Origin of the sequence: Ferrimonas marina, assembly GCF_900129905.1 — a bacterium.
Taxonomy (GTDB): Bacteria; Pseudomonadota; Gammaproteobacteria; order Enterobacterales; family Shewanellaceae; genus Ferrimonas; species Ferrimonas marina.
The window spans coordinates 113,688-344,373 of sequence record NZ_FQXG01000004.1; the positions used below are offsets into that span (position 1 = coordinate 113,688).

At 60.2% G+C, this 230,686-nt stretch carries 196 protein-coding genes, 5 tRNA genes, 1 pseudogene and 4 riboswitches (2 of these 206 only partly in view); of the genes and pseudogenes, 81 read left to right on the forward strand and 121 right to left on the reverse strand.

Annotated elements, in window-relative coordinates; genetic code table 11:
- From glmM to hypF, 15 genes are all read right to left on the reverse strand, one after another.
- Positions 1 to 375, reverse strand: the 5' portion of a protein-coding gene (gene glmM / locus BUC04_RS10635) for a phosphoglucosamine mutase (protein ID WP_067656553.1). The gene continues 969 nt to the left of window position 1, outside the view; only the first 375 of its 1,344 coding nucleotides appear in the window; it begins with the start codon at positions 373 to 375; the stop codon falls past the left edge of the window.
- A 329-nt stretch (positions 376 to 704) separates the two neighbouring features.
- Positions 705 to 1,733 (reverse strand): hydrogenase expression/formation protein HypE, encoded by a 1,029-nt coding sequence (hypE, locus tag BUC04_RS10640; RefSeq protein ID WP_268762526.1) that lies wholly within the window; start codon positions 1,731 to 1,733, stop codon positions 705 to 707.
- Between the two features lie 4 nt (positions 1,734 to 1,737).
- Positions 1,738 to 2,847 (reverse strand): hydrogenase formation protein HypD, encoded by a 1,110-nt coding sequence (gene hypD, locus BUC04_RS10645; RefSeq protein WP_067656557.1) that lies wholly within the window; start codon positions 2,845 to 2,847, stop codon positions 1,738 to 1,740.
- On the reverse strand, positions 2,844 to 3,122 hold the full coding sequence (hypC, locus tag BUC04_RS10650) for a HypC/HybG/HupF family hydrogenase formation chaperone (protein ID WP_067656559.1): 279 nt from the start codon (positions 3,120 to 3,122) through the stop codon (positions 2,844 to 2,846). Before hypC ends, hypD begins: the two co-directional genes overlap by 4 nt.
- Entirely contained in the window at positions 3,113 to 4,225 is a 1,113-nt protein-coding gene (hypB, locus tag BUC04_RS10655) for a hydrogenase nickel incorporation protein HypB (RefSeq protein ID WP_067656561.1), read from the reverse strand. The genes hypC and hypB overlap by 10 nt, the downstream gene beginning before the upstream one ends.
- Before the next feature lie 2 nt (positions 4,226 to 4,227).
- Entirely contained in the window at positions 4,228 to 4,569 is a 342-nt protein-coding gene (locus tag BUC04_RS10660) for a hydrogenase maturation nickel metallochaperone HypA/HybF (RefSeq protein ID WP_067656563.1), read from the reverse strand.
- A gap of 2 nt (positions 4,570 to 4,571) precedes the next feature.
- Positions 4,572 to 5,483, reverse strand: a complete 912-nt coding sequence (locus tag BUC04_RS10665) for a hypothetical protein (protein WP_143165681.1) — start codon at positions 5,481 to 5,483, stop codon at positions 4,572 to 4,574.
- Between the two features lie 164 nt (positions 5,484 to 5,647).
- Positions 5,648 to 5,890 carry a HypC/HybG/HupF family hydrogenase formation chaperone gene (locus tag BUC04_RS10670; protein ID WP_067656566.1) on the reverse strand — a complete coding sequence of 81 codons (243 nt, stop codon included), beginning with the start codon at positions 5,888 to 5,890 and terminating at the stop codon, positions 5,648 to 5,650.
- A gap of 10 nt (positions 5,891 to 5,900) precedes the next feature.
- Complete coding sequence (locus tag BUC04_RS10675; RefSeq protein ID WP_067656569.1) at positions 5,901 to 7,586, reverse strand: Kae1-like domain-containing protein; 1,686 nt, start codon at positions 7,584 to 7,586, stop codon at positions 5,901 to 5,903.
- Positions 7,570 to 8,127, reverse strand: coding sequence for a HyaD/HybD family hydrogenase maturation endopeptidase (locus BUC04_RS10680; RefSeq protein ID WP_067656572.1), 558 nt, complete (start codon positions 8,125 to 8,127; stop codon positions 7,570 to 7,572). The genes BUC04_RS10675 and BUC04_RS10680 overlap by 17 nt, the downstream gene beginning before the upstream one ends.
- Entirely contained in the window at positions 8,127 to 8,795 is a 669-nt protein-coding gene (cybH, locus tag BUC04_RS10685; RefSeq protein ID WP_067656575.1) for a Ni/Fe-hydrogenase, b-type cytochrome subunit, read from the reverse strand. The genes BUC04_RS10680 and cybH overlap by 1 nt, the downstream gene beginning before the upstream one ends.
- Before the next feature lie 11 nt (positions 8,796 to 8,806).
- Positions 8,807 to 10,510, reverse strand: coding sequence for a nickel-dependent hydrogenase large subunit (locus BUC04_RS10690; protein ID WP_067656578.1), 1,704 nt, complete (start codon positions 10,508 to 10,510; stop codon positions 8,807 to 8,809).
- Positions 10,507 to 11,652 (reverse strand): hydrogenase small subunit, encoded by a 1,146-nt coding sequence (locus BUC04_RS10695; RefSeq protein ID WP_067656581.1) that lies wholly within the window; start codon positions 11,650 to 11,652, stop codon positions 10,507 to 10,509. Before BUC04_RS10695 ends, BUC04_RS10690 begins: the two co-directional genes overlap by 4 nt.
- 29 nt (positions 11,653 to 11,681) lie before the next feature.
- On the reverse strand, positions 11,682 to 11,843 hold the full coding sequence (locus BUC04_RS24090; RefSeq protein ID WP_169799577.1) for a hypothetical protein: 162 nt from the start codon (positions 11,841 to 11,843) through the stop codon (positions 11,682 to 11,684).
- A gap of 204 nt (positions 11,844 to 12,047) precedes the next feature.
- Complete coding sequence (gene hypF / locus BUC04_RS10700) at positions 12,048 to 14,318, reverse strand: carbamoyltransferase HypF (RefSeq protein ID WP_169799578.1); 2,271 nt, start codon at positions 14,316 to 14,318, stop codon at positions 12,048 to 12,050.
- 283 nt (positions 14,319 to 14,601) lie between these two features.
- Between hypF and BUC04_RS10705 the strand changes: the two genes are divergently transcribed.
- The 3 genes from BUC04_RS10705 to BUC04_RS10715 all read left to right on the forward strand — a co-directional run bounded on the left by BUC04_RS10705 (position 14,602) and on the right by BUC04_RS10715 (position 18,468).
- Entirely contained in the window at positions 14,602 to 17,037 is a 2,436-nt protein-coding gene (locus BUC04_RS10705; RefSeq protein ID WP_067656587.1) for a DMSO/selenate family reductase complex A subunit, read from the forward strand.
- Positions 17,034 to 17,705, forward strand: coding sequence for a DMSO/selenate family reductase complex B subunit (locus BUC04_RS10710; RefSeq protein ID WP_067656590.1), 672 nt, complete (start codon positions 17,034 to 17,036; stop codon positions 17,703 to 17,705). The genes BUC04_RS10705 and BUC04_RS10710 overlap by 4 nt, the downstream gene beginning before the upstream one ends.
- 112 nt (positions 17,706 to 17,817) lie before the next feature.
- Positions 17,818 to 18,468, forward strand: coding sequence for a TorD/DmsD family molecular chaperone (locus BUC04_RS10715; protein ID WP_067656593.1), 651 nt, complete (start codon positions 17,818 to 17,820; stop codon positions 18,466 to 18,468).
- A gap of 88 nt (positions 18,469 to 18,556) precedes the next feature.
- Here BUC04_RS10715 and BUC04_RS10720 read toward each other — a convergent pair whose 3' ends face one another.
- The 4 genes from BUC04_RS10720 to BUC04_RS10735 form a co-directional block, all read right to left on the reverse strand.
- A complete protein-coding gene (locus BUC04_RS10720) occupies positions 18,557 to 19,432 on the reverse strand; it encodes a LysR family transcriptional regulator (protein ID WP_067656596.1) in 876 nt (291 codons plus the stop codon).
- A gap of 3 nt (positions 19,433 to 19,435) precedes the next feature.
- Positions 19,436 to 19,777, reverse strand: coding sequence for an SMR family transporter (locus BUC04_RS10725; RefSeq protein WP_200804680.1), 342 nt, complete (start codon positions 19,775 to 19,777; stop codon positions 19,436 to 19,438).
- Complete coding sequence (locus tag BUC04_RS10730) at positions 19,774 to 20,115, reverse strand: SMR family transporter (protein WP_067656598.1); 342 nt, start codon at positions 20,113 to 20,115, stop codon at positions 19,774 to 19,776. Before BUC04_RS10730 ends, BUC04_RS10725 begins: the two co-directional genes overlap by 4 nt.
- Before the next feature lie 111 nt (positions 20,116 to 20,226).
- The gene (locus tag BUC04_RS10735) at positions 20,227 to 22,977 is read right to left on the reverse strand and encodes an ATP-binding protein (protein ID WP_067656601.1); all 2,751 of its coding nucleotides are present in this window, start codon (positions 22,975 to 22,977) and stop codon (positions 20,227 to 20,229) included.
- A gap of 52 nt (positions 22,978 to 23,029) precedes the next feature.
- Between BUC04_RS10735 and torT the strand changes: the two genes are divergently transcribed.
- Complete coding sequence (gene torT / locus BUC04_RS10740) at positions 23,030 to 24,058, forward strand: TMAO reductase system periplasmic protein TorT (protein ID WP_067656604.1); 1,029 nt, start codon at positions 23,030 to 23,032, stop codon at positions 24,056 to 24,058.
- Here torT and torR read toward each other — a convergent pair.
- Entirely contained in the window at positions 24,019 to 24,741 is a 723-nt protein-coding gene (torR, locus tag BUC04_RS10745; RefSeq protein ID WP_067656607.1) for a two-component system response regulator TorR, read from the reverse strand. The genes torT and torR overlap by 40 nt on opposite strands.
- A 194-nt stretch (positions 24,742 to 24,935) precedes the next feature.
- Here torR and BUC04_RS10750 point away from each other — a divergent pair, with 194 nt between their 5' ends.
- Positions 24,936 to 25,976, forward strand: a complete 1,041-nt coding sequence (locus BUC04_RS10750; RefSeq protein WP_067656610.1) for a LacI family DNA-binding transcriptional regulator — start codon at positions 24,936 to 24,938, stop codon at positions 25,974 to 25,976.
- 3 nt (positions 25,977 to 25,979) lie between these two features.
- Here the strand turns inward: BUC04_RS10750 and BUC04_RS10755 are convergent, their stop codons facing one another.
- The 3 genes from BUC04_RS10755 to BUC04_RS10765 form a co-directional block, all read right to left on the reverse strand.
- Positions 25,980 to 27,068, reverse strand: coding sequence for a transporter substrate-binding domain-containing protein (locus BUC04_RS10755; RefSeq protein ID WP_067656613.1), 1,089 nt, complete (start codon positions 27,066 to 27,068; stop codon positions 25,980 to 25,982).
- A 527-nt stretch (positions 27,069 to 27,595) separates the two neighbouring features.
- Positions 27,596 to 29,275 carry an alpha-amylase family glycosyl hydrolase gene (locus BUC04_RS10760; protein WP_067656616.1) on the reverse strand — a complete coding sequence of 560 codons (1,680 nt, stop codon included), beginning with the start codon at positions 29,273 to 29,275 and terminating at the stop codon, positions 27,596 to 27,598.
- 86 nt (positions 29,276 to 29,361) lie between these two features.
- Positions 29,362 to 30,873: an MFS transporter gene (locus tag BUC04_RS10765; protein ID WP_067656619.1), complete on the reverse strand. Its 1,512-nt coding sequence runs from the start codon at positions 30,871 to 30,873 to the stop codon at positions 29,362 to 29,364.
- 202 nt (positions 30,874 to 31,075) lie between these two features.
- Between BUC04_RS10765 and BUC04_RS10770 the strand changes: the two genes are divergently transcribed.
- The 3 genes from BUC04_RS10770 to BUC04_RS10780 all read left to right on the forward strand — a co-directional run bounded on the left by BUC04_RS10770 (position 31,076) and on the right by BUC04_RS10780 (position 33,151).
- Positions 31,076 to 31,447 carry a hypothetical protein gene (locus tag BUC04_RS10770; protein ID WP_067656622.1) on the forward strand — a complete coding sequence of 124 codons (372 nt, stop codon included), beginning with the start codon at positions 31,076 to 31,078 and terminating at the stop codon, positions 31,445 to 31,447.
- 5 nt (positions 31,448 to 31,452) lie between these two features.
- A complete protein-coding gene (locus tag BUC04_RS10775; protein ID WP_067656626.1) occupies positions 31,453 to 32,478 on the forward strand; it encodes a Solitary outer membrane autotransporter beta-barrel domain in 1,026 nt (341 codons plus the stop codon).
- Between the two features lie 133 nt (positions 32,479 to 32,611).
- The gene (locus tag BUC04_RS10780; protein ID WP_067656629.1) at positions 32,612 to 33,151 is read left to right on the forward strand and encodes a porin family protein; all 540 of its coding nucleotides are present in this window, start codon (positions 32,612 to 32,614) and stop codon (positions 33,149 to 33,151) included.
- A gap of 109 nt (positions 33,152 to 33,260) precedes the next feature.
- On the opposite strand, the gene BUC04_RS10785 is transcribed toward BUC04_RS10780, so the two are convergent.
- The 6 genes from BUC04_RS10785 to BUC04_RS10810 all read right to left on the reverse strand — a co-directional run bounded on the left by BUC04_RS10785 (position 33,261) and on the right by BUC04_RS10810 (position 48,067).
- Positions 33,261 to 35,795, reverse strand: a complete 2,535-nt coding sequence (locus BUC04_RS10785; RefSeq protein WP_067656632.1) for an alpha-amylase family glycosyl hydrolase — start codon at positions 35,793 to 35,795, stop codon at positions 33,261 to 33,263.
- Positions 35,796 to 35,945: 150 nt separating this feature from the next.
- On the reverse strand, positions 35,946 to 37,439 hold the full coding sequence (locus BUC04_RS10790) for a tryptophan halogenase family protein (protein WP_067656635.1): 1,494 nt from the start codon (positions 37,437 to 37,439) through the stop codon (positions 35,946 to 35,948).
- 80 nt (positions 37,440 to 37,519) lie between these two features.
- The gene (locus BUC04_RS10795; RefSeq protein ID WP_067656638.1) at positions 37,520 to 40,246 is read right to left on the reverse strand and encodes a TonB-dependent receptor; all 2,727 of its coding nucleotides are present in this window, start codon (positions 40,244 to 40,246) and stop codon (positions 37,520 to 37,522) included.
- Between the two features lie 529 nt (positions 40,247 to 40,775).
- Complete coding sequence (locus BUC04_RS10800) at positions 40,776 to 43,193, reverse strand: TIM-barrel domain-containing protein (protein ID WP_234977383.1); 2,418 nt, start codon at positions 43,191 to 43,193, stop codon at positions 40,776 to 40,778.
- Between the two features lie 17 nt (positions 43,194 to 43,210).
- Positions 43,211 to 45,115: an alpha-amylase family glycosyl hydrolase gene (locus tag BUC04_RS10805; RefSeq protein WP_067656645.1), complete on the reverse strand. Its 1,905-nt coding sequence runs from the start codon at positions 45,113 to 45,115 to the stop codon at positions 43,211 to 43,213.
- A 195-nt stretch (positions 45,116 to 45,310) separates the two neighbouring features.
- Positions 45,311 to 48,067, reverse strand: a complete 2,757-nt coding sequence (locus tag BUC04_RS10810) for a TonB-dependent receptor (protein WP_073325857.1) — start codon at positions 48,065 to 48,067, stop codon at positions 45,311 to 45,313.
- Positions 48,068 to 48,843: 776 nt separating this feature from the next.
- Between BUC04_RS10810 and pgmB the strand changes: the two genes are divergently transcribed.
- The 4 genes from pgmB to BUC04_RS10830 all read left to right on the forward strand — a co-directional run bounded on the left by pgmB (position 48,844) and on the right by BUC04_RS10830 (position 55,443).
- Entirely contained in the window at positions 48,844 to 49,524 is a 681-nt protein-coding gene (pgmB, locus tag BUC04_RS10815) for a beta-phosphoglucomutase (RefSeq protein WP_067656648.1), read from the forward strand.
- 43 nt (positions 49,525 to 49,567) lie between these two features.
- The gene (locus tag BUC04_RS10820) at positions 49,568 to 51,880 is read left to right on the forward strand and encodes a family 65 glycosyl hydrolase domain-containing protein (RefSeq protein WP_067656651.1); all 2,313 of its coding nucleotides are present in this window, start codon (positions 49,568 to 49,570) and stop codon (positions 51,878 to 51,880) included.
- A 198-nt stretch (positions 51,881 to 52,078) separates the two neighbouring features.
- Entirely contained in the window at positions 52,079 to 53,713 is a 1,635-nt protein-coding gene (locus tag BUC04_RS10825; protein WP_067656653.1) for an alpha-glucosidase family protein, read from the forward strand.
- 167 nt (positions 53,714 to 53,880) lie between these two features.
- Positions 53,881 to 55,443 (forward strand): BamA/TamA family outer membrane protein, encoded by a 1,563-nt coding sequence (locus BUC04_RS10830; RefSeq protein ID WP_073325859.1) that lies wholly within the window; start codon positions 53,881 to 53,883, stop codon positions 55,441 to 55,443.
- 7 nt (positions 55,444 to 55,450) lie between these two features.
- On the opposite strand, the gene BUC04_RS10835 is transcribed toward BUC04_RS10830, so the two are convergent.
- The 34 genes and pseudogenes from BUC04_RS10835 to rfaH all read right to left on the reverse strand — a co-directional run bounded on the left by BUC04_RS10835 (position 55,451) and on the right by rfaH (position 95,795).
- Positions 55,451 to 56,224 (reverse strand): nucleotidyltransferase family protein, encoded by a 774-nt coding sequence (locus BUC04_RS10835; protein ID WP_067656659.1) that lies wholly within the window; start codon positions 56,222 to 56,224, stop codon positions 55,451 to 55,453.
- A 256-nt stretch (positions 56,225 to 56,480) separates the two neighbouring features.
- Positions 56,481 to 57,338 carry a hypothetical protein gene (locus BUC04_RS10840; RefSeq protein WP_143165682.1) on the reverse strand — a complete coding sequence of 286 codons (858 nt, stop codon included), beginning with the start codon at positions 57,336 to 57,338 and terminating at the stop codon, positions 56,481 to 56,483.
- A 1-nt stretch (position 57,339) separates the two neighbouring features.
- Positions 57,340 to 59,658, reverse strand: coding sequence for a fimbria/pilus outer membrane usher protein (locus BUC04_RS10845; protein ID WP_159437687.1), 2,319 nt, complete (start codon positions 59,656 to 59,658; stop codon positions 57,340 to 57,342).
- A 62-nt stretch (positions 59,659 to 59,720) separates the two neighbouring features.
- Positions 59,721 to 60,344, reverse strand: coding sequence for a fimbrial biogenesis chaperone (locus BUC04_RS10850; protein WP_159437688.1), 624 nt, complete (start codon positions 60,342 to 60,344; stop codon positions 59,721 to 59,723).
- 141 nt (positions 60,345 to 60,485) lie between these two features.
- Complete coding sequence (locus tag BUC04_RS10855; protein ID WP_067656672.1) at positions 60,486 to 60,971, reverse strand: Csu type fimbrial protein; 486 nt, start codon at positions 60,969 to 60,971, stop codon at positions 60,486 to 60,488.
- Positions 60,972 to 61,508: 537 nt separating this feature from the next.
- Entirely contained in the window at positions 61,509 to 62,009 is a 501-nt protein-coding gene (locus tag BUC04_RS10860) for a hypothetical protein (protein WP_067656674.1), read from the reverse strand.
- A 103-nt stretch (positions 62,010 to 62,112) separates the two neighbouring features.
- On the reverse strand, positions 62,113 to 62,796 hold the full coding sequence (locus BUC04_RS10865) for a helix-turn-helix transcriptional regulator (RefSeq protein ID WP_067656677.1): 684 nt from the start codon (positions 62,794 to 62,796) through the stop codon (positions 62,113 to 62,115).
- A 31-nt stretch (positions 62,797 to 62,827) separates the two neighbouring features.
- Positions 62,828 to 63,313 carry a hypothetical protein gene (locus BUC04_RS10870; RefSeq protein ID WP_067656680.1) on the reverse strand — a complete coding sequence of 162 codons (486 nt, stop codon included), beginning with the start codon at positions 63,311 to 63,313 and terminating at the stop codon, positions 62,828 to 62,830.
- A 576-nt stretch (positions 63,314 to 63,889) separates the two neighbouring features.
- Positions 63,890 to 64,783, reverse strand: coding sequence for a UTP--glucose-1-phosphate uridylyltransferase GalU (gene galU / locus BUC04_RS10875; protein WP_067656683.1), 894 nt, complete (start codon positions 64,781 to 64,783; stop codon positions 63,890 to 63,892).
- Between the two features lie 100 nt (positions 64,784 to 64,883).
- Entirely contained in the window at positions 64,884 to 65,903 is a 1,020-nt protein-coding gene (gene galE / locus BUC04_RS10880; protein ID WP_067656686.1) for a UDP-glucose 4-epimerase GalE, read from the reverse strand.
- Between the two features lie 109 nt (positions 65,904 to 66,012).
- Positions 66,013 to 66,978, reverse strand: a complete 966-nt coding sequence (locus BUC04_RS10885) for an acetyltransferase (RefSeq protein ID WP_067656689.1) — start codon at positions 66,976 to 66,978, stop codon at positions 66,013 to 66,015.
- A 3-nt stretch (positions 66,979 to 66,981) separates the two neighbouring features.
- Complete coding sequence (gene cysC, locus BUC04_RS10890) at positions 66,982 to 67,596, reverse strand: adenylyl-sulfate kinase (protein ID WP_067656692.1); 615 nt, start codon at positions 67,594 to 67,596, stop codon at positions 66,982 to 66,984.
- A 19-nt stretch (positions 67,597 to 67,615) separates the two neighbouring features.
- The gene (locus tag BUC04_RS10895) at positions 67,616 to 69,346 is read right to left on the reverse strand and encodes an SLC13 family permease (RefSeq protein ID WP_067656695.1); all 1,731 of its coding nucleotides are present in this window, start codon (positions 69,344 to 69,346) and stop codon (positions 67,616 to 67,618) included.
- A gap of 1 nt (position 69,347) precedes the next feature.
- Positions 69,348 to 70,769 carry a sulfate adenylyltransferase subunit CysN gene (gene cysN / locus BUC04_RS10900; RefSeq protein WP_067656698.1) on the reverse strand — a complete coding sequence of 474 codons (1,422 nt, stop codon included), beginning with the start codon at positions 70,767 to 70,769 and terminating at the stop codon, positions 69,348 to 69,350.
- A gap of 80 nt (positions 70,770 to 70,849) precedes the next feature.
- Positions 70,850 to 71,764 (reverse strand): annotated as a pseudogene (cysD, locus tag BUC04_RS10905) (sulfate adenylyltransferase subunit CysD); the annotation flags it as partial.
- A 228-nt stretch (positions 71,765 to 71,992) separates the two neighbouring features.
- Positions 71,993 to 73,138: a glycosyltransferase family 4 protein gene (locus BUC04_RS10910; RefSeq protein ID WP_073325862.1), complete on the reverse strand. Its 1,146-nt coding sequence runs from the start codon at positions 73,136 to 73,138 to the stop codon at positions 71,993 to 71,995.
- A gap of 1 nt (position 73,139) precedes the next feature.
- The gene (locus tag BUC04_RS10915) at positions 73,140 to 74,036 is read right to left on the reverse strand and encodes a glycosyltransferase (protein ID WP_067656704.1); all 897 of its coding nucleotides are present in this window, start codon (positions 74,034 to 74,036) and stop codon (positions 73,140 to 73,142) included.
- Positions 74,033 to 75,190: a UDP-galactopyranose mutase gene (gene glf / locus BUC04_RS10920; protein ID WP_067656707.1), complete on the reverse strand. Its 1,158-nt coding sequence runs from the start codon at positions 75,188 to 75,190 to the stop codon at positions 74,033 to 74,035. The genes BUC04_RS10915 and glf overlap by 4 nt, the downstream gene beginning before the upstream one ends.
- Positions 75,183 to 76,022: a glycosyltransferase family 2 protein gene (locus BUC04_RS10925; protein WP_234977389.1), complete on the reverse strand. Its 840-nt coding sequence runs from the start codon at positions 76,020 to 76,022 to the stop codon at positions 75,183 to 75,185. Before BUC04_RS10925 ends, glf begins: the two co-directional genes overlap by 8 nt.
- A gap of 5 nt (positions 76,023 to 76,027) precedes the next feature.
- On the reverse strand, positions 76,028 to 77,500 hold the full coding sequence (locus tag BUC04_RS10930; RefSeq protein WP_067656713.1) for a beta-1,6-N-acetylglucosaminyltransferase: 1,473 nt from the start codon (positions 77,498 to 77,500) through the stop codon (positions 76,028 to 76,030).
- Between the two features lies 1 nt (position 77,501).
- Entirely contained in the window at positions 77,502 to 78,416 is a 915-nt protein-coding gene (locus BUC04_RS10935; protein ID WP_159437689.1) for a glycosyltransferase family 2 protein, read from the reverse strand.
- 112 nt (positions 78,417 to 78,528) lie between these two features.
- A complete protein-coding gene (locus tag BUC04_RS10940) occupies positions 78,529 to 79,686 on the reverse strand; it encodes a hypothetical protein (RefSeq protein WP_082766572.1) in 1,158 nt (385 codons plus the stop codon).
- Between the two features lie 27 nt (positions 79,687 to 79,713).
- Positions 79,714 to 83,157 (reverse strand): glycosyltransferase family protein, encoded by a 3,444-nt coding sequence (locus BUC04_RS23665; RefSeq protein ID WP_143165683.1) that lies wholly within the window; start codon positions 83,155 to 83,157, stop codon positions 79,714 to 79,716.
- Between the two features lie 280 nt (positions 83,158 to 83,437).
- Positions 83,438 to 84,565 (reverse strand): dTDP-4-amino-4,6-dideoxygalactose transaminase, encoded by a 1,128-nt coding sequence (rffA, locus tag BUC04_RS10950; RefSeq protein WP_067656725.1) that lies wholly within the window; start codon positions 84,563 to 84,565, stop codon positions 83,438 to 83,440.
- A gap of 2 nt (positions 84,566 to 84,567) precedes the next feature.
- Positions 84,568 to 85,296, reverse strand: a complete 729-nt coding sequence (locus BUC04_RS10955; protein ID WP_067656728.1) for a sulfotransferase family protein — start codon at positions 85,294 to 85,296, stop codon at positions 84,568 to 84,570.
- Between the two features lie 4 nt (positions 85,297 to 85,300).
- Complete coding sequence (locus tag BUC04_RS10960; protein WP_067656731.1) at positions 85,301 to 86,782, reverse strand: hypothetical protein; 1,482 nt, start codon at positions 86,780 to 86,782, stop codon at positions 85,301 to 85,303.
- A 1-nt stretch (position 86,783) separates the two neighbouring features.
- Positions 86,784 to 87,653, reverse strand: coding sequence for a glucose-1-phosphate thymidylyltransferase RfbA (rfbA, locus tag BUC04_RS10965; RefSeq protein WP_200804681.1), 870 nt, complete (start codon positions 87,651 to 87,653; stop codon positions 86,784 to 86,786).
- A 13-nt stretch (positions 87,654 to 87,666) separates the two neighbouring features.
- Positions 87,667 to 88,728 (reverse strand): dTDP-glucose 4,6-dehydratase, encoded by a 1,062-nt coding sequence (rfbB, locus tag BUC04_RS10970; protein ID WP_067656737.1) that lies wholly within the window; start codon positions 88,726 to 88,728, stop codon positions 87,667 to 87,669.
- Positions 88,729 to 88,805: 77 nt separating this feature from the next.
- On the reverse strand, positions 88,806 to 90,311 hold the full coding sequence (locus tag BUC04_RS10975) for a KpsE/RkpR family capsule polysaccharide export protein (RefSeq protein WP_067656739.1): 1,506 nt from the start codon (positions 90,309 to 90,311) through the stop codon (positions 88,806 to 88,808).
- 2 nt (positions 90,312 to 90,313) lie between these two features.
- Positions 90,314 to 90,964, reverse strand: a complete 651-nt coding sequence (locus BUC04_RS10980; protein WP_067656742.1) for an ABC transporter ATP-binding protein — start codon at positions 90,962 to 90,964, stop codon at positions 90,314 to 90,316.
- Positions 90,961 to 91,746 (reverse strand): ABC transporter permease, encoded by a 786-nt coding sequence (locus BUC04_RS10985; RefSeq protein ID WP_067656745.1) that lies wholly within the window; start codon positions 91,744 to 91,746, stop codon positions 90,961 to 90,963. Before BUC04_RS10985 ends, BUC04_RS10980 begins: the two co-directional genes overlap by 4 nt.
- An 8-nt stretch (positions 91,747 to 91,754) precedes the next feature.
- Positions 91,755 to 93,476 carry a polysaccharide biosynthesis/export family protein gene (locus BUC04_RS10990; protein WP_082766573.1) on the reverse strand — a complete coding sequence of 574 codons (1,722 nt, stop codon included), beginning with the start codon at positions 93,474 to 93,476 and terminating at the stop codon, positions 91,755 to 91,757.
- Positions 93,477 to 93,901: 425 nt separating this feature from the next.
- Complete coding sequence (wecA, locus tag BUC04_RS11000) at positions 93,902 to 94,972, reverse strand: UDP-N-acetylglucosamine--undecaprenyl-phosphate N-acetylglucosaminephosphotransferase (RefSeq protein WP_067656754.1); 1,071 nt, start codon at positions 94,970 to 94,972, stop codon at positions 93,902 to 93,904.
- Between the two features lie 334 nt (positions 94,973 to 95,306).
- The gene (gene rfaH, locus BUC04_RS11005) at positions 95,307 to 95,795 is read right to left on the reverse strand and encodes a transcription/translation regulatory transformer protein RfaH (protein WP_067656757.1); all 489 of its coding nucleotides are present in this window, start codon (positions 95,793 to 95,795) and stop codon (positions 95,307 to 95,309) included.
- 377 nt (positions 95,796 to 96,172) lie between these two features.
- On the opposite strand from rfaH, the gene BUC04_RS11010 reads away from it, so the two are divergent.
- The gene (locus BUC04_RS11010) at positions 96,173 to 97,642 is read left to right on the forward strand and encodes a peptide MFS transporter (RefSeq protein ID WP_067656760.1); all 1,470 of its coding nucleotides are present in this window, start codon (positions 96,173 to 96,175) and stop codon (positions 97,640 to 97,642) included.
- Positions 97,643 to 97,709: 67 nt separating this feature from the next.
- On the opposite strand, the gene BUC04_RS11015 is transcribed toward BUC04_RS11010, so the two are convergent.
- Complete coding sequence (locus tag BUC04_RS11015) at positions 97,710 to 98,834, reverse strand: response regulator (protein WP_067656763.1); 1,125 nt, start codon at positions 98,832 to 98,834, stop codon at positions 97,710 to 97,712.
- A gap of 30 nt (positions 98,835 to 98,864) precedes the next feature.
- Positions 98,865 to 99,632 (reverse strand): MlaA family lipoprotein, encoded by a 768-nt coding sequence (locus tag BUC04_RS11020; protein WP_067656984.1) that lies wholly within the window; start codon positions 99,630 to 99,632, stop codon positions 98,865 to 98,867.
- A gap of 142 nt (positions 99,633 to 99,774) precedes the next feature.
- Between BUC04_RS11020 and BUC04_RS11025 the strand changes: the two genes are divergently transcribed.
- Complete coding sequence (locus BUC04_RS11025) at positions 99,775 to 101,097, forward strand: hypothetical protein (RefSeq protein WP_143165685.1); 1,323 nt, start codon at positions 99,775 to 99,777, stop codon at positions 101,095 to 101,097.
- Positions 101,087 to 101,389, forward strand: coding sequence for an EscU/YscU/HrcU family type III secretion system export apparatus switch protein (locus BUC04_RS11030; RefSeq protein WP_067656769.1), 303 nt, complete (start codon positions 101,087 to 101,089; stop codon positions 101,387 to 101,389). The genes BUC04_RS11025 and BUC04_RS11030 overlap by 11 nt, the downstream gene beginning before the upstream one ends.
- A 30-nt stretch (positions 101,390 to 101,419) precedes the next feature.
- Here the strand turns inward: BUC04_RS11030 and BUC04_RS11035 are convergent, their stop codons facing one another.
- Positions 101,420 to 101,626 (reverse strand): hypothetical protein, encoded by a 207-nt coding sequence (locus BUC04_RS11035; protein ID WP_067656772.1) that lies wholly within the window; start codon positions 101,624 to 101,626, stop codon positions 101,420 to 101,422.
- A 178-nt stretch (positions 101,627 to 101,804) separates the two neighbouring features.
- Positions 101,805 to 101,882: riboswitch (cyclic di-GMP riboswitch) on the forward strand.
- 40 nt (positions 101,883 to 101,922) lie between these two features.
- Between BUC04_RS11035 and BUC04_RS11040 the strand changes: the two genes are divergently transcribed.
- The 4 genes from BUC04_RS11040 to BUC04_RS11050 all read left to right on the forward strand — a co-directional run bounded on the left by BUC04_RS11040 (position 101,923) and on the right by BUC04_RS11050 (position 106,582).
- Positions 101,923 to 103,104: a hypothetical protein gene (locus tag BUC04_RS11040; protein WP_067656775.1), complete on the forward strand. Its 1,182-nt coding sequence runs from the start codon at positions 101,923 to 101,925 to the stop codon at positions 103,102 to 103,104.
- Positions 103,105 to 103,290: 186 nt separating this feature from the next.
- Positions 103,291 to 104,472, forward strand: coding sequence for an MFS transporter (locus BUC04_RS11045; protein WP_067656777.1), 1,182 nt, complete (start codon positions 103,291 to 103,293; stop codon positions 104,470 to 104,472).
- A 276-nt stretch (positions 104,473 to 104,748) separates the two neighbouring features.
- Positions 104,749 to 105,762 (forward strand): hypothetical protein, encoded by a 1,014-nt coding sequence (locus BUC04_RS23670; protein ID WP_143165686.1) that lies wholly within the window; start codon positions 104,749 to 104,751, stop codon positions 105,760 to 105,762.
- A 283-nt stretch (positions 105,763 to 106,045) separates the two neighbouring features.
- Positions 106,046 to 106,582, forward strand: coding sequence for a hypothetical protein (locus BUC04_RS11050; protein WP_067656778.1), 537 nt, complete (start codon positions 106,046 to 106,048; stop codon positions 106,580 to 106,582).
- A gap of 94 nt (positions 106,583 to 106,676) precedes the next feature.
- Here BUC04_RS11050 and BUC04_RS11055 read toward each other — a convergent pair whose 3' ends face one another.
- A complete protein-coding gene (locus tag BUC04_RS11055; RefSeq protein ID WP_067656781.1) occupies positions 106,677 to 108,023 on the reverse strand; it encodes an ammonia-forming cytochrome c nitrite reductase subunit c552 in 1,347 nt (448 codons plus the stop codon).
- Between the two features lie 136 nt (positions 108,024 to 108,159).
- Between BUC04_RS11055 and BUC04_RS11060 the strand changes: the two genes are divergently transcribed.
- The 3 genes from BUC04_RS11060 (at position 108,160) to BUC04_RS11070 (ending at position 111,811) form a co-directional block, all read left to right on the forward strand.
- Positions 108,160 to 109,041, forward strand: coding sequence for an AEC family transporter (locus BUC04_RS11060; RefSeq protein ID WP_067656784.1), 882 nt, complete (start codon positions 108,160 to 108,162; stop codon positions 109,039 to 109,041).
- A gap of 374 nt (positions 109,042 to 109,415) precedes the next feature.
- Positions 109,416 to 110,684 carry a DEAD/DEAH box helicase gene (locus BUC04_RS11065; protein ID WP_067656788.1) on the forward strand — a complete coding sequence of 423 codons (1,269 nt, stop codon included), beginning with the start codon at positions 109,416 to 109,418 and terminating at the stop codon, positions 110,682 to 110,684.
- A 242-nt stretch (positions 110,685 to 110,926) separates the two neighbouring features.
- A complete protein-coding gene (locus BUC04_RS11070) occupies positions 110,927 to 111,811 on the forward strand; it encodes an alpha/beta hydrolase (protein WP_067656791.1) in 885 nt (294 codons plus the stop codon).
- On the opposite strand, the gene BUC04_RS11075 is transcribed toward BUC04_RS11070, so the two are convergent.
- Entirely contained in the window at positions 111,808 to 112,284 is a 477-nt protein-coding gene (locus tag BUC04_RS11075) for a peroxiredoxin (RefSeq protein ID WP_067656794.1), read from the reverse strand. The two genes, BUC04_RS11070 and BUC04_RS11075, sit on opposite strands and share 4 nt — an antisense overlap.
- Positions 112,285 to 112,406: 122 nt before the next feature.
- Between BUC04_RS11075 and BUC04_RS11080 the strand changes: the two genes are divergently transcribed.
- On the forward strand, positions 112,407 to 112,847 hold the full coding sequence (locus BUC04_RS11080; protein ID WP_067656797.1) for an acyl-CoA thioesterase: 441 nt from the start codon (positions 112,407 to 112,409) through the stop codon (positions 112,845 to 112,847).
- 84 nt (positions 112,848 to 112,931) lie between these two features.
- On the opposite strand, the gene BUC04_RS11085 is transcribed toward BUC04_RS11080, so the two are convergent.
- The gene (locus BUC04_RS11085; RefSeq protein ID WP_067656801.1) at positions 112,932 to 114,479 is read right to left on the reverse strand and encodes an AbgT family transporter; all 1,548 of its coding nucleotides are present in this window, start codon (positions 114,477 to 114,479) and stop codon (positions 112,932 to 112,934) included.
- 339 nt (positions 114,480 to 114,818) lie between these two features.
- On the opposite strand from BUC04_RS11085, the gene BUC04_RS11090 reads away from it, so the two are divergent.
- The 8 genes from BUC04_RS11090 to serA all read left to right on the forward strand — a co-directional run bounded on the left by BUC04_RS11090 (position 114,819) and on the right by serA (position 124,438).
- Positions 114,819 to 115,259 (forward strand): Hsp20 family protein, encoded by a 441-nt coding sequence (locus tag BUC04_RS11090; RefSeq protein WP_067656803.1) that lies wholly within the window; start codon positions 114,819 to 114,821, stop codon positions 115,257 to 115,259.
- A 192-nt stretch (positions 115,260 to 115,451) separates the two neighbouring features.
- A complete protein-coding gene (rpiA, locus tag BUC04_RS11095) occupies positions 115,452 to 116,111 on the forward strand; it encodes a ribose-5-phosphate isomerase RpiA (protein ID WP_067656806.1) in 660 nt (219 codons plus the stop codon).
- 105 nt (positions 116,112 to 116,216) lie between these two features.
- A complete protein-coding gene (locus BUC04_RS11100; RefSeq protein WP_067656811.1) occupies positions 116,217 to 116,756 on the forward strand; it encodes a glutathione peroxidase in 540 nt (179 codons plus the stop codon).
- Positions 116,757 to 116,868: 112 nt separating this feature from the next.
- Entirely contained in the window at positions 116,869 to 118,335 is a 1,467-nt protein-coding gene (locus BUC04_RS11105; RefSeq protein WP_073325866.1) for a coniferyl aldehyde dehydrogenase, read from the forward strand.
- Positions 118,332 to 118,895 carry a TetR/AcrR family transcriptional regulator gene (locus BUC04_RS11110; RefSeq protein WP_067656813.1) on the forward strand — a complete coding sequence of 188 codons (564 nt, stop codon included), beginning with the start codon at positions 118,332 to 118,334 and terminating at the stop codon, positions 118,893 to 118,895. Before BUC04_RS11105 ends, BUC04_RS11110 begins: the two co-directional genes overlap by 4 nt.
- Before the next feature lie 374 nt (positions 118,896 to 119,269).
- Positions 119,270 to 120,865: a hypothetical protein gene (locus BUC04_RS11115; RefSeq protein ID WP_067656816.1), complete on the forward strand. Its 1,596-nt coding sequence runs from the start codon at positions 119,270 to 119,272 to the stop codon at positions 120,863 to 120,865.
- Between the two features lie 433 nt (positions 120,866 to 121,298).
- On the forward strand, positions 121,299 to 123,032 hold the full coding sequence (locus BUC04_RS11120) for an HMG-box domain-containing protein (RefSeq protein ID WP_143165687.1): 1,734 nt from the start codon (positions 121,299 to 121,301) through the stop codon (positions 123,030 to 123,032).
- 176 nt (positions 123,033 to 123,208) lie between these two features.
- The gene (gene serA, locus BUC04_RS11125; protein WP_067656822.1) at positions 123,209 to 124,438 is read left to right on the forward strand and encodes a phosphoglycerate dehydrogenase; all 1,230 of its coding nucleotides are present in this window, start codon (positions 123,209 to 123,211) and stop codon (positions 124,436 to 124,438) included.
- Between the two features lie 61 nt (positions 124,439 to 124,499).
- Here the strand turns inward: serA and BUC04_RS11130 are convergent, their stop codons facing one another.
- Positions 124,500 to 125,135 carry a helix-turn-helix transcriptional regulator gene (locus tag BUC04_RS11130; RefSeq protein WP_067656825.1) on the reverse strand — a complete coding sequence of 212 codons (636 nt, stop codon included), beginning with the start codon at positions 125,133 to 125,135 and terminating at the stop codon, positions 124,500 to 124,502.
- A 187-nt stretch (positions 125,136 to 125,322) separates the two neighbouring features.
- Between BUC04_RS11130 and BUC04_RS11135 the strand changes: the two genes are divergently transcribed.
- Entirely contained in the window at positions 125,323 to 126,216 is an 894-nt protein-coding gene (locus BUC04_RS11135) for an aldo/keto reductase (protein WP_067656828.1), read from the forward strand.
- A gap of 67 nt (positions 126,217 to 126,283) precedes the next feature.
- Here the strand turns inward: BUC04_RS11135 and BUC04_RS11140 are convergent, their stop codons facing one another.
- The 4 genes from BUC04_RS11140 to BUC04_RS11155 all read right to left on the reverse strand — a co-directional run bounded on the left by BUC04_RS11140 (position 126,284) and on the right by BUC04_RS11155 (position 130,419).
- Positions 126,284 to 126,673: a YbaY family lipoprotein gene (locus BUC04_RS11140; RefSeq protein ID WP_067656830.1), complete on the reverse strand. Its 390-nt coding sequence runs from the start codon at positions 126,671 to 126,673 to the stop codon at positions 126,284 to 126,286.
- A gap of 57 nt (positions 126,674 to 126,730) precedes the next feature.
- Entirely contained in the window at positions 126,731 to 128,098 is a 1,368-nt protein-coding gene (locus BUC04_RS11145) for an alanine/glycine:cation symporter family protein (protein WP_067656833.1), read from the reverse strand.
- A gap of 110 nt (positions 128,099 to 128,208) precedes the next feature.
- A riboswitch (glycine riboswitch) is annotated at positions 128,209 to 128,308 on the reverse strand.
- Between the two features lie 206 nt (positions 128,309 to 128,514).
- Positions 128,515 to 129,381 (reverse strand): acyl-CoA thioesterase II, encoded by an 867-nt coding sequence (gene tesB, locus BUC04_RS11150; protein ID WP_067656836.1) that lies wholly within the window; start codon positions 129,379 to 129,381, stop codon positions 128,515 to 128,517.
- A gap of 132 nt (positions 129,382 to 129,513) precedes the next feature.
- Entirely contained in the window at positions 129,514 to 130,419 is a 906-nt protein-coding gene (locus BUC04_RS11155; RefSeq protein ID WP_067656839.1) for an SDR family NAD(P)-dependent oxidoreductase, read from the reverse strand.
- Positions 130,420 to 130,605: 186 nt separating this feature from the next.
- On the opposite strand from BUC04_RS11155, the gene BUC04_RS11160 reads away from it, so the two are divergent.
- A complete protein-coding gene (locus BUC04_RS11160) occupies positions 130,606 to 131,493 on the forward strand; it encodes a 1,4-dihydroxy-2-naphthoate polyprenyltransferase (protein ID WP_067656842.1) in 888 nt (295 codons plus the stop codon).
- Between the two features lie 136 nt (positions 131,494 to 131,629).
- Here the strand turns inward: BUC04_RS11160 and BUC04_RS11165 are convergent, their stop codons facing one another.
- Complete coding sequence (locus BUC04_RS11165) at positions 131,630 to 133,549, reverse strand: propionyl-CoA synthetase (RefSeq protein WP_067656845.1); 1,920 nt, start codon at positions 133,547 to 133,549, stop codon at positions 131,630 to 131,632.
- A gap of 182 nt (positions 133,550 to 133,731) precedes the next feature.
- On the opposite strand from BUC04_RS11165, the gene BUC04_RS11170 reads away from it, so the two are divergent.
- Genes BUC04_RS11170 through BUC04_RS11205 form a run of 8 tightly spaced genes read left to right on the forward strand, consistent with a single transcriptional unit; the run spans position 133,732 to position 141,962 of the window.
- The gene (locus BUC04_RS11170; RefSeq protein ID WP_067656848.1) at positions 133,732 to 134,133 is read left to right on the forward strand and encodes a MerR family transcriptional regulator; all 402 of its coding nucleotides are present in this window, start codon (positions 133,732 to 133,734) and stop codon (positions 134,131 to 134,133) included.
- A gap of 2 nt (positions 134,134 to 134,135) precedes the next feature.
- Entirely contained in the window at positions 134,136 to 135,293 is a 1,158-nt protein-coding gene (locus BUC04_RS11175) for an isovaleryl-CoA dehydrogenase (RefSeq protein ID WP_067656851.1), read from the forward strand.
- Positions 135,294 to 135,302: 9 nt separating this feature from the next.
- Entirely contained in the window at positions 135,303 to 136,910 is a 1,608-nt protein-coding gene (locus tag BUC04_RS11180) for a carboxyl transferase domain-containing protein (RefSeq protein WP_067656854.1), read from the forward strand.
- A 24-nt stretch (positions 136,911 to 136,934) separates the two neighbouring features.
- Positions 136,935 to 137,732 (forward strand): enoyl-CoA hydratase/isomerase family protein, encoded by a 798-nt coding sequence (locus BUC04_RS11185; RefSeq protein WP_067656857.1) that lies wholly within the window; start codon positions 136,935 to 136,937, stop codon positions 137,730 to 137,732.
- The gene (locus BUC04_RS11190; protein WP_067656860.1) at positions 137,719 to 139,662 is read left to right on the forward strand and encodes an acetyl/propionyl/methylcrotonyl-CoA carboxylase subunit alpha; all 1,944 of its coding nucleotides are present in this window, start codon (positions 137,719 to 137,721) and stop codon (positions 139,660 to 139,662) included. Before BUC04_RS11185 ends, BUC04_RS11190 begins: the two co-directional genes overlap by 14 nt.
- Positions 139,659 to 140,570: a hydroxymethylglutaryl-CoA lyase gene (locus BUC04_RS11195; protein WP_067656864.1), complete on the forward strand. Its 912-nt coding sequence runs from the start codon at positions 139,659 to 139,661 to the stop codon at positions 140,568 to 140,570. The genes BUC04_RS11190 and BUC04_RS11195 overlap by 4 nt, the downstream gene beginning before the upstream one ends.
- 1 nt (position 140,571) lies before the next feature.
- Positions 140,572 to 141,270 carry a CoA transferase subunit A gene (locus BUC04_RS11200; RefSeq protein WP_067656866.1) on the forward strand — a complete coding sequence of 233 codons (699 nt, stop codon included), beginning with the start codon at positions 140,572 to 140,574 and terminating at the stop codon, positions 141,268 to 141,270.
- Positions 141,271 to 141,299: 29 nt separating this feature from the next.
- The gene (locus BUC04_RS11205; RefSeq protein ID WP_067656869.1) at positions 141,300 to 141,962 is read left to right on the forward strand and encodes a CoA transferase subunit B; all 663 of its coding nucleotides are present in this window, start codon (positions 141,300 to 141,302) and stop codon (positions 141,960 to 141,962) included.
- A gap of 68 nt (positions 141,963 to 142,030) precedes the next feature.
- On the opposite strand, the gene BUC04_RS11210 is transcribed toward BUC04_RS11205, so the two are convergent.
- The 5 genes from BUC04_RS11210 to BUC04_RS11230 all read right to left on the reverse strand — a co-directional run bounded on the left by BUC04_RS11210 (position 142,031) and on the right by BUC04_RS11230 (position 147,408).
- Positions 142,031 to 142,975, reverse strand: coding sequence for an alpha/beta hydrolase family protein (locus tag BUC04_RS11210; protein ID WP_067656872.1), 945 nt, complete (start codon positions 142,973 to 142,975; stop codon positions 142,031 to 142,033).
- A gap of 84 nt (positions 142,976 to 143,059) precedes the next feature.
- Complete coding sequence (locus tag BUC04_RS11215) at positions 143,060 to 143,638, reverse strand: thymidine kinase (protein WP_067656876.1); 579 nt, start codon at positions 143,636 to 143,638, stop codon at positions 143,060 to 143,062.
- A gap of 164 nt (positions 143,639 to 143,802) precedes the next feature.
- On the reverse strand, positions 143,803 to 145,377 hold the full coding sequence (locus tag BUC04_RS11220) for a Na+/H+ antiporter NhaC family protein (protein ID WP_067656990.1): 1,575 nt from the start codon (positions 145,375 to 145,377) through the stop codon (positions 143,803 to 143,805).
- Positions 145,378 to 145,460: 83 nt separating this feature from the next.
- Positions 145,461 to 145,658, reverse strand: a riboswitch (Lysine riboswitch).
- Between the two features lie 98 nt (positions 145,659 to 145,756).
- On the reverse strand, positions 145,757 to 146,686 hold the full coding sequence (locus BUC04_RS11225) for an electron transfer flavoprotein subunit alpha/FixB family protein (protein WP_067656879.1): 930 nt from the start codon (positions 146,684 to 146,686) through the stop codon (positions 145,757 to 145,759).
- Positions 146,686 to 147,408, reverse strand: coding sequence for an electron transfer flavoprotein subunit beta/FixA family protein (locus tag BUC04_RS11230; RefSeq protein ID WP_067656881.1), 723 nt, complete (start codon positions 147,406 to 147,408; stop codon positions 146,686 to 146,688). The genes BUC04_RS11225 and BUC04_RS11230 overlap by 1 nt, the downstream gene beginning before the upstream one ends.
- A gap of 318 nt (positions 147,409 to 147,726) precedes the next feature.
- Here BUC04_RS11230 and BUC04_RS11235 point away from each other — a divergent pair, with 318 nt between their 5' ends.
- The 6 genes from BUC04_RS11235 to BUC04_RS11260 all read left to right on the forward strand — a co-directional run bounded on the left by BUC04_RS11235 (position 147,727) and on the right by BUC04_RS11260 (position 154,328).
- A complete protein-coding gene (locus BUC04_RS11235) occupies positions 147,727 to 148,122 on the forward strand; it encodes an H-NS histone family protein (protein WP_067656884.1) in 396 nt (131 codons plus the stop codon).
- Positions 148,123 to 148,360: 238 nt separating this feature from the next.
- Positions 148,361 to 151,306 carry an amidohydrolase family protein gene (locus BUC04_RS11240; protein ID WP_159437690.1) on the forward strand — a complete coding sequence of 982 codons (2,946 nt, stop codon included), beginning with the start codon at positions 148,361 to 148,363 and terminating at the stop codon, positions 151,304 to 151,306.
- Positions 151,307 to 151,317: 11 nt separating this feature from the next.
- A complete protein-coding gene (locus BUC04_RS11245) occupies positions 151,318 to 152,598 on the forward strand; it encodes an amidohydrolase family protein (RefSeq protein WP_067656890.1) in 1,281 nt (426 codons plus the stop codon).
- A 64-nt stretch (positions 152,599 to 152,662) separates the two neighbouring features.
- Positions 152,663 to 153,025 carry an Rcs stress response system protein RcsF gene (rcsF, locus tag BUC04_RS11250; RefSeq protein ID WP_067656893.1) on the forward strand — a complete coding sequence of 121 codons (363 nt, stop codon included), beginning with the start codon at positions 152,663 to 152,665 and terminating at the stop codon, positions 153,023 to 153,025.
- Entirely contained in the window at positions 153,022 to 153,717 is a 696-nt protein-coding gene (tsaA, locus tag BUC04_RS11255; RefSeq protein ID WP_067656895.1) for a tRNA (N6-threonylcarbamoyladenosine(37)-N6)-methyltransferase TrmO, read from the forward strand. The genes rcsF and tsaA overlap by 4 nt, the downstream gene beginning before the upstream one ends.
- The gene (locus tag BUC04_RS11260) at positions 153,714 to 154,328 is read left to right on the forward strand and encodes an acyltransferase (protein ID WP_067656898.1); all 615 of its coding nucleotides are present in this window, start codon (positions 153,714 to 153,716) and stop codon (positions 154,326 to 154,328) included. The genes tsaA and BUC04_RS11260 overlap by 4 nt, the downstream gene beginning before the upstream one ends.
- On the opposite strand, the gene BUC04_RS11265 is transcribed toward BUC04_RS11260, so the two are convergent.
- Positions 154,325 to 155,818, reverse strand: coding sequence for a diguanylate cyclase domain-containing protein (locus tag BUC04_RS11265; RefSeq protein ID WP_143165689.1), 1,494 nt, complete (start codon positions 155,816 to 155,818; stop codon positions 154,325 to 154,327). The genes BUC04_RS11260 and BUC04_RS11265 overlap by 4 nt on opposite strands.
- 166 nt (positions 155,819 to 155,984) lie before the next feature.
- Here BUC04_RS11265 and BUC04_RS11270 point away from each other — a divergent pair, with 166 nt between their 5' ends.
- Together BUC04_RS11270 and BUC04_RS11275 are read left to right on the forward strand one after the other, a co-directional pair.
- On the forward strand, positions 155,985 to 157,700 hold the full coding sequence (locus tag BUC04_RS11270; RefSeq protein WP_067656904.1) for a proline--tRNA ligase: 1,716 nt from the start codon (positions 155,985 to 155,987) through the stop codon (positions 157,698 to 157,700).
- A 426-nt stretch (positions 157,701 to 158,126) separates the two neighbouring features.
- Positions 158,127 to 159,239, forward strand: coding sequence for a patatin-like phospholipase family protein (locus BUC04_RS11275; RefSeq protein ID WP_067656907.1), 1,113 nt, complete (start codon positions 158,127 to 158,129; stop codon positions 159,237 to 159,239).
- 65 nt (positions 159,240 to 159,304) lie between these two features.
- On the opposite strand, the gene mmsB is transcribed toward BUC04_RS11275, so the two are convergent.
- From mmsB to BUC04_RS11300, 5 genes are all read right to left on the reverse strand, one after another.
- On the reverse strand, positions 159,305 to 160,192 hold the full coding sequence (gene mmsB / locus BUC04_RS11280; RefSeq protein ID WP_067656909.1) for a 3-hydroxyisobutyrate dehydrogenase: 888 nt from the start codon (positions 160,190 to 160,192) through the stop codon (positions 159,305 to 159,307).
- The gene (locus BUC04_RS11285) at positions 160,189 to 161,313 is read right to left on the reverse strand and encodes an enoyl-CoA hydratase/isomerase family protein (RefSeq protein WP_067656912.1); all 1,125 of its coding nucleotides are present in this window, start codon (positions 161,311 to 161,313) and stop codon (positions 160,189 to 160,191) included. Before BUC04_RS11285 ends, mmsB begins: the two co-directional genes overlap by 4 nt.
- Positions 161,314 to 161,325: 12 nt before the next feature.
- A complete protein-coding gene (locus tag BUC04_RS11290) occupies positions 161,326 to 162,483 on the reverse strand; it encodes an acyl-CoA dehydrogenase family protein (RefSeq protein ID WP_067656915.1) in 1,158 nt (385 codons plus the stop codon).
- A gap of 9 nt (positions 162,484 to 162,492) precedes the next feature.
- A complete protein-coding gene (locus tag BUC04_RS11295; protein WP_067656918.1) occupies positions 162,493 to 163,986 on the reverse strand; it encodes a CoA-acylating methylmalonate-semialdehyde dehydrogenase in 1,494 nt (497 codons plus the stop codon).
- Positions 163,987 to 164,056: 70 nt separating this feature from the next.
- On the reverse strand, positions 164,057 to 165,241 hold the full coding sequence (locus BUC04_RS11300) for a thiolase family protein (RefSeq protein WP_067656921.1): 1,185 nt from the start codon (positions 165,239 to 165,241) through the stop codon (positions 164,057 to 164,059).
- Between the two features lie 387 nt (positions 165,242 to 165,628).
- On the opposite strand from BUC04_RS11300, the gene BUC04_RS11305 reads away from it, so the two are divergent.
- Complete coding sequence (locus tag BUC04_RS11305) at positions 165,629 to 167,119, forward strand: FMN-binding glutamate synthase family protein (protein ID WP_067656993.1); 1,491 nt, start codon at positions 165,629 to 165,631, stop codon at positions 167,117 to 167,119.
- Positions 167,120 to 167,198: 79 nt separating this feature from the next.
- Here the strand turns inward: BUC04_RS11305 and BUC04_RS11310 are convergent, their stop codons facing one another.
- Positions 167,199 to 168,089 carry an aspartate/glutamate racemase family protein gene (locus BUC04_RS11310; RefSeq protein ID WP_067656924.1) on the reverse strand — a complete coding sequence of 297 codons (891 nt, stop codon included), beginning with the start codon at positions 168,087 to 168,089 and terminating at the stop codon, positions 167,199 to 167,201.
- A 231-nt stretch (positions 168,090 to 168,320) separates the two neighbouring features.
- Positions 168,321 to 169,256, reverse strand: coding sequence for a homoserine O-acetyltransferase MetA (metA, locus tag BUC04_RS11315; protein ID WP_067656928.1), 936 nt, complete (start codon positions 169,254 to 169,256; stop codon positions 168,321 to 168,323).
- Between the two features lie 159 nt (positions 169,257 to 169,415).
- Between metA and BUC04_RS11320 the strand changes: the two genes are divergently transcribed.
- The 3 genes from BUC04_RS11320 to BUC04_RS11330 all read left to right on the forward strand — a co-directional run bounded on the left by BUC04_RS11320 (position 169,416) and on the right by BUC04_RS11330 (position 171,370).
- Complete coding sequence (locus BUC04_RS11320; RefSeq protein ID WP_067656931.1) at positions 169,416 to 170,141, forward strand: SDR family NAD(P)-dependent oxidoreductase; 726 nt, start codon at positions 169,416 to 169,418, stop codon at positions 170,139 to 170,141.
- Between the two features lie 101 nt (positions 170,142 to 170,242).
- Positions 170,243 to 171,112, forward strand: coding sequence for a CAF17-like 4Fe-4S cluster assembly/insertion protein YgfZ (ygfZ, locus tag BUC04_RS11325; protein ID WP_067656934.1), 870 nt, complete (start codon positions 170,243 to 170,245; stop codon positions 171,110 to 171,112).
- 63 nt (positions 171,113 to 171,175) lie between these two features.
- On the forward strand, positions 171,176 to 171,370 hold the full coding sequence (locus BUC04_RS11330; protein WP_067656936.1) for a DUF4250 domain-containing protein: 195 nt from the start codon (positions 171,176 to 171,178) through the stop codon (positions 171,368 to 171,370).
- A gap of 21 nt (positions 171,371 to 171,391) precedes the next feature.
- Here BUC04_RS11330 and BUC04_RS11335 read toward each other — a convergent pair whose 3' ends face one another.
- The 4 genes from BUC04_RS11335 to BUC04_RS11350 form a co-directional block, all read right to left on the reverse strand.
- Positions 171,392 to 171,973, reverse strand: coding sequence for a glutathione S-transferase family protein (locus tag BUC04_RS11335; protein WP_067656939.1), 582 nt, complete (start codon positions 171,971 to 171,973; stop codon positions 171,392 to 171,394).
- The gene (locus tag BUC04_RS11340) at positions 171,970 to 172,713 is read right to left on the reverse strand and encodes a ferredoxin--NADP reductase (protein WP_067656942.1); all 744 of its coding nucleotides are present in this window, start codon (positions 172,711 to 172,713) and stop codon (positions 171,970 to 171,972) included. The genes BUC04_RS11335 and BUC04_RS11340 overlap by 4 nt, the downstream gene beginning before the upstream one ends.
- 106 nt (positions 172,714 to 172,819) lie before the next feature.
- Complete coding sequence (locus tag BUC04_RS11345) at positions 172,820 to 174,073, reverse strand: dicarboxylate/amino acid:cation symporter (RefSeq protein WP_067656945.1); 1,254 nt, start codon at positions 174,071 to 174,073, stop codon at positions 172,820 to 172,822.
- A 398-nt stretch (positions 174,074 to 174,471) separates the two neighbouring features.
- The gene (locus tag BUC04_RS11350; RefSeq protein WP_067656948.1) at positions 174,472 to 176,103 is read right to left on the reverse strand and encodes a VRR-NUC domain-containing protein; all 1,632 of its coding nucleotides are present in this window, start codon (positions 176,101 to 176,103) and stop codon (positions 174,472 to 174,474) included.
- A 113-nt stretch (positions 176,104 to 176,216) separates the two neighbouring features.
- Here BUC04_RS11350 and BUC04_RS11355 point away from each other — a divergent pair, with 113 nt between their 5' ends.
- Entirely contained in the window at positions 176,217 to 176,984 is a 768-nt protein-coding gene (locus tag BUC04_RS11355) for a PP2C family protein-serine/threonine phosphatase (protein ID WP_067656951.1), read from the forward strand.
- Positions 176,985 to 176,998: 14 nt separating this feature from the next.
- Here BUC04_RS11355 and BUC04_RS11360 read toward each other — a convergent pair whose 3' ends face one another.
- Entirely contained in the window at positions 176,999 to 178,048 is a 1,050-nt protein-coding gene (locus BUC04_RS11360) for a hypothetical protein (protein WP_143165690.1), read from the reverse strand.
- Between the two features lie 272 nt (positions 178,049 to 178,320).
- Between BUC04_RS11360 and BUC04_RS11365 the strand changes: the two genes are divergently transcribed.
- A complete protein-coding gene (locus BUC04_RS11365; RefSeq protein WP_073325868.1) occupies positions 178,321 to 178,974 on the forward strand; it encodes a DUF3313 family protein in 654 nt (217 codons plus the stop codon).
- Position 178,975: 1 nt separating this feature from the next.
- Here BUC04_RS11365 and BUC04_RS11370 read toward each other — a convergent pair whose 3' ends face one another.
- Positions 178,976 to 180,193, reverse strand: a complete 1,218-nt coding sequence (locus tag BUC04_RS11370) for a hypothetical protein (protein ID WP_067656960.1) — start codon at positions 180,191 to 180,193, stop codon at positions 178,976 to 178,978.
- A 274-nt stretch (positions 180,194 to 180,467) separates the two neighbouring features.
- Here BUC04_RS11370 and BUC04_RS11375 point away from each other — a divergent pair.
- The 5 genes from BUC04_RS11375 (at position 180,468) to BUC04_RS11395 (ending at position 181,231) form a co-directional block, all read left to right on the forward strand.
- Positions 180,468 to 180,543: transfer RNA gene (locus BUC04_RS11375), tRNA-Phe, on the forward strand.
- A 153-nt stretch (positions 180,544 to 180,696) separates the two neighbouring features.
- Positions 180,697 to 180,772 (forward strand) — tRNA-Asn (locus tag BUC04_RS11380).
- Positions 180,773 to 180,811: 39 nt separating this feature from the next.
- Positions 180,812 to 180,887 (forward strand) — tRNA-Asn (locus BUC04_RS11385).
- A 31-nt stretch (positions 180,888 to 180,918) separates the two neighbouring features.
- Positions 180,919 to 180,994, forward strand: a tRNA-Phe gene (locus tag BUC04_RS11390).
- Between the two features lie 150 nt (positions 180,995 to 181,144).
- Positions 181,145 to 181,231: transfer RNA gene (locus BUC04_RS11395), tRNA-Lys, on the forward strand.
- 1,028 nt (positions 181,232 to 182,259) lie between these two features.
- Here the strand turns inward: BUC04_RS11395 and BUC04_RS11400 are convergent.
- Positions 182,260 to 182,760 (reverse strand): prolyl-tRNA synthetase associated domain-containing protein, encoded by a 501-nt coding sequence (locus tag BUC04_RS11400; protein ID WP_200804682.1) that lies wholly within the window; start codon positions 182,758 to 182,760, stop codon positions 182,260 to 182,262.
- Between the two features lie 29 nt (positions 182,761 to 182,789).
- The gene (locus tag BUC04_RS11405) at positions 182,790 to 183,779 is read right to left on the reverse strand and encodes a calcium/sodium antiporter (protein ID WP_067656996.1); all 990 of its coding nucleotides are present in this window, start codon (positions 183,777 to 183,779) and stop codon (positions 182,790 to 182,792) included.
- 10 nt (positions 183,780 to 183,789) lie between these two features.
- Positions 183,790 to 183,958, reverse strand: a riboswitch (yybP-ykoY riboswitch).
- A 98-nt stretch (positions 183,959 to 184,056) separates the two neighbouring features.
- On the opposite strand from BUC04_RS11405, the gene BUC04_RS11410 reads away from it, so the two are divergent.
- Positions 184,057 to 184,686, forward strand: coding sequence for a glutathione S-transferase family protein (locus tag BUC04_RS11410; RefSeq protein WP_067656999.1), 630 nt, complete (start codon positions 184,057 to 184,059; stop codon positions 184,684 to 184,686).
- Positions 184,687 to 184,823: 137 nt separating this feature from the next.
- Positions 184,824 to 185,465 carry a helix-turn-helix transcriptional regulator gene (locus BUC04_RS11415; protein WP_067657002.1) on the forward strand — a complete coding sequence of 214 codons (642 nt, stop codon included), beginning with the start codon at positions 184,824 to 184,826 and terminating at the stop codon, positions 185,463 to 185,465.
- 61 nt (positions 185,466 to 185,526) lie between these two features.
- Here BUC04_RS11415 and BUC04_RS11420 read toward each other — a convergent pair whose 3' ends face one another.
- The 6 genes from BUC04_RS11420 to amrS all read right to left on the reverse strand — a co-directional run bounded on the left by BUC04_RS11420 (position 185,527) and on the right by amrS (position 190,039).
- Entirely contained in the window at positions 185,527 to 186,690 is a 1,164-nt protein-coding gene (locus tag BUC04_RS11420; RefSeq protein ID WP_067657005.1) for a hypothetical protein, read from the reverse strand.
- 20 nt (positions 186,691 to 186,710) lie between these two features.
- Positions 186,711 to 187,238 (reverse strand): hypothetical protein, encoded by a 528-nt coding sequence (locus tag BUC04_RS11425; protein ID WP_067657008.1) that lies wholly within the window; start codon positions 187,236 to 187,238, stop codon positions 186,711 to 186,713.
- 36 nt (positions 187,239 to 187,274) lie between these two features.
- Positions 187,275 to 188,033: a CsgG/HfaB family protein gene (locus BUC04_RS11430; protein WP_067657010.1), complete on the reverse strand. Its 759-nt coding sequence runs from the start codon at positions 188,031 to 188,033 to the stop codon at positions 187,275 to 187,277.
- Positions 188,033 to 188,419 carry a curli assembly protein CsgF gene (locus BUC04_RS11435; protein ID WP_067657013.1) on the reverse strand — a complete coding sequence of 129 codons (387 nt, stop codon included), beginning with the start codon at positions 188,417 to 188,419 and terminating at the stop codon, positions 188,033 to 188,035. The genes BUC04_RS11430 and BUC04_RS11435 overlap by 1 nt, the downstream gene beginning before the upstream one ends.
- A 14-nt stretch (positions 188,420 to 188,433) precedes the next feature.
- A complete protein-coding gene (locus BUC04_RS11440) occupies positions 188,434 to 188,826 on the reverse strand; it encodes a curli production assembly/transport protein CsgE (RefSeq protein WP_067657249.1) in 393 nt (130 codons plus the stop codon).
- A 130-nt stretch (positions 188,827 to 188,956) separates the two neighbouring features.
- Positions 188,957 to 190,039: an AmmeMemoRadiSam system radical SAM enzyme gene (gene amrS / locus BUC04_RS11445; RefSeq protein ID WP_067657016.1), complete on the reverse strand. Its 1,083-nt coding sequence runs from the start codon at positions 190,037 to 190,039 to the stop codon at positions 188,957 to 188,959.
- A gap of 59 nt (positions 190,040 to 190,098) precedes the next feature.
- Between amrS and amrB the strand changes: the two genes are divergently transcribed.
- From amrB to BUC04_RS11485, 8 genes are all read left to right on the forward strand, one after another.
- Positions 190,099 to 190,860 carry an AmmeMemoRadiSam system protein B gene (gene amrB / locus BUC04_RS11450; protein WP_067657019.1) on the forward strand — a complete coding sequence of 254 codons (762 nt, stop codon included), beginning with the start codon at positions 190,099 to 190,101 and terminating at the stop codon, positions 190,858 to 190,860.
- Complete coding sequence (gene amrA, locus BUC04_RS11455) at positions 190,838 to 191,392, forward strand: AmmeMemoRadiSam system protein A (protein WP_067657022.1); 555 nt, start codon at positions 190,838 to 190,840, stop codon at positions 191,390 to 191,392. The genes amrB and amrA overlap by 23 nt, the downstream gene beginning before the upstream one ends.
- 204 nt (positions 191,393 to 191,596) lie before the next feature.
- On the forward strand, positions 191,597 to 193,483 hold the full coding sequence (locus BUC04_RS11460) for a DEAD/DEAH box helicase (RefSeq protein WP_067657025.1): 1,887 nt from the start codon (positions 191,597 to 191,599) through the stop codon (positions 193,481 to 193,483).
- Positions 193,484 to 193,641: 158 nt separating this feature from the next.
- Complete coding sequence (locus tag BUC04_RS11465) at positions 193,642 to 194,139, forward strand: DUF6515 family protein (RefSeq protein ID WP_067657028.1); 498 nt, start codon at positions 193,642 to 193,644, stop codon at positions 194,137 to 194,139.
- Positions 194,140 to 194,240: 101 nt separating this feature from the next.
- The gene (locus BUC04_RS11470) at positions 194,241 to 194,765 is read left to right on the forward strand and encodes a phosphatase PAP2 family protein (protein WP_067657031.1); all 525 of its coding nucleotides are present in this window, start codon (positions 194,241 to 194,243) and stop codon (positions 194,763 to 194,765) included.
- A gap of 161 nt (positions 194,766 to 194,926) precedes the next feature.
- On the forward strand, positions 194,927 to 199,807 hold the full coding sequence (locus BUC04_RS11475; RefSeq protein WP_067657034.1) for a PAS domain S-box protein: 4,881 nt from the start codon (positions 194,927 to 194,929) through the stop codon (positions 199,805 to 199,807).
- Positions 199,800 to 200,852 carry an HD-GYP domain-containing protein gene (locus BUC04_RS11480; protein ID WP_067657037.1) on the forward strand — a complete coding sequence of 351 codons (1,053 nt, stop codon included), beginning with the start codon at positions 199,800 to 199,802 and terminating at the stop codon, positions 200,850 to 200,852. Before BUC04_RS11475 ends, BUC04_RS11480 begins: the two co-directional genes overlap by 8 nt.
- A gap of 29 nt (positions 200,853 to 200,881) precedes the next feature.
- Positions 200,882 to 201,319: an HIT domain-containing protein gene (locus BUC04_RS11485; RefSeq protein WP_067657040.1), complete on the forward strand. Its 438-nt coding sequence runs from the start codon at positions 200,882 to 200,884 to the stop codon at positions 201,317 to 201,319.
- A gap of 31 nt (positions 201,320 to 201,350) precedes the next feature.
- Here BUC04_RS11485 and BUC04_RS11490 read toward each other — a convergent pair whose 3' ends face one another.
- A complete protein-coding gene (locus BUC04_RS11490) occupies positions 201,351 to 201,896 on the reverse strand; it encodes a YaeQ family protein (protein WP_067657043.1) in 546 nt (181 codons plus the stop codon).
- Positions 201,897 to 202,116: 220 nt separating this feature from the next.
- Here BUC04_RS11490 and fkpA point away from each other — a divergent pair, with 220 nt between their 5' ends.
- Positions 202,117 to 202,890, forward strand: coding sequence for an FKBP-type peptidyl-prolyl cis-trans isomerase (gene fkpA / locus BUC04_RS11495; protein ID WP_067657046.1), 774 nt, complete (start codon positions 202,117 to 202,119; stop codon positions 202,888 to 202,890).
- A 58-nt stretch (positions 202,891 to 202,948) separates the two neighbouring features.
- Here fkpA and BUC04_RS11500 read toward each other — a convergent pair whose 3' ends face one another.
- From BUC04_RS11500 to BUC04_RS11525, 6 genes are read right to left on the reverse strand one after another with little or no spacing between them, the layout of a single operon-like run.
- Complete coding sequence (locus tag BUC04_RS11500) at positions 202,949 to 203,485, reverse strand: DUF3833 domain-containing protein (RefSeq protein ID WP_067657049.1); 537 nt, start codon at positions 203,483 to 203,485, stop codon at positions 202,949 to 202,951.
- Between the two features lies 1 nt (position 203,486).
- Complete coding sequence (locus BUC04_RS11505) at positions 203,487 to 203,972, reverse strand: chalcone isomerase family protein (RefSeq protein ID WP_067657052.1); 486 nt, start codon at positions 203,970 to 203,972, stop codon at positions 203,487 to 203,489.
- Positions 203,973 to 203,981: 9 nt separating this feature from the next.
- Entirely contained in the window at positions 203,982 to 205,184 is a 1,203-nt protein-coding gene (locus BUC04_RS11510) for an SAM-dependent methyltransferase (RefSeq protein WP_067657055.1), read from the reverse strand.
- On the reverse strand, positions 205,181 to 205,885 hold the full coding sequence (locus BUC04_RS11515; RefSeq protein ID WP_067657058.1) for a DUF1365 domain-containing protein: 705 nt from the start codon (positions 205,883 to 205,885) through the stop codon (positions 205,181 to 205,183). Before BUC04_RS11515 ends, BUC04_RS11510 begins: the two co-directional genes overlap by 4 nt.
- Positions 205,882 to 207,138: an NAD(P)/FAD-dependent oxidoreductase gene (locus BUC04_RS11520; protein WP_373277932.1), complete on the reverse strand. Its 1,257-nt coding sequence runs from the start codon at positions 207,136 to 207,138 to the stop codon at positions 205,882 to 205,884. Before BUC04_RS11520 ends, BUC04_RS11515 begins: the two co-directional genes overlap by 4 nt.
- Entirely contained in the window at positions 207,120 to 207,845 is a 726-nt protein-coding gene (locus tag BUC04_RS11525) for an SDR family NAD(P)-dependent oxidoreductase (protein WP_067657064.1), read from the reverse strand. The genes BUC04_RS11520 and BUC04_RS11525 overlap by 19 nt, the downstream gene beginning before the upstream one ends.
- Before the next feature lie 118 nt (positions 207,846 to 207,963).
- Here BUC04_RS11525 and BUC04_RS11530 point away from each other — a divergent pair, with 118 nt between their 5' ends.
- The 3 genes from BUC04_RS11530 (at position 207,964) to BUC04_RS11540 (ending at position 209,879) form a co-directional block, all read left to right on the forward strand.
- Positions 207,964 to 208,548: an LON peptidase substrate-binding domain-containing protein gene (locus BUC04_RS11530; protein WP_067657066.1), complete on the forward strand. Its 585-nt coding sequence runs from the start codon at positions 207,964 to 207,966 to the stop codon at positions 208,546 to 208,548.
- 61 nt (positions 208,549 to 208,609) lie between these two features.
- The gene (locus BUC04_RS11535) at positions 208,610 to 209,221 is read left to right on the forward strand and encodes a sigma-70 family RNA polymerase sigma factor (protein ID WP_159437691.1); all 612 of its coding nucleotides are present in this window, start codon (positions 208,610 to 208,612) and stop codon (positions 209,219 to 209,221) included.
- Positions 209,208 to 209,879 (forward strand): ChrR family anti-sigma-E factor, encoded by a 672-nt coding sequence (locus BUC04_RS11540; RefSeq protein ID WP_067657072.1) that lies wholly within the window; start codon positions 209,208 to 209,210, stop codon positions 209,877 to 209,879. Before BUC04_RS11535 ends, BUC04_RS11540 begins: the two co-directional genes overlap by 14 nt.
- Positions 209,880 to 209,945: 66 nt before the next feature.
- On the opposite strand, the gene BUC04_RS11545 is transcribed toward BUC04_RS11540, so the two are convergent.
- Entirely contained in the window at positions 209,946 to 210,665 is a 720-nt protein-coding gene (locus tag BUC04_RS11545) for a thiol:disulfide interchange protein DsbA/DsbL (protein ID WP_143165691.1), read from the reverse strand.
- Positions 210,666 to 210,890: 225 nt separating this feature from the next.
- Between BUC04_RS11545 and BUC04_RS11550 the strand changes: the two genes are divergently transcribed.
- A complete protein-coding gene (locus BUC04_RS11550; protein ID WP_067657078.1) occupies positions 210,891 to 211,259 on the forward strand; it encodes a hypothetical protein in 369 nt (122 codons plus the stop codon).
- 15 nt (positions 211,260 to 211,274) lie between these two features.
- Here the strand turns inward: BUC04_RS11550 and BUC04_RS11555 are convergent, their stop codons facing one another.
- Entirely contained in the window at positions 211,275 to 212,465 is a 1,191-nt protein-coding gene (locus tag BUC04_RS11555) for a multidrug effflux MFS transporter (protein ID WP_067657081.1), read from the reverse strand.
- Between the two features lie 141 nt (positions 212,466 to 212,606).
- On the opposite strand from BUC04_RS11555, the gene BUC04_RS11560 reads away from it, so the two are divergent.
- Positions 212,607 to 213,551 (forward strand): LysR family transcriptional regulator, encoded by a 945-nt coding sequence (locus BUC04_RS11560; RefSeq protein WP_067657084.1) that lies wholly within the window; start codon positions 212,607 to 212,609, stop codon positions 213,549 to 213,551.
- A 403-nt stretch (positions 213,552 to 213,954) separates the two neighbouring features.
- On the opposite strand, the gene BUC04_RS11565 is transcribed toward BUC04_RS11560, so the two are convergent.
- Both BUC04_RS11565 and BUC04_RS11570 read right to left on the reverse strand, forming a co-directional pair.
- Positions 213,955 to 215,127 carry a BamA/TamA family outer membrane protein gene (locus BUC04_RS11565; RefSeq protein ID WP_067657087.1) on the reverse strand — a complete coding sequence of 391 codons (1,173 nt, stop codon included), beginning with the start codon at positions 215,125 to 215,127 and terminating at the stop codon, positions 213,955 to 213,957.
- A gap of 30 nt (positions 215,128 to 215,157) precedes the next feature.
- Positions 215,158 to 216,081, reverse strand: a complete 924-nt coding sequence (locus BUC04_RS11570) for a hypothetical protein (protein WP_067657090.1) — start codon at positions 216,079 to 216,081, stop codon at positions 215,158 to 215,160.
- 249 nt (positions 216,082 to 216,330) lie between these two features.
- Between BUC04_RS11570 and BUC04_RS11575 the strand changes: the two genes are divergently transcribed.
- Complete coding sequence (locus BUC04_RS11575) at positions 216,331 to 217,596, forward strand: DUF4056 domain-containing protein (protein WP_082766582.1); 1,266 nt, start codon at positions 216,331 to 216,333, stop codon at positions 217,594 to 217,596.
- Between the two features lie 261 nt (positions 217,597 to 217,857).
- Entirely contained in the window at positions 217,858 to 218,787 is a 930-nt protein-coding gene (locus BUC04_RS11580) for an adenosylmethionine decarboxylase (protein ID WP_082766583.1), read from the forward strand.
- Here the strand turns inward: BUC04_RS11580 and BUC04_RS11585 are convergent.
- The 4 genes from BUC04_RS11585 to BUC04_RS11600 form a co-directional block, all read right to left on the reverse strand.
- Positions 218,782 to 220,299, reverse strand: coding sequence for a GGDEF domain-containing protein (locus BUC04_RS11585; protein ID WP_067657092.1), 1,518 nt, complete (start codon positions 220,297 to 220,299; stop codon positions 218,782 to 218,784). The two genes, BUC04_RS11580 and BUC04_RS11585, sit on opposite strands and share 6 nt — an antisense overlap.
- A gap of 83 nt (positions 220,300 to 220,382) precedes the next feature.
- On the reverse strand, positions 220,383 to 222,275 hold the full coding sequence (locus tag BUC04_RS11590; protein ID WP_067657096.1) for a TonB-dependent receptor domain-containing protein: 1,893 nt from the start codon (positions 222,273 to 222,275) through the stop codon (positions 220,383 to 220,385).
- A gap of 162 nt (positions 222,276 to 222,437) precedes the next feature.
- Positions 222,438 to 222,977 carry a cobalamin adenosyltransferase gene (locus BUC04_RS11595; protein ID WP_067657099.1) on the reverse strand — a complete coding sequence of 180 codons (540 nt, stop codon included), beginning with the start codon at positions 222,975 to 222,977 and terminating at the stop codon, positions 222,438 to 222,440.
- Entirely contained in the window at positions 222,977 to 223,483 is a 507-nt protein-coding gene (locus BUC04_RS11600; protein ID WP_067657102.1) for a DUF6580 family putative transport protein, read from the reverse strand. Before BUC04_RS11600 ends, BUC04_RS11595 begins: the two co-directional genes overlap by 1 nt.
- A 129-nt stretch (positions 223,484 to 223,612) precedes the next feature.
- Here BUC04_RS11600 and BUC04_RS11605 point away from each other — a divergent pair, with 129 nt between their 5' ends.
- On the forward strand, positions 223,613 to 223,957 hold the full coding sequence (locus BUC04_RS11605) for a 5-carboxymethyl-2-hydroxymuconate Delta-isomerase (protein WP_067657105.1): 345 nt from the start codon (positions 223,613 to 223,615) through the stop codon (positions 223,955 to 223,957).
- Positions 223,958 to 224,054: 97 nt separating this feature from the next.
- Complete coding sequence (locus BUC04_RS11610; protein ID WP_200804686.1) at positions 224,055 to 224,669, forward strand: YceH family protein; 615 nt, start codon at positions 224,055 to 224,057, stop codon at positions 224,667 to 224,669.
- A 14-nt stretch (positions 224,670 to 224,683) separates the two neighbouring features.
- Here the strand turns inward: BUC04_RS11610 and BUC04_RS11615 are convergent, their stop codons facing one another.
- From BUC04_RS11615 to cobO, 3 genes are read right to left on the reverse strand one after another with little or no spacing between them, the layout of a single operon-like run.
- Positions 224,684 to 226,036, reverse strand: a complete 1,353-nt coding sequence (locus BUC04_RS11615) for an MATE family efflux transporter (RefSeq protein WP_067657111.1) — start codon at positions 226,034 to 226,036, stop codon at positions 224,684 to 224,686.
- A gap of 52 nt (positions 226,037 to 226,088) precedes the next feature.
- Positions 226,089 to 226,508, reverse strand: coding sequence for a MarR family winged helix-turn-helix transcriptional regulator (locus BUC04_RS11620; protein ID WP_159437692.1), 420 nt, complete (start codon positions 226,506 to 226,508; stop codon positions 226,089 to 226,091).
- Between the two features lie 49 nt (positions 226,509 to 226,557).
- Positions 226,558 to 227,157, reverse strand: a complete 600-nt coding sequence (gene cobO, locus BUC04_RS11625) for a cob(I)yrinic acid a,c-diamide adenosyltransferase (protein ID WP_067657257.1) — start codon at positions 227,155 to 227,157, stop codon at positions 226,558 to 226,560.
- A 247-nt stretch (positions 227,158 to 227,404) separates the two neighbouring features.
- On the opposite strand from cobO, the gene BUC04_RS11630 reads away from it, so the two are divergent.
- Entirely contained in the window at positions 227,405 to 230,038 is a 2,634-nt protein-coding gene (locus BUC04_RS11630) for an Ig-like domain-containing protein (protein WP_067657117.1), read from the forward strand.
- A 79-nt stretch (positions 230,039 to 230,117) separates the two neighbouring features.
- Here the strand turns inward: BUC04_RS11630 and BUC04_RS11635 are convergent, their stop codons facing one another.
- A protein-coding gene (locus BUC04_RS11635; protein WP_067657120.1) for an alpha/beta hydrolase crosses the window boundary here: on the reverse strand, positions 230,118 to 230,686 show its 3' end. The gene runs 907 nt beyond the window's last position; the window shows 569 of its 1,476 coding nt (coding positions 908-1,476); the start codon falls outside the window, past its right edge — the gene reads right to left on this strand; the stop codon is at positions 230,118 to 230,120.

Here is a 230,686-nt window from a genome sequence, read left to right on the forward strand (position 1 = left end):
TTCGTTGGCGTCGGTCAGCTTAGTCCCGAAGGTGGAGAAGAACTTGATGCCGTTGTCATGGTAGGGGTTATGGGAAGCACTGATCACCACCCCAGCATCGGCACGGAAGGTCTGGGCCAGGTAGGCGATGGCCGGGGTCGGCAGTGGGCCGGTCAGGGCCACGTTGACGCCGGCGGCGATGAACCCGGCCTCCATGGCGGATTCCAGCAGGTAGCCTGATATGCGAGTGTCCTTGCCGACAATCACCTCGCGGGTGCCCTCGGCGGCCATGATGGTGCCAGCGGCATACCCCAGCTTCATGGCAAATTCCGGTGTGATGGGAAATTGGCCCACCAGGCCACGGACCCCATCGGTCCCAAAGTATTTTCGGCTCATATCAGCTCAATCTGTCTCGGAGAGGCTCAGCCTCAATCCTGTTTGGGTATCGAAAGCGATACCTTCGGCGCCATATCGCCACTCATTGGCGACCATTTTGCCACTGTTTTCCAACCAACCCAAAGGGCTTACTTGGATTGCTGTTGCTTTTAAACACTATTTCACCAAGTTAACCCTGTTAAGTTTAGCTCTGGTGCAGGGCCGCAACATTGAGAATGCGCGACTGAGCTTTATCCGCAGTGAGCACCTCCTACCTAGGTACGTCGAGGCAGACGAAAAAGGGCCTGGATTCCCCAGGCCCTTCGAGCAGATCAACATCGCTTTCCTTTTCAACAGATCCGGGGCAACTGCTCCCCCACCGGCATCGGCAGCAGACGACTGCCACCGAACAGGCCCACCACCGAGACCTGGCCCGCCGGGGCCGCGGCCACGGTGCCGATCACTGCAGCTTCCCGACCCGCTGGGTGGGCCTGCATCGCCGCCAGGATGGCATCGCAATGCTGGGGTGGCACCACCGCAATCAGCTTACCCTCGTTGGCCATCAGCAGCGGATCCAGCCCCAGGATCTCACTGACCCCGCGTACCTCCGGGTGCAGCGGCAGTGCGGCTTCCTCCAGCTCGATGCTGACCTGGGCCACGCTGGCCATCTCGTTGGCCACCGCCGCCACGCCACCGCGGGTGGCATCGCGCAGGGCCCGAACCGGACCCGCCGCCAGCATTGCCTCCACCAGGCCATTGAGCGGCTGGCAATCGCTTTGCAGCTCACCACTGAGCGCCAGTTCGCCCCGGGCCTGAAGGATCGCCGCGCCGTGATCGCCGACGGTACCAGAGACGATCACCCGATCCTCCGGCTGGATATGACGAGCACCGAGCTGACGGTCGCCTGGCACCACGCCGATGCCACTGGTGTTGATGAACAGCTTGTCGCAGGCCCCCCGGTGCACCACCTTGGTGTCGCCGGTAACGATCTGCACCCCCGCCTCTCGAGCCGTACGGGCCATGGAGGCAACGATGCGCTCCAGGGTTGCCAGCGGCAGCCCCTCCTCGATGATGAAGCTGCAGGAGAGATAACGGGGGATGGCCCCGGCCATCGCCACGTCATTGACCGTGCCGCACACCGCCAGCTTGCCGATGTCGCCCCCGGGGAACTCCAGCGGGTCCACCACGAAAGAGTCGGTGGCAAAGGAGAGCCGATCCCCGGCACCGTTCAGCGACGCCAATGGCAGCTGCGCCTGATCCTCCATCAGGGCCAGCTCGGCGTTATCAAAGGCCGCAACGAAGTATTGCTCAATCAGTTGTTGCATCGCCTGGCCGCCACTACCGTGGGCCAGGGTAATGCATTCCTCTTCCCTCAACACAGATTCAGTTCTCCGCTCGATATTGGTAGTAGGCCGCGCAGGCCCCTTCGCTGGACACCATCAAGGCCCCCACCGGGGTCTGTGGCTGGCAGGCGGTGCCAAACAGGGCACACTGGTTGGGCTTCATCAGTCCACGCAGCACCGCGGCGCAGCCGCAGCCCTCCGGCTCCGCCACACTGCGTCTATCCAGGCCAAAGCGCCGCTCGGCGTCCCAGGGCGCGAACGCCTCAGTCAGCATCAAACCGGAGTGAGGAATGGACCCAAGGCCACGCCAGTCTGACTGGGGTGCGGTCTGAAACACCTCGGCCATCGCCTGCTGGGCCACCGGGTTGCCATCGCTGTGCACAGCCCGTCGGTACTGGTTGTCGATGCGGCTGTCGCCGTCGGCGATCTGCGCCACCACCATGGCCAGCGCCTGCAGCAGATCCAGCGGCTCGAAGCCGGCGATCACCAATGGCTTGTTGTACTGCTCGGCGATGAAGTCGTAGACCCGCTCACCGGTGATCATCGACACATGGCCCGGGCCGATAAAGCCGTCGATGCGGATGCCGGGATCGTCCAGGATGGCCCGCAGCGGTGGGCCGATGGTGATGTGGTGGCACAGCACCGAGAAGTTTTCGATCCCTTCCCGCTTGGCTTGCTGCAGGGTCAGGGCGGTGGCCGGTGCGGTGGTTTCAAAGCCCAGGGCAAAGAACACCACCTGGCGCTCGGGATGCTGACGTGCCAACGCCAGGGCATCCAACGGTGAGTAGACCACCCGGATATCGGCGCCCCGGGCCTTGGCGTCCTGCAGGCTGCCCAGATCGCCGGGTACCCGCAGGGCATCGCCATAGGAGCAGAGCATCACATCGTGTTGCTGAGCCAGGGTGATGGCATCATCGATCCGCCCCCGGGGCAGCACGCACACCGGGCAGCCCGGCCCATGAACAAACTCGATCCCGTCAGGCAGCAGCTGCCCCAGGGCAAACTTGAAGATGGCATGGGTGTGACCGCCACACACCTCCATGATCTGCAGCGGTTTGCGGGCCGGGTCGACCCGCTCCAGCTGCTGATGGATCTGGGCCAAGGTGGCCTTGACCGCCTGGGGGTCACGAAACTCATCAACGAATCTCATGCTGTGCCCTCCGGACCCGCCAGATCGGCCAGCTCATGCTCCAGCCCGCCAACGGCCTTGAGTGCCGCCAGGGTGGCTTCCGCCTCCGCTTCCGACAGCAGCCCCAGGGCAAAACCGACGTGGATCACCGCCCACTGGCCAAGCAACTGCTCGGGCTCTGCAGGCCAGATGCAGGCCGCGTTGACCTGACGCTGTACCCCGTTGACCGCCACCGTCACGGTCTGGCGCTCAGCGTCATCGATGGATTGGATCTGGGCCGGGATCCCTAGGCACATACCGGTACCCTCTTCGCTACCCACTCCAGCCACTGGGCCATCCCCTCGCCGCTGCGGGCGGAGACCTGGATCACCTCGATATTAGGATTCACCCGGCGGGCGTTGTCGATGCAGGCGGCCACATCAAAATCGGTGTGGGGCAACAGGTCGACCTTGTTCAGCAGCATCACGTCCGCCGCGGCAAACATGTCCGGGTACTTGAGCGGTTTGTCCTCCCCCTCGGTGACCGACAGGATCGCCACCTTGTGGGCCTCGCCCAGGTCAAAGCCCGCCGGGCACACCAGGTTGCCGACGTTCTCGATAAACAGGATCCCCGCCTCGTCCAGCGCCAGCTGATCCGCCGCGCGGCCGACCATGGCGGCATCCAGGTGGCAGCCCTTGCCGGTATTCACCTGCACCGCAGCGACCCCGGTGGCGCGGATCCGCTCGGCGTCATTGGCGGTTTGCTGATCGCCCTCAATGACCGCCAGGGAGTAGTCCTCCTTGAGCTCATCCACGGTGGCGGTGAGAAGGGTGGTCTTGCCGGAGCCCGGGCTGGAGACCAGGTTCAGCACCAGCAGGCACTCCTCGGCAAAGCGCTGTCGATTGACCGCAGCCAGTCGATCGTTGGCGCCGAGGATATCCTGTTCCACCTGCACCATCTTCTGTTGGCTCATACCCGGGTTGTGGGCGTGGGCCGGCCCCTGACCGTAATGCAGCTCGCCGTCGTACTCCTCGGGCTCAAACATGGGCAGCTCTGTGCCGGCCAGCTCGGCGTCGGATAGCTCCCTGTGGGATAGCTGGGCCATCAGTTGATGGGCTTGCTGGGCGCTGGACACATGAAAGTGGTAGTGATGATGGACATCGCCCTGGTGATGGTACTTGTGTACCGTCTTATGCACCGCTTTGGACTCGGCGGGCGCAGGGTGGGTATGGTCGTGATGAGCATGGTCGTGATGGTGGTGATCATAGGCATGGTGATGATGTCCATGTTCGTGGTGGTCATGGCCATGGTGATGATGCCCATGATCGTGGTGATGATGGCCATGATCATGACCATGCTGGTGAGAATGCTCTCCCTCAATCACCAGATTGCCTTCGGCACAGCCGCATACGGTACACATGTTTACTCTACCTCCAGTGATTTCACGCGCATTTCGCTGCCACCTATCAGGTGCAGCTGGAACCCTCCACAGCGTGGGCATGACTCGCCCCGCCGTGATAAAGGCACCTCAGAATCGCAATTAAAACAGTGGGCCAGCCCGGGAAGCCGCTCGACGCGCACCTCGGCCCCATCGGCCACGCTGTGCTTAAACACCGCGTCCAGGCTGAACAACAAAGACTCCAGCTCAACCCCGGCCAGCTCGCCGATCTCAAGCTCGATGGATTTGACGCAGCCGAACGGGGACTGCGCCCGTTGCTGCTCGACGATGGCCAGAATGCCTTCCGCCAGGGACATTTCGTGCATGGTTACTCCTGTTGCCACCAGTTGACCGCCACCTCCAGACAGGGGGCGTAGGCCAGCACCAGCAAAGGGATGATCCCCCGGGCTTGCGCCAGGCTGGCGAAGCGCTGCTGAGCCAGGGTCTGACGCAGGCTGAACAACAGATCGGTGGAAGGGATCTCGATGTGGTAGGACTGCACCCGCTCTTGTTGCCACTGGGCCTGGTGGCGCAGCTGGCCTCGGGCGGCGCTGACCACACCGGGGCCCAGCAAGGTGGTGTGGCCACCGGGGTCCTGCAGCCGGGTCAGGGCCTGCTGCATCTCGTTGGCCATGGCCTGAAAGCGCCCGCCCAGGGTGGCTGGGGCCAAGCGCTGACGGGCCGCGCTGCCGGTCTCCATCGCCTGCACCTCCGCCTCGGGGGTGATACAGGCATGAAACCAATCCCGCTGCTCCAGCTCGGTCAGCAAGGGGGTTAGGATCTGGGCCAGGAAGGGCACCAGATCCGGATGACGGGGAGGAATGGACAAGGGGGGGACTTTCGCATCAGGCTGCCACAGGGCAGTGGGCAGCTGGGATTGGCAGCGCTGCAGTGACTGCTGCCAGCGCACCAACGCCTTCAGGCTGGCGTCGCTCTCCCCCAACAGCAGGGTATGGGCCCGGTAGAGCTGCCAACCGTGCTCCTTGAGCCACTCCAGCCAGACCGCCTGGTCCCGTGCCATCTCGGTGGCGGGATCGAAGCTGGACGACTGCAGGCTGACGGCAGCACGCAGTTGCGCCTGGCCACACAAACGGTACAGCAAGCCAAGCTGGCGCCGCACCTGCTCGGCGCACAATCCTTCCAGGTGGGGGGCGACGTTGGGCAGGGTCAGTTGCCACTCCCGCTCGTACACCCGCCCCTCATCCCAACTGAGTAAGAGCCTTGCGGCTGTCAATTCCATGCCGTCTCGCTCCTTGGGCCCGCTTCGGTAGGGGCCCTGCTACTCTCCGAGTCTAAGCGTTAGCCCCGGGAAAAACGTGAACCAGATCAACCCGCCAAAGCAAGGTGCCGGATCCTCATCACGCTTTGACCGCCCTTCCGCGAAGGGAAGTTACCGAATGGCGGTCAGATCTCACCGGCGGCCATCTTGTCGGCGATCTCCCGGTACAGCTCCAGGCTGTCCAGGGCCCGCTCGCTGTCGATCTTCTCCATGGCAAAGCCGTGACTGACCAGCAGGTAGTCCCCCACCGCCAGATCCGGCCCCAGCAGATGGACACTGACATCACGCTCCTGCCCCAGGGTTTCCACCCTGGCGATCTGCGCCTCGCTGTCCAGCGACAGCACCTTGGAGGGGATGGCAAAACACATACGCCCCTCCTCAGGCCACGGCCGGTTCGGCTCGCGCCACAAACAGCGCACCCAGTGCCAGGCTGGCACCAGCAAAGTCCAGCGGCGCCGGCAGGCGGATCTGCACGTTGCGGTCCAGCCGCCGATAGAGCCGGTCGAGCAGCACCGGGTTGGCAAACTCGTCACCCGCCAGGATCACCTGCTCCAGGCCGTAGTCGGCATCCAACTGCTCGACCCACTGGCTGAGGAAGTCGGTGAGCGAATCGACAAAGCCGTAGGCCAAAGCAGAGCTCGACTCCCCGTCCGCCAGGCGGTAGCACAGCAGCGACTGGAACGCCGGGCGCCAGTCCAGCTGTAGCCCGTCAGGGCCGGGTTTAAGCTTGGCGTCGATCCGTGGTGCCACTGGCGAGCCATGTTGCAGCGCTGCGGCCACCAGGGCGTCGGCGGCCCGCTGGGGGTCACTGTCCTGGCTCAGGCCAATCAGCCAGGCCGCCATCGCCATCGCATCACGAACGCTGCCGCTGAGTTGGCCGGGTTGCTGATCTAGCTGTTCAAGCCACTGGGGATGGTGTGTCTTAACCCGCTCCAGCATCCGCTGGGCACTGCTCCCCAGCTCTGCCACCGAGGCCAACCAGGCCGCCGGTGTCTGCCACTGACGGTCCAGCGACACCAGCCAGCGGTACTCGTTGCCGTCGCGATAGAGCAGGCCCGAAGCCTGGTTTTCACTGAGGAACAGCACGGCACTGCGCTTGGGTACCCGGTCCAGTTGCCGGATCCCCTCCAGGGCACAGGCGGCGGGGAGGCAATCGCCGCTGTCTGGCAAGGTGGTTGGGGAGAGTTGCACCCGCTCACCATCCCAGTGGGCATGGATCCCCCCCATGCGCGCATCCTGATGCAGCGGCGGGTGAGTCAGCTGGTGACGAAAGCCCGGCAGTGAGAGGGCAATGGGCAGGGTATCGCAATGACTCAGTTGCAGGGCTCGTCCCTGACTGCGCATCGCCACCGCCACCACACCGTGTTGGGCCAATCGCTCGGTCAGCGCCAGGGTGAGGCGATCGTCCGCCAACTGTACCTGATACAGCGCCCGGGCCAGCTGATGCTGCTCGATAAAAGCCTGACGCGGTGCCAGTCGCAGCTGCGGTTTCTCCAGCCCGGACAGGCATAACTGGCCCACCCGACCGATGTGTAAGGACTCCGCCAGCGCCTTGGGCTGACAGAACAGCAGGGTGTCGTCTTCAATACCGCTGTGGGCCAGCAGGCGCAATTCACGCCGGCCGTGGCGGGTCTCCAGCAGGGTGTGCCCCTCCAGCAGTAACCCGTCCAGGTGACGCTGGACCCAACGCTCCAGGCTGTTCTCTCCCTGCAGCCAGTGGTCGTCGCTGCTGCTGTCACAGTGGCGACAGCCTTGCAGAGGCTGATCCTGGCAATGGCGACAATAGGGCAGGTCCAGCTTGCCCTCGTTCAGCGCCAGGGCGTCACCGTCAAACTGGTCAATCGCCTCAATGCCGCTGTCAATCAGCCAGCAGGAGACCGGGAAGGCGTTGCCAATCAGTTCCGCCAGCTGAGACAGCTGGGCCTCGTCCCCCTCCGCTTCCAGGGCGTAGCCCCGCTCGGTCTCGGCGATGGTCATCACCAGGGGATGTTGCAAGAACTGGTTGCACAAGCGGGCGTAGATTGGCACCTGCTGGGCCGTGTTGAAGTTAAACCGCAGCTTCATGCTTCTCTCCCGCGCAGGACACTGCAGCCAGTTGTGCGATATCCGGATCCGCCTGTTGCTGGCAGATCAGCCCCAGGGAACTCAGGTGCTGGGCCAGTGCCCGCTCCATCAGGGGCACCGCGGCCCGGACCTTGTCGGTCAACTCGAAGCTCATCGACTCCAGCACCTCGGGGATCACCCCGAGGATCAGGGTCTGGGGTCGGTCTCCCACCATGTCCATCATGGTGAGGGTATGCAGCATCTCCACTTCGTGGGCACTGCCTTGGAAATCGATATGGTGGGGCGCAGCATCGAAGTCGAAGAAATAGACATCGCCATGCTGGCCCTGGGTGGAATGGATGGTGTCCACCACGATCACCTGATCATATTGGGTCATCATCGGGATCAGGGCGTGGGCCAAGGTGCCGCCGTCAACGAACGTCACCTCGACCGGCCCTTCGATCCGATACTTCTGTTGGAAATAGTGGGCAAAGTGCACGCCGATGCCCTCATCGGCGTACAACACGTTGCCAATCCCAAGAATCAGGATCTTTTTCGGCATCACTTCTCTTCTACTTTATGGGTGTCATAACCGGACACGATGGTGTCCATCGAGCTCTTGAACCACACCGCACTCCACATCGCCATGTAGACGTGGATCGGCAGGAAGATGATGAACACCCAGGTCAACCAGTGGTGGATCTCCCGCACCGGGGCCAGGCCACCGAACAGCGCGGTGCCCCACTCTGCCAGCGGGTAGATCAGACCTCCCAAGCCCTCGTGGTAGACATTGGCGTGCAAAATCAAACCGGTAATGCACATCAAGGCGGCCACCACACTGACCATCAGGTAGCTGACAAATTGCAGCGGTCCGTAGACCCCCTGCTTGTGCAGCTTGCCATGCCACAGGTAGGACTTAAGGTTGATGACCCAACTGCGCGGACTGATCACATCCCGGTAGGAGCGACGCTCAATGTTGCTCCGGCTAAAGAAGAACAGGTAAGCCCGGTACAGGGTCACCGCACAGAGCACGAAGCCCGCCACCAGGTGGGCAAAGCGCACCCAGCCCTGCTGCAGGTTATCCGTGCCGCCGTAGGGCGTCAGGAAGGGCCAGGCGATGTAGAAGCCGGTTACCACCAGCACCACGATGCTGATGGCCCGTAGCCAATGCCCCCACATGATGGCGGGACCAAAGATCTTGTCCCGGGTATACAAAGGCGAATCAGACATGCTTCCCCTCCTTAGGCGCTTGCCGCACCCACTTGGAATTGGCCCAGATCCGTACCCTTGTAATCCATCACATGCACCGCACAGGCCATGCAGGGGTCAAAGGAGTGGATCACCCGGATCACCTCCAGCGGCTTGGTGGGATCCTCGAGCTTGATGCCGATCAGCGACTTCTCGTAGGGCCCCTTCTTGCCGTTGGCGTCCTCCGGACCGGAGTTCCAGGTGGTGGGCACCACCGCCTGGTAGTTCTCCACCTTGCCGCCCTTGATCCGCACCCAGTGCGACAGCATGCCCCGTGGCGCCTCGATCATGGAGTGACCGACGTACTCAACGTCGTTGCGCATGCCCGGATCGATGAAGGTCTCCTCATCCACCAGGATGTTGTCCACCAGCGCATCGAAGGTCTCCAGTGCCGCGTCGGCCACCAAAATGGTTTGCAGCAGACGCGCCGCGGTGCGGCCTAAGGTGGTGAACAGCGCCTCGATGGGCAACCCGGTGGCGGCCAGCAAGCCGTCGACCGCTTCGACCACCCGCTTGTTGCCCTTGGCGTAGTTCACCAGCAGGCAGGCCAGCGGGCCCACTTCCACCGGTTCGCCGTTATAACGGGGCGATTTCACCCAGGTGTACTTGCCATCGCCATCAACGGTGGGCAGCTCGCCATACACGGTGTCACGCTTGGTGAAGCCGGTGTAGTTGGGCTTGGTCTCGCCGTCGTAGGGGTGCAGTGCCGGGCCATCCTCGTACCAGGCGTGACTGACGTCTTCTTTGATCAGGTCCGGGTTGATGTCGCTGACCCCGGCCAGATCGCCGTTGATGATCACACCACCCTCGAACAGGTACTGACCCCGCCCCAGGGCAAAGTCCTGGCACGCCAGGAAGCTGTTGACGCCCACGCCCTTGAGCACGGAGTCTTCCCCTTTGTACTGGGCCGCCGCCATCAGCACGTCCGGCAGGTAGGCACGCTGGATGAAGTCGTTCACCTCGGCGTGTTTCTGTTTCCACTGCTGCAACCGCGCCGGGCTGAGCATGTCGCGGACACAGGTAACACCGCCCACCACCAGCGACTGCGGGTGTGGTTGCTTGCCACCGAAGATGGCCAGCATCTCCGCCGCCACCCGCTGCACTTCCAGCGCCTTGAGATAGTGAGATACCGCAATCAGGTTCTGCTCCGGGGTCAGCTGGTAGGTACCGTTGCCCCAGTAAGCGTTGGCAAAGGGACCCAGCTTGCCGGAGGCAACCAGCTTGGCCACCCGCTCCTGCACCGCGCGCAAGTCCCCCTCGCCGGCGGCGATGGGTTTGTCGGTCCACTTCATCGCCTCCTGGGCCGCAGCGGCAGGATCGGCAGAGAGCGCCGACACCACGTCCACCCAGTCCAGCGCGTGCAGGTGGTAGAAGTGCACCACGTGGTCGTGCATGTAGAGCGAGGCCTGCATGATGGAACGCAGCAGCTCGGCGTTATAGGGGATCTGCACCTTAAGGGCATCCTCCACCGCTTCGATGCCGGCCCGGTAGTGGGAGTAGGTGCACACCCCGCAGATCCGCTGGGTCAGCAGACCGGCGTCCATCGGGCTGCGCCCCTTCATGATCACCTCAATGCCGCGCCACAGGGTGGAAGAGGACCAGGCATTAGTGATCACATTGTTCTCATCCACCTCCACTTCCACCCGCAGGTGGCCCTCGATACGGGTAATGGGGTCTACAACAACACGTTTACTCATGACTCATCCTCTTTCTTCTTGTTCATGAACGCCGTGGTGACGGCGTGGGCACCGATACCGGCGACGGTCACCCCCAAAATGGTGGCGCCAATGGCGTCGGCGGTCATATCCAGGCTGTGGATCTCGCGCCGACCCAGCGGCTTTTCAAAGTCCGCCATGGTGTCCCAGAAGTGAGGCTCGGAGCAGCCCATGCAGCCGTGACCGGCCAGCACCGGCCAACTGGTGTGGTGGTTAAACCGCTCGGTGGGGCAGTTGTTGTAGGTGTAGGGGCCTTTGCAGCCCACCTTGTAGAGGCAGTAGCCCTCTTTGGCGCCGGCGTCGCCGAAGGTCTCGACAAACTCACCGGCGTCGAACCGACCGCGACGTTCGCAGTTGTCATGCACCCGGGCACCGTAGGCCCAGCGCGGACGGTTGAACATGTCCAGCGGCGGCAGCTTGCCGAACATGATGAAGTACATCAGGGTACCGACGATGTTCTTCTCCGAGGGCGGACAGCCGCCCAGGTTGACCACCGGCTTGTTGGTCACCTCCATCACCGCACGGGCCTCGGTCGGGTTCGGCTTGGCGGCCTGGACGCCACCAAAGGCAGCACAGGTACCCACCGACACGATGGCAGCAGCCCCTTCGGCGCACTCATCGATGATCTGCATGCCGGTGTGGCCCTTGCAGCCCACGGTCAGGAAGGCACCGTTGTTGGCGGTGGGCACGGCGCCCTCAACCGCCAGCACGTACTGGCCCTTGTAGGCCTTGAGGGCGTGCTCCAGGTTCTCCTCCGCCTGCCAGCCAGAGGCCGCCATCAGGGTTTCGTGATACTCGAGAGAGATATGGTCGAAGATCAGGGTATCGACGGTGGGGGTATCGGCGCGGATCAGCGATTCCGAGCAACCGGTGCATTCGGCCATGTGCAGCCAGATCAGCGGCACCCGGTTGGCCAGTTCGGCGGCTTCCGCCACCATGGGGGCAAACTGCATCGGCAGTGCCAGTACCGTGGCCGTCGTGGCGCTCCATTTCATGAAGTCGCGGCGGGAGATCCCCTGGGCTTCCATGCTGTCACGCAGTGAGGCCTGTTTCAGCGGGGGCTGTTCGGCCAGGCTATCCAGCCGCTGGCGGCATTGCGCCAGTAACGCATCGTATTTGTTCACAGTGCATCCTCCAATGATGACTGGCGTCTTCAGCGACGCTTATGCCAGGCCAGCCCAGCACCAATAACGCCGACCACCACCATCATCAGCAGCACATCCCAGGCGTGATGGAAGTGCCCCAGGCCACCGTGCCCCGGGTGCGCCATCGCCAGACCGGGGAACATCGCCAGTAGATACATGCCTCTCTTCATTCTCTCTTCCTCATTCCATCTTGTTGTTATTCCGTAATTGGTCGTGTTTCCACGTCAGGGAACAACGGGAAATCGGACCAGCAGCAAGAGAATATTAATGTCTTAATCAACCCCAGTAATGTGACTCATGTCACCCACTTCCGGGGTGCAACTTGATTCAAATCAATTTGTTGTGGCAATCCGCTTCAATTCTTTACCGTTTCATTACGATTTTTGTGAAGCCGCCTCGATCGCCGCCTGTCCCACCGCCAGGCCACCGTCGTTGGCAGGCACCTGACGATGCCACAGCAGGGTCAGGCCACTGCCGCGCAACTGGTCCTCCAGCAGGGTCTGCAGCAGGGCGTTTTGCATCACCCCTCCGCTGAACAGCAGGTGTTCAATGCCATGGGCCCGGGCGTGGTAGACCGCCACCGCCGCCAGTTCGTTGGCCAGCAAAACGTGGAACTGGAACGCCAGATCCGCCCTGCTGCGCCCCTGCGCTAAGCCGTCCAGCAAGCCTCGCCAGATCGGCGCCAGGGCCACCTCGGGGTGCGGCTGCCAGGATGGCAGATGGCGCTGGGGAGCCTGCCAGGCCAGGGACTCCAGCGCCATCGCCGCTTCTCCTTCAAAACTGATGGCGTCAAAGCGGCAATCCAGCAGCGCGGCCGCGGCATCAAACAACCGCCCGGTGCTGGAGGCCAGCGGCGCATTGAGCCCCTGGGCCATCGCCATCCGCAGCGGCGCCAACGGTTGCCGGGCCAGGCGCTGTAGGGTCTCGGCGCTGTGCGTCTCCCAGTCCGGCGCATAGCACTCCAGCTGGGCCAACAAGTTGCGCCAGGGCTCCTTCGCCGCCCGCTCACCGCCAGGCAGGGCCACCGCCGGCAAGCCGGTGAGACGCTGACAGCCGTGGTAGTCCCCCAGTAGCAGTTCACCGCCCCAGATGTCATGGCTGGTGCTGCCATCGCCGAAGCCGGTGCCATCCAGCACCCAGGCCAGCACCGGGCCCTGCTGCCTGGGCCAATGGTTATCCACCAGGCCACTGGCCAGGTGGGCATGGTGATGGGCCACCGGTCTGGCCCCCCGGGCCATCGCCAGGCGGTGGCTGTGGTAGCCAGGGTGGGCATCGCACACCCGCGCGCTGGGCATGACATCAAACAGCTCGGCAAACCAGGTCAGGTTGCGCTGGTAGGTGGCGAACAACAGAGGGTCATCCAGATCTCCCAGGTGCTGGGACAGCAACAGCTGGCCCCGCTTGACGTAGGCGAAGGTGTTTTTCAGATCCGCACCGTAAGCCAGCAGCCCATCGGCCTGCTCAAAGCCTGGCGGCAGGGGCAACGGCGCTGGCACGAATCCCCGGGCCCGACGCAGCAGCTGGGCCCGCCCCGACACCACCCGAACGATGGAGTCATCGACCCGATTCACGATAGCGCGGTCATGGATCAGCAGGGCATCGGCAATGGGCCCCAGCTCGGTGAGCGCCTCACCATCATCGATGCAGGGCGGACGGCCGGAGGCGTTGCCGGAAGTCATCACCAGCGGGCGCTCAAACGCCTCCATCAGCAGGATCTGCAGCGGATTCGATGGCAGCATCACCCCCAGGCAGTGCTGGGCCGGGGCGACCGAGGGCGCCAGGGAGTCACCGCTGGCTTGACGGGTCAGCAGTACGATGGGGGCGGCAGCGCTCTCCAGTTGCTCCTGCTCCAGGGGATCGATCAGCACGTGATGACGGGCCGACTCGCTGTCTCGCATCAGCAGGGCAAAGGGCTTGCGCGGCCGACGCTTGCGCTGACGCAGCCGGGCCACCGCGGCCTCGTTGCCGGCATCCACCGCCAAGTGGTAGCCCCCCAGCCCCTTGATCGCCAAGATCTCCCCCTGCTGCAGGCGCCGCACCGCCTGGGCCAGAGGATCCCCCTGAGTCGGGCTGCCGTCAGACTCCAGCAGGGCAAGACGGGGGCCACAGACGGCGCAGGCGTTGGGCTGGGCGTGGAAACGGCGATCCGCCGGATGGTCGTACTCCTGTTGGCACTGGGGACACAACGGGAAGGCCTTCATAGAGGTGGCAGGGCGGTCGTAGGGCACCGACTCGATGATGGAGAAGCGCGGACCGCAATGGGTGCAGTTGGTAAAGGGGTAATGGAAGCGGCGATCCCGTGGATCCAGCAGCTCACTGCGGCAGGCGCGGCAGGTGGCGGTGTCCGGCGCAATGCGGGTGTTGCTGTCACCGCCACGGGAGGCGGCAATCACAAAGGGGTGGGGCAGCTCGTCGGCGGCCAGTGATTGGGTCTCCAACTCATCGACCCGGGCCAATGGTGGCAGCTGTTGCCAAAACTGCTGCAGAAACGCCTCCAGCGCGCTCTCCGGGGCCAGGGTGATCAGCACCCCCTCAGCGTCGTTGAGCACCTCCCCGGCCAGGTCCAACTGTTGCGCTACCTGCCAGACAAAGGGACGAAAGCCCACGCCCTGAACCTGTCCCCTAACCCGGATTGCTACTGCCATCGCCTGCTCCCTCATGCTGTGGTATCCCCAGTCTATCCTGAGCCCTGCCGGCAAACCGGAGCGGGATCACAAAGTCCCTTACTCCCGCCCAGTTCACAGTTCTGACGATTGCCTGAGCAAGGGGGATCCGGCGCCAAGACCCGGCATTGGTGGGCTTTTTCGCAGCCATTCATCTTTTTTCATAATTTGTTGTCAGCGGTTCATATCCCGCACTGCCCCTTTCATATTCGCCCCCTACCCTGTCCGCCAGCCCTGATTGGACACAACACAACAAAGGTTTTCGATGCAACGGCGTGATTTTCTGAAGATGAGTGCGGCGCTGGGTGGCGCCGCCGCCCTGGCAGGTTGCCAGCGTCCCGAGGCTACGGCCGAGCCCCTAAGCGAAGAGCAGGTGAACTGGAGTGCCTGCCTGGTGAACTGCGGCTCCAACTGCCCGCTCAAGGTCTACTCCCGGGACGGCATGATCACCCGCATCGAGACCGATCACAGCTTTGCCGATGAGTACGGCAACCACCAGGTGCGCGCCTGCCTGCGCGGCCGCAGCGTGCGCCAGCGGGTGTACGCCCCGGACCGGCTCAAGTACCCGATGAAGCGCACAGGCCCCCGCGGCAGCGGCCAGTTCCAGCGCATCAGCTGGGAGGAGGCGCTGGACAGCATCCACGCCAAGCTTGGTCATGTGATCAAGGAATACGGCAACGAGTCGGTGTTCTTCACCTACAACTCCGGTGCCTACTACAACTTTGGCGGCAAGCAGAACTACTACCGGCTGATGAACCTGCTGGGGGGCTACCTCAACAGCTACGGCGATTACAGCTGGGGCCAGATGTACCAGGCCGCCCGCTATACCTTCGGCAGCGAGGCGCTGGCCTACCAGGGCAGTGCCATGGCGGAGATGCAGGCGGCGGATCTGGTGCTGATGCTGGGCTACAACCCGTCGGAGATCCGCATGAGCGGCTCCGGTGAGGCCTACGACTTCCTGGTGATGAAGCAGCAGCTGGGCTTTAAGACCATCATCGTTGACCCCCGCTATACCGACTCCGCCCTGGGTAAGGAGGATCAGTGGCTGCCGATCCGCCCCGGTACCGACGCCGCCCTGGCGGAAGCGATCGCCTACCAGCTGATCCAGCATCACGGCGTCGACCAGGCCTTCCTGGATCGCTATTGCCAGGGCTATGACGAACGCACCCTGCCCAAGGGCGTACCCTTCAAGGCCAGCTACAAGGCCCACATCCTCGATATCGAGCAGCCCGGCGACCAGCCCGGCGCCAACGCCCGCACCCCGGAGTGGGCTGCGTCGATCACCGGGATCCCGGCGGCGCAGATCCGTCAGCTGGCGCAAACCCTGGCGCAGACCGCTGCCACCGGCAAGGTCTATGTCCAGATCGCCGCCTCCCTCAACCGCCACGCCGCGGGGGAGAACACCATCCGCGCCATGTACATGCTGCCGCTGCTGCTGGGCCAGGTGGGCCTGCCGGGTACCAACACCGGCGCCCTGCCCTCCGGCAGCAGCCTCAGCGCGCCGGTGATGCCCACCGGCGATAACCCGGTAGAAAGTGCCATCTCCTTCTTTACCTGGACCCAGGCGGTACTGGATGGCCAGAACATGACGGTGCAGCGGGACGGCGTGCGCCTGCCCGAAGACAAGCTGGACGAGCAGGGCGACGGCCGCCTGGGTCACGACATCAAAGCGATCATCAACTACGCCGGCAACGCGCTGATCAACCAGCACGCCGACGCCAACCGCACCGCTGAGATCCTCAAGGACGACAGCCGCTGTGAGTTCATCCTGGTGGTGGACAACTGGATGACCCCCAGCGCCGAGTACGCTGACATCATCCTGCCGGACGTCACCTGGCTGGAGAGCGAGGATCTGATCACCCAGGGCTACGCCGCCGGTAACACCGGCACCCTGGTGCAGATCAGCAGCGCCATCGGCCCGATGTTTGAGTGCCGCAACTCCTATGATGTCTGCACCGAGCTGGCCCGCCGCTTTGGGGTGGAACAGGCCTTCACCGAGGGCAAAAGCGCCCAGCAGTGGCTGGATCAGTTCTATGCCGAGGCCCAGGCCGCCAATCCGGGCCTGCCAGACAAGTCGGTGATGCTCAAGCAGGGGGTCTATCGCCAGTACCTGCCCAACGGCAGCCACATCGCCTTGCAGGATTTCCGTGACGATCCGGAGGCCAACCCGCTGGCCACGCCGTCCGGCAAGATTGAGATCTACTCCAGTGAGCTGGCGGACAAGGCCGCTCGCTGGCAGCTGCCGGCAGACCAGGTGATCAGCGCCATTCCCCAGTACTGCGCCACCGCCGAGGGGGCGGAAGATCGGGATGGGATGCGTCGCTATCCGCTGCAGCTGACCGGTTACCACACCAAGGGCCGGGTTCACTCCAGCTATCACAACGTGCCCTGGCTGCGCGAAGCGGTGCAGGATGCGGTGTGGATAAGCCCAATGGACGCTGAGGCCCGCGGCCTGGCCACCGGCAACCGGGTCCAGGTGTTTAACGACCGCGGCACCATCGAGGTGGAGGTCAAGGTCACCCCGCGGATCATGCCCGGGGTAGTCGCCCTGGGCCAGGGCGCCTGGTACCAGGGCGGCGACGTCGACAAGGGGGGCTGCCTTAACACCCTGACCAGTCAACGACCGACCCCCTTGTCCAAAGGCAATGGCCAGCACACCAACCTGGTTGAGATCCGAAAGATCGCGGAGACAGACGCATGAGAGCACCGGAGCAATACGGCTTTTACATCGACACCAGCAAGTGCACCGGCTGTAAAACCTGCCAGATCGCCTGCAAGGATAAGAACGACCTGCCGGTGGGGGTGAACTACCGCCGGGTGTACGAGTACGGCGGTGGCGGTTACCGGGTCAACGACGACAACAGCATCGAGGTGCAGGACGTCTACGCCTACTACACCTCCATCAGCTGCAACCACTGCAGCAAGCCGGCCTGCGTCAAGGTGTGCCCCACCGGTGCCATGCATAAGCGACGCAAGGACGGCTTGGTGCTGGTGGACAAGGAGGCCTGCATGGCCTGCGGTCGCTGCCACCAGGCCTGCCCCTATGACGCGCCACAGATGGATTTCGAGGCCGGCCATATGACCAAGTGCGATGGCTGCCACGAGCGCATTGCCGAGGGCCGCCTGCCGGTGTGTGTCGAGTCCTGCCCGATGCGGGCGCTGGATTTCGCGCCGATGTCGGTGCTCAAGGCACGCTACCCGGACACCACCGAGCTGGCACCGCTGCCCAAACACAGCCTGACCGAGCCGAATCTGCTGATCAAAGGCAACAAGCATCAGCGCGCCAGCGGCGCCGGTGACGGCGAGGTGTTGAACTGGGCCGAGGGTTTGATCAATTTCCCCTGGGAAAAGCAGGGCAGCCTGGGCTAAACGAACCGCTTTCTTGATCTGGATCGGGGCAGGTGCACCGACAGTCACCATACTGACCTTAGGCCGCAAGAGGGATACTGCGGCCCTGTCGTAAAACGGAAGGAGTGAGCGCATGGACCGGGATACCCGAGCCAATCTGCAGGCGGCAGCCCAGGTGCTGCACTACGCCCTGTACCATCCACCCACTGAGCTGTTCCTCCAGCACCTGACCTCGGTGCATGCGGATCAAAGCTGGCCCCCCTACTGCCCAGCCGAAAGCCCTGCGGCAGCGATCCAGCAGGAGGCGCTGGAGCAGCTGGGCCGTGCCTTGAACCTGGTCAGTGAGGACCCCAGCCAGCTGGCACTGCTGCAGCGGGACTACCAGGCGCTGTTCATCGGCCCGGGCGCACTCAAGGCGATCCCCTGGGGCAGCCCCTACCTGCATGAAAAGCGGCAACTGTGTGGCCCCTCCACCCTGGCCCTGTCCCAGTGGCTGACGGCCCAGGGCATCGAACTGAACCTGGCACAGAACGAGCCGGTGGATCACATCGGCCTGCTGTTGTCGGTGGTGGCGCTGCTGATCCATGACCCCAGCCGGGATGACGATCTCCGCGCGTTGTTGGCGCAGCATCTGCTGCCCTGGTCCACCCCCATGCTGGCCGGGATGGCGCAACAGGCCGACACCGAGTTCTACCGGGCCATCGCCGGACTGACCCAGGCCCTGCTGTTGCATTTGCAACACGATCTCGCCGTCACCCCGGTGGCTCAGCGGCTTTACCTTTAGGCTCTACCGGTAAGCTCTATCGGTAAGCTATACCGGTACAAATACGCCAATAAAAAAGGCCGCACACTGTGCGGCCTTTCTTTGTTTTCTAATCATCCTGCTGCAGGGTATCAAACACCGCCTCGATCCAGGCCTGGGAGATCGGCCCCGGGCCGCCCTCCATCAGATAGGCAGCCTGGTACGGCTGCAGTTCACTGCTGTGGGGGTGGCGCAACACCCTGAAGGTCTCCTGGCGCAGGCGAGCGCGCACCAGCGGTGCCGGCAACCAGGCCCAGCCGATGCCCTGCTCCACCAGGTCACGCAGCTGCTCGAAACTGGACATCGCCACGTGGTCGGCACTCTCCCGGGGGGCCACCGCCACCCGGTCCGCCTTCCAGTAGGACAACAGCAACTGGGTGCTGCGAAACAGGTCTGCGTCGGTGACCGGTCGCTGCGACGCCAGCGGGTGATGCGAGGCCACCACCCGCTGCATCCGCACCCGGCCCAGCTCCTCCACCTGTACGCCAAGGTGACGGTTAAGATTCAGGCCGAAGGCCAGATCCACCGCCCCCTGGGCCACCATCTCCACCAGCTCCTGGGGTGGCGCCAGTACCATGGTAACCCGGGTGTTGGGAGCCTGGGCCTTGAGGCTGGCCATGATCCGGGCCCACTGGGCCTCAGGCAGGGCGTCATCCCGGGCGATGCGGATCTCCATCTCTTGACCCTGGGACCACTGCCGGGCCCGGGTGGTCAGCTGCTGAGCCAGCTGCAGCATGCGCTGGCAATCGGGCAACAGGGCACGGCCCGCCTCGGTCAACACCACCCGGTTGCCGCTGCGCTCAAACAGCGACAGACCCAGCTCATCCTCCAATGAGGAGATCGCCAGGCTGATGCTGGTGCGGCTGCGATCCAGCTGTCGACCCGCCCCCGCCAGTGAGGCGGCCTCCGCGGCCAGGACAAAGGCCTCCAGTTGCTCCAGTTTCATCGATTAGCCCATCTTCATTACGATAACGGCGAGGATCATCACCACCATGCCGAGCCAGCCCTTCCAGCCCAGCTTATCGCCATTGAGGAAGTAGCCCAGGATCGCGGTCCCGGCGATACCCATGGCACCCCAGCTAGCGTAAGCCACGGCCAGTTCCATGTAGGCAATCGAGAAGGAGAGCAGGGTAAAAGCCCCCCACACCAACAGGACAGCCATCACTGCCATGCCTTTCTTGCGGAAACCATCACTGCGGCTAACGAAGCCATTGGCGGCAATGTCCAACAGCGCGGCCAGGATGACGTAACCAAAACCGCCCATCACACCGGCACCCATTAACGAACTCATGCGTGACGCTCCTCTTCATCCCAATGCAGCAGGCCCATGCCCACCAGACACAACGCGATACCGGCCCACATCGGCCCGGTCAGCTCCGCATTTAGGAACAACACAGATACGATGGCGATCAACAGTACGCCAAACCCTTCCCAGAAGGCGAAAGCCACGCCGATGGAGATCTTGCGTGCCGCCAGGGCCAGGAAGTAGTACGACAAGCCCAACAGGGCATACATGGCGCCGTACCCCACAGCCGGGTGCCAACCCAGCTGCGTCATCAAACTCATCACACTGGTTCCTGACACCTCGGTCACGATCGCCAGTGCCAGGAAGAACCAAGCTGCTCTCACTTTTCACTCCAAATCACTCACTGCGTCATTGCAGCGAGGGGAAGTGTAGGGAGAGTCGCCTTTGGGCACGAACCCCTGAGCGTTAGCTTTTATAACGCTAGTCTTTTTAAGCTAGGGATTCAAATAGCGCTCTAGCTGTGCGACGCCCAGCTCTAACGCATTGATAAGTTGAGTTTGATAACGCTCAGAGGGAGACTTCTCCAACTCTGCCGCGATGCCTGCAGCTTTTGTGAGCGCTAAAGCGCCGCACGCTCCCTTGAGTTGATGTGCCAGCGGGATCAGTTCGGGATCCGCCACTGACAGCCCGCTTAGGCGTTGCTGCAGCGGCGTCAGCGCCGCCGCCATGCGCTGCATTCGAGCTCGGCCCAGTACCGCCAGATCCGCCGCCAGCTGGGCATGATCCAGGGTGTCGCCGGTGGGCAGACGCTGGGGTGGACGGCGCCATTGCCGGCCCAGGGCGGCACCCAGCTCAGCCAGGCGCAGGGGTTTGGCGACAAAGCCATCGAATCCAGCCTGGAGAAAGCCTGCGACCTGGCTGTCAAATACGTGGGCCGACATGGCGATGCAGGGCAGCGGGGTGCCCTGGTGAGACTCATGGGCCGGCTTGAGCCGACGCTGCAGCTCGGTGCCCTCCATATCCGGCAGTTGGATATCCACCAGCGCCAGGTCAAAGGCCTGCTCGGTAACCGCTGTCAGGGCTGCTTCGCCGCTGGCAACCCGGCGGTGGCGCTGCCCCAGCTTGTCGAGAAAGCCCTCCAATACCAGGGCATTGGTGTCGTTGTCCTCCACCACCAGGCAATGCAGATCCGATGGCAACGCAGGCAGCGCCGCCGATTGGCTGGGCCGGGCGCATGGGGTTAGGGACAGGGTCAGCATGAAACAGCTTCCCTCCCCCGGTGCGCTTTCCAGGCTAAACTCGGCCGACATCACCTCGGCCAGGCGCTGGCAGATCGCCAGACCCAGCCCGACGCCACCCTGGACCCCGGATTGCAGCCCTGACTGCAGTTGGTAAAAAGGTTCGAACACCCGGGCCTGCTGCTCCGGGCTCATTCCCGGTCCGCTGTCGCTGACGTGAAAGCGCAGTTGGTGGGCACCGCCCTGCTCCGCCAGCTTAACCAGGCCCAGGTCGACCCAGCCCTCGCCGCCGTGCTTAATGGCGTTACTGACCAGGTTGAGCAGGATCTGGCGCAGCTTGCCCTCATCCCCAAGGTAGGCCGGTGCCAGGCCACTCTCCCGTTGCAGATTCAGGCTCAGACCGGCCCGCTGGGCCTGAGGCTCCAACAGCTGAACCACCCCCTGCAGCAGCTTGTCCGGTTCGAATGGGCGGGTCTGCAATGGCAGGGTACCGGACTCGATCTTGGTGTAATCGAGCACCTCACTGAGCAGTCCCTGCAGCGCTTCTCCGCAGTCGCGGATCTGGTCGAGGTATTGGGTTGCAGTGGGATCCAAGGGTTGGTCCGACAGCAGCTCGGCGCTACCGAGGATGCCGTTCATCGGCGTGCGGATCTCATGGCTGATGGTGGCCAGGAACACGCTCTTGGCTTTGTCCGCCTGCTCGGCCCGGCGCTGGGCCTGGGTGCGCTGGGCTACCTCCTGGGCCAGCTGCTGATTGGCCTGCTCCAGCTGTTCGGTACGCTGGGCCACGGTGTGCTCCAGCTGCTGTTGATGGCGCTGCAGCGCCTGTTCCGCCTGACGACGGGCCAGCGCAGTCTGCTTAAAGGCGGTAATGGCGCCGGCCAGCTGAGCCAGCTCGTCATGACCGTGCACCGGCAGGGTGACAGACAGATCGCCGCGGCTCAGTGCCACCAGAGCCTGGGTGGAGTCCTGCAGACGCAGCGCCACATCCCGGTATACCCAGCGATACACCAGCCAGGCGGCCAGCAACAGCGCCACTATACCGATCCCCACCAACACCAGCCGGGCACGTTGCAGTGCTTCGGTGGCGGCCTGATAGGCCAGGGCCGTGGCGCCGTCGCCTTGCTCCAGTCGCGCTGCGACCAGATCGTTGAGGCGATCAAACTGGGCCTGGATCAGCCGTCGCTGGTTGCGGATAAGCTGGGACTGAAGCTGGGCCTGGCGCTGCCATTGGAACAGGCGCTGGCCCTGGTTAAGCTCTTCGACCCGACGCTGGATCCGCCCCGCCCGCTCCGGATCCTGTACCCCGGGCAACAGCAGGGGCAAGTCCGCCACCGCCTGCTGATAGGCCTGTGCTGCGGCCGAGCCCGCCTCGCCACCGCGCGCCAACAGGGCCAGCAACAGCTGGCCACTGGCTTCCAGCTCCGACATCGACTGCCATTGAGCCAGGTCCTCGAACAGCAGTGCCGCCAAGGCCGGCTCCAGTCCCGGCCCGGCTCTCAGCGCCAGGGTACGGGCCACCAGGGCAGTCTGAGCATTGGCCACCTGGTTGCCCGCCAACCCCGCCAGTGCCACCGCCGCATCCTGCAGTTGTGGCGCCAGCGCCTCGATGGCCTGGCGCTGCTGATTGCGGGCCACCACCAGCTGCCCCAACTGCGCCAGCGCCAGTGGCAGGGTACGCTGCAGATCCATTGGCATGGGATCGCTGCCCAGCAGCGCCTGCAGGCCGGCGCCCTGTCGGCGCAACTGCTCGCTCAAGCGCTCGCCGTCCTGAACCCCGTTGGACTCCAGCAGCAGCTGGACGGTGAGATCGATCTGGGTGCGCAGCGCGGCCAGTTGCCGGGCCTGTTCCCGCACCGGCAGGGCCTGCTCCCGCAAAGCCCGTTCTCCCAGGCTGACCCGTTGCAAGCCCCACCAGCCCACCGCTGCCGCCAGCCCGGACAGGGCCGCCAGCAGGGCAAAGGCCAGCAGCAACTTGCCGGTGACACTCCGGCCTGGGCGCAGCATGGGGAAACTCCTCTAAGCTTGGTTTAACCCAGTGTAGGTGTTGGAGTTTGTCTTGCTCTTTCCATCCTGGTTGGGGCTGCTGACCCTGCTTTCGGTGCAGTTGTGGCAGCCGGGCAACCAACAGCCACAACAGGCCGTGCCCTGGTCGTTGCTGACCTCAGTCCAGGCCCCCTATCAACTGTGCGCATTGTTGCCGCACCTGAAGGATACCTACTGGCTCAGCGTCCATGCCGGCATGGTGGAACAGGCCCAGGCCCTGGGGGTGGGGCTGATCACCATGGAGGCGGGGGGCTACGATCACCAGGCAACCCAACTGGCGCAACTGGCCCGCTGCCGCCAACAGGGCAGCGATGCGGTGCTGCTGGGCAGTGTTCGTTACCGTCTGGCGGAGGAGATCAAGATAGCGGCGCAGCAATTGCCGGTCATCGCGGTGGTGAACGAGGTGGAGCCAGGCTACCTGGCCGGACTGGTCGGCGCCTCCTGGTACCAGGTGGGGGTGAACCTGGCGCAGGTGATCAACCAAAAACCGGGGCATCAGACCCTGGTGTTGATGTTTGGCCCCAGCGAGCGCGGTGGCAACCGCTTTATCGAGCAGGGGCTGAGGGACACCCTGAATCCAGAGGCGAAGATCCTGGCCAAGCTGCATGGCGAGAACAGCCTGGCGGTGCAGCGTCGCTTGCTGCGCCGCTACCTGGCCCAGTCAGAGCCACCGGATTGGTTGCTGTGTGGCGCCCTGTGTGCCGAGTCCGCGATGTCTGAGCCTCTGCTGGAGGCCCACGGCACCCATATCCTCTCCAGTTACCTCAGCCACAGCACCTACCAGGGGCTGCGCTTTGACCGCCTGGCGTTCAGCAACGACGACCAGATGCGCACCCAGGGCCGCCTGGCGGTGGACCTGGCGCTACGAGCACTGCAGGGGGAGAGCCTGCCCGCTGCCATGGGGCCGCCGCTGAGGGGGCTGACGCCCGGCAACCTCAGTCCAGCACGGCAGCGCCAGGTGGAGCAGCAAAGCCTTTCGCCCCCGGACTTCCAGGCCCAGTTTCAGCTGGCCCCCAGGGTGACCCCGGCGGCGAACAGGTAGCCTTCGCCGTGCACGGTGACAAACAGCTTGGGCCAATCCTCCTCCCCCTCCATCTTGCTGCGCAGTCGACGTACCAGTACATCGATGGTGCGGGTGGAGGGAGCATCCACCCGGTGCGATACCAGCCCCAGCAGGCGCTCACGGGGCATCACCTGTTGCGGATGACTGACGAAGGCCTGCAATAGTTCGAATTCGGCGGTGGTCAGCGGCACCGGGATGCCATCCCGGCTCAATTGCCGGGCCAGGCCATCAAACTGCCAGCCGGCGAAACGATAGTGGGGGGTCGCCGGGGTTTGTTGGGCCTGACGCGCTAAATCAATGCGCCACAGCAGGTTCTTTACCCGCACCAGCAGCTCCCGCATCGGTACCGGTTTGGTGACGTAGTCGTCCGCCCCCATCTCCAGGCCGACGATGCGATCCACCGCCTCGTCGCGACCGGTGACCAGGATGATGCCGATGGTAGAGTGGCTGCGCAGCTCCCGGGTCAGGGCCAGGCCGTCGCCGTCCGGCAGCGACAAGTCCAGCAGCACCAGGTCATACTCCTGCTGCGCCAGGCTTTGCTGCATCGCCTTGGCGCAGTCCGCCACGGCTACCGCGTAACCGGCCTGCTCGAAATAGCCCTGATGTCGCAGCCGGGTGGTCTCGTCGTCCTCCACCACCAGCAACCGGTGTGCGTCGGTCATGCTCGTCCATCCTCCTCTTGCCTGCCGACGAGTATAGGAGACGGCGCTGCCACGGGGCCGGACTGCTGCCGAGCAAACTGCGATGAACCTCTTGAAATGGCGGGGATTTACCCCTGTAGTGCCGTCGCTTTTGGTGCAGGGCACCGGTTGGGGTATAGTGCTGGATACAGGCTCAAGCCCCAGGCCAGACCAACTTGAACAAGAATAAACCCACCTCCTTCGACATCGCCCACCGGGCTGGGGTCTCCCAGTCCACGGTTTCCCGCGCCCTGCGCAACAGCCCCCAGGTCAAGCAGGAAACCATCGAGCTGGTGCACCGCATCGCCAAGGAGCTCAACTACAAGGTGGACAAGGCCGCCAGCAGCCTGCGTTCGCAAAACAGCGCCACCCTGGCGCTGCTGCTGTTTGAAGACCCCACCTCGGACGATTCGCTGATCAACCCCTTCTTCCATGCGATGCTGGGCAGCATCACCCGGGCCTGCGCCAGTCATGGCCAGGACCTGCTGATCTCCTTCCAGCAGCTGTCGGACGACTGGCATGCGGATTATGAAGACAGTCACAAGGCGGATGGCTTGATCCTGCTGGGCTACGGCGATGCCATCGACTACGAACCCAAGCTCAAGCAGCTGGCAGCCCAGGGCACCCGCTTTGTCCGCTGGGGGCCGCAAACCGGCTCGGATCTTGGCCTTGTGATCGGCTGTGACAACCACCAGGGCGGCTACGACGCCACTGCCCACCTGCTGAGCCTGGGCCACCGCCGCATCGCCTTTATCGGCACCGCCTCTAATCACTATCCCGAGTTCTTCCAGCGCTACCAGGGCTATGTTCAGGCCCAGGTGCAGCATGGCGTGGCCATCGACCCTACCCTGCAACAGGACGCCATTACCAACGAGGAGGCGGGCTTTCAGGCCACCCTGGACCTGCTGGATCGGGTCAGCGGCCTGGACGCGATCTTTGCCGCCAGCGATCTGATCGCCATCGGTGCCATTCAGGCGCTGAAAAGCCGCGGTTTGAAGGTGCCCAACGACGTGGCGGTGGTGGGTTTTGATGACATCCAGATCGCCCGCTACAGCTCGCCGCCACTGACCACAGTACGTCAGGACACCGGTCTGGCGGGCAAGGTATTGGTGGAGACCCTGCTGAGCCTGATCAAGGGCGACGAGGTGGCCGCTCCCACCATCCCGACCCAATTGATTATTCGTCGCAGCTGCCACACGCCGGACGACGGGCAGTAACCCTCAGGGGCCGAAGGCCTCCTTCAGCGTCTGGCGCCACTCCGGCGTCTGACGAACCTCCAGCAGCGCCTGATTGAGTGCCTCCCGATGGGGGCTGTCGTTGGGCATCACCAGGCCATAGTTCTGTCGCGAGAAGCGGTAGGGCAACACCTCCAGCCCCTGCAAGGTGCCCTCCGCCTGAGCCTGGCGGATGGTGTAGCGCAGCACCGCATCGTCGGCCACTACCGCATCCAGGCTGCCCTGCGACAGCGCCTGCATCATGCCATCCAGATCCTCAAAGGTCTGGTGGGCGATGCGCTTGTCGCTGAGGTAGGTGGCGGCGGTGCTGTCGAGCTTGGCCCCCACCCGCTTGCCCGCCAGATCACTAGGGCCGGAGATGTCCGAGCTGAGCACCCCCAGGGTGAAGGTACTGGCCAGTACCGCGGTGATACTGGCGATAAAAAAGGTGGTGAATATCGCCAGCATCACCGTCAGGATCCGACCGGTCAGGGTCTGGAATTCGTAGTAGTTGAACGGCCCCTTGGTGATGAACAGCAGCCCCAGCAAAAAGCCCTCCACCAGCCGTCCGGCGCGGGTTTTCATCGAGTAGAGCTTGTCGTTCTGGCGATGCTCCAGGTAGTAGAAGATGGAGCCGACGATCCCCGCCGCCAGGAAGGCGATGCCCAGCACCTTCCACAGCTTGGGGTTGGTTAACACATTGAGGATTACCCCCCCCAGGCCCTGGGGGTTCACGGCGATGGCCAGGTGGGTCTCGTAGAAGGAGTGGGAGAAATCCAGCACCGCCTCCCGTTCCGGGGTGATGGAGATGCAGGACACGCCCAGGGCCAGCTGTCCCTGGGCCACCTGGTCCAGCAGGTCTTCCAGTTCGTGATTGCTCACCTCGTAACTGAGCCCCATCTTCTCTGCAATCTTGCTCCACAGGGTCAGGCTCAAGCCGGTGTAGGTCTTGTCGTCGTTCTCAATCACAAAGGGCGGGCAGTTGTAGCTGCCCACCGGCACCGTTTGCGCTTGCGCGGGAACCCCAAGGACCAGCCCGAACCACACCAGTACCCCCGCCAGGATTGCCGCCTTGCGGCTGCCTTGTTTGCCCATCCCACCCTCGCTTGCTATGCCCGACACCGCAACGAAAGCCCAAAGTATATGCCGGGAATCAGACCGCTGCGGCGCCAGTGAGTGCCCAGTAATCAGCAAGCCCAGGCGGACAGCGAGCCAGCCGGGCAAAAAAACGGCCTGTCCTAGTTAGGTGTTGAACTCACCCTACTCACTTAATCCAACAGAACTGTGTGACCCGCCAGCCCTTCGCCGACTTGGAGTCGCCCGAACGAAGTGGCCAAAGACCAGACTGAAGGCCAGGACGGCCTGAGTGGCTTGCGGAGACAGGGATGTCGACTCAAGCCAGAGCCGCAGACTTTGGTTACGAAAGAGAGGGTTAGCGACGACTGGAGGCAAACGGGGGTTCCAAGGGGGCGGAACGCCCCTTTGGTTGCTGCCGGCAACCCGGCAAAGCTATTAGGAGAGAATGATATTGAAAATCATCAGGTTAACAGGAGGAACAGTTAAATCGGACAGAGCAAAAAAACGCCGCCCCAATGGGCGGCGTTGCGAAGCCTGACAGACCGCTACTTGGTCGGCAGCTGACCGTGGCGGTTGGCCATCAGTCGATCCAGCTCGGCAATCAAGGCCTCGCCCTCGATGGCGCCATCGCGGACCCAGACCTGGACGCCGTGGCCGCCCACCTCGGCATTGAGGCTGTCGCCGGCGGCCAGGGTACGCTGCTCGCCGCTGAGGGCTTCACGCCACTGGCCCGGCTGCAGGTACTGGCTCACCTCGAAGCTATGGGCATCGTCGGCCTTGTTGAGCAGCACCAGGGCGGTCTGGCCCCCTTCTGCCTGCTGCACTACACGGTAGAACGCCGCCTGGTCTGCGCCAAACTCCAGGTTGACCTGCAGCCCCCGCTGCAGAGCCGGGGTTTGCTGGCGCACCTGGGCGATGCGGATCAGCGACTGACGGATCGGGTGGTTGCGGGCCGCCTCGACCCCGTCCTGGCCGAAGTAGTTGCGGTTGCCGCTGTGCTCGGCCTTACCGCGCATAAAGCCCATCTCCGAGCCGTAGTAGACCACCGGGATCCCGCGGGCGGTGAACAGCCAGTTGTGAGCGTCGATGAAGCCGTTGTCGTCGGCGTCCATGCGCGGCATATCGTGGTTGTCGTAGAAGGTGGTCAGCTCGTAGGGGTTCTGGTACGCACCGTTCTCCAGGTGCAGGGTTGGCAGCAGGGAATCGAAGCCCTTGCCCTGCTCAAACACCCCGGCCAGGGCCTGCTTCATCGGGAAGTCGAGCACGCTCATCCCACCGTTCTGCTCGTAGGTGTAAGGGGCGATCCCCTCGGCGGTGTAGTCGAACACCTCACCGAACATGAAAAACTCCGGGTGCTGCTCGCGGATACGGGCAGAGAAGGTACCCCAGGAGGCCTTGTCGACGTGGCGGACGGTATCCACCCGGAAGGCGGTGGCGCCCTGCTCAATCCACTGCAGGTAGGCGCCAACGAAGTAATCCATCACCTTGGGTTTGCGATCGTCCATGTCCCCCAGCTGAGCCAGGTCCGGTTCGTTACGGAAGAAGGCATGCAGCGGGTTGTTGTCCGGGTCGAGATCCTGTGGTGCCAGGTTCTGGTGATCGGCCACCAGCTTACCCTCGCCATCGAACAGCTGGCCGTAGGGCGGCTGCGGCTCTGGCATGGTGTAGGCTGGGCTGCCGTGGTTGAGCACGATGTCCAGCACGGTACCCAGGCCCTGCTCCTGCATGGCGGCGGTAAAGTCCTTGAAGCGCAGGGACTCTGAGCCCCAGTGCTTGTCCTCTTTGTAGAAGTTGATGCCCCAGTAGCCGTGGTAGGCAGACTTGCCCAGATCGGTGCCGATGCCACCGGGGGTGATGGGGAAGCCACCGCTGAACGCCTCTGCCGGGTTCTCCACAATCGGGGTGATCCAGACCGAGCTGAAGCCCATCTCGCGGATGTAATCGGTGTTGTTGAGGATCCCCTGCCAGTCGCCGCCGAGGAAGCCGACGTTGGCGCTGTCGCCATTGTCCCAGTTCAGCGGGATGTCCCAGCCGCTGTCCTGCTCAAAATTGTTGCTCGGGTCGCCGTCGACAAAACGATCGGTCACCACGAAATAGACCGCCTCGCTGGCAAAGGGGTGCTCGGTGCCGGCATAGGGGGTCAGGGGGGCGTCTGCCGTCTGGCCGGCGCCACAGCCGCCGAGGCCAAACACTGCCATCAGTGCCAGAGTGATCTTGTTGTGCATTCTTGGTTACTCCGTTAGGCAAGAAAAAGGCGGCGCCGAAGGTCGTGCCGCCCGAATTGGGTCGCGCCGAAGCGCCGTATCTGGGATCAGGTGGCCTGGGCCGCCAGCTCGTCTTCCGGCTTCTTCACCGTCAGCATCGACAGCGCCGCCAGACCGAAGCTCACCGCGCCGATGGCCATGGCGTAGATGGGTTGGTTGTCGAAGCCTACCCGCAGCAGCATGCCCAGCACACTGGCCGCCAGCAGCTGAGGGATCACCAGGAACAGGTTAAAGATCCCCATGAACACCCCCATCTTGTTGGCGGGCAGCACCCCGGCCAGCAGGGCGTAAGGCAGCGACAGGATGGAGGCCCAGGCGAAGCCGATGCCGACCATGGAGAGCATCAGCCAGGCAGGGTCGTCGATCACCATGATGGAGGCCAGACCGGCGGCGCCCAGCAGCAGGTTGATGGAGTGGCTGAAGCGGATGCCGATGGCGGAGACCATCATCGGGATGATCATCGCAGCGATGGCGGAGAAGCCGTTGTAGCCGGCGAATAGCATACCCACCCAGTTAGCGCCCTCGTTGTAGGCAGCGGAGCTGGTGTCCATGGTGCCGTAGTGCACCGAGGTGACCGCCGCGGTGGTGTAGATCCACATGGCGAACAGGGCAAACCAGGAGAAGAACTGCACCAGGGCCAGACGCTTCATCTGGTCCGGCATGGCGTAGAGATCCGCCATCACCACATCGGTGCCATTGTGGCTCTTGCCCGCCTTGCGGCGCTGACCCACGTAGGCCTGCAGCAGGGCAAAGGCCAGCAGGGAGATGGAGAGGATGTAGAGCTGCTTATCCAGGCCCAGGGCCCAGATCACCCCGGTGCCCACCAGCGCTGGCAGGAACCAGGCCACGGCGCCCTTGAGCCACAGCTCCGGCGCGCGCTCCTGGATCGGTGCCCGCTCGACCTTTTCGGCGGCTTCAAAGGCAGCCAACTGCTCCGGGCTGTACTCTCGGGTGCGCAGCACCGTCCAGCCCACCGCCAGGAACAGCACCACGGCACCGAAGTAGAAGGCATAGCGTACGGTATCCGGAATGGCCCCTGCTTCCGCTTCGTTGCTGACGCCGTATTGAGCCAGGATCCAGGGCAGCATAGAGGCCACCACGGCGCCGACGCCGATAAAGAAGCTCTGTACCGCAAAGCCGGTGGGCTGCTGGGACTTGGGCAGGTTGTCGCCGACCAGGGCACGGAACGGCTGCATCGAGACGTTGATGGCGGCGTCCATGATCCACAGCATCGAGGCGGCGAACCACAGGTAGGGGGAGTTGGGCATGGCGATCAACGCCAGGCTGGTGACGATGGCACCGTACAGGAAGTAGGGACGGCGGCGCCCCATCTTGCCCCAGGTCTTGTCACTGAAGTGGCCGACGATGGGCTGAACGATCAGGCCAGTCACCGGGCCGGCGATCCACAGGATAGGGATAAGATCCATATCCGCGCCCAGGGTCTGGAAGATCCGGCTGACGTTCGCGTTTTGCAGGGCAAAGGCAAACTGGATCCCCAGGAAGCCGAAGCACATGTTCCAGATCTGCCAAAAACTCAGTTTGGGTTTGTCAGTCACCATCCGTTTCCTCTAGTTTTTCTTCCGTGGTGAGGCCCGAACCGCCTTGGTATGAACCGGAAAACTCGCGCCATGAATACTCGGATACTATGCAAGATGCGCTGATCACAACAAGCATCTGCATACGTATTCATGGGCGTATTCACAAGGTTGTCAGGGCGATGGGATACGCCGACGGCGACCATAACACGACGAGGACTGGGATATGAAAACCACGTGGATAGCGCTGCTGCTTGGCGCCGTGATCAGCCTGGGTGTCCAGGCTGGCCATCATGGCGGTGGCCACGCCAAGATGCAGGAGATGCTTAAGCAGGAGCTGCAGCTCAGTGAAGCGCAGGGCCAGCAGTTTGACCAGCTGTACCAGGACCTGCGCCAACAGTGGCAAAGCATCAAGCAGAGTGATGTCAGCCAGGAGGAGAAAAAAGCCCAGATGCAGGCGGCGCGCGAGTCACACCAGCAAGCCCTGAGAGCCCTGCTCAATGACGACCAATGGCAACGATATGAAACCTTGCGTGATGCGCACCACGGAAAGGGCTACCATAAAAAGCACAAGGATAAGTACGACACTAAGGCATAACGACGATGATGGAGCCCCGACGGCAGGATGCTGGTTCAGGACGCCCCGCTCTACTGGGGCGTCTTTGTGTTCTCACCGCCCTGGCGGCACCGGCACAGGCCAATGTCGTTGAGGAGCTTGAGACCTTTATCCGCGACAACATCGAGCAGACCTTTGCCGCCACCGTACTGATCACCGACCGCCAATCCCTCAGCCTTGGCTTCGTCAACTTCGACCCTAATGAGATCCTGCCCATCGACGACCCCAACCTGGGGGACGAAACCTCGGTGGAGCTGCGCAACGAGTTAAGTGTTTACACCCTGCCACTGGACTGGAACCTGTGGCAGCAGGATACCTGGCAACTTCAGCTGCATGCCCGCGCCGGCTACGTGCGGGTCAACCAGCGACTGGCGCTGTTCGGTGATCTGGAGGCGGTTACCGACACCAACCGGGACGAAACCTTTGATCTGTTCCTGCAGCCCCAGCTGGTGTGGGACTTCGGTCGCCGTTGGCAGGGCCGTTTCGGCATGGGCGGCCACCTGACCCGCTACAAGAACAAGTTTGAGTACCGCAACCCTCAGACCCAGTCGCTGGAGGATATCCTCGAGGGCAACCTGTTCAACTTTTCCGTCGATGCCTGGCAGCTGCAACCGGAGCTGCTGGTGCGCTATCGCCACCAGCGAGGCCGCACCTACTGGCAGTACCAAAGCGCCTACAGCTACTTCTGGGGCAAGACCTTTAACCTGGACAACCCGCTACACCGCGCCACACCGGAGGGGGCACGCTGGCTCAACGGCGTCTCCATGCGTCGCCCGCTGCCGGATCTCTTCCTGACCCAGCAGGATTACCGTCTCGGTCTCAACCGCATCGATATCCGCGGCGACGTCACCACTCCGTTCGATACCCACTACTACTACGAGTTCATCGCCGAATGGCTGATCAACACCAAGGGTAAGGTGCCCTGGCTGGATAACGTGGGACTGGGTTTGCTGTTCAACTATGGCAGTGCACTGAAAGGCGCCAGCCTGGTGCTGGTGTACAACGTCGACTGACCCCAGATCACCCTGTTCACTGGCCAACCCCTCCCCCTCGACTAAGCTCTGTGTGCCCTCACCTTTGGTGCGGGCACTGCCTGAGCGGGCACCAACTGCGTGTTTCTGCCCGCCATAAAACGAGGAGGATAGGATGATGACCACCCGTAAGCTTTCGCTGCTTTGCGCAGCGTTAACGGCCCTGATATTGAGCCCACTGGCCCAGGCTAAGGATGAAGGCCTCTATCTTGGCGTCTCGCTCGGTGCCGCCACCATCAACCAGGAGGGTAGCGATCCGGACCTTGGCGATTTTGAGATCGACTCAAGCGATTTTGCCTGGAAGGTGTTTGCCGGCTACCAGTTCAATGGCGTGCTTGCCGTTGAGGGCGGCTACCGTGAGCTGGGTTCTGCCGAGAATAGCCTGGTTAAGACCGATCCCTACGGCATCGACGTCTTTGTGATCGGCGGGATCCCACTGGGGCCACTGCGTGGCTTTGGCAAGATAGGCGGGATCTACTGGGACAACGACACCGACTTTGCTGACACCAGCATCAGCGATGATGGCTTCGACCTGGCCGCCGGCCTGGGGCTGGAGTTTGAGCTGGGCAGCTTCGCCATCCGTGGCGAGGTGGAGTACCTGGACGTGCTGGATGAGACCTGGATGTACACCCTGGGGGCGACCTTTACCTTCTAAGGGCCCAGTCCTACGCAGCACTGTTGCGTCGCAAGCCAGCGCCGCCCCAAGCTTTGGGGCGGCGCTGCTGTTTACAGATGTTGTTAATAGAGCCAGGGCATGCACTGGGTCAGGGGGTCAGTTCAACCCACAAAGCGTCCATCACCTTGGGGCCATTGACCTGACCGCCAAAGCTCCAGGGGCCGGCCTCGCTCTCCAATGGGCGCAGCGCCCCCTCGCCGGTGCGATCCCAGGTGGTAACGTAGACCCCCACCCCGCGCCAGTCCTCAATCCCCAGGCTCCGCCCGCGATAGCTCAGGGTAATGGTGCCTTTGTCCTTGTCCACCCGAACCTGGGGCACCGGTGTGACCGCCGTTCCGCCCCGCTCCGAGGTGGCGCCCTCGGCCAGGAACAGGCCATTGCCCCAGCCAAACAGGCTGTGGCCCAACTGCCAGCGCCGACCGTCAGGCATCGAGGCAGACTGGCCCGGCAAGGCCGTAGCGGCTGCCAGGGTGGGCTGCGCCAGTTCCACAGCGCTGAGGTCGAAGAAGATCTGGAAGCTGACGTTGTCGAAGCCGTTGCTGGGCAACCAGCCATCACTGATCTCAGCCATCGTCAGGGTCAGCTCAAGCACCTCGCCACCGCTGCGCAGCCGGGCACCGCGCAAGTCATGCTGGCTGCCACTGGCCTCATGGCTGGGCGGTTGGTAGCCGCTGCGGTAGCCCGTCGGCGAGCTGACCTGGGCCGATTGCGCCGGCTCGGTTCGCCGGGTTTGATAGGCAATGGGGGCGGTAGCCTGATTCAAAGCCGGCACGTAGAGCGACAGACTGCGCTCGGACGTGCCCAGGTCCGCCACCGGTAGAGTGGCCTGCCAGCGGCCATTGGCAGCCACCTCCAGAGCCTTTGCCCGGTCCAGATCACCGTCCTCAACCAGGTAGAGCGCCAGGTCCGGCCGGGCAAATTGGCCAGCGATGACCGTCGGTTCGGTCAGTAGCTGTCCGGCTAGGGGGGTATCCAGGCTCAGTGCAACCGGCGCCGGTGTTTCGTTACTCTGCTCAGCCTCCTGCCAGGCGTAGACTCGAAACGCCCGGGGAGGCAGTGCCAGGGTCAGGCTCTGGTTCACCGTCGTCGGTTGCGCCTCGGCGCCGGGCTCCAGCAACAATGGAGTCAGCTGCCCCCGCCCCAGTTCAACCCCACTGACCAGCTGGGTTCGGTCGGAGGTGTTGAGCAGCACCACCAGGCGACGCCCTAGGTGGATTCGTTCAAACGCCAGCAGCCCGGGTGCCTGCTGCTCTGCTGCCAGTACGGTCAGGCTACCGCGACGAAGTGCGGACTCACTCTGGCGCAGCTGCGCCAGTTGCTGGGTCCAGCGGTAGAGTGGCGCCTGGGTATCAAACTGGTCACGGTCACTGAGATAGCCTCCGGCAAACATCGCCTGACGGCTATGACGCAGCCCCTGCTCATCGCCCTGGTAGATCACCGGGATCCCCGGGATGGTGAAGATCAGCCCCAGCGCCTGTTGCAGCCCTGCCTCCGAGCCACTGGCAAGGAAACGCGGGGTGTCGTGGTTATCGATGAAATTGGGGATCACATAGGGATCCGGATAAAGCGCCATATGCTGGCGTAGCCGGTAGGCCAGCTGCGCCGGCGGCTGGCCCTGGGCCAGCACCCTGCCCAACTCAAAGTAGAGCGGGAAGCCGATCACCGAGTTGAGCTGCGGTGCAGACTCGCTGCCCAGAAAGGCCGTGGCGATGCGCTCCCCCCGGTCGGTCATCGGCGGCGAGTCCTCAAACACCTCGCCAAAGGCCAGGAAGTGATCACGGCCGGTCTGCTTGGCGGCCGCCATGATGCCATCCTCGGCCCAGAAGAAGTCACGCCAGAACTCATGCTCGACGTACTTGGCGGTATCCACCCGGAAGGCATCCACCCCCACCTGGCGGATCCAGTCACCGTAGCTTTGCTTGAGCACCTGGCGCACCTGCGGATGGCCGGTGTTGAGATCCGCCAGGTTGGTCAGTTGGTAGCTGAACTGCTGCACCGGATCGCTGTAGTCCTGGATGGGCGGGGTCCAGTGGTAGATGTCGGCGGCGGCCTGGGCCGGGTCCAACCTGTCGAGCTGGTCAAAGGGGGCCTGAGTCGGCCGCCGATCCCCCGGGTGGTTGGCCGGGAACAGGGTGAAGTGCTCGGCGGTGTTGTCGGGGTTGTAGTCGCCGTCATAGCCAAAGAAGTTGCCGGTGTGATTCACCACGATGTCCTGGATCAGGTACATGCCGCGGCGATGCAGGGCATCGGACAGGCCCTGGTAGCTGGCCAGATCGCCGTAATGCGGATCCACCTGGCTGAAATCGGTGGCCCAGTAGCCGTGGTAGCCGCCGTATTGGCCGCGCTCATACCACCACTGGTTGGCCACCGGCGGCGTCAGCCAGACCGAGGTCGCCCCCAGCCCCTGGATGTAATCCAACTGCCGACGGATCCCGGCCAGGTCACCGCCGCTGTAGTGGCTGCCCAGTGCCGGGTTGTAGACCCCGGCGCCCTGGTCGTTATTGCTGGGGTCTCCATCGGCAAAGCGGTCCGTGAGGACAAAATAGATCACCTGATCGCGCCAGTCCGGCGACGGGACGTGCAGCAGCGGCTCCGCCTCTTGGGCCACAGCCAGGTTACACACCCCCGCCAGCAGCGCGGCGACAAAAAGCCTCCCTTGCCTGGGTCGAACTCGCTTTGCCCTGGCGCCCGGTTTATGCATGCCAAGCGGGCTTGCATCAACAGGGCCTGCATACGTATGCAGCACTGCGCTTGCTCTTGGTTGCATCGCTGGCTACTCCTTGGCTTGCGGGCAGTAGCGCTGCAAGAAAGCGCGATGGCTGGGCATCCCCTGCAGCGTGCCCATCACGATGGTGCGCAAGTGGCCCAGGTAGTCACGCCGCTCCGCCGGGCTCAGGGCCGCTGCCAACGGGTGCGCCTGTTGCGGTCGCAGCCCCTGGCCCAGCATCACCTGGACCCAGGCCACCTCGGTAAACAGCTCGTCGCTGTCCCGCAGTACCCTGCCCTGCTCGGCAAACAGCACCAGCTTGTGGGACAGGCTGTCGGGCAGACTCATGCTGCGACAGTGCTGCCACAGCGGCTCATCACGGCGATTCAGGTGGTAGTGCAGGATCAGGAAATCGCGTACCTGTTCAAACTCCCGCTGGCTCTGGCGGTTGTACTCCGCCGCCAGGGAGTCCATGGGCCCATGGTTGGGGAACAGCTTCAACAGCCGCATGATGCCGGATTGCACCAGGTGGATGCTGGTGGACTCCAACGGCTCGAGAAAGCCCGAGGCCAGACCCAGTGCCACGCAGTTGCGCAGCCAGGGCTGGCGCCGTCGGCCGGTGCGAAAGCGCAGCAGCTTGGGCTCCGCCAGGGGCTTGCCCGGCAGGTTGGCCAACAGGCTTTCCTTAGCGCTCTGCTCATCCTGGAAGCGACTGGAGAACACCAAACCGTTGCCGATGCGGTGCTGCAGCGGGATCTGCCACTGCCACCCGGCTTCCCGGGCAATAGAGCGGGTGTAGGGGGCGATGGACTCCGCCCCTTCGCAAGGCACCGCCCAGGCCCGGTCACAGGGAAGCCAGTGGCCCCAATCCTCGAAACCGCTGCCCAGGGCCTGCTCGATCAATCGGCCAGCAAAGCCGGAGCAGTCGATAAACAGCTCCCCTTCGATGCGCTGACCGTCCGCCAGCTCCAGCGCCTGGATCTGGCCGCTGTCGGGACACAGTGGCACTCGCACCACCTCGCCGGCGACCCGACGTACGCCGAGGCGCTCACTGTAACGGCGCAGGGTTTGGGCATAGCGGTGGGCATCAAAATGGTAGGCGTGAACCAGCCCGCCGAGCATCTTGCCCTGGGGTGGAGAGGGCAGCAGCACCCGACCAGCCCGGGCGGCCTGCTCGTTGAGGGAGTAATCCCAGAAGCGTTCGGTCTCCTCCCCCGCCTGCAGCCAGTAATGGTGGAAGGGAGTCAGCCCCAGGTCTTTGCCCACCTGACCGAAGGCGTGCATGTAGCGCTCCCCCGCCCCACCCCAGCCCTCGAACTGGATCCCCAGCTTGATACTGGCGGCAGTGGCACTCATAAACTCCGCTTCCGACAGCCCCAGCGCCTGGTTAAACAGCTGCAGTGGCGGGATGGCCGCCTCGCCTACGCCCACGGTGCCGATCTGCTCCGACTCCACCAGGGTGATGACCAGACTCGGCCCCAGCATCCGCGCCAGCATGGCGGCGGCCATCCAGCCGGCACTGCCACCGCCGAGGATCACAACCCGTTCCATTGGTTTCATAACGCTTCCTCTTAAAACCACAAAGGCCCCTGTAACCACGGGTCACAGGGGCCTTATCTCACTTACCGTGTCAGCACGCCTTAGAAGGTGTAGCTGCCGCCCACCAGGAAGGTACGACCGTAGCTCTGGTAGTCACGCACCAGGCGCGTATCTTCATTCTCATAGGTCATGAAGGGCTCGTCGGTCAGGTTGAGCACCTGGGCCAGCAGGGTCAGCCCCTCCAGCGCCGGGATACCGGAACCGGAGAAGTCGTAGCCGATCTGGGCGTCAACGATGGTCTCTGCTTCTACAAAGCGCTTATCCCGTGCCAGGCTGAGGCCACTGACCTCACCCAGGAACTCGGAGCGGTAGCGTGCGCTAAGCCGCGCCTGGAAGCCGTAGTCTTCGTAGTAGAAGCTGGCGTTAACCACGTCTTCTGACAGACCGGGCAGGTCCAGCGGCTCGGTGTCCGGGCCTTCCTGCACCTCACTGTCGGTGTAGGAGTAGTTCACCGAGAAACCAAAGCCAGACAGGGCATCGTGCACCACGTCGCCGGTGACGGACAGGGTCACTTCACCACCCCAGATGTAGCCGCCTTCACCGTTCTGCCAGATGCTGACGTAGCCTTCACGCAGGGCCGGCTCCGGACCGGAAACCGGGATCCCGCTGAAGTCGCCGATGGTCTGCTGCTGGTAGATGTAGTTTTCCAGGTCCTTGTAGTACAGGGCTACGGCAAAGTAGCTGGAGCTGGAGAAGTAGTTCTCGTAGCTCAGATCGTACTGCCAGGCCATCCAGGGCTCCAGCTCCGGGTTACCGCCGCTGCCGCCCCAGGGGGAGTTCTCGATGTCGGTCTCGTCAACGTTCTCGGCGTTGTAGGACAGCTCCAGGCTGGCGTTCATCTGATCCATGCGGGCACGGGCCAGGGTGCGGGCGATACCCAGACGCACGTACTGGTCGTTGGCCACTTCCAGGCTCAGGTTCAAGCTGGGCAGGAACTCCCAGTAATCGCTGCCACCGGACAGGGGCACCACCTGGATCTGGCCGTTCTCATCCACCAGGGTACCGAAGCCGTCGGAGCTTTGGTCGGTGTAGACCGCCTGGGCACCCACGTTACCCTTCAGCGGCATCTCACCGACTTCGGTGAGGATATCCAGCTTGGTGTAGAGGGTGGTCACCGCCTCGTCGACGGTCCAGGATTTGGTCTGACGCCAGGCATCCAGCTTGAGGGCATCGAACTCGTTGTAGAAGTCGCCGCTGCCATAGAGGCCACGGGAGTCGTAGCTGAGCAGATCGCCAATACCGATGAAGTCCAGGTTGACCGGCGACAGCAGGTACTCGGACGGCACGGTGGTGGCGGCATCGTTCTTCAGCTGCAGGTAGGCGGCGTTGTAGACCTTGTCCTTGCTGCGATCGGTGTGGTTGACGCCGAACTCCACCTCGGACAGGGCACCGGATTCGATGATGCGGGCGGCGCTCAGGCGCACGGCGGACAGCTCATCTTCCAGGTCGATGTCGTTGATGAAGCCATCCTGGATGCCGTTGGCAAAGCCCCAACCCTGGGGGTTACCCAGTTGCACCAGCGCCGGATCGGCGTAGTTGGTGTTGTTGCTGAAGCGGGCGCCTTCGCTGGTCATGGCAAAGCCGAAGGTGTCCTGCAGGCCCTCGTCGTAGCCACGGCCGATACCGGCATAGCTCTCCAGCGAGAAGGTGCGGCTGGAGGCCTTGGAGTAGGACAGGTCTGCCTCACCGCGCCACAGATCGGAGAAGTTGTACTCCAGGTTCCAACCGATGGCGGCCAGATCTGCATCGCGGTCTTCGTAGTCGTTACGCAGCACCGGCTTCACGCCGCTGAAGCTGCCTTCGGTGATCAGGCCGTCTTCCACCACGATGCTGTTGGGATCGAGCTGAGCGGCACTCCACTGCAGCGGGATCTCGGCGCCACGCAGGCTGTAGTTGTCGGCGAAGTCGGTGTAGAACAGGTCCAGCACGGTGTGGAAGCGGTCGTTAGGGGCGTACTCGATCACCGCCATAACGCCATCACGCTGCAGCTCAGAGGACTGCACGTAGGGCTTGTAGCCGCCCATCACCAGGTTGCCCTCGTACTCGGGGTAGCCCCAGATGTGGGTGCGCTCGAACTGGCTCGGGCTGGACATGGAGGAGAGGCCGATGGCCAGGCCCAGGGTGTCGTCCAGGAACTGGTCGATGTAGGACAGGCTGAAGCGGTAACCGTCGTCATCCACGTCCGGGTTGAGCTGGTCCATGTCGTTCACTTCGTAGCGGCCGTTGACCACTACGGTGCGCTGACCGTGGGCCAGCGGACGCACGGTTTGCAGATCGATGGTGCCGCCGATGGCCTGGGCGGTCACGGTGGCATCCGGGGTCTTGTACACCACGGCGCCGTTGATCAGCTCAGACGGGTACTGGTCAAACTCGACCCCGCGGTTTTCGTTGACGGTCACCTGTTCGCGACCGTTCAGGGTGGCGGTGGTGAAATCCGGTGCCAGACCACGGACCGACACCACGTTGGCGCGGCCGTTGAGACGCTGGGTGGTCAGGCCCGGCAGACGGGCGAGGGATTCGGCGATGGAGTTGTCCGGCAGCTTACCGATGTCCTCGGCGGAGATCGCCTCGACGATGGAGCTGTTGTCCATCTTCTCGGCTTGGGCGGCGGTCAAACTGCGGCGGATCCCGCGTACCTCAATCACTTCGGTATCGGCTTGCTCGGCAGCTGCCTCGGTGCCTTCGGCAGGCTCAGCGGCGTATACCACGCTGCTCAGACCCGCCGCCACCAGGGCAACGGTCAGTCGGTTGGGTTTGAATGGTGTCATGGTCTCTCCCCTTGCGGTTTCTTATCGTCCTTGTCGCCGTTGCTCCCGGGCTCTACCGCTTCGACCCCCCGACAGGCAACGTTGCAAGCTCGTTACTTGTTGTTAACGGATGTTAATCAGGGGGTGGCAACGCCGACAACGCGCTGCATACGTATTCATGGGGCTGGCCACCAGGGAAACCCGGCCGCTGGCGGCCGACCTATGGTGCTGGCAAAGCAGGAGCCGGCAAGGGAGAGACACTAATAAAGTTAATTGATTCAAAAGCTTAATAGTCAGCGCCAGAGAGTTGCGTTCGATAGTGATACCGCTATCGTCCAGCGACCATCCCGCCTGCCGCGCTGTCAGCGTAATTTGAACCTTTTTTCCAAGCTCGATCACCTTTGGTCTGTCCAATTCGCCAATTGTGCCGAGATCGCTGTGAATTCCCGTTAGAGCAAAGACTCACGTATCGGCGTGGGGGGCAGAACCCGGGGGCTCAGGCACAAAAAAACCGGCGCCTAAGCGCCGGTTTTCTGATAGCTGAGCCGTTTTACCAGTTGAGGGTCAGCTGGGCGTCCTCACCGGCCCAGTCAAACACCAGTACCACGCCCTGCTCGGTCTGCTGCCAGTCGATGGGCTGGCCGGCCAAGCTGGCAGACTGCACGTTGCAGGTGACGTTATGCAGGGTCAGGGTGATGCGGCGGGATTCCGGTGCACCCGGGTAGCCCTGGCCGCTTTGCTGCAGGTCGAAGGTCAGCCCCTTCTCCTCGGTCACCACCGCGAACTCCATCAGGTGGTACGCGCCCTGTTCGAGGCTGTCCGGGCTGATACCATCATCCTCGTACAAGCGCCCGCCGCCTTGGGATTCCGTCTTGGGGTAGTAGTAATGCAGCTCCAGCTCGGCGCTGCTGTAGTCCCGGGTAGCAACCGGAGCCACCATGGGGATCACGCTGCCTGCGCGGACCAGCACCGGCTGGGTCTCCATGGTCACCGGCACCGACACGGTCTGGTCGCCTTCGAAGCGTGCGCCGGTGTAGAAGTCAAACCAGACCCCTGCCGGCAGCGGCACCTGCACGGCGTCGACACCCGGCGCAGTGACCGGAGCCACCACAAAGGCGTCGCCCCACAGGTAGCTGTGTTTGACCTCGAACAGCCGCTCATCCTCGAACGCCAGCGGGCGCATCAGCGGCATGCCAGTGGTGCTGTTCTCAAACGCCAGGGTGTACAGGTAGGGCATCAGGCGGTAGCGCAGCAGGATCGCTTCACGGGCCAGACGCAGGGTTTCAGCGTCGTGGAACACCGGCTCCGGCGCGATATCCTCCTGGGCGTGGGGCCGGTAGACCGGCTGGAATACACCGTACTGCATCCAGCGGGTGTAAAGCTCGGCATCGAACTGTTCGCCACCGGCAAAGCCGCCCAGATCCGAGTGCATGTAGCCCAGACCCAGAACGCCCATCTGCAGGCTCAGCTCCACCTGGGGCTTGAAGCCACCCCAGCTGCGGGCCACGTCGCCGGTCCAGGGGATCAGGCCATAGCGCTGGGAACCGACAAAGCCGGAGCGCATCATGATCATCGGTCGGCGATCCGGCTGCAGCTGGCGCAGACCGTCGTCCACCAGCCGGGCCCATTCGTGACCATAGGCATTGTGGACCTCATCGGCGGTGGCACTGACGTCGCCGGCATCCGCCACCCGGTGCAGCGAATCGTGGGGATGCACCTCCGGCTCACCCAGGTCACCCCACCAGCCGGCGGCACCGGACTCGGCGATGCGCTGGTACTGCTGCCAGAACCAGTTACGGCCCTGCTCGGAGAACACGTCTACCAGGCCGGTGTTACCGAAGAAGAAATCGAAACGCTTGGGCTGCTGACCGCCCAAGTCCGTGGCCAGGGCCTGGCTGCTCACCGCATCATCCCACTTGTTGGAGGTGGTGAGGATGAACGGCTCTGTGATCAGCACGGTGTTGACCCCCTGCTCGGAGAAATCGGCGATCATCTGCTCCGCCTCGGGCCAGTGCTTGCGGTCCCAGTCCAGGTTGCCCATGTGGCCCTGCACGTCCTCACCGAACCAGTACAGATCCAGCACGATGGCGTCCAGCGGTACCTCGGCCTTGGCAAAGCGAGCGACGACGTCACGGGCCTCGGCTTCGTTGCGGTAGCCAAAGCGGGAGGCAAAGTTACCGAGCGCCCAGCGCGGCGGCATCGGCTGACGGCCGGTGGCAGCGGTGAAGTTCTCGATCACCTCGGGGTAATCGGCACCGGCGGCCACCAGGTAGGCGGTACGGCCACCGACGGCTTCAAACTGCAGCACCTCGGGATCGGTGGCACCGATATCGAGCCAGCCGGTGGCGGAGTTATCAAAGGCCAGGGCGTACTTGTTGGAGCTCATTACCGCCGGCAGGCCATAGTACATCTGGTCAACCCGGTCGCCGGGCTTGCCTTCGTAGCCGTAGGAGGCGCGGTTGTATAGGGGCATCCGCTCACCACGGCGGTCCATCCCCAGTACCCGGGAGCCACCGCCCATCAGTTTCTCCTGCTCCTGCAGGCTGAAGCGGAAGCCACGTACGGTGTCCTCAGCGATCAAGCCGCGCTCCTCTGCCAGCACCAGCTCGCCCTGGTGGTAGTAGCTCAGGGAGAGCGGGTTGAGCTGGATGCGGGTGGTCAGCTCCGGCAGGCGGTACTCCAGTACCGGACCGGCCTCCACCAGCTCACCGCGCTGGACACTGGCGTTCGGGTCCAGGGCGTAAGAGGGCAGCTGCTTGATGCCGCTGTTCTGGTAGTGCACCGCCAGAGCGCCATCACCGTAGCCGGTCAGGTGTACCTGGCCTTCGTCGGTGTGCAGCACCAGGGTGTCGCCATCAAACTGGTGGCTTTTCACCTTGGCGGCCCAGGCGTTGCCGCCCAGGCTCAGGGCGAACAGCGGCATCGCCAGCAGCGAGGCCCGCAGTCGAGGGAATTGCAAAGTGTTCATCATGGCTGCTCCTTGCATTAAGGCTGCACTTCCCAGATCACCGACTGCAGCGGTGCCAGGGTCAGCTCGATGGTGCCGATGTGGTTGTGGACCTTGAGGCTGCCCTCAATGCCGTCGACGTTGAGCAGATCGTTCAGGGCGTACTCGCCCTCCCAGGGCATGCCCCACTGACGGGTCACCGCCGAGGGGATGGTCAGGGTGGTGGTCACGCTATCGCTGTCGGAGAAGTTGCTGGCAATGATCAACTTCTGCTCATCGTCAAAGCGAACGTAGCTGAAGGTCTTATCGGTGTAGCCGGGGTTGTTGCGGCTGTCGGTGTGGGTGTGCACCGCCTTGCCCATCATCGCCGGGGCCGAGGTGGTGACGTCCATCAGGCGGATGTAGTAGTCACGCAGGGCCTTTTCTTGCTCAGACAGCTGGCCGCCGTCGAACTTGCCGCCGTTCATCCAGCGCTGGTGGGCCGGGACGCCCCAGTAATCGAAGATGGTGGTGCGGGTGGCCTTGCCAAAGCCGGCGTCGCCCTCGCCTGCCTCACCCACGTCCTGGCCAAAGTACAGCATGGTGGGGGCGGTGCTCAGGGTGGCGGACAGCACCATGGCGGGCAAGGCGCGCTCGGCGCTGCCGGCAAAGTCCGGGCTGGCGATACGCTGCTCATCGTGGTTCTCGAGGAAGTGCAGCATGTGGTGCTCGATGTCCGCCTTCATCTGCTCGATGGCGACGATGGCGTCGGTGCTGGCGTTGCCCTGGATGATGTCCTTGAGCTTGTCGTACAGGTCGACCTTGTCGTAGAGGTAATCCATCTTGCCCAGGTGCAGGTAGTCGCGGTACAGGTGCGGCTGGTACACCTCCGCCAGCAGGAACGCCTCCGGGTTGGCGTGCTTGATGTGGGAGTTGAGGTAGCTCCAGAACTCCACCGGCACCATCTCCGCCATGTCGAAGCGGAAGCCGTCGATGCCAAACTCGGTCCAGAACAGGGTGATGTCACGGAACTTGGTCCAGGAATCCGGCACATCCTGGCCCTGCCAGAAGGCGTAGTGCTCGGCGGCGCTCTTATCGGCGTAGCCGTCAGGCAGGCTGGGGAAGTCGTGGCTGCCGTCCGGACGCACGCCGTAGTTGATCTTTACCGTCTCGTACCAGTCATGGACATGGGGCTTGGCGCTGCGGCTGCCGTTGCCGGTCCACTTGGCCGGGGACTCAGCGAACTGGCCATCCAGCCCCGGGTAGGACTGACCGCCCAGCGGCTCAAAGCCCGGCTCAAAGTCCGGTACCGAGAACTCCTCGCCCACTACGTAGTAGAAGTTGTTGTCCCGGGCGTAGGCCACCGAGGTGTCATCACTGGCACCAAAGTTCTCTACCCCCTCGGGCTTGCCCAGTGACTCGTACTGGCGGGCCACGTGGTTGGGGACGATGTCGATCAGCACCTTCATGTCGGCAGCGTGGGTGCGCTCCACCAATGCCTTGAACTCCGCCATGCGGTTGGCCGGATCCTCGGCCAGGTCCGGATTGACGCTGTAGTAATCCTTGACCGCGTAGGGGGAGCCGGCCCGGCCCTTGATCACGTCCGGATCGTCATTGCTGATGCCGTACTGGGTGTAATCCGCCACCAGGGCGTGGTGCGGCACACCGGTGTACCACAGGTGGGTGGTGCCCAGCTGCTTGATCCCCGCCAGGGCCTCGTCGGTGATGTCGTTGAACTTGCCGACGCCATTTTGCTCCGCGGTGCCCCAGGGCACGTTGTTCTCCACGGTGTTGCCAAACAGTCGAGTGAACATCTGGTAGACCACCAGCTTTTCTGTCACCTCGACCGGGGCTTGGGCCACGCTCTGCTGGGGCGCCGAGTCGGGCTCGGAGGGGGCACAGCCGGCCAGGCCTAAGGCCACGGCGGACAAGGTCAAAGCGGAGAGGGGCAAAATGGCTCGCATGCAGTCATCCCTTTTTATGGTTACGCGCCGCCGTAGCGGCCTTCAGTGTTCAACCGGGCCAGGCCCCGTTGAGTAAAAATCCTTGCGCTTACGCGCGGCACCGATGGGCTCGAATAACAGTCAAACTCACCCATCACTGCGCTGTATTCGATAAAAAACCCCCGCATGGGCGGGGGCCTTTTCATCAGCTGAGGCTTAGAAGGTGTAGCTCATCCCCAGCATGAAGTTACGACCGTAGCGCTGGTGATCCTTGATCATCCGCTCGTCGTTCTCGTAGGTCACGAAGGGTTCGTCGGTCAGGTTGTTGGCCTGGAACAGTACCACCAGCCCGTCGACACCCAGCTCGGAGAAGTCGTAGGACAGCTGGGCATCCACCACGGTTTCCGCTTCCACGTAACGCTTGTCGCGAGACAGGGTGGTGGAGGCCACCTCGCCGAGGAACTCGCTGCGGTAACGCATGGAGGCCCGGGCCTGGAAGCCGTACTTCTCGTAGTACAGGGTGGCGTTAACCACGTCGTTGGACAGACCCGGCAGGTCGATCGCCTCGCTGTCGCCATCCTCTTTCACGCTGGAATCGGCGTAGGAGTAGCTGACGATGGTACCGAAGCCATCCAGGGCGTTGTGCAGCATGCCAAAGCCCAGGGAGCCGGACAGCTCGAAGCCGTAGATGTGGCCACCGTCACCCTCCATCGGGGTGTTGATGAAGCCCTGATCCAGCACCGGGTTGGCGCCCGGGATGTTAACGTCGCTGAAATCGTACAGCACGTCTTTGTGGTAGATGTAGTTCTCCAGGTACTTGTAGAAACCCGCCACCGCGAAGTAGCCCTCGTCGGCGAAGTAGTTCTCGTAGCTCAGGTCAAACTGCCACGCCATCCACGGCTTCAGCTCCGGGTTACCGGCGCTGCCGGACCAGGGCGAGTTGTTGATGTCGTCGCTGTTCTCCTTGGAGGAGTCGTAGTTGAACTCGACGCTGGAGTGCATCTGATCCATACGGGCACGAGCCATGGTGCGGGCGATGGCCAGACGAACCACCTGGTCCTCTGCCACTTCCAGCCCCAGGTTCATGCTCGGCAGGAACTCCCAGTAGTCGGTGCCACCGCTGTTGCCCACCACTTCCAGGTCGCCATCACCAATCACGGTGACCTCGTTACCCTTGGAGGACTGGTCGGTGTAGACCGCCTGCAGGCCGATGTTACCGGTCAGGCGACGGTAGCCGATCTCGGTATCGATGTCCGCCTTGGTGAAGAAGGTGGCGACACGCTCCTGCACTTCCCAGCTGTTGGTCTTACGCCAGGGCTCAATCTCGGCGGCATTGCGCATCTTGTAGAAGTCGTTGTTGACCAGGGCCACCGGATCCCAGGCAATCAGGTTGCCCATACCGATGAAGTCCAGCGACGCCGGGGCGTACAGGTACTGATCCGGTACCCGTACGGTATTCGGGTACTCATTCAGGGTCAGGAAGTAGGCGTTGTCTTCCTTGGTCTTAGTCCGCTCGGACACATTGACACCGAACTGCATGGCGGCAATGGCGCCCTGGCTGAACACCCGCTCGCCGACCAGGCGGAAGGCAACCATCTCGTCTTCGATGTCCGGGTTGTTGATGAAGCCATCCTGGGAGTTCCACTGGCCGTTGCCTTCCGGGTCACCCCAGTTTTGCGGCGCGCCCAGAACAATCTGGTTGGGATCGGAGTAGTCGATGCGACCAGACGGGGTGAACATCACGCCGGAGTCGGTCATGCGGAAGCCGATGGAGTCCTTGGCACCGTTGGCCACGCCACGGTCGGTACCGCCGTAGGTTTCCAGCGCGTAGAAGGTACGCTTGGCGCGGGAGTAGGACAGATCCGCGTTCAGGCTCCAGTCGTCGTTGAGGATGTAATCGACGTTCCAGCCCACCGACAGGTTGTCGGCGTCGGTCTCGGTGTAGTCGTTACGTACCAGGCCCTTAACGTTGTGGAAGGTGCCTTCGGTGATCAGGCCATCCTCAACGGTGTAGTTGGGGTCCAGCTCGACACCGTCGCCCCAAGCCAGCGGCATCTCGATGCCACGGAGGATCTGACGGTCATTAAACTGGGAGTAGAACACGTCCAGGGTGGTGTTCAGCCGGTCGTTGGGCTGGAACTCCATGGTGAACATCAGCGCGTCACGGTCCAGCTCCGAGGAGCGCACGTACGGCTTGTAGCCGCCGATCACCGCGTTGCCATCGGCACCGTCGTAGTCGGTGGGGTAGCCCCAGATGTGGGTCCGCTCTTCCTGGTTGGGCTGGGACATGGTGGAGACGCCCAGGGCGATGCCCAAGCGGTCATCGAAGAACTGGTCGATGTAGGAGGCGCTGAAGCGGTAACCGGTATCGGAGAAGTCGGTGTTCAGCTCACCCAGGTCGTTGTACTCACCGCGAGCGGTAACGTTGAAGGTGGTGTCGCCATGGGCCAGCGGACGCACGGTCTGCATGTCGACGGTACCACCGATAGCCTGGGCGGTCACAGAGGCGTCCGGGGTCTTGTAGACCACCACGCCGCTCATCAGCTCAGAAGGGTATTGGTCGAATTCAACGCCACGGTTGTCACCGGTGGTGACCTGCTCGCGGCCGTTCAGGGTTGCGGTGGTGAAGTCCGGCGACAGACCGCGCACGGAAACCAGCTGAGAGCGCCCTTCCAGACGCTGTGAGGTGAGGCCCGGCAGACGGGCAATGGATTCGGCGATACTGGCATCCGGTAGCTTACCGATGTCCTCTGCGGACACCGCTTCCACCACCGAGGTGTTCTCCATCTTGACCGCCTGGGACAGGGCCAAAGAACGGCGAATACCGCGAACCTGAATGACTTCCGCTGCTTCGAGTCGCTGTGCCAACTCGTCTGCGGTGGGGTTATCCCCCGCCACATCTTCAGCGGCCCAAACCGTACTACTGATCCCAGCGGCAATAAGCGCCGTGGTCAACGCATTGGGCTTAAACATCTACATCACTCCCTATTAAAGTGCACTACTTCCTTGGCCGGTTATCCGCCTTCTGAGCCATATCCAAGCCCAATGGCGATTGTTATTGTCGGCCGCCTTATCACTGTGAAGCGATGTTAATCACTTAGCGTCAGCAGAAACAACGCTATGCATACGTATTCAAGGCCTTACCAGGGCGGGTTCGCTGGCTCCTTACGCACTTTCCTGGCGCAACCCCGTTGCATCCCCACAGCAGGGTAAAACAAGGTCAAGCCACTGTTTTTATTAGCATTAAATGCAAAAATGCCGGCCACTGACACCTTTTCATTACATTTTGACGTCAACGACTGCACCAAAATGTTGCATCTGTGATCCCCCTCGGGTCGCCAGCGACTGTATCACAGATTGGTCTGACCGATTCCCCACCTGCTTTTTCCGAGCCATCGCAGCAAAAACCTCAAACTCACAGCTTTTCACATGACGATGGCTGACGACGGCGCGTTGTCAGCGGCCTGCCGGCGCCTGGCGCAACGGGCAAATCCTGTTAACAGAGGGGTTTGCGCAGCATGGGCTAGGGCAAACATTGACGCAACATCTGACTGTGCCCCAGACGGCCAACCGCTCAACAAAGCGGCAAAACCCTGTGCTTTTGCCAGCAATCGGTACCTGACCAGGGATGAATACGTATGTGCCGGATTGTCTGCCAAAAAGCATCGCGCTTAGTATCGTGGCACTAAGTAATACCCGGATTGCGCCTGTGATACCGCGCCAATCCACAAGGCAAAGAAGGAAAGGACATGGCTCAACACGCTGCACAGGCCCAGCCCCATGGGATCCGCTGCTGCATCTTCGACCTGGATGGTGTCATCGTCGACACCGCCAAGTACCACTACCTGGCCTGGAAGCGCCTGGCGGACAGCCTGGGGGTGACCTTTACCGAGCAGGACAACGAACTGCTCAAGGGCGTCAGCCGGGTTGAGTCACTGAAGATCATCCTCAAGCTGGGCCAGACCAGCCTGGACGCGCCGCAGTTTGAGCAGGCCCTGGTGCAGAAGAACGAGTGGTACCTGGAGTACATCGCCCAGCTGGACGCCAGTGAGATCCTGCCCGGTGCCGAGGCGGTGCTGAGCCAGGCCCGCGACGCCGGGATGAAGATCGCCCTGGGCTCCGCCAGCAAGAACGCGGTGCTGATCCTGAAGCGCCTCAACCTGCTGGATCGCTTCGACGCCATCATCGACGGCAATAAGGTAACCCACGCCAAGCCGGATCCCGAGGTGTTCCTCAACGCCGCCAGTGCGGTGGACGTGGCACCGAGTGATTGCCTGGTGTTTGAAGACGCCGCCGCCGGCGTCGAGGCCGCCCTCAACGCCAAGATGAAGGTCATTGGCCTGGGCGAAGCCGAGGTATTGGGCCGGGCAACCCTGGTGCTGCCCGACCTGGCCGAACAACAACTGAATCACATGATCGCGCAACTCTGAGCACCGCCGTTCGCGTGCCAAACGTCTCAAAGGACCTGATCGCATGAAAGACTACATCCAACATCACGAATGGAAGATCATCGAGCCCAGCTTCGATCCGGCGGTGAACCTGGTGTCCGAAAGCCTGTTCTCCATCGGCAACGGCAAGTTCGGCCAGCGCGCCAACTTCGAAGAGCGCTACAGCGGTGAAACCCTGCAGGGCAGCTACGTGGCCGGTGTTTACTACCCGGATCCCACCCGCGTCGGCTGGTGGAAGAACGGCTACCCGGACTACTTTGCCAAGGTGATCAACTCCACCAACTGGATCGGCATCAATGTCGAGGTGGAAGGGGAAGAGTTGGACCTGGCCACCAGCCAGGTGAAAGAGTTCAGCCGTGAGCTGGACATGCAAAGCGGGATCCTGACCCGCCGCTTCGTCGCCCAGCTGCCCTCCGGCAAGCAGGTGGCGGTGGAAGCCGTCCGCTTTACCAGCATCGTTGATACCGACAACGGCGCCATCCGTTACACCGTGACCCCGCTGAACTTCAGCGGCACCGTCACCCTGACCCCCTACCTGGACCTGGACGTTAAGAACTCAGACGCCAATTACGACGACAAGTTCTGGCTGCCCATCGCCCACCAGGCCAGCGCCGGTCAGGCGTTCCTCTCCGGTGAAACCAAGAAGACCGGGTTCCACCTGGGTGTGGCAATGAGCTACGAGCTGACCCTGGATGGCCAGCCCCTGACCGCCGAACCGACCATCACCGATAAGCCGATGTGGGTCGGTAACACCATCAGTCAGGCCGTCGAGCAGGGCCAGGCCCTGACCCTGTACAAGTACGCGGCGCTGATCTCCTCCCTCAATGCCAACAACGATGCCATCGAGGCTACTGCCCTGGCCTCCGTGGCGGCGGCCAAGCAGAAGGGCTTTGACACCCTGGCAGCGGAGCACAGCAACGCCTGGGCTGAGAAGTGGCAGGAAGCGGACATCCAGATCGACGGCGACACCGCCGCCCAGCAGGGGATCCGCTTCAACATATTCCACATGAACCAGACCTACACCGGCGAGGATGCCCGCCTCAACATCGGCCCCAAGGGCTTCACCGGTGAGAAATACGGTGGCGTGACCTACTGGGATACCGAGGCTTACGGCCTGCCGTTCTACCTCAAGACCGCCGATCCCAGCGTGGCCCGCCAGCTGCTGGTGTATCGTCACCAGCACCTGGAGAACGCCATCAAGAACGCCGAGAAGCTGGGCTTCAAAGACGGCGCGGCGCTCTACCCCATGGTGACCATCAACGGCGAGGAGTGCCACAACGAGTGGGAGATCACCTTCGAGGAGATCCACCGTAACGGTGCCATCGCCTTTGCCATCTACAACTACGTCAACCACACCGGCGACACCGCCTACCTGGCGGAGTACGGCCTTGAGGTGCTGATCGGCATCAGCCGTTTCTGGAGCCAGCGGGTGCAGTGGTCCAAGCGTCGTAATGGCTACGTGATGCTGGGGGTAACCGGCCCTAACGAGTACGAGAACAACGTCAACAACAACTGGTACACCAACAAGATCGCCCGCTGGACCCTGGAGTACACCCAGCAGGCCCTGGATACGGTGGCCCAGCAGGACCCGGCGCGCTACGACGCCATCCTGGCCAAGACTCAGTTCAACTCAAAGGAAGATGAGGTAGCTGCATGGGTCGATATCAGCAAAAACATCGTCTTGCCCGTCGACGACGAAACCGGCGTCTTCATTCAGCACGATGGCTTTATGGACAAGGAGCTGGTGCCGATGGGGGACATTCCGGCGGCGGAGTATCCGATCCATCAGCACTGGAGCTGGGATCGGATCCTGCGCTCCTGCTACATCAAGCAGGCGGACGTTCTTCAGGGGATCTACCTGTTTGAGGACGAGTTCGATACCGAGACCATCAAGCGCAACTACGACTTCTACGAGCCGATGACGGTGCATGAGTCCAGCCTGTCGCCCTGCATCCACTCGGTGCTGGCGTCCCGCCTGGGCTACGAGGAGTTGGCGTACAAGTTCTACCTGCGCACCTCGCGCCTCGACCTGGACGACTACAACAACGACACCGAGGACGGCCTGCACATCACCTCCATGGCCGGTACCTGGATGGCGGTAGTGGAAGGCTTCGGCGGAGCCCGGGTGAAGAACGGCGTACTGAGCCTACGCCCCTTCATCCCGGCCCAGTGGCAGGGCTACGCCTTCAAGATCACCTTTGCCGGTGTCCCGATCAAGGTCAGCGTCGCCAACGGCGCCGTCACCGTCGAGAACCGTGGCGACAAGCCGCTGGTGTTCAAGCTGTTCGGTCAGTGCCAGAACCTGGCCGCCGGTGACAGCCTACGTCATATCCTGTAACCACTCTCCCTGGTTAGAGCCGGCCCATCTGGGCCGGTTTTTTTATGCCCTGGATTTGAGCTCAGCCCTGCCTTGTCGGCAACTATCCTGTTTTTCTTACCCTTGCATACGTATGCACAGTGACTCCCGTCACCGCCGGGGTTACGGTAACGATAACAGCGTACATTGGGCCCGTGGCCCCGATAATGAGTGGAGAGCATGAGTTCGACCGAGTGGTGGCGTGGTGCCCTGATCTATCAAATCTATCCCCGTAGCTTCGCCGACAGCAGCGGCAACGGCGTGGGCGATCTGAACGGCATCCATGACAAACTGGAGTACGTCGCCAGCCTAGGCGTCGACGGGGTCTGGATCTCCCCGTTCTTCAAATCCCCCATGGACGACTTCGGCTACGACATCGCCGACTACCGCGACGTAGACCCCCTGTTCGGTACCCTGGAGGACTTCGACCGCCTGCTCGCCAAGGCCCACCAGCTGGGGTTGAAGGTGATGATCGACCAGGTCCTCAGCCACACCTCGGATCAACACGCCTGGTTCCAGCAAAGCCGCCAGAGCCGCGACAACGACAAGGCCGACTGGTACGTCTGGGCGGATCCCAAGGAAGACGGTACCCCACCCAACAACTGGCTCTCCATCTTCGGTGGCGGTGCCTGGCAATGGGAGCCGCGCCGTGAGCAGTACTACCTGCACAACTTCCTCACCAGCCAGCCGGATCTCAATTTCCACAACCCCGACGTACAGCAGGCGATGCTGGACAACGTCGAGTTCTGGTTGAAAAAAGGGGTCGATGGCCTGCGCCTGGACGCCATCAACTTCTGCTTCCATGACGCCCAGCTGCGGGACAACCCGGCCAAACCGCCGCACCTGCGCCGTGGCGCCGGCTTTGCCACCGACAACCCGTACGCCTACCAGTACCACTACCACAACAACACCCAGCCGGAGAACCTGGCGTTCCTGGAGCGGCTGCGCGCCCTGCTGGATCGCTACCCCGGTACCACGGCCCTGGGGGAGATCGCCTCGGAAGACTCCCTGGGCACCATGGCGGAGTACACCCAGGATGGCCGCCTGCACATGGGCTACAGCTTCGAGCTGCTCAACGACAACTTCACCGCCGGCTACATCCGCCAGACGGTGGAGACCTTTGAGCAACGGGTCGACCAGGGCTGGCCCTGCTGGGCGGTGTCCAACCACGACGTGGAGCGGGTCGCCTCCCGCTGGAGCCCTGCCGAGCCCGATGCTGCACTGAGCAAGCTGGCCACCGCCCTGCTCTGCTCCCTGCGCGGCAGCGCCTGCCTGTACCAGGGTGAAGAGCTGGGCTTGCCGGAGGCGCTGCTGAGCTTCGAGCAGCTGCAAGACCCCTATGGCATCGCCTTCTGGCCCAACTTCAAAGGTCGCGACGGCTGTCGCACCCCCATGCCCTGGCAACAGCACAGCGAACATGGCGGCTTCAGCGAGCAAGCCCCCTGGCTGCCGGTATTACCAGAGCACCTCAGCCGAGCGGTAGACCGCCAGGAGGCCGAACCCGACTCGGTGCTGCAGCAGTTCCGCCGTCTGCTGGCCTGGCGTCAGCAGCACCCTGCCCTACGCGTGGGTGACATCCGCTTCCTCGATGCCCCCGAACCCCTACTCCTGTTTGTTCGCCAATGTGCGGAGCAAACCCTGCTGTGTGGCTTCAACCTCAGCCCTCAGCCCACCGTTTTAGAGCACGCTTCTCAAACCTTCGGTCCTTGTGCTCGCACCGTTCTGTCCGGTCATGGTCTGCCCACTGCCACTTTTACGCACGACCAACTCAGCTTCCCGGGCTACGGTGTTTTTTATGCCCAGCTGCAGCCCTAACCGGCGCAGCGGCCCATCTGGGCCAGCAACAAGGCCCCTTATGGGGCCTTTTTCATGCCCGCTCAATTGTTCGAAGCTACTGGAAAACCAGCGGCAAATGGTCGACAGTTGAGGGATACCACCATAGGGATGGATTATTAGTGCGCCCAGGCTTAGGACGATGTCTGTTGGGGCTCTTTCTGCTTCCTCTCCCACTGTCGGCAGACGATGACGTCGCCGCTTTGGATGCCCAGTGCGGCGCAGATCCTCAGTACCAGATCATTCGGCACAACGTGTTTGATTCCAGCGCACCGGGCTTTACCTGGCTGCACCGGCTGGCCAATCAGCTGCACTTCACCACCCGCGAGGTGACGGTGCAGAACGCGGTGGCGGGCTTCACTCCCTGCGAGGAGGAGGTGGATGACCTGTACGAACTGGAGCGGCACCTGCGTACCCAGAGCTACCTGCGCGACGCCAAGGTGCGGCGCAAGGGCAACAGCAATGAGATCCTGGTGGAGACCTACGACACCTGGTCGCTGTTGCCCACGGTGGACTTCTCCCGTCGCGGTGGCGAGAACGCTGCCGCGGTTGGCCTCAAGGACAGTAACTTCCTCGGCCTTGGCATCAACACCGAGGTGGCGTACTTCTCCGATTACCTGCGTGATGGCTACCTGCTGGATATCCACTCACCGCTTTACCTCAACCAGAATCTGAGTGCCGGCCTGACCCTGGCGGACACCAGCGACGGCCACAAGGCCAGCTTCTCACTGCAGCGCCCGTTCTTCTCCCTCGACAGCCGCCACGGCTTTGGCCTGGCCTTCAACGACGAGGCCCGGCTGGACAGCATCCGCCAGCGCGAGGAGGAGGTAAACCAGTTCGAGCATCGCCTCAACCAGTTCAGCGTCTGGTACGGCCAAACCTGGTTTAACCAACAGCAGCAGGCGCTGCGCTGGCAGGTTGGTTACAGCCGCGATCGTCACGAGTTTCGCCCGGACCAGGAGAACCCGGAGGAGACCACCCTACTGCCGGAAGACCGGGAGCGCAGCTACCCCTGGGTGCAACTGCTGTGGCAGCAGGATCGCTACGAGAAGCACACCAACCTGTTTCTGATCAACGCGGTGGAGGACGTCAACTTTGGCTGGGACCTGGCACTGAAGCTGGGTTGGGACTTTGCCCAGAACGAGGGCTGGGTGGCGCAGATGTACGCCAGCCGTGGCTGGTCATTGACTGACCGGCTGATCTGGCTCAGCCAGTTCTGGGGCGAAGGGGAGCAACTGGAGGACAACGAGCACCAGCATCGACTGCAGTGGCGCAACGAACTGTTCTTTCGGGTCACAGAGCCGGTGCGACTCTACAGCAAGCTGGACTGGCGCCATAGCCAGAACGACTACCTGGACCAGCCCAATACCCTGGGGGGTACCAATGGCCTGCGCGGTTACCCGCTGCAGTACCAGCACGGTGACAACATCTGGCTGGGATCGCTGGAGGCCCGCTACTACCCGGGGCTGAACCTGTGGCAACTGTTCGATGCCGGCGCGGCACTGTTCTATGACATCGGTGAGGCTCAGGGGGGCAGCCCCTACCCGGACAACCCGGAAGGCACGCTGCAAAGCTACGGAGTGGGCCTGCGTTTTTTCGCCTCCCGGGCCGGCAGCAACAACATCGTCCATGTGGATTTTGCCCGGCCGGTCAGCGACGACCCCAATGTGGATCGCTGGGAGTGGCGCATCGAGGTGAAGCGCCACTTCTGATGAGGATTTAGGCCAGCGCCATGTGCTTAGGCAATAGATGACGCTGCCAGGCCTCTTCGTACAGGGCCCGGCTGAAGCGCTTCAGTCGGCTGACCTTGGCCAACTCCCATTCGCTCAGCGGCCGCTGCTCCACCTCGGCGATGCGCTCGATCGCCTGGCGCTGTTGGTAGACCTTGTGTTCCTCACCGTTCTTGACCTGCTCGATGGCGGACAGATGGATCTGCACCTCCGCCACTAAGTCACTGTCGCGCAGTCGCACCAGGGTTTTCAGATCCCGGTAGCCATTGTCCTTAGGGTTAGAGAAACGGTTCTCCACCGACAGCACCGTGGTGGACTCCGCCAGGTGACGGTAGGCATCGTTGACCCCATCGATGTCGTCCGCCACCAGGGTGGCCCGGGCCAGATCGGTCAGCAGTTGGGGATCGCCCCCCAACTCGGTCGCCATCTTGCGTTGGGCCCGGCAGCGGGCCTTGTGATCCGGCACCACCGCCCGGCTGCCACTGAGCAGCGACACCTGCGCCATCAACTGACCCAGCTCCTGCTGAGCGCTGGGTGCCAGGGCGTACAGCGCATCGAACTCCGCCAGCGGCTGGCGCACACAGTGGTGCTGCTGAGTGCGGATGTCGTACAGATACTGCAGCTCCTGTTGACGATGGAGCGGTTTACTTCGGCTTACCGGGGTCATGGGATTCTTTGTGTTGGCACTGGTTGTGGCGGCCATGGCCGGCGGGGTCTTGCCGATCAACATCAGCATCAGCGCCGCCTGCGCAAACCTAAACATGGTGTCTCCTTACTGACTGCGCCTTGAGTCGATAACCCAAAGCCAGAAGGGCGCCTTCCTTGTGATAGCGCCACGGTGGCTAGGATAATCGGCGGGGCGCGGGAGGCAACCGTGACAGCGGGAACATTTGAAGTACGAACAGGCGAGGTTCAGAAAAGGTGAAGGCGATCGTTTTGTGCTCAGCGCAGGGTGAAGTCTTTTCTCCGGTCAAGACGCCCAGCGCCCGCTGGGCGGGCGCTGTCGGTGAGTTTGGGGCTTAATCCCTGGCGGTCAGGGTGACCGTTAATCGGTCACTATATCGGCCAGCACGCTGGAACTTGACCTCCCCCAGCTCCACCCCGAGGGGCACCTGAACTGGACGGTTACCCTGGAACCGCCCCAGCTCCAATCGAGGCTTGCCACTGGGGCTATAGGCACGCCCCTCCACCAGGATGCTGTAGCCCACCTTAGACTCCGGCACGCTTTCATGCACCAGCGCGCCATTCTCCGACTCCAGCGCCATGGTGACCCGAGCGTTGCTGGTGACGCTGATGTCAAACACCCGGCGCAAACCGGTATGCATGCTCCCCAGTTCCAACCGGTAGCTGGAGCCACCACCACTGAGCCAGGGATAACTGGCGGTGTTCACCGCCATGCTGACGGCGGGCTTCACCCGGTAGTTGATGGGGGTCTGCCGTTCCCGGCTCTCCCAACCTGCGCCTTGCAGCTGGCTGCTGAGTTGACCGCGATATTGGCCCGGTGCGGCAAACGCGGATTGGGGCACCCGCAACCAGAAGCGGGTAACGCCGCCGGTGTTCAGGTTCAAGCGCGACAAACCATCACCGCCACTGGGCAGCGGCCGCAACTGTTCATCCATCAGCTGCACCGCCAGAGCGCCGCCGGGCCCCTGTAGCACCAGCTCCGGGCGCTGCACCGCGCCCAACAGAGCAGCGTTGGTGCAAGGCTCGGTTCGGTCAGACACCTCGATGCGCGCGGGGATCCACGCCGCGACGCCGCCATCGTCTCGAAACTCGGCACGATTCTCTTCGACTCGAAGATGCCACTGGTCATGGCACTCCGCCAGTGCAGCGCTGCTGGCCAGGAGTGCAGCCAATCCCACCCATATCCTTCGCATCTTACTCTCCTTGTTCAAGCCTCAAGGGGGCCAGCCGGATCAGCATGTCGCCGTCGTCGACCACTTCCAGCATACCCTGTAGTTTTGGTTCGGTGGCGAACTGGATCAAATAATCCCCCGGTGCCACCCCTTCCAACACGAAGCGTCCGCCTCGGTTGGTGAAAAAGCGGATCTCGCGCTCGCCGTTGCTGGCGATGCCCTGGCGCAGCGATACCGGCTCGCCCGCTGGCGTCAGCAAAGTGCCGATCACCGTCTTGGAGGCATCGGAACCGACCTGGATGGTGTGTCCAGTCAGGGTACCCGGCGTCAGCAGATAGCCACCCTGCCCCCAGTCGTAACCCAGCGGCGCCTCTGGCACATCCAGCCAAAGCGAGTTAACCCGGTGTGGCGCCGACAGCGTCACTGCCGCCCCCACCCAACCGGTGGCATAAGCGTCTGGTGCCTCCCCGGCCAGGCCGTTGATCACCGCATCAGCCTCCTCCAGCGACGGATGCAGGTGCACCACCGCTTTAGGTCCGATACCGCCCTGGCCCCAACCAAAGTGGCCATCGCTCCAGGCCTGGGTTGAACTGAAGCGCACGCTGGCCAGCTCATTGCTCGGTGCGCCGCTCTCGCCGGCCCGGGCCAGGTTCATCTCCCCGCGCCAGCGGTTGGCCACGTAGCCCGCTCTCAAGGACTGGCGATCCAGGTTGTTGCCCTGCTCGGCGGCCAGCTCATACTCCCACTCGCCCACACGAGACTGGCTTTCCCGGGCGATCTCGACCCGCCCCAGCTCGTTGAGGCTGTCGTAGTTAACGCGGGCCCGGTGTGAGTACTGCGGGTAGTAGCCGGACCAGTCCAGCGCCACAAAGCCCCGGGTGTCGCCATCCTCGTAGGTGGCATCCTCCCGGTGCTCCACCCCAAAACTCAATCGCAGGCCCCAACGGTTCCAGCTGACCCTTGCCCGGCCAACTTTTTCCGTCAGCTCATCGACAAAATCACCGTAGCTGCCGCTGAGGTTGAGATCCCAATCGCTGCCAATCAGGGCGGTGTAATCGGCAAACACCCGCTCACCTCGGCGTTGACTATCCGGCTCCCAGGGCTGGGAGGTGAAGTTGTCCAGCCACTCGTAGCTGACCCGAAAGTTCGGCGAGCCGAAGGCACTGCTGCCCCAGATCCGCTGGCTGTAGTCCAGGCTGGCGATGCCGCCTTCGCTGTCCAGGTCCTTGTAATGGCCATAGCTAAACCGGGTGCCCAGGTTGCCCCAGCGACCACCGGTGACCGCCGTCAGCCCGAGGATCTGACCGGATTCCGCCGCCAGGCCATTGGCCCCCAGGGTCAGCCCCTCGGTCAGGCCGTATTCATAATTGGCCGCCATCAGCGGGGCATCCTCGTAATCGATGCCCCTTTCATCGGTGAACTCCGACAGCCAGCCAGCGGTCAGGGTAAAGTCATCCACCCCCTGGCGCAGCAATCGCGAGTTGAAGAACTGGCTGTAGTTCAGGGTTTCGCGCCGACCGGACTGGTACTGGATCTCCAACCGGATCTCGTTGCTGCCGGAGGCCAACGGCAGTTCGTCCAGCCGGTATCGCCCCGGCGACAATCGCAACCGGGTGACCCTCAGATCGTTGACGTAGATATCCACGTCAGCGGTCTCAGTCAGTTCCACCTCCTGGGTGCCGCCATTACTGATGTTGCGTGAAGGCTGCAGTTGGCCGTAGTTACGCTCAACCAGCACGCCACCGAGCGCGATGCCGGGCAGGTGCCCCCCCAGGTATGGGGTGACGTCACCGGCGCTGAAACGCATCGGCCAGCTGGGCCGGTCAACGAAGGCGCGGGTGGGGCCGCGATCAAATCGGGCACTCTCCCCATCACGCTTATCCAGGTAGCCGCTCCACTCCAGGTTCAGGCCCCGGTGGCCCCCCACATTCACTGCCCCCAGCCACTCCAGCAGGGTATCGTTGCGATCGGTACGGCGCTGGTACTGGTGGCTCAGGTTAAAGTGCTGCTGGTAAAGCCAAGCCGCTGCGTCGCTGTACTCGGCCACCTGCTCTGGCCGGTCCAGGCTGATGGTGCGCATCCGGTTGGCATCCATCTGCAGCGCCAGCTTGAAGTCCAGGGTTTGAGGGTCAAATTCCAGCCGGATCCCCTGTTGCGCCAGCTCCTTCAGCGTGAGTTGGCGCTCACCCTGGCCTTCGAGCCAGGCCACCACTTCCGGGGCCAGCCAGGGCCCCAGCTCCGCTGCCAGAAACGGCGCAGGCACCGACATCACCGTCATGCCATCGGTCATGGCGGTGATGTAGGTCAGCTCATGGCCATCCCGAGTCACCGGGAAGGACATCAAAAACCCTTGCCCCCGGACCAGAAAGCTGGCCAAGAGCAGCGTCCATGCCAGGGCTCTCATTACTTCAGCGGCAGCAGCTCAGCGCTTTCCAGAGGGGTTGCCAAGGTGCTCCAGCTGTCACTCACCGGCAACGCCAGGGTATGGCCCGGCATCACAAACTGGGCACTGCTGAAGTCCTGCAGCACGCTCCAGCCCACACGCTCACTGCCGCCGGTGCTTTTCATGTCCAGGTTCCAGCGACTCATGTCCAGCACGTCGTCACCCTGGTTGGTGATCAACACCTCGTTGCCGGAGGCGCTTACCTCCACCTGGGGCTGTGCAACCACGCCAGGCGGTGCGACAAAGGCCAGGGTCGCGAAGTTGAACAGCAGCTCCACCGACGATGCCTCGTTCTCCTGCTCCACCGGCAGCTGGCTGAAGATGATGCGATAGGATTCGGTCTTCTCTGCCGACCCGTCTCCCATGTAGCGGGCACGAAACGCCTGGAAGGCACCGGGCTCGACCCGCGCCTGCGGCGGCATGATGAGAAAATCCTCCTCTGCCGGCACCAGTACTTCTTCGCCTTGTTCGTTGTAGGTACGCTTCATCACCGCGACCTCCACCGACAGCGGCACCTCCTGAGTATTCTCCAATCGATACAGCGCATTGGCACCAGAGCCGACCATATCGAAGAACTGGATCATGGGTTGAACCTGGTAGCCCAGGGCAGAAAAGGACCCCAAAGCAAGGAGGCCAGCAAGAAGCAGGTGTCGCATACAAATCCCTTTAAAACAAAAAGCGCAGCTGTCTCCAGCTGCGCACGGTAACTCTATGACGAAACTGGATTAGTTCGGAGCTACAGTAACACTAATGGTATCGCTATACACGCCAGCGTACTCGAAACCAGTGACCTGCGGAGTAATGCGAACGGTACGGGACTGTTGGCCACCGTTCAGACCGCTACCCGCCAGCTGGTTGCCGCTGCGGTCTTGAGTCAGGTCAACGTCGTTGAACAGGCCATCGACGGTTACCAGGTAGCCGATCTGATTGCCGTTGGCGTCTTCCATGAAACCGTTGTTCAGAGAGGAATAGGTGGTCTTGGCGGTCGCTTGGCCGGTGTTACACCAGATGCTCACAGACGCGGTGTTCTGACGAACGGATTCACTCAGATCCAGGTCACCACGGTCGCCAATAAAGTTATCAACTTTACAGGTGGGGGCGATGGTGCCACCGATGTCAAAGGAGGTGTTGTCGGTTGCGGTCACATCAATGTTTGCTGCAGATGCGCCAAAAGAAACCAGAGCCGCCAGAGCCAGTACTGTTTTTTTCATGTTCGTTCCCTCGATTGGTTTGGGTAAATCTTGAAGTCGAGGGAAATAGTACGCCCAGAGGACTAGCCCAACATCAGCCGAAAGTACTAGAAGGACTAGTACCTTGGAACCAAAACAGTATGAACGCTCACGTCAACCCCGCAAACAAAGTTCAGGTTGTTAATTTATTGTTATTTTTGGCGTTTTGCACTGTGAGATATCTCTTACAGCAACAGATGTCACTCACCCCGTTCAACGCACAACAAGTTGCTGAACTCGATTCTCACTGGATAGTGACCGGTAAGCCGACCCACCATGCGGCAATGCGGCCGTTGGTTTGAGCTCAAGAACAGAAATTGATTTGGATAAATAGCGTTGCGTACCGCTGCAAAGAGTAAAGCAAAGGGGCCTGAAGGTTTGAGCCCCCAGAGCGAAGCGATGCACAGCCCAAAGACAGGCCCGTTGCCTGGCAGGCTCAGTGGAACAGGGAGAGTCGAAGGCGATAAAAACAGAAAAGCCCCGCAGCAGGGCTGCGGGGCTCTAGCAATATCTGTTGGCTTAGTTCGGGCTAACAGTGATGCGGATGCGGTCACGGTAGACACCGGCGTACTCAAAGCCGCCAACCATCGGGGTTACCTTAACGGAGCGGGTCTGCTTGTTGCCTTCCAGGCCGCTGCCCGAAACCTGGTTCACCATCAGGTCAGTGGCCAGGGAAACGTCAGAAGCCACGCCGCCGCTGATATCGATCTTGTACTCGATCATCTTGCTCGGGTCATCACGGTTGACCAGGTAGCCACCGTTATCGGAGCTGTAGGTGGTCTTAGCGGTGCCCTGCCCGGTGTTACACCAGATACCGACAGAAGCGGTGGTTTGGGCGGTCTGGCTGGCCAGATCCAGGGACAGAGAGCGCTCTGCCGGGGAGTAGTTCTCTACTTTACACATCTCCTTGATCTTACCGCCGATCAGGAAGCTGCTTTTGTTGGTTGCGTCCAGGCTGATCGGGTCAGCAGCTGCGCCGAAAGAAACCAGGGTTGCCAGAGCCAAAATAGTCTTTTTCATAATCGTTCCCTCGAAATAAACACCGTAGTGAAAGTCACAAGTTAACAATATCTTCACACCAGCCTGACCGACATCACCCCAAAGTACCAGATTGAGTCATTTGCTAGGACCAAACGGGTACGACTTCATGTGAACGAGTCTCTGTCATCACTCGAGCCATCAGTTCCTTACGGGAATTGACCTCCATCTTCTGCATCAGGTTAGAAACGTGTGTCTTGACGGTATGGATACTGATGTTGCCCTGGCGGGCAATCTGACCATTGCTCAAGCCTTTGAGCAGCATGTGGCAGATCTCCCGCTCCCGCGAGGTTAAGCTGAACTGCTCTGCCAATACACCAGAGAGCTGCTGTGGATTGAAGCCCCCCTGCTGGTAGGCTCGCAACGCCCGGGAGATCTCTGAACGTGGGTACCACAGCTCACCATTAAGGATCACCCGGACAGCCTTACACAGAAGCTCGAGGCAACGGCTGGCAGGCAAGATGCCGACATAGCCAAGCTCAATCCAGCCGCTAACGTCCTCCACCTCACCCTCTTCGGCGTTGATGGCCAGCCACTCCCCATTCTCTTGGCGAGGCACTAAACCATGGCGCCCAGGATTGGGCATGCTCTTCCAGTCCACCAGAACCGCCAAGGGGCCGTTGGTGGCTTCCAGCTCAGAGAAAGAAGAAAAGGTGTTGAGGCAGATAAGGTTGTAATCCTCACCCGTTGCGCTAAGCAAACCGGAAGCCACCTGCGAGAAGGCCCGATCCTGGGAAAACAGCACGATGGTCGCGGTGTCCATTTCCATATTATGACTCCAATGTACTGACACTCTGTGCCTAACCTTTTGCTTCGTCTTGCGCCAACTTATTGAGGTCAACCACGGGCTGAGACGCATGGATCGCCTTGATCGCCCGAGCCATCTCGGCCCGAGTGAACCAGAGCTCACCGGAATGCACCGATTCGATCGCCTTGCTCAACATATCGGTATTGCAGTGCTCACTTAACATGCCGGCGTAGCCTCGCTCAATCCAGTCCACCGCGTAGGGCAGCTCTTCGTCCGGCACATTGACGGCGAGCCACTCCTCGGCCACCAGGGCGGGTGTGCGATCGTACGCCTCAGGGGTCGCCATCGACTTCCAGTCAATAACGGTGATGCGGAACGACTGCTCCAGGGAGACAGCGTCATAATCGTCCCAGCTGTTGAAGCAACGGATCGGGGCATCCGGTAAAGTGGTGCGAATACTGGCAACCGCATTGCGCTCAAACGCCTCATCGCTGCTTATCAAGGCGATATCAGAATGGAAGGGCTGGGATTGATTCATGCTTGCTCCTTAAGCATTACCTTGGTGACTCCCTGTAGGCCTCATACTTCGAGAGTTTTCCTTAAAGCCAAAACTCCCAGCAGATAAGCCTCTTAGCTCCAGTAGACCCTCATTCTTCTCGCTCTGCAACCATCTTGGTCAACCACGACCAAAGTGAGCCCTGTCACCATAGGACAGGCTCCATGGGCCGTGAACGTCGGTGTGCAGATGAATCAGTAATCTACCGGGAGAATCTGACAATTTTTTGACGCTTTAGTAGAGGAGATTACCCTACAGAACAGCGACATACAATCAGCTCTCTAAGCGACAGGGCGACTGGACAGATGGAGAAACTGAAATCAGACAGAACAGACTTCGCGTATAGCCTATCCAAGGACATGCCCCTGAGCGACTCCGGGCGCCACTAGTCACAGCAGTGGGGCTTTCGCCTCTACGGTGGCCAAACCGTCTACAACGATCATTTTATGCGCGGAGAGCTGATCTGGCGCTGGTAAACTCGTCACTGGTATCACCGCAGCCAGACCACAAAAAAACCCGCCTGATGGCGGGTTTTTTGTTTCGCTGCGGGCGTGCCGCTTAGTCGAGCTTCAACGCTTTGAGGTACTCGGCAAAGCCCTCGCCCAGCTTGGCGTGACGCAGAGCGTATTCCACGTTGGCCTTCATGTAGCCCAGTTTGTCACCGCAATCGTGAGACTTACCAGTCATGTGAAATGCCTCAACGGTTTCCTGCTCCATCAGCATGGCGATAGCATCGGTCAACTGGATCTCGTCACCAGCACCGTGGGGGGTGCGTTCAAGCAACGGCCAGATGGTCGCAGGCAGCACATAGCGCCCGACCACCGCCATGTTGGACGGTGCTTCTTCGATGCTGGGTTTCTCAACAATGGCCTCCATCGCCGCAGACTTACCCATCTCCAGGGTATGACCGTTGCAATCCGCCACGCCATACTTGGAGACCTCCTCCATCGGCACCGGCTCCACCATGATCTGGGCGTGTCGACTCTCGCCGAAGCGGGCCTTCATCGCTGCCAGGTTCTCCTGGGTCTGGTCGGCCGTATACTCATCCAGCACCACATCCGGCAACACCACGGCAAAGGGGTTATCGCCAATCACCGGGCGGGCACAAAGCACCGCGTGACCCAGACCTTTGGCTTCGCCCTGGCGTACGTGCATGATGGTCACGCCGGCCGGACAGATGGATTGCACCTCTTCCAGCAACTGACGCTTCACCCGCTTCTCCAACTGGCTTTCCAGTTCGTAAGAGGTGTCGAAGTGGTTCTCGATGGCGTTCTTGGAGGCGTGGGTAACCAGCACAATCTCTTTGAAGCCAGCCGCTACACACTCATTCACGATGTACTGGATCAGGGGCTTGTCCACCAGCGGCAGCATCTCTTTGGGGATGGCCTTGGTGGCGGGCAACATCCGCGTGCCCAGACCGGCGACGGGGATAACGACTTTGGAAAGCGTCATAGTGAAACCTTGAATTTACGGTTTTTATTCAAATCATTCGCTCACGAGAATACCCGGCGACCGGTTGGAGCGCCAGGCAGATCGTGGCCATCCAGCGGTATCAGGAATCTGAGTATCCGCTTGGGTTATTGGACTGCCAACGCCAGGTGTCGGCCATCATCTCCGACAGGCTGCGCTCTGCCGTCCAGTTTAACTCTTGCTTGGCCTTATCTGAATCGGCCCAGAAAGCAGCGAGGTCGCCGTCCCGACGCGGAGCAATCCGATAGGGGATCTTGGCTCCGGAAGCCTGTTCAAAGGCCGCCACCATCTGCAGTACCGACTGGCCATCACCGGTGCCCAGGTTGAAGGCTTCCGCCCCTTTTTGCTGAGCGAGCCACTGCAATGCTTTGACATGACCAATGGCCAAGTCCACTACGTGCAGGTAATCGCGAACACAGGTGCCGTCCGCAGTGGGGTAATTATCACCAAAGATGGCCAGTTCATCGCGCTTACCCACCGCCACCTGGGCAATAAAGGGCAGCAGGTTATTGGGGATCCCCTGGGGATCTTCACCAATCAAGCCAGAAGGGTGTGCCCCCACAGGGTTGAAATAGCGCAGCAGGGCGATGGAAAGCTCGGGATGGGCCTTGGCCGCATCCATCAAGATCTGCTCCACCATCCACTTGGAGGTGCCATAGGGATTCACGGTGCCGCCGGTTTTCAGGGTTTCGACGTAGGGCACCGGCGCATCCTGGCCGTAAACGGTGGCCGAAGAGCTGAACACCAGTTTGTGCACACCGGCCTTGAGCATGGCGGCCAACAACACCTGGGAGCCAGTAACGTTGTTATCGTAATACTCAACCGGCTTGGAGACCGATTCCCCCACCGCTTTCAAGCCGGCAAAGTGAATGACCGAATCGATCGGGTGGGCAGCAAAAATGGACTCCAGCATGGCGCCATCGCGGATGTCGCCATGGTAGAAGGTGGCTGGCTTGCCACAGATCCGCTCAACGCGGTTCAGTGCCTCACGCGAGCTATTGCAAAGATTATCAAGAACAATGACCTCGTCGCCATTGTTGAGCAGCTCCACCACAGTGTGGGAGCCGATATAACCGGCGCCGCCGGTTACCAGAATAGCCATGTTTGACCCTTACCTACTTCTTACTTTGCGCTGCCAACCCGAACGACCGACGCGAACGACCTTCGCACCAGTCGCCAGGTCTGGCAGAGAATCTGTGCAGCTTAACCGCTTAGTTTGACGGTTTATAGCGACGGCTCAAACACTGGATAAAATCATCCAGAGAATCGGCCGGCAGTCGATTGATGCCGGCTGCGCCTTTGCGCCCGCCGCCGGTGGGGAAGGCAACACAGACCTCGTCCGCGCCGTCCTTGTTCTCCAGCGGCGCCCGCACGCTCACCAGGTAACTGCCATCGGCATTCTCAGTCAGCACTGCGTGGGCACGGCTTGGGTGACGGTTGGCCAGCTCGTTGCCAAATACACCACTGACGCGCCGGCACCAGGGTTCACCGCCCAGCAGGTAAACGGCACTCACTGCGTCCTCGGCCAGCAGCTGTGCCGCCTCGGCCTTGGCCATGTCCTCAGCGTAGGCTTGCTTGAGGGTATGATAAGGAGAGGCAGGATCGGCGATAGCATCAAAGGGGTCGCGATAGGGCAGCAACGCCTCAAACAGCGCATCCGGCGCAAAATGCAGATCCGCCACCTCGGCACCGTAACCGTTGTAGTTGAGCAGCACGCCGAACTCACGAAGCAGCGCCGATTGGGCGCTGGACAAGCCAGCCTCCTCGGCAAGACGATCCGCGCTGGCGATCATGTTATCGCCGTACGCCGCCGTGATGGCCCACAGGCGAAACTGGCCATTGAGCGCTGCGTCCACCAACAGTGCGGTACAGGTGTTGGGATCCATGTCGATGCTGGCCTGAAGGCCTTGATGCTGCGGGATCACACCCGGTCGATGATGATCGAAGTACTGCACCGTCGCACCGGCCGCGAGCAGGTCGTCCAACGCCGGCTGGTTTTTCTCCATGGAGATGTCCAGTACGGTCACCTCAGTACCCGCTTGGACCGGAACCCGCTTCAGCAGGGCGATATCACGCTTCACCCCGGTGATCAGGGTACTTTCTTTCGGCTCGGCCAGGCGCAGTTGCAGCAGCGCGATAACGCCATCGGCATCGCCGTTAAATACGTCGTAATGCATGCTTTACTCCGCCAGGGTCACCAGACCCTGGGCCACCAGGAAGTCGACCACATGCTGGGCGCTGGCCTCAATGGACTGGTCCGCGGTTTTCAGGTGCACCTCCGGCTGAACTGGCGCCTCGTAGGCAGAATCGATGCCGGTGAAGTTGCGGATCTCACCCTTACGGGCCTTCTTGTAGAGGCCTTTGGGGTCACGGCTTTCGCAGACATCCAGCGGGGTGTCCACGAACACCTCAACAAACTGACCCTCTTGGCACATCTCACGAACCATCTTGCGATCGGCCACAAAGGGGGAGATAAACGCGGTGGAGACCACTAGCCCGGCATCAACGAACAGCTTAGCCACCTCACCGATACGACGGATATTCTCAACCCGGTCCTTGTCGCTGAAGCCCAGGTCACCGTTGAGACCGTGACGGACATTGTCGCCATCCAGCAGGTAGGTGTGGCAGCCGTGCTTGTGAAGCAGTGCGTCCACGGCGTTGGCGATGGTGGATTTGCCAGAGCCACTGAGGCCGGTAAACCACAGGATGGCGGGCTGGTGGCCTTTCATCTGAACGCGCTGGGCGTGATCTACCGAGTGCGCATGCCATTTTACGTTAGAGCTTGTTTGTTCCATGGATAGGGTTCCTTCTCGCTTACCCGAACGGGTAAACCAGGGGCAAAAGGGTTAGGGTCACCGCCGCGTACATCAAGGAGATCGGCAGGCCAATACGAATGTAATCGGTTAGCCGGTATCGACCGGCATTGAACACCATCAGGTTGGTCTGGTAGCCGTAGGGGCTCATAAAGCTGGCACTGGCACCAAAGGCGACGGCCATCACAAACGGCATGGGATTGACCCCCAGCCCAACGCCCAGGCTGTAGGCGATGGGGAAGACCAAGGCCGCAGCGGCATTGTTGGTGACCAGCTCGGTCAAGATGACGGTGAGGAAGAACACCAACGCCAGCAGAGCAAACAGGTGATCCTCCGACAGGGCACTGTCCAGTTGGGTTACCAAGGATTGCACCAGCCCGGTGTCAATCAGGGCGAAGGACATCATCAGTGCGGTGGAAACGATCAGCCAGATCTCCAGGGGGAATCGACGGCGGATGTCGTTGGCGCTCACGGTACCACTCAACACCTGCACCCCCAGCAGCACCGCCAGGGCCAGCAGCAGGTCTACGGCCCCCACGGCGGCGGCCACGATGGTGCAGACAAAGCCACCCACCGCCAGCCACTCTCGCCAGCCGTGCAAGCGGCTGTCGGGCTCAACGCCGCTGAGCTGGATGAAGTTTTTATCGAGGTTATGTCGGGTGGCGTAGTCCTGGCCCACGGCCAGTACCAGAAAGTCGCCTGCCCGAAGCTCCACATCTCCCAGCTTACCCGACACCCGCTCGCCGTGACGACGGATGGCCACCACGGCGGCATCAAACAGCGCCCGGAAGCCCGAATCCTTCAGGGTTTTGCCCTCCAGCACACTGCCGGGGCGGATCACCACCTCGGACAGGTTGGTGCTGAGCAGGCCATTGGCATCGGCGAACATGGAGAGGCCATGGAACTGGTTGAGTTGCATCACCTTGCTGACATCGCCACTGAACACCAGCCGATCACCGGGCTGGATCTGCTCGGTCGGCAGCACCGGGCTGATCAACCGCCCTGCCCTCACGACTTCAACGAGGAACAAAGACTCGAGGTGACGTAACCCCGCTTCCTCGATGGTGCGCCCAATTAACTTGGAGTCGGCATCGACCTTCACATCCACAAAATAGTCGTGGTAATCGTCACCGGCGATCTTGGTGTCGGGCAACCAGCGACTGAGGATAAACAGCAAGCTACCGCAAGCCAGTACCAAGGCGATGCCGATCAGGGTGAAGTCGAAGAAACGCAGCCCATGGCCGGCGGTATCCCGCAACAGGCTGTCCACCACCAGGTTGGTGGAGGTTCCCACCAGGGTCAGTGTGCCCCCCAGGATCGCCGCATAGGACAGCGGCAGCAGCAGCCGGCCAGCCGGATGGTAAGGATTGTTGCGCACCGGGTTGAGCATGGTCGCCACCACTGCAGTGTTATTCAGCAGCGCCGATGACAGCGAGATGGAACCAAACAGGCGAAACCAGGTGGCGTTGTAGCCAGGACGGATCACCCGGGTGGCAATCACCCGCAGCAGCCGGGTTTTTTCCAGGGCGATGGAGCAGAGCATCAGCAACACCAAGGTGATAAGCCCTGGGTTAGCGACACTGGCGAGCATTTGGGTTTGATTTACTTGGCCGCTTAAAAGCAAAAAAATCAGCACTACCCCGAACACACGCCCGGGAGAGGACTGATATTTTAACAGCGCGGCAATGGTGGCGACAAAAGTCGCCACCACCAACCAGGACGAGAACGTCATCTTACTTGAGGAACTCTCTCAGATCCTTGGCATCCCAATGCGGGAAGTGTTTACGGATCAGAGCATTCAGCTCCAGTTCGAACTCGCTGATCTGCAGGTTGCTGACCTTCTCACCGGACTGGCCCTTGGCCACAATCATGCCGGCGCCAACGGTGTTGTTGGTCAGCCGATCGACGATGATGAAGGAGCCGGTACCACGGGCCTTGTCGTAAGCGTCAAAGGCAACAGCCTGGCTCAGCTGCACCTGGCAACGGGCAATCTCGTTGAGATTCAGGCGAACGGCGTCCTGCTGCTCCAGGGTGTTGACGTCGATGCGGTAATCGATGTTGCTGACAGAGCCAGCAGTCTGGCGGGTCGCCAGCTTGAAGTCGTACTGCTTGTTCGCCACCATCGGCTCTTCCGCCATCCACACGATGGTGGCCTCGACGGCATCGCTGACCTCAGTCTTATTATTGCTGTGCACCAGCACATCACCGCGACTGATGTCGATCTCGTCCTCCAGGGTCAGGGTGATGGCCATCGGCGCGTACGCCTCCTCCAGCTCACCTTCGAAGGTCACGATCTCCTTCACCTTGGAGCTCTTGCCGGAAGGCAGCACGGTGATCTCATCGCCCTTGCGAACCACGCCGCTGGTGATGGTGCCGCAGAAGCCACGGAAATCCAGGTTCGGGCGGTTGACGTACTGAACCGGCATGCGGAAGTCGTCAAAGTTCTGGGTCTTGGCCAGTTCAGCAGACTCCAGCATCTCCATCAGGGTATCACCGTGGTACCAGGGAGAGCGCTGGCTGCGATCCACCACGTTGTCGCCTTTCAAAGCGGAGATCGGCACGAACTGGATGGAGTCGATGTTCAGCTTTTCGGAGAAGGCCAGGTACTCGGCTTTGATGTCGTTGTAGACTTGCTCGTCGAAGTCGACCAGGTCCATCTTGTTGATGGCCACGACCACCTGCTTGATGCCCAGCAGGGAGACGATGAAGCTATGGCGACGGGTCTGCACCTGCACACCGTGACGGGCGTCGATCATCACGATGGCCAGATCGCAGTTGGACGCGCCGGTGGCCATGTTGCGGGTGTACTGCTCGTGTCCCGGGGTGTCCGCGATGATGAACTTACGCTTCTCGGTGGAGAAGTAGCGGTAGGCCACGTCGATGGTGATGCCCTGCTCACGCTCGGATTGCAGGCCATCCACCAGCAGCGCCAGATCAAACTCTTCGTCGGTGGTGTTGAACTTCTTGGAGTCGTTCTTGATGGCGGCCAGTTGATCCTCAAAGATCATCTTGGAATCGTGCAGCAGGCGCCCGATCAGGGTGCTCTTGCCGTCATCCACACTGCCGCAGGTCAAAAAGCGCAGCAGTTGTTTGTTTTCATGCTGTTGCAGGTATTGCTCGATATCAGATGCAATCAGCTCAGAGCTGTGGCTCATGGTCTTTCCCCTTTGGGGCCCCGGACTCAAACCGGAGCCAGTAAATCTGTCAGAGTGTCAGCGAAACCTTGGAAGATGGCTTAGAAGTAGCCTTCCATCTTCTTCTTCTCCATGGAGCCGGCGGAGTCATGGTCAATGACTCGGCCCTGACGCTCGGAGGTCTTGGTCAGCAGCATCTCCTGGATGATCTCAGGCAAGGTCTGGGCGTTGGACTCCACCGCACCGGTCAGCGGGTAGCAGCCCAGGGTACGGAAGCGCACCATCTTGTTCTCCGGCTGCTCGCCCTCTTCCAGCGGCATTCGATCGTCATCCACCATGATCAGGGTGCCGTCACGCTCAACCACCGGGCGCTCTTTGGCGAAGTACAGCTCCGGGATCTCGATGTTCTCTAGGTAGATGTACTGCCAGATATCCAGCTCGGTCCAGTTGGACAGCGGGAAGACGCGAATGCTCTCGCCCTTGTCGACCTTGCTGTTGTAGACGTTCCACAGCTCCGGGCGCTGGTTCTTCGGATCCCAGCGATGGTTCTTATCGCGGAAGGAGTAGACACGCTCCTTGGCGCGGGACTTCTCTTCGTCACGACGGGCGCCACCAAAGGCGGCGTCAAAGCCGTACTTGTCCAGCGCCTGCTTGAGGCCCTGGGTCTTCATGATGTCGGTGTGCTTGGCGCTGCCGTGGGTGAACGGACCCACCCCCATCGCCATCCCTTCCGGGTTCTTGTGGACCAGCAAATCGAAGCCGTACTTTTCCGCCATGTGGTCGCGGAAACGGATCATCTCCTGGAACTTCCAGTCGGTGTCCACGTGCATCAGGGGGAAGGGGATCTTGCCGGGTGCAAAGGCCTTGCGGGCCAGGTGCAGCAGCACAGAGGAGTCCTTACCCACGGAGTACAGCATCACCGGGTTGTCGAACTCGGCGGCCACTTCCCGCATGATATGAATGCTTTCGGCTTCCAACGCTTTCAAATGCGTCAAGTTATAACTGGTCATCACACTTCTCTTTGAGTTGGGTTCCGTCTTAACGGTGTCTCGGGCAAGCCATTGGCAACGGCGGGGATGCTACCCTTTCGCACCACCCGCAATCAAGATCTTGCCCGTCATAAGATATAAATGTTGGCTCGGTGCGCTCACATTGCCAGCTTACTGTGACGATGCTGGCTGTGGCTCCGAAACGCCATCGTTCCAGTTGGGGTTGCCAAGGACGATGGCCGCCGCCGACCGCGGCTACTTGGTGCACACCTCTTCAATCTTGTTGAGGTAGTGTTCCGCCACACGCAGGTGGCAAAAGTCTCGAGCTGCCTTTTCACGGGCCTTGCGGCCCATCTCCAGGCGCTGCTCATGACCGATGTCGATCATGGTGATCATCGCACTGGCCAGATCCGACACATCCTTGGGGTGCACCAGCAGGCCGGTTTCGCCGTCCTCGACGGTATCCCGGCAGCCCGCGTTGTCGGTGGTAATGATGGGCTTGGCCATGGCCGCGGCTTCGATCAGGCACTGGGGCACTCCTTCCCGGTAGAAGGAAGGCAGGACTACGCAGTCATAGTCCTTCACCACGGAGAACACGTCATCGGTGCGCCCCAGGTAGTTTACTGCGCCTTCGTCGTGCCAGACTTGCAGCTGTTCAGGGCTGATCGCCTGGGGGTTACCCTCATCGGTGAAACCCAGCAGGGAGAACTCGAGCTTGGGGGTCTCGATGCCGGCCCGAGCCTTGAAGTCATAGTGCGCCCGCACCTTCTCCGCGGCTTTGACGAACTCGGCAATCCCCTTGCTGTAGATCATGCGTGACACCACGATAAAGCGCACCACCCCATCGTCCGGCGCCGCATGGGGGCGGAAGTGACCCAACCGGATCCCGATGCCATTGGTTCGGGAGGTCTTGCTCTCCTTGACCAGGCCATGCTTGAGGTAGGTATCGAGGTCGTGGCCGTTCTGAAACACGGTGTGCTGTGCCCGCGGCTGGGTGAGCTTCAGCATGCTTTTGCCCACCAGAGACTTGAGTCCAGAGTCCAGGAACACCTGACCCAGGCCCGCGACGCTGTTCACCACAGGAATGCCCAATGCCCGGGCCGCCATGGTGGAATAGATGTTGACCTTCACGGTGAAGTTCAACACGCAGTCCGGCTTGTGCTCTTTGAACACCCGATAAAAGGTGCTTAAGGTGCCGAACTCCTTGATCAGGTTCATCCCGGTTCGATCCATCTGTACCGGCACGAACCCACAGCCATACTCAACGAGCTTACTGGAGGTGTCGTCTTCCGGGGCAACAACGGTCACGCTGTTGCCGTCCCGCATGAACTCCGTGATGGAGGCGAGAAAGAAGTTGTGGACGAACCAGGATGTGTTGGAAACGATAACAATGCGACGCAAATCAAATCTCTTTCAATGCTTTTAGATACCAGCCAAGCGACCGGCTCTTCAGCGCCAGATACAGCCAATTGATGGTCTTATAGGGGTAAGCGGCTAAGCGAACCTTCAAAGGCAATCGGGCAATGGTTCGGTAGCCATTGCGCACCATGAAATACAGTCGCTGCCCGGCCAACTGGGCCGAGGAGCGGGGGCAATCATGAACGAAGTCCAGTCCAGGGTCAAAAACGATACCCTGGCCCGCCTTGCCCATATCAAGACAAAAAGCGATGTCATCCCAGTAGAGGAAGAAGTCACTTTGTGGCAGGACGCCGGTCTGTTCCAGCACTTTGCGCTGGACAAACATACCGACAAAGGAGGCCGCCAGGATCGGCTCAATCCCGTTAGCGGAGAGCGAATCACCTTGAATCTGGGACGGACGTCCGCCACTCAGCCAGTTGCTCAACGCCTTGCGAACACTGGGCTGCGCCATCGGCCGGTTCATCGGGCAGAGATCGCCATTGGGGAAGCTCACCTTGGCGCTGACCATCCCCCCGGGATAGACGCCCGCTTCGACGCGCTGCTTGAACAGGGTCAGTGACTCCGGCTTGGGATAGCTGTCATCATCTGAGATGACTAACCAATCTCCGAGCTGATGATCGCGAGCGTACTGGATGCCCAGGTGAAAACCACCGGCACCACCGAGGTTTTCCTCAGTTCGGATCACATGAAGCATACCGCCCAGGGCTTTCTTGGCTGCTTGGAGGTACTCCTCGGTGCCATCGGTTGAAGCGTTATCAACCACGACCAGGCTATCCACCCCTGCCCGGTTGTAGGCTTGGATCGTTTCCTTCAGGGCATCCCTGCGATTGTATGTCACGACCACGGCCGCTAAGGATGTCTTGAAGTTGCTTGGCGTCATTTCAATGGTTCAACAAAAAAAGCTGGAATCGGTGTGCCCTCGGCGAGATGGTGGGCCGCTTGCCGAGCGGCATCGAGCGCCTCCCGTATGGTCACATCCATATCGAGGTAGCGGTATGTCCCCAGGCGTCCGACAAAGCTCACCCCCCGCGAGCCGCGCGCAAGCTTAACATACTCCGCCAGGGCATTCTGCTCTTTGAGCAGGCGCACCGGGTAATACGGCACGTCACCGGGCTGGTGTTCGCGGCTGACCTCCCGGTAGACCGTGGTTTTCTCGTGACTCTCCCAGGGCGCAAAATGCTTGTGCTCGGTAATCCGGGTATAGTCGACGGCTTCGTCGCCGTAATTCATCACTGCACACCCCTGGTAGTCTCCGTCGTGGGTCTCACGATGAAAATCCAGGGTGCGATAGCCTAAGCGACCAAAGCGGTTCTCAAAGAAGCTATCGATGGGGCCAGAATAGAAGATATGGTCGAAGGTGGACGCCATCCCAGGGTCAAATCGACTCTCCAGTCTTACCTCAATATTGGGGTGGGTCAGGATCCGCTCAACCAGAATGGTATAGCCCTCTTCCGGTATCCCCTGGAAGCGGTGGCTGAAGTAGTTATCGTCGTAGTTAAACCGAACCGGCAACCGCTTCAAGATGCTGGCGGGCAGCTCAGTGGGCGATCGCCCCCACTGCTTGAGGGTGTAACCCTTAAAGAAGGCCTCGTACAGCTCTCGACCGACAAACCTCAGCGCCTGCTCTTCGAAGGATTGAGGTTCCCCGATGCTGTCATCGGCTTTCGCGGCCAAAAAACGGCGGGCCTCTGCGGGGCTCAGTGTAGTGCCGAAGAACTGGTTAATGGTATGGAGATTGATAGGGAGCGAGTACACCGCACCTTGTGTCGTGGCCTTGACCCGATTGACGTAAGGCTTAAAGGTGCCCCAGCGTTGCACGTAATCCCACACCTCCTCATCATCGGTATGAAAGATATGGGGGCCATAGCTATGAACCATCACACCGGTTTCACTGTCGCGTTCGGTATGGCAGTTGCCCGCAACATGGCTGCGCTCTTCAAACACCACAACCTCGTGGCCCAGCTCGGCGAGATGGCGGGCAATCACCGCATTGGAAAAGCCAGCCCCAACACATGCCAGTTTACAATTAGGCACCGGAGGCCCTCCCTTGATTTAGCCGGAAACAGAAGCGCAGCAAAAGGTTTTTTGCACGATACCAAAGCCTGACGCGCCACCAGCTGCACATCCGCTGAAGCAGGGTTCGCTGATCATGCGCTTCGATAACTTGTTGAGCAAAATGCAGGTGTTTCGCCTTATCGGACACCGAGTTACTCAAGGTCGGCACCGGTGTGGCGACCCGGATGTGGTAATTGGCCAAAAATCCCGGCAGCTTGCCTATGCTATGGCGCTGCAACAGCCGAATATGAAAATCCAGGTCGCCGCAGACCCGCAAGCGTTCGTCATAGAGGCCGATCTCATCGTGAACGGCATAGCGGTAAAGAAAGGCGATCGGCACAAACTGATTGGCGACGAAGAAATCGTCTCGAAGAAAATGGGCAACCGCAGGATTAAAGGGCCGACTAGAGAGGGTAGTTACCCTGCCCTCCTCCACTTTTTCAAACACCTGCTGGATGTTGCACACCACCCCCGTCTCTTTCTCGTGGCCATCGAGGTAGCCAACGGCCTCAGAGAGGAACTCAGGTTGCCAGCTGTCATCATCATCGTGCACGACCACATATCGGGCTTGATGGGCGCGCAGTGCAGAGTTGGTGGCCGCTTCCATGCCCAGGCTGTGTGGATGGTGAATCACCTTACGTCGGTCATTGGGTGAGGCGGCAAGAATGGCGTCGAGCACATCTGGGTTACCGCCGTCATTGACGACCAGGTGCAGATAATCGGAGAAGCTTTGCTGGTCAACACTGTCCAGGGCTCGCACGAGCAATTCCGGACGGTCCTTCGTCCGGGTAATGATCAATACTGAAGTCACTCGGTTCAAGCCTTACCTTGCGCCGCCGCTGCCTTCAGATAGAGATTTTCCTTGAGGCTTTCCTCCACCGACTCAATGAACTGGTCGACGTCTTCCACCGACAGGCGCTTATATTGGCAGGCGTGTTTGCTCAGGTAGCGCTCCAGCTTCTTGGACTCCCGGATGTCCTCGAGGGTCATGGTGCTATGGTCTACCAGTTCGATAAACGCAACGCTGTCCACGTCCTTGAGTGAGTCAATGTACCCTTCCAGCTTTCGGAAGCCATACTTGAAGGCAAAGCCTTTGGGCGATACCAGTGCAATCTGGGCCAGAAACTCCTGCCAGTCGTAATCACGCAGTGCAACGTCATCCACGCCGTAGTTGCTCAGTGGTGCTTCGTCGTTGTAATCGATTAACTCATCGGCCAGCAGTTCACCGTAAACACGAAACTCCGGGAAGTCCGCCTTCACCTGCTGCTTAAAAGCCGATAACGTCTTGGAGCAGTTCTTGGACTCAATGAAAACGACTACCGGCAGCGGGTAATCGCCCATCCAGTGCTTGAAGGTATCGCACTTGAACCAGTTGCCCTCTTCAGAAAAATCAGATCTTTCTTCGGTATCCACCACGTTAGAGTCACTCTGATAGATCCCCTTTAGACGCTTAAGGAGAGCGCTATCTGTATGCTTGACTTTTCGAGTGAAAAATTTACCGCTTCGTGAACTATCGGCAAGTTCCTTGAAATCGTAACGCGTGTAAACCTTCGGTATACCTGTCCAATTAAACCGATAGTTCATTAGCGGAGCTCTAATATCTCTGCGACTATCAACTAAGTTACCAACCAGTGTTTGGAAAAAAAACTCGTCGGGGATCCAGGTCGTCTTGGCGAAATCAAACAGGTTATGCTCTTCAACCACATTCAGGATCTGGCAAATCATAGGCATGGAGAGCGTCCACCACTGTGACCCCATGTACATGGTATTACCAAAAGGAAACTGGCGGGAGACTCCGAAAAGTCGCTGAATTTTTACAGAAAGGCTAAAGAGTCTTGGCGTTTTCCGCCAATTGAGATAGTGGTAAAAGCTCCAACGCCCGCTCTCCAATCCAGCTTTAACCCACTGGCGCTTTCTAATATCCACGCATTCAACAAACTGGCTACCATTGTTGGCTTCCAAGTACTTTATTAGATTGCCGCGCTCGCTGATCGGGAAGCAGCTGCCGCTCAACAGCGTGACATAGTCAGGCTGACTTTCACATCGACGAAGCGCCTCCATGCCATTCAATGTCGCCTTTACGATGGAAGCTTCCCCCCACTCCACTTCAACTTGCTCTGCAAAGATTACCGACGGGTAATGTTGACGGATCAGCTTGATATCTTCGTGGTGTGGGGTCTTAAGATCGTAATGCAGGGCCACGACGTCATCGTGGTGAGTCAGTGTGTCCAGCAGTGGCCGGAGCTTTTCAAATGGCTCATGAGCGAGCACGATAAAACCGAGTTTCATACTATCGCCACTCGTTTGCTTTAATTAAACCTAATTGGTCGAGTTGTTGCCAACCCTTGTACTCGATACTCATGTCATCGCAGTAGTTCTGAGAATCTTTCAGGAACTGGAGGTAACGCTTGTACTCAGCCGAATCACCATAGTGCTGTCCTCGCTCCATCTCCTCAACCATCTTCTCTTGAAATGCCGCGATGAACTTGAAGTGCAACACCGCACCGGTAAGCCCGTGCTTGAACCCCCCGTTTAATCGACGCGGAATAGCCATGTGCATGGACGACAAATAGGAGTAGTACCATTTCCACTTAACCAGCGGGGTCTTGTTGATAGCAGGTGCTGCAATTGGGTTGTCCTTGAACATTGTACGTAGGCGGACACCACCTTGGCACCAAAGGGAGTTGTAACGATGATTCTCGGTAAAGAAGTAACCGTACTTGTCAAAGTAGGGGTTTACCTCCAAGGGGTTTGTTCCTGGGAGGTAATTGGAATCAGACAGGCTACCTTTACCGTACATGTCGACCATCAAGGTAAAAAAGGATGGGCGATGGTTAGAGTCTAGGTACGTAGTCAAGTCATAGAGGTCCAGCACATCTGACTTGGGGTACACTAGGAATTCGTCGGGATCACAGGTAACGCACCAGTGGCCAGTTCCATGTTTTCTAAGCAGATGGTTAAGCCAATGCATACCAAAGTTGGAGGCCTTGTAGCTAGCCTCCGTATAATACACGGTAACATCATCATGACTTGACACTAACTCCTGGAAACTGTCGTCAGACCCATTATCAACGAAAAAGAAGTGCTTAACCCCTAAGTTCCGGTAATAATCTAGGAAAAATTCAATACGATGAGCCTCATTCCGTAGGGTGCAGAATAAAAGGATGTCTTTTGCACCAACACTCTTAGACTTATCACTGATCAATCTCAGACTACGTCCATGCCAGAGTGAATAACCAAAAAACCTAAGCAACTCAATTATGTTGCTCAGTAAAGCTGTGATTCTTTTTATTAACCTTAACATTCGAAGACCATATCTACTTTTTTGCCTTGAACTCTTTTAACTTCTTATCAATGAATGGACCTTTGGGGCGAAGCCTCTTCGCCTGTTCCATCAACTTAATGGCAAAGTCCAGGTCCTCTGACTCCAACTTAAGCGCAGCGTCTCTGAGCAAATCCGCGCTGTCATTTTTCTCATCATCTATATGATTGAACTGCTGGTTGAGATAGTGAGAGAACGAAGAGAGATCACTGTTGCCTAAGGTAACAGCATCAAGATGCTCCGAGGTATACTTATAATGAGGGTAGCTCACTCCAAAATCACGTTCTAGCTTGCTAAGTTCACGATTTATTTTGTCACTGAAGGTTTTGTCGAAAGGTACTTCCAATGACAATTTACTTCCCTTAGCTTCCTTAAGGAACCTAACATAATTTATATTCCTTTCTGGATTTCTCACACCGTTTTTGACGGAAGGACAAACAGCGTTAAGCCTCTCAAGAAGGTTGAAGCCAACATTACTAATCGATGAATTTGCCTTCAACTCTTCGTCAAGTTCTATCGGCGTAGAAAAGATGGAATTTATGAAGTATTGAACAAAACCTGTTTCGCTGCGAACTGCATCCTCAAATCTTAGCAACGTCACATTGTCACTACCAAATACACGGCAAAGCTCCTTTATCTTTGCATGGTACCTAGGCAATATATAATCAAACTTCCATTCACCAATCACAGCCCTTCCCGTTTTTACTGCTTCTTGAAGGTCAGACAGGATTAAAGATTTTGGATCACGGAGATAGTAGACAATCAGGAACTCAGAAAACTTTCGAGAGAAGTGTTCCTTTAATCTTTCAAGCGACTTTTCACTGAGATCAGAAATGTGTTCTCCTGAAAGGAGGAATGTATCACATTTACTATTCTCTATTTCTTCCTCAATGGCTTTAAGGACCTGCCGAGATTCGAGTTCTATTTTTTCAAGTGTCTTACCTTCGACGATGTTGTTATGTAGCGTTTCGGGCTTTTCATGGAAAGCGTTCCTGATGCTGGGGCCATGATCGAAATTATATTCAAAGTAATGAACATTGCATTCATTTTTTATAATGTTGCGATTTTTAAAAATGTTTCTCTGAATTGAAGTGCTGCCTGTTTTGTATGGGCCCACATGCAGTATCAATTTTTTAGCTGTAGTATTACTCATTTATCAACCCAATGCTAAATACTAGATTCAGTTGTTTGATTTTAATTTTGACAACTTTTGCAGAATAAAAGGACCGTTTGGCCTGATGAGCTTAGCTAACTCTAAAATTTCAATGGCCTTACTAATCTCTCCTTTGCTTTCGGCCTGCTTGGCTAGTTCACGAATCAATGGAATTTTCTCATCAAGCTCTAATAGTTTTTCGTTTGTATGGCTTAATAGAGAAAGCACATCTTGCTGCTCTAATGAAATAAGTGACTTCCCATCAACAGATACAGGTGTGATTCGTTTATACGTAAACCGTCCAATTCTAGACTCAATATACTCTAGCCCTTTATTAACATCATCACATTCTGATTGAGTCACACCAAATAAGATCTTTGTGGTATCCCCTGGTATGGAATTAATGATTTCAGAAAAAAGCATCGAGCGGTTGCTCCCCTTTTTACTAACCTCATTGTTCCAATTGGCAAACTTTAGTGCAGTGTCTGACAGAGACTCATTTTGTCTCAATTCGCGAATCGATACCGAGCTATTCAGCATGCAATTATTGACAAAATAGCTCATCAAACCATTTTTAATGGCTTCCTCAAAAATATGAAACCTTACATTTTCTAAGCCGAAAACAGAATCCAGTTTTTTGGGTATGTCTAAATATCGCTGCTTGAGAGATTTATTATATGACTGGTCAAGAAAGCCCGTACCGGAACGAACAATCTGCTTACAGTCAGACTGTTTCCAACTGATAGGCTCTCTAATAAAGTAATGAGTTTCAATATTATAGCCTAATGCCGTAAAGTACTTCTGCACTTTGATTAGCTCAGACTTTGAATACAAACTAATTTCTTCTGCAGAAATTACAGTTACTGGGTTCTTAATATTTGTGAATCGGCGTTCCCACTCCTTTGAACCGGAACATCCACTTTTGAAGAAATCTCTTAGCGAATACTTTCCGTGATATTCGTAAAAAGGTATAAATGCGACGCCTTTTTTCTTCAGACTGCCAGCTTCAGCCTCAAGAGAACGTTGAATTGTAGTCGTCCCAGTTTTGTGAGCACCTACGTGAAGTATCAGAGTTCTCTCTTGCTTGTCTGAACTTTGATTCACCTTCATACTCCTATTATCCAACCTGATTAGTGGTCTATTAAGGTTTCTTGTGTTTTTTACCACCTCGGTTCGTCGCTGACTTAGATGGCGATTCTGACCAGATAGCATAGTATTATAGTACTTAGCTATTCTCCGACGGACTTTAATCGTAGCTGCAAAGCTTTGTTCACTCAGAGACTGATCATAGAACTGTTGAAATGTATTCTTTACTGAACCATCCTTGTTCATAAGATCCGCAAATCCATGCCCAAGAAAGTTTGCCCTCAGTCTTGTCAGTCCTTTATATCTCTTAGCATGACAAGCATCCATGTAATGAAACGGATCATAGATAATGTAACCATTTAACTCAGACGCTGCACCATCACTGCAGGGGCCTTTCCAATCCAATGATCGCGCAAATTGATATCTTGTTTCAAAAGGTGCGAGATCTGAATTAAGGGTACTAATAGGGTAGTATAGTAGTACTCTTGAGTATTCTATTATATTGGCAAAACTGGATACGCCAAATGCCCCCATGGACATCCCATAGCCCAATATCTCTCCATATGAATTTATAACTGGCGCGGCACCTTTTATAAAATCAAGATACTTAGGGCTTCTGTACCAATTAGCTCTTCCAATGGATGCAAAACTGAGTACATTATCACCATACTTTCGAACGAACTTGTAGCCCCAGGGATCTAGGTCTGGATCAGCCTTGGTATCTCTAGAAATAATTGCATCTTTATCAGCAGTACCAAAGGTTACAATCAATCTATCAGATGCACTAGTAAAGTCCCACTTTACTAATACGTCGTCAACTACCAGAGTTCCCTTGGTATTCCTACCGATAGACTGGAATGGTTCCTTTCGACTAGAACACTCAGTAGAAGATAGTATCTTTGCTTTTCCCTGGCGTTCACTGAAGCGTTTTTTGGCGGAGCTAATGTACTGCGAGAACTCGGCCATGCTTTCATCTGAAAAGAAAGATTCAACAAGCTCTTTTTGGAGCTTATTGAGCTTGGTTCTCTCTTCGTCATTGACAATAAGTTTTTTTATACGCTCAAATAGATCCGCCACATTGACTGGAGAGAAGTTTCCTGCTAACCATCTAGATGCATCAGTTGAATCCTGTAAACCTACAACTGGAAGTCCATTTTCGATTGCCCAACGACTTCCTATACCGCCACCTGGTGCATATGGAACGTTCAAGAATATATCGCATGCTGACAAGTATTCCTGAAAATCATCGACATACTCCATGCATACGATTTTTCTTGCTGATATTAGATGATCCAATCTTTCATCAATCGAATAACATTCATACAGTGAAGACTGTCCAAGTATGTGCCATACAACGTTATTCTCACTAATGAAAGAGACAATTTCTCTTAAGATTTCTGGTTTTTTCTTGAGCTGTAAACCAATTCTATCCCTACTTAGCGCACTAACGATTACCGTGCTCTCTGCACCGATATCAGACTTACTCATATTGAATTTTTTGTCTGGCGTAGCTCCTTTGAATGGCATGTAGACTGCACTGTCAAGGAACGGAAGCTTTTTTAGATTATCGGCATGATTCAGAAAAACGAGATCGAACTTGGACTTGAATGGAATAAAGCGACTATTTGTTTGACAGAGAACAATAGGATAACTTTCAAATAGGACATTTGAAAGTGGCTCACACCCAATAGGCCCCGTAAATGTGACAACAAGGTTTGTATTTGATTTCTTCAGTAGCTCAATACACTTAGAGACATCTTTACTTCCAACAAAAACATCTTCATTTAGTACTGTAATTTTTTCCTCGTCACCTTTGGTGAGATGCTTATAGAGTTTGTTGACGCATTTACTTAATGATGTTTCATGTTTTCCATTGCGGTTGTCTAACGAAAATAGAATATTTACCTTTCTATGACCGCTTTCAATAAAACGCCTAACGGTACCTGCAACATAAGATGGAAAAGGATCCCTGTCACTACTAACAAACGAATTTAAAACAAGAGTTACTAGACCATCTTCTTTGTCTATTCTGACCAAAGAGCTAGTACTATTTTCTCTACAACGAATCCTCTCAGAAAGATTTTCTAAGAAATGTAAATTGGGATTTATCGAAGATGCGAGATTTACAAAATGCAAAGCCAAATCTGGATTTACATACTCATATTTTAGAGCCAGAGAGCGACAAAGCAAAGGAAGTGGAGTTCCTGCCGTTACCTTTGCCCTATCTTTTCCGGGATATCGCCGTCTTGAGAATAAACTATTATGTCCAACTTCAAATATATATCTTTGACAGGCTTCCGCTGCCACACTATCAGTGTCGACAAGGTTTTCTGCAAAATTTTTGCAGTGAGTTGCTAGTGATTTTCTATCTATAACTGTGACCATGTAAACGACTACATTATGTTTGAAGTTAACTAAACACTAAATAATACTAGAGCTATATAACTAGAGAAGCGGTCCATCAAGAAAGAGTATCAATTAACTTCAAGGGTTAACTTTAGGTAGGGGGAGATTGTCTTAGACGCTTAGCAACTCTACTCAATCTAGACTATGCTTGTTAATTTAATAACAAATTAGCAATGATCAATAGTCAACGGATAGACATATAGGGGAATTAACAAAATGCGAAAATAAAAATTTAGTGTCTATCGCAGTCATTCACTCGTTAGAGCCAATATGCCTTTAGAGTTTCAACTACCTTCTGCTTTTCATTATCCGTCATACCAAACCAAAGAGGTAGCCTAACAATTTTTGAACTTTCCAGTGTGGTAAATCTATCCTCACCGAAAAATGATGCGTACTTCAGTCCTGCAGGAGAGGAATGAAGCGGAACATAATGGAAAGGTGTTTCCACGCCATTTTCCTTCATGTACTTAATTAGCAGCTGTCTCTCTTGAGGCTGTTCAAGTTTAATGAAGAACATATGACCATTGTGCTCAATCTCTGGAGTATAAGACGGAAGAGAGAACGGTAAATTTTCTTTTGATAGGTTGTCGAAGTAGAAATTCCAAGTAGACTTTCTATCGATATTAATCTTGTCGGCCGACTCTAACTGTCCAAGTAGAAACGCTGCTTGGATTTCGGACATCAAGAAGCTACTGCCTTTGTCGACCCAGGTATACTTGTCTACCGTTCCCTCAATGAAATTGCGTCTATTGGTCCCTTTCTCTCTAAGGACGTGAGCTCTATCTCTGAAAGTAGCGTCATTAATAACTAGGCAACCGCCCTCTCCGCCAGAGGTATAGTTCTTGGTTGAGTGAAAGCTAAACGCAGAAAGGTGGCCTTTCGTGCCAACTGGCTCACCTTTGTATCTTGCCATCAGCGCTTGAGCAGCATCCTCAACGACATAAATGTTATGCCGCTCTGCAATGTCCATTAATCTACCCATGTCGCAAGAAACGCCTGCATAGTGAACGGGAACAATGGCTCGTGTTCGGTTAGTAATAGCCTGTTCAACCAACTCCACATCGATATTCATAGTGTTGGGATCAACATCGACAAATACGACTTTCGCACCGTGCATCAAAAAGGCATTTGCCGTGCTCACAAAAGTGTAGCTAGGTATAATTACCTCGTCGCCCTCTTTTATTCCAATCAACAGCGCTGACATTTCCAATGCTGCAGTGCATGAAGGCGTTAATAAGACTTCCGAATCAGACTCTAGTAATTCTGATATCAACAACTCACATCGCTTTGTATATTGCCCATCTCCGGCAAGATTTCTTTTGGAAATGGCGTCATTTATGTACTCTAACTCGTTTCCTGCAACTGATGCTTGTGTAAATTTGATCATTTTTAACCTACGAAATCTGTCCAATGCTGTATGTCTGCATATTTACTTACCCTTTCTACTTCGGGTCGATAAAGTTCTACAAGCCTGGTTCTCACGTTTTCTGTAGAGTATGCTTCTTTTTTGGATTCATTCAATTGGCGATTAGGAACTGAAATCAAATCCATATTGGAAGAAACACCAATGAACTCAAGGAGACCTACAAACTTCTCATGGTTTGAGACCAAGTCTTCAAGAATGGTCACGTATACGTTTTCCTTCCCGAAAACGGATACATAATACTCGATGTATTTTGAGTAGAATCCCCTTGACAGATAATCAAATGGGGATACTGAAGTGCTGAAGCTCTGCTTCACTTCTACGTCAGTGAAAAGTGCAGACTCAATATCTCTGCTCTCAAGCCCATTTTGCTTTGAGAAGAAATAATTGGAAATAGCTCTATCAACTGGGTTTCTCAAGCAAAAAACAATCTTTGCATCTGGGAAAGTATCCTTGATGTTTAGAGCCGCAGCCTCGGTTTCATAGTAACTGGTGCTTTTTTCACCTAGGCAACCATAAGTCAAGTCAAAGTACTTCGTTAAGTATTCTTGCTTATCGATTTCTTCTTTATCTTTTAAAAAGTACTTTGGCTCTGGCCTTACTGGCTTAGCCATACAAATTTCGTTATGGGAATCTAGTGCATCGTATAGCCAAGTAGTACCACACCTCTGCCCACCAACAATGAAGAAATTCATAACTTCAATTCCTACTTAGACCAAAGTTGATAGCGTTAATCAATCCGTTCCAGTAAAGCTTGGAAACCTTAAGGCTTTTAATTATATGATGATCAAAACCAATTGGAATATAATCATCATCAATTAGACCAGTGGAAACATTAATCGTTTCCTGGCTGATGTCATAATATTTGACGTCAACTTTTTCCAATCGTTTTCTTAGATTATCGTTAAACAATAGAGCCTGTTTAGTTCTTTCATGGTCACTAAACATTTCGGAATACATCTTCGTCTCTACTATCCCGACATCATCTATAAGTGACTTATTTTCAGATATGATTCGAGATGTGTACTTTGCCCATTTCTCATCATCGTAACAAAGAACAGGAAGATTAATTCCTTTTACCACAACCCTATTGTTCTCAATTGGTAGATGGTTGATGAATTCGATGTACGACGATATTAAATCTTCAAAGTACTGCTCGATGGTCAGTTTTTGCTTTTTTACGTACTTCCTGAAATAAAGACCAAGTTCAATGTCTACCTGACCAAATGCAAGAACTACAGTATCAGGCTTTGTTTCTTTTACTTTGTTGTATACTCTCGAGCGGATATTCAACGTCGACTTTTTACGACCAATACCTACTAGAGAAGAGCCATACGTAACGTTTATATCAAATCGAAACAAATTGATACCTGGAACAACAGTCTTGATCTGATCATTTAATGCAAAGTTCTCAGAGTGACTGTCTCCAAATATTATGACGTCTTGCTTACCGCTTCTTTCTTTGAACTTGTCTTTTGCAACATCAATTATCTTTTTAAGTTCGTCCGCTTTACCATTAATGACTTGTAACTGTTGGGACTTGTCATTAGATGCTACTGATGGAGGGTTGTACGCCAGTAAGCCCTTAGCTAGATCTTCACGAGAGCTAGAAATGTGAACGTCTCTATACACAGAATCCTCAACTTTTTGGCTAAAAGTAGCGCAAATTGTTGGGAACGCTTTATATATGTCTCTTGAAAAAATGTAAGAAGAAAACTCTGCACTAGCCCCGACGAACCTTAATACAACTCCTTCCAACTTTGATTCTAAATCTTTGACTTTATGGGCTCTGGCCACATTTATTTTGTCAAAAACATTACTGTCAATGCCGTCGGATTTCGCAAATAGTGCCTCAAGTTCATCCTTGATTTTCTTTATTGGAGTCACACCATTGTTTTTATAAAATGGTCTCCACTCATCCGTGACAATGATATTGACTTTTTTAATTTTCGGATTTATAACAGAACACAATGCATATGAGTACACAGTTTCTAGATGAACTGGAGTGTACTTCGCAAATATGATGGTTATTATATTGTCATTCAGGGTGTTACTATTTTTGAAGTTGGCATCAAGATTAGTATTGTTTTCAATTGTTATCTTCTTAGACGCAACGTTATTCCCTGCAATATTTACATTTTCTCTAGCTACCCTTTGGAGCCGATTAAAAGGGTTCCTCATTTTATGCTTCTTCCGTTATAGAAATAAGATACTTCCCGTATTCGTTTTTCATCATAGGTCTGGCTAACGCTTCTATCGACTCCTTAGATAACCATCCTTGATTGAACGCAATTTCTTCCAAACAGGCTATTTTGTAACCTTGACGCTTTTCAATAGTTTCTACGAAATGCGCTGCTTCCAACAAGCTTTCGTGTGTGCCAGTATCAAGCCACGCAAAACCACGCCCTAAGAGTCCAACGTTTAATTGGCCTCGCTCTAGGTATGCCTGATTTATACTGGTTATTTCCAGTTCGCCACGCTCTGATGGAGTAATGCCTTTGGCAATTTCTACGACATCGTTGTCATAGAAATACAGACCCGTTACTGCGAATTTAGATTTGGGATTAGCCGGTTTTTCTTCAATACTGATTGCACGTTTGTTTTCATCAAATTCAACAACACCAAATCGCTCGGGGTCCTTTACTTGGTAGCCAAAGACCGTCGCTCCCTCGGTTAGGTTTGCTGCAGACTTGAGCTTGGGTGAGAATCCTTGGCCATAAAAGATGTTATCGCCAAGTACCAGACATACAGGGTCCTTACCAATAAACTCTTCACCAATGATAAAAGCTTGAGCCAGCCCATCCGGGCTGGGCTGAACTGCGTACTCCAACGAGATGCCAAACTGTGAGCCGTCACCCAGCAACCGCACAAAACCGGCTTGATCTTCCGGAGTGGTAATGATTAAGACCTCCCGAATCCCGGCCAGCATCAAGACTGACAGAGGATAATAGATCATGGGCTTGTCATAGACCGGAAGTAGCTGCTTCGAAATCCCTTTGGTAATAGGGTAGAGGCGAGTTCCAGAACCGCCCGCAAGAATAATGCCTTTCACTGTTAGTGCCTCTTTACAACGTGCCCAAGCGTTCTCTGGTGTATGAACCATCCAGAACGCGACGCCACCAGGTTTCATTACTCAGGTACCATTCAACCGTTTTCCGAATACCGGACTCAAAGGTCTCTTCCGGTTTCCAGCCCAACTCTTGGGCGATCTTAGATGCATCGATGGCGTAACGGACATCGTGCCCGGGCCGATCTTTTACATAGGTGATCAGGTCTTGGTAATGCTCAATCCCATTAGGCTTCTGCGGCACCAGCTCTTCCAGGAGGTCACAGATAGTGCGTACAACGTCGATATTGGCTTTTTCATTATGCCCACCAATGTTGTAGGTTTCTCCAACCAACCCCTTGGTCAAAACCTGGTACAGCGCTCTTGCGTGATCTTCAACAAACAGCCAATCACGGATCTGTTGACCATCCCCGTATACCGGTAGCGGTTTCCCATCCAAAGCGTTCAAGATCATCAACGGGATGAGCTTCTCTGGAAAATGGAACGGACCATAGTTGTTGGAGCAATTAGTAACGACAACCGGTAACCCGTAGGTCCGCTGCCAGGCTCGAACCAGATGATCGCTTGATGCCTTTGAAGCTGAGTAAGGACTGGAGGGGGCATAGGGCGTTGTCTCGGTAAACAAAGCATCGGTACCTTCAAGGTCACCGAACACCTCATCCGTCGAGATATGGTGGAAGCGAAACGCAGCCTGTTTACTAGCATCGAGCCCAGACCAGTACTTGCGCGCAGCCTCAAGTAATGTATAGGTGCCCACGATGTTGGTCTGGATAAAATCTGCGGGGCCATCGATGGAGCGATCCACGTGGGATTCTGCCGCAAGATGCATTACAGCATCAGGGCAATACTGATTGAATATCCGCTCCATCTCATCTGCATCACAGATGTCTGCCCTTTCAAAGACATAACGTTCGCTCGCTTCAATACTAGCCAAAGAGTCCAGATTGCCAGCGTAAGTCAGCTTATCGATATTGATGATGGTGCTGGATGTGTCGTTGATAATGTGTCGAACAACGGCGGAGCCGATGAAGCCGGCACCGCCGGTAACAATAATAACCATGTTGATTTGACTGTCTCAAAGCTGTGGGAGTGAACCACACCGAAGGTTTTCGGTGTGCTCATTATATTTTTCTGTCTCTATCTCAGTTCTCTTGCTGTAGCAACGATGATTCGCCCAATGGCAAACAGCATCAGTATTACCGCGGAGAAAAGCGCAAGGTTATAGAGGACCTTGGGGTATTGATTGGATTCTGGTGACGTTGGTGATTCAACGATCATCAGGTACTTAAGCTGGCGATAAGCCTCGATCCGGGACTTCTCCAGTGACACCTCGGACGCCGTGTACGCCTGCAATGCCAACTCCAGCTCTACCTTAAACTCGGTGTACGTGGCTAACACTTCACTAACCGACGAAAGCTCTCCCAGCGCCAAACTACCCTCTTCTGAAGACTCATTGCGCCGTTGCAATGAAAGCCTGGAGCGCTCGTTCTCAAGTTGCGCCTCCAAAGCACGCACTTGTGACTGCAGCGTCATCACCTGTGGAGCCTCATCACTCATCACGCTGCGCAAGGACTTTAGTTCGGCCTTCTTTGACGCCAACTGTGACTCAAGAGAATAGGCAATCTGCTGCAACGCCATCCCCTCGGCTTCCGGGTCCAATAGGTTGTACTGCTGCTGAAAGCCCAGCAAGCGACGTTTTGCATTATCCAAACGGGACTCAATCAGTTGATGCTCGCCCCGGACAAAGGCCAACTGCTCGTTAGCCAGAGTGTGTCCGATGGAGTTGATGTACCACTCGGCTCGTTCAACGATGGCAACGTTAAGCTGATGAGCGAACTCCTCATCAAAGGCCTGCGCCAGCACCGTTATGACCGACGATTTCTCGTCAATTTCGACAGTGACATGGCTTTGATAGAAATCTAGGAAGTCTTCTTTGCTGGCTGTGGAACTTAGCCGTGAGAAGAGATCGGCACCGCTTTCAGTGTAATGCGTTCTCAGAGACAGCCGATCATCCAGGTAGCTGAGCATGTCGTCTGAATAGATGAAAGCTTGGACCAGTAAGGCATCGGTCGATGCCGGCGTGGACAACCCGAAACCGGACAACAGTGCCATGGACGGGTCCATTGCAGAAAGATCATTTGGCTGTTGAACGATAACCTGAGCTCGACTTTCATACCGCTCACTTGCCCAGACAAGTTGATAAAAGGCAAACAGCAGGATCGGTAACACCACTAATAAGAATGTGGGCGTTCTCATGCGCTCAATCAAACGGGAGGAAAAGGCTTTGTCCTGACTTCCAGACTCCTTTACCGTGGTCGACATCACTGGACCTTCTGACGGTTCGACATGTTTCGCATCAGCGCTTATTGGCACGACTTCGCCGGTTGAACTACTGGATTCAGAAGCCGGGTACCGTTTCTCTACCTCCTCACCCAAGCGTTTCAACTCCGCTCGAATACCTGGATTGCCAGGAGATAGGTTTCGGGCACGTTGCATCACCCTTCTAGCTAGAGCAACATCCTCGCCTTCGATTTTTAGAGCATATTCATAGAGCTTAAGTCCAGAGTTCCAAATATCTTTATCTAAGGTTCCCCCAAGCTTCACGAAGCGTTTTTCAATTAGTTTTATAGCCGTCTGCGTCATCGTCATAGCGCCTTGTAGTGAGCGATTCCGCGCTCTAGATCTTGATAAAACGTCATCTGCCCCTTGTGAAGAACGAGGGCGCTATCGCAAAATTGTCTGAGTTCACCCATATTGTGACTTACCATGATGACATTGGAGCTATGCCTTTTCGCCAGAAGAGCCCTTTTGGCCTTAGCTCGAAACTTTGCATCTCCAACGGATGTCACCTCATCAATCAAGTAAACATCAAAATCGATAGCGATAGAGCAAGCGAATGCCAAACGAGGCCTCATCCCGCTCGAGTAGGTTTTTACCGGAAGATCAAATCGCTTACCCAGGTCAGAAAACTCTTGCACCTTCTCAACATAGTCATCTAAGTCAACGACACCGTTAATCATGCCAATAAAACGAGTATTTTCTCTGCCCGTCATTTGTGGGTGAATACCTGTCGCTAATGCTACAGGCCAAGACAGATTCAGGTCGGTAATCACACGACCCTCGTTGGGGTACTCGCTGCCGGCGAGAAGACGAAACAGTGTCGATTTGCCCGCACCGTTGGAGCCAAGGATAGCCAGGTTATGGCCTGAAGGGATCTCGAAGTTTATCCGCTTAAAGATATACTGATTTCCTAACTTAGAAGGATAAAACTTAGTTAGGTTCTCTAGTTTTATCATCTACTTATCGCTTTTCGCCAGCTTATCCGGTAACAGCTGAGTGAAAAAAACAACATTGTAATAGCACTCAACCACAAATATTTTTGGCTAACCCCGACAGCACCAAAGGTTCCATAAGCAGCTTGCCTGGACAATTCAATTGCATGCAAAATAGGGTTCCAGTTTAAATACTGCCAGTATTCTGGAGACACATCCTGAAGAGAGAAAAACACACCAGAAATAAAGAATAACGGCCTGGTCGCCATATTCAGTAGTTTTTCCGTTTCTGGTATATAACACCTCAGAAGCGCCATCAGGAGTCCAAATGACGATGCAAAAATCGCAAGGGCAACAAAGTTTCCGATAAGAAGCAAGGCATTATCCAGTCTTATCTCAATCATCAGAAAAAACATCACTGTCCAGATGACCAATAAAACGACTATCTTTACCAATGCTTCAAATATTGTTGTCGCTAACCAGCTACTGATTGGTTGAACCTGACGAAATGCAAATAGAGCCTTGTTTTTCTTTATTGTTTTAGCACATGAGTTCAGCATAGTTAGAAACAGCTGAATCATAACCATGCCATACACCATGAAGGCAAAAGTCGGCATCGTGTGAGTTTCACCACCGTCCAACCTTCCACGAATAAAGGAAAGCACAAAGATGAAGACTACAGGGCTAGCGACAGCCCAGCTAATACCAAACTTGTCATTAAACCCTGTTCGGATCTCCCGAACGAACAGGGCAAAGATGACGTCCTTCCAGATTACCCAGCTGTTTCTCTTGATGACCGTTGCCATAACTAACCTCAGTTAACGGCGACGTTAGCGGCCACAGCAATCTGGTAGATGATCTGAGTGATGTCCTTCACTGCCTGCATGGTTTTAGCATCGACGCGGGGCAACACCAGGATTTGGTCACCCGGCTGCAGAGCACCGGTGTAGTTTGTGTCGATCATGCCATTGGGATGGATCACCATGATCTGTTCGTAATTAGCCCGCTCGGTGTAGCCGCCAGCCCAGGCGATGTAGTCCTTAACCTTAGCGTTGGGATTAGCTACCACCGCTTGGGGCATTATCACTTCACCGCCGATGTGAACCAGATCGGTTTTAGAAGGGATCCAGACGATATCCCCTTGCTCCAGCAGGATATTGGCCACTTTACCATTGTCGGCAACAACCACCTTACCCAGAGGCTCAATCTGGCGGGCACGCTCGGTAAACTCCAGCACCATGCGCGCTTCCTCGGCACGAATACGTGCTTCGCCATCAGAAGACGCCGGGGCGGTAAACACGCTTCGCTCCAACCGCTGAAGGGATTGATCAATCATCTCCTTCTGCTTCTCCGCCACGCTCTGACGTTGAACATAGACGTTGCTGAAATCCGCCAGGCCGGGATCGACCTCGATATGCGCCAACAGATCATGCAGGCGAGTATCACGCTTCACTGCGAAGTAAGAGGGGCCCAGGTAACTGCCCTGAACCTGGATATCGAACACTTGAGCGCGCAGATCGTCGTTAAACAACAAACGATCCCCATCGCGCAGTTCGTAGTCCTCAAACGCCTTGTAGGGCAGGTAAACGGAGAACGGGCCGCTGGCACGATCGCCAGCAATGCCCACGTGAGAGGCTTTGGCCAGCGGGCGCGCGTACTTGGCCAGTTCATCGCCAGTAGCCGCATCCCCCGAAAACTCGAAGCGGAACGGGTTTCTTACCGCCCCGGCCACCAATACCGTCGCCTGCTGCTTCTTGACCAGAATAACGTCGTTATCCTTAAAGTTGATCCGCGGCAGTCTGCCTTCTAGCAGGAAATCGTAGAGATCGATGTTGGCAATGGCCTGTCCATTTCGGCGTACCTCGATGGTACGGTAGCTGCCCCGCTCGGCATCGATGCCACCGGCACGCTTGAGGAAGTACAGCGGGCTGTCTGAGGCCATACCGGCGTACTGACCAGGGCGCAGAACGCTGCCCGTCACGAACACCGACACCGGTGTAGCGGTCAGCAGGTTGACGTAGATGTTCACATCGCTCTTGTAGACGCGTTTGATCTGCGAGGTAACGTAGTCGTTAACCGCCGACGCTTTCACGTTCGCCACCTGAACGGGGCCAATGTTCTTGATAAAGATGTTGCCCTGGTTATCTACAGTCACCACTTCGCCTTGGTTGACCGCGCCCCACACCCAGATGCTGATCTTATCGCCAGGGGCGATCAGATAGTCCTCGTTGAGGCCGTCAAAACGCTCGGTTTCATAACCTCCAGCAAACAGATTGGCACCGTACGGCGGCGGGAGCCCCTCCTCAGGTGGAGGCAGCAGCGCATCAGGGCTCAATTGACCTGGCAGCATCGGCACTTGGCCCTGAGAAAGAGCAGCCTGCTGGGCATTAGCCGACATTCCCTGAGCCGGCAATTGGGTATTGGAGGCTTGGGCTGCAGCGGCTAACGAGGGGTCCAGGGTATTGGCGTACGCCCCCCCCACAAACAACAAAGACAGGCATGCGGCCTGTCTGAACAATTTGGTCATTCTTGTCATATCAATAAGTGGCATTGAATATCAGCTCTGAGTCCGAGCGGTCCGCAATCTCAGGTACCAACAACCAGCGCGATCCCTGCTGGCATGCAATGCGCTGTTGAGACTGAGATGAGTTCGTGTCCGTCACCAACAGTTCCCAACACGAGCCCCCTAAGGCCGATGTGTAGGAACGTCCAACCTCAACCAGGTAGTTGCCGTGGTGGAACTGATGACCCAGTTGAGCACTGTCGAGCCGTGAGGCTACCTCGGTGGGAAGCTCCTGGGCGCTGCCGGACAGTTTAACCTGTTCAACCAGGGGAACCATGGCGCTGACCTGCGGTGGAGCGGAGGAACAACCAGCCAAGAAAAACCCAAGCAGAGCGGCTGGCAATAGCTTTATTTGCTTAATTCTAATCATTCAATTCAATCTAGGTTGCGAGGGTAAATCAGTTGATCCCTCTCATGCGACGGTGCCAGCTGGCCAGCTGCCAGGCATGCTGGATACCCCAGCAGTATGCAGCAAAGATAGCGAGGAACATCAGCAGCATAATCCATTCGCTGATCTCCATAAGCTCACCAATGATACCTATCGAAGCCAACACCATGGCACCAAAAGAGATAATGAGCAGGGCTTGCTTTTGGGTGAACCCCATCCGCAGGAAGATGTGATGCAGGTGCTGGCGATCAGCCAGGAAAGGACTCTTTCCCTGACGGATCCGTCGATACATGATGGACACCATATCCATCAGCGGAAAAGCGATGATCCACAGTGCCGTTACCGGCCGGAAACTGGGTTCAGTCCCCTGGCTGCCAACCACTAACAGCCAGACAACGCTGAAACCGATCACCATGGCGCCGGCGTCGCCCATGAAGATCTTCTTCAGGCGCAAGCGAGACCAGCTGTAGTTGAACATCAGGTAGGCAGCGATGCCACCGATGTAGATAAGCGCCATCAATGACCAGGGGTTACCGGTCAGATCCATCATAAAGGCGATGGCGCCAAAGGCGATGAGGCTGAGCGCGCCCGCCAAACCATCGATCCCATCCACCATATTGAAGGCATTGATGGCACCAATCACTGCAATGATGGTCAAGGTCGGGCCAAACCAGCCTGTATCCACCTGACCTAGCGAGACCAGATCACCAAGCTGACCAAGGTAGAGACCCGCACCAAACACCATCATGGCTGACGCCAGGGTCTGGCTGAAAAGTCGGTAAGACACCTTCAGGTTATAGCGGTCATCCAGGACACCGATGAACAGCATCATCACCGAGGCCATCAGGTAGAGGCGTAGCTCGATGCTGTCCGGTGCGAACAGCAGTAATGAGGACATTGCTGAAAAGAAGATGGCGATGCCGCCCACCAAGGGGACAGCGCCCTGGTGGGTCTTGCGGCCCCCGGGGTGATCGACCAATCCATATCGAACTGCCAGTGGCTTCCCAGCCCGGATAAAAAAGCAGCTCAAGGCAAAAGCGCAGAGCGTCGGTAAAACGCCCACGTAGATAAAGTTGTCCATATTCGGCTACTGCTACGATTCTTCGTGATGGCGAACGCGCGAAAGGCAAAGAGAGTGTGCCCTATTTGCTCGCGCTTTGCAGCTAGTGTGAGCGACCGAACAAAACTCTTCCTTAAGTCCGTTTCGGTCACAAACTGCAATACTGCGGTAACAACCCCAAAAACACAAGTACTTACTTACCTGCAAGGCCTTGATTTTTATGGGCTCAGAAAAACGAGTTACTTTCTTTTAGATACGCTCACGCCCCTGGGTTACTGGCTCCCAAACAGCGTCAAAGCAACAAATGCATTCGTATCGAGGGGGTAGCCGGATACTTCCAGCCGCCCCTATTTTGTCATAAGCGGCCGAAGGACAGGTTATCCATACTCAGCCGCTGCTGTTTCCCCAGCAACTGCAGCAGCAGCATGCTTCTGGTCTCACCGTCAGGCTCTGCGTATACCGCTTCCAACTCGGCAAAGGGGCCTTCCAAGATCCGTACGCGATCACCTACCTCAGGCAGGTCACGCATACTGCTGGAAGCGACGTCGCGCTGTCGCAACGACACCACCAAAGAGGTTTCGACAGGCGTTATCTGCCCATCGGTCTTAACCAATGAGGAAACCCCGGGAACAGAGCGGATAGAGCGAATGGGCGTAATGTGGGGATCAAACCTGACGAACAGGTAATTCGGAAACAGCGGTTGCAGCTCCTTGACCCGCTTACCGCCTTTGAGACGTTCGACTTCGGTCTCCGGCAGGAAGCAGGCGATCTGGCGCTGCTCCAGGTGCATCTTTGCAGTGGCTTCTTGTTTGCCTTTGCAATAGAGCAAGTACCAGCCTTGCATCCACACCTCCCCGATTTAGACCTACCATTCGTGCTATCACAGTCCCTGTTAGCGCCTCGCATGATACCAGTGCGGGGTGGTGAAGCAAGAGCTCAGACCTGCTGAACGGAACCTAAACGAATAAATGTCGAGCCATCGGTCAGTGTATTCCTCAGCGCCCTTAGAATCGAGCATTTTTCCTACAGACAGAGGGCCTGTAACGTCCACTCGACTTGCCATCGCAGCACAAATGACACCCCTCACTTTCAATTGTGCAACATAATCGCTAAGGTGAGCACACACGCCCCGCCCTACGTGGATGGAAAGGGGTCAATCTTCATCCGGGGCCCAGCCCCCCTGCGACTTAATAAGTACAAGACGTCAAGGTAAGCGCACTCATGAGCTCACACAATTTCGACCGGGGCGAATTCCTCGGTCATCCCAAAGGCCTATTCCTACTATTCACCACCGAACTCTGGGAGCGCTTCAGCTACTATGCGATGCGCGCCATCCTGGTGCTTTATTTGGTGGATAAGGTCAGCAACGACGGCGGCCACGGTCTTGGCTGGACCCAAGCCGACGCCCTCTCTCTCTATGGCACCTTCACCGGCCTGGTTTACCTGACACCGCTGATTGGCGGCTGGTTGGCCGATAACTACCTGGGCCAGCGTAAGGCGATCCTCATCGGTGGTGCCTTGATGGCCATTGGCCAGTTCCTGCTCGGCACGCCCCATGCCTGGGTGCCGGGTATGGAGATCACCGTGTTCTACCTCGGCCTGGGCACCCTGATTTTGGGTAACGGCCTGTTCAAGCCGAACATCTCTACCATGGTGGGCGATCTCTACCAGGAAGGTGACCATCGTCGCGATGGTGCCTTCACCATCTTCTATATGGGCATCAACATCGGCGCCGCCATGTCAGCGATCCTGGTGGGCTCCGTGGTGAAGGCCTACGGTGGTAACTTCCAGGCCGGCTTTGTTCTGGCCGGTGTCGGTATGGTGCTCTCCCTGATCATCCAGGCGATCTGGGCTAAGAAGTTACTGGGCGACATCGGTACCGTGCCGGCGGCCAAGCTTCAGCAGGCCAAGCAGAAGAGCAGCAAGAAAGAACCGCTTACCTCCGAGGAGCGCGATCGCATCAAGGTGATCATGGTGATGGGCCTGTTCACCATCATTTTCTGGGCTGGCTTCGAGCAGGCCGGCGGCCTGATGAACCTGTTCACCAACGAATTCACCGATCGAATGATCGGCAGCTGGGAGGTCCCCACCGCCTGGTTCCAGTCCTTGAACGCCATCTTCATCGTGGTATTCGCCCCGGTGATCGCCTCCATCTGGGTGCGTATGGGCGACAGAGAGCCTAATTCGCCGGTGAAGTTTGCCCTTGGCCTGGTGCTGCTGGCCATCGGCTTCCTGTTCATGATCGGTGCCGTGATGGAGATGGGTGGCGACCCCAGTGCCAAATCCTCCATGTGGTGGCTGGTGGGCGCTTACTTCTTTCACACCATGGGCGAGCTGTGCCTCTCTCCCATCGGTCTGTCGATGGTGACCAAGCTGGCGCCGCTGCGTATCGCCTCACTGATGATGGGGGCCTGGTTCCTGTTCATTGCTGCGGCCAACTACATTGGCGGCATCGTCGGTTCCTTTATTGGCCACGGTGGTGCCAAAGAGGAGCAACTGGCCAACGCGCTTGGGATCTTCGCCGGCATCGCCATCACCGCCGTCCTGTCCGGCATCCTCCTTTACTTCATGTCCAACAAGCTGGTGGACTGGATGCATGGGGCCGAAGACGGCCACCACAAGGACGAGCTGGAAGCATTGGAAGAAGAGGTGGCCGTTACCGCCGAGCACGAAGCGATGCCTCGCAACTGATCATCTTCCACTACAAAGAAAAAGCCGGCACGACTGCCGGCTTTTTTGTTTTCTCAATGATTGCTCTCTAAGCAGAGGCCTTCAGCTGCACGCAGCTGCCCTCCACCGCCCCCTCGTTCAACCCGGTGAAGCGATCTGCCAGCAGATCATCACGCACCTGCTCCTCCCCCTCCATCAGCACTAGGGCCTGGCCCGGCTCCAGGTGACGGAAGTGGCTGTGAGGCCGCGCCTGGCTATTAAGGCCAATCGGTTGGGTATCCGGCAGCATCACCCGGGACAACCACTCCTCGCTGCGTAGGTAAATTTTAAGCTCTGAGCCCGCCCGGCCAATGGCGACACGACGGGTGCGGCGATCAAACACCAGGTAGGCCATCTCCAGGGCGCAGTTCAGGCCGGATTTCACCAACTGCTCGTTGAGATAGCACAACATGGTAAAGGGCTCGAGCACCGCTGTGCTGCCCCCTTGGCGATAGCGCTTGAGCTTTTGATTGAAGAAGCTGCGGATAAGTACGCTGACGAAGGCCCCCATGTTGCCCGCCGGGGTGACCTTGGCCAGGTAGGCGCAGTAATGATTGTCGCCGCATTCAAAGCCGTCGCAGAGGCGATCGCTCACCGGCTCATTCTTATAGAGGTTGTAGGCAAACTCGCAGCTTTGCCACACCACTTCCGGTTTGGGGAAAAGTTGTGCCTGCACCATCTGCGCAGTGTGAGGGTCGCTTTTGAGCGCCTCGATGTTGTCGGACATCGCCAGGGTCTGGCTGGGGTCTTCCCACTCGGTGCCCACGCTGTTGGTGGCCTCCGGCGGCTCCAGTCCACCAGACTCACGCAGGCAGTCCAGCATGGCGTTTTGCAGGATGCGCAGATCAGACAGCGGCTTCATCAGGTAGTCCCAGGCGCCATTGCGCAGGGCATCCACCACGTCGGACATCGCCTTGTTAGCGGTAATGACGATGCTGGGTACCTGCGGGGCAATATCCGCCAATCGAGTCAGCAGCTCCAACCCGCCCATGCGCGGCATCCCCAGATCTACCAGCGCCAAATCCGGTTGCTGGGCTTGGAATCGCTCCAGCCCCTGCTGACCGTCTTCGGCCTCGTCCACTACCATTCCTTGCTGGCGGCAATAATCTCCCACCAGTTGTCGAAACACCGGATCGTCTTCGACAATCAACACTCGAATGCCTTGCAACTCCATGACACCCCCAATCGTTTTGACGCGTTCTCGTTATTCTTCGTCTAAGTCGTCCAAGTAATCGTCCAACCAGGCCTCGTCGTCTTCCTCGGGCAGGGGCGGATTACCGTCGTAAAGCTGAAACTCGATGTACTGAAAATAGGCCTCCTTGGTGAACGCGTAGGGATCCAAGGAGTTATCCAGCAGCGCCTCTTGGTCGATCAATTTCGAGCGTGTCGCCAGACCATCCAGGGCCCAGCGAGCGCTCAGCTGCCAGAAATTCATCAGGCTATAGGGGAAGTAGAGGCGATCGACAAAATCGCCGGCCTCCTCCCGCAACGAACTTGGCCCCAGCACCGGCAACATCAGGTAAGGGCCATCTGGCACCCCCCAATACCCCAGTACCTCACCAAACTCATCCTGCTTGCGTGGCAGCCCCATGTCCGAGGCGATGTCCATCAGACCCGCCACGCCCACGGTGCTGTTGATCAGAAAGCGGGCGGTGGCGTTCGCCGCCCACTCCGGTTTCAATTGAAGTAGATTGTTAACCGCACTGAAAGGTTCATCCAGATTGCGGATAAAATTCTCTACCCCCTTCTGACCCGGCTCCGGCACCACATCCACGTAGGTGTGGATCACCGGACGCAACACGTAGCGATCCAGGCCATAGTTAAAATCCCAGATAGCCCGGTTTATTGGCTCCAGTGGGTCTCGCGGATCTTTGTACTCCACCGTGATCCCCAGAGCCTCGTCGCTCTCGCCGTCTGCCAGTACCGTCAGCGGCCACAGCACGCTCACCAGCAAGATGGTCCATCTCGACACCGTCACTCCCTTTCTCCTAAACCTATCAGCCCTCCTGGCCGATATAGATATGTGGGCACTCTCGCCCAATATCAAACTGTTATCTTAAGCTTACCAGTTCATTTACAAAGGGTAAGGGTTAACCTCAGCCGATTGCACCTCGATGGCCACTCCACCAATACTCCATTCAGCCCCGATACAGCCAGCGGCGACCAACACCAGCGCGCTCTCCACCCTGCTGGTGCAACAGGCAACGGCTCAAGGTAACCAGCTGTTATTGCATCATAATGGCCAGGCGAGGCCACTTCCCGCCGTGCTCAAGGGCCAGCCTTTCGTGGTGCAGACACAACCTGGCCAGCTGGTTGCTCGTACGCTGCAAAGCAGCAACCAGACCATCCGGGCCGGCGAACTGCCCACTGTCTTGGTCCAGCGACTGCAAACGCTGCTGCCCACCCCAGACCGACTGCTACCGCTAACACGCAGCGCCCAGGGGCAGGCCCAGTTGCCCAGTTCCGGTGCTCCTCAGCCCCTGCCTGTACCCCTGCCACCCAAGGGTGATTGGGCGCTGCGTCGCCAAGCGGGAAACCCAGCGCTGTTCCAACTGGTGCGCCTGGGCGTACCCGTGCCGTTACCCTCCCCTCTCCCACAGGCGCCAGGTACGGGCCCACAGGCGCCGGGTACGGCCGCAACGACAGCCGCTGGCCTCAGCGCCAATCCTTCACAAGCCGTGGCAACCGAGCCCGGTGCTCAGCTACGGCCCCTGGAGAACAGTGCCTCACCGCTTATCCAGGTGTTGCAGCGCTTCCTCGCCCCGCAGATGGGTCAAAGCGGAATGACCACCCTGCCCCTGCCCAGTCTGGCCCAGTTGGCCAATCCGGTGCTGTTGAGCCTCATGGTGCAACAACTGGGTCGCTTTCCCGCCAGCGTGAGCGTACCGCCGCCGCTGGGGCCCTTGGCGGCCAGTTGGCAGCGTCTGCTTGGAGTACGACCACGCAACCCGGGCTTAGCGGATGATGACGATCTCAGCGCTCTGTCCGGCAGCGAACGCCGGCAACTGCTGCACCAACTGGCGCCGATGATGAAGTCCTTGAGTGATTTTCAGCAGCAAAGCCAAAGCGACAGTGAGCACCCACTGCTGTTTCTGGCCCTACCCTACGGTCAGGAGAGTCAGCAGCGCACCCTGCAGCTGTCGCTGCAGAGCATGCCCGCCGATGAGAAAAGCCACCAGAAGGCCTGGCTGCTGGCACTGCGGTTCGAGCTGGATCCGGGGGCTTTGTTGGTCAAGGCCCGTTACTTCAATCAGACCTTGGCGCTGGATTTGACCGCCAGCAATCGGGCGGTCAAACACAAAGCCGAAACCCACCAGCACGCCCTAACCGAGCGTTTCGCCGAGATGTCGATGGCACTAAACCAGTGGCAGTGCCGAGTGGGGACTGTGCCCGAGGAGCTGCCCAAGGGCCAGAGGATCCTAACCTATGAGCGATAGCCCCAAGCAGGCCACCGCGCTGCATTACGACGGACAGCAGGCCCCCACCGTCACCGCCCAGGGCAGCGGCGTCACCGCCGAGCAGATTGAGGCGCTGGCCCGGGAGCATGGGGTGATGATCCACCATGACCCGCAGCTGGCCGAACTGCTCGGCCAGCTGGAGCTGGGCCAGCAGATCCCCCCGCAGCTCTACCTGGTGATCGCCGAGCTCATCGCTTACGCCTACCTGCTGGAGGGGCGTTTTCCCGAGCAGTGGCACAACATCCATCAGCGGATCCAGACCAAGGCGTAGTCTGCCGCTGTTCCCCGAGGGCGAATCAAGCTAACGGGTGTGGATATACTGGCGGTCGATGCCAAAGCTGCTGGCGGCCTCTTCGATGGCCTGACCCACCGATTCCGCACTCAACGCCACCTCCTCGCTATGGAAGCTGTCGTTACTGGCCTCATCCCAAAACACCAGGCGGGCATGCCACTGGCGCGCGCCTGTCACCGCATGGAAAAGCTCCACGTTGGCATGATGCTGAGCCATCAGTTCCTCCTTACTCTCCAGTCCTTACTCTCTGCTCATTGAACTAAGTATCGACAGCCTAGCTGAGCTGTTCCAGTGCCAATCTCCTACCGATATCAGCCCTTGGAATGGCCAAAAGTATGAGAAAAGGGCGATGTCACTCGAACTGCAATCATGAAAAATAATGAGTGTATTCAATCTTCTCTAAGGGCAAACCTTCCGCGAGGGAGGGACGCAAAGCGACAGCACTGCCACTGCAGTGGGCTGCGCCACTGAGCATTCATGACGGCCATGGATATCAACGCAAGGACGACTCAATGAAACACCTCAACCTGATTGGTCTGGGCTCCGCCCTGCTGCTCTCCAGCTTTACTGCCAACGCCTTCACCGTCGAGACCTGTAACCTGGGCTACCGAGGTCAGATCAGCGATCTGTTCCTGCATGAGAGCGAGTCCGGCACCCCGGTGCTCAGCGTGATTGCCAAGCTCAATGCCAACAAGAAAAAGGGCGACGCGGCCTTCAGCTACCACACCGGCGATAGCGTGGTGGAGAAGTTCGGCACCGCCACCGTGCAGATGACCAGCAGCCCTACGGCATTGGATCCGGCGGATTGCAACCTCAATAGCCTGGATCGTCCCGAGGGCTTTACCTTCCTGCCGCTGAACTTCACCGGCGATAACCCATGGGAGGAACAGTTCACCGTCGATACCGAGAAGAAGCCGCAGCAAACCCTGACCGCAGTGATGGCCGAGGTGTCCGACTTCCGCGGCTACGTGGGCAACGTGTCCCTGGTGGCCGCCGATGGCCTGCGTAAGATCAAGGTGGAAGACGACAGCACCGGGGAGGTGTCCACCGTCAAGATGCGCATGCCCCACCTGTTCGAGTTCACCCTGGGCAACGACCGCAGCGCCACCGAGCGCCAGTTCAATCCGCTCAAGTACAGCATCACCAAGGGCAACGGCGAGCTGCCCCAGGCCAAGGCCGGCAACCGCTCCCTCGGCCCCAGCGGTGATAAGGCCCCCTGGGCCTATCAGCTGACCGCCATCAGCCCCGATGGCCAGTTCGTCGCCGGTTTTGCTTCACTGACCGAAGACGTCACCTTCAACAAGAGCATCGATCCCAACGAAGACAACAAGGTGCTGAGCAAGAAGGCGCGCTTCGCCGTGCTGTGGCAGATCAAGCAAAGCTGTCAGGTCAATGGCGGCTCCTGCAATAACCTGACCGCCAGCGTGCTCACCTCCAACACCGGCAAGTTGATCGCCAACAGCGTGGGCCGCAATGCCAGCAACAACGCCAGTAACAACCCGGATATGCCGCTGGGCACCTTTGACCAACTGCGGTTCCCCCTGGGTAATTACCCTGCTGCGCCAAGCGTAACCCAGCAAGAGGAGGAGGCGATGGCCTTCATCACCAGCATCGTCAAGCTGGATGACACCACCTACTGGATCGGCGGCCAGTCCCTTGATGGCCGTGCCATGTTGGCTAAGATCAGCCTCTGATTGGCAAACGCACTTACTTAACAAAGCCCGCCTCGGCGGGCTTTGCCATTTCCTGGAGCCATCGACATTCTTTGTCACTTCGACAAAAGCCATTTCACTTTTTGACTGTTTTTCTCAATAACCGCCCCGGCCATACTCCCCGCCACTGAATCAACGCGACCTGGTCGCTTAACGGGAGTTACCCTCATGCCCATTGCTTTGCTGGCGCTTACCCTCAGCGCCTTTGCCATCGGCACTACCGAATTTGTTATTGTCGGCCTGATCCCCACCATGGCGGCCGATCTGAATGTATCCCTGCCCTCGGCCGGCTTGCTGGTCAGCCTCTACGCCCTGGGCGTGGCCATCGGCGCACCGGTGCTCACCGCTCTCACCGGGCGCTGGCCGCGCAAGTGGGTTCTGATTGGCGTCATGTCCTTGTTCGTCGCCGGTAACCTGCTGGCCTGGCAGGCCCCGGGCTACAACGCCCTGGTACTGGCCCGCATTTTAACCGGCCTGGCCCACGGTGTGTTCTTCTCCATCGGTGCCACGGTTGCCACCAGCCTGGTCAGCAAAGAGAAGGAGGCCTCCGCCATCGCCATCATGTTCACCGGCCTCACCGTGGCCCTGGTTACCGGCGTGCCGCTGGGCACCTACATCGGCCAGGCGTTTGGCTGGCAGGCGACTTTCCTGGTGGTTTCCCTGCTGGGGCTGGTGGCGCTGATCGGCAGCTGGGCATTGATCCCATCCAACCTGGCCCAGCCCAAGACCGCCAAGCTGAGCGATCAACTGGCGGTGCTGGCCCAGCCGCGGCTGCTGCTTGTCTATGCCATCACCGCACTGGGTTACGGCGGTACCTTCATCGCCTTCACCTATCTGGCTCCTGTCCTGGAGCAAGTCAGCGGCTTTGATGCCCAATGGGTGGGTGCCATCCTGCTGGTGTACGGTGTCTCCGTGGCCATCGGCAACCTGTGGGGCGGCAAGCTGGCTGACAAGAAGGGTCCGACCCAGGCCCTGACCCTGATCTTCGCCGGCCTGGCCGGGGTGCTACTGCTGCTGGGTGTCAGCGCCTACCACCCGGTTGCTGCGGTACTGACAGTCTTAATCTGGGGCGCCTTCGCCTTCGGCAACGTTCCTGGTCTGCAGGTGTACGTGGTACAACTGGCGGAACGCTTTACTCCCAATGCGGTGGACGTCGCTTCCGGCATGAACATCGCCGCCTTTAACGTGGGCATCGCCCTTGGCGCCTGGGGCGGTGGTCTGGTGGTGGAACGCCAGGGCTTGATGGCTACTCCCTGGATCGGCGCCGGCATCGTGGTCCTGGCATTGCTGCTGACCCGCTTGAGTGCCCGCCTGGACAAGCCGGTAGCCGCCAGCGCCTGCCCGGCCTAAGTCCAGAACAAACCTGACGACAGATTCAAGGCCCCATGCCATCGGTGTGGGGCCTTTGCTTTGTGCTGAACCCAGACGGGCATTGGCCAAAGCAGACGTATCCAGCACCTGGCTCTGAGCACCGAACTCGTACAAATCAAAGGAACTTGGGGAGACAATGGCCAAAATATTAGTTATTATAAGGGACTATCATTTTGTAATAGCCCGCATTAATTGTTCACCCCCAATAAAAATACAAACAATTTTAATACTGATGCACAAAAGTAATGAAAAATAATGCATAGACTAAAAGATATCTCAAATAAAGATATACCTTTACCTTTATATGGCTCAGAGATTATTGACGATGTATTTTGTCGTTTCTGCATTTCTGATTTTAGCGCCCCTTTGGTTGTAACATTCTCACACATGGGTCATAAAGCTCAAAAAGCTGATGGGCTTGATAGCTACAAACCTTGGGCCTTTGACTTTGTTAAGTCTTGTGGCTTTAACTCCATCTCTTTCTCCTGCCTTGGAGCAACAAATTGGTATCGTAGTGCTAAGCTGGAAGACGAGCTGAAACTACTTAGCCCGTTGCTAGATAGATTTGAAGTCAAACTCGGGTATGGTGGAAGCATGGGGGGCTTTGGCATTGGGGCCTTTGCCAAAGTACTCAAGCTCGATAGAGTCCTACTAATCAATCCAATTAGTACACTCAATGCGGATATCGCACCATGGGAGACCAGGTTTAGTAAGTGGAGAAATGAGCTTGATTGGAGTCATGGTTCTTTTGATGGAACTGATTTTGAATCAACTGGCTATGTTGTATATGATCCTCTTTATGACCTAGACCGAAAGCATGCTTTTAGATATAAGAATCTCACCCATTTAAAAGTGCCTGGAGTGGGCCATTCCATGCCACTGCACTTAAAAGAAATGGGTGCTCTCAAAAAGCTATTTATAGATTTTGCCAACAATCAGTTAGATCTCCACTGGTTCTATAAAAAAGTTCGCAACAGAAAACTATACCCTAGATATTACAAATGGATGCTAGAACATTGTAAAAGAACAACCCCAAGCCGTAGAAAAGTTATTAGTCGGCACTACAATGCTTTAAATGGATATCTAGGAAAATCCAGTTCAGAAACCGATAAGTTATTTGGAGCACTGAGAAAGGCAGCTATAAAGTTAGAGTCAACTGATTTAACGCTTGCTCTCGACTTAATGATGCAAGCCAAGAAGATTAGAACAAAGAGCCCATTTATCGATAAGAAAATTATCGAGTACAAAAGAAAGTTGGGACAAACATAATAGAAGTACGTTATCAAGTACCAGGTTAAATGAGAGCTCTTATCTTGCTTGAGCGCCCGCCTGGACAAGCCGATGGCCGCCAACGCCTGCCCGGCCTAAGTCCAGAACCAACCTGACGACAGTTGTAGTGCCCCATGCCATCGGTGTGGGGCTTTGCTTTGTGCTGAACCCAGGCTGTATCGAGTCGTAGCGGGCAGATCCAGCTCCCAGTTCTGAACTTCACACTTTGACCCGCCTTCAATCCCACTGAAAAATGCCTCTTTTCTTTCGTATTGAAGGTCCCATGAGAACACCGATACTGGCCGCCGGCCTGGCCCTGCTGGCGCTGCCCAGCCACGCCAACATCCAGCCCCGTGGCGACGTGTTGACCCGCATGCCCTACGTGATGCTGGCGGCAGACTACTTCAACATGAAGGAAGGCGATCTCTGGGGCATCACCCTGGCTCCCCACCACTATGACCCCAACTACCCGGACTGGGGCTACTACGGTGGCTTTGCCTGGGGTGGCTCCAGCTCGGTGCCGGTGGAGCCGCCGGGGGAAGCCGAGACCCGCCGCTACATGGGGCGCTTTGGCTTGAGCTATCGGGTGGTGGCGGATCTCAGCTTTTATGGCGGGGTGGTTCGACTCAGTGATGAGCTGCGCTACACCAGTGGCATCACCTGCCTGGCCATCGGCTGTGAGCCCCAGTGGGACGTGGAGAAAGACCATCGCTGGGGCGCCGAGTTTGGTGCCCGCTACGCCTTGCCGGGCCACATCGCGGTGGGCATCGGCTACAACACCGCCACCGAATCGATGATGTTCACCCTGGGTCTGTACTGAATCCCCAACATAAAAAAACGGCGCCCGAGGGCGCCGTTTTTGTTTTGCTTGTCCACTAACAAGCTGGACAGCTCAGTGGCCCACCCGGCCAAGCTTACTCCTGGTAGCCCCGCATCGCCGCCTCAGGCCAGCCATTGGCCATCTGCTGCTCGATAAAGCGCTGCTTTTGCTGCTGCAGTGCCGGCAGGTCGATGTCCACTGCCGCCTGAGCAGTCTCTTTGCTGCTCACATCCGGGTAGTCAACGCTGTCCACGCCCCGTTCGGCCAGCACCTGGGCTAGCTTAGCGCGGGCCATCTTCACCTGCTGCAACGCGACGGTCAGCAACGCCATCCCCTCCTCAGGGTTGTGGGCGTGGATCCCGTGTGACGAGGTGGCAAAGTCCCAGCGCCACTGGGCGTGGCGGATGTCCATCAGCGCACTGTTCATCTCGTGCCAGTTGGCCTCGGCCGCCCAAGCTGCCTGGGCCTCGTAATGGGCCTGGATCAGCAACCCCTCCACTTCGGTACGCGCCTCATCAATGGCGGCTTTGTGCTGCGCCAGGGTCTGCGCCAGCTCAGCCTCATCCTGATGACAGCCTTGGCAGGCTTGTTCGTACTGGGCCATGGCCCCACTCACCTTGTGGTTATGCATCCCTTCGGCGGATTGCCCCGCCATATGGCAATCCACGCAACCCACGTCGAGCTTGGCGTGGCCGCTGCGGCTCCAATGCTCGTACTCCGGGTGGCGCGCCTTCACCATGGGAGCGCCCGAGATGGGATGGACCCAGTCGTAGAAACGGCGGGTGTCGTAGTAGCGCTCAATCTCATCGGCGGTACTGCCAAAGATCCAGGGGATGTTAACCTTGTTGTCCTCTTCCGGCTGGAAGTAGTAGGTCACATGACACTGACCACAGGTCTGCGACGCCTGCCAGCTGGCATTTTGCGCCTCGAACGGCTGCTTGACCTTGTTCATGGCATTGAGAGCATAGGGGCGCGAAAGACGCAGGGTCGATTCGCCCGGCTCATGACAGTCGGCACAACCCACCGCGTTGCCCACCTCGCGGCCCAGCTCCGCAAAGGTGTGGGCGGCAAAGCCGTTCTCTCCGTATTTCTCCATCAGCCCCGGCACATCGGGGGATTTGCAGCTCCAGCAGGCGGCACTGCCCTGGCCATCAGCTGTACGTAGGGTCTGCGCTACATCCGCCACCGCAAACTGGTGGCCACGGGGGGAGTGGAACTCCTTGGCATAGGGGCTGCCGGCCCACAGCACCACCAGTGCCGGCCGATGGGCCAGCAGGTCGGTGCGGGCCGAGGTATTCTCGGTCTCAGCCCAGCTTTGGTACTCGGCCGGGTAAGTGGCTTGCCAGGCTTCATTGTTACCGGGGCTGTCTGTCATCGACGGCTGACCACATCCGACCAACGCCGCACTGCCCAGAGCCAAGGCCATCAGCCGCTTTGTCATTAACACGCGCACACTACACTCACTCATTTGTTGTCTTTTCAACACCACTTTAAACCAGTGCCTGTTTTCGGCATAAGTCCTTTGCCTTCAATATGGTAAAGTGTGATGCCCGGCACATCTTCACTTCAGGTTGTTCATGTTCAGCACCGTTACCGCCATCCTGTTCCCGCTGTTTATGGTGGTGGCCCTGGGCTACCTGCTGGCACGTCGACTCAACCCCGATTTTAGCCAACTCAACCGCATCAACATGCTGGTGTTCGTCCCCGCCCTGGTGTTCTCCTCACTGCTCAGCCTGGATCTGCGCGCCGATGGGGCCAGCACCCTGGTGATGGCGGGCACCCTGGCAATCCTGCTGCCGGGCCTGCTCTGCTGGCCAATCTGCCGAATAACCGGTGCCTCCTTTCGGCTCTGGGGCCCCACCCAGATGTTTCGCAACAGCGGCAACCTGGGGATCCCCCTGTTCCTGCTCGCCTTCGGTGACCGAGCCCTGGACTTCGCGGTGTTGCTGTTTGCCCTCTCCAATGTGCTGCACCTGACTCTGGGTTTGGCGATATTCCAAGGGCGCTTCTCGCTCAAGGGGATGGCCTCCGCCCCGCTGCTGCCCGCCGCCCTGCTGGGGATCGGCGCCAACCTGGCGGACATAGCTGTTTGGCCTCCGCTGGTGGCAGGCACCGAGCTGGCCGGCCAAGCGGCCATCCCCATCATGCTGCTGGCCCTGGGCGGTCAGCTTATCCACCTGCGCCGTCAGGACATCCGCCTGGGGCTGGGTGCCACCGCGGTGAGCCTGCTCAGCGGCGCCGTCGCCTTTGTGGTGGTGGATAGCCTGTTTGATTTGAGCTTACTGCAGCGCCAGATGCTGCTGCTGTTCACCCTGCTGCCACCGGCGGTGATCAACTTCCTGTTCGCCCAGCAGTACCAGGTGGCCCCGCAGAAGATGTCCGCCATTATCCTGTTCAGTAACTTCGCCACGGTGTTGACCCTGCCGCTGATCCTGACGTTGGCTCTGAGCCTGGGGTGACCAGCTGCCCAATCCCGCTTGTCTGCCAAAGCAGTAGGACCTATTCATCTTTCTCGATGTTTTTTGCAGCCACTTACTGGCGGCTTTTGCTGATATTAGGGGCAAAGCAGAGGCTGTGAAGTTGAGTAGGCCTCAATGAACGGCCGATACGCCGAAGAAGTCACCAGCAAGCACTGCCCGAAGGGTTCGGCCAAAGCCATTTTTCTCGTTGTCGAAGGCTCTTCGCTTAGCCCACTAGGCTTCATCGCCTGCTCCTAGATTAAAATCGCTTTGACTCGAACAAAAGTTCACCCCGAAAGGTAAATAGGCCCTAGGGGCTTTTATATAATTCGGGTATCATCTTCGGCCCCAAAATCAGCGGTCAGGAATCCAGTATGAGTTTTGCCTCCCAGGGCTTTGGCCCGGAAATCGTTCGCGCGGTCAGCGAATGCGGTTACGACAAGATGACCCCGGTCCAGCGCAAGGCGATCCCCGCCGCGCGCAAAGGGCGGGATATCCTGGCCAACGCCCAGACCGGCACCGGCAAAACCGCTGCCTTCGCCCTGCCCATCATCCAGCAGCTGCTGGACACCCCGACCCAGCGTCAGGGGCGGCAGGTGCGTGCGCTGATCCTGGCCCCGACCCGGGAGCTGGCCGCCCAGATCGCCAATAACTGCCGCGACTACACCCAGTACACTGAGCTGAGCGTGGCGGTGGTCTACGGCGGCACTAAGATGGCCGGGCAAGCCGCTACCCTGCAAAAAGGGGTGGATATCCTGGTGGCTACGCCAGGGCGCCTGCTGGAGCACGTAGCCGAAAACAACGTCAGCCTGACCCAGGTGCACCACCTGGTACTGGACGAAGCCGACCGCATGCTGGACATGGGCTTCAGTGGCGAGCTGACCCGGGTAATGAAGCTGGTGCCGCCAAAGCACCAGACCATGCTGTTCTCCGCCACCTACCCGCCGAAGATGAAGCAGCTGGCCACCCAAAGTCTCAAAAACCCGGTAGTAGTGGCGGTAGCACCGCAAAACAGCACCGCCGAGACCGTTTCCCACGTGATCTACCCAGTGGACCAGGACCGCAAGCTCGATCTCATCGTCGAGCTGGTGGGACGCAAGAACTGGCGCCAGGTGCTGGTGTTCGCCAACTACAAAGAGACGGTCGACGCGGTGGTGTCGGAGCTGAACCAGTACGGTGTGCCGGCGGAAGCCTGTCACGGCGACAAAGGCCAAGGGGCTCGACGCCGAGCATTGCGGGAGTTCAAAGAGGGTAAGATCCGGGTGCTGGTAGCCACCGACGTGGCCGCGCGGGGCCTGGACATCCAAGGGCTGCCCTACGTGGTCAACTTCGATGTGCCCTTCCTGGCCGAAGACTACGTTCACCGCATCGGTCGCACCGGCCGCGCCGGGGCCCAGGGTCACGCCATCTCCTTTGTTGCCCGGGATGAGGAGCTCTCTATCGCCCAGATTGAGCAGCTGATCCAGCAGCGGATCCGCCGCATCAATCAGCCCGGCTACGAGGTGAAGGACCGCACCAACCTGATCTACGAGGTGCACAACAAGCAGCGCTACACCCGCAAACGGGCGCGGGAGAACAACCCCACCGACCAATCCGCCGGTGAGCGCCAGCTGCGCGGTCGTCGCACTACCAAGCGACGCTAATCCCAGACACCTTCGAGGCCCCTCATCCGTAGGGGCCTTATTGTGACCTCCCTCACAAACCCAAATCGCAAGACACGCAAGCGCTTCTATTACCGGGTGAACCTCTTACACTCCGACTCAGACCAAGTCGTCGCACTTTGATTCAGCTTCTGTTCAGATTGGTCGTTCTTTATTCCTGACTCCGCAGGGAACAGCCGGAGAGAGATTCAACGCAGGATGCCAACGCCATGTCGTGAGGCTCAATGCTCCCTTTCCACCAGGTTGTTACCCGCCAGCTCGGCGACGTCAGGCTGCAAGCCTATCTGCACGATGTGACTGCACCGGTAGTCCTCACCTTCGCCTCGGGGAATGCTGCCCTGACCGAAGGCAATGAGCACACTGACAACTGGGGCTTTGGCTTTCTGAAGAAGCGTGGCTTCAACGTGATAAGCTTTAACCACATTGGCTCTCAAAACCTGTTTCGCCACACCGCTTTGGTGGCCTTTCTTGCCGAACTGACGCCACAGCTCGAGCGCTTCCCCGAACGCATCGGCTACGGGGTCAGCCGCGGTGCCTTTGCCTTAGGTATCCACGCCGATGCCTTGCTACTGGATCGCATCCTGATGCTGATGCCTATCAGCACCTTTGACGACCGCCTGGCGCCCTGGGAACCCAAGGCGATCCACCACAGCCTGGGCACTGACTGGAGCAAGGGTTACAACGACGCCACGGTGTGCCGCTGTCCGGTTACCCTGATCTACGATCCGCTCTACCCCATTGATCGGCAACATGCACTGCGCTTTGGATCTGCCAAGGCACACTTAAAAATTCCCGGTGTCGGCCACCATGTCGCAGACGCCCTAGCCGAGATGGGGCTACTGAGCGAAACAGTAACTCGCTACCTAGACAACCGCTTGGACGTCTTGGGTTTTCCAGCCAAAGTGCGAGCCCGGCGCCGGCAACAGCGCTATTTCTCAAAGATGGCGCAAAACCCTACTGGCAAAAACACCATCAAGCGACGCAGCATCATTCGCTACCACTGGCTACGCTGGCAGTGCAGCAATATGGACAAAGTGCTGAAACGAACCCTCAGCAAGTGGCGTCGGAGTCTGTCCAAACGCCTGCCAATGCCTATGACCAGAGCCTAAGTCGACAGCGCCGTCAACATCGCCTCGGCACTACTGACGGCAAACTCGCCCGGTGCCTCCACCTGTAGCAGTGCCACCTTGCCATCTTTGACCAGCATGGCGTAGCGCTGGGCCCGAACCCCGCCAAAGCCGCCGGTGTCCATGGTCAGCCCCATCGCTTGGTGGAACGCCCCATCACCATCTGCCAGCATATCGATGCAACCGGCGGACTGACTCTCCCCCCAGGCCTTCATCACGAAGGCGTCATTCACCGCCACGCAGGCGATGGCGTCTATCCCCGCCGCCTTGAGCTTGTCCGCCTGGGCGATGTAGCCCGGCAGATGGGCCTCGCTGCAGGTGGGGGTAAAGGCGCCGGGCACGGCAAACAACAGCACGGAGCGACCGGCGAAATAGTCCGCCTCCACTGAGCTCATATCCCCCCCGGATAACTGGGCCAGGGGCAGTTCGGGCAAGGTATCACCAACGGCTATCATCTTAGCTTCCTCAACTAGGGTTCCCCTGACAGCCTAGCCGCTGCTCCCCCCGGCGCCAGACGTTGCAACCGGGCTTGGGGATTGCTAGTCTGAAACCCCGAAATCAAACGAGCGTTTGAATCATGGAAGAGTTTAAGCAGGACTACCCATTGTGGATGGAGCAGCCGGTCGCCTGGGGCGAGATGGATGCCCTGGGGCACGTCAATAACACGGTCTATTTCCGCTACTTCGAAAACATACGCATCGCCTGCTTTGACAAGTTGCAGCTGATGGAAACCCTGGCCGGGCTCAACTATGCCCCGGTACTGAGCGAGACTCAGTGCCGCTTCCGCCGGCCGGTCTATTTTCCCGACAAGCTGCTGCTGGGCACCCGCATCGCCGAGGTCAAGGCCGATCGCATGGTGATGGAGTACGGGATCTACAGCCTGTCTCAGCAGGCGGTGACCACCAGCGGACGCGCTACCGTGGTGTCAGTGGATACCCGCACCGGCCGCCCCACCGCCATGCCCCAGGTGCTGCTGGATGCACTCCAGCCCTACCTGGCTGCGCTGGCCAAGGCCTGAGGGCTGCGGCCACTGCCATTTACACCGATGTCGCCAACAACAAGGGGCCCGCTTGGGCCCCTTGGTTGTATCACGGCAATGTCACTAGAACCCCAGCGGGATACCAAAGGTAAAGAAGCCGATCAGCAGCAGGCTCCAGGCCAGCAGGAAGGCAAAGCTGTAGGGCACCATCATCAGGATCATCTCGCCGATGGTCAGCTTGGGTTGGTACTTGCGCATAAAGGCCAGGATCACCCCGGCATAGCCCATCATCGGGGTGATGATGTTGGTGCAGGAGTCCGCCACCCGATAGGCCGCTGCAACCAGGTCCGGCGTCATCTGCGGGTTCACCTGGTAGAGCATGGGCACAAAGATCGGCCCCAGCAGCATCCACTTGGAGACCAGGCCACCGACGAAAAGGTTGATCAGCGCTGTCGCCAGCACAAAGCCGAGGATCAGCAGGATGGGGAAGCCCTCCAGCCCGGCACCGCTGAGTGCACTGGCTCCCAGGTAGGTGATGTAGGTGCCCAGATCCGAGTAACGCAGCAGGCCGAGAAAGTTATAGCTGAAGAAGGTGAGCACCATGATGTAGCCTAGGGTGTTCATCTGCTTCACCATCGCCTGCACCACATCCCCCAGGTTCTGGAAGCGCCCGGTGCGATAGCCAAAGGCCAGGCCCACTGCGGCAAACAGGATGGCGATCAGCAGGATGATGTTGTCCAGGTAGGGCGTCACCTCCCGTCCGGCCTCGTTGGTATAAGGCGCCAGCGGGCCCATCGACAGCGCCACCAAGGCCAGCAAAGTCACCAACAGGGCGACGCCAGCCGCCTTGAGTCCCTGCTGCTCCTCCGGCTTGAGGTGGAAGTCAGACAGGTCAATGGACTCGGGCAGTTGATACTCCTGGCGCTCCAATCGGGGCTGGACAAAGCGCTGGGTGACCCAGGCACCGACCCCCACCAACATGAAGGTCGAAGCCAGGATGAACCAGTAATGCATGGTCGCCGGCTTCAGCGGCTGACCGTCGGCGGTCTCAAAGGGCACCCCCTGGGCTTCGGCAAAGGCCTGGGCGTTCACCCCCACGATCACATCCACCGGTGTGGCCGGCAGCAGGTTGGCACTGAAGCCCGCCGAGACCCCGGCAAAGGCGGCTGCCATACCGATCAACGGGTTCTTGCCCACCCCGGCGTAGAGCAGGCCAGCCAGGGGGATCAGCACCAGGTAACCGGCATCGGTGGTCATCGAGCTCATGATCCCCAAAAAGATCACCGCCGGCGCCAGCATGCGGTCACTCAGGCGGGTACCCAGGGACTTGATCACCGCGGTCAGCAAACCTGAGTGCTCGGCAATACCCACCCCCAGCATCACCACCAGGATCACCCCCAACACGCCGTTGCCGTAGGCCAGCCAGTTGGCCAGGATGGCGTTATCAAACATCCAACGGACATTCTCCGGCGCCAGCATATTCTTAATGGTGTAGGTCTCAAGGCCACCGTCGCGACCCAGGGTTTCGAATTGGATGCCGCCAATCAGGGCGGTGAGCACTAGGCAAAAGCCCAGCAGGAAGATAAAGATCACCACGGGATCTGGGATCTTGCGGCCTATCGCCTCGATCCTGTCCAGGGTGGTGCGGGTTGAAGAAGCCGTTTGGGTCATCGCCACTGTCCTTGTTGTTGTTTCCGGCAAGGCTTCAGACCCTATCAATCCCACCGACTGCTGTAAAATCCTGCTTCTGAGACGAAAATTTTCAGCTCCAACTGATCAGCAGCCATGCACTGCCCTTCCCCCTCTAGGCAAAGGATTCATCTGGCATATACCTGATATGCCGAGCAAACAAGGCAAGCCGGACTCTCCGGCAACCGCCGCCAATGTGAGCTTGGTCACAAATTTATTCTCACCCCCTTTAAAAGTGCGAGGGCCGTTCCCAAATAGGGAGTACGGGTGCTCAAGGGAGGCCCGTGAATTCAAACCTGTTGCTCAAGAGAGGACAAACTTATGCGTACTTTTGATCTGACCCCGCTGTACAAATCCGCCATTGGCTTCGACCGTTTCGCCCAGGTAATGGACGATGCGATGCGCAATGAACAGAACAGCTTTCCCCCCTACAACATTGAGCTGGTAAAAGAGGACCACTACCGCATCACCATGGCGGTGGCCGGTTTTGCCCAGTCCGAGTTGGATATCGAAGTGGAGGGGGACACCCTGCGCGTGGAAGGCCGCAAAGCCAAGCGCGAAGATTCCCGCAAGTTCCTGCATCAGGGCATCGCCGAGCGCAACTTCAAGCGCCGCTTCCGCCTGGCCGAGCACGTCAAGGTGCTCAGCGCCGACGTTGAGCACGGCATGCTTAACATCGAGCTGATCCGCGAGGTGCCCGAGGCGATGAAGCCGCGCAAGATCACCATCGGTGATCGGGTACTGGAAGCCAAGGCCAGCTGATTGAGCTGCTGCTAGTGGCCTGATGGAACGGAATAAGCCGGGGGAGACCCCGGCTTTTTGCTGTCTGGCCTCCGCTATCCGAGCAACCGCCTGCCGATCGCTCTGGTATCGCCAAAGCGGAGCGACTTCACACCTTCCCCACTGTCGGTGAGCTGTTATAATTCCGCGAAATCACTCAGGAGCCTACCCTCTATGTCTCAAGATGCGTTGAAGAAAGCCGCCGGCTGGGCTGCCCTCGATTATGTCGAGAAGGGCAGCATCGTCGGTGTTGGCACCGGCAGCACCGTCAACCACTTTATCGATGCCCTCGGTACCATGGCCAGCCAGATTAAGGGCGCGGTCTCCAGCTCGGAAGCCTCCACCGAACGCCTCAAGGCACTGGGGATCGAGGTGTTTGATCTCAACAGCGTCTCCGAGCTGTCGGTCTACGTGGATGGTGCCGACGAGATCAACCATAAGATGGAGATGATCAAAGGCGGTGGTGCCGCCCTGACCCGGGAGAAGATCGTCGCCTCCGTGGCCAAGAAGTTCATCTGCATCGCCGATGGCAGCAAGCTGGTAGATACCCTGGGTGAGTTCCCCCTGCCCATCGAAGTGATCCCCATGGCCCGCTCTGCCGTGGCCCGTCAGATCGTTAACATGGGCGGCGACCCGGTCTACCGGGAAGGCTGTGTCACCGATAACGGCTGCCAGATCCTCGATGTCTACAGCTGGAAGATCGCCGACGCCAAGGCGCTGGAGCAGCAGCTCAACAACCTGGTGGGGGTGGTCACCAACGGCCTGTTTGCTCACCGCGGGGCCGACGTGCTATTGCTAGGCCATGCTGATGGCGTAAAGACCATCACCGGCTGATCACAGCCAGGCCGCCGTTGGCGGCAAAAAAGGATACCAGGGCGAAGTGATCCACCACTTCGCCCTGTTCGTTTGAGCCTCAAACATCACGGACGGAATCACAACATGCCCAAGTTTACTCCCCTCATCGCCCTTGCCCTGACTGCTGTCAGCAGCCACGCCCTGGCCCAGTGTCCTGCCTGGCTCGACACCGAGAAACGGATGCTGCACGACAAGGAGATGGTTGACCTGTGCAGCCTGACCGACGGCAAGCCGGTGCTGATCGTCAACACCGCCAGCCACTGTGGCTTTACCCCGCAGTTCAAAGAGCTGGAGGCACTGCATCAGCAATACGGCCCGGAAGGGCTGGTGGTGATTGGCTTCCCCTCTGACGACTTCTTCCAGGAAGCTGATGACGAAGCGGAAACCGCCGAGGTTTGCTACAAGAACTACGGCGTCACCTTCACCATGGTGACCCCGGTGTCGGTAAGAGGCTCCGATGCCGATCCCATCTTTGCTGAGCTGGCCCGCCAGGGCGGCGCGCCGAAATGGAACTTCTACAAGTACCTGGTGGATGCCGATGGGCAACTGGTGGACTACTGGTCACCGCGCACCGCCCCCAGTGACAGTGATATCACCGACGCAGTGCAAACCGTGTTGAAGTGATGACCCAACCCAGGGCAAGGGCGACCATTTGGTCGCCCTTGCTTTTTCTGTTGTGCTTGATTAGTTTTAAACCAGACCGACTAATCAGTCGGTTTTGGTCAGGAGCCCAGTAATGAGTAATGCAGAGAGCCAAGCAGAAAGCCAAGTAAGCACCCAGGACAACGTTCTTTCCCTTGATAGCCACCAGGACCTCAGCGCTCTGCTGCAGCGGCAACGGACCGCCTATCAAGCGGCTCCCTATCCCACGTTAGACCAGCGAATTAATCACCTTGATCGGCTCCATCAAGGGCTGGTGAAGCATCAACAGGCGTTGCTCGATGCCCTCTCTGAGGACTTTGGCCATCGCAGCGGCTTTGACTCGCAGATCTCCGATCTGCTGCCCTGCCTGAACCAGATCCACTACCACAAGAAGCACCTTAAGCGCTGGATGAAGCCGGTACGCCGCTCGCCGGGCTTGCTGCTCTCCCCGGCCAAGGTCACGGTGCACTACCAACCCCTGGGTGTGGTGGGTATCGTCGTGCCCTGGAACTTCCCGGTATTCCTGGCGATTGGCCCGCTGATCACCGCGTTGGCTGCAGGCAACCGGGCGATGATCAAGCTCAGCGAATTCACCCCCAACACCAACCGGGTCCTCACCCAGCTGCTGTCGGAGCAGTTCGAGTCAGACCAGGTGGTCACTATCGAGGGCGAGGCCGACCGCGCCGCCGCGTTCAGCGCCCTGCCCTTCGACCACCTGTTCTTCACCGGCTCCACCGCGGTGGGCCGTCACGTCATGCGCGCCGCCGCCGACAACCTCACCCCGGTCACCCTGGAGCTGGGCGGTAAATCCCCCACCTTTATTGGCCCTGACATCGACATCAAGGACGCGGTGCAGCGGCTGATCTGGGGCAAGTGTCTCAACGCGGGTCAGATCTGCGTCGCCCCGGACTACGTGCTGGTACCCAAGGAGAAGATCGACGAGTTTGCCCAGGCCTACCAGGCAGCCTTTAACAAGCTTTACCCCAAGGGACTGGCCAGCGACGACTACAGCTCGGTGGTCAACCCTGCCCAGTACCAGCGTCTACAGAGGGTATTGCAGGACGCCGAGGAAAAAGGGGCTCGCACTGTCCCGGTGGCCGAGCCGGCTTGCGATGATGAACAACACCGGATGGTCTCTCACCTGCTGCTGGATGTGGACGACAGCATGACGGTGATGCAGGAGGAGATCTTTGGACCGCTGCTGCCTCTGGTGCCCTACAACAGCGTGGATGAGGCGATTCAGTACATTCAAGACCGTCCCCGCCCGCTGGCACTCTACCTGATGAGCCACGACAGTGAGCTACAACAACGGGTCATCGCCGAAACCCACGCCGGCGGTGTCGCTCTCAACGAGACAGTGATGCAGGTGGCGGCAGACGATGCCCCCTTTGGCGGCATCGGTCCTTCTGGCATGGGCCACTACCATGGCCACGAGGGCTTCCTGACCCTTTCCAAGGCCAAGACAGTGCTGCAGCGCGGTAAGTTCTATCCCAGTGCCTTTATCCAACCTCCCTATGGCGGCTGGATCCACCGCCTGCTGACCAAGCTGTTCCTGCGATGAGCAAGCGTCAGTTACTGCTGGATGCCGCCCTCGACTGCTTTGTCGAACAGGGCATCGACGCCACCGCCACCGCCCGCATCGCCAAACGCGCGGGGGTGGCCAACGGCACCCTGTTTCATCACTTTCCCACCAAACAGGATCTGGTTAACGCCCTCTATGCCGAGGTGAAGCAGAGAATGTCGCAGCAGTTGCAGGAGGGTTTGGCCAGCGACACAGCGCCACTGCAGCAGCGGGCTCGTATACTCTGGTTCAATGCCCTGGATTGGTTGATGGCTCACCCCAAGGGCCTGCGCTTTGTTCTTCAGGTTCGTCAGCACCCGGGGCAAGGTCAGCGCCTGGAGCAGCTCGAGGCCTGGTTTCCTATCCTGGTAGAGCTGATTGAACAGGGCCAACACAGCGGGGCACTGGCACCGGTGCCCCGCGATCTGGCCCTGGCGCTGTGTGAAAACCACCTACTGGGCTGTGCCCAGTTCTTCCAGGAGCAGCCGGACAAGGCCCAGCAGCCCGAATACCGTAACGCCAGCTTCAACACCCTTTGGCATCTGCTAGAGCACAGTTAATCGCTGGCTTTTCAATATGAAGGCCGAGAAGGACTAGTTCTTTCCGGCCTTTTTTCCTGACTCTCCAATGCCCTGGGGTGAGACTGAACAGCCAACCGGCCTGCCCCAACCTCCCGTCGAGAACCAGGCCCCAGCTCCCAGAGGCCGCGCAGCCATGGGACTGACAGGCCAAGGCTCGGCACAAGGTACCAGAGCCGCTCGGAACTCCCCTTGCCTTTAGGTACTAGAATCCGCCCTCTTGGTAACCGACCCAAATATCGGCCATTTGAGTCATCCAACCTACTGTTTTCAAATCCTAAAATATCCTCAAGCTCAAAGTGGCATGTAGCCCAAGCGGCCATGACTCCCATAAACGGATTTTCGAGGAACGAAGGATGAAACACATTAACCAGCGCTTGGCGACGTTGATGGTCGCAGGGATCTGTTCCCTGTCTGCCCACGCCGGCTATGAACCTACCGATTACGACAAGGTGAACCAGTACTTCTACGGCTACCAGAACGAGTTTGACAATGGCGGTGGCAAATGGGGCATCATCGATGATCTTGACCTGTGGGAACTTAAGGAAGCCAAAGAGGCCGGAGCCGATCTGCCGGACCACCTCAAGTCTCTCTACGTTGATGAGACCTGCTGGATGGATGGTGACACCGAAAAGTGCAACCAGAAGCTGCTGTTTGATGTGCAGTGGACAGGTAAGACCCTCAAGCGCCTTGTGAATGCCATGTATGGCGACGGCACCTGGGAGGACGCCAAGGGCGATAAGGATGCCCGCAAGGCATTGCGCCAGGCTGTTCGTGAAACCTGTGACGCCCGTCTGGAGATTGGCTATGCCCGTACCTATGGTATTGATGGCGAAGGCTATGCCGCCGAGCTGGACACCGATCTGAACGCCCGAGGCAGCGACAGTGGCTGCAGTGCTCTGAAGCGTAACCTGGACGGCGCCGAGGCCGCCACAGTGCGGATGCGCACCTTCATCCCCACTATCCCCGGGGCCAAGTACAGCCTTTACGTGAAATACCAGAAGCGTGATTACAACTACGAGCGTACCGGCGCGCCGAGTGAAGAGAAGGCCTACCGTGACCTGTTCGTCAAGGTGCAGGGCAAAGAGACCTTCGAAAGCGAAGAGCGCCTCGATCCCTTCCGCTTCCCGCTGCCGGATGCCGATGGCCTGATCGACGGCGAGATGCCGGCACTGGAGCAGGGCTTCGTCAAGCAGCGTATCAACTTTGTTGCCGATCGCTACTTTACTGCCATCACCCTCAAGGACACCGGTTATCCGGACAGCTTCGGCATCCTGATCCGCGGCCTGCACGTCTCTCGCATGATGGATGGCCCGAACCAGGAAGAGTGCCTGGCCGGCTACCCCTACAAAGGAGGCGCCCAGAAGAAGTGCCTGCTCAACACCGACCCTGAGATCGATTTCGATGCCTGTGATCTGAGCAACGGCGACTTTACCCATAAGAAGCTGGGCAAGCTTGCGCCGGTAAACGCCCGCCTGGACGAAGCCAACCTGTTCGCCGGCCCCGGCGCCGACCAGCCCAACATCAACTTCTATTCCCTGGGTCAGGGCGGTAAGGCCAACCTGCGCCTCGGTACCTTCATCAGCGAGGAGCAGTTCCTCAAAGGCAGCTGCCCGGTCTATGGAAAAACCCTAAGCCTGTCTGAGGTCACCTGGAACAACAAAGACTTCGCCGGCTACCCGGAGAAAGGGATCGTCAAGGCCAAGCTGCAATGCCAAGGCGACGAGGGTAAGGAAACCCAGTGGGTCACCTTGAGCGGCGATGCCAACCCAGGCTTTGTCTCCACCGGTGAGCAGATCGCTTACCCGTTTGGTGCGGAGTACATGGGCTGCCGCCTGGCCTCCATCCACTTCACCGATAAAACCCACAAGCTCAAGGGGCAGTTTGCTAACCCCGGCAGCGATGGCCTGGACATCAACGGCCTGAGCCTGACCGAGACCCCGATGCCCTGAGAGCAAAGACCAGAGCACAACCATCCCTTACACGCCCCGGCCATCGCCGGGGCGTTCTCTTTTCGCCAGGACTTTTGTGCAAGAACTAGCCCGAAACCAACCAAAACCGACTGACATTCACCACCTGGGCAACCCAAAAGCCCAGCCTGGCGAAATATTGTAGTGAATATGCTCGGCTAACCCACTCTTTTTACGAATGAATCCGCAGCCTTCCAATACCTCTACTGGCGCCATAGCTTTAAAGCATCCCTCTATACGGTGCTAAAGCTCTCTTAAAACAGCAAAAAAACCGCCCATTCGAGCTATGCCGCGGCTGCCATCCCCCCACTATGCTTGCGGTGACCCGCGCCCACCTGCCGCTGGATGCACACCAAACACCCAAGGACGGGCGTCGAAAAGGAGCTTTGACTCAACATCACCAAAGGACGCAATGATGACAACGCTAAGACGCACGCTGTGCACTGCACTGATCTGCAGCGCATTCGTTGCCCCATCGCTCACTGCCGCCGAGCGCGTGGGCACCCAATACTTCTATGGCTATCAAGGCGAATTTCAAAATGGCAGTTGGGGCATCATCGATGACCTGGACCTGCGCATGCTTCGCATGTACGAAGAGGATGTCGATAATGGTGACCTCGGAGATGGCGGGCTGCTAACGGCGGCCCAAGAGGCCGCGGTAGAGTCGCACCTGGACGAGCTATTGCAGGACAGTAGCATGCTGCCGGATAAACTGAAGTCACTCTACGTCGCAGGTGACGACGATGGCGAGCTAACCGCTGACAAGCGCATCCTGTTCGATGTGCAGTGGACCCGCAAGACCGCACGGCGTTTGGCCCAGTACTTCCAGGGTCTGGATGACTCCGAATGGAAAGCGCTGCCTAAATCCGATAAGAAGATGTACCTGCGCGACGCTCGCGACCGCTGTGACGCTCGCCTGGAGATCGGTCACGCCTTCGATACCTACAAGATCCGTAACCCCAACAACGCTAATGCCCCCGCTGCTGGCTTTGCCGCTGAGTTGGACACCGACCTGGATGCCGGCGGCACCGATCCTGGCTGCCCCTCCCGTGGCGATCTTAAAGGGGCAGGCTTAGGCAGTGAAGCGGCCACCGTTCGCATCCGCACCTTTATCCCCACAGTGCCCGGTCGAAAGTACGCGCTGGCGGTGAAGTACCAGAAACGCGATTACAACTTCGAGAAGCAGGGGGCTCCCAGCGAAGAGAAGGCGTTCCGCGACCTGGTGGTGAAGGTTCGCGGCCTGGATTACTTTGGTGACACCGACGGCATTGATCCCTACCACTTCCCGCTGCCCATGGCCTATCAGGACGATGGTGGCGAAATCAAAGCAGTGATCCCCACCGAAGGAGGGGGCACCAAGCTGGTCAAGCTGGAAGAGGGTTTCGTTAAGACTTGGAACACCTTCGTGGCGGATCGCCACTACACCCCCATCACCCTAAGGGACAACGGTTACCCCGACAGCTTTGGGATCCTGATCCGCGGCCTGCACGTGGAAGAAAAGGAAGCGGGCCCGAACGAGGAGATCTGCGAGGACTTTAAGCACAACAAGCGAGCTTACAAGAAATGTCTGCTGGGAGATCCCCAGGATGTGGGCGATCTGGATGCCTGTGATCTGGCCAATGGTCAGATCAGCTACAAGGTCGGTACCAAGGGAGCGGCCCCGGATGCCAATCGGCAAGACGTCGCCAACCTGACTAACATGGCTGGCAACACCCCCAACACCGTCAACTTCCTCTCCCTGGGCCAGGGCGGCAGCGTTAAGGTACGACTTGGCGATGAGATCATGCAGGGCATGTTCCTCAAGGGCAGCTGTCCGCTGGAAGGCAAGTCCCTCGCCTTGCAGGAGATCACCTGGGGACCCAGTAAAACCTTTGAGCAATATCCGGAAAAAGGTTTTGCCAAGATCAAACTCAAAGGCTGTCATACCGAGTCGATGAACGGATGGGGCCCGGTGACCTGGGATCATGTGGGCGGTAACCACATCATCACCAACGACATGCTGACGCAAACCTTCGGTTCCGATTACGCCGGCTGCCGATTGGTGGCGGTACAGATTAAGGACCGCACCCATAAGCTCAAGGGGGACGACAAAAACCCCGGCAGCGATGGCATCGACATCAACAGCCTGAAACTGGTGGAGACCCCATAGCCCTAATCGGTAATCCAGCCCCGGTTCGCCGGGGCTTCTTTCTTTCTGATCACTGCCTTGGCTCTCATAGCCAACGCCTATCCTGAGATACCCAATCCCGATACCCCACCGCCTCCCGCTTGCCTCTCCATTCAGGTATCCTGTTGGGCTATCTATGGATTTAGGAGTCGACGTCGATGAGCCAGCTGTCTCTGCACAAGGACAAGATCAAGGTACTGTTGTTGGAAGGGGTGCACCCCCGTGCGGTGGAGGTGTTTACCAATGCCGGTTATACCAATGTGGAGGTCCTTACCGGCTCGCTGTCCCAGGACGCCCTGGCGGAAAAGCTCAAGGACGTGCACTTCGTTGGCATTCGCTCCCGCACCCAGCTGACCGAAGCGGTGCTGGCCCAGGCGGAAAAACTGGCCGCCATCGGCTGCTTCTGCATCGGCACCAACCAGGTGGACCTCAAGGTCACCGAGATGGCCGGGATCCCGGTGTTCAACGCCCCCTTCTCCAACACCCGCTCGGTAGCGGAGCTGGTGCTGGGGGAGATCCTGCTGCTGCTGCGCGGTATCCCGGAGAAGAACGCCCTTGCCCACCGTGGTGTCTGGAAAAAGTCGGCCAGTCAGAGCTTTGAAGCCCGCGGCAAGGTGCTGGGGATCATCGGTTACGGCCATATCGGCACCCAGTTGGGGGTGCTGGCGGAAGGGCTGGGGATGAAGGTGGTGTTCTACGACATCGAGAACAAGCTGCCGCTGGGTAATGCCAACCAATTGCCCAGCCTGGATACCCTGCTGAAAAGCGCCGACGTGGTCAGCCTGCATGTGCCGGAAACCCCACAAACCAAGAACATGCTCAGCGGCCCCCAGCTCTCCGCCATGCGCGAGGGCAGCATCCTGATCAACGCCTCTCGCGGCACCGTGGTGGACATCGACGCTCTGTGCCAGGTGCTGCAGTCCGGTCGCATTGCCGGTGCCGCCATCGACGTGTTCCCGGTGGAGCCCAAGTCCAACAAGGAGGAGTTCTTCAGCCCACTGCGCGAGTTCGATAACGTGCTGTTGACCCCTCACGTGGGCGGCTCCACCCAGGAGGCTCAGGAGAACATCGGCCTGGAGGTGGCCTCCAAGCTGGTGAAGTACTCCGACAACGGCTCGACCCTGTCGGCGGTCAACTTCCCCGAGGTGTCCCTGCCGGAGCACACCGGCAGCTCCCGCCTGCTGCACATCCACCGCAACGTACCCGGCGTGCTGAACCAGATCAACCAGGCGTTTGCCGCCAAGGGGATCAACATCAGCGGCCAGTACCTGCAAACCACCGCCAATATCGGTTACGTGGTGATGGACGTGGAAACCCACCACGCGGTGGAGGCGCTGGCAGAGATGAAGCAGATCCCCGGCACCATCCGCGCCCGCCTGCTCAACTGAGTCGATTCCAGCCAACAAAAAGGGACCCTTGCGGTCCCTTTTTTTGCATAGCTAGCTTTGGTTACTCCACCAGCCCCAGCTTGCCGATCAGCTCCGCGCGGCTGCGGGTCTCGGTCTTGCGGAAGATGGAGGCCAGGTGCGCCTTCACCGTGTACTCGCTGATAAACAGCTTTTGCGCGATCTCTTTGTTGCGCGCCCCTTCGGCCACCAGCCGCACCAACTCGCGCTCCCGCTTGGTCAGCTTCTCCTGCTCGCTCTGATGGCGCTGCTGATGGTCAAACAACAGGTTCTGCACCACCTTCTCCAGGGTACTACGGGGGTACCAGAGCTCCCCTTTCACCAGCCCACGCAGGGCCATTAACTGGATATCGGGACGATCATCCTGCTTGAGCAGACCGCGATAGCCCAGCTTCAGGGCATAGACCGGATCCAGCTCCTCGCCCACCACGTCGATCAGCGCCACGTTGTGTGCCGGCAGCTTCTTCTCCAGCCAGCTGGGCAGGCCACGCAGACCAAGACGTTGGTTGTGCAGTGAGACCAGCAGCAGCACACCGGAGTCGTTCAGCAGCGACATCGGCACATCACTGAGGGTGCCATAACGCTGCAGCTCACAGGCCATCGGCGCGCACAGCACCTCCAGCGGCGATGGATGCTCGCTGTCACGGACAAAACAGAGTGTGTGAAATGGCTGTGCCATGGCTGCTCCTAAGACGTTCCCCCTGCAAGGAGAACATTTTATTTACATTTTCTCAACACTTACGCTCTGTTATCGGATGCGAATGAGTGAATTACTTATCTCTACCTGGTCTGCGGAAATCCTTTGAGCGCCGTTGTTCTTCCGCGCCAGCGACATTATCCTTGGGGCGCCATAACAAGGAGATAACATGGACAACGCCGATCTACAGGGCCTCACCCTGTCCCGATTTATTGCCGGCTACTGGCGCCTGCTGGACTGGCAGATGACGCCGCAACAGCGCCTGGCCTTTCTCGAGTCCCATCTGGCGATGGGGATCAGCAGCTGCGACCACGCCAATATCTATGGCGACTACCAGTGCGAAGCCGCCTTCGGTGAAGCTCTGCGGCTCAAGCCGGCCCTGCGGGATCAGCTGCAACTGATCAGCAAATGTGGGATCTGCCTGCCCGGCAGCCAGGGCCACGCCCTGCCCCACTACAACACCGACGCCAGCCACATCGTCGCCCAGGTGGAGCGCAGTCTGACTCAGCTGGGCACCGACTACCTGGATCTGCTGCTGATCCACCGACCGGACCCCTTGATGGACGCCGACGAGGTCGCCGGCGCCTTCGAGCAGTTGCAGCATCAGGGTAAGGTACGCTACTTCGGCGTCTCCAACTTCACCCCCAGTCAGTTTGATCTGCTGCAGTCTCGCCTGAGCCTGCCGCTGGTCACCAACCAGATTGAGATCTCGCCGCTGAACATGGCGCCACTGCATGACGGCACCTTGGATCACCTGCAGATGCAACGACTGCGCCCCATGGCCTGGTCCTGCCTCGGTGGCGGCCGGCTGTTCCACCCCGAGGACCCCACCGCTCGCCGCATCCGGGCCGAGCTGCAGCAGATCGGCGAGGAGATCGGTGCCGAGGGGATAGACCAGGTGCTCTATGCCTGGCTGCTGGCCCTGCCAAGCCAGCCGCTGCCCATCCTGGGGACCGGCAAGCTGGAGCGGATCCGCTCCGCCGTTGCGGCCCAGTCTCTCAGCCTCAGTCGCGAGCAATGGTTCCGCATCTGGGTTGCCGCTACCGGCCACAACGTGCCCTGATATCTCGAAACCCAGGCACAAAAAAACGCCCCGCCGGATCCGGCGGGGCGTTTTTTATTCTGGTGGGTTACTCCACCGCTTCGACGATCACCGCAGCGGAGAGTTCGCCATTATTGATCACCGGGAAGGGACGCTGGGTACGCAGGATGGTCTGGCCACCGACCCGCACCGAGGCCCACACCACGTAGTTGGCCTTGGGATCCACCTCCTCCTCCGGAATGGCGAAGAAGTAAGGCACCGGCAGCTTGCCCACCTCAAACTCCCGCTGCTCCAGGATCACCCCCGGCTTGTCGGCGTCGATCACCGCCACCATCACCTGGGAGTTGGCCGGCAGCAGGGTTGCCTCCTTGAAGGCCACCACGCCACTGACCCGGACAAACTCCGGCTTGGGCTCGGTCACCGTGACACAAGCGCTCAGGCAAAGTGCCAGCAGTGCGGTGAGAAAAACTCTGATCATCCGTGTTTTCCAATCAGCAATTAATGGCCTTCGTTATAACAGGGCAGGCTGGGCTGCTCAAGCTTGGGACGGGGAAATCCGCCCCGGCGCCGCTCTCAGCGAGGCCAGGTAGTCCCGGGTGTCACTGATGATCTCCTTACGCAGCAGCAACAAGGCGATCAGGTTTGGCACCGCCATCAGGCCGTTGACCACGTCCGCCAGCAACCAGATCAGCTCCAGGTGCAGCAGGCCGCCCACCGCTACCAGGCTGACAAAGACCCAGCGGTAGGGGGTACGACCCCGTTCGCCGGCCAGGAACAGTACCGCGCGTTCACCGTAATAGCACCAGCCGAGGATGGTGGTGAAGGCAAAGAACAGCAGTGCCACGGTCACCACCTTCTCACCGACAAAGGCCGACAGACCGGAGGCAAAAGCGGAGGAGGTCATCGCCGCACCGGCGGCTTCGCCCTGCCAGGCGCCGGTCATCACCAGGGCCAGGCCGGTCAGGGTACAGATGATCAGGGTATCGAACAGCGGGCCGGTCATGGAGACCAGGCCCTGCTCCACCGGCGAGCGGGTTTTGGCCGCGGCAGCCGCCATCGGCGCACTGCCAAGGCCCGCCTCGTTGGAGAACACCCCGCGGGCCACCCCCATCTGGATGGCGTACATCACGGTGGCCCCGGCAAAGCCGCCGCCGGCGGCCACCGGGTTGAAGGCGCTCTCCAGCACCAGGGCAAAGGCCGCCGGTACCGCCTGCCAGTTCAGGCCCAGCAGCAGCAAACAGGCCAGCACGTAACCGATCGCCATGGTGGGCACCAGGGCAGAGGCGACCTTAGCGATCCGCTTCACCCCACCCAGCACCACGGCGCCGACCAACAGGGTCAGTACCGTCATGGTCAGCCACTGGGGCACGGCAAAGGCGATCTGGGCACCATCGACGATGGCGTTAACCTGGGGAAAGGTACCGATACCGAAGAAGGCCACCAGCAGGGTAAACACCGCGAACAGCTTGGCCAGCCAGCGCAGGCCGGTGCCCTCGGCGATGTAGTACATCGGCCCGCCGACCTGCTCGCCGCGGGCATCGGTGCGACGGTACTTCACTGCCAGCATGCACTCGGCGTACTTGGTGGCCATACCAAACAGGCCCGCCATCCACATCCAGAACAGCGCACCGGGGCCACCCAGTTTCACTGCCGTGGCGACACCGACGATGTTGCCGGTGCCGATGGTGGCCGCCAGGGCGGTACAAAGCGCGGCGAAACGGCTGACGTCACCGGCGCTGTCTTCCTTGCGGAACATCAGCCGCAGGGCCAATGGCAGTTTGAGCAGTTGGATAAAGCCCAGGCGGGCGGTGAAATAGATGCCGGTGCCCACCAACAGGATCAACAGCGGCGGCCCCCAGACCCAGGAGCTTAAAGTAGATAGTGCAGATTCAATGGCTTGCATGTCAGTTTTCCTCTAGTGCGACAGCGCAACAACACAAAGAGGAGAACCCATGATCTTAGATAAAGCAGCAGTGCAGAAAGGCAACGCCGGCCCGAAGGGCATGCGTTGTGTTTCCCACCTCTGTCCTTTTGCCTGAGCGTTTCACACGACCACGGGGGCCGGCTTGCGCCTTCGGCGTCCAAATCAATGGATCTCTCCAGAGGCTCGTCCAGTACCAGTCCTCACCAGCAACTGCTGGCGCCTGAAAGATTTACTTCTTCGGCGGGCGGCTAGGCCACCACTCTCCTGATACCTTCATCCGAGTTGGTCAATCAACTTGACCAGGGGCTTACCTTAAACAAAACGGCCCGCGCTATGAAGCACGGGCCGCGTGACAAAACTCACACTTTTCAGCATTTAGTGCCAGCGATTGCGATTCAGCCTTGGCGTTTACGCTGGCGCAGCAGGCCTTCCTGCTGGGCACTGGCCACCAGGTTACCCTGCTGATCAAAGATCTGGCCACGCACCAAACCGCGGGAGTTCATGGTGGTGGGGCAGTCGATGTCGAACATCAGCCACTGGTCAAAGCGGAACGGCCGGTGGTACCACATGGCATGATCGATGGTGGCCAGTTTCAGCCCCGGAGTGAACAGGCTCAGGCCATGGGGCTTGCACGCGGTGGTGAGGAAGTTGAAATCCGAGGCGTAGGCCAGCAGGTAGCGATGCACCTGGGGATCGTCCGGCAGCTCGCCATTGGCGCGCATCCACACCTGACGTTTGGGGCTGCGATCCTCCAGCGCCGTGCGCGGATCTTCCACCACCCTCAGCTCGATGGCCAGGTTATCCAGGTAACGCTCCACCATCGCCGGTGGCAGCTTATCGCGCATCCGCTGGGCCAGCTCGTGCTGACTGAGAAAGCCCTCGGGCCCATGGGCCTTGGGCATGGCGATCTGATGCTCCAGGCCCGGCTCCGGGGCCTGGAAGGAGGCGGTCATAAAGAAGATGGGCCGGCCGTGCTGGATGGCGCTGACCCGACGGGCACTGAAGCTGCCACCATCCCGCAGGTTTTCCACGTCGTAGATCACCGGCAGGGCCAGATCGCCGGCACGGAGAAAATAGGAGTGGAAGGAGTGAACGTCCCGGCCTGACGGCACGGTTTCCTGAGCGGCGGCCAGCGCCTGCCCCAATACCTGGCCACCAAACAGGTGACCGAAGCCCAGGTCCTGGCTTTCCCCCCGGAACAGGCCATCATCCAGGCGCTCCAGAGCGAGCAGATCCACCAAACGTTGCAACACTTCAGACATGCGAAGCCCCCGATGAGTAAAAGTGGCCTTACGCTACCCTCAGTCTTGCCGAATTTCCAGTGGCACGACGCAGTTAGCCCGGCCAGACAGACTTTGTCGTCCGCTGACCGGCTCGCCCATTGGCACCAGGTACTAGCGACGCTCCAGTTTCAGCATCTTGATGATGCTCTGCAGCCGCTCGTTGTAGTTAACGAAGGGGCGGGACTTGGGCATCTCCTTAAGCCGGCCCCACTCCTGGGCAAAGCGCTCCGGCCGTTGCTGGGACAGGGGCAGAAAGATCCCCTCGGTTTCCTGGAAACGGGCCAGCGAGTAATGGCCGCCACCGGCCAGCACGATCTCACCATTGGGTGCGGAATCGGACATCAGCCACAGCATCGGCGGCACGATCAGATCCGGGGTCAGCTCCTCGGCGTTCACCGGCACGTCCAGCGCCTGGATCAGGCGGGTACTGCAGGCCGGACAGATGGCGTTAACCCGGATGCCGTACTCTTCACTCTCCAGCGCCAGGCTGTTCACCAGGCCCACGTTGGCCAGGTTGGAGGCGCTATAGCCCACCAGGCGGCTGTCACCATAAAGCGAGGAGCTGGCGGAGGTTACCAGGATCCGGCCGTGGCGCTGCAGCTGCATCTGCGGCCACACCGCCTGGATCGCCTCCACGGTGCTGAAGTGGTTCATCTCCATCATCAGCCGGTGGTCGTCGCTGTTCTGCCCGGCCCCTTGCTGCACCAGCAAGGTTCCGGCATTGCAGATCAGGCCATCGATGCGGCCAAAGCGCTCCAGGGTGTCACTGACCAGCCAATCCAGGTTGCGGCGATCACGCACGTCCAGGCAGTGGCCTACCGCTTGTCCGCCCATGTCCTTGATCAGATCCACCACATCCTCGATGTAGCTGCCATCCTGTCCCTTGCCACTCATGTCACAGCCGAGATCGACGGCGATCACGGTGGCGCCACGGGCCGCCAACCCCAAGGCATAGGCCCGACCGATACCGCGCCCCGCGCCGGTGATCATCACTACCTGATCGGTAAACCTCAACATTGGCTTTGTTCCTTCCTGTTTCTCATTGGGCACACAATGCAACCTTTCCCGGTTCTTTTCTGTGAGCAAAGTGTTAAAACCCAGTTCCTGCGCGGAGTGATTGTCGTGACCGTGATCTGCATCGGATGGGGGTAAAAGAAGGTACAATAAAGCCCCTTGTCAAATTTCCCTAGCACCAACCCGCTCATGAATCTCACTTACTGGTTGATGGCCATCCGCCCTCGTACCCTGCCCGCCGCTATCGGCCCGCTGCTGCTGGGCAACATGCTGGCCTACGTTCACGGTCACTTCGATACCCTGATCGGGATCAGCTCCATGCTCTGTGCCGTGCTGCTGCAGGTGGCGGTCAACCTGGCCAACGACTACTTCGACTTCAAAAGCGGCGTCGATACCCATGAGCGCGTCGGCCCCACCCGGGTTACCCAGTCCGGATTGCTGTCTCCCATTGCGGTGCGCAACGCCATGATCGGCACCCTGGTGGCCGCGGTCGCCGTGGGTGCTTACCTTATCTACGTCGGCGGCTGGCCGGTGGCGGCAATGGCAGTGTTCGCCGTGCTCGGCGCGCTGTGCTACTCCGGTGGGCCCTACCCCCTCGCTTCCCACGGTTTGGGTGAAGTGGCGGCCTTTATCTATTTTGGCCTGCTGGCCGTGGTCGGGGCCTACTTTATCCAGGTGGGCCAAACCAACCTGGACGCCTGGCTGCTGGCGGCCACCGTGGGCTGCTTCAACGCCGCCATCATGCTGGTCAACAACACCCGGGATATCCGCACCGATCGGGAAGCCAACAAGCGCACCCTGGCGGTACGGATTGGCCTGGAGAATGCCCGCGGTCTCTACCGGGTGCTGGTGGTGGCCCCCTTCCTGGTACTGGTACTGATGTGGCTGCTGGGAGACCTGCCCGGTCTGGTCCCGTTACTGGGCTGTTGTGCCTTCCCCATGGCTCGCCTGTTGGCGGCCCGCTTCGCCCAGGTGGAAGGGGCAGAGCTCAATCCACTGCTGGGTCGCACCGCGCAACTGACCATGCTCTACAGCCTGCTGGTGTCTTTGGCGCTGCCGCTGGCGCAACTGACCTGAGCCTGAGCCCTGAGCCAAAGACCGAAGCGACAGGCCCAAAGCGACAGGCCCGAGCCACCAGGCCCCAGAAAAACAAAAGGGAGAACCCATGGGTTCTCCCTTTTTGTTGCCCTGAAAGGCTGTTTCAGCCCCTGCCTCAGCCGGTGGCGCCGGCGTGGCCATAACCCAGCCGGTTGAGCGCCGACTGCACCAGGTCCAGAGTATCCGGATCTTCGATGGTGGCAGGTACCGCATACTCCTGGCGATCCGCCATCTTGCGCATGGTGCCCCGCAGGATCTTACCGGAGCGGGTCTTGGGCAGCTTGCTCACCACCGACACCAGCTTAAACGCCGCCACCGGGCCGATCTCCTGGCGGACCAGGGCAATCAGCTCCTGGTACAGCGCCTCTTCAGTCAGGCTCACCCCGCTTTTCAGTACCACCAGGCCTAGCGGCACCTGGCCCTTGAGCTTATCCGCCACCCCGATCACCGCCACCTCGGCCACTGCCGGGTGGGTGGCCAGCACCTCTTCGAACCGGCCGGTGGAGAGACGGTGGCCAGCCACGTTAATGATGTCGTCGATGCGGCTCATGATGTAGAGATAGCCCTCCTCATCCTGGTAGCCGGCATCGCCGGTGAGGTAATAGCCGGGATACCGGCTCAGGTAGGCCTGAACAAAACGCTCATCGTTTTGCCACAGGGTGGGCAGGGTCCCTGGCGGCAGCGGCAGCTTGATGGCGATGGCGCCACTTTCGCCAGCGGCCACCGGCTCACCGGCCTCATCCAGCACCGAGACCTGGTAGCCCGGCACCGCCAGCGCCGGGGATCCGGCTTTGACCGGCAACGGCGCTACTCCCATCAGGTTGGCACAGATGGCCCAGCCGGTTTCGGTCTGCCACCAGTGGTCAATCACCGGCACCTTAAGGGTATCGGCAGACCAGTTGAGGGTATCGGGGTCACAGCGCTCGCCGGCCAGAAACAGCGCGGTGAGACTGGAGAGATCGTAGCGGGCCAGGAACTCGGTGTTGGGATCCTCCCGCTTGATCGCCCGAATGGCAGTAGGAGCAGTAAAGAAGGACTTCACCTTGTACTGCTCGATCACCCGCCAGAACGCGCCGGGATCCGGGGTACCCACTGGCTTGCCCTCGTACAGCACGGTGCTGGCACCCACCAGCAGCGGGCCATAAACAATGTAGGAGTGGCCCACGACCCAGCCCACGTCCGAGGCCGCCCAGAACACGTCGCCGGGATCGATGTCGTAGATCGCCTTCATCGACCAGGCCAGGGCCACCGCATGGCCGCCGTTGTCCCGCACCACCCCTTTGGGAATGCCGGTGGTGCCGGAGGTGTAGAGAATATAGAGCGGATCCGTGGCCGCCACCGACACACAGGGGGCCGGCGCCACGCCCTGCTGAACCTGGTACCAATCCCAATCCCGCCCGGCCTGCAGGGCGGCCTCGCATTCCGGCCGCTGCAGCACCAGGCAGCCTTGGACGGGATGCTCAGCCAGCTCCAGCGCCGAATCCAGCAGCGGCTTGTAGGGCACCACCCGGCCAGGCTCGATGCCACAGGACGCGGAGAGCACCAGCTTGGGCTTAGCGTCGTCGATCCGGGTGGCCAGCTCCGCTGCGGCAAAGCCGCCAAACACCACCGAGTGCACCGCACCGATGCGGGCACAGGCCAGCATGGCAAACACCGTCTCCGGCACCATCGGCATGTAGATCACCACCCGGTCGCCGGCCACCACCCCCTGGGCCTGCAGGGCCCCGGCCAGGGTGGCCACCTTGTGCTGCAGCTCCTGGTAGGTGATGGCGTAGGCACTGCCGGTCACCGGGCTGTCGTAATAGATCGCCACCTGCTCGGCGCGGCCATTTTCCACATGACGATCCACCGCGTTGTAGCAGGTATTGAGCGACGCCCCGGCAAACCAGCGATACAGCGGTGCCGCCTGATCATCCAACAGCGCGGTCCACTGACTGTCCCAATCGATGGCACTGGCCGCCTGGCCCCAGAACTGCTCGGGTGTCTCTATGGCCTGCTGCTGCAACTGCGCAATCGGGCCGGTCTCAATGGTCATGGCGACGCCTCCGTTCAATTTTTCACCACACCATTTCTAGCACGGGGCCTGTAAAGCCCCCATTAGACCTATGGCTATCCACTTTTCGTTACACCCGGCCCAAACAGGCTTGCAACAGCAAGTTTACCTTGACGTAAACTTCCGCTATGTTGCCAGCATGTTTCTTAGTGCGGGATCCCCCCATGGCAACCACCCCAACCACCTACTCCATCAGCGACTTAGCCCGCGAGTTTGATATCACCACCCGCAGCATTCGTTTCTACGAAGACCAGGGTCTGCTCAAGCCGCAGCGTAAGGGCCAAACCCGCATCTACAACCTGCAAGACCGGGTGCGCCTCAAGCTGATCCTGCGAGGCAAACGACTGGGCTTCTCGCTGGCAGAGACCGGCCGCCTGTTCGACCTCTACGACGCCGATCGCTCCAGCAAGACCCAGCTGCACACCATGCTGGAGCTGATATCGGAAAAGAAGAAAGACCTGCAGCAACAACTGGACGACATCCAGGTGGTGATGATGGAGCTCTCCTCCGCCGAGAACCAGTGCCTGGATGCCTTGGAAAGGATCAACCAAACCATTGAGGGTTAACCATGTATCTCAATAGCTTCAACTTCGGTCTGGGGCAGACCATCGACATGCTCCGCGACGCGGTACGGGAGTTTGCCCAGAGCGAGATCGCCCCGCTGGCGGCCCAGATCGACGCCGATAACCAGTTCCCCAACCAGCTCTGGCCTGCCCTTGGCCAGATGGGACTGCTCGGGGTCACGGTGGACGAGGCCTACGGCGGTGCCAATATGGGATACCTGGCCCACGTGGTGGCGATGGAGGAGATCTCCCGCGCCAGCGCTTCGGTGGGGCTCTCCTACGGTGCCCACTCCAACCTCTGCGTTAACCAGATCGCTCGCAATGGCAACGAGGCGCAAAGGGCCAAGTACCTGCCCGCGCTGGTCTCCGGCGAAGCGATCGGCGCCCTGGCGATGAGCGAGCCCAACGCCGGCTCCGACGTGGTATCGATGAAGCTGACCGCCCGCCGCGAAGGCGACGTCTACATCCTCAATGGCAACAAGATGTGGATCACCAACGGGCCCGATGCCCACACCTTCGTGATCTACGCCAAGACCGATCCCAAGGGCGGCAGTCGCGGCATCACCGCCTTTATTGTCGAGCGCGGCACCCCCGGCTTCACCCAGGCACAGAAGCTCGACAAGCTGGGGATGCGTGGCTCCAATACCTGTGAACTGGTGTTTCAGGACTGCCCGGTGCCGGCAGAAAACGTGCTGGGCCAGGAGGGCGACGGCGTCCGGGTGCTGATGAGCGGCCTGGACTACGAACGGGTGGTGCTGTCCGGCGGACCGCTGGGGATCATGGCCGCCTGCCTCGACACCGTGCTGCCGTATGTACAACAGCGACAGCAGTTTGACCGCCCCATCGGCCAGTTCCAGCTGGTCCAGGGCAAGCTGGCGGACATGTACACCCGCGCCAACGCCGCTCGCAGCTACGTCTACGCCGTGGCTGCCGCCTGCGACCGCGGCGAAACCAGCCGCAAGGACGCCGCCGGCGCCATCCTCTACAGCGCCGAGCTGGCCACCCAGTTGGCCCTGGATGCGATCCAGCTGCTCGGCGGCAACGGCTACATCAACGAGTACGACACCGGCCGCCTGCTGCGGGACGCCAAGCTGTATGAGATCGGCGCGGGCACCTCGGAGATCCGACGCTGGCTGATCGGCCGTGAACTGGTTGCGGAATAAGGAGCTGCCGTGAGCCACATCCAATCGCAATACCAGGCGGGGGATCCCGCCAACCGGGCCCGCCACGATGCCATGGCCACCCTGATGGCCGACCTGCACGACAAGCTGGCGCAGATCCTGCCCGGAGGTTCGGAAAGCGCCCGCCAGCGTCACCAGGGCCGGGGCAAGCTGTTGCCGCGGGAGCGGGTTGAGCGGCTGCTGGATCCCGGCGCCCCCTTCCTGGAGATCGGCCAGATGGCTGCCTACCAGGTCTACGAGGACGTGGTCCCCGCTGCCGGCGTGATCGCCGGCATCGGTCGGGTCAGCGGCGTGGAGTGCATGATCGTGGCCAATGACGCCACGGTTAAGGGGGGCACCTACTACCCCCTGACGGTAAAGAAACACCTGCGGGCCCAGGAGATCGCCCAGCGCTGTCACCTGCCCTGCATCTACCTGGTGGACTCCGGCGGTGCCTTCCTGCCCCGCCAGGATGAGGTGTTCCCAGACCGGGACCACTTCGGTCGCATCTTCTTCAACCAGGCCCAGATGTCGGCGGCGGGGATCCCGCAGATCGCCGTGGTGATGGGGCTGTGCACCGCCGGTGGCGCCTATGTGCCGGCCATGGCGGATGAGTCCATCATGGTACGGGAGCAGGCCAGCATCTTCCTGGCCGGGCCGCCGCTGGTGAAGGCCGCCACCGGCGAGAGCATCAGCGCCGAGGACCTCGGTGGTGGCCGGGTCCACACCGAGATCTCCGGGGTGGCCGATCACCTGGCCGACAACGATGAGCATGCCCTGCAGCTGGCCCGCCAGGTGGTGTCCCGACTCAACCATCGCAAGGCCGCACCACTGCAGCCGCAACCTGTGCTGCCACCGCGCTTCGATCCGCAGGAGCTGTACGGCATCGTCGGTACCGATCTGAAGAAACCCTTCGAGGTACGGGAGGTGATCGCCCGGCTGGTGGACGACTCCGCCTTTGATGAGTTCAAGGCCCGCTTCGGCCCCACCCTGGTGTGTGGCTTTGCCAACCTGCACGGCTACCCCATCGGCATCCTGGCCAACAATGGCATCCTGTTCTCCGAGTCCGCCCAAAAGGGTGCGCACTTTATCGAGCTGTGCTGTCAGCGCGGCATCCCGCTGCTGTTTCTGCAGAACATCACCGGCTTCATGGTGGGACAGAAATACGAGCATGAGGGGATCGCCAAGCACGGCGCCAAGCTGGTGACCGCGGTCTCCTGCGCCCAGGTGCCCAAGTTCACCGTGGTGATCGGCGGCAGCTACGGCGCCGGCAACTACGGCATGTGCGGCCGCGCCTACGACCCCACCCTGATGTTCTCCTGGCCCAACGCCCGCATCTCGGTAATGGGTGGCGAACAGGCCGCCAACGTGCTGGCCCAGGTCAAGCTCGACCAACTGGCCGGTAAGGGCCAGGACTGGCCCGAGTCCGAGCAGGCGGCGTTCAAGGCCCCCATCGTCGAGCAGTACGAGCACAAGGGACACCCCTACTACGCCTCGGCCCGGCTGTGGGATGACGGCATCATCGATCCAGCCCAGACCCGCGAGGTACTGGGCCTGGCCCTGTCGGCCTCGATGAACGCCCCCATCACCCCCACCCGCTTTGGTGTGTTCCGGATGTAATCCGGCCAGCGAATAGGATTTGTCATGACAGAGAGTCACATCAAGGTACAACAGCAGGGGCGGATCGCCCGCCTGGTGCTGAACCGGCCCGACAAACACAACGCCTTCAATGCGGCGATGATCCAGCAGATCACCGACGCCCTGCAGCAGCTGTCGCGCCAGCCCGAACTGAACCTGCTGGTGCTGCAGGCCGAAGGCAAACACTTCTGTGCTGGCGCCGATCTGGCCTGGATGCAATCCCAGGCGCAGATGAGCGCCGAGGAGAACCACACCGATGCCCTGGCCCTGGCGCAGATGCTCAATGCTCTCGACCGCTTTCCGGCGCCGGTGATGGCGCTAGTACAGGGGGCCGCTTACGGTGGCGCATTAGGGCTTATCGCCTGCGCCGATCTGGTGCTGGCCAAGGACAACGCCCGCTTCTGCCTGTCCGAGGTCAAGCTGGGCTTAATCCCCGCCACCATCAGCCCCTACGTGGCCCGGGCCATCGGCCACCGCCAGCTGCGCCGCTACGCCCTGGGGGCAGAGACCCTGGATGCCCAGCGCGCCGAGCAGCTGGGCCTGGTGCACCAGGTGGTGTCCGATCTGGATAGCGCCGCCGAGCAGTGGTGCCAGCGGCTGCAGCAGAACGGTCCCATGGCCCTGCGCGCCTGCAAGGAGCTGCTGCGTCACATCGAGCAGCGGCCGCTGGATCAGGCCCTGATGCAGGACACCGCCCATCGCATCGCCCGTGTCCGCGTCAGCCCGGAGGGCCAGGAGGGCCTGACCGCCTTCTTTAATAAGCGCCAACCCCACTGGCAGGGAGGCCAGGATGACACCGAATAACATCAATAAACTGCTGATCGCCAACCGCGGCGAGATCGCCTGCCGCATCATCGATACCTGCCGCTCTCTGGGGATCCGCACCCTGGCGGTCTACTCCGATGCCGACCGACAGGCCCGCCATGTCGCCCTGGCCGATGAGGCGTTTCGCATCGGCCCGGCCCCGGCGGTGGAGTCCTACCTCAAGGGCGATCTGCTTTTACAGATCGCCAAGGCCCAGGGCTGCGATGCCATCCACCCGGGCTACGGCTTCCTGTCAGAAAACCCGGAGTTCGCCCGGGCCTGTGAGAAGCAGGGGGTGATCTTTGTCGGCCCCAGCGCCGAGGCCATCGATAAGATGGGCTCCAAAAGTGCCGCCAAGGCGATCATGGAAGAGGCCGGGGTGCCGATGCTGCCGGGTTATCACGGCGATGAGCAAGACGACGAGCACCTGATGCAGCAGGCCCAGCGCATCGGTTTCCCGCTGCTGATCAAGGCCACCTACGGCGGTGGCGGCAAGGGGATGCGGGTGGTGGAGTCCCTCGAAGCGATGCCAGAGTCCCTGGCCAGCGCCCGTCGGGAGGCCCGTGCCGCCTTTGGTAACGACCAGCTACTGCTGGAGCGCTACCTGCGCAACCCCCGCCATGTCGAGGTGCAGGTGTTTGCCGATCACCACGGCCACTGCCTCTACCTGTCAGATCGGGACTGTTCCATTCAGCGCCGCCACCAGAAGGTGGTGGAGGAGGCCCCGGCACCGGGACTAAGCGATGAGCTGCGCCGTGCCATGGGTGAGGCCTCGGTCAAGGCGGCCCAAGCCATCGATTACCGCGGTGCCGGCACGGTGGAATACCTGCTGGATGCCAACGGTGAGTTCTTCTTTATGGAGATGAACACCCGGCTGCAGGTGGAACACCCGGTCACCGAGCTGGTCACCGACGTCGACCTGGTGGCCTGGCAGCTGGCGGCCGCGGAGGGACAACCCCTGCCCATCACCCAATCGCAGATACCCAGCCTGGGCCACGCCATCGAGGTGCGCCTCTACGCCGAAGATCCGCAGCGGGACTTCCTGCCCGCCACCGGTACCCTGGAGCAGCTGCGGTGGCCAGACGGGGTCCGGATCGACACCGGGGTGCGGCTGGGGGACACCATCACCGCCTACTACGATCCCATGGTGGCCAAGATCATCAGCTTCGGCGCCGACCGCACTGCCGCCTGCGCCCAGATGAGCCAGGCCCTGGGTCAGACCCGCCTGTCCGGTCCGGTCACCAACCTGGCGTTCTTGCGCCACATCATCGACCACCCCGCGTTTCGCCAGGCGAAGCTGGATACCGGCTTTATCGAGCAACACCAGGCCCAGCTGCTGACCGCCAGTGCCGACCGCCACTGGGCGGCCCATGCAGCCGCGCTGGCGCTGCTGCCCGATCCGGCACCAATGCCGCAAGGCTGGCGCCTTAACGCCCCCGCACGAAGCCGCTCACTGTTAGAGGACGAGCATGGCGAGCACTACGACATCGCCCTGGTGGGCACCTGCCCCGGGCAGTGGCGCACCGAGCAGGGACAGCGGCTGCTGCTGACCCACAGCCAGGACCAGCTGCAGCTGCAGGTGGATGACCGGCTGATGCGCTGGCCCTGCTTTGCCCATGAGGATGGCAGCATCACGGTTCAGCTCAGTGACGGCCCGGGTCATTTCCGCCCCCATCGCTACCAGGCCGATCAGGACCAGGCCGATGCCGCCAAGGCGCTGCAAGCGCCGATGAACGGCACCCACATCGCCAACCTGATCAAGATTGGCGACATCGTCGCATCCGGGCAGGCGCTGGTGGTGATGGAAGCAATGAAGATGGAGTACACCATCACCGCGCCCCACGACGGCGTGGTTAAGGGCCTGCCGTTTCAACCTGGCGACGCCGTCGCCGATGGCCAGCCTCTAGTGCAACTGGAGGTATCAGCATGAGACCCAGCAGCGTCAAACTGGTGGAGATGGGGCCGCGGGACGGCCTGCAGAACGAGCCGGCGGTTTCGCTTGAAGACCGCATCGCCCTGGTGGATGCCCTGTCTCAAACCGGCCTGCGCCACATCGAGGCGGGCAGCTTTGTCAGCCCCAAATGGGTGCCGCAGATGGCCGACAGCGAACAGCTCTTTAGTCGGATATCTCGCCATCCGGGCGTTTGCTACAGTGCCCTGACACCCAATATGAAGGGGTTTGAGCAGGCGATGATGGCGGAAGTCGATACCGTGGCAGTATTCGCTGCCGCCTCCGAAGGCTTCAGTCAGCACAACATCAACTGCTCGGTGGCAGAGTCACTGCACCGCTTTGAGCCGGTGCTGCAGGCGGCGCAGCAACGTGGCGTGCCTGTACGGGGCTACGTCTCCTGCACCCTGGGTTGTCCCTACGATGGCACCGTGGCCCCGGCCAAGGTGGCCCAGGTAGCCCAGGCCCTCTATGAGATGGGCTGCTACGAGATCTCACTGGGGGACACCATCGGACGAGGCACCCCGGACAAGGCGGTGGCCATGGTGGAAGCGGTGGCCAGTCGCGTGCCGATCTCGGCACTGGCACTGCATTTCCACGACACCTACGGCCAGGCCCTGGCCAATGTGGCCGCCTGTCTGGAGCTGGGGGTCGCCACCGTGGATGCCTCGGTGGCTGGCCTGGGCGGCTGCCCCTACGCCCCCGGTGCCAGCGGCAACCTGGCCAGTGAGGATCTGCTGTACATGCTGGACGGGCTGGGGATCCACCACGGGGTGGACCTGGCCAAACTCATCGCCGCCGGGGATGAGATCTGCCGACGCCTGGGTCGGCCCAACGGTTCAAAGGTGGCATTGGCCCGCTTAAGCCAATGCCAGGATAAGGAGAGATAGGATGTCCGGATTCGACAAGGTAGTGACCAGCTATGACGAGGCGCTGGCGGGACTGAGCGACAATATGACGGTGATCGCCGGTGGCTTTGGCCTGTGCGGCATCCCCGAGGGCCTGATCGCCCAGATAAAAAAGATGGGCACCCGTGGATTAACCGTGGTCTCCAACAACGCCGGGGTCGACGGCTTTGGCCTGGGGATCCTGCTGGAGGATCACCAGATCAAGAAGATGATCGCCTCCTACGTCGGCGAGAACGCCCTGTTTGAACAGCAGCTGCTGTCCGGTGAGCTCGAGGTGGAGCTGACCCCCCAGGGCACCCTGGCGGAGAAGATGCGCGCCGGCGGCGCCGGGATCCCCGCGTTCTACACCGCCACCGGCTACGGCACCCCGGTGGGGGAAGGTAAGGAGGTGCGTCAGTTCAACGGTCGCAACTTCATCCTGGAGGAGTCCATCACCGGCGATTTCGCCATCGTCAAAGGCTGGAAGGCGGACCGCTACGGTAACGTGATCTATCGCCATACCGCCCAGAACTTCAATCCGATGGCCGCCACCGCCGGCAAGATCACCGTGGTGGAAGTGGAGGAGATCGTCGAGCCCGGCGAGCTGGAGCCAAGCCAGATCCACACCCCGGGGATCTTCGTTGACCGCATCATCCAGGGCCGCTTCGAGAAGCGGATCGAGCAACGGACCGTGCGCGGCTAAGCGCCCAATAACAGACAAGGAGAACCACGATGGCACTGACTCGTGAACAGCTGGCGATGCGCGTGGCACAAGAGCTGAAGGACGGCGATTACGTCAACCTGGGGATCGGGATCCCCACCCTGGTGGCCAACTACGTCCCTGAGGGGATGGAGGTGATGCTGCAGTCGGAGAATGGCCTGCTGGGGATGGGCCCCTTCCCTACTGAGGAGACCGTGGACGCCGACATGATCAACGCCGGCAAACAGACCGTCACCGCCATCACCGGCGCGGCAATCTTCAACTCCGCCGAGTCCTTCGCCATGATCCGCGGCGGCCACGTTGACCTCACGGTGCTGGGCGCCTTCGAGGTGGACGTGCAGGGCAACATCGCCTCCTGGATGATCCCGGGCAAGCTGGTCAAAGGGATGGGCGGCGCCATGGACCTGGTAGCCGGGGCCGACAACATCATCGTCACCATGACCCACGCCGACAAGCGCGGCAACTCCAAGCTGCTGGAGCGCTGCACCCTGCCGCTGACCGGCGCTGGCTGTATTAAGAAGGTGGTGACGGATCTGGCCTACATCGAGATCCACGATGGCCGCTTCCACCTGGTGGAACGCGCCCCCGGGGTCTCGGTGGAGGAGATTATCAGCAAGACCGGCGGTGAACTGGTGGTGCCGAAGACGGTACCAGAGATGCAGTTCCCTCAATAACCGAAAGCCCGCCAATTGGCGGGCTTTTTACTGGTTGCCTGCAGGCTGAACCGCGCAGAAAGGCGGTGTTAGGGCTGACTCTCACTGACCGACATCTCTGGCTTGGCAAGGTGAAACTGCTCACGCAGCCAGGGCTCCGCCTCGTCCCGGATCGCGGGCCAGGGATAACCGGCTGCCAGCAGGTGAGGCAGTCCCGCCAATTGAAGGCGGCGCTCAGCCCGTCTTGGGGGAGCAACCGGCACCGGTGCTAAAGGGTCCTGCTCAAGATAAAGATTCAAGGTGGGCACGGCTAATTGCTCAAGCCGCGCCTGCCCATTGACCTCCAGCTGATTCGCCATCAGCTTGCGCGCTGCCAGCCGAAGCTGGCTTTCCGGCATCAGAGACTGGTACCAGGGACCCAACCCCCGCCCAGCCACCAGGGCCTGCTCGAAATCCCCCATAGGCGCCACTGTCATCAGCCGAACCTGGGGCCCCAGTGACGGTGCCATCTCCGCCACCGCCACTGCGCCCATGGAGATCTCAACCAGCAACACCGCCTGCCCCTCACCTTGCTTCTGCGTCAGCCAAGGCAGCGCTGCCTTGGCATGGGACAGGCCAAAATCAAAGGGGCGGCCCTGACTGGGCCCGTCCATCACCCAGGTCTCAAACCCCAGGTGACCGAGCCAGGCAGCGTAAAGCATTGCCATTAAAGGATGCTGACCATAACCGGGCACAATCAAGGCGACAGGGCGTTCATTGTATTCAAGGGCTGACTGCGGCCAGCGCGCCACGTCAATATTCGGTCGGCCATTGACGATGACATTCATCTCAAAATCCCCGAGCTGCGCCTCCGGTGGCCAACGCCACAGCGTGACGCAATGGCCATCGATGCACTGCAGCTTGGACTGGTGGGGGATATTCAGCTCCGGCGGTACGGCCACCTCTTTGCCAATCCGTTGCGCCAGCCAACTGCTGCACCCTCCCAGTGCCAAACACAGGGCGAGCAGTATCACCCGGGCTAACCTGCCATCCATGGCATTCTCCTGTCCTCAAACAAAAACAGCGATGCCGTGGCATCGCTGTTTGACTCTATCAGAGCGGTTCGGTTCTGGGTGAACTTAATCCCAGGCCAGCTCGCGGAAGTGCTTGCGGCACATGGAGACATAGCTGTCGTTGCCGCCGATCTGCACCTGGGCACCTTCTCGCACCGGATTACCCTCGCCGTCCATCCGCACCACCATGTTGGCCTTGCGGCCACAGTGACAGATGGTCTTCAGCTCCACCAGCTTGTCGGCCCAGGCCAGCAGGTAGTGGGCCCCTTCAAACAGCTCACCGCGAAAATCGGTACGCAGGCCGTAGCACAGCACCGGGATGTCCAGCTTGTCGACGATCTGGGTCAGCTGGCGCACCTGCACCTTGGACATAAACTGGCTCTCATCCACCAGCACGCAATCCACCGGCGCCTTGGCCTTCTGCGCTTCCACCAAGGCCAAGATGTTGTCGCTGCCGTTGAAGATCAGCGCCTCGGACTCCAGGCCGATGCGCGAGGTCACCTTGCCCACACCATAGCGATCATCCAGTGCCGCCGTCATCACCAGCGGGGTCATGCCGCGCTCACGGTAGTTGTAGGCGGATTGCAGCAACGAGGTGGACTTGCCGGCGTTCATCGCCGAGTAGTAGAAGTAGAGCTGTGCCAAGGTGGGGCCTCCCAGTTTCGATGGCGACATCCTATAGAAAAGCGCCGGCCGCCTCCAGCCTTGACCGCACAGAAGCGGGCGTCGGTCTGACCCAATGTCAGGGTTGCGAGCCAGGCACAAAAAAGCCGGAGGCAGGGCCTCCGGCTTTTCTCAATGGCAGGCTATCAGGCCTTGGCCAGGGTATGACGGGCGCTGACGCCGCGCAGTACTGCCACGGCAGCCACCAGGGCGATGGCACTGACCGCGAAGCCGACAGCGGCGGAGCCGGTGATGCCGATAGCCAGGTAGCCAGCGGTGGCGATGGCCGCTACGGTCAGGGCGTAGGGCAGCTGAGTGGTCACGTGGTCGATGTGGTGACAGCCTGCACCGGTGCCGGACAGCACGGTGGTGTCGGAGATGGGCGAGCAGTGGTCACCGAACACCGCACCGGCCAGCACCGCAGCCATCAGCGGCAGCAGCATGGCGATGTCCGCCGCAATGGCCACGTCCGCAGCGATGGGCAGCATGATGGCGAAGGTGCCCCAGCTGGTGCCGGTAGCGAAGGCACACAGGCCCGCCAGCAGGAAGATCAGCACCGGCAGCAGCCACATCGGCATGGAGGCTTCGACGAAGGAGGCCAGGTAGGTACCGGTCTCCAGATCACCGATCACACCGGCGATGGTCCAGGCAAACAGCAGGATGTAGACCGCCGGCAGCATGGACTTGGTGCCACTGACCAGGGCTTGGCCAATCACCGAGCTCAGACCTTGACGCAGGGCCATGCCGGCGGCAACGGCCAGGCTCACCAGGGAGGCGTAGAACAGCGCGATAGTGGTTTCGGTCTCTTCCAATGCGCCCATCAGGGTAAAGGCTTCGCCTTCAGCGGCCAGAGCCGCGTTACCGGTGGAGAGGATAAAGTAAACGGAGGCCACCATCAGGGTCAGCAGCGGCGCCACCAGGCCCCAGACAGAACCGTTGTCGGCTACCGGCAGGGACTCATCCACGCCCGGCGGGTTGCCCTTGTCGGTATCCCACAGCACGCCGGTTTCACGGGCACGCTTGGCGGCAGCGGCCATCGGACCGATGCGGATGTCGAACACGATAACGCAGGCCAGCATCGCCAGGGCGAAGATGGCGTACAGGTTCATCGGGATCATCTCGAGGAAGCTGGTCAGGGCACCGCCGGACAGCTCACGGGCAGCGAAGATGGTACCGATCAGGCCAACGATGTAGGCACCCCAGGAGGAGATGGGGGCCATCACACACACCGGCGCCGCGGTGGAGTCGACACCGTAGGCCAGCTCTTCACGGGAAACCTTGTGGTCATCCGCCACCGGCTTGGCCACGGAGCCTACCGACAGGGTGTTGAAGTAATCATCGATGAACACCACAAAGCCCAGCGCCATGGTCATCAGACGGGCGTTCTTGCGGCTGCGGATACGGGTGCGGGCCCACTGGGCAAAGGCCTTGGCGGCGCCGGAGGCGTTGATCAGGGCGATCACCATGCCCAGCACAATCAAAAAGCCCAGCAGCGGTACGTTCCAGGTGTCAACGGCACCGTCATCCCAGAACAGGCCCAGGGCACGGCTGGCGATGTCAGTGATGCTGTCAACCGGGGCAAAGCCATTGACCATCAGTACCCCAACCAGGATACCAACGCCGAGGGACAGCAGAACGCGACGGGTCATTACCGCCATCACAATGGCTACCAGCGGAGGCAGCAGAGAAAACGCCGTATTGGCAAAATCGAAAGAGACCATCTTGATGTTATCGTCGTTATTTAAGATGGAGGCAACTGACACGGCGGACGCCGCGGGGGGAATGCATTGGAATGATCCACCGTCCTTTCAGTAGCGCTCCATAGTTAATCTGAACCTGTCGTCCTAACAGAGATCACTATGGCAGTGTTGTGCCTGTTTAACACAACCCCAGCAAACCGGGATGACGCCCGCTTCACTTCGGCACCGGCTCCTTTGGGCCAGCGTCTTCGGGGGTCAACCTCGGCTGGCTTACTGATAGGCGGTGCGCCTCTACCTTGTCTAGGCAGTCGCCGCTCTCGGGGAACGACGACGGCGGCATCTAACCACAGGCTCTGCAAACCTTGCCAGACGATACCGCCATTTTGTGATGAATGTCTCGTTATTTTTCTGTCGCGGCGATCAACTGCGGCAATATGTCGTTCAGATCGCCATTGAGAGAATAATCCGCCATCTGCATCAAAGGCGCATCCGCATCCACGTTGATGGCGACGATGGTGCCGGCCTCCTTGATCCCCGCCAGGTGCTGGGTCGCCCCGGAGATGCCGATGGCGATGTACAGCTGCGGGGCGATGATCCGGCCGGTTTGCCCAATCTGCAGCTCATTGGCCAGCAAGCCTGCATCCACCAGCGAGCGGGAGCCACCGATGGCGGCCTCCAGGTTATCCGCCAACCGCTCCACCAGGGCAAACTGCTCGACCGTCTCGATGCCGCGACCGGCGCCGATCACCACCCGTGCTTGGCCCAGGTCAGGTCGACCGCTCTCCAGCGGCTGATGACTGAGCACCCGACTGTCGGTCGGCTCCATAAATAGCGACAGGGCCTGGCAGTCAACCGCCGATTGGGACTGGGCGGGGGCAAAGCCCATGGGGCGCAGGGTCAACAGACATGGGGTATCGGTTAAGCGAACCTGCTGCTGCACCGAACCCGCATAGGCAGGGCGCACGAAGTGGTCCGATGCCAGGATCGCCTGCACCTCGGACACCATGTTCAGATCCAGACTGGCCGCCAGCCGGGGCATCAGATCGCGGCCAAAGCTATCCGCCGCCATCAGCACATGGCTGGGCTGCTGTTGCTGTAGCAGTGCCACCACTCCCACCATCCAGCTTTCCACCGGCACAGGACTGTCGCATTGGCAGTGGCCGACCTGGGTAACCCCGGCCAAGCCGGCCAAGTCAGTGGCCGCCGTCGCCGCTTCAGGCCCCAGCACAATGGCTTCGATTGGGCCGGGCAGCGCTTGCGCAGCGCCTACCAATCTTGCCACCACACCGGAATTCACCGCCGGCGCGTCGGTCAGGATCAACACCGCCATCACAGCACCCTCGCTTCAGTTTTCAATTTGCTTATCAGTGACGCCACGTCCGCTACCTGCTGCGGCTGTCGCGTCACCTCCGCCCGCGCTTGCTCCAGTTCAGGCGCCGTGGCCAGTGAGCCCGCAGGGGAGCGATGCTTAATCGGCATCCGTCGGGCCTTGAGCAACTGGGGTAATGCGGCAAAGCCCGGCTCCGCCAGGCGCAGATCGGCGCTGAGCACCGCCGGCAGCGTCAGCTGTTGTTCCAGCTCGTGCCACTCGGTGCGGCGTACCACCTGAGCCTGGCTCGGCGACAACGTCAGGGATTCGACGCCATCGGCAAAAGGGTAGCTCAGCCGGGTGGCCAGCATGGCACCGGTTTGACGGTGATCGCCATCGCTGGACTGCTTGCCCAGTAAAACCAGCTGGGGAGTCTCCTGCTCCACCACTGGTAGCATCGCCTGGGTTGCCTGCTGCGGCGTCTCTGCCTGAACGTCCACCCGGGTGGCTCGATCGGCGCCCAGCGCCAAGGCGGTGCGCAACACCGGCTCCGCGCTTTCCAAAGCGACCGTCAACGCCACCACCTCCGAGACAATTCCAGAGTTTTTCTTTAGCTGCAATGCCGCGGCTAAGGCCACCTCGGAAAAAGGGTCCATGACCAAAACGGATTCCGCCTTACCGTCAGACTCTTTCACATTTTCTAATTCTGGCCTTACCGCCTTGATGGCCACCAACAGTTTCAATTGCACCTCTCCTGAATCCCACTCACCGGGTGATGTAAATGCACCACGGTGATTATGCAGCGGGAGTATGGCACCCCTATTGAAAGAAGACTCCGCTCAAGGCGCAACAAAAAGAGCGGGATCACGAAAATGACCGGTAACCTCAGGGTCTGAGTCGGTGAAGAAAAAGAAAACTTAATCGAGGCTGAAGCGCGGAACTATTTACCGAAATAAAACACAAAATAAGCAGGGGTGTGGTTGCTTTTTTTAGCAAAAGTTTTATTCTTCACACTAATACTTAAATACAAAATCCATCGGAACTGATACGGGAAGATTGCAATGGCAGATTTTCTGGAAATTTTGACCCACGGTCGCCGTTTGAAAGCTCAGGTAAAAGGCCTGTCCCTGGATGAACTGCATGAAGTGATTGGCAAGCTGCAGTCCATCGCCGCCGAGCGCGAAGAAGAGATCCAGGCTGAGCAGGAAGCCAACGCTGAGCGCCTGGCCAAGATCGAAGCGATCCGCCAGCAGCTGGCTCAGGAGGGGATCTCCCTGGACGAGCTGAACGCCGGCCAAGAGGTTGCACCGCGTAAGAAGCGTGCACCGCGCCCGCCCAAGTACGAAGTGATGGTTGATGGTGAGCGCATCACCTGGACCGGTCAGGGCCGTACTCCCAAGGCGATCAAAGAACAGCTGGATGCCGGCGCTTCCCTGGATGATTTCCTGATCCAGTAAGCTTGGACAACAGTTCAAAAACGGTCGCTTCGGCGGCCGTTTTTTATTGCCTTTTCACTTCCACCGCGATTGCCGTTGTTCTCCCCTCCCCTGCACATCCCTTTCTGTTACTATCGCAAGCAGGACGAAATAAGAACAAAGGAAGGAACCCATGGACGTGGTGCGGCGATGCGGTAAGTTGTCGTTTTTTTTCGGCATATTCACCGCCAGTTTGAGCGCGAATCCTTTGCAGTATGAGTTGGGTATCTCAGAGCATACCCCCAACCACACCGCGTTAAGCCAAGTAACGGTGGTCACCGCCCCTGGCGAAATAATCAACAACGCTACCGTGGTGTTAAAAGACGGCAAGATCCTCAGTGTCAGCCCGTCACATTCTGTTCCCGAAGGCGCGTTTGAAATTGCCCTGCCCGGCCATTATGTCTATGCCGGGTTTATCGACCCTTTCACCCAATATGGGCTCAGCCAACCCCAGTGGCAGGAATATAACGAGTTCCCGCTTTATCAGGTCGCGCCCAAAGGTGCCGAGCACCCCAATCCTGCGGTCAAAAGTCATTGGCAATGGGCCAGCCAGTTCCAGCCTGATCCGGATCAGGCCAAGCAGTGGCAGCAGAACGGTTTTACCCATGTTCACTCAGCCTGGCAGGACGGTATCTTCCGCGGCCAGGGCTTTGTCGCCTCCCTGGCCCCCGGTGACAGCAGTGAGCGCACCCTCAATGCCAGCACCGGTCACTGGCTCTCCTTTGACAAGGGCAGCTCCGAGTTGGAGTACCCCAGCTCGCTGATGGGTTCGATGGCGCTGATCCGGCAAACCCTGGACGACGCGCTCTGGTATCGTCAGCAACAGGGTAAGGCCGGCCTGGCTCCCCAGGCCAGCCTGTCGGCACTGGCCGGATTTAACAAGACCCCACTCTGGTTTGCCGGTGGTTACCCGGACGACGTGCTGCGTATCCACACCCTGCTGACCGAGTTTGATGCCCAGCCTGTGGTGCTTGGCAGCGGCCTGGAGTTTGAGCGACTGTCGGCCTTATCCAAGTACCGCGCTCGCCTGATCCTGCCGCTGAAATTTGCTGCCAAGCCCAAGCTGGATAATGCCCTCGACGGAGCGGACGTTCGTCTGATGGCCCTGCGCCATTGGGAGCGTAGCCCAGGCAACGCCGCCGCGGTCGCCCAGGCCGGCCTGCCTTTTGCGCTGACCCAGCACGGCATCGAGGCCGATCAGTTCTGGCCACGACTGCGCCAGGCAATGAGTCATGGTCTCTCCAATGAGGATGCCCTGGCCGCGCTGACCACCACCCCGGCCCAATGGCTCGGCCTGGCCGGCCAACTGGGCAAGGTGGCCCCCGGTTACCAGGCCGATCTGGTGATAAGCCAAGGGGACCTGTTCGCCGAAGGTCGCCTGCATGGCTTGGTTTTGAACGGTCACTACCAACCGCTGGAGCCGAACGCGGATCTGGCCGGCAGCTATCAGCTCGACCTGGAACAGCACCAGCTGATCCTTTCTGTTACCCGTGACCAACAGTGGCAAGGCACCCTGGAGCAGGGCGAAGCCGCCATCGAACTGCACCGGATTAGGGTCGACGGCAACACCCTCCACTTCCAGGCCGAGTTGTCAGAGCTGGGCCTGCCGGGTATCGCCCAGTTCACCCTGCAGCGTCAGCAGCAGCGGCTGTGGGGTAGCGTGCACCTGCCCAGTGGCGAGCAGCTGACCCTGCAGGCCCGGGCCACCGCAACCCTGCCCCCGGAAGCCGAGGCCCCGGCAGGGCCCGAGCCGGAGTACGTCAGCCAATTGACCTGGCCCAACGGGGCCTTCGGGGTTCCCTCCGCCCAAGGGCCGGACCGCTGGCACATCAAGGGGGCCACGGTGTGGACCTCCACCGAGGCGGGGGTGCTGGAGCAACAGGACCTGCTGGTTTCCGCCGGCAAGATCGAGGCGATGGGGGAGAACCTGATCACCCCCAAGGGCTACCGTGTGGTGGACGGTCGTGGCCGTCACCTGACCGCGGGCATCGTCGACGAACACGCCCACATCGCCCTGCAGGGCGGCATCAACGAGGCCAGCGACAACAACACCGCCGAGGTGCGCATCGGTGACGTACTCGACCCCAGTGACATCCATATCTACCGCGCCCTGGCCGGCGGCGTCACCACCGCCCAGATCCTGCATGGCAGCGCCAACCCCATCGGCGGCCAGTCCGCCATCATCAAGCTGCGCTGGGGCGAGCAGGCACCAGACCTGGTATTCGAGCAGGCGCCACCGGCCATCAAGCTGGCCCTGGGGGAAAACGTCAAGCAAGCCAACTGGGGCGACAGCTACACCAGCCGCTATCCCCAGACCCGCATGGGGGTGGAGGCCATGCTGCGCGACGCCTTTACCGCCGCCCGGGATTACCAACGCCAACAGCAGGCCTACCAGGGTCTGCGCCGCACTCAGCAGAGCCAACAGCTGGCCCCGCGCCCTAACCACCGGCTGCAGCCATTGGTGGAGATCCTGGAACGGCAGCGCCACATCCATGTCCACTCCTACGTTCAATCGGAGGTGCTGGCACTGATCCACCTGGCCAAGGAGCTCGACTTCCCGGTGCAAACCTTCACCCACATCCTAGAGGGCTACAAGGTGGCCCAGGAGATGGCGGAGTTTGGCACCAGCGCCTCCACCTTTGCCGACTGGTGGGCCTACAAATTCGAGGTCTACGATGCCATCCCGCAAAACGCCTGTTTGCTGACCGAGGCAGGGGTGCTGACCAGCATCAACTCCGACAGCAATGACCTGATCCGCAAGCTCAACCAGGAAGCGGCCAAGTCGATGATGTACTGCGGCATGAGCCCGGAGCAGGCCTGGAATATGGTCACCATCAACCCGGCCCGCCAGCTTAAGGTGGACCCCTGGGTTGGCTCCATCGAGGTGGGCAAACACGCCGATCTGGTGTTGTGGAGTGCCCCGCCGCTGTCGGTCTATGCCCGGGTTGAGCAAACCTGGGTGGATGGCCAGAGTCGCTTCTCCCGCAGTCAGGACCGGGAGCTGCGCCAACAGCAAGCCAAGGAGCGCTGGCAACTGGTGCAGAAGGTACTGAGAGACGACGGGCCGGATCACTGGGGTGAGGTGCTGACACCGCCCCCCAGCCCCACCTGGCACTGCGAAACCCTGGGCCAGCACGGTCATCACCATCACGGCCATCACCACTAAGGAGCTGCACCATGATCCGACGTCTTGTTACCTTGCTGCTCCTGCCCGGCTTGCTGCTGGTTTGCCTGTTGCTGCCTGGCATGGTGGCAGCCCAGACCACTGCCGCTAAGGCGCTGTTGCTTAAAGGCGCTACCATCCACAGCCCCAACGGCCCGCTGGCAGAGCACGACCTGCTGATGGTCGATGGCCGGATCCAGGCCATCGGTCAGGATCTGGCGATCCCGCCCAACGCCGAGGTGCACGAGCTGCAAGGCCAGCACCTCTACCCGCCGCTGGTGGCGCTGATCAGCCAGGTTGGCCTGCGTGAGATCGGTATGGTGCGCAGTACCGTGGATACCTGGGAGGTGGGGGCCGTCAATCCCCAACTGCAGGCGGCAGTGGCCTTCAACCCGGACACCGAGGTACTGCCTACCCTGCGAGCCAACGGCATTGGCTACGCCCAGCTCACCCCGGAGGGCAGTGCCCTGGCCGGTCGCTCCAGCCTGATCCATCTGTCCGGCTGGAACCTGGGACAAAGCCTGGTCAAGGCCGACACCGGGCTGCACCTTTATTGGCCCGACCCTCGTCTGCCCATCGGCGATGAGGAGGCGCGCAACGAGGCCCTGGCCGACTACCGGGAGGCCCACCAGGGGATCCTGCAGGCGTTTGAAGATGCACAGCGCTACCAACGCGCCCGGACGGTGGATCCGACCCTGCCGACCGATACCCGCTGGGAGGCGATGGCGCCGCTGCTGGAGGGCCGGGTCCCGCTGTTTGTTCATGCGGATGATCAGCGCCAGATCCGCCACGCCCTCGACCTGCTGCAGCGTTACAACCTCAAGGGGGTGCTGGTCGGCGGCTACGACGCCTACCTGGTCAGCGCCGCCCTGCTGGAGGCGGACGTGGCGGTGATCTACACCCACGCCAACAGCCTGCCTTTGCGACCGGATGACCCCTACGACCTGCCCTTTCAGATCCCCGCCATGCTGCATCAGTCAGGGCTCTCTATGGCCCTGGCCTACCCGGGCAGTTGGGACAGTCGCAACCTGGCCTTTGCCGCCGGTCAGGCGGTCGCCTTTGGCCTGCCCCGCGAGGTGGCGCTGGCCGCCATCACTCAGGTTCCCGCTCAACTGCTTGGGGTACCCGCCCTAGGCAAGCTGGAGGTGGGGGCCCCCGCCAGTTTGATCATCAGCAAGGGCGACCTGCTGGACATGGGTCAGGCCGGGGTCAGCGCGATGTACCTGGAGGGCAAAAAGGTGGATCTCGACAACCGCCACAGCCGCCTATACCGCAAGTATAAGGAACGGAATTAACGGCCAAACCCCAGTCCAAACGCTATGGTACAATCCCGCCAAACCCTAAATTTTGGCGGGCACCATGCGCATACTGATCCCCCTCTCGTTGCTGTGGCTGGCCGGCTGCAGCAGCGATTACAGCTTCTCCAGCAACCTGGATCCCAAGAACTTTGAAACCTACTTTGCCCCGGGACAGGTGCAGCTGGTGGAACACATCCCCAGCAACGCCGAGCGCCTGGGACTGGTGGAAGGCTACAGCTGCCAGGCCAGCAGCCGGGACCCCATTCCCCAGACCGCCGATGCCCGCACCGAGCTGCGAAAAGCGGCGGCCGAACTGGGGGCCAATGCGGTTCGAATCCAGCATTGTGCCGAGCTGGAGCCCAACACCGATGGCTGCCTGGCCAGCATCGCCTGCTACGGCGAGGCCGCGGTGCTGTCGCAATGAGCCACAGCCTGACCCCGGTGGCGCTGTGCCGTTCGCCCTACAAGCAGAAGTTTGCCATTCCCCGCCAGCCCAACCTGGTGCCGGCCGCCATCGGTCGGCTCGAGCTGCAGGGGGAGTGCAACCGGGCCGAGTGTCTCAAGGGGCTGGAGCAGTTCTCCCACCTTTGGGTGCTGTTCAGCTTCCATGAGAACCTGGCCCAGGGCTGGAAGCCGACCGTCCGCCCACCTCGGCTGGGGGGCAACGCCCGCATCGGAGTGTTTGCCAGCCGGGCCACCTTTCGACCCAATGGCCTGGGCATGTCGGTGGTGAAACTGCACCGCATCGGCCAGGAGGGCAAGCAGCACTTTATCGAGATCGCCGGCTTGGATCTGCTCGATGGCACCCCCATCTACGACATCAAGCCCTACATCCCCTACTCGGATGCCCTGCCTGACGCCGAGGGCGGCTATGCCCAAGAGGCGCCAACGCCGATGCCGATGCGGGTGCTGCCCCAGGCCAGCGAGGCGATGGCGGCAGCAGAACAAGCCCATCCCGGCTTCCAGCGCCTGGCCGAACAGGTGCTGGCCCAGGATCCCCGCCCGGCTTACCAGCGCAGCGCCGATCGCGAATACGGGGTGCAACTGCATGACCGGGATCTGCGTTGGGTGGTGACCGACGGCTGCAACTGCGTCACCGACGTGGTGCCACTATGACCGAGCGCTACCGCGCCCAACACCAGCGTCGCCTGGCCTGGATGCCCTGGCTCTACTACCGGCTCAAACCCAAACACCTGGCCTGGGCCCAGCCCTGGCAAGCGGATATCCAGGCACAATTGAGCGAACTGGAAACCGTCAGCTTTGGCCAGGACTGTTTCATCGCACCGGATCTGGCGCTGTTCGCTGAACCCGGTCGGGCCATTCGTTTTGGCGATCGCTGTATGGTGGCCGCCGAGAGCTTCCTCCATGGCCCCATCGACATCGGTAACGAGGTCAGCATCAACCATGGCTGTAGCCTGGATGGTGGCAAGGCCGGGATCCGCATCGGCGATCAAACCCGCATCGCCAATCACGTCTCCATCTACGCCTTCAACCACGGCATGGCATTGGATAAGCCGCTGTACCAGCAAGGGGTCAGCTCCAAAGGGGTGGTGATCGGCAAGGACGTCTGGATCGGTGCCCGGGTGGGCATCGTCGATGGCGTGACAATAGGCGATCACGCGGTGATTGGCATGGGTGCAGTGGTCACCAAGGATGTGCCGGCCTACGCCAAGGTGGCGGGTAACCCGGCGAGAGTGATTGGCGACCGCCGAGAAGAGCAGCCTTAGGCAATGCGCAAGTGGGCGTGGCTGCCAAAGCAGATCACCCGGTTACCGCCATCCTGGGTGGCCCGGTACAGCGCCTGATCCGCCAGCTCCTGCAGCTGAAAGGCGTCACTGCGGGGGCCGGGGATCATCACCGCGACGCCGATGCTGACGGTCATCGCCCCCAGGCCATCGTCGCGTCCCAGTGGCAGCTTGGCCTGCCTTACCCAATCCACCAGGGCCTGACCCAGCACCGCCGCATTCTCAGTAGTCTCCGGTAACACCAAGGCGATCCGCCCTGCCCCATCCTGGGCCATCAGATCACGGGGGCGGCGCACCCGCTGGCGTAAGTGGCGGATCAGCGCCCGCTGGCACTGGACAAAGGCGGTCTCCCCCAAGGCTTGCTGGAACACCGTGGGATCATCCAGGGTCAGCAGCATCAGGCACAACGGTTCGCCGCTGCGTCGGCCCGCATCCCACTCCGCCGCCAACACCTCATCGTATTGGGCCGGCGGTGCCAGCTCATCCTCACGCCATCGAAACGGCTGCGCCACCGGGGCCACGCCGTCGCTTTGCTGCGTCTGTCGACGCTGCCAATGCAGCCGCAGCAGCTGACCTATGGCCAAGCCCCCCGCCGCCAGCAACCAGGGTAAAAGCCCCAGCAACAGCGGCAGACCATACCATCGAGGCCCCCAGTCGATGGCAGACACCAGCAGTTGCCACTGCTGTCCACCAATGGCCGGTAAGGGCTCAGTTTGGGTATCAACCCGGCGTTGGAAGTTGGGCGTGGCCAGCAGCAAGTCTGGCGATGAAGCGCTCTGGAGCGCATACGCCATCCCCTGCTCGGCAGACAAAACGTCGGGGATCAGCAGCTCTGACAGCGATAGCCGGGCTCTCAGGTAGCCCAACAATTGACCAGGGCTGCCCCATACCGGCAGCACCGCCCACAGGGTATCGGGGCCATGCCCCGAAGCGCGACTGAACACCAGGCTTCGTTGTAGCCGGGCCCGGGTGAAAGCCGCCAGGCTGCGGGGTTCTATCGCCAGGTCCTGACCCAAATGCGCCGCCAGTGGCTCGTCGCCATGGGCATGATAGATGGGCAGGTACCAGGGCCGCTCTCCCACCGGTTGCCAGCGTGCCCCCTGGCGCTCGCGCAGCTGAAAATGAGGCAGACTGCCGCGACGGCGCTGCTCCCAGTTAAGGCGCTCATGAGCCAGTACCTTTGGGATCCACTGCAGGCTTTGCAGCTGAGGCTGACGCTGTTGTACCGATTCGGCCAGGTAGCGGAATCGCTCGGCACTGGGGCGGGGGGAGTCCGCCAGCATCAGCGCCATGGGATAGAGTGCTTCGAGGGTGGTGCGCAGCCGCCAGTTCACCGCCTCCCCCTGAACCTGGGCATGCTGGGCCAGCACCTGACGATGCTGCTGCTGCTGATGGCGCTCACCCCACCAGGCCGCGCCCGCACTGAGCAGGCCAACCAACAGGGGGAAGAGCAGTATTGCAAACCAACGCACCATGGCATCCTTGCCGGAAAATTCAACACTAGGACAGTAAAGCGTAGGCAAAATAGTGAATTAGCGCCAAATCCATTGAATCCATCTACGCCCCCATCGGACATAGACTTGTGGCGGCAGACTGATAAAATAGTCGGCTGATTTTTTGAAGGTGAATGACAGCCCCATGCGTACCAGTCAAACCCTGGTCTCCACGTTGAAAGAGACCCCGTCCGACGCCGAGATCGTCAGCCATCAGCTGATGCTGCGTGCCGGTATGATCCGTAAACTGGCCTCCGGCCTCTACTCCTGGTTGCCCACCGGTCTGCGTACCCTGCGCAAGGTGGAGAACATCGTGCGGGAAGAGATGAACCGCGCTGGTGCCGTGGAAACCCTGATGCCGGTGGTTCAGCCCGCGGATCTGTGGCAGGAAACCGGTCGCTGGGACGCCATGGGCCCGGAGATGGCCCGTCTGCAGGATCGCCATCACCGTGACTTCGTTCTGGGCCCGACCCACGAAGAGGTGATCACCGACATCGTCCGCGATGAGATCAAGTCCTACAAGCAGCTGCCGATCAACCTGTACCAGATCCAGACCAAGTTCCGCGATGAGCGCCGTCCGCGCTTCGGTGTGATGCGCGCCCGCGAGTTCACCATGAAGGACGCCTACTCCTTCCATCTGGACCAGGACACCATGGACGCCACCTACGACTCCATGTATGCCGCTTACTGCCGCATCATCGAGCGCATGGGCCTGGCCTACCGTCCGGTTCTGGCGGACACCGGTGCCATCGGTGGCAGCCACTCCCACGAGTTCCAGGTGCTGGCCCAGTCCGGTGAGGACGCCATCGCCTACTCCACCGACAGCGACTACGCCGCCAACATCGAGAAGGCCGAGGCACTGGCCCTGGGCGAACGTGGTGACGCCACCGCTGAGATGACCCTGGTGGATACTCCCAACGCCAAGACCATCGATGAGCTGGTGGAGCAGCACGGCATCGCCATCGACAAGACCGTCAAGACCCTGATCGTCAAAGCCGCTGAAGAGCTGGATGCTGAGCTGGTCGCCCTGATGGTGCGTGGCGATCACGAGCTCAACGAGGTGAAGGCGGAGAATCTGCCCCAGGTCGCCAAGCCGCTGCAGTTTGCCACCGAGGAAGAGATCCGCGCCGCCATCGGTGCAGGCCCGGGCTCCCTGGGCCCGGTGGATCTGAAGCTGCCGCTGATCATCGACCGCTCAGTGGAGACCCTCAACGACTTCGGCGCTGGTGCCAACGTCGACGGCAAGCACTACTTCAACATCAACTGGGAGCGCGACGTGGCGCTGCCAGAGGTGGCCGATCTGCGTAACGTGATCGAAGGCGATGCCAGCCCCTGCGGCAAGGGTACCCTGAAGATCGCCCGCGGCATCGAGGTGGGTCACATCTTCCAGCTGGGCACCAAATACTCCGAGTCGATGAACGCCACCGTGCTCAACGAGCAGGGCAAGGCCACCCCGCTGATCATGGGCTGTTACGGCATCGGCGTGTCCCGCATCGTGGCTGCTGCGATTGAGCAGAACCACGACGATCGCGGCATCATCTGGCCGGACGCCATCGCGCCCTACCAGGTCTCCATCATCCCGATGAACATGCACAAGTCCCACCGCGTGGCGGAACTGGCGGAGAAGCTCTACGCCGAGCTGACCGCGGCGGGCATCGAGGTGCTGTTCGACGACCGTAAAGATCGCCCGGGTGTGATGTTTGCCGATCATGAGCTGATCGGCATCCCCCACAACATCGTTATCGGCGAGCGCGGCATCGACGCCGGCAACATCGAGTACAAGTCCCGTCGTAGCGGCGAGAAGTCCGATGTGGCCATCGACGACGTGGTGAGCTTTATCCAGCAGCAGCTGGGTCAATAAGGCCTCCAAGCCTAGGTCCTAGGCAGAGAAAAGCCAAAACGCCCAAACGCCAGCTCTTCGGAGCTGGCGTTTTTGTTTGGGCCCGACTCGCTAATTCAACCTGGCTCCTCGCTTAGCCTCCCGCGCCTAGCGCCTATCCCCTATAGCTACTAGCTCCCAGCGCCTAGCCCCTAGCCCCTATCACCTAGCTCCTAGCTCCTAGCTCCTAGCTCCTAGCTCCTAGCTCCTAGCACCTAACACCTAGCTCCTAGCGCCTAGCTCCTAGCTCCTAGCTCCTGGCTCCTAACACCTAACACCTAGCTCCTAGCTCCAAGCTCCTAACACCTAGCGCCTAGCCCCTAGCCCCTAGCCCCTAGCTCCCGCTCCCGCATCCCTGTCTATACTGATTAAGCAATCTTTTACAAAGAGATAGGGAGATACGCACCGTTGCAGGACAGTAGCAAGTACGCCCTTCAACTCAGTGGCGGCGGTGCCCGAGCGGCCTACCAGATAGGGGTGATCAAGGCGATCGCCAGCTTCTATCCGCGCAACCACGGCTTGCCCTGCGGCATCCTCTGTGGCACCTCCGCCGGTGCTATCAATGCCGCTGCGCTGGCCTGTTACGCCAGCTGCTTTCACCTTGGGGTACGCAAGGTGGAGTACATCTGGCGTCACTTTCGCACCGAGCAGGTCTACCGGGCCGACCCCACCGGCGTAGGTCGCCAGCTTCTGAGACTGCTGCGCCGACCCAAGGGACACCCCCCCAGTCTGTTTGATAACCAGCCTCTCAAGGCCCTGCTGGAACAGATCATCCCGCTGGACCGGCTGGATCGCCATATCCAGAAGGGCTACCTGCGGGCCGTCACCCTCTCTGCCACCCGCTACTACCACCCCTGCTCGGTCAACTTCTACCAGGGCGATCCCAGCATCGTGCCCTGGCAGCGGGCTCGACGCTTCGGCCAGCCCAGCCGCCTAACCATCGACCACCTGTTGGCCTCCTCCGCCATCCCGTTGGTGTTTCCCTCGGTGCGGCTGGAGAACGATCACTATGGCGACGGCTCGGTACTGCAGATGTCGCCGCTGAGTCCCCCCATCCACCTGGGGGCGGAGAAGATCCTGGTGATCAACCTGGACAGTCCCCACCAGACCCTGCCGCTGGAGCGGCGTCGACGTGCGCCGGACACCGGTGACATCGCCGGCCACATGCTGGACACCATCTTCTCCGACACCCTCAACTCAGATCTGGAGCGACTGGAACGGATCAACCGCTCGCTCAACCTGATCCCGGAAAAGCTGCGCCAGGCTCAGCCGCTCAAGCCGATCGAGACCCTGGTGATCAAGCCCAGTGAAGACCTCGATGCCATCGCCCGCAGTCACTACGGTGAGCTGCCCCGTGCGGTTCGTATGATGCTGAAAAGCCTGGGGCTGGATCATGACAGCGACTCCAGCCTGCTGAGCTACCTGATGTTTGAATCGCCCTACTGCGAGGAGCTGATCGAGCTGGGCTACCAGGACGGACTGGCGCGTAAGGGCGAGCTCAAGCACTTCTTCCGGCTTTAGCCACTGACAAAAAAAGCCCCCGCTCGGTCAGAGCGGAGGCGTTGTTCTCGGCCAGTAGCAAAGCTTCAGTCTTTATCGAACTGCTCAAAGATGCTGGAGAAGTCCCGTGGCCCGTTGCCCTGACCGGCATGCAGTCGATACAGGCTGGTGGCCAGGGCGCCCATGGGGGTGGCGCTGCGGGTTTGGCCGGCGGTTTCCATCGCCAGGCCCAAGTCCTTGGCCATCAGATCCACCATAAAGCCGCCCTGGTAGCCATTGCTGGCGGGAGCGGTCGGCATCACCCCGGGACAGGGGTTGTACTTCTCCAGGGTCCAGTTGCCGCCAGAGCTGACCTTCATGATCTCCGACAACACCTTGGGATCCAGGCCGTGATCCCGGCCCAGCTGCAGCGCCTCACTGGTGCCGATCATCAACACCGATAGCAGCATGTTGTTGCAGATCTTGGCCACCTGACCGGCACCGGCGTTGCCGGCATGGAAGATGTTGGCACCCATGTCCGCCAGCAGCGGCTTGGCCGCGTCGAAGCCCGCCTCACTGCCGCCGCAGATGAAGGTCAGGGTACCGGCAGCGGCGCCAGCCGTGCCGCCAGACACCGGGGCATCGACAAACTCCAGCCCCGCTTGCGCCGCCCCTTCGCTGACCGCGATGGCACTGGCCGCATCGATGGTGGAACAGTCAATCAGCAAGGTGCCAGGGGCTGCCTTGCGGATTAGCCCACCCTCGCCCAGGTAGAGATCCCGCACATGCTTGCCGGCGGGCAGCATGGTGATCACCACCGCCGCCCCGGCCACCGCGCCGCAACTGGTGTGACAGGGCAAGGCGCCCTGCTCCGCCAGGGCATGGACCGCCTGCTCATTGAGGTCAAACACCCGAACCGTGTGTCCCGCCTGGATCAGGTTGCGCGCCATCGGCGCCCCCATGTTGCCCAGGCCGATAAATGCGATGGTACTCATTGATAATCCTCCGTGAGATCCGCCAGCGGATTGGTGGCAAAGGGGCTTTGATGAAACCGTGCCAGCCAGTCCGGGGTTACCTCTTCCCGTTGAGTAAAGCGCCACTGAGGGTTGCGGTCTTTGTCGATCAGCAAGGCCCGCACGCCCTCAACGAAATCCCCCTGCTGAGCGCAGCGTACCGCCCAGACCAGCTCCTGCTGGAACACCTGTTCAATAGACCAATCCCCGCAGGCGCTCAATTGGTGCCAGATAAGGTGAGCCGTGATGGGGCTGCCGGCCTGCAGGGTCTTGGCCGGACGAGCCAGCCAGTCAGCCTGGCTGGCGGCTTCGTTTAACTGCCCGGCCACCTGGGCCAAGGAATCACCCTGCATCACCGCATCGATACTGGCCTGCTCTCGGTGCAGCAGGCTTTCCGGCAGCTGCGGCAGGTCTTGCTCTTCCAGCCCACGCAGGTAACCGCTGAGCATGTCCCGATCCCCCGCTTCGCCTTGCCAGCCCAGGCTGGTCAGGGCATCCAGCAGGGCGCTGCGACGCTCACTGAGCACCAGGTGATCTGCCAACCCAACGTAGCGGGCATCGGCGCCGTTCATGCTGTAGCCGGTCAAGGCCAGGAAGCGACCACATTGGCCCGGCATCCGGTTAAGGAACCAGGTGCCACCCACATCGGGGAACAGGCCAATGCTGATCTCCGGCATGGCGATGCGGGAGGTCTCGGTGGCGATGCGGTGGGAGGCGCCGGCCATCAGGCCCAGCCCGCCGCCCATCACAATACCACTGCCCCACACCACCATCGGCTTGGGGAAGCGGTGGATCTTATGATCCAGCCGGTATTCGCGGCTGAAGAAGTCGGTCACCGCCTCGGTCAGCTCGCCAGGCGCCGCCTTGGCCGCCTCGTAGATGGCACGGATATCACCACCGGCGCAAAACGCCTTGTCACCGCTGCCCTGCAGCCAGATACAGACAATGCGGTCGTCCTCGGCCCAGCGGTCCAGCTGCTCGGTCAGGCTGTCCACCATGGCCAGCGACAGGGCATTGAGGGAGCGCTCGCTGTTGAGCGATGCCACCCCGATCTGATGACCGCTGTCGGTCGCCAGGGTGGTGTAGATAACGGCTTGCGTCATCGTGTTGCCTCCTTACAGGATCGGCGAGGCCGATGGATCCAGCAGACGGCGGGCGATGATCAAGCGCATGATCTCGTTGGTCCCCTCCAGGATCTGGTGCACCCGCACATCGCGCACATGGCGCTCCAGCGGATACTCACGGATGTAGCCGTAACCGCCATGCAGCTGCAGTGCCTCGTTGCAGACGGTAAAGCCCACATCGGTGGCAAAACGCTTGGCCATGGCACAGTAGGCGCTGGCTTCCGGGTCACCCTGGTCCAACTTAAAGGCCGCCAGGCGAACCATCTGTCGGGCCGCCACCAGCTCGGTGGCCATGTCCGCCAACTTAAACTGCAGCGCCTGGAACGCCGCCAGCGGCTTACCAAACTGCTGTCGTTCAGTCAGGTACTGAGTGGCCCGATCCAGTGCCGCCTGGGCGGTGCCCAGTGAGCAGGCCGCGATATTGATGCGGCCGCCATCCAGCCCCTTCATGGCGAAGGTAAAGCCCTCCCCCTCCTGGCCCAGCAGGTTGGCGACCGGCACCCGGACGTTGTCGAAGGTCACCAGGCGCGTAGGCTGGGCGTTCCAGCCCATCTTCTCCTCCGCCTTGCCGTAGACGATCCCCTCGGCATCCGCCGGGATGGCGATGGCGGAGATCCCCTTAGGGCCCGCCTCGCCGGTGCGACACATCACCACCAGCAGCTCGGTCTCGCCGGCGCCGGAGATGAACATCTTGCTGCCGTTGATGACGTAATGATCCCCGTCGCGCTCGGCCTTGGTGCGCAGGCTGGCAGCATCAGATCCACTGCCCGGTTCGGTCAGGCAATAGGAGGCCAGCTGCTGACCCAGGGTCAACGGCTCGCACCACTGCTGCTTAAGTTGCTCTGTACCCCAGGTGGCCACCATCCAGGTGGCCATGTTGTGGATGGTCAGCATCGCCGTGGTGGCGGTGCAGCCCTCGGCCAGGGCCTCAAAGATCAGCGCACTGTCGAGCCGGGAAAGACCCAGACCGCCAGCGTCTTCCGGGCTGTACAAACTGCAGAAGCCCAATTCGCCAGCCCGCTGGATCACCTCCTTGGGGAAGTGGTGGTTTTGATCCCACTCGGCGGCATGGGGGGCCAGTTCCGCCTCGGCAAACTGCCGCGCGGTATCGACAAAGGCCTGCTGGTCCTCGTTCAGATTGAAGTCCATAAAGCCTCCTTACTTCAGCGCAATGGTGAGGTTCTGCCCCTCAACAATGCCGCTCTCAGGCCAGCGTGCGGTGACCGTCTTGGTCTCGGTATAGAAGCGCACCGCCTGCTTGCCGTAAGCGTGCAGATCGCCATAGAAGGAGTTCTTCCAGCCGGTGAAGGAGAAGAACGGCAGCGGCACCGGGATCGGTACGTTGATCCCCACCTGGCCCACCTCGATCTCGTGCTGGTACTTACGCGCCGCGGCGCCGGAGTTGGTAAAGATGCTAGTGCCATTACCGAAGGGGTTGGCGTTAACCAGCTCGATGGCATCGCTGAGGGTGTCGACCGCCATGCAGGACAGCACCGGGCCAAAGATCTCCTCCTGGTAGATGCGCATCTCGGGGGTGACATCAGTAAACACCGTGGGGCCTACCCAGTTGCCGCTCTCGTGGCCCGGGACGGTGAAATCGGAGCCGTCCACCAGGCAGGTGGCGCCCTCTTCCTTACCGGCGGCGATGAGCTCCAATACCCGCTCCTTGGCCTGGGGGGTGATCAGCGGGCCATAACCGGCATCCGGGTCATCCCACAAACCGGGGCGTACCTTGGCCACGGCTTCCGCCACCTCGGCGATCCACTCCTGGCTGTGACCGACAAACACCGCCACCGAGATCGCCATACAGCGTTGGCCGGCGGCGCCTACAGACGCCCCCACCAGCTGATTGACCACGGTGTCCTTGTCCGCGTCCGGCATCACCACCATGTGGTTCTTGGCGCCGGCAAAGGCCTGTACCCGCTTCATGTTGGCGGTACCGGTCTTGTAGATGTATTGGCCCACTGGCACCGAGCCGACAAAGGAGACCGCCTTGATGTCCGGGTGGGTCAGCAGCGCATCCACCGCTTCTTTGCGGCCATGCACTACGTTGAGCAGCCCCTTGGGGGCGCCAGCCTGTTCAAACAGCTCCGCCAGACGCATCGGCGTCATGGGATCCTGCTCTGAGGGCTTGAGCACAAAGCCATTGCCGCAGGCGATGGCCATGGGGAACATCCATAGCGGGATCATGGCCGGGAAGTTGAACGGGGTGATACCAGCACAAACGCCCAGCGGCTGAATGTAGCTGTAGCTGTCGATGCCGCGGGCCACGTTCTCAACGGTTTCGCCCATCATCATGCTGGCGATGTTGGCGGCCTGCTCCACCACCTCGATGCCACGCCAGACATCACCCTTGGCGTCCTCGAAGGTCTTGCCGGTTTCCTGGGACAGGATGGTGGCCAGCTCGTCATGGTGCTCTTTGAGCAGGTGCTGATAGCGCAGCATCACCCGGGCGCGCTCAGACACCGCCACCTCTTTCCAGCTTTGTTGGGCTGCCTTGGCCGCCGCCACAGCCTGGTTGATCTCGCTGTCGGTGGCGCAGTTGAGGGTGGCGATGGGTTGGTTATTGGCGGGGTTGGTTACCGCGATCGCGGTCTCCCCTGATCCCGGGGTGTATTCCCCACCGATCAGGTGTTGAACTTGTGCTGTCATGTTGTGCTTCTCCCAGATAAAAATGCACCGCCCGCCGGTGTCGTTATTGTATGGCGGGCGGCGTAACGCTTTAGGCCAGTTCGATGGCCATGGCAGTGGCTTCACCACCGCCGATGCACAGCGACGCCACGCCGCGCTTCTTGCCGTGCGCCTTCAGGGCGTGCAGCAGGGTGACCAGGATACGGGTACCGGAGCAGCCGATGGGGTGGCCCAGGGCGCAGGCACCGCCATTGACGTTGACCTTCTCCGCATCCAGTTCCAGCTGCTGGATCGCCAGCATGGTGACCATGGCGAAGGCTTCGTTGATCTCGAACAGGTCAACGTCGTCCGCGGTCCAGGAAACCTGGTTGAGCAGCTTGGTCATGGCACCGACCGGGGCCAGGGTGAACTCTTCCGGCAGCTGAGCGTGGGTAGCATGGCCGACGATCTTGGCCAGTACCGGCAGGCCGTTGGCCTGGGCATACTCCTCGGTGGTCAGCACCACCGCAGCGGCACCATCGGAGATGGAGCTGGAGTTGGCGGCGGTGATGGTGCCGTCTTTGGCGAAGGCCGGACGCAGCGCCGGGATCTTCTCCGGACGGGCGTTGCCCGGTTGCTCATCGATGGCCACGGTGACATCGCCCTTACGGGTTGAGATGGTCACCGGATTGATCTCCGCCTCAAAGGCGCCGGACTCGATAGCGGCATTGGCTCGACGCAGGCTCTCCAACGCGAAGGCGTCCATCTGCTCTCGGGTCAGGCCATTGTCATCGGCGGTCTTCTGGGCAAAGGTACCCATGGCACCACCGGTGTAGGCATCTTCCAGGCCGTCCATGAACATGTGGTCCATCACCTTGCCGTGGCCCATGCGCATACCGGCGCGGGCTTTCTCCAGCAGGTAAGGGGCACCGGACATGCTCTCCATGCCGCCAGCCACCACCACCTCGGCGCTGCCGGCCTTGAGCAGGTCATGGCCCAGCATCACGGTCTTCATCCCGGAACCGCACACCTTGTTGACGGTGGTGGCACCCACGGACAGCGGCAGTTCCGCCCCCAGGGTCGCCTGGCGAGCCGGAGCCTGACGCAGACCGGCGGGCAGAACACAGCCCATCAGTACTTCATCGACCTGTTCTCCCGCAATGCCGGCACGTTCCATCGCTGCCTTGATTGCGTTTGCCCCCAGCTGAGGGGCTGCGACGCCACTGAGACTGCCCTGGAATCCCCCCATGGGGGTACGGGCTGCCGCGGCAATTACAATTACTGCATCCTTCGCCATTTTACTCTCCAATGTAAAACATCTGTTGCAAGCCTACTTTAAGTGTGACGTTTACGGCAACGTAAACCAGTCCGTAACGACTCGGAAAGGTTGACGTTCAATGTCACGCCTTCGTGACAGCTGGAAACCGGCTCTGGGAGGGACCGGCAGCCAGCGTCATACCCCAGTTTTATCGCTTCTGATGACAAAGGGATGGCGTTCCCAAACATCGGATCAGTCACTAGGGCTTCTGCTATTGAGACAGGGTTTTGGTCAAGAAGCCATCCGACCAGCTGAGCAGATAATCAACACCGATTTAGCGATAAGCCAAAACGGGGGATAGCAGGAAAGCATCAGGCAAGAAATCCGTTCCTATGCTTATCCACTCACCCCTTGGCGGAGGCCATCATGGAATCCATGACCAGTTGGGCCGGTCGCGCGCTGGAGCTCAGCGCTGCCCTGTTTATCTTTATCATCGGCACCCTGGTATTGGCGGTGCTGGTGATGTACCTGCGGGACGTCACCCAGACCAGCCAGGCGATCCGCCGAAACTACCCGGTGGTGGGGCGCTTTCGCTACTGGTTCGAGCATATGGGGGAGTTCTTTCGCCAGTACTTCTTCGCCCAGGACCGGGAGGAGATGCCCTTTAACCGGGCTCAGCGCAGCTGGGTGTACCGCGCCTCCAAGAACGTCGACTCCACCATCGCCTTCGGCTCCACCCGGCCACTGAACCAACCGGGGGATGTCATCTTTCTCAACTGCTTGTTTCCCACCCTCAAAGAGGATGCGGTACCGCCGGAGCCCATCGTGTTTGGCGACGCACACTGCACCAATCCTTACACCACCACCAGCTTCTTCAACCTGTCCGGCATGAGCTTTGGCGCCCTGTCGGTACCGGCGGTGCAGGCGCTGTCCCGGGGCGCTGCCAGCGCTGGCATATGGATGAACACCGGCGAGGGTGGGTTGTCCCCTTACCATCTGGAGGGGGGCTGCGACATCGTGTTCCAGATCGGTACCGCCAAGTATGGTGTACGTGATGCCCAGGGCGGACTGAGCGATGACAAGCTGGCACAGGTGGCGGCTCACCCCCAGGTGAAGATGTTTGAGATCAAGCTGTCACAGGGGGCCAAGCCTGGCAAAGGCGGGATCCTGCCCGGCGAGAAGGTCACCGAACTGATTGGCGAGATCCGCGGGATCCCGCCAGGGCAGGACTCCATCAGCCCCAACGGCCACCCCGAGATCCGCAGCGTCGAGGATCTGCTGAACATGATTGAGCGGGTACGTAAGGTGACGGGCAAGCCGGTGGGCTTTAAAGCGGTGATGGGCTCCATCGGTTGGCTGGAGGAGCTGGCGCAGCAGATCCAGCAGCGTGGCCAACATTGTGCTCCGGATTTCATCACCCTGGATTCTGCCGACGGCGGTACCGGCGCGGCACCGCAATCCTTGATGGACTTCATGGGCCTGCCGATCAAGCGCAGCCTGCCGTTACTGGTGGACTGGCGCGCACGCCACGGCCTGACTGAGCGGGTGCGCATCGTCTGCTCCGGCAAGCTAATCAACCCCTCAGACGTTGCATGGGCGCTGTGTGTCGGCGCCGATGCGGTGGTCTCCGCCCGCGGCTTTATGTTTGCCCTGGGCTGCATCCAGGCGCTGCAGTGCAACAAGAACACCTGCCCCACCGGGATCACCACCCACGACCCCAAGCTGCAGCGGGGCCTGGTGGTGGCAGATAAGAGTCAGCGGGTCGCCAACTACGCCAGCAACCTGATGCACGAGGTGGGGGTGATCGCCCACTCCTGTGGCGTACAGGGCCCGCATCAACTCAAGCCCCACCATGCCCAGGTGATCAACGACCATGGCCTGCCGGTGCCCCTGAGCGAGCTGGTCCGCCCCGGCTAGGCCACGGGACACACAGACAACAACGGCCCCCAGGGAGAAGCCATTGGGGGCCGTTGTTATGATGGCCTCGAGAGCCCGTTTATCCGCCGCGTTCGCGTCGCTGAGCCGCCTGTGCCGCCACGTAACCGGCCAGATCCCTGTTGTTGGCGATGGCCATGACCTGGCGGGGTACCGAGGAGAGCAAGCCGGAGTTGAGCAGCGCCTCGGCCTGCTTGTACACCTCGATGACGTCCGTGGCGATCACCTCCATCGGGTCAACAAAGTGGATGTGGGGCAAGCGCTGCTCCAGCAGGCCGCGCACCAGCGGCAGCTCGGTGCAACCGAGGATCACGGTATTGACCCCCTGCTGCTCCATCTTATTGATCGCCTCGATCAGACGCTCGGCATTGGGCTCAAACACCCCGGACTTGATGCCGTTGGGCTGACGCAGCGCCTGTCCGCCTGCGCTTTTTTCGCCGGTAACCTCACCGTAGATGGCGCTATGAACGCAATGCTCCTGCACCTCCGGGCTGGGTTTAACGAACACAAGGCCCGAGGCCTGCAGGTAGCGGTCGTAGATGCCTGAGTTGTAGGTGCCGTTGGTGCACAACACCCCCACTACTGACTCAGGATCCTTGGCCTTGATCCGGTCGCTGGTGGCCTTGAGCATATCCACCAGGTAGACGTCGGTATGGGCCTGCACCGCCTCACGGAAATAGTGCGCGGTGTTGCAGGTCATCACCGCAAACTGCACCCCGAGTCGCTCCATCGCCTGGGCCGATTTGACCATCTCCGGCACCGGATCCTGGCCGCCCTCGTTGATCGCCTCGGAACGATCCGGAATGTCCGGGTTTTTCACCACCACCACGCCCATATGGTCCTGGTCTTTCATGGCGCCGGCCTTGATCTCTTCCTTGGCCAGGATGTCCTGGAACAGGGCATCCGCCTCCGGGCCCATGTTGCCCATCACGCCAAACAGTATCTCTTTCATCGCGGTATCCCCTGGATTGGTTTAGGAACCGGACGATAAGCGCAGCGGGCTCAGTTCCCCACTCGGCTTTGAAGGACTCAACCCTCAGGCAAGGTCAATTCGGCCACGTCATGTTGCGATGGTAACGATCCCGATTGATGAGCCTGCTCGAGTCCAGCGGCATCAACAACACAGCCCGACTGCAGGCAGCCGGGCGGTGCTAAAAAGGACGGTAAGCGAGTGAGGTCGGGCCTACTCCCAGGGGGTCATACCGGACATATCGCTCAGGTCGAACGGGGTCTGCTGGTAGACGTAGTAGTTGAGCCAGTTAGAGACCAGTAACGCCCCGTGGGCGTGCCAGCGGGCATGGGGTACCCGTGTGGGGTCGTCCTCAGGGAAGTAGTTGTCCGGTACCCTGGGGGTCAGTCCGGAGGCCAGATCGCGTCGATACTCGTCCAGCAAGGTGGTGCGGGTGTACTCGGGGTGCCCGGTGACAAACAGGTTGCGATTGTTGTTGCTCACCACCAGGTAGGCACCAGCCTGATCGGACTCCGCCAGCACATTCAGCTGCGGATGGGCCTTGAGCTTGTCCAGCGAGACCTGGGCATAGCGTGAGTGCGGTACCCAGAAGTCGTCATCAAAGCCCCGCAGCAGCGGCACATGTTCGTGCACCCGCTGGTGCTGAAACACCCCGGAGATCTTCTCCTCGCGCAGGTAACGCTTGATGCCATAGAGATGGTAGAAGGCAGCGTGCGCAGCCCAGCACAGGAACAGCACCGAGGTAGCGTGATGCTGAGACCAGTCGATGATCGCCTGGATCTCACTCCAGTACTGCACCTGCTCAAACTCCAGGTCCCCCAGCGGCGCGCCGGTGATGATCAGGCCATCGTAGTTGTTGTTGCGCACCTCCTCGAAGTCCCGGTAGAAGGCGTTCATATGGTCGCAGGGGGTGTGCTTGGAGGGGCGGTTATGGATCCGCAGCAGCTCTACGTCCACCTGCAACGGCGAGTTACCCAATAACCGCAGCAACTGGGTTTCGGTCTCGATCTTGTTGGGCATCAGGTTGAGGATCAGCACCTTAAGCGGACGAATGTTCTGGGACTCCGCCCGGGCATCGGACATCACGAAGATGTTCTCGCCCCGCAGGATGGCGGACGCAGGTAACGAACTGGGGACCTTAACGGGCATGGCACTTCTCCAAGGCTGGTTGCCTCACTTATACCAAGACATCTGGACGTCCACAAGCCCAGATGTCTCATTCACCAATCGGCTCGCCAGCGTGTGCAAGCTTGAGGCCCCCGGCGGGGGCCTTTATCATCAAGCCACTAAAAACATGGAACCCTAGCTATGACACAACTCAGCGCCATTCTTATCGGCGCCAACGCCGGCCTGTCCCAGGCCCTGGCCCTGCAACTGGCCCAAGAGGGCGTGCGACTGGGCCTGATGGCCGCCGACCCCAAAGGCCTGGAGCCGCTGCTGCCCAAGCTGGGGGACGATACCCAGGTGGTGGCCATCGACATCTTCGATCCCGAGGGCTGCCGTGCCGCCTTTGACCAGTTATGGCAGGATCTCGATGGCGCTGCCCTGGTGATCATCAACACCGCTGCCGGCGGCCTGGATCTGGAGCTGCCCTGGTCTCTGGACAAGCAGATCATCGACGTCAATGTCACCGGCTTTACCGCCCTGGCCAACGCCGCCTTCAACAAGATGGTGGCGCAGAAATATGGCCAGCTGGGCTGTCTGACCTCCATCGCCGGTGAGCGCGGTGGCCCACAGGTGGCCTTCCACGCCTCCAAGGCGTTCCAGCAAAACTACCTGCAGGGCCTGCGTCTGCACGCCCAGCGTCTCAAGCTGCCGGTCACCGTCAGTGACATCCGCATGGGCTACATCGACAAGATGCAGGGCCGCGGCAGCCGCTTCTGGTCGGCATCGCTGGATACCCTGGCACGACAGACCCTCAAATCCCTGCGCAAGGCCAGCCATACCGCGTACATCACCCGCCGCTGGCGCTTTATCAGTTGGCTGACCCGGGCCCTGCCTGAGTTCATCTACAATAAGCGCAAGTACAAGTAACCCCTTCCCCGCGGGCGGCAAATGGGATCTCAGACACTGGTCTTTGTCGCCCAAGGGGGTAGAATCCGAGCATATTCCTCAGATATTTGCGTGAGAAACCGATGCTGATCCCCCTGCCCAACCTCGGTGCCATCGAGGCCCAAGGCGATGATCGCCTGACCTACCTGCAAAGCCAACTGACCTGTGACCTGGTCAAACTGCCGCAGAACCGCTGGACCTTCGGCGGCCACTGCGACCCCAAGGGCAAGCTGCTGGCGGCCTTTCGTTTATGCCACCACGGCGACAGCCTGCTGATGCTGATGCCGCAATCCCTGGTGGAGGTGGACCTGCCCGCCCTAGCCAAATACGCGGTGTTCAACAAGATCGAATTGACCGACGCCACGGCCCGCTATGACGCCTATGGCTTGCTCGACACAGCCGTGTTGGACGGCTGGCAAGGCGAGGACAACCTCAAGCAGCAGGGCGAAGCCCTGGCACTGATCGACGGCGAGCATGCCATTGTGCTATTGCCCGCCGGTGCCGAACTGCCGGCCGATCTGGCGGCCCTTCCCCAGGGCGAAGCCGAGCAATTTATTGCGGCCGAACTGGCTGCAGGGCGTCCCTGGTTTGAGGCTGAGCACAGTGCTGAGTTTGTGCCGCAGATGCTCAACCTGGATGCCGTCGGCGGTGTGCAGTACGACAAGGGTTGTTACATCGGCCAGGAAACCGTGGCGCGCATGCACTTCCGCGGTGGCAACAAGCGGGCCCTGTACGTGCTCACCGGCCAACCCAGCGACGCCGACACCCTGGAGATGCAGGTGGGCGATAACTGGCGTCGTGCCGGTGTGGTGGTGGCCCGCCAGGCCAACGGTGATCAGCAGTGGCTGACGGCGGTACTGAGCAAGGAGCTGGCACCGGACACCCGCTTCCGCCTGGGTGAGGCGGAGTACCAGCTGGCACCGCTGCCCTACCGCCTCTACGGCGAGGCCTGATCGCTCCACAGCCAGCCGCACCCGCACTACACTGAAAGCGAGTGATGTGCGGGGAGGCAAAGGATGGAGTTGAGCAACCTGGATCGTCTCGATCCCCAGATCTTGCTGGGGATCGTCAACGAGAAGCTGCGTCTGGGCAGTGGCAACCTGGCGGATCTGGCCGCAGAGATGGAGTTAGACAGCCTGGCGCTGGAGCAGCGCCTGGCCGAGATAGGCTTTCATTATCACAACGACGTCAACCAGTTCCGTCGCGGTTGAGTCGCCACCCCTGATGGAAGATCAGCGCGGCGCCGTGGCCTCAGTCAGGGGGCTGCGCTGGCTCTGCCACCATCGCTCCAGCGCCGGATAGAGCGGCCGCCAGGCCAGCTTGGGGTGGCGAAAATCCAGGTACTCCAACAGCACCAGCAGCCGCCAGGCTGCCAGGGTGTTTCCGCTTGGCAAGGCCGTCGGTTGGCCCTCCAGCCGCATCAGCCCGTGATGCAGGGTGTCCTGATGACGCAGGCTCCAGAACGGGGAGCGGGTACCCTCTCCCTCCCGGGTCTGCTCCATTCTCAGCGCCACCGCACTGTCGAGCAGGCCATCCACCAGCACCGCCTGCTGCGCCCTGTCCCAATCTTGCTGTTCCTGATCAAGCTCGGTCCCCACCTGCGCGAGCAGATATCGGCATATCAGGGCACTGTCGTACAGCGCCCCCAGTGGCGTTAACAGGCAGGGGATCTTGCCCAGCGGGTTGTGCTGGCGCAGCTCCTCATCCTGCTCAAACGGCGATACCACACGCTCCTCCACCTCCAGTCCCAGGTGCTGGATCAGGATCCGGACCAGGCGGGCAAAGGGGGAGGCGTCGGAGGTGTAGAGGATCACCAGTACTTCTCCATGGTGATCTGGCCCGGGGTGCGGCGCAGGTTCTTGCGCAATCCCATCCCTTCCAGCACAGCAAGGGTTTCTCGGATCATCTCCGGGTTGCCGCAGATCATGGTCTGACTGCGGGCAGGTTTGATGGGGATCCCAACGGCGTCCTGAATGGCACCGTCCACCAGCAGCTGCGGAATGCGGCCGCTGAGCATGCCATCCACCGCTTCGCGGCTGACCACAGGAACAAAATGGAAGGCATCGGGATGGGCCTGCTCCAGTGCCCGGATCTCCTCCAGGTATGCCAGGTCCTCCTGGTAGCGCACCGCATAGACCAGGATAAAGCGCTCATAGCGCTCCCAGCAGTCTTCGCTGTGCAGGATGGAGAGGAAGGGCCCCACCGCGGTACCGGTGGCAAACATCCACAGCTCCCGCCCGGCGGGAACCTCGTCCAGGGTCAAGAAGCCCGATGGACGGGGGGAAACCATCACCGAATCCCCTGGCGTCAGATCCTGCAGCTTCGGGGAAAGTTGCCCCTCCTCCACATTGACCGCCAAAAACTCCAACACCGGAGATTCCGGCGGGTTGACGTAGGAGTAGGCCCGCTGGACCCGTTCGCCATTCTGCTCCAGCGCCAACTTGCCAAACTGACCGGCAATAAACGGCTCGACCTCGGCCTCTACCTTGAGGCTAAACAAGCGTTCGTTCCAGTCGATACGCTCAACCACCTTGCCCTGAACCCAAGTACTCATGCATCCCTCACTGGCTAAATTGTCTCCACCTAGCCAGCATACTCCCGCAGATAGAAAAGAAAAACCCCGCTTAAAAGCGGGGTTTAGTCAAGAAACTAACCGAAATTTATTTTGTGGCCAAGGCACTCTCGGGCGCCTCACCCTGCTCGCTCTTGTCAACGATGGTGACCACCGCTGCGTCACCGACCACGTTGGCAGAGGTTACGAACATATCGATGATGCGGTCCACCGCAATGATCAGGGCGAAGGCGGTCTCTACCGGCAGACCCATCTGGTGGATAAGCACACCGATCATTACCGCACCGCCACCTGGTACACCACCGGCACCTACGGACAGCAGGAACACCGCGGCGATCAGGGTCGGCAGCTGCTCCATGGTGATCGGCACATTGAAGGCGTTGGCCAGGAAGAAGGCGGCAATGGTGATGTAGATGGATACGCCGCCCATGTTCATGGTGGCACCCAGCGGCACCCCGAAGCCCGCGGTGGCCTGGGACACACCCAACTTCTCGGTCAGGGTGCGCATGGTCACCGGGATAGAGGCATTGGAGCTGGCGCAAGACAGGGAGAACATCATCTGTTCACGGGTCTTGCGGCGGAACTCGGCAGCACTGACGTCGGTCATCAGGCCCACCACGGTGGGGTACACGATGAACAGCCAGATCAGCAGCAGGCCGACCACCAAGCCGATGTAACCGGCCACGGAGAGGAAGGTGGACGCCTCCAGGGTGGCCCCCAGCTTCAGCATCAGGGCGAACACGCCGTAGGGAGCCAGCTGCATCACCAGGGTGATCAGGGTCATCATGATCTTGTTGGCCTTGCGGAAGCCTTCTGCGACCCCTTCCATCTCCTGGCCCAGCAGCTTGATCACTGAACCCAGCAGCAGCGCCATAAAGATGATCTGCAGCATGTTGCCGGAAGCGAACGCCGCCACCGGGTTGCGCGGCACGATGTCGGTGATCAGATCCCGAATACTGGGCAGCTCGGTGGTGGTGATTGCCAGGCTGGCCACCTCCGGCAGTTGCACCCCGGCACCGGGCGACACCAGCAGTGCCACCACCAGCGCCACGGAGATCGCCACCAGGGTGTTGATGATGTAGAGGCCAAAGGTCTTGCTGCCCAGTCGACCGAAGCTCTGGATGCTTGGCAGCTGGGTGACGCCACTGATGATGGAGACAAACACCAGGGGCACTACCAGCATCATGATCAGGTTGACGAACATGGAGCCAGCCATGTCCGCCAGGCCCACCAGCGCCTCGGTCATGCCCGCATCCGCGGCAAAGAACTGCAGCAGGCTGCCCAGAATCAGGCCCGAGAATAGGCCAATAAAGATTTTTTTGGAGAGAGAATTGGATTGCATCGGTCTGTCGCTGCCCCTGGCTTAAGTGGATGGCCTTTCCCTTGCCGTCCGAAGTTGGCTTATTCCATGCCAATCTTTTGCGTTAGGCAGTGAATTCTACTGGCATGGTGCGGGGAGTAACAGCGGTCAATTTGTCACCATCCGCAAAGGGATACACTGGTCGGCCCCGCCGATAGGTAGAGCAAAAGCAACGAGCAAGACAACCACACAGAAGAAACAACCACCAAAACCAGCCAAAACCAAAGCAAAAACCAAATGCGACACAGATCACGCCAGCAGAATTGAGTCACTATGACGCTACGACAACGCCAATCGGCAGTGACACAGGCCGATTTTGATTGCAGGACAGATGATCGCGCTACCAGTCCCGCCCTTAATGGACCATTCGACTGGAGATGCTATAGGAACGAGACTGCCTCTGACTCTGGTGCCAGTTCGAGCACCCAGGCATTGAGGCCGACCTCATTAAGCTGCGCCAGCCAGCGGCGCTGGTTGTCCCGCAAGCTGTCCCCCGGCCCCTTGACCTCGACAAACATCAGCTGGCCCTCGTGGCTGACCAGCAGATCCGGCATGCCAGCCCGATGCTGAACCAGGTCGGACAACAAGAAACGCACCAGCCGGACCCACTTGGCAATCTCGATCCCAGTCAGAGCCGCCCTCAACAAGGGCTTGGCGATGGCCACCCCGGGCATCAGCTGGCATCGCCGGGCCCCCAGCCGCTCGAACCGCTCCAGCATCTGGGCAACAAAATCTTCCTGACTGCAGCACTGCCATCGCTGAAATTGCTGCTCAATGGCGCCCTGGCGGCGGGCGCAGAACAGCGGATGATAGAAATCCAGTGGGCCTGACTGGAAGGGCTGAACAAAGGCACCGGGCAATGGCAAAAACAGCGTTTCCCATAGCATCAGCGCCGCCACCGTGGGGATCAGCCGATTCTCGCTGAACCAAGCCTCGCCCCCTTGCTGCGCCACCAAGGCAATGGTTTTGGCTTCAACCCGTTCCTCCCCTTCGGGCAGCTGGGCCCGACGGGTCTCCGGACGAAACGGCGGCGACAGGGTCAGGGTGATGGGCAGATGAGCCTTCAAGCGTTTGAGAAAGCGCTGAGCCAGTGCCAGTTCGCTGGGACTCTCCGGTTGCGCCCACAGTGCCAGCGCCAGGTTCCGGGCTGCCTCAAAGTCACCCCGGGCAAACAGCAGACGCAGTCGACGCTCCCGCGCCAGGGCCGTATGGCATCCGCTCAACAGGGCCAGCGCGTCACCATCTTGCCCCTCCCTCTCCAGCTGACGGGCCAATTGCGCCACAAGGTGCTGCCGTCTGCGCTCCAGCTTGGGGTTGCTGCTGCTCCTTTGCAGCTGCTTCAGGGCAGAGGGCTCCGGTGCCGTCTCTTGCCAGCGCTGGGACAGTTCACTCAGCTCCAGGTAGCGCTGAACCTCCCCAGGGGATTGCAGTGGGAAGGCCGAAGGGTCGAGCGGATAAGGCTCGTAGGCCTGTTGACCGATGGCTGCCAAGACAAAATCGGTCAGGCTTTGCCGGGCATTGGCAAAGAACAGCAGTTGCAGCTCCGCCAGTGGCGGGTTCTCTGTCAGAACAATTAGCTCAAAGGGGGCTTGGGGCCACCAGCTTTGCAGCGGCAACGACTGCGCTTGGGGCAAGGCCGCAACCAGGGCCGCCTTGTTACCGCTGCAGCCCACCAACTGAGGCAGTTGCAACAGCTCATCCCGGCGCAGCAACTTACCAAGCTGAACGGCATCAAGGCTGGGATCGGCAAGGGTAAGACCGGCCGAGGTTAACGCCTCAACAGCCTCGCTGAGATCAGGCACTTCACGATAATCACAGCGGTCGCTGCGAAACAGGCTTCCTGTTCGGCTTAGCAACCGTAGGTAGAGGCACTGTGCCGGCGCTTCGAGCCCACTGACACTGTCCAGCCAGTGTGACAGTTCGTCGCTCATCAGATGGGCGCGATGAGCGTGAACGTACTCAGCAACCCAAAGGAAGTTTCGACGATAGTAATCCGGCGCAAGTGGCAGCATGACGCTCCTCTGACTTATCCCAGGCCTTGTCAGCCACTGGTCCACACCAAAGCCCGTAGCTGGGCAACCCTTTCTGTTGTAATGCATTAAAAGACACGGGGAGACACATTACCATGCCGATATGGCCCGCCAGCTGCGCCGCGGCTCAATGGCGCGGTGACCGCCAAGAGCAACAGGACGCAGTGCTGCACCTGCCGCTGGCTCATCACAGCTGCGCTTTGTTGCTGGCAGATGGCCTGGCCGGCCACCCCGCGGGCGCCATCGCCAGCGGCTTGGCTATCAGGGCGGCGGCCAGAACCCTGGAAGCCCATTATCGCCATCCTGACGCACTGGCGCTGGCACTGCACAGCGCCAACCGGGCCATCGCCTGGCATATCCGCGATTACCGAGCCCACCGGGGGATGGGAACCACGCTGTTGATGGTGCTATTAAAAGGGCAAGAGGCACAGTGGCTCAATGTGGGGGACGCCAACCTCTGGCACCTACATCATGGGCAATTTGACAATCTGGTGAGCGAGCAGCCCTCAGAATCCAGCAACCGCCAGGAGGCCAAAGCCGGGTCGGTAACCGCCGCCCTGTGCGGACTGCCCATTGCCCGAAGCTGCCAGGGGCAGAGGTTACTACAACAAGGCGATCGGCTGATGCTGGCGACGGATGGGGTCAGTGCCCTGGGCCTGTCGACTCTTCGGGCCTGTGCCCGTCAACCCAGTTGCAAATCCGTGGTGTCGGCGGTGATCACCGCACTGAGTCAGCAAGCGCCAGCCGGAGACAATGCCAGCCTGATCGTCGCTGCGCCTCGCCGCGGGCGGCTGGGCTCGGTGCGCCGCAAAAGCCCGCTGGCCCTGCCCTGGCCCGTCGCAGCCAAAGAAAACGCCGGCTAAGCCGGCGTTGTGTGTCACTGCTCTTGTTCCGCTAGTGCGGCTTCTTCGCCGTCTTGCTCGTCCGGGTCTGCTTCGGGCTCCACCAGCCCAGCCTCAGGCTGGCGCATCTGCTTTTGCAGGACCTTATTGAGCTCCTTAAGCTGCTGCTTCAGAGGACGATCACGCAGATCTTCCATCCCCAGGCTGTGGGACAGCTGTGCCAACTGGGTCTCAAGCCCCAGCAGGTAGCTTTCCCGCTCAGCACGATCCGCTTTATCCAGGGATTGAAGATCCTGGCCCAGGTGGCGTGAGTGCGCCAAAGCAAAACGGGTCGCCTCCGCCTGGGCTGCCACGGTATCCAGGTCGCGCGGGAACGCCTCTACGTGTTTCCAGGCCGCTTCCAGTCGCTGGCTGGCCTGCTCATAGCTGGCCGGAGCGGTCTGATCCAAGCCCTCGTTCTTTTGTCTCTCCAACTCACGGCGATGCGGGGTCAGGTAGATGTCACGCACCGTTCTGACCTCCAGTTCCCGCTGCGCTTTCAACAAGGCCGGCTGTGCCGACAGGGCGCGGGAGAGCCGCCCGGAAGCGATGTTGTCCACCAGCGATTTGAGCTGTTCATCCAGCTGTTGGTAGGTAGTTGAGTGCAGTGACTGTGCGTCCAGCGAACGCAGGACTTCTCGATTATGGAAGGGCTCCGCTAACTGCTCCTTGGCCTGATCGCGGATCTCTTGCGCTTGCTGGACCAGCTTTTCGGCGTCTTCCAGCGACTCTTGCGAGGCCTGGTAGCGGGAGCGAGTACTGAAGACCCCAAGGCGTTCGTACATACGCTCAGGGGTTTGGGCATACAGTTGGTACTGCTGCCTGGCATCTTGCCAGGTGCTGTTGGCACGTCGCATCTGCGCGGTGGCAAACCAGGCAAGTTCTTCATCCTGTAGCGGCCCCTCCAGGGCATCAATGCGGCTCCATACCGCATCGATCTGAGCTTGCTGCTTGTCCGGATTCTGAGTCGCCGGATCCACCGAGGGCTGGCTGGCACATCCGGCCAGGCCCAAAAGCAGCAATAGAGGAAGGATTCGTTTTTTCACAGGAACGTTTTAATAATTCTTCTTTGTTTCGTTAAGTGGGCCAGTCTACCGCCCCCGTCAGGAGACCACCAGCGCAAAGGCCCGGCGCAAACCCAAAAAAGCGAGCTGCATTCAGTTTAGATAGGCGACGGCCTCGGCCTGGATCTGAGCCCGGGGGGAAATTCGCCGGCCACTTCTACCCTTTTGTCGGCCCAGAGCAAGGTTCAAAACTAAGAAACTCCCACCGAAGCTGCCATTCTTAAGCCAATGTTCAGCCTGAAGGTAACAACAGCATGGTAAGGCTTCTCCTCTGCTTCATCGCATTCACCATGGCCGGTTGCACCACCACCGACGATTTCCCACAACGCACCGATGATGGCCTGGAGCGGATCCCCACCTCCAAGGTAATGGCGGCTTATCAACTGCCCGAAGCGGACTTCTCCGGCTATCGTCGGGTTCAGCTAGCCCCCTGTCAGGTGGCGTTTCGCAAGGATTGGCTCAGAGACTACAACCGGGACTCCGCCGGCCCCCGCTTACGCACTGAGGATATGGACGAGATTGCCGAAGCGGTGGCGGAGCAGTTTGCCGAGGTATTCAGCGAGGAGCTGAGCAAGCGGGGCTACCAAGTGGTTGAGGCCGATGTGAAGGAGGCGGACGTATTGCTGCTCAAGCCCGCCATCGTCAACCTGGATGTCACCGCACCGGATGTACCCAGCGCTTCAATCCAGCGCAATTACGTCAGCTCCGCTGGCGAGATGACCCTTTACCTGGAACTGCACGACGCACAAACAAATGCACTGCTGGCCCGCAGTGTGGATCACCGCGAGGCCACCGATCTGGGCTTTTACCAGCGTGCTAACCGGGTCACCAATCGGCAGGAGTTGCGCCGGATCCTGCGTCGTTGGGCTGATCTTTTGGCCGATGGCCTGGACGAGGCCCGTCGATGAATCAGCACTGGATCTGACCAAAGTCAGGCAGGTCACAGAACCATTGCGCCAGGGTGAAGGGCGTCGCCTGTCCCGTCTGCCAGCGGACCAGCGACGCCGCCTCCATCAGCTCCGGATCCGGCAGCAGTGGCAGTAGCGAGAACGGCGCCTGAGGGTCTAACTGATAGCTCTGCACCAGCAGGGTATCAGGCCCCGTGGCCACCAGCGCCTGCCACGGGGTGGGCAGCTGTGGTAGCACCACCGCGCCCTCGATCCCCTCTGAGTGGACAATCCAGCTGAATCGCCCCTGGTCCGAGGCAAAGTCCAACACCAGGGAGCTGTAGCGCTGCTGGAAGGCGCCCAAGCTGTAGCTCAGCCGCTCCGGGGTCAGCTCGACCCGGTCAAACAGCCCTTGTGGCCGACGAGGGACCTGCAATATCAGCTCTTCGTCACCGGTCGCAAACGGCTGTAGCCGCTGCATCACCACCCCATCACTTTGGCGTATGGCCGCCACCAACACCTTGCCCGGCTGATCGACCAGGTTGACGCTGCCAGCCCGGGTGTTCACCGGTTTGCTCTCCATCAGGTAGGGCAACGAATCCCGTAGCCAGAATACCGACAGATGATCCAGAGCATCGTTGGCCCGCCATGAACGACTCACCGGGGGTTGGTCTAGCAGCAGATCCTCAACGCTGTCGTCCAGCAGGTCATCCCGCTCCAGCCGATAGGCCACCAGCTCACCCTCGGCATTGTGGCCGGTGGCCAGCAACCAGGGCTGCCAGCGATGGAGCGCCACCAACCCCATATCATCCATCGACGGAGTGAGCATGGTTAAGGCGAACTCGTTATCGTTGACAATGCGGGCCTGCAGCTCAACGGCGGCCATGGGTTTGCAGCTGTCGCCGGAGCCATACACCCCGTTCAGGGGCCAGAGGGTATCGGCACTGAGCAAGGATTTTGCCGTCGTGGTGATCACCTGGCCTTCCACCGGATCCTGTTCCACTAGGCTAAGAAAACCATCGTCCGGGATATCCGACAGCATCAGCCGCCCCTGGTCATCCAATCCACCACGGCCCAGCAGGGCGCCGCTGGCGTCGTGGATCAGCAGCTCGGCTTCAGACACGGCACACCAGCGAGTATCGACAAAGGTAATAAAGGACAACTCATCGGAACGCGCCATCGACCAGCCCAACAGAACCAGCACCCACGACGCCATCACCCAGCGCAACACTCGAGACATGACCGACTCCCCCCGGTAACTCACCTAACTCTAGACAAAGGGGCGACCGTGCCCGACCAAGTTTTAACCACTCGAGCTGGGGAGCAGCGACACAAAGCAATTGACCGACGCTGATGCCTGCCGGCTAAAGCCAGATTGACGGCGCCATTTCGGCCAAGGAGTGAGCGCTGGCGACTAAACTTCGCTCACTCAAAGCGAGTTTGCTGAAGATTCCGACAAACGAAGAAAATCGTGTTGACTTGCCCAGGCAAAATCCGTTTAATAGCGCCCCGTCGCCTCGATAGCTCAGTTGGTAGAGCAGCGGATTGAAAATCCGCGTGTCCCTGGTTCGATTCCGGGTCGAGGCACCATTTTTCCTGAGACGTCAGATAAAACACGTAACAATCTGTTCCCCCTTAGTTCAGTCGGTAGGTAGAGAACCGCGGACTGTACTCATACCGGTTGGCGTATGTCGCTGGTTCAAGGGAACGCTGGGACGCCAGTTTAAACACGTAACAACCTGTTCCCCCTTAGTTCAGTCGGTAGAACGGCGGACTGTTAATCCGTATGTCGCTGGTTCAAGTCCAGCAGGGGGAGCCACTTTCGCTGAGGCGTCAGCTTAAACACGTCACAATCTGTTCCCCCTTAGTTCAGTCGGTAGAACGGCGGACTGTTAATCCGTATGTCGCTGGTTCAAGTCCAGCAGGGGGAGCCACTTTACAACACCAAGCCAAGGCTTGGTGAACGCCTCGATAGCTCAGTTGGTAGAGCAGCGGATTGAAAATCCGCGTGTCCCTGGTTCGATTCCGGGTCGAGGCACCACCTTAGAAACCCTAATCAGCACAACCGGGTTATCTTATAACAGCCTCAAAAAGCGGCTCATCAGAGCAGCGGATTGACTGATTCTGAAATAGCGCGCATCCCTGCCTCGCTGCCGGTCGAGGCACCATTTCGGCATTGAGAAGTGCTGGAGCCTCGATAGCTCGGTAGGTAGAGCAGCGGATTGACTCTTTTAAAGATCAGCGCGTGTCCCTGGTTCGATTCCGGGTCGAGGCACCATCTTTAGAAACCCTGGTCTTTTGGCCGGGGTTTTCTTTTATCTGGCCATTGTCATTCGACACTGCAGGCTGGTAGCTCGTTGGCAGAGCAGCGGATTGACTGATTCTGAAATAGCGCGCATCCCTGCCTCGATGCCGGTCGAGGCACCATTTTCGGCACTGAGAAGTGCTGGAGCCTCGATAGCTCGGTAGGTAGAGCAGCGGATTGACTCATTTAAAGATGAGCGCGTGTTCCTACCTCGATTGGGTACGCCCTCCCTGGCTTCCCCCCTGCGGGCCGTCGCAAGCGACGTCACTCCAGGCTCCTGCCTTCCGTTGCCGGGTCGAGGCACCATCTTAGAAACCCTGGTCTTCTGGCCGGGGTTTTCTTTTATCTGGCGGTAGCCACAGCAGAGCAGCGGATTGACTGATTCTGAAATAGCGCGCGTCCCTGGTTCGATGGGGTACGCCCTCCCTGGCTTCCCCCCTACGGGCCGTCGCCAGCGACGTCACTCCAGGCTCCTGCCTTCCGTTGCCGGGTCGAGGCACCATCTTTAGAAACCCTGGTTTTTTGGCCGGGTTTTCTTTTTTCTGGCGGTAGTCCCAGCAGGGCAGCGGATTGACTGATTCTGAAATAGCGCGCGTCCCTACCTCGATTGGGTACGCCCTCCCTGGCTTCCCCCTGCGGGCCGTCGCAAGCGACGTCACTCTAGGCTCCTGCCTTTCGTTGCCGGGTCGAGGCACAATCTTAGAAACCCAGGTCTTTTGGCCGGGGTTTTCTTTTTTCTGGCGGTAGTCCCAGCAGGGCAGCGGATTGACTGATTCTGAAATAGCGCGCGTCCCTACCTCGATTGGGTACGCCCTCCCTGGCTTCCCCCCTGCGGGCCGTCGCAAGCGACGTCACTCTAGGCTCCTGCCTTTCGTTGCCGGGTCGAGGCACAATCTTAGAAACCCAGGTCTTTTGGCCGGGGTTTTATTTTCTCCACCTCCTTTCTACCCAGAGTCTCACCACCAACAAAAAAGCCGGCCAAGGCCGACTTTTTGGAAGGTTCATAGCGAGGGGACCGCGAGGCAGACCAAGGGGCGCTGCCAGTGCTGAAACAGCGACCTAACTGCGTCGGCCGACAGCACCCAGGTGTGTTGATTGTCCAGTGGATGGCACTGAAGCCCCTCCCCGGTCCAAAGTGCTTCATCAATCCAACACTCGACTTCCCGACTGGGGTCGTTGTTCAGCGCCAATAGGGAGACGTGGCCCGGTGCCACTGCCAGGAAACGGGACAAACGTTCGGCTGAGGCAAAGCCCAATCGGGCCACCCCCTGTTGGCGGGACAGGGCCTTCAGATCAACCGCCTTGTCATGGCGGGTTATCAACAAGAAATGTCGCTTGCCATAGTTATCACGCAGAAACAGGCTCTTGGTGCGCTGACCGCTGCGCACCAGGGCCAGGCGATCCGCCTCCTGACAATCGTGCAGCGGCGGATGCTGGTAACGGGTGATCTCCAGCGACAACTGGCTAACCAGTGTCTCCAGGGAGTGAGACGGGCAATTCAAGAACAAACTCTCCGCTATCAGGGCTCGAGCTACACTGCCATAGCAGTGCCAAGTTGCCAAAGGTAGGCGACAAACAAAATCAGCAGCACCACCCCACCACGCCGATGCAGCACCAGGTTATTGCCCCCCGAGCTCTCTGCTGAGGGCGTGTTGGCCATCAGGAACATGGCCCCCATGGCGGCCGTCAGCAGGCCCATCGCCGGCAGGTCCCGCTGGATCACTTCCGCCGGCAGTTGCAGGCCATCCCCCAGCAGCGCGGGGAAGGCGATCACCCCCAGTAGATTGAAGATGTTGGAGCCAATCACCGTGGCAAAGGCGATATCGTGCATGCCACGACGCACCCCGGCCAGCGCCGCCGCCAGCTCAGGCAAACTGGTGCCAAAGGCGATCACCGTCAGGCCGATCACCAATTCGCTGATCCCCGCAGCCCGGGCCAGCTCTACGGCGCCCCAAACCATCAACTGCGAGCTGGCCAACAACAGCGCCAGCATCAGCAGCGACTCCACCAGCGCCCGGCCCTTGGAGATGGAGAGAAACTCCAGCTCTTCCGGCTCGGCATCGCCGTTTTTCACCGAGCGCGCCAGGTAGCCGACATAGACCATCAACCCCAGCAGCAGCACCGCGCCATCCCAGCCGGCCAACTCCCCGTTGGCCATCAAGACTGCGCACAGGATCATCGCCGCCACCAGGATGGGGAACTCGCGACGGACAAAGCGACGATGCACCATCAATGGCGTCATCAAGGCACAGGCCCCCAATACAAGGCCAACATTGATGATATTGGAGCCGATGCCGTTACCCACCGACAGGCCCTCGGCACCATTGAGCGCGGCGACGGCGCTGACCAGCAGCTCCGGTGCCGAGGTACCAAAGGCCACCACCGTCATACCGATGAAAACCAGGGAGACATTGAAGTGACGAGCAAGGGTCGCGGCACTGGCGATCAGGCGATCAGCACTGAGTGACAGCACAACGAAACCGGCGAACAGTGCCAGTGCAGGGATAAGCAATGCGGACATAGAACCTTCTTCGGGCGAGGGCAAAACACACGAATAACGCACACACTGGCCCTCGCTCAGTGCGACGTCATTCGAGTCTCGCCAGGCTGCACTGCAGCTGGATGCGCCACGGCCGAACGGCCAATGATGTTGACGCAACCTCCCGCCTGTCGGCGCGGGACGGCTACTCCCCCAAATGGTGGCGCCATTATACCCATGCCGTTAGGGAACACAAACCCCTCTGGCGACCCGGTTTCCGGGCTGTTAGGTTAAAGGCTGACCACATGGAGATAGTGATATGACCACCCTGTATGGCTTTCCCGGAACCCGCTCCTTTCGCGTTGCCTGGGTATTGGAAGAGATAGGCATCGAATGGGACTACCAGCTGGTAGACCTGGCCCAGGGGGCGCATCAAAAGCCCCCCTTCCTTACCATGAACCCCCGCGCCAAGGTGCCCGCGCTGGAGGACAATGGCGTAAACCTGACCGAATCGGTGGCCATCTGTCTCTACCTGGCAGAGCGGTATGCCCCCACGCGTCTGCTGCCTCCACAGGCTACTGCGCAATCAGCGCGTCATCATCAGTGGATCAATCTGATCATCGGCGAAATAGAGCAGCCCCTTTGGCTGATCGGCAAGCACAAGTTTGCCCTACCCAGGGAGCGACGCATTGCCGACAACCTGGCCCATGGCCAGTGGGAGTTTGCCAAGATCCAGGATGAGCTGGCGTCGGACCTGCCGGAGCAAGGTTATCTGCTGGGTACCGACTCCCCCCTGGTCGCGGACCTGCTGTTAGCGCAGACTCTGCAGTGGGCCCACCATTTCAAGCTACCCCTGTCCGAACGGGCCGAGGCTTTTCGCCAGCGTTTGACCGCCCTGCCCAGCTACCAGCGCGCCCGACAGCGCGAAGAGTCTCTGCGAAACAATTGAACCCGAGACGAAAGAAACAAATAGAGCTTTAGTTCCATAAGTGATTGACACTCGGGGTATAATGATGTTCCTTAGAGCATCTGATGGGCCTAGGCCCCAATAGATATCGAAGTACTGGACGAACAAAGGGATTTTGTATGGACAGTCTACAGCTCACACTCTGCTTCTGGCGCAGTGAGGATTCGCTTTCGCTGTTGCCGCAGCTTTGCAATGCCCAGGGCAACCTGGTTGAAAGCACTCAGTGCAACAAGGAACTGCGCCTGTTTGCCCGCCACTACCCCGATTCCCTGCTGCTGATTGATCATGAGCGCAACGCCGGCGAAGCCAAGCTGTTACCCCATTGGCTGCTGGAGCTGGCTGAACGCCACAAGGTGGCCATCTATAACACCCCGGAGTCCCATCGACTGGCCTCAACCCTGCTGACCAACGGCTTCCAAGGGGTTATCCAGCAAAGTCAGCGACCGGAAACCCAGCTTCTGGCCATTCGTACCATGCACCAGGGCAGTCTCTGGTTCAGCCGGGAGGTGCTGGAACAGACCTGCGGCGAGTTGCTGATGGAGCGCAAGAACAACCTGGCCCACTGCAAAGCCAAAGATGCTCTCAACCAGCTGACTCAGCGCGAGCAACTGGTCTACTCCTTTGTGGCGGCGGGGCTGAGCAACAAGGCGATCGCCAAGCAGCTGGGGATCAGCGAGTACACGGTCAAGGCGCACCTCTCCTCCGCTTATCGCAAGACACAAACCCAATCCCGCGCCGAGTTGGTGGGTAAGCTGAGCTAGCTCACTTTCTTCAGCACAAAAAAAGGCACCGCATTCGCGGTGCCTTTTTTCATCAGAGCAATCAGAACTGAGCAACGTTGATGCTGTTGCCGTTACCAACCTGGCTGAAGTTGGCGGTGTTGCCAAAGGAGGTCTGGCGGGCATGGATGGAGTTCATGTCCCCTTCCTGGCGCAGCGTCATGCTGTTACCACCAGACTTCTGCTCACCGGTGATGCTGTTGCGATCGCCATTCTGGTAGAAGTCGATGCTGTTGCCGGTAGACGGGCCGGATTGAGTCGCGAAATCGACACTGTTGCGGTCACCCATCTGCTGAACCTTCGCCATCAGCTCGGTGGCACCGGACACCAGTTCAATCACGTTCAGATCGCCGCTTTGACGCAGGTCAGCCTTTGAGCCCATGGTGTTGCCATCAAAGGTTGCATTGATGCTGTTACGCTCACCATCCTGACGAGAGGAGAAATCCACTGCCTGAGGCTCTGCCCAGCCATCGGCGCCCACATGGACAGACAAGGCAACGTTATTGCGCTCGCCATCTTGGCGCATCTTGATCATGTTGTTGTCAGCATACAAATCAACGGACGCCATGTTGCGCTCACCGTACTGATCCACATCCACCATATTGGCATCGGATTCCATGGCGGTGTACTGGAAGCTGTTGCCCTCACCGTCTTGATAGACGTTGTACATGTTGCGGCCACCGTGGTTGCTGTCGATGTTCACGGAGTTGCCTTTGCCGCCACGCTCATTCCCCTTCTGGACGATGTCGGCCTTTTCATAGACGCCGTGGAACTCAGCAATGATGGTATGGCCATCGCCGCGGTTGCCACTGTCCTGACGGAAGTTCATCTCGTACCCAGGGCCCAGGTCCCGATCTTCGTTGTAGTTGAGCTCAACGCGGTTGTTGTCGCCCTTTTGCTCCATCTTGTAGATGCCAGCGCGGGTAGAGGTCGCGCTGTTGTAATCCAGGTCGCCAACCAGGATCTTGTTTTTGTCGCCAATCTGACGGTAGTCGATGGTGTTTTCACCACGCTTTACATCACCCGCTTCGATAACGTTGTTATCGCCTTCTTGGCGCATCTTGGCGTCGTTATCACCCCAAGAGCGATACTCTACAGAGTTCTTATCACCAACCTGTTTAATATCCAGGCTATCTGCAGCCTGAACCCCAAAACCTACGCTGGCCAATGCGGCAGCAACCAAGGTAATTCTGATTGAGTTTTTCATCATCATCTCCGTTTACCATTTCAGTAGTGATTAACTATGACGGTCCCGCCAGTAGTATGTTGATTAAAGGTATTTACCCTTACTCCATTGCCAGGGGCGTAGTCATTCTTAATAAAGACTCCCCCCTGTCCTTTCTGCTGAACACGATCGGACTTACCTTGGCCGAATTGGTTGTATTCAACGAGAAGATTATCGCCATCCTGCAGGATATTAAGGTCATTCTCATTACCCTCCTGCCTGATGTACACCTCATTATTCTTTCCCTTTTGATTGACGAAGGACTGATTCTTATTACCAATCTGAGCAACGTCAGCCAGGTTTCTCCAGCCTGTTTGGGTTAAGGCAATGGCATTTCCTTTTCCCCCGGCTTGCAGCAAGATAGCTTGGTTGTGATTACCAACCTGATTAACTTGCACCAAGTTTTCTCTGTCCTCTGCCAACATCTGATTCATCGAGGGCTGCTCAAGCAGAAGCTGTAAAGGCAATGACAGTTCGGATGCGGCAATCGACGCACTGCCAAACAGAAGGACAATGGCTAGCTTTTTCATAGTGACCTCAATGTCAAAACGACGTCCCAAAATCTCTTAAGTGGCTGACCAGTAACCCTGCTCAATTCCACGTTCTATCAGTTCAATCACTGCAGACTCCATCGCCTGCTTGACACAGATCTGCACCGGCTCGTTGGTGCTGTAGCCACCTTCAGCCTCCGCCAGTCGGTTCAGGCTGACGTAACGGAAGAACCCAACCCGGACCTCCTGCGAGAAGATCTGTTTGGTAGAAGACACCGACAGCAGTACCTTGCCGGTAACCACATCCACCGCCCGAAGATACAGGGTGACCTGATCCTTTCGGTACAGCTCGGAGGCACCGATACCGTAATACTCCATGCCAATACCGCCGGTCTGGGTGTTGGTGTCATAGGAGATGATCCCCCCCTCGAACAACAACCTGGCGTCGGAAAGTGGCGCAATCTGACCGCCGTCCTCCATCCGCTGACGGATGATCTTGCGTTCGGTCAGCAGATTCTGCAGACCTTCCCGCTCCACCGGGTCAAACCAGTGGGAGTCGACCAGTGTTTGCACCAGCATCGAGGTCGCCCCCTGGGTCACCGCGGTAGAGAATGAACTCACGTTGGCCTGTGGCTTGTACTGTCCGGTTTGGTCACGAAAGGCGTAGACCGCCACCGGGATCTTATATTTGGGTGTCGGTGCCTGTTGCAGCGCCACCAGCTCCTGACTGACCGGATCGATCTCCGCCGGCTCAACAAAGAGTTCGGGCTTGGAGAAGGCCGCACAGCCGTTTAATAACAACGCCCCAAGGCTGATCAATATTGTCTTTTTCATTAGAACGGTACTTTTGGCATAATAATTTCTGTCACTTCACCGGTCGCAATATCGGTAATAATGACCTTAATTTCATTCGGGTTGTCATCCACCACCTCGACAATATGATTGCCGGTGTTATAGGTTCCCGAGGTAAACTCGCCATTGGAGATGCTGCTGGTCAGACTGTACAGCAGGTTACGTTCTAATGATTCCTGGAACTTTTCAGTAAAGGTTTGCTCAGTATATTCTTTGGTATGGTCATTCTGAGACTGAGCCTTACCCAATAAAAAGTTGCCATTGAGTGGATTGCCACCAAAGCTTGGATTAATCGGCTCATAGGTTAATTGCGTTGCCGATACCGGCAACGCAATAAATCCAGCCAATAACAATATTCCCTTATTCATTATTATTCCCTCGATTACCACTGCTCGTCATGCTGACCGAGCATGATATTAGCCTTCACATCCGCTACATGTTCGATGGTACTGATCATTGCCTGGTCAGCCCGCTCTTTCATATTGTTGTAGCGTCGACCAAAATAGGTTTCATATACCTTGTCCTGGTTGACCGTTATCCATAACTTGGTGCCGGCTTCCGGATAGACCGTCTCGTGCACCGTCACGGTAAAGCCCTGGGTTCCCGGTAGGTCTCGCCAGTAACTGCCGTAGTAGTAGAGAAAGTCGCGTCCAAAGCGTGAGATGGTGCGATCCACCAGGATGCCATCCAGCTCCACATCGGCCCTGACCGGAGTGATGACGCTCAGCAACACCAACCAGGTCACTGCCAGCTTTCGCGCCCAGTTCCCTCTCATGCCAACGTCCATCGGTTCCCCCTTCTCTGATGCCATACCACGATAGATCCACCACCAAGACCAAACCATTGACCGAACGGATATCGGCGTTCAGCTACCCTACCCATTTGGACTAGCACCCAGGGGGGACCTAACCCATCTGGACAGGGAGGCGGCGTGGCCCCCACTGTCCCGGTTGCGCCTCGAACCGCCCGGGCAGGGCGGTTCCACAGCCCCGGCAACGTCCCTGATCGTCCAGCTGCCAGCGGCCCAGCCGATACCAATCCCGCTCGATCAGCAGGCTGCCGCAACCGGGGCAGTAGCTGCTGCTGCCCTCTGGATCATGGACATTGCCGGTGTAGACAAAGTGCAGTCCCTGCTCCTGGGCGATAGCCCGGGCACGTACCAGGGTGCTCAGTGGCGTAGGTGGACGATCCCGCATCCGGTAGTCCGGGTGAAAGGCGGTGAAGTGCAGCGGTACCTCCGGCCCCAACTCCCTGACCAACCAGCGGCACATCGCCTCCAGCTCCGAACTGCTGTCGTTCAGGCCAGGGATCAACAAGGTGGTGATCTCCAGCCAGCAGTCGGTGTGGTGGCGCAGGTAAACCAGGGTCTCCAGCACCGGCTTAAGCGCACCACCGCACACCTGGTGGTAGAACCCCTGGCTGAAGGCTTTCAGATCCAGGTTCACTGCGTCCATCCTGGCAAAGAAGGCACGGCGGGGGGCCGGGTTGATGTAGCCTGCGGTCACCGCCACCGTCATCAGTCCCAGTCGATGGCACGCCTCGGCGACCGCCAGGGCGTACTCAAGAAAGATCACCGGATCGTTGTAGGTAAAGGCCACGCTGCGGCAGCCCCGCTGGCTGGCAACCCGCGCCAAGGCGGCTGGGCCAGCCGACGCCGCCAGGGTATCCAACTGACGGGATTTGCTGATGTCCCAGTTTTGGCAGAAGCGGCAACTGAGGTTGCAGCCGGCGGTGCCAAAGGAGAGTACCGGAGTGCCGGGCAGGAAATGGTTCAATGGCTTCTTCTCGATGGGGTCGATGCAGAAGCCGGAGGAGCGGCCGTAGCTGGTCAGCTCGATCTCCCCCTGCCAGGCCCGACGAACAAAACAGACCCCACGCTTCCCCTCCCGCAAGGTGCAGTAGCGCGGACATAGGGTGCAGGTAACACGGCCATCGGCGTGTCGCTGCCAATACTCGCTGGAATGGTGACCGGTCTGAACGTCGCCCATACACACTCCCACTGCAGACCACACCCTATAATCATAGGGTGTCCTGCGTTGGAGCCCTCATGTCCACCCGACCCAGTGCCGTCGCCGGCCAGTTCTACCCTACGGAGCCCATGGTGCTGACCACTCAGCTGCGTGACTGGCTCGGTGCACCCGCCGCCTCTATCCGGCCCCGGGCCCTGATCGTGCCCCACGCCGGTTATCGTTACTCCGGCGCCGTTGCTGCCAAGGCTTATCGCCTGCTGGCAGGCCACCACTACCGCCACTGCTGGATACTGGGCCCGGCCCACACCCACCCGGTGGAGGGTATCTGTCTGCCCAGGTGGCATGCCTTTGCCACCCCGCTGGGGGAGCTTGCCCTGGCGGATTGCCCGGCCTTCGCCGGTCACCCCAGTCTTTACCGCGACAACACCCCTCACGCCCGGGAGCATGCCCTGGAGGTCCAGCTGCCCTTTGTTCAGCTTTGCCTGCCGAACTCCCCCATCGTGCCGCTGATCGTCGGCTACTGCCCGGCCAGCGAGGTGGCCCAACTGCTGACCGAGGGATTGTCAGAGCAGGACCTGCTGATCATCAGCACAGATCTGAGCCACTTCCTGCCCTTGCCCCAGGCCCAACAGCGGGACCAGGAGACGCTAAGCCGGATCCAGGCGCTCGACCCACACCTGGGCGGCCAGCAAGCCTGCGGCGCCTACCCGCTGGCTGGGGCACTGCTGTGGGCCAAACAGCAGGGATTGCAGCCCCAGTTGCTGGATTACGCCACCTCCGCCGACGCAGGCGGGGATCCTGACCGGGTGGTAGGCTATGCAGCCCTCACCCTCCACTGAAGAGCAATCCCGTTGGCTGACCACCGCACGTCAAGCCATCGCGGCCCATTGGCAACCGACCGGGCCGCTGCTGAAACTTGACTGGGCCAGCCACTGCCTGGATGCCTTTGTCAGTCTGCACCTGGGCAGTGAACTGCGCGGCTGCATGGGCCGGCTGGACAACCCCCAGCCCTGGCAGGTGAGCCTGCCGGCGCTGGCCCAGGCCTGCGCCTTTGAGGACCCCCGTTTCCCGCCACTGACCGAAGCGGAGCTGGCCCGAGGTTGGCTGGAGATCAGCGTGCTGTTGGCCAAGCAACCCTGTCCGGCACACAGTCGAGAGGCGCTGCTGCAGGCTCTCGAGCCTCAACGCGGCCTGATCCTGCAGCAAGGCCAGCGACGAACGCTGTTTCTGCCCCAGGTCTGGCACAAGCTGACCGAGCAGGAGGCCTTTGTCGATGCGCTGCTGGGCAAAGGGGGCTGGTCGACCGCAGGGTGGCCAGCGGGGATGAAAGCCTGGCAATTTGACTGCCTGGTGGTGAGCGAGCCTCATTAGTGCTCAAAATTCGGACAAAGGCCTTGCAATTGCCCATAACTACGGTATTATTCGCGCCCTCTACCGCCGACACCTCCATTACGGCGGAGTGATCTCCGGGGTGAGAAGCGCCAGACGACCGCGCACGGACACTGGGACCGTCGCTGGGCTTTCACCTCATTAAATACTCGCAGGATCCTCCCCTGCCCATAGATAGAGCATCTAATGTCAAATAGCTGTGATTTTTCCAGCCTCGGCCTGCCCGAAGCGCTGCTGACTGCCGTTTCCGAAATGGGTTTTACCGCCCCGACCCCTATCCAGGCTCAATCCATCCCCTACATGCTGGATGGCCACGATATCCTGGGTGAAGCCCAAACCGGTACCGGCAAAACTGCCGCCTTCGGCCTGCCTGCTCTGGCCGGCATGGATCCGCGTCAGCGCACTGCGCAAATGCTGGTTCTTGCCCCGACCCGCGAACTGGCCATCCAGGTATCCACCGCACTGGAAGAGTTTGCCGTCAACATGAAAGGCCTGCGCGTTGCCACCATCTACGGTGGTCAGCCCTACGGCCCGCAGATCCGTGAGATCGAGCGCGGCGCCCAGGTGATCGTAGCGACCCCGGGTCGTCTGATGGACCACATCCGCAAGGGCACCCTGGCCCTGGACAGCATCCAGTGCTGTGTGCTGGATGAGGCCGACGAGATGCTCAACATGGGCTTTTTGGAAGACATCGAGTGGATCCTGGAGCACCTGCCGGACCAAGCGCAGATGGCGCTGTTCTCCGCTACAATGCCCAACCAGATCCGTCGCATTGCCGAGCGCTTCCTGAAGGATCCCAAGCACGTCAAGATCGCTGCGGACACCAGCAAGAAAGCCAACATCGTGCAGAAGGCCTGGAAGGTTTCCGGCCTGAACAAGCTGACCGCCCTGGAGCGTCTGACCGAGACCCTGGACTACGACGCCATGATCGTGTTCGTACGCACCCGTAACGACACCATGGAGCTGGCCAACCACCTCAACAACCTCGGCTTCAAGGCCGCGGCCCTGAACGGTGACATGAGCCAGCAACAGCGTGAGCACACCGTAGCCCAGCTGCACAAAGGCAAGATCAACATCCTGATCGCCACCGACGTGGTTGCCCGTGGTCTGGACGTACCGCGTATCACCCACGTACTGAACTACGACCTGCCGATGGACTCCGAGTCCTACGTGCACCGTATCGGTCGTACCGGCCGTGCCGGTCGTAGCGGCACCGCGATCCTGTTCGCTCGTCCGCGCGAACTGCGTCAGCTGCGCTACTACGAGAAGCTGACCAGCAGCACCATCGAGATGATGGACCTGCCCACCGCCGAGGAGCTGGGCAAGCACCGCATCGCCAAGCTCAGCGTTGAGCTGGCCGAGTGCATTGCTGCCACCGACCTGTCCGAGATGCAGGAGCTGGTGGCCAAGATGGCCGATGAGAACGAGCTGACCGTTGAGCAGCTGGCCGCCGCGCTGCTGTTCCAGCGTCAGCGTACCAAGCCGCTGAAGCCGCAGCCGGATCCGAAGCCGCGCTTCGAGCGTGACCGTGCCGATCGTGGTGAGCGTGGCGAACGCCGCGAGCGTCGCGAGCGCCGTCCGGCCACCGACTTCGAGACCTACCGTCTGGAAGTGGGCCGCGAGCACGGTACCCAGGTGAAGGACATCGTTGGCGCCATCGCTAACGAGCTGCAACTGGATTCCGGCAACATCGGTCAGATCCGTCTGCACGATGCCCACTCCCTGGTGCAGCTGCCTAAGGCGATGCCCAAGGACGTACTGGCCAAGCTGCGTGCCATACACGTTCGCAACCGCGCCCTGTCCGCGGAGATCACCTCCGAGGTGATCGAGCCGCGCCGTGATGGCGGTCGCCGTGACGGTGGCTTCCGTGGTCGCAACGACAGCCGTGGTGGTCACCGTGGTGAGCGCCGTGAAGGTGGCTTCCGTGGCGAGCGTCGCGAAGGCGGCCATCGTGGTGAGCGCCGTGACAGCCGCGACGGCGGCTTCCGCTCCGAGCGCCGTGACAGCCGCGACGGTGGCTTCCGCGCCGAGCGTCGTCCGCGCCGCGACCGCGACAACTTCGGTAATCAGTAATCGCTGATTAACGCCAAAACGCCGCCCCTCGGGGCGGCGTTTTTGTTTTCACCCCACACTGCGACAGTTTGATACCTTCCGCCACACTCAGGGCAAACCTGCTCGGCCCTCTCCCCATACACTGGCGACTGAACTTAGCCATTGATGAGGGTGATCCCATGACCCGTTCCAGCTTGCTCATTGTTCTGACTGCCCTGATGGGCGTGGGCACCGCCCCCCTGGCCGACGCCCACGGTAAGAATCATCGCCACCCGCACAAGGTGGTGGTGGTCAAACCCAAATACAAGCCGGTTAAACGGGTGCCCAAGGTCAAGATCTACTACCGCCATACCCTGCCCCGTGCCGCCAGTACCGTGGTGATTGCCGGTGCCACCTATGCCGTGCTGGATAACCTCTACTACCGACGCCAGGGAGACAGCTACGTCTACGTTGAGCAGCCGCCCGTCGCCACCATCGAGCCGGTCACAACCGAGACGGCGACCGCCTCAAGTGGCCCTGCAGTCAGCGGCCTCAACCCGGGCAGCCTGGTTGACCTGCTGCCGGAGGGCACCACGGTGGTCACCGTGGACGGCGCCAGCTTCTACGTGGATGGCAGCACCTGGTATGCACCGATTGCAGGCAGCAACCAGTTTGTGGTGGTGGCCCCCCAGCTCTGAGCCGGCTATCGCCCGGCCCCATGCATGACAAATTGATGGCAGATTAATGACATTCCACGCTGCTGCTTGCTATCCTCCTGCGACTTTATCCAGGAGGCCCTATGCAGCCCGTTCGATTCATCCTTGCCAGCGGACTTATCGCTGCCACTCCAGCGGCCCAGGCTAACAGCGAAGCCTGGGCCGATGCCCTGCGCATCGCCCTGCCCGCCGCGGCGGCCGGCACCAGCCTCTACCATGAGGACTACGAGGGCCTGTGGCAGTTTGGTATCAGTTTCGCTGCCAGCTCCGCCACCACCCTGGCCCTCAAGGCCAGCGTGGACGCCGAACGCCCCGATAGCAGTGACAACGACAGCTTCCCCAGTGGCCACGCCACCAACGCCTTCTCCGCCGCCGCCTACCTGCAACGCCGCTACGGCTGGCAGTACGGTGCACCGGCCTACGCCCTGGCCTCCTGGACCGCGGTCAGCCGGGTCAATACCGACCACCACCGCTGGGGCGACGTGCTGGCGGGTGCCGCACTGGCCATCGTCTTCAACCACTACCTGGTGGAACCCAACCCCCACTGGCAACTGGTGCCCAGCGTCAGCGACCAGGGTCTGCACCTCACCGGCGTGGTTCGTTTCTAGGCCCGATTTATCTTTCGGAATGTGTTTTTGCATTTCATCACGAAAGATAAACAGGCCCTAGCTAACACCTTGCAATCCAACCCTTTCTCTTTCGCGCCCCCGCGCTGACCGCGTAAAGCCAACTACACTGAGTCAGGCAACGCATTGGGGAGCCCTGACCATTGAACAAATCGGCCACCCCACCCCCGTTACGTCGCCAGGTGGTGTGGCAGCTGGTGCTGCCGATGGTGTTCCTGCTGGCGCTGGGGATGGGTATCAACCTCTACCTCGAGCAAAAACGCTGGTATGCCGACGTCAACGACGAGCTGGAGGAGGAGCTGATCCTGGCGGTTGAGCGGCTCGACTCGCTGCTCGACAACGTCAGCCAGACCATCAACCTCACCGTCACCCACCTCAAGACCCAATCCCTGCCCGGCGATGAGCGGCTCTACCGCCTCACCCGCCAGCACCTGAACAACGATCCCGACATCTACGGCAGCGCCATCGCTCTCGAGCCCAGCCTCTATGGCCGTCGTTTTGCCCCCTACTCCTGGCAGGACCAAAACGGCCGGCACAGCATGGACATCGCCGCCAACGCCTACGACTACACAGACGGCAGCTGGGACTGGTGGGAGCTGCCCCGAACCACCAATAAGGCGGTCTGGACCCCGGCCTACTTCGATGAGAACGCCGGTAATGTGCTGATGACCACCTACAGTGCCCCCATCTACATCGATGGCGTATTCAACGGCGTGGTCACCGCCGATCTGGAGCTGGAGAACCTGGCCGACCGACTGCAGATGAGCAGCAGCGAGCTGATGGTGGCGGACAAGCAGGGCCGGCTGATTGCCCACGAGCGGACAGAGATGATCCTCACCGCCGAGATCGGCGATCTGCTGGCCGACACCGAAGAGAACCGCCAGCTTCGCTCCGAAACCGACACCCTCAAGTCCGGCTTCCGCCGCCTTAAGCTCGCCAATGGCAGTTACCTGGTGCTGGCCTATCGCCGCATGCCGGTGACCGACTGGCTGGTGGTGCTGTTCCGCCCCGCCGCCGTGGTGGATGCCCCCATCTACGCCGAGTATCGCCGGGTGCTGATGCAGCTGGTCACCTTCTCCTTGCTGTTTGCCCTGATCACCTGGCTGCTGGGCAACCGCTTGCTGTCACCGCTGCAGCAGCTGCGGGAGCGGGTCGGTCAGCTGCAACGTGGCGGCTGCGACATGACCCCCCTGGCCAACCCCGGCACCGAGGAGCTGCAGGCGCTGGATCATGCGCTGCTGGCGATGGCGGATACCCTGGCGGAGCGGGAGAAGCGGCTGCAGGATGCCCACGGCACCCGCCTGGCGGGTCTGCTGGAGGGGATGGGCGACGGCGCCTTCTACTTCTCCATGGACGCAGAAGGCTGCCTGATCCGGGTCAGCGACAGCGTGCAAAGTGCCCTGGGCTATGAGCCGGAGATCTTTTGCCACAAGTTTGCCCGCCTGCTCACCGATAACCCGGCTAACGAGGCCAACTGGCGCTACCAGCGCCAGGTGCTGGCGGGTGAACCGGTGCCGCCGCACCCGCTGGAGCTGCGCCACCAGGATGGCCGGGTTCGCCAGTTCAATGTCTACCTGCAACCGATCCGGGATGAGCAGGACCAGGTGATCGGGGCCGAAGCAATGCTGACCGACATCAGTGACGAGGTGGAAGCCGGGCGCTGGTACCAGTCGATCATTGAAGCGGCGCCGGATGCCATCCTGCTGGTGGAACCGGAGGGGCGGATCGTCTACCTCAATGAGCAGGCGGAAAAGCTCACCGGCTACGACAAACAAGAGCTGTTGGGCCAGGCGGTGGAGATCCTGCTGCCCAAGGGCTTTCGCGGCCATCACCCCACCCTGCGCCAGCGTTTTACCCAGGACTCCCACCCCCGCCCCATGGGCCTGAACAAGGACCTGTCACTGCTGCGCAAGGATGGGTTGGAGCTGGCGGTGGAGATCAGCCTGTCCCAGCTGCCCGAGGTGCCGGGGCGCAAACGCAAGATTTCCGCCATCATCCGCGACATCACCGCCCGCAAGCGCAGCGAGCTGGCGCTCAAACAGGCCAAGCGTCAGCTGGAGGCGATCACCGAATCCGTCCCTGGCGTGGTGTTTCAGGTGGTGATCGAGGGGCCGCCGAGCGGACCCCGCTGTACCTTCATCAGTGCGGGCATCACGGCAGCCCTGGGCCTGACCCAGCAACAGGTGCTCGAGGATATCCGCAGCCTGTTCAACCAGGTTCACCCGGACGACCGCAGCATCCTGCGTAATGCTCTGAAGGAGAGCCTCAACCCCCACCAGGATTGGCGCTCCGAGATGCGCATCGCCCCGATCGGCGGCGATTATCGTTGGTTCGTCATCGGTGCCCGCTCCGACGAGGCCGCCAGCGGCCTGCCACGTTGGACCGGCTTTATGGTGGACATCACCGAGCAGAAGGCGATGGCCAAGCAGCTGGAGGCCTCCGAGGCGCACTTCCGCGCCCTGTTCGACAACGCCGGCATTGGCATCGTCACCCTGTCCGACAAGGGGGTGATCAACGCCATGAACGAGCGCTTTACCCAGTTTGCCGCCCGGGACGAACAACAGCTGGTGGGCCAGCACATCAGCCTGCTGCTGCCGGGAGAGGAGCGCGACCACTTTGCCACCGAGATAGAGCCGCTGCTCAGCGGCGAACGGCGCCACCTGGCCAAGGAGCTGCGCTATCGCAAGGCGGATGGCGAGCTGCGCTGGGCCGACATCCGCCTGGTGCGGCTGGGGACTTCTTCACCGGAAACCGCCCTGGTGCTGACCATGTCCGACATTACCGAGCGACGTCAGGTCAACGAGGCGCTGAAGCAGGCCAAGAGTGCCGCCGATACCGCCAGCCAGGCCAAGAGCGATTTCCTCGCTAACATGAGCCACGAGATCCGCACCCCGATGAACGCCATCATCGGCATGACCCAGCTGTGCATGCAGACCGAGTTGCAGCCCCGCCAGGCGGACTACCTGAGCAAGATCCACTCCGCCAGCCAGACCCTGTTGGGCCTGCTTAATGACGTGCTGGATTATTCCAAGATCGAGGCGGGCAAGCTGGAGCTGGAACACACCGACTTCACCCTGGACAGCGTGCTGGAGCAGCTGTCCGATCTGTTCGCCGCCAAGGCCAACGACAAGGCGCTGGAGCTGCTGTTCGCCATCGATCCCAAGGTGCCGAAGAAGCTGCGGGGTGATCCATTGAGGCTGGGGCAGGTGCTGACCAACCTGGTGGCCAATGCGCTGAAATTTACCGAGCAGGGCGAGGTGGTGCTGTCGGTCAACCAGATCGCCCAAGCGAAGGAGCAAACCACCCTGTGCTTCTCGGTGCGGGATACCGGCATCGGCATGACCCAGGAGCAGCAGGACCGGCTGTTCCACTCCTTCAGTCAGGCCGACACCTCCACCACCCGCAAGTACGGCGGCACCGGGCTGGGGCTGGCCATCAGCCAACACCTGGTCAAGCTGATGGGCGGCGAGATCCAGGTGGACTCCGCCCCGGGGGTGGGCAGCGCCTTCCAGTTTACCGTGCCCCTAGGCCGGATCCGCGAGGCGGAGGTGGTGCCGCTGCTGGAGCTGGACAACCTGCCGCTGCTGCTGGTGGACGACAACGATACCTCACTGGAAGTGCTGGAGCGTACCTTGAGCAGCTTCGGCTTCCTGGTCTACCGGGCTCGCAGTGGTCAGCAGGCGCTGAGCCAGCTTGAGGTGATGGAGCCACCGGAGCTGGTGCTGTGCGACTACCGCATGCCGCAGATGGATGGCCTGGAGCTGGCCCAGCGGCTGATCGATTGGGGCATGGCCCCGGAGCGGATCCTGATGCTCACCGCCTACAGCGACGAAACCCTGCATCAGCGCACCGACAAGATGGGCCTGGCGGGTTTCCTGACCAAGCCCACCAACCCCAGCCGCCTGCTGGACAAGGTGCTGACCATGCTGGGTCACCAGGGCCAGGTCCGCCCCATCCGCCGCCAGACCAGCCTGACCCTGAGCCAAGCCCAGCTCGACCAGTTACGGGGCAAGCGGATCCTGCTGGTGGAGGACAACCCCATCAACCAGGAGGTGGCCTGCGAGTTTCTCGAGCAACTGGGCCTGACGGTGCACGTGGCTGAGCACGGCAAGCTGGCGCTGGAGAAGCTGCAGCAGTCCCAGTACGACCTGGTACTGATGGACTGCCAGATGCCGGTGATGGATGGCTACGAGGCCACCCGCCGGATCCGTCACGACCTCAAGCTGTCGCTGCCGATCATCGCCATGACCGCCAACGCCATGCAGGGCGACCGGGAGAAGTGCCTGGCGGCGGGGATGGACGATCACCTGGCCAAGCCCATCGACATCAACCATATGCACCAGACCCTGTGGCACTACCTGGGGGACGACAGCCCCCTGATCCCAGTCGAGGCCCCGGTAGAGCCCCCGGTGGCGCGCTGGCCACACCACCCTCTGCTGGACGTCGACAAGGGGCTGCAGCTGGTCCAGGGCAGCGAAAAGCTCTACCGACGCCTGCTGATCCGCTTCGCCGAGAGCCAGAAAGAGAGCATGAACAACCTGCAGCTGCACAGCCAACGGCAACAGTGGTCCCAGGCCCAGCGTCTGGCCCATACCCTCAAGGGATTGTGCGGCAGCCTGGCCAGCCCTGAGCTGGTGGCGGATTTTGCCCGGCTGGAACAGGCCTTCGAGGAGCACCGCAAGGCGCCCAAATTGCTGCTCAAGGCCAGCGATAAGATGGCCCAGGTACTCGATGCCATCGAGCAGTGGCAGCCCAACCCGGAGTCGGCCGAGCCGCTGGCCGATGACGCCCTCAAGAGCGCATTGCGAAAGCTGCAGCCATTGTTGGAGCGCTACGATCCGGAAGCCGCGGAGCAGGTGGAGGCGCTGGCACTGACCCACCATCCCCAGGCGGGGGATCTGCGGGAGCTGGCTAAACTGATAAAAGGCTATCAATTTGACCAAGCCCGGGCCTGGCTGGCCCGGCACCTGGGGGATGAACCGGAAGGCGGTTCCTCCTCCGCTGCGGAGGGCGCCGATGAGTGACAGCCGACCGACCCTGCTGCTGGTGGACGACACCGCCACCAACATCGATGTACTGGTGGGGATCCTGCGGGATGATTACCGTCTGAGGGTGGCACTGGATGGGATCACCGCCCTGAAGATCGTCGAGCAGTCACCGCCGGATCTGATCCTGCTGGACATCATGATGCCGCAGATGGATGGCCTCGAGGTGTGCCGGCGGCTGAAGCAGGACCCCCGCTTCGCCGAGATCCCGGTGATCTTCGTCACCGCCCTGGGCGAGGTGGAGGACGAGGCCAAGGGATTGGCGGTAGGGGCGGTGGACTACATCAGCAAACCGGTCAATGCCGCGGTGGTACGGGCCCGGGTGGCCACCCACCTGAACCTGTTCAGCCAGGCTCAACACCTCGAGTCGCTGGTGCAAAAGCGCACCTCAGAGCTGGAGCAGACCCGCCTTCATATCATCCAATGCCTGGGGCGGGCGGCGGAATACAAGGACAACGAAACCGGCTACCACGTCATCCGCATGAGCCACTTTGCCCATCGACTGGCCAAGGCGGCGGAACTGCCGGAGCACTTTTGCAGTTTGCTGCTCAACGCCGCACCGATGCACGACATCGGTAAGATCGGTATCCCGGATCAGATCCTGAAAAAACAAGCGCGGCTGGACAGCGGGGAATGGACGGTGATGCGTCAGCACCCGGCACTGGGCGCCGATATCCTCGGACAGCTGGATTCCGAGCTGATGCAGATGGCGTCACGCATCGCCCTCAGCCACCACGAGCGCTGGGATGGCAACGGCTATCCCAACCGGCTCAAGGGGGAGGAGATCCCCATCGAAGGGCGCATCGTCGCCATCGCCGATGTGTTTGATGCCCTCACTTCGGAGCGCCCCTACAAGCACGCCTGGAGCGTCGACGATACCCTGGCCCAGATTGCGTCGGAGCGGGGCCGACAGTTCGATCCTGAGCTGGTGGATCTGTTCCTGCCTCTGGAGCCGGAGCTGGTGGCTATCCGCCAGCGCTACCAGGACAACCAGGCCGTTGCCCAGGGCCAGAGGCTGGGCTAAGGTGTGGGAAAAATTTCAGGACTTTCCGTATGTTTGAACTTCATCCCCAGCTGGCAGCCGACTCCGTGCTGCTGGGTCGTCTGCCCCTGTGCCAGGTTCGTTTAAGCCGGGACAGCCGCTACCCCTGGCTTATCCTGATCCCGGAGATGGCCGGGGTACGGGAGATCCATCAACTGCCGCCTGAAGCACGAGTCCAGCTGCTGGCCGAGTCCTGCCAGGTGGCCGAGCTGATGGAGCAGATCACCTCAGCGGACAAGATGAACGTCGCGGCCCTGGGCAACATGGTGCCCCAGCTGCATCTGCACCATGTCGCCCGCTTTCAGGACGACGATGCCTGGCCCGCGCCCATCTGGGGTAAACACCCGGCCCGACCCTATGAGGCAGAGGCCCTCACCGCGGCGGCAACCAGCTGGCGCCACCACCTGGCCAGCCTGGACCAGTTCAACCCCGCCCAGGACGGCCAGTAACGCCCATCAACAAGATCAATGAGGGGCCGGCTCAGCTGGCCTCTTTCAGGGTCTGCGGCTCGACCAGGGCGTAGCCCAGGTCGCTGCTGACGGTAACCTCACCGTCACTGATGGAGACCGACAGGTCCATGCTGCGATCCACCAGGCCAGTCAGGGCGGTAGCTCCCTCCTCCGGCACAAACAGCACAGTCAGGTTGCTGAAGCGAGAGAACTTGCCCTTCTGCTTCTCCCACCACACCGGTACGGCACGGTCGCCGTAAGCCAGTACCACCACCTGCTGAGCCCGGCCACAAGCCTTCTTCAGCCGCGCCTCATCGGGCATGCCCAGCTCAATCCAGAGCTCAATCTCATCGGCATAGTTACGCTGCCACAGCTCAGGCTCATCGTCCTCACTCAACCCCTTGGTAAACTCCAGCCGCTCATCGGCGTAGAGGCTCCAGGCCAGCAGTCGCAGCATCATCCGCAGATCGGTTTCGGAGGGGTGGCGAGCCAGGGTCATGCCCTGCTCCATGTAGCGATGGTGGTCCATATCCGACAATTGGATACGGGCCTTGAATACGGTGGCTTTCAGCGCCATGGTGATATCTCTTGGGGGGCTAAGTTGGCGGCAGGGTACCCACTGTGGTGAGTAACCACAAGCATATCGGCCAAAGCTGTGGTGAAAATATCGCCCAACGACGCGCTTAGGGGAATCTTTTACCCTATTTCAGAGTCTTACCACCACTGATTCGATTCGGGGGGTTGCACTTTGCAACGCTTGCCCCAATAGTTATCGAACACATCTATGGGAGAACATCATGAAAACCATCTTCAAAGTTGGCCTGGTCGGTGCAGCCATTGCACTGGCAGGTTGTCAGGACGACGCGGCCAAAACCGACGCCACCGTGACCGCCCCTGCGGTGCAACTGGAAAGCGAAAACGATAAGGCCGCCTACGCCATCGGTGTATCCATGGCGCAGTACATCAGCGGTAGCCTGGAGCAGCAGGAAACCCTGGGGATCGAGCTGGACAAGCAGGTGATCCTGGCAGGCCTGACCGACGGCATCAATGAAAGCTCCCAGATGGACGACCAGGTGCTGCAGGAAACCCTGATGGCCTTTGACCAGCGCGTGAACGACATCGCCGAACAGAAGCGTGATGCCGAGATGGCGGAAGCCCAGCAGGCCGCCAGCGCCTGGCTGCAGGAAGTGGCGGCAATGGACGGCGTGGTGAAGACCGACTCCGGCCTGATGTACAAGGCGATCACCGAAGGTGAAGGGGCCAAGCCCTCCGCGGAAGACACCGTGACCGTGCACTACCGCGGCACCCTGCCTACCGGCGAAGAGTTCGACTCCTCCTACTCCCGTGGTGAGACCATCAGCTTCCCGCTCAACGGCGTGATTGCTGGCTGGACCGAAGGCCTGCAGCTGATGTCCGTCGGCTCCAAGTACGAACTGTACATCCCCTCCGAGCTGGCCTACGGCGAGCGCGGTGCCGGTGCGATGATCGCCCCCAACACCCCGCTGAAGTTCGAGGTTGAGCTGTTTGCCATCAATGGCGAGCCGGCCCTGGACGAGGCTGCCGAGCAGTAATGCCAGGCACAAACAACAACGGGCGCCCAGTGGGCGCCCGTTTTTTTTGGTCCATCGGTCAGAGCAGTGAGGCGGCATCCACCTTGCGGATGGTCAGGGTCACCCTGCCTACCTCAAAGCCCCACTTGGTCATCACCGCCACGTTCAGCAGCTCGTCTTCGGTCACCAGCACCATGGTGTCGTCGAAGGTGATCACCCAGCCGCCCTGCTCTTCAGGCAGCTCAAGTTGGTAGCGCCAGTTCAGCGCCGGCCCCACCGCACTGCCTTCAGCCACCCCGACCACGTCGTCCGCACGGCCCTGGTAACGACCGTCACCCAGGGCGGTGAGGGTCCAGATCCGCTTCGACTCCTCGCCATCGTCCCAGTAGAAGGTCTCGTCCAACACCCCGGTATCGTCCTGCCAGGTGCCGGTCATGGTCACGGTGAAGCGTCGGGTGACGGTGCCACTGCGGTCCTGCACCATACCGGTAGCCACCAGCGGGCCATTGAAGAACTGCTCCAGCACCAGCTCCGGGGTCTGGCCGCGGTAGCTTTCCATGGTGTTGGAGGAGCACGCGGTCAACAACAGCACAAAGGCAATCAGCCACCAGCGCATGTTAATCTCCTATCAGCTGGCTGCGCAGCTTGGGATAGCGGGCTTCGGGGTGAAGCCAGATGGCGACGAAGCTCAAGCCAAAACCGCCACCATCAACCCTACCCAAAGGCTGGTCATTGAAATAGAAGGCGCTGTGGTCTGGCTCCAGCTTGAGGGTCAGTCGATCCCCCTTCTCCACGTCCGGCCAAAGCGTCGACAAGCGGTTGAGCCAGGGCTCACTTTGGTCGGCCCGGTACAGGCCCAGCCGCTGCCACTCCTCTCGGGTCTTTTCCACCAGGTCATCGGCATCGATATCGCGCAGGTATTCCAGCTCTAACGCCAGCGGCGCCTGGATACCGTTGTAATCGCCGTTGTGGCTATAAAGACGGGCGTTGTAGACCTCGAACCACAACACCTTAAGGCGGGTTTCCCCCACCGGCTGCAATGCAGCCAGGGGGCTGGCCTGGCTCAGGACCAGGCTTAACGCAACGAGCGTGGATGACACCATGGCAACCTCTCATACCTTTTCAGCGGTCAACTGCACCGTGCTGATCCGGCGGGTCTCGAAGCCCGCCTGGCAGTAACAGAAGTAGTAACGCCACAGGCGGATAAATCGATCATCAAAGCCCAATGCCCGTACCCGACCCAGCTGGCTGTTGAAACGCTGGTGCCAATGATCCAGGGTCTTACCGTAGTCCAGGCCGATGTCGGTGAGGTCACGCATCACCATCGAGGTTTCCGAGGCGAGCAGCTCACCCAGCACGCGGACACAAGGCAGGAAGCCGCCGGGGAAGATGTAGGTCTGGATGAAGTCGGCGCTGTTGCGATAGCTGTCGTAGCGCTGATCGGCGATGGTGATGGATTGGATCGCCAGCTTGCCGCCGGGCTTGAGGCGCTGCTCCAACACCTGGAAGTAGCCCTTAAGGTAGCGCTCACCCACCGCTTCAATCATCTCCACCGAGACGATCTTGTCGTACTGGCCGGTCAGGTCGCGATAATCCTTGAGCAGCAGGGTGATCTGGTCCTGTAGCCCGGCCTGGTCAATGCGCTTTCGCGCCTCGTCGTACTGGGCCTGGGACAGGGTAGTGGTGGTGACCCGACAGCCGTAACGCTGAGCGGCGTGGATCGCCAGGGCGCCCCAGCCGGTGCCGATCTCCAGCAGATGATCGTCCGCGCTCAGGTCGAGCTGCTGACACAACCGCTCCATCTTGTCCTGCTGGGCCTGTTCCAGGCTCTGGGCCTCCTGCCACAGCGCGCTGGAATAGAGCATGCTGTCATCGAGGAACAGGCGGTAGAAGTCGTTGGAGAGATCGTAGTGCGCGGCAATATTCTTACGAGCATTGCTGCGCGAGTTGTGACGCAGGCGGTGTGCCAGGGTGCGTATCGGCCCCAATGCCCAGCCATAGCGTTTCTCCAGCGAATCCAGCATCGCCAGGTTGCGGCTGAACAGTCGGATCAACGCCACCAGGTCATCGCAGTCCCACAGGCCATCCATGTAGGCTTCCGCCATGCCGATGCTGCCCCCCAGCAACAATTTGCGCCAGGCCAGCGGATCATGGATGGTCAGACTGACGACACCCTCCCCCTGGCCCAATTGCCACTGGCTGTCGCCTTCGATGATCCGCACCTGGCCGTGTTGCAAGCCCGCCAACCAACGGCAGGCCAGGCGACGGCACAAGGCCAGGTTCCAAGCGGTTGACGCTGTGGCGACCTTGATCATGGTGTCTCTCCTTTTCGTCCCGGGTGTGGATAAAAGCGCGCACGCTTCCACAACAATTTCAATGCATGCCAGTAGATCCCCCAGACAATCTTGAAGGTCATCACTGGGCTGCGCCTTGTTACGCGATTAAGCGCAGCGCGGTTCAGCGGCTCGGGGGTCAAACTCAGGTTGGCCTCGAACGCACGGCTCTCTTGCAAACAGCGGATCTGGATGGCGATCCGGTCCGGCGCTATACGCACCTGCCAGCGGTAGCGCATCGCCAGCGGCATAAAGGGGGAAACATGGAATACCTTGTCGTGCTCCGCCGGGCCATCCAGCGGTACCAGGTAGGTGTGTCGCTCATTCCAGGGGGTATTGCTCACTTCGGCCAGCAGGTAGGTGAACTGGTTACCCTGGCGCAACAGGTAGAAGTTCACCGGGCTGAAGTAGAGTCCGAAGGTGCGTACCTGGGCCAGTTGAAACACCTGGCCATCCAGAGCGGTGCCGGCGAGCTCACTCATCCTCGCCAGTACTGCCGGCTTGAGCGGTCCCTCACCCAGGTAATCTTCGCGTCGCCAACGACACCAGGGCCGCCACAACGGCTGCCACTGAGCCTGTTCATCCAGGTCAAGCCAGTACATGTGCAGGGGGTACTCGAACCGGTGCGCCGGTTCGACCCAGCGCTGATGCGCTACGGTGCCAACGCACAGTGCCGAGTTCACAGCCCTACCCCGAAGCGTTCACAGACATCCAGGGCGCTGCGCACCCCATCCTCATGAAAGCCGTTGTACCAGTAGGCACCACAGAAATGGGTGCGACCCTGCCCGCAGATCCGGCTGCGCTCCTGCTTGGCCTGCTCCGCCGCCAGGTCAAACTGCGGATGGGCGTAGTCGTACTCGCCGAGGATCTGATCCTGGGCGATCTCCCTGAACGGATTGAGGGTGACGCAGTAGGTCTTGTCACTGGCCAGGCCCTGCAGGATGTTCATGTTGTAGCTCACCGCCACCGGCTGTTGGCCATCCCGGCCGCTGTCCATCAGGTAGTTCCAGCTGGCCCAGGCGCCACGGCGCTTGGGCAGTTGACCGACGTCGGTGTGCAGTACCACCTTGTTGTTGCTGTAGCGGATCGCACCGAGCACGCTGCGCTCCTCCTCGCTGGCATCCGCCAGCAGGGCCAGGGCCTGATCGCTGTGGCAGGCGAAGATCACCTGGTCAAAGCGGTGTTCCTTTCCTTGGCTGTCGGTCAGCAGCACATCCTGCTCCTGCCGCCATACCTGTTTAACCGGGTTGTGCTGCTCCAGGGTAAAGCGCTGCGAGGCCTTCAGTGCCTCAACATAGCGCCAGGAGCCCCCCTTGACGGTGTACCACTGCGGCCGGTTGGTGATCTCCAGCAAGCCATGGTGGTGGAAGAAGCGCAGGAAGAACCGCAGCGGGAAGGCCCGCATCTCATCGATGCTGGCTGACCAGATGGCGGCCCCCATCGGCAGCAGGTAGTGGCTCTCGACCCAGCCGGAGAAGCCATTGCGCGACAGAAATTCCCCCAGGGTCCAATCCGGGATCCGGTCCTCCCGGGCCAGGCTGGAGGCCAGTTTATTGAACCTGAGGATCTGGCGAACCATATTGAGAAACTGGGGGCGAACCAGGTTCCGTCGCTGCACAAACAGCGAATCCAGGGTGTGGCCGTTGTATTCAAGATCCCGGTGGGGATCGGTCACCGAGAAGCTCATCTCGGTCGGGCGGCCCTCGATGCCCAGTTGCGCCAGCAGGCGCTGAAAGTTAGGGTAGGTGCGGTCGTTGTAGACGATGAAGCCGGTGTCCACCGCCTGATCATCTACCGTCACCGTGTGGGTGTGCCCGCCAAGCCAGGACTCGGCCTCGAACAGGGTGGCCTGGTGGTTCTGACCCAGCAGATAGCCGCACACCAACCCCGAAACGCCGCCGCCGACCACGGCGATCTTCATTGCTTGCCCATCCATCGACATATCCTTATCTGCATTCCTTGCGGCAACAGGCTCAGCGCCTTCAAACTCCACGCCAGACGGCGCGGAAAAACAATATGGCTACGGCCCGCCCCCAGTCCATCCATGATCCGGTCGCAGGCGTCCTCCACCTCCATCAAGGCCGGCATGGCAAACTCGTTGCGATCCGTCAGTGGGGTGCGGACGAAACCGGGCGAGATGGAGACCACCTTGATGCCACGGTCGGCCAGGTCCACCGCCAGAGTCTGGGCCAGGTAGTACACCGCGGCCTTGCTGGCACCATAGGCTTGAGCCCGGGTAAAGGGCAGCAACCGCGCCAGGCTGTCCACCAGTGCCAGGGTGCTGCCTGCACTCATGCGCGGCAACAGCGGTCCCAGGCAGTTGGAGATACCAACAAGGTTGGCCCCCACCACCAGGTCAAACGGCTTTGTCTGCCAGTCCTCTACCGACATGTATTCGCAGGTGCCGGCGTTGAGAATGACCCGCTCCGGCAAGGCGCACTCGCTCAGCGCCTGTTGGCAGGCGCTGGCGTCCGTCACGTCGAACACCAGTGGCTCGATGGCGCCGCTGCTGTCGGCGGCAAGCTGCTTGAGCGCTTCGGAGTTGCGTCCGCAGGCCATCACCTGCCAGCCCTGCGCCGCATGCACCACGGCCAGTTGCCGACCGATGCCAGAGCTGGCACCGGTAATCAAAACCGTCGGCATATTGTTATCCAAATTAAAAGCTTACACGAGAAAACGTGAACGGAATGACAAAGGATCAGTGAACCAAAATAAAAAGGACCTCGTAACAGTCATCACGTTCTTTTGTCAGGAGTAGATGATGGCACTTTTTCAGGCGTTGCCGCTGTTTCCTCTGCCCAGCCAAGTGTTCCCAGGCGGCAAGATGCCGCTGCGGATCTTTGAGCCTCGTTACGTGCGGATGGTCAAGGAAAGCTTTGCCAGCAGCGAGGGATTTGCCATCTGTATGCTGGACGACCAGGGAGATGTGGAGCACAACACCCACATCTTCCCGCTGGCGACCCGGGTCCAGATTGTGGACTTCAATCCGTTGGACGACGGCATGCTGGGGGTCACGGTCGAGGGGCTGGAACGGTTGCGCATCCACAGCGTGCGCACGGAAGAAGATGGCTTGCGGGTGGGCCGGGCCGAAGGTCTGCCCAATTGGCCGCACCAGCTGTTAGCGGAAGAGCAACGCATGTTGGCGCAGCAGCTGGCGCAGATATTTAAGGACTACACCGAGCTGGCCGGGCTCTACCCCGAGCCCCATTACGACGACGCCAGCTGGGTCGCCCAGCGCTGGCTGGAACTGGTGCCGCTGACCGGCCGCGATAAGCAGAGGTTGTGGCAACAGGAGGGGCCCGAGCCCACCCTGAAGTTGATTAACGAGATGCTGACCAAGGAGTGATCCGGTTATGACAAGGCAACGTAAGCTAGCCTTTGAACGCAATGCGCAGGATACTGAGGTTATGGCAATCGCAACTGAGAGCTTGGCCAGGATGGCGCCAGACAGTTCCAAACGCACCGACGACCACCAGATGTGGTTGCAAAAGATCAGTGAGGACCGTGACAAGGTCGCTTACACCCATCTTTTTCGGTACTACGCACCCCGGCTGTTGAGCCACGCACGCAAGTTGTTCAACAACGATGCGATGGCACAAGAGATGGTGCAGGAAACCATGACCAAGGTGTGGCTCAAAGCTCACCTGTATCATCGCGACAAGGGGCAGGTCTCCACCTGGCTGTTTACCATCGCCCGTAACGTCCGTTTCGATATGCTCCGCCGCCAGCAGTCTCGCCCTGAGCAGCTGTGCGCCGACGAGGTTTATCTGGACTACGAGGCGGACTTTGATGCCGACAGCGATAACGCTCACCTGGACACGCCGGTGTTACGCCAGCAGCTGCAGCACTTTTGTGACAAGCTGCCCGCCAACCAGCACCAGGTCGTTCACCTTATCTATTTTGAAGATCGGTCGCAGCAAGAAGTGGCAGACGCCCTAGGGATCCCCCTGGGCACGGTTAAGTCACGCCTGCGTCTCGCACTGGCCAAGATCCGGGAGTTAATCGATGAGCAACGTTAATCATCATCCAGACATCAGCAGCCTCAAGGCCTACGCCGCCGGGGAGATGGCCGGTGGACCCGCGATGTTGCTCGCAGCCCATCTGGAATACTGCGAACACTGCCGCAACCAGATGCGCCAACTTGAGCAGTCGCTGTCTCAGACCATGGAGGAGCCCTGTGAGGAGCCCGATCTGCTTGAGCAGATGCTGAGCCAGTCGCTGGCACAGCTGCCGGTGGTCGACTCGTTGCCGGAGCCGGAGCCGTTGCCCCACAACGAGATCCAGTTGGAGGACAAGCGCTTCGTGCTGCCCCAGGTAATCGCACGCCAGGTCGCCAAGCTGGGTGGTTGGAATCGCATGCCCGGGCAGCTGCACCAGGCGCGACTGAACATTGATGGCAGCCATCTGCATTTCATCCACATTGGTAAGGCTTCGCAGGTGCCACCTCACACCCACAAGGGCCGGGAATTTACCCTGGTACTGCACGGTGGTTTTAGCGACGATGCGGGCGATTATGGCGTGGGCGATTTCATCTGCCTGGATGAGAGCCACAGCCATCAACCCCGCACCGATGAACACGAGGATTGCCTGGTGATAACCGCGCTGGAGGGGCCGTTGCAGTTCACCTCCGGCCTCAGTCGTATGCTCAATCCGCTGTCTCAGCTGTTCTTTCGCTGATACCTCAGTGTCCTGAGCCCACAAAAAAGCCGCGACTGACGTCGCGGCTTTTTGCTGCTTGGGCCCTTACTTGGCGGAGAGGTAGCCCATCAGGTTAACCAACTGCTCCAGGGTTTCGACCTCGCGCATGTTGATCAGGTAGCGGTTGTTGACCACAAAGGAGGGCACGCTCTGTACCTGGTACTGCACCTGCTCCTTCTGCCAATCCACTACGGCCTGGTTAACCACATCGCTGCTGGCTGCGGCATCAAAGGCGGTACCGTCGACACCGGCGTCAACGAAGATGGCACGCAGGTCTGCCAGGTTCTCAACCTGGGGGTCGTCGTGGTTATGGGCACTGTGATCGTGGTGCTTGCCACCGAGGATCTCAAACAGGGTCTCTTTCAGCTGCTTTTGCTGCTCACCGCTGGTGGTCTGCTGCAGGATAGCGTAGCCACGCAGTACGTCTTCACCGGTCTGGTTGCCGGCAAAGTTCACGTGCTTCTGCTCGAAGCCGATGGACTGGGATTCCAGCATCGGTACGATCATCGGCAGGAAGCGGGATTCCATGTTGTAGCAGGCGCCACAGTAGAGGGAGAAGTACTCGGTCACCAGCGGGCCTTCGCTTTGGCCTTGCGGGTCCACCACGCTGTAGTGCTGCCCCTCAACAAAAGCCGATGCGGCGCTGGCGGTGGCGCTGGCCGGTTGGGTCGGAGCCTGGGATTCTGCCGGCGCCTGAGGCTGCTCGGAGCAACCCGCCATCATGGCGGCGGCCAAAAGGGAAACAATAGCTAGTGGCTTTTTCACATCTACCTCGATAGGAATGGGTTCGGACTCGTTGTCCTTGTCGCTAAGAGTAACCCTTGGAGCCACGCCAAGGTCAACCGGAATTGCTCTCGCCAACGAGAAAGTGTGATAGCAGCAAAAAACCGGCTATCTGACCCGAGCTGTGGGGAACTTTTTCCAACCATTCTGGCTGCTTCCGGGTTTTAGGATATAGTGTGGCGAAGACCCAGATTAAGGAGACCCCCTTTGTTGCGCACCTTGCCCCTGCTTGGCCTGATCCTGCTCACCGGATGCAGCAGTGCCGGCCCCAAACCGCTACCGGAAGACAACCATGCGTTCTCTTTTGATACCGGCCAAGATGGCGAGACCGAGTTCGTCTTTACCTACTTTGGCGAGGAAGCCGCGCCGGATCCCCGGTTGCGACGCCTGCAACAACGTCCCACCAGCGACAGCGGGCCGGTGCCCGGCTCCGGCGCCTACGTCGACGAGCACCAGCTGTTTCTGCTGCTGGAGCGGGAGCTGGACGCCAATGAACTGTGCCTGGATGGCTACCGCATCATCAAGCGCCGACCCACCCGCCACGGCATCACCATGCAGGGCCGCTGCGCCGGATAGCACCCTGCCTCTGTATCAAGACTGCATTGCCGCCTGAACCTGCTGGTAGGCCTGGCCACGCCGACGGGCCAACAGCCACCAGGCCAGCGGCAACAGGGTCAGCAGCGCCAATCGCAGCGGTGCGCTCAGCGGCAACAGGCTGACCAGTCCCAGCGCCAGGGCCGCGCCGCTCATCTGCAGGCACACCAGCAAAGCAGACGCGGTACCGGCACGCTCACCAAAGGGTACCAACGCAGCCCCGCCGCTGATCGCCAGCAGGAAGCAGAAGCCCACCGAGGCCAGGAACACCGGGCCCATAAAGGCCAGCGGATGCAACCAGTGCTGTAGCCCTACCAGACCCAGACAGGCCAGCACACACAGACCCACCCCGATCTGCAGCCCGCGGCGCTTGCCCACCCGAGCGATGATGCTTGGGGCCATAAAGGCACCGGCGATGTTGATGGCTGCATTCAGGCCAAACCACTGGGCGAACGCCATCGGCGTTTGCTCCATCTCTACCATCAATACCGCGGGCGCGTAAGAGACGTACGCCAGGATCACCGCCATCGCCAGCAGGTTCATCACGCCGTAGAACAGGAACACCGGGTGGCTGAGCACCGGCTGGAAGCGGGCAAAGCTCAACAGCGGGCCTTGGGTGTCGGTGTGGGCCGGTCGGGTCTCCGGCAAACGCCAGGCGATCACCGCCATGGCCAGAGCGCCGTAACCCGCCATAAAGTAGAAGTTGGCTCGCCAACCCCACCACTCGGTCAGCAGGCCACCGAGCAGCGGTGCCAGCGCCGGCACAATGCAGATCACCCCGTTGAGGTAGCTGTACAGCGCGGTAAGGCGATCCTTAGGGTAGCTGTCCCGCACCCCGGAAAAAGCCGCCACCGAGATGCCACAGGTGCCCAGCCCCTGCAGCAGACGGGAGGCCCACAGCCATTCGATGCTGTTGGCCCAGGCCCCCAGCAAGGCGGCCAGGACATAGATAGCCATGCCAGCCAGGGCCACGGGACGGCGGCCGTAGCGATCCGCCAGCGGCCCGGCCAGCAGCTGGCCCACTCCCATGCTCACCACAAACAGGCCCACCAGCGCCTGCACCGAGGCCATATCGGCACGCAGTGCCTCCGCCATCGCTGGGATCGCCGGCAGGAAGATGTCGATGGCCAGGGGGCTGAATACCACCATCAGCATAAACAGGGTAAAGGGGGCTTTTTGTGCGGTCATGAAGCGGCTCGTCTGGGAAAAACTGGGCGCAATTCTAGTGACCAGCGGATATGATTAAAAATGAATTATATGAAACAAAGATATTCCACATTGGAATGCCTTTTCATTGAGGGTGCTGGAGGGCGTTGAGAGGGCGCAGTCATGGACAAACTCGATCTGAACCTGCTTAAGCTGATGCTGGTGCTGCTGGAGGAGCGCAGCGTCACCGGTGCGGCGCAGCGTCTGCACCTGAGCCAGTCGGCGGTCAGCAAACAGCTGGCCCGATTGCGTCAGCAACTGGCGCCTCGGCTGGGGGATCCGCTGTTCGTGCGTCAGGGCCAGGGGCTGGCGCCCACCCCGCGGGCTCTGGCGCTGGAGCCCCAACTGCGCCAGTGGCTGCAGCAATCCGATGCCCTGCTGCAGCCAGACTCCTTTGAGCCCACAGAGGACCAGGCCCAGTTTCGCCTGGCCCTGGCGGAGACCGCCTTCCACACCGTGGTGCCGATGCTGCCCCACCTGGCCCAGGCCGCTCCAGGCCTGAAGCTGGACATGGTGCCGCAGCCGCGGGACCAGTTTGAACAGCTGCAGCGCGGTCAGCTGGACCTGCTGATCCTACCGCGGGACACCGACGCCCGGGTGCGCGCCCCCTGGCATGTCGATCACCTGCCTGCGGAGCTATCGAACCAGGAGCTGTACCAAAGCAGCCACGTCTGCCTGATGCGCCAGCACCACCCGGCCCTCAGCCAGCCCTGGGATCTGGACGCCCTGCTGGCCCTGCCCCAGATCCATATCTGGGTGGAAGGCTCGGAGTTCTGGTTGATGGACACGGTACTGGACAGCATGGGTCATCGTCGCACCCCGGGGGCCAAGGTACCGGATTTCCATAGCGCCGCCGCCATGGCGCAGCACTCCGACATGATGTTCGTCTGTGACGCCACCTTCGGTGCCCAGCTGTGTCAGCGCTTTGCCCTGGCCACCCTGCCTCTGCCCTTTGCCCTGGGCCGCATCAGCTACCGCATGCTCTGGCCCAAGCCGCTGGATGCCGACCCGGCGCACCAATGGCTGCGCACCTTTTTGCGCCAGCAGTGCCAGCCACTACGGCCATAAAAGGGCTCTGCCCGAATTATCTTTTTCCTCTAATAACCTTCTGATTTAAATCATTAATAGTTGTTAATGCCTTTGCCGGGTTGCCGGCAGCAATCAAAGGGGCGTTCCGCCCCCTTGGAACCCCCGTTTGCCTCCAATCGTCGCTAACCCTCTCTTTCGTAACCAACGTCTGCGGCTCTGGCTTGAGTCGACATCCCAGTCTCCGCAAGCCACTCAGGCCATCCTGGCCTTCAGCCTGGTCTTTGGCCACTTCGTTCGGGCGACTCCAAGTCGGCGAAGAGCTGGTGGTTCACACAGTTCTGATTGTTTAGGCGAGCAAGGTCAGTTCACCCCTAGGTAGGAAAGAGCATAAAAAATACCGCCCTTGGGCGGTATTTTTGTTAGAGACAGAGGCCTGGGGAGATCAGAACACCTCGTTGACGGCGAAGTAGAAGCCGCTCTCGCCGTTACCAAAGGCCATGTCCAGCCGCAGGTTGACGTTGCGCTTCACCTCGAAGCGGTAGCCGGTGCCCACGGTGTGCAGCCATTTGCCCTGGCCCAGCTCGGAGACCGAATCGGACAGGGTGCCAGCACCACCCCAGTAGACCATGCCGTGGCGGCCACGCAAGTGATGGCGATACTCCACTTGGGCCAGGGTCATCTGCCGGTCCCGATAGCGGCCGGCCTCGTAGCCGCGCAGGCGCTTGCCACCACCGAGCATCGCCAGCTGGTCCCAGGGCACCTCACCATGGTTCAGCTCCGCCAACCACTGCCAGGCCAGGATCCCCGGCCCCATCCGCTGGTAGTCGCTGTACTCCAGGTTGATCTTCTGAAACTCGGTGTCGCTGCCCAGGGCACCTTCGTAAAAGGCGACGTCCGCCTGAAGCAACCGGCCCTCGCTGGCATTGAGGATAAAGTCTCTGGAGTCGTGCACCAGGTGCAGGGTCACCGCGCCGGTGGTACTGGTGTCCGGGAACTCCGCCCCACGGGACAGCGGCACCGGCTCACTGCTTAGGGAACGGGCCTCGTTGCGACCAAAATCCAGACCGACACCGACAAAGGTGGCGGGCCAGACCTGTTTGAGTACCTGCGGCTTAAAGCGCAGGCCACGGCGGTCGAAATCGATCTTGTTACCGTCATCACGGCCGTTGCTCAGCCCTGCGCCGTAGAACACCTCGGGGGCGTCCACCATCTCCAGATTGGCAAACAGCCGCAGGCTATCCTCATTGAGGAAGGTCTGGCTGATGATCTCCGCGCCTAGGGCGCCGTTGACCGAGGCGAAGCCATTGATGGTGAAGGAGGAGACCTGGGAGACGCTGTCCTGCTGATCAGGCATATAGAGCCCCACCGCCGACACGCCGATGCCAAACTCCATCTCCGGGGTATAGAAGGGACCAGGCAGCACGCTCCAGTCGATCCCCTTGTCCGGATCGAAGTCGCCATCCGCCCCCAGGTCCTCCAGCAGCTGGTTCATCCGGTTGGACACCCGATCGAACCAGCCTGAGGACTCCGCCTGGGACTCAGGCTGGGGCTCACTCCGGGCCTCGGCCAGGGCCAGGCCGGGCAACCAGGCCAGCAACAGCAGGGAGCGAAGCATATCCAGTCTCATCAGCTAGGTGCTCGCAGCTTAGCCGAAGCGACGGGAAACGGAGATAAAGCTGGTGCGGCGGGCACCAAAGCCGGACTCCAGCAACACCTCCCAGTCACGGCTCAGGGCGTACTGAGCCCCCACCACGGTGTTCCAACGCGAGGTACCGCTCTGCTCAACGTAGAACTTGCCGTCCGGGGCCAGGCCGTTGATGGCATCGCCAATCGGATCGGGCAGACCCAGATCGGACAGGTTACCGCTGAGGGACTGGTCCACCTTCTGGTACATGGCGCCGGCGAACAGGCGCAGCTCACGGCCGCCGTCAAACTCCCAGCGATAGCCGACCCTCGGCGCCGCCACGAAGGTCTTGATGTCGCCGTCGATGATGGAGAGATCGGTGTAGGTGTAGTTCATGTCCACCAGGGCAAACCAGTTGCCGATGCCGCCTGCCAGGGTGGTACCGGCGCCGTAGGTGCCGCCGTGCAGATCCAGGGCAAAGGGGGCGCCCACCGCAGCGCCACCGAGTCCATCCACGGTGGCACACAGGCCTTTGTTGATCGCATCCTGTAAGGGGTTGCCAGTAGAGGTCACGTTGTCCACGTCACAGCCCAGTGAGCGGATGGTGGCGGTGCTGTCGCCGGAGGTGTAGCCGAGGATACCGTACACGCTCCAGAACGGCAGGATCCAGACGTCACCACGGGCGGTAACGTTGTAGCCCTCGAACTCCGCATCCGGGGCGTCCACCTCGATGGCATCCAGTACCGGGTGACCCGCCAGATCGATGCTGTGCACCTTCACCGGGTTGCTCATATCCATGTAGGAGATGGAGAAACCGTAGGGCTTGGGCAGGGTGTAGCCACGGGCCGCCGCTTCCTCGCCCCAGATGGGGAAGAAGGACTCCTGGGCCAGGGCCGGAGCAACGGAAGCAGCACCAAGTGCCAGGGCTGCAATGGAATTACGCATCAAGGACATCAAATCTCACCACGAAAAAAAGTCCGGCTGGGAGGGCCGGACGATGCAAAGCACGGAAGTCGAGTTAACGCTGATAAGTATGCCCAGCACTAGCTTAAGGCAAGCTGAATCAACGAATTGTCACGGTTGATTCATCACCCGGTCACGGCGATACAATCCCCGCCTCAACTTTTGGATGGCGGAGTTTAGTTCGTCGCCCAACAATTAACCGAGACCAAGATCAAATTACCAGTGAGTGCATTGAGCCTATTCACCCCTCACCGACTGCTTGCCGCTGTGCTGGCGACCCTGCTCACCGGCTGCAGCAGCGTCGCCTGGCAGGGTCAGGTGCGTCCGGACAGCGACACCGTGGCCCGCGCCCTCAATGGCGCTGAAACCCAGGTGGCGCTGTGGGACCTGCCCGCCGACAGCCTGCCCCATTTTCCCGTTCCCCAGAACGTGCGCCCCTGCTGTGCCTTTGGCAACCTGCAGAAGGTGGCCATCGGCCGGGTGCCGATCCCGCTGTTCCGCCTTGGCAACACCGTCGGCGCCGGCGACGTCGGCCCGCACCAGTTCGATGGAGGCACCTTTGCCTACACCTCCTCTGGGGCCAGCGCCAACGGCAACCGCGGCAGCGAAAACAACGGCATGATCTACACCCTGCAGGGTGGCTTTATCGATCTGGCCCATGTGCGGGACACCGCCGATGACACCGTGGCACTGTTCTTCGAGATGGTGCGCCACCTGGGTGAGGAGCACCGCATCGAGCTGCCGGATGAGATCGGCGAGCGCTACATCCAGATGCAGACGGTGGAACTGCCGGAGCTGACCAACCGGGAGCGCTGGGAGCTGGCGGCAGAATTGGCGGCTCGCATGGCCTACTTTAAGGCCGAGTCCCATGAGATCGCCCAGTGGCACGGCTACGCCAGCTTTGCCGGCTGGCCGGAAACCGTATCCGCCTTCTCGCCGGAGGATCTCTACTCCAACATGCTCGGCGCCAAGCTGGCCCGAGCGCTGATCAGCGCCAACCTGGTGCTCAACAGCGATCTCTACAACCAGAGCATGACGCTGTGGCTGGACGAGGCGTTGGACTGGCTGGGCGCGGTGGATCGCGGCACCAGCAATGCCCTGTTCGACGTCATCGATGGCCACTGGTGGGACTCCAGCCGACCCATCCCGGCCAAGTACATGGTAACCCTGCGCCACTACCAGATGGGCGATCAGCAGACCCCCTACCTGGTGCCGGTGGAGTGGGCCCGGGACAGCCGCCACTGGGACCGTCTGGACACCTTCCTGGCCGCTGGGCAGCAGCCCCACCCGCTGGCCCTGCAACCGCAGATGTTCGGGCTGGAGCTGGATACCCTGGCCCAGGTGGTGATGACCGTCTCGCCGCGCTACCAGGCCAGCTTTGCCCAGTTCGATGAGGCGCTGTGGCGTCACGGCTTCACCCATCTGGATTACCCCGCCATTGTCAGCCGCAGTCGCGAGCTGGATCAGATCGAGTACCAGAAGCTGCTCGGCCAGTAGCCGCTCAAAGGGAAAAAAGTCAAAACAGTCAGCGGTGAGTGGTTCCCCATCACCGCTGATGTATAATCGCCGCCGCTGTGCTGCTACCGGCCGGGAACCCCCCCGGTTCAGGGGCAGTCGGGAGGGCGGTTGAACTCCTTGGGCTCCCACATCTGTCATCTCTCGACAGCGCAACCTGAGCAATTTCAACCAAACTCGTTGGGGGGCGGTAAGGCCTGTACTTACCAAACCACGTCACTGACCTTCAACGGGATACACACCATGATGTTTTTCGAAGGCTCCGAGAAGAAAGTCGAAGCCGTAATGCAACCGGGCCAGCCGTCGCTGCGCAGCCTGGGGCGTCCCTTTTGGGCTCAGCTGGTGGCCAAGGCCAATGCTGAGATCCTGTCCTCCGTGCACAACGAGGCGTGTGACGCCTACCTGTTGTCGGAGTCCAGTCTGTTTGTCTGGGAAGACCGCTTCCTGATGCTGACCTGCGGCACCACCACCCTGGTCCATGCCGTCACCGAGTTTCTCAAGCACTTCAGCGAAGATAAGCTGGCGATGCTGACCTACCAGCGTAAGAACGAGTACCAGGCACAGCTGCAGAAGAGCAGCTTCAGTGACGACCTGGCCTCACTGGCCCCGCACCTCAAGGGCAAGGCCTGGCGTCTGGGCCACCTGGATGGTCACCATAACTACCTGTTCCATTTGGACCGGCCCTATCAGCCCCAGGCAGACGACGCCACCGGCGAGCTGCTGATGTATCACATCACCGGCGCCGATGCCGAGTACCTGCGCAGTGAGGGGCAAACCCTGGCGGGGATCCAGCAACGGATGGGCTGGTCACAGCTGCTGCCCCAGTTCCAGTTCGACGAGTTCCTGTTCCAGCCCTTTGGCTACTCGATGAATGGGATCTGCGGCGATCGCTACGTCACCATGCACATCACCCCGCAGGAGGACAGCTCCTACGTCAGCTTCGAATCCAACCTCGAGGCCGAGGCGTTGATACCGGTGCTCAACCACCTGCTGCGGGTACTGAAGCCACAAAGCTATGACCTGATCAGCTTCAACCTGCCCTGCCCGCTGGCTCATGCCGAAGGGGTTCAGCTGATTGATCACGCCGAGCAGACCCTGGATATCGGTTACCGCATGGCGTTCCAGCACTTCCTGCTACCAAATACCCAGGTGCGCAGCGCCGATCCGCTATAACTCCAGCGGTTGGGGCTCGGGCTGCCATAAGGCCCAGCCCTGGCCCTGCTTGGCTTCGTACAGGGCCTGCTCAGCATGGGCGAAGAGGTCTACCAGGGTTAACGTCAGCCCTTCCGGGGCCAAACCCGGCGCTATCATCGCCGCGCCGATATTGACCCGCAATCCCCCTTCTGTGAACAGCGCCTGGGCCGCCAACTTGGTGCGGATCGCCCGCACCAGCTTCTCCAGGGTTGCCTGGTCCATCTCGGTCAGGGCCAGCGCAAACTCATCGCCGCCGTAGCGCGCGGCCACCTCACCGCCGCGACGACTGAGCGAGCGCAGCACCCGGGCCAGCTTGAGCAGGGCCTGATCCCCCTGGCCATAGCCCCGCGCCTCGTTAAACTGATGCAGCTGTTCGATGTCCAACAGCAGGATCGCCAGGCCACGACGATGCCGCTGCAGCCGACGCCACTCCTCATCGAGAAAGTCATCCAGGGCACGGCGATTGGGCAGACCGGTCAAGGAGTCGGTGCGGGTCAGGTTGGCCATCTTCTCCTCCTGACTCGCCAGCATCCGCATCAGGCCATTGAACACCTTGGCCAGTTGGTGAAACTCCAACAGTTCAGCCCGACTGTTGACGCTGCGAAACTGCTGGTGCCGCTCCATCGCTCGAATGGTGGCAACGCCCCGCTCCATCGGCCGCACCAGGATCTTGTACTGCACCAGCGCGACGATGGCCCCCACCAGGGCGATGATGCCGTAGACCCCCCATTCCAGCTTGCCGATCGCCTCCGGCGGCCGCGCCTTGTGGCGCAGGGTCAGCACCACCGAAGGCTGGCCCAGGGCGTCACTGAGCAGTAGGCTGCGCACCCGCATTGGCCGGCTCAATCGCTCCGGGTGTTCCATCGGCTCCAGGTTCTGATCCGCCAGGGTGGCGGCCCGGTACTCGATGCTCAGGCCACTGCCCTCCTTGAGCAAATCTCCCAACCCCTCGTCGATCCCCTTGGTCAGCATCAGGTAGCCATAGCCGCAATCCTCTGCGCTTTCGCGACAGATGGTGGCGGCGGCGTAGAAGTCCAGCTTGTCCCCCAGCTTAAGCAGGCCGCTGCGCACCCGCGGTTGCTGCGGATGCAGGATCGGCATCAGCCGGGCACGACGGTAGGCCTCCTGGCTATCCAGGAAGTTGCTGACCGAGTCGCCGGCGTGCTGAGCACTGACCAGCTCCAGCGCACTGTTGAACAGGTAGACCCCGTCCAGCAGCGGGATGTCCACGGTCAGCAGCGGCGGCAGGGTGCGGCCGGCCAGGGCGTCAATGATCGCATCCGAGCGGGCCAGTTCCTGGGTCACCGTCTCCAGCTGGCGGATACGGCCATCAAGATGAAACTGTACCCGGTTGATCTCATGACGCTGGGCCGCCAGCACCTGCTGCTCCACGTAGGGCAGCACCACGGCGTTGCGCACCAGCCAATAGCAGAACAGCAGGATCAGCACCACCAACAGGGTGGTGACCAGGGAAACTTGCCGTAGGGTCATGGCGTCCTCCTCTGTGGCAAGTGTGGCACGCAGACACAAAAACGGCGGCCCATCTGGCCGCCGTTGATAAAAAAAGTCTGGATTTACAGTCGGTACTCCACCGTTGCAAAGACACTGCGCGGGGTTCCGGGGTAGCTGCCACCGGAGAAGGTATCAGCGATGGTGACGTACTCCTCATCCAGCGCATTCTCCAGCCGGGCCCGCAGGGTCCAGTGCTCACCTAGCGCCACCGAGGCAAACAGGTTCACCACCAGGTAGCTGTCCAGGCGCACGCTGTTGGCGGCATCGCCGTAACGGCTGCCCCGGTAGATCAGGTTGGTGCCCGCTTCGTAACGCGACCAACCGGCGGTCAAGTCGTACTTGGCGTTGTGGCGGGCACTGCCGGCCAGCTCGTTGCCATTGCTCTTGTCTTCGCTGTCCCGCAGGCTGTAGCTAAGACGATGCTCAAGCGCACCTGTGCTGGCACCCAGCTCCAGCTCAAGCCCCTGGATCAGCGCCTCACCGATGTTCTCCGGGCGGAAAGTCGCCTGGTTGTACTGGATCAGATCCTCCGCCTCCTGGCGGAACCAGCCCAGGCGCAGATCCCATTGCTCCCAGTTGCCTTCCAACGCCAACTCGGCGTTATCGGACTGTTCCGCCTTGAGATCCGGGTTGCTGAACCCCGGGTAGTAGAGATCGTAGAAACTCGGCGCGCGGAACGCGGTACCGATGCTGGCCAGGGCACGCCAGTGGCTGCCCAGGGCCAGGGCGCCGCCCAGCTGCCAGGTGTTGTGACGGCCAAACTGCTCGTTGTCGTCGCTGCGCAGTGCCAACTCCAGTTGATGGCCCCCCTGCACATAGCGCCCCAGGGCAAACAGGCCGGTGTTATCCCGACTCAGGGTCTCCGGAGCGAAAGGCACTCCGCCGCCGGTCATCCAATCCTCTACCGTGGAGTCATCCCGCAGCTCCTCACGACGCCAGTCCACTCCGGCTCCGAGGGTGAAGGCCTGACCCAGCTGCAGCTGGTTGAGCCAGGCCAGGTTGTGCTGGCGCAGATGGCTGTAGTTGGGCGCCTCGCGGTAGCCCAGCTCATCGCGGTAGTCGTAGGCTTTGCTATCGCTGGTTTGCGCCAGCCACTGGGCCTGGAAGTCGTCCCGCTGATAGCCCAGCTGCAGCTGCAGATCCAGCGCTTCCTGGCGGTTCTCTTTGCGTTCGCGGGTATCGGGGATGCCAAACTCCGGCAGACCGAGGCTGGAGTTGTCGTACTGGCTTTCGTTCTGGAACCAGCGAGCGGCACCATAGAGGTCGAAGTGTTGGCCCAGCTCACGGTCGTAGCTGAACAGGGCGCTCTTGCCGGTGAAGCCGTGCTTATCGTCGTCGTTGACGCCGGGCACCGGATGGGCGTTGTAGCCCTCCTCCTCCTCGTAGGCCAGCACCGCCTTGACGGTGCCACCGGCTAGGGTCCCCTGGTGACGGGCATCCGCCTGCCAACGCCCCAGTTCACCGCCGCCGAGACGAACTTGAGTGCCGTCCTGGCCCTGGCGGGTGATGATGTTGATGACGCCGGTCATCGCCTCGGAACCGTAGATGGAGGCCCGGGCACCGCGCACCAGTTCGATCCGCTCGATCTGGGCCACCGGGATGGCGTTGATGTTGGCCGGGCCAGCCACCCCTTGAGCCAGGCGGACGCCGTCCAGCAACAACAGGGTTTGGGCACTGGTGCCACCACGGACGGTGACCGTGGCATTCTGGCCACGGCCGCCATACTGGTTGATGTCGACATTGGGTAGGGTACGCAGGATGTCAGTCAGGCTGTGGGCCTGCATCCGTTCGATCTGGGCACGATCGACCAGGGTCACCGGGGCCAGCACCGTGGCGGCGGGTTGCTCAAAGCGATCGCCGGTGATCACCAGGTTTTCGTCCACCGTCAGGGCCCAGGCCTGGGACAGCGACAGACAGGCCGCCCCTAGGGCGAAGGGGAGTTGCAGCTTTTTCATGGTATTTCCTAGTTCGCGTAGGTCAGGGCGTGAGGGGAGATCGGACTGATGGCCAAAGCCAAACACCGTTGCGCGCCAGTTCCGGGGTCTCACCGGATTCATCCACCTCAACGCATTGCTTCCTTGTCGGCGGCATGATGCCGCCACTCCTATGTCCCTGGGTCAGTAGCTTTTACTGACGAAGGGGATCTCCTCCTGCCCCAGCTGGGCCTTAACCCGAACCGACAGGCAGAAGAAATAGTTGGTCAGCAGGTTGCCAAGGCGCAGCAGGATGGGATCAACCTCCAGCCCCGCCTCCTCACAACGCACCAGCTGACGAATGCTTTTTTTGGCACCGCTGCGACACAGGTGCAGTGCCATCACCGCCGGCGAGCCGGTAGGCAGGACAAAACCGCTGACGGCGCCAAACCCGTTGTGGTGATCGTAGCGCTGCTTGAGCCAGTCCAGGTCTTGCTCCTCTACCGCCAAACGTCCACGCACAGAGCCGTTAAGGTGGTAGATCAGGGCCTGTACCCGCTGCAGCTCCGGGGTCAGCTGCGCCAACAGCTCCGTTCCCGCCAGCTCCTGCGCCAGCAGCGCCTGGGCGTTACCGGTGAGCGAGCACAGCTCGTCGGTCTGCACCTCAAAGTCGCAGCTGGGGCCGGTTTCGAAGATAAAGGGGTAGCACAGCTCCCGCTTATCCGAGCTCAGGCGGCGGGGCATCAGCGTTGCAGCTGCGGGTAATGGCGCGACAGCATGGCGTAGCCGCCAAACAGCACCGCACTGAACAGCCAGGTGCTGGCCAGATCATGCTGCAGGAACGGCAGCCCCATCACCCAGCACTGCACCAGCCCGGCCCAGGTGTGGGGATAGAAGTCGGTGACCGCCCACATGCCGGTATTGGTGATAAAGAAGAACTGCAGACTGCTAGCCACACCGGCCAGGGCGATGGTCGCCACGCTGCGACGCTGACGCAATAGCATGCCGATGCCGGCGGTGATCGCCATCGCCAGGTAGACAAACAGCATGGTCTCATGCAGACCGATAAAGAGATCGCTCAGCAGCATCGCCACCAGCGGAACCACCAGGGCGAGGCGCTTGCTGTCAAACATGGCGCCGGCAAACAGGCCCATGGCCGCCACGGGGGTGAAGTTGAATGGATGCGGCAAGACCCGGTACAGGGCGCACAGTGCGATCAGCACAGTAACCGCGATCACTTTGTTTCTCATGGTGTTCTCCAGTGGTGTCCCGTACACTCCGGGCCCATACAGGATACGGAGTTCGCTGAGGAACTTCCAGTTTGGACGGCTAGAAATCTTAACGTCCATTACCACACCATAACAAGAGAGAAACACACCGTGCCTCATCTGCGTCTCGAATATGCCCAGGAGCTGGAAGGGCTGTGCGATATCACCGCTGTGCTGGAACAGCTGCATCATGCGGCGCTGGCCACCGGTCAGTTTCAGGCCGCGGCCATCAAGGTTCGTGCCCTGCCCTGCTGCCACTACCTGGTGGCCGGCCAGGCCCGCGCCTTTGCTCACCTAGAGGTGGCGATCCTACCCGGCCGCGATGCCGTTACCCAGGGGGCGATCAGCGACACCCTGCTGGCCGCCCTGGTGGCCGCCATGCCGCCATTAGCCAGCGCCTCGGTTAACCTGACCGAGCTGTCGGCGCTGGCCTATCGCAAGCACAACGACGGCTGAGCAAAGTCTGGGCATTTGGGCCTTCGGGGCCTTGCTGTCTGCCCCATCGCCGGTAAATACTGCATCATCACTGACGTATTGGAGCGCTGCTATGGAGATGAATCTCAGCCTCAACGAGGCCCGGGTGATAGGTTGTTTGCTGGAGAAGGAGAGCACCACCCCCGACCTCTATCCGCTGACCCTGAACGCCCTGAAGGGGGCCTGTAACCAGAAGAGCAATCGGGATCCGGTACTGAGTCTCTCCGACGGTGAGGTGCAACACACCCTCAATCAGCTGCGGGACAAACGGATGATCAGCGAAGAGGGCGGCGCCCGCGCCAGCAAATACAAGCACCGCTTCTGCAATACCCCCTTCGGTGGCCTGCAACTGTCTGAACAGGAGCGTGGCATCGTCTGCGTACTGCTGCTGCGGGGCCCGCAAACCCCCGGTGAGCTGCGCTCCCGCACCAATCGACTGTGTCAGTTCGACGACGTCAGCCAGGTTGAGGCGGTGCTCAAGCAGATGGCCGAGCAGGGCTACGTGGTGCAGCTGCCGCGGGAAGCCGGTAAACGGGAGAGCCGCTACGCCCACCTGTTCTCCGGCGAGGTGGAGATGGTTACCACCGCCGATGTGGCCGCCGACGACAAGGCCCGCATCCTCCAGCTGGAGCAGGAAAACCGCGTGCTTAAGGCGGAGATCGCCCGGCTTCAGGCGCAACTGAACGGCGAATGATCCCCCCGGGCGCGTCAGCCCGGCGCGCCCTGCGACTTCGTTGTCAGCCGCTGCCATTCCCGTCGCAGCAGCACAATTACCCCCAGCGACAGCACCAGGTTGGAGACAGGCACCGCCAGCCAGATCCCGGAAACCGACAGCAGCTTGGGCAACAGCCAGAGGAATGGCAGCTGGACCAGCATGTTGGCCAGGGTGATGGCGGTGGCCTTACGGGCCATCCCCAGGCTTTGAAACAGCACCCCTGCTGAGAAGATCAAACCGTCCAGGAACATCATCGACAGGTGCAGCCGCATCCCCAGCAAGGTGGCATCGAACAGTTCCCGGTCATCGCCGCCAAACAGATGGATGATCGGCCCCACCCACAGATTAACCACCAGCACCGCCAGCACCCCACTGCCGACCGCCACCCACAGCATGCGTTGCACAAACTGCTTCATCCGGGTCAGCTCGCCGGCACCATAGTGGTAGCTGATCAGCGGTTGGGTGCCGGAGGCGACCCCTTCCGCCAGCAGGTAATACAGGGTGGCGGTGTAGCCGACGATGGCAAAGGCCCCCACCAGCACCGCATCGGCGTAATGCAGGAACAGCGCATTGTGCAGGGCAACAATAAAGCTGAAGTAGCTGTACATCAGCAGGCTGGACAGACCGATGGCGCAGCTGCGCAAACTCAGGCCCCAGTCCGGCGTCAGATCCCCCAGGCTCAACCGAGTCTGTGCCCGGGCACTGAAGAAGTGCGCCAGACCCATCGCCATCACCACCGCCTGAGATAACGCGGTGGCAATCGCCGCACCGGTTAGGCCCCAGCCCAGCAGGGCGACAAACAGCGCATCCAGCAGCACGTTGAGTACCGCGCCCACCGCAATCATGGCGGTAGCCCGGTTCGGGGCCTCGTCATTACGCACCATAAAGGGTAAGGCCATGCCCCCTAAGGCCAGGGGCACGGCATAAAAGAACACCCGCAGGTAATCCTGGGCATGAATCAGTGCCTCACCACTGGCGGATTGCCACAACAGCGCCTGCTCTCCCCACAGCCCCAGCAGGGTCATCCCTACCAGGCCCAGCAGCACAATCAGGACAAAGCCGTTGCCCAGGGCCCGGCGTGCCTGAGCCGGGCGCTTCTCGCCCCGGGCCAGTGAGCTCACCGCGCCGCTGCCCACCCCGATCATCATGCCGATGCCATAGAGCGCGCCTATCAGCGGCCAGGCCAGGTTGATCCCCGCCAATCCCTCGGCGCCAACGTAGCGGCCAATGAAGATCCCGTCGATCACCTGGTACAGGCCACTGACCAACATGGCGGCCACGGTAGGGAGTACGTAGCGCCAGAATTGGCGATCCACGCTGCCTTGAGAGAGTTGGGTTTGCCCCATCGTCGACCTCATCAAACTCGGTTAGAGTCTCTAACTAATTAACCAAAAAAACTCAGCGCTGGCCGGACTGGCTCTGTTGCACCATGCGCTGCAACAGGGTCGCCAATTGCTGATGCTCCGGCTCAGTCAGCCCCGCCAGCAACTCGCCGACAAAGCGGGCATAGGTTTCCCCGTCGCGGTTCAACAATGTCCGGCCGGACTCACTCAGTGACAGCAGGCTGGCACGGCCATCCTCGGGGCAGGCATTGCGCTGCAACAATCCCTTGGCCTGCAACCGTTTGACCATGCTGCTGGCCGTCGGCTTGCTGACCCGCATCTCCAGCGCCAGATCCGACAGCCGCACGCTACCCAGCTCCGCCAGGGTCTGCAGGTAATCGTATTCGCCGTAGCTCAGCGCCATGCCGGCATCTTGCGGCAACTCGCGCCAACGACGGGTGATGTGGCGCTCCAGCGCCATCAGTGCGTGTTCCACCTTCATACCAGCAATTTTGTTAGACAGGCTAACCAAATGCAAGCGCTGCTCACCAGTCCAGTCCCTGTTGGGCTTTAATGCCGGCCTCGAAGGCGTGCTTAACCGGCGCGATCTCCGATACCGTATCCGCCATCTCCAGCAGACGGCGGTGACAGGCCCGGCCAGTGATCACCACGTGTTGGTGCGCAGGGCGGGCGGCAATGGCGTCACACACCTGCTCCAGGTCCAGGTAGTGGTAGCTGAGCATGTAGGTGAGCTCATCCAGCAGCACCAAATCGACCTTGGGATCCGCCAGTTCGGCTCGGATCCCCTGCCAGACCCGCTCGGCGGCCTGGCTGTCACCCTGGCGATCCTGGGTGTTCCAGGTAAAGCCGGTCTTCATCACGTAAAAGGGCACACCCATCTGCTCCAGCACATTGCGCTCGCCGCAGGGCCATTCCCCCTTGATAAACTGGGCCACCGCGCAGCGCTTGCCATGGCCTACCGCGCGCAGCACGGTGCCAAAGCCGGCGGTGGATTTGCCTTTGCCATTGCCGGTGAGCACCAGCAACACGCCACGCTCTTCGGTCGCTTGTGCCACCTTGGCATCGACCTGCTGCTTCAATCGCTGTTGTCGTGCCTTATGTTTATCGCTGTCTCTTTCAACCATGGGCCATCCCTGCTGTTCGTTGGCGGTTGTGCTGGAGCGGTAAGTGTGCAGCCAATGGCCCGCAGCGTCCAGACCCGACCCCAGCACCCCGGTATTGGTCTGTGACCGGGCAAGCAGTCGCAAGTGCTTGTTTCACATGGTCCACCTCCCTATGATGTGAAATAAGTGTTAACTGCACCATCCATCTCATTGCCAAGAGCTCTCACCCACAGAGGGCCATCCGTTGTTCATTCTTGAAGGGATCTCCATGAACAAGACGCTGCTTGCCACTGCCACCCTGCTGCTGACCGCTTGCGGTTCCGGTGACGACCCAGCCCCAACGGCCCCACCGCCGGTCGAGCCGCCGCCAACCAATGCCGCCCCCCAGTGGCTGGTCGAGGGGCTTACTACCCAGGAAGATACCCCGCTGACCGTCAGCTTTGCGGAGCTGGTCCAGGACGGTGACGGTGATACGCTGAAGCTGACCATCGACCGCTGCGGTGAGGCCTGGGGCTGTGCCTTGGGCGACGACAGCCTGATCCTGACACCGGCGGAGAACTTCCATGGCGAGCAGTCACTGGAGCTGAGTGTCAGCGACGGCACCGACAACCTCAGCACCACCCTGCTGCTCACCGTAGAGCCGGTCAACGATGCGCCTGTCTGGTTCGGGCTGCCAGAGGCCAGCTTGGTCTATGGCGAATCCTTAACCCTGGATTTAGCCCCCTACGCCAGCGATATCGAGGACGACGCCCTCAGCTACTCCCTGTCAAACTGCGCCGAGCAGCTCAGCTGTGCCCTGGATGGCACCGAGCTGACGATCAGCGAGCCGGCTCGGGCCGGACGTACCTTCACGCTCACCCTCTCAGTCACTGATGGGACGGCCGACACCGAGATTGAGTGGCCGGTCGCTGTCGAGCGAGCCATCGCCGCTAATCTGGAGGGGGTCGAGTTCTTTCCCCCTTACAACGGCCTCAGTGGCGACAGCCAGGTCACTCTATCGCTGACCAGCGAGCAGCCGCTGGAGCAGATCGTCATCAACGGTGAGACCCTCAGCCTTACCGAGCAAAGCCAGTGGCAGCAGAGCTACCCGCTGGCACTGGGGGACACGGTGTTCGAGGTGGCGATCGAAACCGCCACCCACAGCCTGCCGCTGCAGCGCGTGGTGCGCTACGCCGGCGACATGCACCAGGGCAGCAGCGGTGTCGCCTTCCTGGATGAGCACACCCTGCTGGTGGACGACTATCGGGCCGATGCCCTGGTTATCTTCGATCTGGAGACTCAGGAAACCCGAGCCTATTCGGCCGAACACCTCACTGGGTTGAGCATCGAGCAGCTGGACTTCTATGCGCCACTCGACTCGGAGCGCATCTTGGCTTCGGTATGGGACTTTGACCAAAGCGTCTGGAAGCTGGTGGAGATCAACCTGACCGACAAGACCAGCACCGAAATCCTCGACCTGGGCGATACGCCAGGACGGGCGGACCACCTGACCACTTCCGCCGATGGCGGCACCTTGTACTTTATCCATAAAGGCTCTCGTCAGAACCCCGATACCATGGAGTGGGACGCATTCGAAGAGTTCTACCGCTACGAGCTGGCCGGCCAGAACCTGACCCTGTTGGCCGACACCGCCCAGGCAGCGGACGGTATCACCCTGAATTCGGTCAAGACGATGGTCCTGGATGAGGTCAATCAGCGCCTGCTGCTGGCCGACTGGGACTGGGGTAGCGACCAGGGCCAGTTGTTGTCCCTGGCCCTCACCGGGGCTGACCAAGACCGCCTAACGACGCTCACCACCGCCAGCGACCCGGGATGCCTCGATTTTGCCAGCAGGGAGGTCAATTACAGCTCGCCCATCCGCGATGGCGTCTGGTACCTGGTGATGCAGAACGAGCGCTGGGCCACCCATCAGCTGCCGCTGGATACCCTGTGCCTGAGTGAACACCACCGGGTGCCTGAGTCGCTGTTCCTAAACGACGAGTCCCTGCAGGGGGTGGATGTGCACCCGACCAGTGGCGAGATAGTGCTGGGCTTCTACCCCGGCCCCCTGCTTTATCAGCCGACCACCGGCGAGTATCGCTCAGCGGAGGTCGAGGGCTTCAGCGGTGCGCCCTGGGGGATCCAGGAGCCCACGGCAGTGCACTACCACGCCGAGCAGCACCGGCTGGTGTATGGCGATGAGGATGTGTTGATGTCGTTGGACCTGCGCAGCGGCGAGTTGTCTGAGCTGGCCAGGCCCGGCGAGGATATCCTCAAGCTGGTATGGGACGAAGCCCGTCAGCGCTATTACCTGTACGATGAGTACGATGGCCTGCTCAGCTACGACCTGGCCCGCGGCGAGCTGGAGTACCTGGTGGCCTCCGATGCCGGCAGCTACTTCGGCCACCCGGCCCTGGGCGCTGACGGGCGGCTCTTCTTCATCGAGGACGAGGCATTAAAGGCGATCGATCTGGATACCCTGGCGATCACCGAGATCTCGGCGGAGGACCCCGCCTTCTCGCTGGACGACAACACCGCCCTGATGCTGGATATCGCCGGCCAGCGAGCCATCGTTGAGACCCAGGGACGCACTGGCAGCGCCTTTGTCGCCATCGACCTGGCCGACGGCAGTCGCTCAACCCTGGTGCCCGAACAAAGGTTTGCCAGCAATGACTACCTGGCACTGAGCCCGGATGGGTCGGCCGTGTGGTATTACAGCTGGTCGGAAGACACCTTGATGAGCCTGGAACTGGCCAGCCAAAGCACCACGCCGCTGCTGGCGCCCATCTCAGGCCACTACCAGTTTGGCGACCCCACCGGGATCCACCCGGTCAATGGCGACCTGGTCTGGCTGGCCGACGATGACTTTGGCGGCTTCTGGATGGTCAACCTCGCCACCGGTGAAAAGCTGTTGTATCGCTAAGTGAGCGCAAGGCATTTGGTTGGATGACGGCAGGCCCTCGGGCCTGCCGTTTGCTTTCGCGCCGCCAACTAGCGCAGCACTAGCGCTGCACCAGTTGGCGCTCAATAAACGCGTCGGTACGCTGCAACAGGTAGGGGAAAAAGGGGTTCCACTGCTGACGCAACAACAGGGCCGAGGAGAAGGCCAGCACACCATATTCGCCGCGCACCGCCATGTTGCCCAGCTGGATATGCTCGCCATGGATTTCACCGTTGCCCAGCACCGGATCCTCCGCTGGCATCGGCATCGAGATGTGCGACAACGAGTGCACTGTGTCCGGCCAGTGCCAGGGCAGTGTCTCCACCCTCCCCTCCTGCCAGTCTCGCGCCTGCACTTGGGTCAGTGCCTTGCCGCTGGCGGCAAACTGATTCTCCACCACCGTCACACCGGGCAATGGCGCATAGCGCTCCAGCAGGCCGATGGGGTCCTGGCGCAACAGGCTATGGCTGGCCAGACGGCGATTGATATCAAACAGCACCAGCTCATCATCACCGCGACGGCGCTGCAGCAGGTGCAGATCCAGCACCGCCGACGGGGTCACCGTGGCGTCGGTGAGTGACTGGAAGGAGAGCACCGGCGGCATCATCGCCCGCTGTGGCTCACTCAGGC

Coding starts and splice junctions, on each gene's coding strand:
- BUC04_RS11070 (WP_067656791.1), top strand. CDS start 110,927: ATGCTCCCTTTCCACCAGGTTGTTACCCGCCAGCTCGGCGACGTCAGG.
- BUC04_RS10705 (WP_067656587.1), top strand. CDS start 14,602: ATGCAACGGCGTGATTTTCTGAAGATGAGTGCGGCGCTGGGTGGCGCC.
- BUC04_RS11305 (WP_067656993.1), top strand. CDS start 165,629: ATGGAATCCATGACCAGTTGGGCCGGTCGCGCGCTGGAGCTCAGCGCT.
- BUC04_RS11370 (WP_067656960.1), bottom strand. CDS start 180,193: ATGTCTCGAGTGTTGCGCTGGGTGATGGCGTCGTGGGTGCTGGTTCTG.
- BUC04_RS11045 (WP_067656777.1), top strand. CDS start 103,291: ATGCCCATTGCTTTGCTGGCGCTTACCCTCAGCGCCTTTGCCATCGGC.
- BUC04_RS10955 (WP_067656728.1), bottom strand. CDS start 85,296: ATGAATTTCTTCATTGTTGGTGGGCAGAGGTGTGGTACTACTTGGCTA.
- serA (WP_067656822.1), top strand. CDS start 123,209: ATGAGCCAGCTGTCTCTGCACAAGGACAAGATCAAGGTACTGTTGTTG.
- BUC04_RS10670 (WP_067656566.1), bottom strand. CDS start 5,890: ATGTGTTTTGCCATCCCCTCCAAGGTGCTGTCGCTGGACAGCGAGGCG.
- BUC04_RS11290 (WP_067656915.1), bottom strand. CDS start 162,483: ATGGACTTCAATCTGAACGAGGACCAGCAGGCCTTTGTCGATACCGCG.
- BUC04_RS11155 (WP_067656839.1), bottom strand. CDS start 130,419: ATGTTGAGGTTTACCGATCAGGTAGTGATGATCACCGGCGCGGGGCGC.
- BUC04_RS10885 (WP_067656689.1), bottom strand. CDS start 66,978: ATGCATTACGACGTATTTAACGGCGATGCCGATGGCGTTATCGCGCTG.
- BUC04_RS11140 (WP_067656830.1), bottom strand. CDS start 126,673: ATGATCAGAGTTTTTCTCACCGCACTGCTGGCACTTTGCCTGAGCGCT.
- BUC04_RS10940 (WP_082766572.1), bottom strand. CDS start 79,686: ATGAGTAATACTACAGCTAAAAAATTGATACTGCATGTGGGCCCATAC.
- BUC04_RS10980 (WP_067656742.1), bottom strand. CDS start 90,964: ATGATAAAACTAGAGAACCTAACTAAGTTTTATCCTTCTAAGTTAGGA.
- BUC04_RS11105 (WP_073325866.1), top strand. CDS start 116,869: ATGAGTAATGCAGAGAGCCAAGCAGAAAGCCAAGTAAGCACCCAGGAC.
- metA (WP_067656928.1), bottom strand. CDS start 169,256: ATGCCCGTTAAGGTCCCCAGTTCGTTACCTGCGTCCGCCATCCTGCGG.
- BUC04_RS11435 (WP_067657013.1), bottom strand. CDS start 188,419: ATGAATAAGGGAATATTGTTATTGGCTGGATTTATTGCGTTGCCGGTA.
- BUC04_RS11075 (WP_067656794.1), bottom strand. CDS start 112,284: ATGATAGCCGTTGGTGATACCTTGCCCGAACTGCCCCTGGCCCAGTTA.
- BUC04_RS10860 (WP_067656674.1), bottom strand. CDS start 62,009: ATGAAAAAGACTATTTTGGCTCTGGCAACCCTGGTTTCTTTCGGCGCA.
- BUC04_RS10990 (WP_082766573.1), bottom strand. CDS start 93,476: ATGACAAGAATGACCAAATTGTTCAGACAGGCCGCATGCCTGTCTTTG.
- BUC04_RS10775 (WP_067656626.1), top strand. CDS start 31,453: ATGATGGAGCCCCGACGGCAGGATGCTGGTTCAGGACGCCCCGCTCTA.
- BUC04_RS11170 (WP_067656848.1), top strand. CDS start 133,732: ATGGCAACCACCCCAACCACCTACTCCATCAGCGACTTAGCCCGCGAG.
- BUC04_RS11535 (WP_159437691.1), top strand. CDS start 208,610: ATGGCAATCGCAACTGAGAGCTTGGCCAGGATGGCGCCAGACAGTTCC.
- BUC04_RS11205 (WP_067656869.1), top strand. CDS start 141,300: ATGGCACTGACTCGTGAACAGCTGGCGATGCGCGTGGCACAAGAGCTG.
- hypC (WP_067656559.1), bottom strand. CDS start 3,122: ATGTGCCTAGGGATCCCGGCCCAGATCCAATCCATCGATGACGCTGAG.
- BUC04_RS11560 (WP_067657084.1), top strand. CDS start 212,607: ATGGACAAACTCGATCTGAACCTGCTTAAGCTGATGCTGGTGCTGCTG.
- cysC (WP_067656692.1), bottom strand. CDS start 67,596: ATGGAACAAACAAGCTCTAACGTAAAATGGCATGCGCACTCGGTAGAT.
- BUC04_RS11165 (WP_067656845.1), bottom strand. CDS start 133,549: ATGACCATTGAGACCGGCCCGATTGCGCAGTTGCAGCAGCAGGCCATA.
- BUC04_RS11015 (WP_067656763.1), bottom strand. CDS start 98,834: ATGGAGTTGCAAGGCATTCGAGTGTTGATTGTCGAAGACGATCCGGTG.
- BUC04_RS11235 (WP_067656884.1), top strand. CDS start 147,727: ATGGCAGATTTTCTGGAAATTTTGACCCACGGTCGCCGTTTGAAAGCT.
- BUC04_RS11200 (WP_067656866.1), top strand. CDS start 140,572: ATGTCCGGATTCGACAAGGTAGTGACCAGCTATGACGAGGCGCTGGCG.
- BUC04_RS11310 (WP_067656924.1), bottom strand. CDS start 168,089: ATGAAAGAGATACTGTTTGGCGTGATGGGCAACATGGGCCCGGAGGCG.
- BUC04_RS11350 (WP_067656948.1), bottom strand. CDS start 176,103: ATGCTGCCACTTGCGCCGGATTACTATCGTCGAAACTTCCTTTGGGTT.
- BUC04_RS11040 (WP_067656775.1), top strand. CDS start 101,923: ATGAAACACCTCAACCTGATTGGTCTGGGCTCCGCCCTGCTGCTCTCC.
- BUC04_RS11440 (WP_067657249.1), bottom strand. CDS start 188,826: ATGAGAGGGAACTGGGCGCGAAAGCTGGCAGTGACCTGGTTGGTGTTG.
- BUC04_RS11035 (WP_067656772.1), bottom strand. CDS start 101,626: ATGGCTCAGCATCATGCCAACGTGGAGCTTTTCCATGCGGTGACAGGC.
- BUC04_RS11410 (WP_067656999.1), top strand. CDS start 184,057: ATGACCACCCTGTATGGCTTTCCCGGAACCCGCTCCTTTCGCGTTGCC.
- BUC04_RS11320 (WP_067656931.1), top strand. CDS start 169,416: ATGACACAACTCAGCGCCATTCTTATCGGCGCCAACGCCGGCCTGTCC.
- BUC04_RS11425 (WP_067657008.1), bottom strand. CDS start 187,238: ATGAAAAAGCTAGCCATTGTCCTTCTGTTTGGCAGTGCGTCGATTGCC.
- BUC04_RS10680 (WP_067656572.1), bottom strand. CDS start 8,127: ATGCCGAAAAAGATCCTGATTCTTGGGATTGGCAACGTGTTGTACGCC.
- BUC04_RS11490 (WP_067657043.1), bottom strand. CDS start 201,896: ATGGCGCTGAAAGCCACCGTATTCAAGGCCCGTATCCAATTGTCGGAT.
- BUC04_RS10820 (WP_067656651.1), top strand. CDS start 49,568: ATGAAAGACTACATCCAACATCACGAATGGAAGATCATCGAGCCCAGC.
- BUC04_RS11295 (WP_067656918.1), bottom strand. CDS start 163,986: ATGACAGCACAAGTTCAACACCTGATCGGTGGGGAATACACCCCGGGA.
- BUC04_RS10760 (WP_067656616.1), bottom strand. CDS start 29,275: ATGCACAACAAGATCACTCTGGCACTGATGGCAGTGTTTGGCCTCGGC.
- BUC04_RS10930 (WP_067656713.1), bottom strand. CDS start 77,500: ATGAAACTCGGTTTTATCGTGCTCGCTCATGAGCCATTTGAAAAGCTC.
- BUC04_RS11115 (WP_067656816.1), top strand. CDS start 119,270: ATGAAACACATTAACCAGCGCTTGGCGACGTTGATGGTCGCAGGGATC.
- BUC04_RS23670 (WP_143165686.1), top strand. CDS start 104,749: ATGCATAGACTAAAAGATATCTCAAATAAAGATATACCTTTACCTTTA.
- BUC04_RS11530 (WP_067657066.1), top strand. CDS start 207,964: ATGGCACTTTTTCAGGCGTTGCCGCTGTTTCCTCTGCCCAGCCAAGTG.
- BUC04_RS11010 (WP_067656760.1), top strand. CDS start 96,173: ATGAGCTCACACAATTTCGACCGGGGCGAATTCCTCGGTCATCCCAAA.
- BUC04_RS11260 (WP_067656898.1), top strand. CDS start 153,714: ATGACCGAGCGCTACCGCGCCCAACACCAGCGTCGCCTGGCCTGGATG.
- BUC04_RS10975 (WP_067656739.1), bottom strand. CDS start 90,311: ATGACGCAGACGGCTATAAAACTAATTGAAAAACGCTTCGTGAAGCTT.
- BUC04_RS11340 (WP_067656942.1), bottom strand. CDS start 172,713: ATGAGTACTTGGGTTCAGGGCAAGGTGGTTGAGCGTATCGACTGGAAC.
- BUC04_RS11355 (WP_067656951.1), top strand. CDS start 176,217: ATGCCGATATGGCCCGCCAGCTGCGCCGCGGCTCAATGGCGCGGTGAC.
- amrB (WP_067657019.1), top strand. CDS start 190,099: ATGTCCACCCGACCCAGTGCCGTCGCCGGCCAGTTCTACCCTACGGAG.
- rffA (WP_067656725.1), bottom strand. CDS start 84,565: ATGATCAAATTTACACAAGCATCAGTTGCAGGAAACGAGTTAGAGTAC.
- torR (WP_067656607.1), bottom strand. CDS start 24,741: ATGACCGACGCACACCGGTTGCTGGTGGTGGAGGACGACGAGACCACC.
- BUC04_RS11090 (WP_067656803.1), top strand. CDS start 114,819: ATGCGTACTTTTGATCTGACCCCGCTGTACAAATCCGCCATTGGCTTC.
- tesB (WP_067656836.1), bottom strand. CDS start 129,381: ATGTCTGAAGTGTTGCAACGTTTGGTGGATCTGCTCGCTCTGGAGCGC.
- BUC04_RS11570 (WP_067657090.1), bottom strand. CDS start 216,081: ATGCGTAATTCCATTGCAGCCCTGGCACTTGGTGCTGCTTCCGTTGCT.
- BUC04_RS11270 (WP_067656904.1), top strand. CDS start 155,985: ATGCGTACCAGTCAAACCCTGGTCTCCACGTTGAAAGAGACCCCGTCC.
- BUC04_RS11500 (WP_067657049.1), bottom strand. CDS start 203,485: ATGCGCTGGTGGCTGATTGCCTTTGTGCTGTTGTTGACCGCGTGCTCC.
- BUC04_RS11525 (WP_067657064.1), bottom strand. CDS start 207,845: ATGCCGACGGTTTTGATTACCGGTGCCAGCTCTGGCATCGGTCGGCAA.
- BUC04_RS11210 (WP_067656872.1), bottom strand. CDS start 142,975: ATGGATGGCAGGTTAGCCCGGGTGATACTGCTCGCCCTGTGTTTGGCA.
- mmsB (WP_067656909.1), bottom strand. CDS start 160,192: ATGAGTACCATCGCATTTATCGGCCTGGGCAACATGGGGGCGCCGATG.
- pgmB (WP_067656648.1), top strand. CDS start 48,844: ATGGCTCAACACGCTGCACAGGCCCAGCCCCATGGGATCCGCTGCTGC.
- BUC04_RS11485 (WP_067657040.1), top strand. CDS start 200,882: ATGTTTGAACTTCATCCCCAGCTGGCAGCCGACTCCGTGCTGCTGGGT.
- BUC04_RS10840 (WP_143165682.1), bottom strand. CDS start 57,338: ATGCGAAGGATATGGGTGGGATTGGCTGCACTCCTGGCCAGCAGCGCT.
- BUC04_RS10850 (WP_159437688.1), bottom strand. CDS start 60,344: ATGATCCAGTTCTTCGATATGGTCGGCTCTGGTGCCAATGCGCTGTAT.
- BUC04_RS11130 (WP_067656825.1), bottom strand. CDS start 125,135: ATGGCACAGCCATTTCACACACTCTGTTTTGTCCGTGACAGCGAGCAT.
- BUC04_RS11555 (WP_067657081.1), bottom strand. CDS start 212,465: ATGACCGCACAAAAAGCCCCCTTTACCCTGTTTATGCTGATGGTGGTA.
- BUC04_RS11330 (WP_067656936.1), top strand. CDS start 171,176: ATGGAGTTGAGCAACCTGGATCGTCTCGATCCCCAGATCTTGCTGGGG.
- BUC04_RS11600 (WP_067657102.1), bottom strand. CDS start 223,483: ATGAGAAACAAAGTGATCGCGGTTACTGTGCTGATCGCACTGTGCGCC.
- BUC04_RS11025 (WP_143165685.1), top strand. CDS start 99,775: ATGGCCACTCCACCAATACTCCATTCAGCCCCGATACAGCCAGCGGCG.
- BUC04_RS11060 (WP_067656784.1), top strand. CDS start 108,160: ATGTTCAGCACCGTTACCGCCATCCTGTTCCCGCTGTTTATGGTGGTG.
- BUC04_RS11195 (WP_067656864.1), top strand. CDS start 139,659: ATGAGACCCAGCAGCGTCAAACTGGTGGAGATGGGGCCGCGGGACGGC.
- BUC04_RS10665 (WP_143165681.1), bottom strand. CDS start 5,483: ATGGAATTGACAGCCGCAAGGCTCTTACTCAGTTGGGATGAGGGGCGG.
- fkpA (WP_067657046.1), top strand. CDS start 202,117: ATGAAAACCATCTTCAAAGTTGGCCTGGTCGGTGCAGCCATTGCACTG.
- BUC04_RS10715 (WP_067656593.1), top strand. CDS start 17,818: ATGGACCGGGATACCCGAGCCAATCTGCAGGCGGCAGCCCAGGTGCTG.
- BUC04_RS11030 (WP_067656769.1), top strand. CDS start 101,087: ATGAGCGATAGCCCCAAGCAGGCCACCGCGCTGCATTACGACGGACAG.
- BUC04_RS10725 (WP_200804680.1), bottom strand. CDS start 19,777: ATGAGTTCGTTAATGGGTGCCGGTGTGATGGGCGGTTTTGGTTACGTC.
- BUC04_RS11505 (WP_067657052.1), bottom strand. CDS start 203,972: ATGGTGTCATCCACGCTCGTTGCGTTAAGCCTGGTCCTGAGCCAGGCC.
- amrS (WP_067657016.1), bottom strand. CDS start 190,039: ATGGGCGACGTTCAGACCGGTCACCATTCCAGCGAGTATTGGCAGCGA.
- hypD (WP_067656557.1), bottom strand. CDS start 2,847: ATGAGATTCGTTGATGAGTTTCGTGACCCCCAGGCGGTCAAGGCCACC.
- amrA (WP_067657022.1), top strand. CDS start 190,838: ATGCAGCCCTCACCCTCCACTGAAGAGCAATCCCGTTGGCTGACCACC.
- hypB (WP_067656561.1), bottom strand. CDS start 4,225: ATGTGTACCGTATGCGGCTGTGCCGAAGGCAATCTGGTGATTGAGGGA.
- BUC04_RS10985 (WP_067656745.1), bottom strand. CDS start 91,746: ATGGCAACGGTCATCAAGAGAAACAGCTGGGTAATCTGGAAGGACGTC.
- BUC04_RS10845 (WP_159437687.1), bottom strand. CDS start 59,658: ATGTCCTTCCCGGTGACTCGGGATGGCCATGAGCTGACCTACATCACC.
- BUC04_RS10660 (WP_067656563.1), bottom strand. CDS start 4,569: ATGCACGAAATGTCCCTGGCGGAAGGCATTCTGGCCATCGTCGAGCAG.
- BUC04_RS10825 (WP_067656653.1), top strand. CDS start 52,079: ATGAGTTCGACCGAGTGGTGGCGTGGTGCCCTGATCTATCAAATCTAT.
- BUC04_RS11580 (WP_082766583.1), top strand. CDS start 217,858: ATGATGTTTTTCGAAGGCTCCGAGAAGAAAGTCGAAGCCGTAATGCAA.
- BUC04_RS11055 (WP_067656781.1), bottom strand. CDS start 108,023: ATGACAAAGCGGCTGATGGCCTTGGCTCTGGGCAGTGCGGCGTTGGTC.
- BUC04_RS11145 (WP_067656833.1), bottom strand. CDS start 128,098: ATGCAAGCCATTGAATCTGCACTATCTACTTTAAGCTCCTGGGTCTGG.
- BUC04_RS11185 (WP_067656857.1), top strand. CDS start 136,935: ATGACAGAGAGTCACATCAAGGTACAACAGCAGGGGCGGATCGCCCGC.
- BUC04_RS10805 (WP_067656645.1), bottom strand. CDS start 45,115: ATGCGAGCCATTTTGCCCCTCTCCGCTTTGACCTTGTCCGCCGTGGCC.
- BUC04_RS10800 (WP_234977383.1), bottom strand. CDS start 43,193: ATGAACACTTTGCAATTCCCTCGACTGCGGGCCTCGCTGCTGGCGATG.
- BUC04_RS11365 (WP_073325868.1), top strand. CDS start 178,321: ATGGTAAGGCTTCTCCTCTGCTTCATCGCATTCACCATGGCCGGTTGC.
- BUC04_RS11565 (WP_067657087.1), bottom strand. CDS start 215,127: ATGCTTCGCTCCCTGCTGTTGCTGGCCTGGTTGCCCGGCCTGGCCCTG.
- BUC04_RS11285 (WP_067656912.1), bottom strand. CDS start 161,313: ATGACGCAAGCCGTTATCTACACCACCCTGGCGACCGACAGCGGTCAT.
- BUC04_RS10720 (WP_067656596.1), bottom strand. CDS start 19,432: ATGAAACTGGAGCAACTGGAGGCCTTTGTCCTGGCCGCGGAGGCCGCC.
- BUC04_RS11630 (WP_067657117.1), top strand. CDS start 227,405: ATGAACAAGACGCTGCTTGCCACTGCCACCCTGCTGCTGACCGCTTGC.
- BUC04_RS11585 (WP_067657092.1), bottom strand. CDS start 220,299: ATGACCCTACGGCAAGTTTCCCTGGTCACCACCCTGTTGGTGGTGCTG.
- BUC04_RS10770 (WP_067656622.1), top strand. CDS start 31,076: ATGAAAACCACGTGGATAGCGCTGCTGCTTGGCGCCGTGATCAGCCTG.
- BUC04_RS11120 (WP_143165687.1), top strand. CDS start 121,299: ATGACAACGCTAAGACGCACGCTGTGCACTGCACTGATCTGCAGCGCA.
- BUC04_RS11345 (WP_067656945.1), bottom strand. CDS start 174,073: ATGCAATCCAATTCTCTCTCCAAAAAAATCTTTATTGGCCTATTCTCG.
- BUC04_RS11220 (WP_067656990.1), bottom strand. CDS start 145,377: ATGGTCTCTTTCGATTTTGCCAATACGGCGTTTTCTCTGCTGCCTCCG.
- BUC04_RS11420 (WP_067657005.1), bottom strand. CDS start 186,690: ATGAAAAACTCAATCAGAATTACCTTGGTTGCTGCCGCATTGGCCAGC.
- rfaH (WP_067656757.1), bottom strand. CDS start 95,795: ATGCAAGGCTGGTACTTGCTCTATTGCAAAGGCAAACAAGAAGCCACT.
- tsaA (WP_067656895.1), top strand. CDS start 153,022: ATGAGCCACAGCCTGACCCCGGTGGCGCTGTGCCGTTCGCCCTACAAG.
- cobO (WP_067657257.1), bottom strand. CDS start 227,157: ATGGTTGAAAGAGACAGCGATAAACATAAGGCACGACAACAGCGATTG.
- BUC04_RS10755 (WP_067656613.1), bottom strand. CDS start 27,068: ATGGGCAAACAAGGCAGCCGCAAGGCGGCAATCCTGGCGGGGGTACTG.
- BUC04_RS11595 (WP_067657099.1), bottom strand. CDS start 222,977: ATGCCCCGCCGCCTGAGCTCGGATAAGCGGGAGCTGTGCTACCCCTTT.
- BUC04_RS11190 (WP_067656860.1), top strand. CDS start 137,719: ATGACACCGAATAACATCAATAAACTGCTGATCGCCAACCGCGGCGAG.
- BUC04_RS11480 (WP_067657037.1), top strand. CDS start 199,800: ATGAGTGACAGCCGACCGACCCTGCTGCTGGTGGACGACACCGCCACC.
- BUC04_RS10790 (WP_067656635.1), bottom strand. CDS start 37,439: ATGAAACCAATGGAACGGGTTGTGATCCTCGGCGGTGGCAGTGCCGGC.
- BUC04_RS23665 (WP_143165683.1), bottom strand. CDS start 83,157: ATGGTCACAGTTATAGATAGAAAATCACTAGCAACTCACTGCAAAAAT.
- BUC04_RS11175 (WP_067656851.1), top strand. CDS start 134,136: ATGTATCTCAATAGCTTCAACTTCGGTCTGGGGCAGACCATCGACATG.
- BUC04_RS10765 (WP_067656619.1), bottom strand. CDS start 30,873: ATGGTGACTGACAAACCCAAACTGAGTTTTTGGCAGATCTGGAACATG.
- wecA (WP_067656754.1), bottom strand. CDS start 94,972: ATGGACAACTTTATCTACGTGGGCGTTTTACCGACGCTCTGCGCTTTT.
- BUC04_RS11300 (WP_067656921.1), bottom strand. CDS start 165,241: ATGGCGAAGGATGCAGTAATTGTAATTGCCGCGGCAGCCCGTACCCCC.
- BUC04_RS11610 (WP_200804686.1), top strand. CDS start 224,055: ATGAATCTCAGCCTCAACGAGGCCCGGGTGATAGGTTGTTTGCTGGAG.
- BUC04_RS10780 (WP_067656629.1), top strand. CDS start 32,612: ATGATGACCACCCGTAAGCTTTCGCTGCTTTGCGCAGCGTTAACGGCC.
- BUC04_RS10870 (WP_067656680.1), bottom strand. CDS start 63,313: ATGAATCAATCCCAGCCCTTCCATTCTGATATCGCCTTGATAAGCAGC.
- BUC04_RS11405 (WP_067656996.1), bottom strand. CDS start 183,779: ATGTCCGCATTGCTTATCCCTGCACTGGCACTGTTCGCCGGTTTCGTT.
- BUC04_RS11065 (WP_067656788.1), top strand. CDS start 109,416: ATGAGTTTTGCCTCCCAGGGCTTTGGCCCGGAAATCGTTCGCGCGGTC.
- rcsF (WP_067656893.1), top strand. CDS start 152,663: ATGCGCATACTGATCCCCCTCTCGTTGCTGTGGCTGGCCGGCTGCAGC.
- BUC04_RS11415 (WP_067657002.1), top strand. CDS start 184,824: ATGGACAGTCTACAGCTCACACTCTGCTTCTGGCGCAGTGAGGATTCG.
- BUC04_RS11520 (WP_373277932.1), bottom strand. CDS start 207,138: ATGGATGGGCAAGCAATGAAGATCGCCGTGGTCGGCGGCGGCGTTTCG.
- BUC04_RS10810 (WP_073325857.1), bottom strand. CDS start 48,067: ATGTTTAAGCCCAATGCGTTGACCACGGCGCTTATTGCCGCTGGGATC.
- BUC04_RS11430 (WP_067657010.1), bottom strand. CDS start 188,033: ATGAAAAAGACAATATTGATCAGCCTTGGGGCGTTGTTATTAAACGGC.
- BUC04_RS10835 (WP_067656659.1), bottom strand. CDS start 56,224: ATGTTTAGGTTTGCGCAGGCGGCGCTGATGCTGATGTTGATCGGCAAG.
- BUC04_RS11510 (WP_067657055.1), bottom strand. CDS start 205,184: ATGATCAAGGTCGCCACAGCGTCAACCGCTTGGAACCTGGCCTTGTGC.
- BUC04_RS11080 (WP_067656797.1), top strand. CDS start 112,407: ATGGAAGAGTTTAAGCAGGACTACCCATTGTGGATGGAGCAGCCGGTC.
- cysN (WP_067656698.1), bottom strand. CDS start 70,769: ATGAGCCACAGCTCTGAGCTGATTGCATCTGATATCGAGCAATACCTG.
- galU (WP_067656683.1), bottom strand. CDS start 64,783: ATGACGCTTTCCAAAGTCGTTATCCCCGTCGCCGGTCTGGGCACGCGG.
- ygfZ (WP_067656934.1), top strand. CDS start 170,243: ATGCTGATCCCCCTGCCCAACCTCGGTGCCATCGAGGCCCAAGGCGAT.
- BUC04_RS10795 (WP_067656638.1), bottom strand. CDS start 40,246: ATGACACCATTCAAACCCAACCGACTGACCGTTGCCCTGGTGGCGGCG.
- BUC04_RS10690 (WP_067656578.1), bottom strand. CDS start 10,510: ATGAGTAAACGTGTTGTTGTAGACCCCATTACCCGTATCGAGGGCCAC.
- BUC04_RS10710 (WP_067656590.1), top strand. CDS start 17,034: ATGAGAGCACCGGAGCAATACGGCTTTTACATCGACACCAGCAAGTGC.
- BUC04_RS10855 (WP_067656672.1), bottom strand. CDS start 60,971: ATGAAAAAAACAGTACTGGCTCTGGCGGCTCTGGTTTCTTTTGGCGCA.
- BUC04_RS10735 (WP_067656601.1), bottom strand. CDS start 22,977: ATGCTGCGCCCAGGCCGGAGTGTCACCGGCAAGTTGCTGCTGGCCTTT.
- galE (WP_067656686.1), bottom strand. CDS start 65,903: ATGGCTATTCTGGTAACCGGCGGCGCCGGTTATATCGGCTCCCACACT.
- BUC04_RS10675 (WP_067656569.1), bottom strand. CDS start 7,586: ATGAAGCTGCGGTTTAACTTCAACACGGCCCAGCAGGTGCCAATCTAC.
- hypF (WP_169799578.1), bottom strand. CDS start 14,318: ATGGCAGTAGCAATCCGGGTTAGGGGACAGGTTCAGGGCGTGGGCTTT.
- BUC04_RS11225 (WP_067656879.1), bottom strand. CDS start 146,686: ATGGCGGTGTTGATCCTGACCGACGCGCCGGCGGTGAATTCCGGTGTG.
- cybH (WP_067656575.1), bottom strand. CDS start 8,795: ATGTCTGATTCGCCTTTGTATACCCGGGACAAGATCTTTGGTCCCGCC.
- BUC04_RS11540 (WP_067657072.1), top strand. CDS start 209,208: ATGAGCAACGTTAATCATCATCCAGACATCAGCAGCCTCAAGGCCTAC.
- BUC04_RS11245 (WP_067656890.1), top strand. CDS start 151,318: ATGATCCGACGTCTTGTTACCTTGCTGCTCCTGCCCGGCTTGCTGCTG.
- BUC04_RS11085 (WP_067656801.1), bottom strand. CDS start 114,479: ATGACCCAAACGGCTTCTTCAACCCGCACCACCCTGGACAGGATCGAG.
- BUC04_RS11135 (WP_067656828.1), top strand. CDS start 125,323: ATGGACAACGCCGATCTACAGGGCCTCACCCTGTCCCGATTTATTGCC.
- BUC04_RS10915 (WP_067656704.1), bottom strand. CDS start 74,036: ATGACGCCAAGCAACTTCAAGACATCCTTAGCGGCCGTGGTCGTGACA.
- BUC04_RS11615 (WP_067657111.1), bottom strand. CDS start 226,036: ATGGGGCAAACCCAACTCTCTCAAGGCAGCGTGGATCGCCAATTCTGG.
- BUC04_RS10960 (WP_067656731.1), bottom strand. CDS start 86,782: ATGAGGAACCCTTTTAATCGGCTCCAAAGGGTAGCTAGAGAAAATGTA.
- BUC04_RS11465 (WP_067657028.1), top strand. CDS start 193,642: ATGACCCGTTCCAGCTTGCTCATTGTTCTGACTGCCCTGATGGGCGTG.
- rpiA (WP_067656806.1), top strand. CDS start 115,452: ATGTCTCAAGATGCGTTGAAGAAAGCCGCCGGCTGGGCTGCCCTCGAT.
- BUC04_RS11460 (WP_067657025.1), top strand. CDS start 191,597: ATGTCAAATAGCTGTGATTTTTCCAGCCTCGGCCTGCCCGAAGCGCTG.
- BUC04_RS11590 (WP_067657096.1), bottom strand. CDS start 222,275: ATGAAAAAGCTGCAACTCCCCTTCGCCCTAGGGGCGGCCTGTCTGTCG.
- BUC04_RS10865 (WP_067656677.1), bottom strand. CDS start 62,796: ATGGAAATGGACACCGCGACCATCGTGCTGTTTTCCCAGGATCGGGCC.
- BUC04_RS11160 (WP_067656842.1), top strand. CDS start 130,606: ATGAATCTCACTTACTGGTTGATGGCCATCCGCCCTCGTACCCTGCCC.
- rfbB (WP_067656737.1), bottom strand. CDS start 88,728: ATGGTTATTATTGTTACCGGCGGTGCCGGCTTCATCGGCTCCGCCGTT.
- BUC04_RS24090 (WP_169799577.1), bottom strand. CDS start 11,843: ATGAAGAGAGGCATGTATCTACTGGCGATGTTCCCCGGTCTGGCGATG.
- BUC04_RS11100 (WP_067656811.1), top strand. CDS start 116,217: ATGCCCAAGTTTACTCCCCTCATCGCCCTTGCCCTGACTGCTGTCAGC.
- BUC04_RS11050 (WP_067656778.1), top strand. CDS start 106,046: ATGAGAACACCGATACTGGCCGCCGGCCTGGCCCTGCTGGCGCTGCCC.
- BUC04_RS11110 (WP_067656813.1), top strand. CDS start 118,332: ATGAGCAAGCGTCAGTTACTGCTGGATGCCGCCCTCGACTGCTTTGTC.
- BUC04_RS10895 (WP_067656695.1), bottom strand. CDS start 69,346: ATGACGTTCTCGTCCTGGTTGGTGGTGGCGACTTTTGTCGCCACCATT.
- BUC04_RS11470 (WP_067657031.1), top strand. CDS start 194,241: ATGCAGCCCGTTCGATTCATCCTTGCCAGCGGACTTATCGCTGCCACT.